Here is a 227812-nt window from a genome sequence, read left to right as displayed (position 1 = left end):
ATCCGCCCTGTCCCTTCTCACCGGTGTCCCCGGTGCCTCACGCTAGGTCGGTGCCCCTTTCGGGAGGATGCCTGTGCGTGCTGAGGAGTTGTCCGAGCCTGCTGACCCGTGCCCGCCGCCCGGCCTCGTGACCATCGGACGCTTCGACCAGCGACCGGGGTACCGCGTCAACCGGCCGCGCGGTGCGGACAGTTGGCTGTTCACCTGGACCACGGGCGGACGGGGACGGCTCGCGCAAGGGGCGGCGCTGACGGTGGCCGGTGCCGGGGATCTGGTGGTCCAGGGGCCCGGCGTGCCGCACCACTACGCGGTCGAACCGGGCGCCGGGCACTGGGCGTTCTGGTGGGTGCACTGCCAGGCCCGAGCCTCCTGGCCGGCGTGGCTACGGCCGTACGCCCTCGACGACGGGCTGTACGCGGTGGCACCCGCGTGGAGCCGGGCGCTCGTCGAGCGGGGCGGGGCGGGCGGCGTGCGGAGCGAGGCACGCGTCGAGCTGAGCGAGGCGGGCGGTGTGCGGAGCGAGGCACGCGGAGCGCGGAGCGAGGCAGGCGGCGGAGTGCGGAGCCAGGCCCGCATGGAGGAGAGCCAGGTCCGCAGGGAACGGACCGCGGTACGCATCGAGGCCGCCTTCCGCCGGATGCTCGCCGACGCCCGCTGGACGGGCGACGGCCCACCGCCCAGCCCCGCGGACCCCTCCGACGGCGAGGTCGCGGTCGCGCACGGCGCCGCCGCCCGTGAGCTGGCCCTCTGTTCCCTGGAGGAGATCGTCCTGCTCGCCACCGCCCGGGCGGAGGCACGCCGCTCCGGCGTCGACCCACGCATCCACGGGGCCGCATCCCTGATCGCCGCCGACCCCGCCGCACCGCACACCGTACGGTCACTCGCCGAGGCCGTGTCCCTCTCCCCGTCCCGTTTCGCCCACCTCTTCACCGAGCAGCTCGGCCGCTCCCCGATGCGGGCCCTGCGCGACGCCCGGCTGCTGCACGCGGCCCGGCTTCTGGAAGCCACCGACCTCCCCGTGGAACGGGTGGCCGCGGCCTCCGGTTTCCCGAGCCCCTTCCACTTCAACCGGGTCTTCCGGCAGCGGTACGGCACACCGCCGGGCGCCTACCGGACCGGAACCGCTCATGACGCGGGGGAGGCAGCGGGCTGGTGATGTGTCAGGCCTCCCCGAGCAGCGCCAACTCCGCCCAGATCGTCTTGCCTTCGGCCGTGTACCGACTGCCCCAGCGCTGGGTGAGCTGGGCGACGAGCAGCAGCCCGCGGCCCCCCTCGTCGAAGACCTTCGCCCGGCGCAGATGCGGGGCGGTGTGGCTCCTGTCGGAGACCTCGCAGATCAGGGTGGTGGCGTCGTGAAGGAGACGCAGCCGAATGGGCGGCTCGCCGTACCGGATGGCATTGGTGACCAGTTCGCTCACCACGAGCTCGGCCGTGAACGTCGCCTCGCTCAGCCCCCAGGCGTCGAGCTGTTCGATCACCTTTTTGCGGATCGGCGCGACGTGGGCAGGGTCGGCGGGAACGTCCCAGGTCGCCACGTGGGATGCCGCCAGCCCGTGCGTGCGGGCGAGCAGCAGGGCCACGTCGTCCGTGGCGCCACCCACCGGCAGCAGCGCCTGCAGGATCGCATGACACGCCCATTCCAGGGAATGTGACGACTGTTCCAGGGCCCGGGACAGCAGGGCGCGGCCGACGTCGAGGTCCCGCCCAGGGGTCCAGAGCAGCCCGTCTGTGTACAGGGCCAGCACCGTGCCTTCGCTCAGTTCGAGTTCTACGGACTCGAACGGCAGTCCCCCCAGGCCCAGCGGCGGCCCCGCCGGGAGGTCGATCTCCCGCGGCAGACCGTTCGGAGGGACGATGAAGGGCGGCGGATGCCCCGCCCGGGCGAGGGTGCAGCGCCGGGAGACCGGGTCGTACACCGCGTACAGGCAGGTGGCGCCGAACTCACCGGTGGTGCCGGAACCGGCCTCCACGGACAGTCGTACGACGAGGTCGTCCAGGTGCGTGAGCAACTCGTCCGGAGCCAGGTCGATGTCGGCGAGCGTGCGGACGGCCGTGCGCAGCCGCCCCATGGCCGCCGAGGCCTGGATGCCGTGGCCGACGACATCGCCGACGACCATGGCGACCCGCATCCCGGACAGCGGAATCACGTCGAACCAGTCGCCGCCCACCCCGGCACGTGCCGCGGGAAGGTAGCGCGAGGCCGCCTCCAGGGCCGCCGTCCGGGGGAGTGAGCGGGGCAGCAGGCTGCGCTGCAGGGCCAGCGCGGTCTTGCGCTCGCGGGCGAAGCGCTGGGCATTGTCGAGACAGACAGCGGCCCTGGCCGTGACCTCCTCCGCGAGCGAGACGTCGTCGGGGGTGAAGGGATCGGGCCGCCGGAAGCGGGCGAGTACGACCACGCCCAGGGTCTGGCCCCGGGCCTGGATGGGCACCCACATGGTGGTGTGGACGCCGTGCTTCGCGAAGCGCTCGCCCCGGCGTTTGTCCCAGGCCACCCACTCCTCCGGCGTGGTGGTCGCGTCCGGTGCCGCGATCGTCCGGCCGGTGACCAGTGCGTTGGCCTGCGGTGAGGAGGCGGGGTAGACGTCGGCCTCGCCGAGTATGACCGACGCCTCCGGAGAGCCAGGGGTCACGGACCGATGGGCGGCGCGGCGGAGCGTGATCGGGGTGCTCGGCGGCGCGGCGTGCGGCTCGCCGCCGTGTTCCGGCGGATCCAGCAGATCCACGCCGGCGAAGTCGGCGAGGGCGGGCACGAAGACGTCGACGAGCTCTTGGGCCGTCCGGGTGACGTCGAGGGTGCTGCCGATGCGCATGCTCGCCTCGTTGAGCAGTTGCAGTCGCTCCCTGTCCCTGTACCGCTCGGTGAAGTCGTGCGCGGCCAGGGACACGCCGCGTACCTGGCCCTCGGCATCGGTCAGCGGGGCGAACCGCAGCAGCCAGGCGTGCGCGCGGTTCTCGCCGCCCGTGCGCGTGTATGTCTCCACGTCGCGGCCCACGCCGGAGAGGAACACGCCGAGCATGTCCTCCTCGAGCTGCTCGCTCACCTGCGTGCCGCCGATCTCGGAGATCCTCAGGCCTCGGATGCGCGCCTCCGGGAGACCGACGACATCGGCCATCGCGTCGTTCTGCGCGTACAGCCGCAGCCGTTCGTCGTAGGCGGCCATGGCGCAGGGCGCCTGTGTGAACACCGCCTTGACCAGCGGGTCGTCCGGTGGGCGCGGCGGCGCGACCTGCACCGGGGTGACCACGAGCCATTCGTCCTTCGCTTCCCTGCGATGGGCGAGCAGCCACACGGAGAGAGTGTGTCCGTCGCGGTGACGCAGCGAGAGAGTGCCGTTCCAGATGTCGCCGGTGGGTTCGGCCGGCGCGGCGCCGCCCGACGGGTCCAGCAGGTCCGCCGCGGGGCGGCCCTCGACCTCCTCCGGCGCGTACCCCAGCAGGCGGCGGGCCCCCTCGCTCCAGTGGATCAGGGTGCCGTTCTCAGCGATGACTGCCCGTGCCGTGGCGGCCTCGTCGAGGGGGTGGACCGGGGTCATCGTCGCCACTCCATTGCGCACACTCACAGTGAACAAGCGCCTCGCTCGGTTTCCAGCCTAGTGCGTAGGCGCACTCCGCACCCTGCGACGCGAACCGCCCACCCGCCCCCGGACCGCCGACGTGGCATGTCCGCAAGGCGGGTCTCCGGCCGATGCGGGGTGTGGGTCGGACGTGCGTGCCGGAGCCTTGACACAAGCGCATGTTACACCGTCAGAATCCGTTGGCTCACGATCAGTTGGGATGGCCGACGACTCCCGACGCGGGAGAGCCGTCAGGACGGTCACCCGTAGCTCGGTGCTGATCGACGGAGCCGCCGACGGCGGGCTGCGAATCTGCCGTCTGGAGGTCCCGGTGGCCTGAGAGCTCCCGGTGCTCGTGCTCGGTCAGGGTGTGGAGTTCGGCCGGGCTGAGAGGCCGGTGCACCTCGACGTACTCGCCGTGCGGCAGGCGCTTGATGATGCCGGTCGCACGGCCGTGCGCCACCAGCTCCCGGTCCCGTAGCTGCAGCCCCAGGCAGATGCGGCGGGTGACGGCGAAGACGACGACGGGTACCAGGAACAGGGCTATGCGCACGGCCCAGGTCACGGTGTTGATCGACAGATGGAAGCGTGTCGCCACGATGTCGTTGCCGCCGCCGGCGAGCAGGATCAGATAGACGCTGATCCACGCCGTCCCGAGGGAGGTGCGGACCGGCCGGTTGCGCGGGCGGTCCAGCAGATGGTGCTCGCGCCGGTCTCCGGTGACCTTGGCCTCGATGAACGGATAGACCCCGATGAGGATGAGGAGCAGCGGGAAGACGAGGATGGGGATGAGCACGCCGAGCACCAGCGTGTGCCCCGCCATGGTGATCTCCCAGCCCGGCATGATGCGGACCAGCCCTTCCGCGAAGCCCAGGTACCAGTCCGGCTGGGCGCCGGTCGACACCTGGTCGGCACGGTAAGGGCCGTACGTCCAGACCGGGTTGATGGTCGCGACCGCCGAGATCAGCGCGATGAAACCGAACACCAGGAAGAAGAAGCCGCCCGCCTTCGCCATGTAGACCGGCAGGAACGGCGGTCCCACGACGTTGCGTTCGGTCTTTCCCGGTCCGCCGAACTGGGTGTGCTTGTGGTAGACGACCAGGATCAGATGGGCCACGACGAGGGCCGCCATGATCCCCGGAATCAGCAGGACATGCAGCGAGTAGAAGCGGGCGACGATGTCGTCTCCGGGGAACTCCCCGCCGAAGAGGAACATCGACAGATACGTGCCGACGATCGGCACCGACAGGGTCGCCCCCTCCACGAACCGCAGCCCGGTCCCGGACAGCAGATCGTCCGGCAGCGAGTAGCCGAACAGTCCCTCGAACAAGCCGAGGAACAGCAGCGTCCAGCCGAACAGCCAGTTCACCTCACGGGGCTTGCGGAACGAGCCCGTGAAGAAGTGCCGCATCATGTGCACCAGCATTCCGCCGAGGAAGATCAGCGCGGCCCAGTGGTGGATCTGCCGGATCAGCAGCCCGCCGCGCACGTCGAAGCTGATGTCCAGCGTCGAGGCGTAGGCCTCGGACATGCGGATGCCGTTCAGCGGGACGTAACTGCCGTGGTAGACCACCTCGTTCATCGACGGATGGAAGAACAGCGTGAGATAGACGCCCGTGAGGATGAGGACGAGGAAGCTGTAGAGGCAGATCTCGCCGAGCAGGAAGGACCAGTGGTCCGGGAAGACCTTGCGGAGGTACCGCTTGCCGAGGGAGTAGACGCCGAGCCGGCCGTCGAACCAGTCGGCGACGCGCTCGCCTGAGGATGCCTTCCCGGCGGAACGCGCGCTGGGACGCGTGGCGGTTTGACCGGTCGACGTCACGGGCGCTCACCGGCCGCTATCTCGTCCCGCCGTACGTGGACGAACTTTTTGAACAGCCGCGTCCCACCCCTGCCGGATGTCGTGCTGCCGGTCCCTGCCCTGGTGCATTCGGACATGCCTCGCCTCCCCTTGATGCGCTCACTACTGCGAGGGGAAAACGGGGTCCGAATGTGACATCCGACGGGTGAAGTGTGACGTACATCTCAGGCCGGTGCTCTTTGCCGACTTGTCCTTCGGTGCGGCGCGCGCTCAGGCGGGCTTCGGCTCCATCCAGCTGTCCGGGCCGGGGTCGCCGCCGGGCGCCCGTACGGCGAGCCGGTCGAGGTAGTGCTCCCAGCCCTCCTGGTGCGGCTCGCGGGCCGGTTCGGGCAGGCCGGAGTGGGTGAGCGTGAGCAGGGTGCCGTCCGGCTCGGGGGCGAAGGTGACCTCGACCCGGCTGCTGCCGGGCGGCACCGGATCGCCCTCGTTCTCCCAGCCCCAGGTGAAGACGATCCGCGTGTACGGCTCGACCTCCTCGAAGCGCCCGGAAGCGGTGGCGTCACCGACGACCCGCATCCGGTACGCGCCCCCGGGCGTCGGGTCGAAGACGCCCTCCATGCCCTGCCAGGACAGCCATCGCTCGGTGTCGGTGAAGAAGGAGAACACGGTCTCCGGGCGGGCCTTGATGTGCCGTTGTACGACGACGGAGCCGTCGGGGGTGATCGTCACTTGTGCTCCTCCTCCCGCTCGGCCTGTTCGGCGAGCGCGGCCAGGGCGTCCAGCGAGTCGCCCCACATCGATTCCAGGTAGGCGGCCAGCGGTCCCATCCCAGCACGGTCCGCGCGGTAGTACCGCTTGGTGCCGTCCTTCCGGACGACGACCAGGCCCGCCTCGCGGAGCACTTTCAGATGCTGGGAGACCGCGCCGAAGGTGACGTCGAAGCGCTCGGCGATGTCTCCCGCCGACAGCTCGTCGTGCCACACGAGCTGCAGAATCGCCCGCCGCCGCGGCTCGCTGATCGCCTTCACCTGATCCACGCTGCTTATTTTAGTCACGGCTAGAACTTGCGCTCCTCCGTCTCTTATTTTAGTGTCGGCTAAAGAATGAAGTCCGGGCGATCCCGGACACAACCGACATGCTCTGAGAGGACATCCGATGGCCGACATCGCGATGCAGCTGACCATCGAGGCCGAGGCGGACACTGTCCGCGAAGCCATCGCCACCGAAACCGGCGTACGCGGCTGGTTCACGGCCGACGCGGAGATAGGGGAGGGCGTCGGTGCGGAGCACGCGCTGAGCTTCCCCGGCGTGCCGGAGCCCTGGCGGCTGCGGATCACCGAGTCCGGCGACCGGCGCCTGGTCCTGGACGGTGAGAACGGGCCGTGGGCCGGCACCACGCAGACGTACGAGATCCTCGACGTCCCCGAGGGCGGGGTCCTGCTGCGCTTCACGCACGCCGGGTTCCCGGCCCAGGACGACGCCTTTCGCCACTTCACCTATGGGTGGGCCACGAAGTTCACGGCGCTCAAGGCGTACGCGGAGACGGGCAAGCCCGCTCCTTTTTTCGGCTGAGCCGAGTCAGTCCCTGCTGAACCCCTTGCAGAACCCCTTGCTGATCAGTCCTCTCGTCGACGCATCAGCCCCATCCGAACAGGAGCAACCGCCATGAACGCCACCCCCGTCGAGCTCGCCGACCAGCTCGCCCGCGCCGCCCGGAACCTCGTCGCGCACGTCCAGCAGCCCGCCCTCACCGGCAAGCGCGAACTCCCCACGCCCTGCGCCGACTTCGATGTCCACCAGCTCAGCGAGCACCTGCTCGCCACGCTCGTGATGAGCGCCCACGCCGCGGGGAAGGAGCAGCTCCCCGCCGACGCGCCGACGGAGCTGACCGAGGCGCCCTGGGTGGTCTTCCCGCCGCTCGCCGACCGGCTCACCGCCGCGTGGGCCGTACCGAGCGCCTGGGAGGGCGAGACGCCCTTCGCGTCGAACACCTACCCCGCGCCGTTCGCCGGGATGATCACCATCATGGAGCTGACCGTGCACGGCTGGGACCTGGCCACCGCCACCGGCCAGCCCTTCACAGCCGACGACGACGTGGTCGCCACCGCGACCGCGGTCGCCACGCAGATCGCCGACGGCGCCCGCGCGAACGGAGCCTTCGGCCCCGAGATCGAGCCCGCCGCCGACGCCACCCCGCTGGAGCGCCTGCTCGCCTTCACCGGACGGAAGGCCGCCTGATGGCCGACGCGGACCAGCTGTTCGCCGGTCTCGCCGAGGACCTCGCACCACGCGGGGCGAAGCTCTCCAAGATGTTCGGGATGCCCTGTCTGAAGGACCCGAACGGCAAGGCGTTCGTCGGCCTCCACGAAGGCGAACTCGTCGTCCGCCTGCACCGCGACACCCCCGAACACGCCGAGGCGCTCGCCCTCTCCGGTACGCATCTCTTCGACCCCATGGGTGGCCGCCCCATGAAGGACTGGATCTGCCTGCCGCTCACCGCGTCGGCGCACTGGCTGTCGCTGACGGAGGCGGCGCGCCGGCAGCCGCGCTGATGCCGGCGGGCGATGCGGCCCCGTGCCTCGCGCCGCGGACCGGACCTCGCCGGTACCGCCCGGGGCTGCAATTGAGCTGGGATTATTTACCAGTAAGTACCTTCGCGGTACCGTGAGGGCATGCCAGCTCTCAACGTGGAGTTCAGCGACCGCGAGCTAGAAGACCTGCGGCAGATAGCCAAAGAGCGCGGTACGTCGATGAAGGCCCTGGTGCGGGAGGCGGCCGCGGCCGACATCGTGCGGCACCGGGCGCTGCAGGAGGGTGCGGAGGTTTTCCGCCGCTTCTTCGCCGCGCACGCGGACGAGTTCGCCGCCGCCTTCCCCGAGGACGAACCACCCGCCAAGGGCGAGGGGCGGGTCGCCTGACCGATGGCTCCCGTCATCCATATCGACGTGCCCTGGCTCCTCCAGCGACACGAAGAGGTCCTGCCCGACCAGCCCACGGTCAACGACTTCTCGGCGCTCGTCGCCGCCGTGGCCCGGCACCGGGTCGACCCGCCCCGCCTCGGCGTCGACTCCGACCCGGCCTGGCGCGCCGCCGCGCTCCTGCACACCCTGGCCCTGCTGAAGCCGTTGCCGGCCGCCAACGCCCGCTTCGCCTGCTCGGCGGCGGTCGCGTACATGTTCGTCAGCGGCGTCGGCATCGACCCGCCGTACGGAGCGCTCGTCGGCCTCGCCCGCGATCTGATCTCCGGCAAGGCGGATGTCTACGGCGCGGCGGACCGGCTGCGGTCCTGGCAGATCTGAGCCCGGCCGATGACGCGGTGGCCGGTGGCGGCTGTACGCGAGGGGCGCGGAGGCCCACGGGTCTGTGCGCGAGGCGCGGTGGCCCCACGGGTCTGTGCGCGAGGCGCGGTGGCCCCACTGGTCTGTGCGCCAGGCGCGGTGGCCCCACTGGTCTGTGCGCCAGGCAGGTGGTGGTGGGCCTGTGCGTCTGAGCGTGGGGCGCAGGTCGGTCGTACGCACATGCTCGTCAGGCGCGGGTCGGTCGTATGCAGCTGTTCATGAGGCCCGCCGCCCGGGACTGGACCTGCCCGCCGGTCCCCGACGAGGTACGCGCCTTCCATGCCTCCCTGCCCGGTTGTACGCCCACCCCCCTGATCGAACTGCCCACTGTCGCCGCCGAGTTGGGCGTCGCCCGGCTCTTCGTGAAGGACGAGTCGTCCCGGCTCGGTCTGCCCGCCTTCAAGGCGCTGGGGGCGTCCTGGGCGATCCACCGGATCCTCGCCACGGCCGATGGTCCGCTCACCCTCGTCACCGCCACCGACGGCAATCACGGCCGGGCCGTGTCCCGTATGGCCCGTCTGCTCGGGCAGCGCGCCCACGTCCTCGTGCCGAAGGGCGTGTGGCCGGGCGCCGTGGACGCCATCGCCCGGGAAGGGGCACAGGTGACGCGGGTGGACGGCCCGTACGACGAGGCGGTGCGCCGGGCCGCGGCGGTCGCGGAGGATCCCGGCGCCGTCCTGGTGCAGGACACCGCGTGGCCCGGTTACGAGGAGATCCCGGGCTGGATCGTCGAGGGCTACTCGACCCTGTTCGCCGAGATCGACTCCCAACTGGCCGCCGGGGGAGTCGAGTTGCCCGATCTCGTGGCCGTTCCGGTCGGTGTGGGATCCCTCGCGCAGGCGGCGGTCACGCACTACCGCAGCCGCCGTACCCGGGGTCCGCGTCTGCTGTCCGTGGAACCCGAAGCGGCGTCCTGCGTTCTGGCGAGCCTCGTCCACGGCCGGCCGATGAGCGTGACTACCGGCGACACCATCATGGCGGGGCTCAATTGCGGAACCCCGTCCAGCATCGCCTGGCCCTTCCTCCGCGGCGGTCTGGACGCCGCTGTCGCCGTCTCCGACGCCGACAGCGTGCGCGCTTCCCACGACCTGGCCGCCCTCGGTGTCGCGTCCGGCCCCTGCGGCGCGGCATCGTTCGCGGGGATCCGCGCGGCCGTCGAACAGGGCCTCGTCCTCGAACGCGCCTCGACCGCCGTGCTGCTCAACACCGAAGGCCCCACCGCCACCTGAGGACGATGAGCATGCCTCCGAGAGGAGACGTGTCGCGGTCGCGTGACGGGGGTATCGCGGGGCGCATCACGGATGCACTTGACGGAGCACATCACGGAGCACATCACGGGGCGCGGGAAATATCGAAAGCCGGTGCGAGTCGCACAAGTTGCCCTTGGGCTGACTATCTTTCAATGATGCGGATGTTGCTCAAGTGCCTTGTTGGTCATGAGCGGGTTGTGCGAGGGTGAACGTCCTGCACTTGGTCAATGGCCGGGTCTGAATCACCGTTCAATAATCCGGGTCAACAACGCGCTCAAAGGGCCGTCAAAAAGGTATGCACCAACCAGGGGGCTCCTTTTCGGCGGGCAAGAACTTCTGTGTGCCACCTTGCACCTTGGAAGGAACCCGCTCTGTGCACACCCCCCACCCCCCTCGTCCCCCTTATCCGCCCGCCGGCGTTCCCGGCGAATCCGACGAGAGCCTTGCCGCCCTGCTGAGAGGCCGGCCGGAGAGCGAGGCCGCCCATCCCGCAGCTCTGCTGATGGCCCGTCACTGGCAGCCGACGTACGACTACGCGGTCATCTGCCTCGCTTCTTCGGCGAACGTCGCCTCCCTGGTGACCGCGACCTCCTTCCATCAGGTACTCGACCGCCTCGCACAAGGCGGGTCCGGTATGGCACTGAGGCCCCAACTCCTCGTGGCGGTAAGGGACACAGTCAGGGAATGGTCCGCGGACGATCGCATATCCGGTGTGCTGCCGGACCTGAGGAAACCCGCGGGAGGCCGCGGTATGCGCGCGGCGAAGTCGATGACGGCCGAAAATCGGAAGCTCGCCGAGCGCGCTTTCCAGACCCTCCCGGGACTCGCCCGCTGCCTGCTGTGGCACACCGAGGTCGAGGCCGAGCCCATATCCGTACCGGCCGGTCTGTCGGGCATGGATACCGACACCGCGTCGGCCGCTCTGGAGCAGGCCCGCGAGCAATTCCGTGAGGGCTGTGTACGCGCCCACCGGGAACTCGCGTCGACTCAGGAATGCCGCTTCCACAACCGGTTGCTGGACGTGCCGATTCGCCGCGGCGGCGCCTTGCTGCCCGATGTCCAGCACCATCTGATGGAGTGCGCCTACTGTCGTTATGCCGCCGAGCAACTCGGCCATTTCGAGGGCGGGTTGGGCCCGCTGCTCGGCGAAGCGATGCTCGGCTGGGGTGCACGGCGCTATCTCGACTCGCGCCCGGGGCGCGCGCAGCACGTACGCACGCGGGGCGCAACCCCCTTCGGTGGGAGGCGTCATGGACATGGCCGACGCCCGGCGACCGGTGGACGTCCGGCGACCGGTGGACGTGCGGGAGGCGGTGGACGCCACCGTCTGCTGTCCCAGATCCCCGCTCCGGCCCGCATCGTCCAGCGGGGGCAGCGGCACTCGACGGCTCTGCTCACCGGGGCGGGTCTGGTCTCGACGGCGCTCCTCGTGACCGTGCTGTCCGTCAGTCTGCTCTCGCACGGCGACGGCGCCGACCCCACGGCGTCCACGGGCGCGAGCAGCGGCCGCACCCTGTCGCCCGCCCCCGGATCCCTGGCCCCGCCCGCCCTGTCGTCCCCGCCCACCTCGGCCGACCTGCCCACGGCCACCGAGCGGACCCGGCTGCGCAACCTCACCGCCGACCTGTGCCTCGACATCCGGGGCGGCGAGGCGAAGGACGGCGCCGAGGCCAGGCTGGCGGTGTGCTCGTCCGCCTGGACCCAGCAGTGGTCGTACGAGGAGAACGGTCTGCTGCGCAGCATCGCCGACCCGGAGCTGTGCCTCGAATCGCACGCCGACAACGGTGTCGTGTTCCTGGACCGCTGCGCCGCCCAGAACGCGGCACGCGCCGACGACATGCGCTACGACCTCACCGTACGGGGCGAGTTGCTGCCCCGCTGGGGCGAGGGACTCGCCGTCGCGCCCGCGTCCACCGACCCCGACGCCGACATCGTCGTCAAGGTACGTGACGGCGCCGACGTGCAGCGGTGGCGGACCGACTTCTCGCCGGCCGCCCCCCAGTCGCTGTCGATCGCGGGCACGGAGAGCCCCTCGTCGCGGCCCGTCAGCGACGCGCCGCCCGCAGACGGCCCGTCCGTGTCGGCGGGCGTGCCGACGCGCGAGCCGTCCGCAGGGATGACCGCCGGGCCGGAGGCCATCCCTGCGGAGACCTACCAGGAACGGCGCGCCGTGGCGATCAGTGACAGTGCCCGTGACGGCGCCGGCGCCGGTGACCACGGTGCGAACCCGGCGCCCGCGTCGCCCCTTCCCATGACGCTGCCTCTGTCTCCGCAACTCCCCGGCATCACCACCACGGGAGTCGGGCTCTGACGCTACGAGACGACATCCTGCGGTAGCTTGCCGGCCACGAAGTCGGCGGCGTTCTGGACGGCCGCCAGCGCGATCCGTACGAGCGTCTCGCGGGTGACGCCCGCGACATGCGGTGAGAGCACCACGTTCGGGGCCTTGAGCAACCGCAGGGCCGGAGTGGGCGGTTCGGGGTCGAAGACGTCGAGGCCCGCTCCGGCCAGGGCGCCCGCCTCCAGCGCGTCCGCGAGGGCGTCCTGGTCGATCAGGGCGCCCCGCGCGGTGTTGACCACGAACGTGGTCGGCTTGAGGAGCGCGAGCCGCTCGGCGTTCAGCAGATGCCGGGTCGCCTCGGTGAGCGGCGCGTGCAGCGTGATGTAGTCCGACGTACGCAGCAGTTCGTCGAGTTCGACATGGCGGGCGCCGCCGAGCCGGACCTCCGTCTCCTTGGAGACGGGCTGCGGACCGGCGTACACGATGGTCATGTCGAAGGCGAGCGCGCGGCGGGCGACCTCCTCGCCGATGTGGCCGAGTCCGACGATGCCGAGTGTCTTGCCGGACAGCTCGGTGATGGACTGCTGCAGCCGCGGCAGCGCCCAGTCCGCCTCGGCCAGCGCCGTGTGCGCCGGTACCAGCTGCTTGGCGAGCGCCAGCATCAGCGCGAAGGTCTGCTCGGCGACATTCTGCTTCTCGGCGCCGCTGGAGCCGATGTTGCACACCGGCACGCCCTGGGCGCGCGCCGCGTCGAGGTCGACGTAGTCGAAGCCGTGGCTCGCGCACTGGATCAGCTCCAACTCCGGTGCGGCGGCGATGTGTTCGGCCGTCACCGGGCCGAGCCCCGTGATGATGACGTGCGCGGCGCGCAGCGCGGCGGGGTCCTCGTCCGTCGCCTCCACAACGGTGACACGGGCCTGCCCGGGGAACACGGTCGCGAGCCCCGCGCCCGCCGTACGGCCCCCGACGTGCGGCGAGACGACGGCCAGGACGTTCTTCATGGCGGTGACGGTCATGCGGTTTCCTCGATCAGGTCGTCGGGGCCGATGGTGGCGGGGCGGGCGTGCCCGGACAGGGCCAGCGTGAGGTCGAACTCGGCCAGCAGACAGCGGATGACGTGCTCGACGCCCGCCTGCCCGTCGAGGCCGAGCCCGTAGGCGTAGGGGCGTCCGACGAGCACGGCCCGCGCGCCGAGCGCGAGCGCCTTGAAGATGTCGTCGCCCGTGCGGATCCCGCTGTCGAACAGGACGGTGAGCCGGTCGCCGACCGCCTCCACCACACGCGGCAGCGCGTCCGCGGCGGCGACCGAACCGGCCACCTGCCGGCCGCCGTGGTTGGAGACGACCACGGCGTCCATCCCGGCGTCGGCGGCACGCCGGGCGTCGTCGGGATGGAGGATTCCCTTCAGGACGATCGGCCCGTCCCAGTTCTCCCGCAGGAAGGCCAGGTCCGGCCAGGTCTTGCCGGGGTCCGCGAACATGCCCACGAAGTGCATCACGGCCGCGTTCGGGTCCTCGTGCACCGGCTTGGCCAGGCCCGCCTGGAACGCCGGGTCGGAGAAGTAGTTGGCGGTGCCCACGCCGTGCAGGAACGGCAGATACGCCTGGTCGAGGTCGCGCGGCCGCCACGCCAGCAGCGGAGTGTCGAGGGTGACGAGCAGCGCCGTGTACCCGGCCGCCTTCGCCCGGTTCAGGAAGCTCCGGGTGACCTCGCGGTCCTTCGCCCAGTACAGCTGGAACCAGCGCTCCGCCTCACCCATCGCCTCCGCGACCTGCTCCATGGGGGTGCTGGAGGCCGACGACAGGATGTACGGGACGCCCTGCGCCGCAGCGGCCCGCGCGGCGGCGGACTCCGCGTCCGGGTGCATGATCGACAGCACGCCGACCGGGGCGAGCGCGAGCGGCGCGGGCAGCGGGCGCCCCAACACCTCGACGGACAGGTCGCGTTCGTGCACATCGCGCAGCATGCGCGGCACGATCCGGCGCCGGTCGAGCGCGGCCCGGTTGGCGCGGGCGGTGCTGCCGTTGCCCGCGCTGCCCGCCACATAGCCGACCGGACCGGGCCCGAGCCGCTGCTCGGTGAGCTCCTCCAGCCGGGTCAGATCGGTGGGCAGCCGCGGTATGGCGCCCGTCATACCGTTCAGATAGATCTCGTACTGGAAGTCGGCCCAATGCTTTGCCATCCGTACGTCCCGCCTCTCGTCCCTGAGACCGCGCTGTACGACGTCGATCCTGACGACTGTGACAAGGTCCGTCCAGGGTGGTGCGCACATCGCGCGGCTGGGACTATCACTTGGTGACAAACAAGCCGTCCGAGGTCCGAGAACGCATCCGACAGGAGATGGTCGCCGACCCGCGCGTCGTGGAGGCGATCGTCGCCGCCGTCCACGAACAGGTCCCGGTGTACGCCGCGCTCGACGACAGCCGACTGCCGGAGGTACGGGCCATCGCGGCCTGGGGGCTGGAGCGGCTGCTCCACCTCTGGGCGACCGACGGCACGTTGGAGCCGGCCGACCTACGGCGGTTCCGGGGCATCGCGGCGGCCCGGGCAGCGGACGGGCGGCCCGTGCAGGCGGTGCTGCGCGCCTATCGCGTGGCCGGGACCGTCCTCACGGACGAGATCGCCGCTCGCGCGCCCCGGCTCACCGCCGCGGACGCCTTCGCGCTCGCCTGCATGCTGCTGACCACGCTTGACACCCTCTCCGAGGAGATGGCCACGGCGTACGCCGCGACCAGCGAGGACCTCACCGCTGACCGCGACCGGGCCCTGCGGCTGCTGCTCGACGACCTGATCGCCGGGCGGCACGCCTCCGTGGGCGCGCTGACGGACCGTTCGGCCCGGCTGGGCATCCAACTCCCGGATCCCTACTGTCTGCTGGTGGCAGAGCCGGTCGGGGTGGACCGTCCCGAGATGGCGCACGACGCGGCGACGGCGCTGCTCGACGCGCTGGTCGTTCCGGGCGACGAGGTCACCTCATCGGCGACGGTGCGCAGTTCCCGTGCCGTTCTGTTGCTGCCGGCCGGAGCTGCCGCCAGGGCGGGGGAGGTTCTGGGCGGGCGGTCCTGGCGCGGGTGCGCGATCACGGGCGAGAGCCTGGATCGGGTGGCCGTCGCCCACCGTCTCGCCGCCGACGCCCTCGACACGGCGCCCGCCCACGCCCACCGGCCCGGACGCGTCCTCACGGACGCGGACGCGCATGTCCTCGCCCTGCTCGCAGGGCACCCGGCCGCCGCGCCGGACCACATCGCCCGCCTGGTCCTCGGGCCGCTCACGGAGCCGGGCCAGCGGCACCTGCTTGAGGCGCTCACCGCGTACATCGACACCGGCTCGGCGAACGCCGCAGCCCGCGAACTGCGCCTCCACCCGCAGTCCCTCCGCTACCGCCTGCGCCGCATCAGCGAACTAACGTCCCGTGACCCCCGCGATCCCTGGCAGCGCCTCACGCTGGACATCGCCCGCACGATCAGGACGTAGCCGCTGCCACCTGGTTCACTTCCGGCGGGGGCCACGCACCCGGTCGTTGCCATGACCGGCTTTCTCAGGCGCGCGCCGACGACTGGGCCTCGGCCGCCGCCCGGTACAAGCGGCGCAGCCGGACGACAGTGCTCCTCGTCCCCGAAGCAGGCGAGGATCGCGCCTGCGACCTCGCGCACCGGCAGCGAGGTGACCAGCTTCTTGCCCTCCAGGCTGCAGCCGGGCAGACCGGGGACGGAGGGAGACCGTGCCGTCGGTCTCGACCTCGACGCCGTGGTACCAGCAGGCGACCCGGTCACCGAGGTGCTTGCCGAGCGAGAGCGGCGCGCCTCGGTGCGGACAGCGGTCGGCGAGCATCGACAGGGTGCCGTCGGAGCGACGGAACAGCAGCCACTGCTCGCCGAGCGCGGTCACATAGGCGTCGGCCTCCTCCAGTGCGAAGTGGTTGCGCGGTTGGGAGACCGTGACCGGCTGCCCCGGGCGCAGCCCGCGCTCGCCGTCGAGGGCAGCTGATGGAGTCCTGGCAGCCGGTGCGCGCCGCCGACCAGGGCGTCGCCGGAGCTCCACACCGAGATGGAGAAGAAGGCGATGGCCGTGAGCAGGGAGAGGGAGGAGCCCACCACGCGGCCGTGCACCCCGAGGTGCGCGGAACGGAGTGTGCCGCGGCTCAGCCGGTCGGTGCGGCGCGCCAGCCGTGCCAGCGGTGGACGGTGATCGCGATCACCGGGCCGTCGGGCGGCTGCTGTTGGTACTGCGCGTATTTGTCCCGCAGCGCGGCGATCGCCGCGGCGTACGCGGCCTCGACGGGGGGCTCCGGCGCGCCGGGCGGCACGATGCGCGCGTCGCCGTCCGCCCGTACCCACCACAGCCGGTCCCAGTCCTCGTCGTAGGCGTCCACGAGCAGACAGACGGCCGGGTGGGCGGCGATGTTGCGCAGCCGCTTCACCCGCTGCGTTCTTTTGGGTTTGTGGTCGATGGCGGTGACGATCTCGCCGCCGTGCGCCGCGAACACGACCGGCACCAAGTGGGGGCGCAGCTCGGCGTCGACCGTCGCCAGGCGCGCGGACCGTGCCGTCAGGAACCGTCGGCGCGCCTCGTCCTCGTCCAAGTCCGGCACGGTGAGCTCCGATTCCCTGGCGGCGTGGGCGCTGTCAGCGGTGGGCGGACACGGCCTCGGCCAGGTCGTCCAGCAGCTGCAGTGTCTGGTCCTTGGGCCGGGTCGGCAGATAGAGCAGCGCGCGTTCGACGCCGAGTTCCGTGTAGAGGTCGAGGGACTCCGCGTCGTGCTGGGCCCCGTACACCACGACGGATGGCCGGTCACCGGCCGTCGCCCGCATACGGTCGATCAGTGCGCCCAGCTCCTTGGGCGGCACGCCGGTGGGCATCCACGCCGTCCCGTACGCGGCGACGCGGGCGAAGGCGCGCTCGCTGTTGCCCCCGACCCAGATGGGCGGATGCGGCTGCTGGACGGGCTTGGGCCAGCTGTTGACCGGGTCGAAGTCGACGAAGTCGCCGTGGAATTCGGCCTCGTCCTTGGTCCACAGCTCGATGATCGCGCGGATTCGCTCGTCCATCAGCCGGCCCCGCGTGGCCGGATCCGTTCCGTGGTTGCGCATCTCCTCCCGGTTCCAGCCGGCGCCGACACCGAACACGGCGCGGCCCCCGGAGATCAGGTCGAGGGAGGCGACCTCCTTCGCGGTGTGGATCGGGTCACGCTGGACGACCAGGGCGATCCCGGTGCCCAGGAGCAGCTCGCGGGTCACGGAGGCCGCCGCGGCGAGTGCCACGAACGGATCGAGTGTGCGGTAGTAGATGCGCGGGAGATCGCCACCGGCCGGGTACGGCGTCTCCCGGCTGACCGGAATGTGCGAGTGCTCGGCGAGCAGTAGCGCGTCGAACCCGCGCTCCTCCAGGGCCGGCCCCAGCGCGGCCGGACCGATGCCCTCGTCGGTGAGGAACGTCGACACGCCGAACTTCATCCGCGACCACCTCAATTCGTCGAAACCTGTTGTCGCGTCGACAACTGTTTCAGTGTGGCGCGGTATCCCTGAGGGCGCAGTGGGACGTACCGCCAGGCGTGGACTTGGTCGTACGGCGTCACTCCTCGTCGGACGGGGCGTCCTGCGGTTCGGCGTCGGGGCCCTTGGCCCGGACCCGCTGCACATGCTCCAGCGAGTCGCGCAGCTCCGTGAGCCAGTCGTCGGTGTGGCGCTGCACGAGGCGTACGCACCAGGCGAGGGCGTCACTGCGGCTGCGGGCGACCCCGGCGGCGATGAGGGTGTCGAGGACCTGGCGTTCGGGCTGGCGCAACCGGGTCATGACGGGCGCGGCGATGTGCGTGAACAGGGCACGCTCGTCCCCGCACTCGACGCCCCAGGAGACCTTTCTGCGGAACCGGTGCTCCGCCTCGCGGGCCACCGCGACCCGGTCCTCGCGGGTGCGCTCCCGGAATTCCTGGATACGTGACTGGACGGCCGCCTCCTTCTCGGCGTCCGAGGCGCCTTCGGTGAGCCGGGGCTCGGGGATGCGGCCGATGACGGTGATCTCCTCGCGGTCGACCGTCACCTCCGCCAGGCTCTCGAAGAGATCGTCGGGCAAGCGGCCGGCGAACCAGCCGCGCAGCTTCTCGCGCTGCTCCGCTGTAATCATGTAATGACGGTTACTCCGTTGTGCGGGATACGCAAGGGGGTGCGCCCGAAGACGTCCTGATGTCCGCCGTGAGCTGAAGGCGCAGCAGGGGACGGGCGGAGACGTCGGTGACCGGCGGAGAAGTCGGTGACGGGCGGAAGGAGCCGGGAAGGAGTCGGCTACGGGCCGAAGCGGAATGTTTCAGGCCTATTGCCGAGCCCCCGGAATCCGGCCAGGAAAGCGCTCGCGACGATCAGCAGCGGCTCAGTTTCGGGGCTTGCGCGTTCGAATTCCGTAACTTCACGCCACTGCTTCAATACTCAAAGTTACCGAAACGCGTGGGGTCGATGTGTGTTTCCGGTGCGGACTCGGCAGACTCGCGCTCGCCGGTCCGGCACTCGACCGGACCGTCACCCAAGCGAACCGGCACCCAACCGAGCCGGTATCGCTTTCGACCGAGCGGAAGGATGCACACCATGCCGACCACCGCGCGCTGGGCAGCGACCCTCACCCTGACGGCCACCGCCGTCTGCGGACCCCTGACCGGGACCGCCCTCGCGGCCCCGGGCAATGCGCCGTCCGGGCTCTACGCCCCCTCGGCCCTGGTGCTCACCGTGGGCCACGGCCACAGCGCGGCCGGCGTCACTCCGGAACGCGCGGTCACTCTGAACTGCGCCCCGACCGCCTCCGGCACCCACCCCGCCGCCACCCAGGCCTGCGCCGAACTCCAAGGAGCCGACGGCGACTTCGACGCCCTGACGGTCAGAGACGGGGTCGTGTGCACGAAGCAGTTCGACCCCGTGGTCGTCACGGTCGACGGCGTCTGGCAGGGCAAGCGCGTCTCCTACGAGCGCACCTTCGCCAACGAGTGCGTGAAGAGCTCCTACGGGACGACCGTCTTCACGTTCTGAGGGACCGGGATCGCGCGGCCCTCGTGAGCACCGACCGGGGTCCGTAACTGGGGAGTGCGGGCTCCGGCACGGGGCCACGCGATTTCGCACCGGGGGCCGGCCGGACGGAGTGGGGCCGTCGGCCGGCCCTCGGCATTCGTGTGTGGGCCCGGCAGGATTCGCGGACGCGGCCCCGGCTGGATGCGTGCGCGGCCCCGGCTGGATGCCTGCGTGGGCCTGGCAGGATGCGTGCGTGGGCCCGGCTGGATGCCTGCGTGGGCCTGGCAGGATGCGTGCGTGGGCCCGGCAGGCATCCGCCGCGCCTCCGGGGCCCGTTCAGTGCGCCCGGGCCGCGATGCGCAGATGGGCCCCGCCGGTCAGCGGCGCGTCGTCGTCGCTGTGCCGGATGACGCCCGCCCACCAGGAAGCCCCCTCCTCGATGTGCCGCAGCAGGACGCCCTCCCGGATCGCCCAGGGGCAGATCGAGACCCTCTTCAGGCCCGTCAGCTTCATCGCCGTATGCCCGACCACCGCACCGGCCAGGCTCTGGGCGGCCCGTGGTGCCGAGATGCCCGGCAGCAGCGCACGCTCCGCGGCGGTGAGCCGGGCGAGGCGGTCGAGCGAGTCGCGCAGGTCCGCCCGGCGCAACTCCCGTTCCACGAACAGGCCGTGGCGTCCGGGCGGCGCACCGCACAGCCGGGCCAGCTGCTGGAAGGTCCGGGACGTCGCGACGGCGGTACGCGGCCCCTCCCAGCGGATCCGCGCGGCCACGTCCCGCAGCTCATGACGTACGGCGCGGCGCAGCGCCCTGACGCTGTCGGGCGACGGAGGGTCCTGGCCCTCGAAGAACTCGCGGGTCAGCCGGCATGCGCCGAGCGGCAGCGAGGCGACGAAGTCCGGCAGCCGACCCCTCCCGAAGGCCACCTCCAGCGAGCCGCCACCGATGTCGAGGAGCGCGAGCGGCCCCGAGCGCCAGCCCATCCAGCGGCGCGCCCCGAGGAATGTGAGCTCGGCCTCGACCTCGCCCGGCAGGGTGCACAGCAGCACACCGGTCTGTGCGCGTACGGTCCGCAGCACCTCCAGGCGGTTCGGGGCATTGCGCACCACGGCGGTCGCGAAGGCCAACGGGGCCGCCGTGCCCCACCGCTGGGCCGTGTGGCCCGCCGCGCGCACCGCCTCGACCAGCCGGCCCACGTCCTCGTCGGAGATCGGGCTGCCGTGCGCCACCTGCTCGGACAACCGCAGCCGCCACTTGGCGGTGTGCACCGGCAGCGGTACCCCGCCCTCGGCGTCCGCCACCACGAGCCGCACCGTTTGCGCCCCCACATCCACCACACTGACCCGCATGCACCGGGATGTACCCCGGTGCTCGGGCGGCACGCCCGCGGGAACGTCTGTGAACCGTCAGGGGCCGGGAGGGTTTTCGCCCCCTCCGCCCCTGCCCGTCCCGTATCTGGGGGGCTCTGCCCCCCCCAGAGCCCCCGTATCGCGCTGACGCGCTCGTCCTCAAACGCCGGACGGGCTAAGAACTTTCCAGCCCGAACCGCCGCCCGGAGCAGACAAATCACCGCTCCGAGTCCTCCCGGATGCCGAACCGGGCCCAGTACCGTAGCGGTGGAGCATGGGAGTAATCGGGGAGATGGACCAGCGGCTGTTCACGCGGGTGGCCGGGGCGCGGGTGCCCGCGGCCGATCCGGTGCTGCGGCGGCTCAGCCACTCCGCCGACCACGGACGCCTGTGGCTGGCCACCGCGGCCGGACTCGCGCTGAGCGGCGGACGCACGGCCCGGCGGGCCGCCTTGCGCGGGGTGGGATCGCTCGCGCTGGCCTCACTGACCGTCAACACCGTGGTGAAGTGGAGCGCCCGGCGCCCCCGCCCGCTGCTGGACCTCGTACCGCCGATCCGGCACCTCAGGCACCAGCCGCGGACCACGTCCTTCCCGTCCGGACACGCCGCCTCGGCGGCGGCCTTCGCGACCGGAGTCGCCCTGGAGTCCACTCGCTATGGCGCCCTGGTCGCGCCCTTCGCCGCGTCGGTCGCCTTCTCGCGCGTCTACGTGGGTGTGCACTACCCCTTGGACGTGCTGGCCGGGGTGGCGATCGGCGCCGGGGCCGCCGCGCTCACCTGCCGCTGGTGGCTGCCGCGCGCGGCCGTCCCGGAGCGCGAACGGCCCGCGGCGCCCGCGCCGGCGCTGCCCCGCGGGAAGGGCCTGGTCGTCTTCGTCAACAGCCAAGCCGGCAACGGCGCGGCGGCCGCGGGCCTGCCGCCCGCTGAGCGGCTGCGCGACCTGCTGCCCCGGGCCGAGCTGTTCGAGCGCGGCCCCGGCGACGACTTCGCGGCCCTGCTCGCCGAAGCGGTCGAACGGGCCGCGCGGACGGGCGGCGCGCTGGGCGTGTGCGGCGGCGACGGCAGCGTCAACGCCGCGGCCCGCGCGGCGGCCGAACGGGGGCTCGCGCTGGCGGTGTTCCCCGGCGGCACCCTCAACCACTTCGCCCAGGACGTGGGCGTACCGGACTTCGAGGACACCGCCGTCGCGGTCACCCGGGGCGAGGCGGTGCGCGTCGACATCGGCGTGGCGCACCCGGGGGACGGCCAGGGCGTGCGGTTCCTGAACACCTTCAGCATCGGCATGTACCCCGAACTCGTCCGGCTCCGCCAGCACTTGGAGGAGCGGTGGGGCAAGTGGCCCGCCGCGGCGGTCGCCCTCATCCGGGTGCTGCGCACCGCGACCCCCATGGAGCTGAGCGTCAACGGCCACCCCCGCCGCCTGTGGCTGCTCTTCGCGGGCAACGGCCGCTACGTCCCCGAGGGTTTCGCCCCGGGCTTCAGGCCGCGCCTGGACGACGGACTGCTCGACCTGCGCATGATCGACGGCAACCACCGCTTCGCCCGCACCCGCGTCATCGCCTCCGCGCTCGCCGGAGCGCTCCACCGCTCCCGGGTTTACAGCGCCGAACATGTGTCGTGGGTGGAGCTGGAGGGACTCACGGATACGGACCACCTCGCGTACGACGGTGAAATCGCGCCCTCGCCCGAGCAGCTGAGGCTGGAGAAGGCGCACCAGGCCCTCGTCGTGTACCGGCCCGTACAGCCGCAGGACGAGCTGGCTCAGCAGGCCCGCCTCGCCGCCGCGGCAGCCCGCTACTGGCAGCGAACGAGCCGGCCGGCCGCCGGAGACGCATGAGCCCTCTACGGATGGGGACGCATGAGCCCTCCACAAAACTCAGTATTCCTTGACAGGCATATAACCCTAGAGGCATATTGCGTCCATGTCCGATGCCTCTCTCTGGACCGCACTCGCCGACCCCCACCGGCGGGCCATCGTCGCGCTGCTCCTGGAGCGGCCGCAGGCCGTCGGTGAGATCGTCGAAGCGTGCGGGCTGAGTCAGCCGAGCACCTCGAAGCATCTGCGCGTGCTGCGGGACGCGGGGATCGTGCGGGTACGGCAGGACGCGCAACGCCGCGTCTACGCGCTCGACCCGGCCCCGATCGCCGCCCTCGACGTCTGGCTGGCTCCGTACCGGAAGCTGTGGAACGAGAGTCTCGACACGCTCGGCCGCCGCCTGGACGAGGCGGCGGGGGAGCCGTCGTCGGACGACCGCGCAGAACCCGAGGCACGACCCAACGCACGAAGAACTCTCCCGAAGGATTGAGCCACCATGTCCGCCGAACCCACCGCCCTCACCGGCACCTACCTCACCCTCGACGACGGCCGGCCCGCCGTCCGCTTCAGCCGCACCTACGACCACCCCGTCGACCGCGTCTGGCAGTTCGTGACCGACCCCGACGAACTCGCCGGGTGGTTCCCGTCCCGCGCCGAGATCGAGCTGCGGCCGGGCGGCACCGTCACGTTCAGCGGCGACCCGAACATGGAGGACTCGACCGGGCGCGTCATCGCGGTCGAAGCGCCGCGCCACCTGTCCTTCGTCTGGGGCGGCGACGAGCTGCACTTCGACCTCGAAGCCCTCGACGACAAGCGCACGCACTTCACGCTCACCAACGTCCTCGAGGCCGAGAACACCGCCGCGCGCAACGGCGCGGGCTGGGAGGTGTGCCTCGCTGCCCTGGACGCGAAGGCCCGGGGCGAGCGCTTCGCGGGTCCGCACGCAGGGGCTGGGGCGCCATGGAAGGAGTTCTACCGCGGCTACATCGAGGCCGGGCTCCCGTCCGGCGCCCCCGTCCCGGGTCTGGACTGAGCCCGCCCAGGTCTGACTTGACCGGCCCATTCCGGGCTGACCCGCCCAGCCCGGGCCGACCCCGTCAGGCCAGCTGCCGCCGCACCAGCTCGTGCAGCCGCCCGCCCGTGTCCGCCAAGAGCGCCGCGGGCGGGCCCTGCTGGGCCACCCGGCCCTCCTCCATCACGATGACGCGGTCCGCGTCCAGCACCGTGGACAGCCGGTGCGCGATCACGATCCGGGTGGCGTTGAGCGCCCGGGTGCTCTCGATGACCGTCCGCTGGGTTTCGTTGTCCAGGGCGCTGGTCGCCTCGTCGAAGAAGAGGATGCGCGGGCGGCGGATCAGCGCCTGGGCGATCATCAGGCGCTGGCGCTGGCCGCCGGAGATCGCGCCGCCGCCGGAGACGATCGTGTGCAGCCCCATCGGCATCCGCTTGATGTCTTCCGCGAGGCCCGCCATCTCGGCCGCCGCCATCGCCTCCTCGGGCGTGTACGGCTCGGTGCCGCAGATGCAGTCCAGGATCGAGCCGGTGAACGGCTGCGCGTGCTGGAGCACCACACCGCACTGACGGCGTACGGCGGACTGGTCGAGGGCCGCCAGATCCTGGCCGTCGTACAGCACACTGCCCGAGACGGGCTTGTCGAAGCCGATCAGCAGCCGCAGCAGTGTGGACTTGCCGCAGCCGCTCGGCCCGACGATCGCCACGAACTCGCCCGGCCTGATGTCGAAGGACACGTCGTCGAGGACGAGCGGCCCGTCGTCGGCGTACCGGAACGACAGGCGTCGCGCCTCGACGCCGCCCGACAGGACGCCCGGGCGGGTGCTCGCCACCCGCACCTCCGGCGTCGCCTCCAGCACCGGCTTGATCTCCTCGAACATCGGCAGCGCGGCCGCCGCCGACACGAACGCGCCGGTCAGCTGGGTGACCGAAGTCAGCAGCATCGTCATCGCCGTATTGAAGGTGAGGAAGTCGGCGGCCGACAGGGAACCGCGCGCCGGACCGGCCAGCAGCATGAACATCAGCAGCGAGCACAGCGGCAGATACACCGCGCCCATCACCGTGGTCAGGTTCTTGATGCGGCCGACCCGCTGCTGGAGTTCACGGCTGCGCGCGAACTCGCCCGCCCACGCGGCGTACGCGTAGTTCTCGGCCGCCGCGACCCGCAGCTTGGGCAGACCGCGCAGGGTCTGGAACGCCTGGTTGTTCAGCTTGTTGCCGAGGACGACCAGACGCCGCTGCCAGCGCAGCTGCCACAGGCCGAGCCCCAGGAACACGGCCGCGATCACGACGAGCATGCCGATCGCGGCCAGCGCCATCGGCACGCTGTACCAGAGCAGCAGCCCCAGGTTCATCGCGCCGACCGTACCGGCCTGCGCGACCGTCGGGCCGACACCCGCCAGGAGCCGGCGGATCGCGCTGATGCCCATGGCGGCACTGGCGAGTTCACCGGTCGAGCGGGAGGTGAAGAATTTCGTCGGCAGCCGGAGCAGCCGGTCCCACACGGCCGGCTGGAGCGTCGCCTCGATACGGCCCTCCATGCGCAGCATCGTGAGGTTCTGCAGCAGCATGAACGCCGCCGACACGATGCTGGTGATCATGATGGCCAGGCAGACCTGCACGATGAGGCCGTGCTGCGCCTTCGGCACGTACTCGCCGAGCACCTTTCCGGTGGCGATCGGCACCAGCGCGCCGATCGCGACGGTCACCAGGCCGCTGATCGCCAGATTGCGCAGATCGCCACCCGTGCCCCCCAGACAGAACCGCAGCAGCCGCAGCGGGCTCAACGTCCGCTCGGGCAGCGGACGGTAGAACATCACGGCGCGCGGCTCGAACTCCGCCGCGTTGGCCTTCTCGACGGGCGTCTCACGCCCGGAGGACGGCTGCACGGCCACATATCCGCCGCGTCGCCACAGCAGCGCGACCGGTGCGCCGGACACCGCCCGGTGGCCGATCAGCGGACCGATGTTGTCGCGCCACCAGCGCCCGTCGAGACGTACGGCACGGGTGCGGACGCGCGAGGCGAGCGCGATCCGCTCGACCGGGTCGAGCCGTTCGCTCTCCGTACCGCTCTGCACGGACTCCGCGAGGGAGATCCCGGCCTCCCGGGCGACCAGCTTGCAGGCCGCGTAGGTGGCGTCGGCGTCGGCCGCCGTCGGACGCTTCGCCGACGACTTGCCGATGGACGCGAGCAGCGTCCGGTCGGCCTGGGCGCGGACGGCCTCGCCCGCCTTGATGCCCGCCGCCGTACGGTCCTCGTGGCTGGCCTCCAGCTGCTCGATCCAGCGGTCGAGCGTGGCCAGCAGCCGGTACTGCTGGTCGACCATGCCCTGCCAGACACCGGAATCCATCAGCAGGTCGGCCGCCGCTTCCGCGCCGTACAGCGAGCCGTACTGCACGCTCCCGGGCGGCACCTGCATCCAGAAGACGTCGTCGTCGGTGAGCGCGGCGGCGTTCTCCGTGGCCATCGGGGCCTGGAAGAGGATGGACAGGCCCCGGCCGACGCCGAGGGCGAGGGCGTACTCCAGCGGGCTCGTCGTCGGAGGTACGTACTGGGGGTTGCCGTACTCGTCGTACGACCAGGTCTGCGTGTCGACGGCCTGGTACAGCTCGCGCAGCACGATGCGGCGCACCACGCAGTCGCGCAGGGGACGTCCGACGAGCGTGTGCTGGGGTCCCGCGACCGGGCCGAGCAGCAGCGAACCCGCTTCGAGCCGGCCGAGGTGGTGCCAGTGGCCCTGCTGCACGGCGTCGACCGCGAACAGGTCCATGGCGCCCGCCGCGACGAGCCAGAGGACCTGCGGGCCTTCCAGATCAAGGCGGTTGAGGCCGGAGCAGTCGATCGGCGTACCCATGCCGCCGAGTGCGCCGAGGACGAGGTCTCCCTCGTGAACGCCCTCGTGAACCGTGGTCATCTCATCGCTCCTTGACCAGCTCGGCGTACGGACCGCCGACCGCCACCAGGGCGTCGTGCCGCCCGCGTTCCACGATCGTGCCGTGCTGAAGTACGACGATCTCGTCGCTGTCGCGCACGGTGCTGAGCCGGTGCGCGATCACCACACAGGCGCAGCCGCGCTTGCGCAGGTTGTCGATGACGGTCTGCTCGGTCTCCGCGTCCAGCGCGCTGGTCACCTCGTCGAGCACCAGGATGCTGGGCCTGCGCACCAGCGCCCGGGCGATCTCCAGGCGTTGCCGCTGACCGCCGGAGAAGTTGCGCCCGTCCTGCTCGACCCGGCTGTGGATGCCGCCGGGTCGGCGCATCACCACGTCGTACAGCGCCGCGTCCTCAAGTGCCGCGACCACGGCGTCGTCCGGTATGGACGGGTCCCACAGCGCGATGTTGTCGCGGACCGTTCCCTCGAAGAGGAAGACGTCCTGGTCGACGAAGGACACGGAGGCCGCGAGCGCCCCGCGCGGGATGTCCTCCAGACGCTGCCCGTCGATACGGATCGTGCCCTCCCAGGGCGCGTACAGGCCCGAAATCAGCCGGGAGACCGTGGACTTGCCGCTTCCCGAGCCGCCCACCAGAGCGACCTGCTGGCCCGGGCCGACCGTCAGCGAGAAGCCGGTGAGCAGGGGCTTGTCGAGCGGGCTGTAGCCGAACGTGATGTTCTCCAGCTCGACATGGCCGTGCAGCCGGCGGGTGGACTCGCCGGTCCCGGAGCGGGCGTAGAGCGGGTCGGCCTGGAAGTTCTCGACGTCCTTGAGGCGGGCCACGTCGGCCGCGAAGTCCTGGATGCGGCCCGCGACGCCGTTGAGGCGGGTGATGGGCGCGGTGAAGCGGGTGACGAGGGCCTGGAAGGCGACCAGCAGACCCACCGAGATGTGCCCCTCGATCGCTCGCATACCGCCGATCCACAGGATCAGCGCGGAGTTGAGCGTCGCGAGCGTCGGCGCGACCACACCCAGCCAGGCGCTCGGCACACCGAGGCGCTGCTGCTCCTCCAGTGTGGTGGCGTGCTGTCCGGCCCACTTGCGGAAGTAGCCGTCCTCGCCGCCGGTCGCCTTCATCGTCTCGATCAACTGCAGGCCGGTGTAGGCCGTGTTGGTGAGCCGTGCGGTGTCCGCGCGCAGCTTCGCGGTGCGCGTCGCGCGCAGCCGGATCACCACCCGCATCGCCACCACGTTGAGCAGCGCGACGCCGATGCCGACGGCGGTGAGCTGCGGGTCGTACGTGTAGAGCAGCACCGCGTAGAGCACGACCACGATCGCGTCCACGCCCGCCGCCGCGAGATCGCGGGCCAGGGTCTCGGACACCGCGTCGTTCGACTGGAGCCGCTGCACCAGGTCTGCCGGGCTGCGCTGGGAGAAGAACGTGACCGGCAGCCGCAGCAGATGGCGCAGGAAGCGAGCGCTGCTGAGTGTGGAGGAAATGATGCGGCCGCGCAGCAGATTCGCCTGCTGCAGCCAGGTCAGCACCACCGTGAGCAGCACCGAGGCGCCCATCGACGCGAACAGCACGCCGAGCAGCGAGGTCTGACCACCGATCAGATACGTGTCGATGTACGTCCGGCTCAGCGCGGGCACCGCCGCCCCGACCGCCACCAGCAGCAGACTCGCCAGCACGGCGGCCGGCATCGTCCCCGAAGTGCCGCGCATCCGCGCCGGCATGGCGCCCAGGACGCCCGGTTTGCGGCCGCCCTTGCGGAAGTCGGGTCCCGGCTCCATGACCAGGACCACGCCGGTGAAGCTGGTGTCGAAGTCCTCCATGGGGACGAAACGCCGGCCCTTGCCGGGGTCGTTGATGTGCACGCCGCGCCGTCCGAAGCGGCGCCCCATGCCGTCGTACACGACGTAGTGGTTGAACTCCCAGAACAGGATCGCGGGCGCCTTCACCTCGGCGAGCGCCGCCGTGTCCATCTGCATGCCCTTGGCCGTCAGGCCGTAACTGCGCGCCGCCTTCAGCAGGTTGCTGGCGCGCGAGCCGTCCCGCGAGACGCCGCAGGCGATGCGCAGCTCTTCGAGCGGGATGTGGCGCCCGTAGTGGCCGAGCACCATCGCGAGCGAGGCGGCGCCGCACTCGACGGCCTCCATCTGGAGGACGGTGGGCGTACGCACGGTCTTGCCCCGGCCCTTGGGCATCGTGCGCTTCGGCGGGGCGGAGCGACGTCTGCTCCGGGTGTCCTGTGCGGGGGTCACGGAAGGAGCCAATCGATGGGGCGCTGATCGGCCAGGCGGATCGAACCCGTGGCCAGGGTCATGGAGGTGAGGGTGAACGGCGGCCCGTCCGCCGAGGACCACTTGAGGCCGCTCTTCGTGCGGGACGAACGGTCGAGCCGGACCAGGACGGCCACCGGCCTGCCCTTCTTGGTGAACTGCTCGCCGAGCTGGTTGTCGCCGAGGAACGTGGCGATCTGCTGCTGGGTCTGCGCCGTGCGGTCGACCGTCTTCACATGGCCGCGCAACACCCCGTACTGCTGGGTCGGCACCGACTGGACGGTGAGGTCGACGGCGGCGTTCGCGGGAATCGTGGAGGCGTTCTCGGCGGGGACGTACACGGTCGCGTACAGCGGATCGTCGGCGTCGGCGACCTTCTCCACGGCGGCGACGTTCGCGCCGGTCGAGATGATCGCGCCGATCGTGGCGGCGAGCGTGGTGATCCGGCCCGCGGCGACCGTTCGGACGACGGCCGTTTCGCCTTGTGCCGTACGGACCTCCAGGACGGGGGCGTTCGCGGCGAGCCGCTGGCCCTCCTTGGCGAGGATCTCGGTGACCTGCCCGGCGACGGGGCTCTGCAGGACGTAACTGCCCTCGCCATGCGTGAGGATGGCGGGCGCGCTGACCGTGGACGCGACGGTGCCGCTGACGGCCCACACGGACGCGGCCGCCATGGCGACGACCGTCACCGAGAGGACGAGCCAGCCCTGGGGACGGGCGAAACGCACCGGAAGGTCGAGCTCTTCGGGCGACTGCAGCTTGGCGAGGGCCTGTTGGCGGAACTGCACGGAACTTCCCTCACCTGTTCAGGAGATTTACGGCACCCGAGAGCCCCGGAACCGGGAAGCGGTTCCGGGACTCAACGGCATGAAATGCGATCAGAGACCCGCGACCAGGCCGGTGACCGGGGCGGTGTTCAGACCGGTGACACCCTCGACGGTGCCGACAGCCGTGCCCACCAGGCCGGAGACCGGGGCAACGCCGTCAACCAGCTCGGTGACGGTGCCGAGGGCGTTCAGCTGCAGGCCGCCGGAGACGTTGTCGAGGTCGGCGTCCGAGATCTCGGCGGTCTCAACACGGGGGGTGGAGTTCATGATGGAACTTCCCTTCGTATGGGTATGTCAAAAGGGGGAGAGCGGCCCCCCTCTGGGGACAGACGACGGCCGCCACCGCGAGCGCGTGGCCCCGTTTTCGGGAGCCGGTGCGACCCGCGGCGCAACGGATCAAAGCACGCCCGTGTGCCGCGCTTCCAATCAACCGTGGCTCTCACCTGGGACCTTGAGGACGACGGCCAGCCAATCGTGCACGCGCGCACACGACTCTGTGGCGAGTTCTTCACACCGTTCCCGGAGTCGGTTCGTCCGGCCTCTTGCCGCCCCCGGAAAGAATGGGACAGTCCTGTCGCAATGGCGCGGAGGGGGGCGCGCGACTGTGCAGATCCGCCGCGCACGGTGACCTCGTTGCGTATTCGGTGTGCAGATTCGCTGAAGCCGGGATTCCGTTCCGGGTCGGAGACGGACCGTTGCCAACCGGTAACGGACTGTTTCGGTGCGCTCCGGTGGCGCAGCAGTGCCCTTCGCTCAGTCGCGTTCCGGGAGTGGGTAGTTCGCTTCGCTCGGCCGCGTTCCGGGAGTGGGCGTTTCTCTTCGCCCGGCCGCGCTCCGGGAGTGCGGCGGCTCGCTTCGCTCAGCCCAGCAGCGCGTACACCGTGCTCGCCCGCGCCGCGATCTCCTGGGACCCCTCGGCGGTCATCGTGATGTCCGCGAAGGCCATCCGGCGGCCCAGCCTGGTGAGGACCGCCTCGACCAGTACGTCCGCGTCCGTCACCGCCCGCTGGAAGCTCGTGGACTGCTGAACGGTGGTCATCGGCACGAAGGCGCCGCGCGCCGCGGACACCGCGATCACGGTCGCCGTGTCGGCGGCGGCCATCAGGGCCTGGCCCGACAGGGAACCGCCCTCCCGGGCCAGCCGCGCGGACCACGGCAGCCGCAGGACCGCACGGCGGCCGTCCAACTCCGCCACGGACAGCCCGAGATCGAGCACCCAGGGGGCGAAGTGGTCGGAGAGGATCTTGTCGGCCTCGGCGATGTGCAGCGTCATACGAGGCATTGTTCCCCGGTTGCCGGCCGTTCTCCGGTTGCTCGGCGAAAAGGCGGGATCGCCTCGTCTTCCGTGCCTTTCGCCGACATAACTCCTGCCTTTAACCACGGCAGTTGAACACCCCACGTGGCTCACGCGTATCAACAACCATCCAGGCGCCCCCAGTCAGCTGCCGGACGGCGGCATCGACCCCGTCCCCAGGAGGTCAAGAGTTGAGTCACAAGCGGATACCCAAGCGCAAGGCCGTTCTCGCGGCAGGAAGCGTGGCGGCGCTCGGAGCGGCGGCGCTTCTGCTGCCCAATGCCAACGCGTCCCAGACGGATGGGGACGACACCACCCCGAAGACCTTCAAGGCGAACGATGCCGCCGGCGTCGCCTCGCAGCTCGCCTCCCAACTGGGCGACGCGTTCGCCGGGTCGTACTACGACGCCGCCAAGCAGCAGATCATCATCAACGTCGTCGGCGACAACAGCAATGTCGTCAACGAGATCAAGAAGGCAGGCGCGGTTCCCAACGAGGTGGAGAACAGCACCTCCGAACTCCAGTCCGCCGCCCAGACGTTGAAGGCCGACGCGACGATCCCGGGCACGGCGTGGGCCGTCGACCCGAAGACCAACGAGATCCGTGTCACCGCCGACTCGACCGTCACCGGCGCCAAGTGGGACACGCTGGAGTCGACGGTGGAGGGCCTCGGCTCAGGCGTGGCGACCATCAAGAAATCCGCGGGCACCTTCAAGACCTTCGTCGACGGCGGAGACGCCATCTTCGGCGGCGGCGCCCGCTGCTCGCTCGGCTTCAACGTCACCGCGGGCGACGGCAGCCCCGCCTTCCTCACCGCGGGCCACTGCGGTGTCGCGACCGCCCAGTGGTCCGACACGCAGGACGGCGCGCCGATCGCCACCGTCGACCAGGCCACCTTCCCCGGTGAGGGCGACTTCGCCCTCGTCAAGTACGACGACCCGAACACCCAGGCCAACAGCGTCGTCAACATCGGCAACGGCGAGACCGTCGAGATCACCCAGGCCGCCGAGGCCGCCGTGGGCCAGCAGGTCATCCGTATGGGCAGCACGACCGGTCTGAACGACGGCACCGTCACCGGGCTCGACGCCACCGTCAACTACCCGGAGGGCACGGTCACCGGCCTCATCCAGACCGACGTCTGCGCCGAACCCGGCGACAGCGGTGGCTCTTTGTTCACCCAGGACGGCAGCGCGATCGGCCTGACCTCGGGCGGCAGCGGCGACTGCACCAGCGGCGGCGAGACCTTCTTCCAGCCGGTCACGACCGCGCTGGAGGCGGTCGGCGCGACGCTGGGCGCGGGTGACGCCGGGGCCGGGGACGCGGGCGCCGGGGATGCCGGAGCCGGGGACGCGGGCGCCGGAGACGCCGGAGCCGGAGACGCGGCGGACCCGGGCGCCGGTGCGAGTGACCCGGCGGATGCCGGTGACCAGGCCGGCGGTGCGGCCGACGACCAGGCGGGCCATGCGAACGACCAGTCCGGCACCGGTGTTGACGACGGCTCGGGTCTGGTGACCACGACTCCGTGACGCCGGTGACCACCAGCCACTGACCCGGCCGCGGAAAGGCGGTACCGGTCGGCAGTGGAAGGGTCCGGCCCTCCGGCGGGAGGGCCGGACCCTTTGCGCGTACGGGCCTCGCGTGCGCCTCTCGCACGTACGTGCCCCGCGTGGGCCGGAGCGCTCGCACCTGCGGGCCCCTCCGTCGAGACGTGACTTCCCGCCCGTCCGGCAGTAGGCCCGCCCACGCCGACCGGGATGCCGAGCAGCTCGGCGGTCGCCGCGTCGGCGTAACTGAACCGCCGTACAGAACCAGCGCGCACAGTCCGTACGGCAGCCGCGCCACCATCGGCGTGGCGAGGCGGACACCCCGGACATCCCGCCCAGCGCCACGGACGGTGCCGCGCCGCAGGCCGACGGATTCGGAACGACCAAGATTCGGAATGGTCACAGGGGCTGCGCCAACGGCCCGGAAGCGCTGTAATTGCGGACGTGGTCAGTGAGGGAGCGGCGGGACGCAGAACGAGAACGCCGCGTGTCGAACTTGCCCTCAAGACGCTCACCACGGACCTCGACCCGCGCGAACGACTCCACCGCGTCCTCGAACAGGCCCTCGTCTTCGCCCACGCGACCTTGGCCGCCGTGTACGCGCCGAGCGACAGCGGCGACGCGCTGCACCTGACGGAGTCCGCCGGGGTGCCGGGGACGCTGTACGGGATGGGCGACAGCTACCCCCTCTCCAACGGATCCCCCGCGGTGGACGCCCACCGCTCGGGCCGGCCCCGCTGGCTCGGCCCGGAGGACCTCGGCCGCTGCGCCGACGCCCGTGGGCTGCCGTCCCAGGACTCCCAGGACTTCTCGCTGGGCGTGCTGCCGCTGCGGGACGGTGGCTGCCTGGTCGCCGTCAGCGAACACCCGGACGGCTTCAGCCCCGAGGACCGGGAGAGCCTGGGCCTGCTCGCCGAAGCCGTCGTCTGCCCGCCCGCCACAGCCGCGGACACCGGCGAACCGCAGGCCAACTCCTTCAGCCTCTCCATGGACACGGGGCACGTCGAAGTCGACGACGCGATGCTGGAGCTGTTCGGCCTGAGCCCGGCCGAATTCGACGGCAAGGTGGAGACACTGCTGTCGATGACCGTGCCGGAAGACCTGCCCTCGCTGATGTCCGCGGTGGAGCAGGACCACATGTCCATCGGCGACCGCGAGCTGGAGTTCCGCATTCTGCAGCCCTCCGGCGGACAGCGCTGGCTGCGGCTGCGCGCCCGCCTGCTGCCCGGCGGCGAAGGCCGTCCGGCGCGGCTCGTGGGCACGGTCTCCGACGCCTCGAAGGTGCGCTCCGGCGTCAACGACGTGGCCCGCGTCCAGCGACTCGCCACGGCTCTCGCCACCGCGGGCACCGTCCGCGATGTCGGCCGCGCCGTGGTCGCCGTACTGCGCGGGCCCCTCCAAGCCGACCGGATCGCGCTCGCCGAACTCGAGGGCGACCGCCTCGTGGTCACCCTCCTCGACCCGCCCGAGCCGGAGGCCTGGCCCGAACTGTGGCGCACCGAATGGCGCTCGGAGTGGCCCGACGCGCCCGTCCGCGCCATGCCGACCCTCGCCGCGGCCCTCAACGAGGGACGCCCCGCCGTCTGGCCCGCCGGGACGCCCCTGGAACCGGCGATTGCCGATGTCGGCCCCGGCGGCCTCGCCGTCCTGCCGCTGCCCTCCGGCAGAAGCATGGCCGGCCTCTGCCTGATCGGCTGGGACGCCCCGCACGACTTCGGCCCCGACGAACGTGCCCTGCTCACCGCGGCCGCCGGGCTCGCGGGCCAGGCCCTGATGCGCGCCCGTGCCTTCGACGCCGAACACGAGCTCATCGGCATGCTCCAGCGCACCCTGCTCCCGCGCCGCCTGCCCCGGCTGCCCGGCGCGGTGGCCGTGGCTCGCTATCTCCCGACCACGGCGGGCCTGGAGGTCGGCGGCGACTGGTACGACGTGATCCCGCTGCCCGACAACCACGTTGCCCTCGTCATCGGCGACGTCCAGGGACACAACACCTCGGCCGCGACCCTCATGGGCCAGATGCGCACCGCCCTGCGCGCGTACGCCATCGAAGGGCATCCCCCGGACGTGGTGGTCTCGCACGCCAACCGGCTCCTCGTCGACCTGGAGACCGACCTCTTCGCCACCTGCTGCTACGTCGACGTCGACATGGAGGAGGGCTCCGCCTGGTACGTGCGCGCCGGACATCTGCCCCCGGTGCTGCGCCACCCGGACGGCCGCACGGAGGTCCCCGAGTCCGAGGGCGGACCGCCGCTCGGTGTCCTCACCCAGGCCGAATTCCCCATGAGCCCGCTGCGGCTGCAGCCCGGCACCGTCGTGGCGCTGACCACGGACGGTCTCGTCGAGTCCGTCGAGGTCGACATCGAGGACGGCCTGAACCGGCTCGCCTCCGAGCTGGGCGCCTCCGACCCGGGCCACCTCGGACTCGTCGCCGACGGACTGCTCGCGGGCGCCAACCGCAGCGACGACGTCGCCCTCCTCCTGATGCGCTACGACGGCTTGGCGGTGCGCCCGCGCCGCGAGAGCTGGACCATCTGGCGGGTCCCCGAGGCGGTCGGACACGCCCGCCGCTTCACCAAGCGCACCCTGCGCGCCTGGGACACGGGCGACTACACGGACGCCGTGCTCCTCATCGTCTCCGAACTCGTCACCAATGCCCTCGTGCACACCGACGGGCAGGTCAGGCTCGACCTCACCCTGGTCAACCACCGTCTGCGGGTCGCGGTCGCCGACAACTCGGCGCGATCGCCGATCAAGCCCACCAGCATCGGCTGGGAGGCCACCGGAGGACGCGGCATCCTCCTCGTCGAGGCCATGTCGGCGGCGTGGGGGACCGTGCCGGTGAGCGGAGGGAAGCAGGTCTGGGCCGAGGTCGTCCTGGAGTGACAGCCTGAGGGAGTGCGTCTCCTCCTCATGTCCGACACCCACCTGCCCCAGCGGGCCAGCGAACTGCCGGAGCAACTGCTCGCCGGCATCCCGCTCGCCGACGTCGTGATCCACGCGGGCGACTGGGTGGACATCGCCACTCTCGACCTGCTGGAGGACCGCGCCGACCGGGTCATCGGCGTGTACGGCAACAACGACGGCCCGGCCCTGCGCGCCCGCCTCCCCGAGATCGCCCGCGCCGAACTGGGCGGCCTGCGCTTCGGAGTCGTCCACGAGACCGGCGCCGCCCAGGGCCGCGAACGCCGCTGCGCCGAACGCTTCCCCGACCTAAGCGGCCTCGGGGAAGTTCAGGCACGCCCCCACGCCGCCCGGCACGCCCTCTCGCCGCACCGGCCAAAGGCCCAAGTAGCTCCGCTACGAGGGCCTTCGTCCGGCACGCAGGTGATCGCCGGTCACCGGGACGAGGCCGGCCGCAGCACTCAGCGGCGCGTACGGCGTCGTAGCCGCGAGATCACCAGGACTGCCGCGGCGACCGCGGCGAACCCCGCCACCAGCCGCTTGGCGACCGGCACCCCTGCCGTCCGGAGCAGGTCGATCGGCTCCGGCTCGGAACTTGCCGAAACCGTGGACTCGTTGATCAGCTCGGTTTGTTCGAGCCTGCCGGACTCGTCACGTCGGCCGGATTCGTCCAGCCGGGCGGCGTCGTCGCGTCGGCCGGACTCGCCGACGCGCTGGGATTCTTCGAGGCGCTGGGACAGACAGTCCGCGAACTGCCCGACCAGCTTGTCGCCCACCTCCGCCATGACGCCGCGCCCAAACTGCGCCGGACGGCCCGTCACCGTCAGATCGGTGTCCACGGACACGGCGGTGCCGCCGTCGCGTTCGCTGAGTGTGCCGGTGACCCGCGCCCGCGCCGTGCCCTGGCCGCGTGTCTCCTTGCCGCTCGCGATCAGGACCATCCGGTGCGTCTCCTCGTCCTGCTCCTCGAAGACGCCGGTGCCCCGGTACGTGACCGTGATCGGGCCCACCTTCACCTTCACCGAACCGGTCACGGTCTTGCCGTCGTAGTCCTCGACCGTCGCGCCCGGCATGCACGGGGCGACCCGCTCGATGTCGAGGAGGACCCGCCAGGCGTCCTGGACCGGGACCGGGACCGTGAACTCGTGGTGCAGTTCCATTTCTCTCTCCTCAGACGGGGGTGGCGCCGGGCACCTCGGACGGGGTGGCGCCGGCCGAGTGGATCGCGCCCAAGGTCGCCGTCAGGGGCGCCCCGCTGCCGCCCCACCGCATCGCGATGATCTCCGCGGCGACGGACACGGCCACCTCCTCGGGCGTACGCGCCCCCAGGTCGAGCCCGACGGGCGACCGCAGCCGGGACAGTTCGCGCTCCGACAGGCCGGCCTCCTTCAGCCGCTTCGTCCGCTCGTCGTGGGTACGACGGCTGCCCATCGCCCCGATGTACGCGGCCGGGCGGCGCAGCGCCTCCTCCAGCAGGGGCACGTCGAACTTCGGGTCGTGGGTGAGGACGCAGATCACCGTGCGCGCGTCGGTCGTCGTGCCGCTCAGATAGCGGTGCGGCCACTCGACGACGACCTCCACGCCCTCCGGGAACCGTTTCGGCGTGGCGAAGACCGGACGGGCGTCGCACACCGTGACCCGGTAGCCGAGGAAGGAGCCGATACGGGCCACCGCGGCCGCGTAGTCGATCGCGCCGAAGACCAGCATGCGGGGCGGTGGCGCGAAGGAGTTGAGGAACACGGTGACGGCGTCCTCGCGGCGCTCGCCGTGCGGGCCGTAGTGCCGCCGCCCGGTGATGCCCTGGGCCAGTTCGCCGCGCGCGTCGGCGGTGACGGCGACGTCCAGACCGGTCGCCCCGAGCGAGCCCGAGACCTCGCCCGGAGGCCCGGCGTCCTGGCCGGAAGGCCCCGTGTCCGCGTCCGGCCACACGGCGAGCGTGGCCCCGCGCGGCGCCGGTCCGTCGATCACCGTGGCCACTGTCACCGGGCGGCCCGCGGCCACCGACTCGGCCACCGCGCCGAAGGACGGATCGTCGGCGGGGGACACCCGCCGGACGAGCAGGGTGATCTCGCCGCCGCAGGTGAGCCCGACGGCGAACGCGTCCTCGTCGCTGTACCCGAAGGTCTCCAGGCGCGCTTCGCCGGACTCCACCACCTCCTGGGCCAGCTCGAAGACCGCGCCCTCGACGCAGCCGCCGGACACACTGCCCACGACCTCGTCCCCGGGGCCGACGGCCATGGCCGCGCCCGGGTCGCGGGGCGCGCTGCGGCTGACCGCGACGACCGTCGCGAGCCCGAACGGGGTTCCCGCCGCATACCACTCGTTCAGCGCCGGGAGGATGTCACGCATCGCTCGATCCCTTCACCGGGGGGTGCTTCTGTCTCCAGGACTCGGTTCTCCTCAAGGATCCGCTCCTCTCACCACCGCCGCCAGACGCTCCAGCGCGGCCAGGCTGTGCCCCTCGACGAAGGCGTCAACGCTCGGCAGCGCCGCCGCCATCCCGGCGGCCAGGGGTGCGTAACCGGGGCGGGCCTTGCGCGGATTGGCCCAGATCACCCGGTGCGCGAGCCGGTGCAAGCGTCGCATCTGGGCCGCGAGCAGGGCGGGATCGCCACGCTCCCAGCCGTCCGAGAGCAGCACCACGACCGCGCCGCGCGCCATGCCCCGCCTGCCCCACTGGTCGAGGAAGGCCCGCAGCATCTCGCCCAGCCGGGTGCCGCCGCGCCAGTCCGGGACCGCCGCCGCGAGCGCCGCCATGGCCGTGTCGGGGTCGCGGTGCGCGAGCTCGCGGGTCACTCGGGTCAGCCGGGTGCCGATCGTGAACACCTCCGTGCGGGTGCCGCGCGAGGCCGCGTGCGCGCATCGCAGCAGCGCGTCCGCGTACGGGGACATCGAACCGCTCACATCCACGAGCAGCACCACCCGGCGCGGGCGCTCGGCCCGCGCGTGCCGCCGCAGCCGGGCCGGCTCACCGCCGCGGCGCAGCAACTCCCGTACGGTACGCCGCGGATCCACGCTGCCACGCCGTGCCGGGTGCCGCCGCGCGGAGCGCCGCACCTCGCCGGGCAGACGGAACGCGTCCAGCAGCCGCCGCAGTTGCTCCCGCTCGGCCGCCGTGAGCCCGGCGACGTCGCGGTGGCGCAGGACCTCGGTGGAACTGGCCAGCGCCGGCGCCGGTACGCCGTCCTCCGACGCCCGTGCCGCCCCGGGCGGTGCGGGCCCTGCGGCCCGTACGACCGTGCGCAGCCGGGGCGGCACGGCAGCCCGGGCGGGTCGCGCGTCGCCCTTCTCGCCGAAGTAGGCCGCGAAGACCCGCTCGAACCGCTCCAGATCGTCCCGGCTCCCGCACAGCGTGAGCCGCCCGGCCCAGTACACGTCGAAGCGCACCCCGGGATCGAGGAGATCGAGTGCGCCGATGAAGGCCTGGACACGGTCGGGCCCGGCCTCGACACCGGCCGCGCGCAGCGCACGGGCGAATCCGACCAGGACGGCCGGCGCATCGACCGTGCTCCCGCCTCCGCGTTCCCAGGCCGTACTTCCCATGCCCTCACGCCCCATGCCCTTACGTCCCCCGCGCCGCGAGGATCCCCGACAGATCGAGCCCCCGGGCCCGCTCCGCGTCCTCCCGGTACTTCAGGACCGACCCCAGCGTGGCCACCGCCAGCTCGGCGTCCACCTCGGTCGCGCCCAGCGCGTGCAGGGCCTCCGCCCAGTCGATCGTCTCCGCGACCCCCGGCGGTTTGAGCAGGTCCTCGGCGCGCAGGGCCTGGACGAGCGCGGTCACCTGATCGGCGAGCCGGGCGGTCACCTCCGGCAACCTCCTTCTGACGATGGCGAGTTCGCGGGCGAACCCCGGGTGGTCGAACCAGTGGTAGAGGCAGCGTCGCTTCAGCGCGTCGTGCACCTCGCGGGTGCGGTTGGAGGTGAGGACCACGACCGGCGGCACCTCGGCGCGCAGCGTGCCCAGTTCGGGAATGCTCACCGCGTACTCCGACAACAGCTCCAGCAAGAACGCCTCGAACTCGTCGTCCGCGCGGTCGACTTCGTCGACCAGCAGAACGCACGGCTGCGTCTCCAGCGCCTGGAGCAGGGGCCGGGCGATGAGGAACCGCCGGTCGTACAGCTCGGCCTCGAGCCGGTCGGCGTCCGTGATGCCCGCCGCCTCGGCGGCCCGCAGATGCAGGAGCTGACGCGGGAAGTCCCAGTCGTACAGGGCCTGGGACGCGTCGATGCCCTCGTAGCACTGCAGCCGGATCAGCGGGGCGCCGGTCGCCTCGGCGAGGGCGGACGCGAGCGCGGTCTTGCCCACGCCCGCGTCGCCCTCGCAGAAGATCGGCCGGTGCAGCCGCAGCGCCAGGAAGCAGGCGACGGCCAGCCCTTCGTCAACGAGATACCCCGTCTTCTCCAGGCGGGCCCGCACCTCGTCCGGACCGCTGAAACCGTCCACTACCCTTCCGGCGATGGGCACTTCACCCCATCCCGGCCGCGGACAGCACCGCGCGCCGCGTGAGCACCCGGGCGAGGTGCGCACGGTAGGCGGGCGAGGCCGAGGGATCCGACGACGGGTGCGTACCGTCCGCCGCCACCTGAGCGGCCCGCCGCACCGAGCCCGCCGCGTCGGCGCCCACGAGCGCCTCCTCGGTGGCCGCGGCCCGCAGCGGCGTCGAGCCCATGTTGGTCAGCCCGATCCGCGACGCGGTGATGTGCCCGTTGTCGCGCCGCACGAGCGCCGCCACGCCGACGACCGCCCAGGCCTGCGCGACCCGGTTGAACTTCTCGTAATGGAACCCCCAGCCGTCGGTCGTCGGGATCTCCACCTCCACGAGGAGTTCGTCCGGCCTGAGCGCCGTCTGCAGATAGTCCACGAAGAACTCGCGGGCCGGGATGGCCCGGCGCCCCTCGGGTCCGACCGCGATCAGCGTCGCGTCGAGCGCGAGGATCACGGCGGGCAGGTCACCGGCCGGATCGGCGTGCGCGAGCGAACCTCCGAGGGTGCCGCGATGGCGTACGGCGGGATCGGCGACCGTGGCCGTGGCCGCCGCGAGCAGCCCGGCGTGCCGGCATACCCGGGGGTCGCGGATGACGTCGTGGTGGGAGGTCATCGCGCCGATGATCAGCGTGCCCTCGCCCTCGCGGATCCCGCGCAGTTCCGGAATCCGGCCGACGTCGACGACGAGTTCGGGAAAGGCGAGCCGCAGGCGGAGCAGCGGCAGCAGGCTCTGCCCGCCGGCCAGCACCTTCGCGTCCTCGCCCGCGTCCGCGAGCGTCCGCACGGCCTCGTCGACGCTCGTGGGCCTCGCGTACTCGAATGCCGGGGGAATCATGCCGAGCCCTCCTCTCCGAGAGCGCCGGAATCTTCGGAGGCTCCAGAACCTCCGGAGGCGTCCTCGATGGCCTCCCAGACCCGCTGCGGCGTACAGGGCATCCGCACGTCCGTGACGCCCAGCGGCCGTAGCGCGTCCACGATCGCGTTGACGACGGCGGGCGTCGACGCGATGGTCCCCGCCTCGCCAACTCCCTTGACCCCCAAGGGATTCGAGACGGCGGGCGTCTCCGTCCGGTCCGTCACGAACTCGGGCAGATCGGCGGACGAGGGCACGAGATAGTCGGCCATGGTGCCCGACACCAGGTTGCCCTCGTCGTCGTACACCGCCTCCTCGTACAGCGCCTGCGCGATGCCCTGCGCCAGCCCGCCGTGCACCTGGCCCTCGACGATCATCGGGTTGATGACCCGGCCGACATCGTCGACGCTGACGTACGACCGGATCTGTGTGCGCCCGGTCTCGGTGTCGACCTCGACCGCGCACAGGTGCGTGCCGTGCGGGTAGGAGAAGTTCTCCGGGTCGACGACGTACTCGGCGTTGATCGTGGGTTCCATGCCCTCGGGCAGGTCGTGCGAGGAGAAGGTCGCGAAGGCAACCTCCTGGATGGTCTTGCGCGCCTCCGGGGAGCCCGTCACGGAGAACACGCCGTTCGTGAACTCCAGGTCGTTCTCACTCGCTTCGAGCAGATGCGCGGCCACCCGACGCGCCTTGTCGATCACCTTCACCGCCGCGTGGTGGACGGCCGTCCCGCCGACGACCAGCGACCGCGATCCGTAGGTGTCCATGCCCTGCGGGGCGGCCTTCGTGTCGCCGTGCACGACCTGGACGTCCTCGAAGGGCACGCCCAGCACGTCGGCGGCGATCTGGCTCCAGCAGGTCACATGCCCCTGCCCGTGCGGGCTGGTGCCGGTGACCACCTCGACCTTGCCGGTGGGCAGCATGCGGATGCTCGCCGCCTCCCAGCCGCCGGCCGCGTACCGCAGATCCCTGAGCACCCGGCTCGGCGCGAGCCCGCACATCTCGGTGTACGTCGACACACCGATGCCGAGCCGCACGGTGTCCCCCCGCTCATGGCGGTCCGCCTGCTCGGCGCGCAGCTTGTCGTACCCGAACAGCGCGAGCGCCCGCTCGGTCGCGGCCTCGTAGTTGCCGCTGTCGTAGGTCAGACCGGCGATCGAGGTGTACGGGAACTCCTCGTGCCGGATCCAGTTCCGGCGCCGCAACTCGATGGGATCCAGGCCGAGTTCGGCGGCCAGCTCGTCCATGATCCGCTCGATGGCGTACGTCGCCTCCGGGCGCCCGGCGCCGCGGTAGGCGTCGGTGGGCGTCCTGGTCGTGAAGACGCCGGTGCAGTTGAACTCGTAAGAGTCCATCTTGTAGATCGCCGGATACATGAACGCGCCGAGGATCGGGATGCCCGGCGTGACCAGCATCAGATACGCGCCCATGTCGGCCAGCAGGTCGACCTTGAGGCCGAGCAGCTTGCCGTCACGGTCCGCGGCGATCTCGATGTCCTGGATCATGCCGCGGCCGTGATGGGTCGCCAGATAGCCCTCGGAGCGGGACTCCGTCCACTTCACCGGGCGGCCGAGCCGACGGGCGACCGCGAGGGCGATGGCCTCCTCGCCGTACACCTGGAGCTTGGAGCCGAAGCCGCCGCCCACGTCGGGGGCGATCACGCGGAGCTTCTGCTCGGGGATGCCGGTGACCACCGCCAGCATGATCCGCAGGATGTGCGGGATCTGGGTCGCCGAGTAGAGCGTGTACTCGCCGGAGGCGGGCAGCGGGGTGACGACGACCGCGCGCGGCTCCATGGCGTTGGGGATCAGCCGCTGCTGGTGGTAGCGGCGCTTGACCGTGACGTCCGCGCGCTCCCGTACGGAGGCGAAGTCCTCGCCGGTCGCGAGCAGCCAGTCGTAGCAGCGGTTCGTGCCCTTGTCCGAGTGGACCAGCGGGGCGTCCTCGGCGAGCGCGGCCTCCAGGTCGAGGACCGGGGGCAGCGGTTCGTAGTCGACCTCGATCGCCTCGAGCGCGTCGGCGGCCGCGTACCGGTCGCGGGCGACCACGACGGCCACCGGGTCTCCGGCGTAGCGCACCTCGTCGACGGCGATCGGCGGGTGGTCGGGGAGCACGATGTCCTCGGTCACAGGCCAGGCGCACGGCAGCGACCCCAGGCCCTCCGCGAGATCGCGTCCGCTGAACGCCGCGATGACCCCGGGCCGGGCGAGCGCGGGGGAGACGTCGATCCGGCCGATGCGGGCGTGCGCCATGGGGCTGCGCAGGATCGCCAGCTGGAGCAGGCCGCTGACCTGGATGTTGTCGGTCCAGTTGGTCTGTCCGGTGACGAGCCGGGCGTCCTCCTTGCGGGCGCGGGAGCGGCCGACCTCGGGTTCGGCGATCTGGTCGGTCATGCCGAGACCTCCTGCCCCGAGCGTCCGGCGGCGGCCAGCACCGCGCGCACGATGTTCTGGTAGCCGGTGCACCGGCAGAGGTTGCCCTCCAGGGCCTGCCGCACGTCGTCCGAGGTCGGGTTCGGGTTCTCCTTCAGCAGATCCCGGGCCGCCATGATCATGCCCGGGGTGCAGTAGCCGCACTGCAGGCCGTGCTTCTCGTGGAACGCCCGCTGCAGCCCGGTCCACTCGCCGTCCTGGGCGAGCCCTTCGACCGTCGTCACTTGGCTCCCGTCCGCCTGGACGGCCAGTACCGAGCAGCTCTTGACGCTATCGCCGTCCAGCTCGACCGTGCACGCCCCGCAGTTGGAGGTGTCACAGCCGATCGGGGTGCCGGTCAGGCCCAGGCGGTCGCGCAGGTAGTGGATCAGCAGAAGGCGGGGTTCCACCTCGTCCTCGTACGTCGTGCCGTCCACCTTTACCGAGATATGGGTCATGTGGCCCTCCAGAGACCGTGCGTACGGATGCGAGGGAAACAGGTGCCTGACGTGATCTACGTCACTTGACGTACGTCACTCTATGACTACGTCCTGATGGCGGCGAGTGCTGCGGCAGGCTTCGTTGAGTGTTAATCCATTGCCTCGGCGTGTCCGGTTCTGCTGTATTGCACGGGACCCGTCGTCACTCATGAGGAGCACCGATGCGTACTGCGTGCATGTCCACCCACGAAGGAATCCCTCCGATGCCCAAGGACATGACACTCAGTGCACTTGCTCAATCTTGGAATCCTCGCGCACGTCGACGCCGGTAAGACCAGCCTCACCGAGCGGCTGCTGCACACCGCCGGGGTGATCGACGAGATCGGCAGCGTCGACGCCGGCAGTACGCAGACCGACTCGCTCGCGCTGGAACGGCAGCGCGGCATCACCATCAAGTCCGCCGTCGTCTCCTTCCCGGTCGACGACGTGACGGTCAACCTCATCGACACACCCGGCCACCCGGACTTCATCGCCGAGGTGGAGCGGGTGCTCAGCGTGCTGGACGGCGCCGTACTCGTCGTCTCGGCCGTGGAGGGCGTCCAGGCGCAGACCCGTGTCCTGATGCGCACCCTGCAGCGGCTGCGTATCCCCACGCTCGTCTTCGTCAACAAGATCGACCGACGCGGAGCGCGCTACGAGGGCGTCCTGCGAGCCGTCTGCGAGCGGCTCACCCCGGCGGTCGTCCCCATGGGGTCGGTCGCCGGCATCGGCACGCGTGACGCCCACGTGACCCCGGGCCTCGGCCCGGCCGCGCTCGACGTCCTCGCCGACCACGACGACGATCTGCTGACCGCCTACGTCGAGGACGCCGTGTCCTACGACCGCCTCCGCGCGGCCCTCACCGACCAGACCCGGCAGGCCCTCGTACACCCGGTGTACTTCGGCTCCGCCATGACGGGCGCGGGCGTGGCCGAACTGATCACCGGAATCAAGGAGTTGCTGCCGGCCGCGGACGGAGACCCCGACGGTCCGCTGTCCGGCACCGTCTTCAAGGTGGAGCGGGGCCCGGCGGGGGAGAAAGTCGCCTACGCGCGCATCTTCTCCGGAACGCTCCGCACCCGCGACCGCATCCCCTTCGGCGACGGCCGCGCAGGCAACGGCCGCGCAGACGTTGGCCGCGCGGAGGGCAAGGTGACCGCGGTCAGCGTCTTCGACCACGGCACGGACGTCCGTGCCGAGCAGGTCCCCGCGGGCCGGATCGGCAAGCTGTGGGGCCTCGGCGAGATCAGGATCGGCGACGCGATCTGGGGGTCCCCCCGCGCGAGCGCAGCCGAGCGTGGGGGAGTACCGAGGAAGGCGTACGAGCACTTCTTCGCGCCCCCGACCCTCGAAACCGTCGTCGTCCCCGGGCCGGGCACGGACAAGCGGGCCCTCCACCTCGCGCTCACCCGGCTCGCCGAACAGGACCCGCTGATCGGCCTCAGGCACGACGAGATCCGCCAGGAGATCTCCGTGTCCCTCTATGGCGAGGTGCAGAAGGAGGTCGTTCAGGCCACCCTCGCGGACGACTTCGGCCTGGACGTCACGTTCCGGGAGACGACACCGCTCTGCATCGAGCGGCCCGTCGGGAGGGGAGCGGCGGTCGAGTTCAACAAGAAGGATCCGAACCCCTTCCTCGCCACGGTCGGCCTGCGCGTCGACCCCGCGCCGGCCGGATCGGGCGTGGCGTTCCGGCTGGAGGTCGAGCTGGGTGCCATGCCGTACGCCTTCTTCAAGGCCGTCGAGGACACCGTGCGCCAGACCCTCGGCCAGGGACTGCACGGCTGGCAGGTCACCGACTGCACGGTCACCATGACCCACTCCGGCTACTCGCCGAGGCAGAGCCATGCCCACCAGGGCTTCGACAAGAGCATGTCCAGCACCGGGGCCGACTTCCGCGGGGTGACCCCGCTGGTCCTGATCGAGGCGCTGCGGCGGGCGGACACGCAGGTGTACGAGCCCATGCACCGCTTCCGGATCGAGGCCCCGGTGGACACCCTGGGCGCCCTGCTTCCCGTGCTGGCGGGGGTACGCGCCGTGCCGCAGACCACCGAGACGCGAGGTGCCGTCTGCGTCCTCGACGGCACGCTGCCGGCAGCCCATGTGCACGGGCTGGGACAGCAGTTGCCCGGACTGACCCGGGGCGAGGGCGAGGTGGAGAGCGCCTTCGACCACTACGCGCCCGTCGCGCGCGGCGGCACGGTCCCGGAGCGGCCGCGCACCGACCACAACCCGCTGAACCGGAAGGAGTACCTGCTGAACGTGACACGCCGGGTCGGCGGGTGAGGCGCCCCTTGTTCTGGCCCGCTTATACCCGGTAGCCGCAGCCGGGCCGGTCATCTGCCAGCCCGACAACGGCAGTTGGCCGGGGTTCAGGAGGCCGGGCCCGTCCAGTCCGCCGCCACATGGCCCAGTCGTACCCGCTGCGGATGGTCGCCCACCGGCACGGACACCGTCTTGCGGCCCGTGGCGAAGTCGATGGCCGTGACCTGGTCGGCGCCGCTCTCTGACACGACGCAGGAGGCACCGTCGCCGCTGACCGTGGCCCAGTAGGGCTTGGAGGCGGTGACGAGCGGGCCCTCCTGGAGCGTGGCGCGGTCGACGACGGTCGCGTAGTCGTCCATGGTGCCCGCGACGCACAGCTTGCTGCCGTCCGGCTTCATCGAAATGCCGTGATGGCGCGAGTCGTTGACGAAGGTGGTGCGGTCGTCGCCGGTCGCCGGGTTCTTCGGCAGGGTCTTCGTACGGGTGATCTTGTCCGTCGCGACGTCGTACTCGAAGAAGCCGTTGAAGAACGAGACCTGGAAGTAGAGCTTGGACTCGTCGGGCGAGAACGCGGCCGGGCGGACGGCGTCCGAGTGGTCCTTGAGGCCGATCGCGTCCAGCCGCTGCCGCATGTCGATGACCTTGACCTGCCGGTAGGTCGTCGCATCCGCGACCGTGATGCGCCGGTCGCCCTTCGTCCAGTCCCAGAACGGGTCGTCGAGCGCCGTGTTCACCTCGCCGATGGACATGTTCCAGATGTACTTGCCGTCCTTGGAGAAGACGTTCTCGTGCGGCTTGTCGCCGGTCGCGAACGAACCGAGCTGCTGACCGGTGCCGATGTTCAGCACGTGCACGGTGTTCGCGGTCGAGGCCGAGACCGCGACCCGGGTGCCGTCGGGGGAGACCGCCATGTGGTCCGCACGGTAACCGGACACCGGGAAACGCCAGTTGATCTGCCCGCTGGCGAGGTCGATCGAGACGACATCGGCGAAGCTCGGACGGGAGACGACCACCGACTTCCCGTCCGGCGTGGAGTACATGTCGTCGGCGAACTGGTCGTGTCCCTCGCCGACGCTGTTGCGGATGGCCAGGAAATAGGCCCACTTGATCGGATTGGCGCTGATCTCCGCCATCCGCGTGTCCTTGTCCGGGATGACGTCGATCCGGCCGATCTTCGCGAAGTCGCCGGTCGACTTGATGACATCCGCGGTGCCGTCCCAGTTGTTGGCCACGAACAGCACCTCGCGGAGGGCGGCGGCGGAGGTGTCGGCACGGGTGGCGGCGGTCGCGGGAGCGGTGACGGTCAGGGCGAGGGCGGCGGCTACGGAGCAAAGGTGCCTGGTTCTGAAGGCAGGCATGACTGCTCTCTCCTCTGGGGTGGGGGCGTGCCGTGACAGGGCGAGGAATCTGAACACGAGCGCATTCAGAGTGAACTTACTGAAAAGTAAGGAGGGGGCGGCCTTCTCCACAAGACCGCGTACACGACAAAATTGACCGAACGGCCGACCAGGGCGAGGAGGGGCAGTTGGCGGGCAGGCTCAAGACGCCGACCGGTCGCTACGGCGGCAGGTCCGCCGAAGAGCGGCAGGCCGAGCGGCGACGCCGCTTCCTGGACGCCGCGCTCCAGCTGTTCGGCGACAGCCCCGGCTATCGGTCCACGACCGTCGCGGCGCTCAGCGAGGCGGCGGGTCTGTCGACGCGACAGTTCTACGAGGAGTTCCGCACCCTCGAAGACGTCCTGGCCGCGCTGCACCTCCAGGTCAACGACTGGGCCGAGGAGGCCGCCCTTGCCGCGCTCGTCGACGCGCGGGACCTGCCGCTCGCCGAGCGGGTGACGGCGGTCTTCCGCGCGTATGCCGCGAATGTGACGAGCGATCCGCGGCGCATCCGCATCACCTTCGTCGAAATCATCGGTGTGAGCCCCCGGTTGGAGGAACAACGGCTCGCCCGCCGTGCCCGCTGGGTGGACTTCATCTGCGCGGAGGCGGCGGCCGCGGCCGCCCACGGGGAGGCGGCACCGCGCGACTACCGGATCGCGGCGACCGCGTTCATCGGCAGCGTCAACGGCCTCCTCCATGACTGGCGCGCGGGCTGGGTGGCCGCGACGCTCGACGAGGTGGTGGACGAACTGGTCCGGCAACTGCTGGGGATCCTGCGGCCGGCGGGGTGGTGTCCTCTTCCAGCCCGTACGGCGTGTGAGGACGAGCGCGAAGCGCGATGACGGCCCCGCCTAACGGTCAACGCAGCGGCTCGATTCCACCAGCACAGCCAACACGTTCCGCGATGGCTTTCCGCGCCCGGACAACGCCCAACCCGCGTTCTACGTACCCATGCTGCGGCATCTCGTCGACGGATCCTCCCGGATCCTCCCGGATGCTCCTGATGGGTCGGCGGGCGGCGGCCGAAGATCACCGAGGACCGGGCCGCGCTCACCAAGGAGCCGCACCCGATCGGTGCCCGGAACCGCGGCGGGGGCCCGAGGTGCGATCTGGCCTGCTCGCGCGGACGATGGTTCCAGGGACAGATGCTCCATCCGCGCGACCACCCCTGATGCCTATGTTGCTCGCAGACAAGAACGCCGTGATCTACGGAGCCGGTGGGGCGATTGGCGGCGCGGTCGCTCGTGCCTTTGCCCGGGAGGGAGCCAGGGTCTTCCTCGCCGGTCGTACACGGGCCACACTCGAGGCCGTGGCCGCGGAGATCTCCGCCGCGGGAGGAACGGCCGCGACGGCTCAGGTCGATGCGCTCGACGAGCAGTCCGTGAACGAGTGCGTCGCCGGGATCGTCAAGGAAGCCGGGAGAGTTGACGTTTCGTTCAACGCCATCGGACTGGACGAAGTTCAGGGGACACCGCTCATCGAGATGTCCTACGACGACTTCGCGCGCCCGGTCACCCTCGCGACCAGAACGCAGTTCCTGACCGCGAAGGCGGTCGCACCGTACATGATCGAGGCGGGTTCGGGTGTGATCATGATGATCACGGCGACCCCCGCCCGGGTACCTTTCCCCCTCGTCGGCGGCTTCGGCGTCAGCTGCGCCGCGCTGGAGGGCTTTTCTCGCACGCTGGCGGCGGAGCTCGGACCCCAGGGGGTGCGCGTCATCTGTCTGCGCTCGGCCGGATCGGTGGAGTCGATCCAGGAGGTGCTGGACAAGCACGCGGCCGCTGCCGGGATGACGCGTGACGAGTTCATCGCCAGTCTCACGGACATGACGTTGCTGAAACGCCTGCCCTCGCTCGCTGACGTCGGTAACGTCGCGGCGCTCATGGCATCGGACTACGCCGGCGCCATGACCGGCGCGGTCCCCAATGTCAGCTGCGGCCAGGTGGTGGACTGACGGGCGCCGCCGGGGCGCAGCGCGCGCCAGGCCGGCAGCGCCCGAAGCGCGGTTCTCAGACGCCGAGTTGGCGCTCCGCCCCGGTCACGGTCTGTTCCAGCAGGACCGCGATCGTCATCGGACCGACGCCACCCGGCACGGGCGTGATCAGGCCTGCCCGCTCGCGGGCGGTGTCGAAGTCGACGTCGCCGATGTTCCCGGGGTTGTAGCCCGCATCGATGACGACGGCTCCCGGCTTGATGTCCTCGCCGCACGACGTGGTTCGCCCCTCCACGGGCCCAGTTCACCGGCGCCCACGGGCCCAGTTCACCGGCGCCGGATGCGATGCCGCCGGGCGGCGCGCGGTGCCGGCGGACGAGAGTGGGAACGCGCCGCGCGCAGCACTGAGCCCAGCAGTGAGGCGGACGCTCGCAGAGCTGCCGCGGACATGGGGCGTGGCAGCCGCCTCCGGCCGGTACGCGACCGGCCCATCGCCGCACTCGCCGAAAAGGTCCAGGTCAGATGGGACCTGATCTGGACCCTCGGCCAGTCCCTTCCTACTCGTCCCATGCCTGCACGAGTGTCTGATCGGCGATCTTGCCGTCGCGCAGCGACATCATCGACGTAGCCAGTACCTTCACACCGTCCGGGTACTCGCAGGACTCGGTGTAGGCGACATGGTCGCCCTGGATGACGCACTGCTCCAGCTTGTGCGTCATGTCACGGCTGTAGACGTCGTTGAGCATCTCGGCGATCTCGGCGCGACCGTGTTTGATCATCGGGTGGCTGGGTTGGGTGTTGCGGTCGACGACGCGCAGTTCCGCGTCGTCGGCGTAGAGCGACAGCAGATCTGCCGCATTGTGTCCTTCAATGCCCCGGCGCAGCGTTTCGGTGTCGAAGGCGGGGCCTGCCGCGGTGCCCATAGTGACCTCCTTGGAAGGCCGCGGACCAGCGAGGAGTGGACCGCGAAGGGCCTCACCTCCGAGACTCCTCCGCCGCACGGTCCACGGCAAGCGCAACCGCCCGATGAGCCTCTCGGGTGAGCGACGCGGCACGGCCGTGTCCGCCCGTCCCCGGGGGCGTTGCTGAAAGCATGATCTCAACACGACGTATGGTCGCCGCCGTTGGTCTCGCCGTCGGTGTCACGGGCCTCGCCGCGCCGCTGGCGATCGCGGCCGGCTCCGAGGCCCGGGACCCGGGGAAGCTGAACCCGATCGCCGAGCTCGACTCGCTCGCGGTGAGTGACATTCCCGCCGAGCACCGGGGTCAAATCCCGCGGCCCTCCGAGCAGCTGGCCGGTCTCAACCGTCTGAACGACCTCAACGAGTTGCACCAGGTGACCGATCTGGCCGCCCCCGTCACCGGGCTCCTGTCGGGCATCGAGTAGGTCGGCGCGACACCGCTCGGGCGCGACGTCCTTCGGGTACGACGACACCGTTCGGTCATGGCGAGCCGCGGCAGAACATGGACGTTCTGCCGGGGCTCGCCGTCGTTCACGCCCCGCCGTCGTTCACGCCTCCGCGGCGACGAGGCCCGACGTGGCGGCTCGCTGCCGCCGGCTCGTGCGCCGGGCCAGCGGTATGAGCGCGATCGCCACCGCGCCGAGCAGCCCGGTCAGGGCGAATGTGGTGAAGCCCCAGTTCTGGTGGCCGTTCGCGGCGAGCGAGCCGATCAGCCAGGGCCCGACGACGGCGCCGGTGCGGCCGACCCCGGTGACGAGGCCGAGCCCGGCAGCGCGCTCACTTTCGCGGTAGACCGTGTTGGCGGTGGCGTACACCATCACCTGCGCGCTGAACAGCCAGACTCCCGTGATCGCGACGACGGCGTACGTCACGCCCAGCGGGAGATGTGCCTTGAGCAGCAGTGCCCCGGCCGCGGTGAGCACGAACCAGAGGGCCGAGCGGCTCGCTCGTTCGCTGAGTGAAGTTTTATCCACTGTTTTGCGTCAGAGCGGCACGCGCGGGTGTCAATGGTCCCTACAACGTGTTCGCGGAGGCGGGCGCCGGCGGTCTCCTGCACGAGGGCGAGAAGACCGCCGCCGTGGCCGTGCGACCGGCGGCACCTTTGGAGGGCTAGCCGGCGGTCGCGAGGAACTGGGTGGCGGCCAGTTCGGCGTAGAGGGGATCCGAGGCGACGAGTTCGCGGTGCGTGCCGACGGCGCGGATGCGGCCCGCGTCCATGACGACGATGCGGTCGGCCATCGTGACGGTGGACAGCCGGTGCGCGACCACCAGGACCGTGGTCGTCCGGGCGACATCGGCGACCGTGTCGCGCAACGCCGCCTCATTGACGGCGTCGAGCTGCGACGTCGCCTCGTCCAGGAGCAGCAGGCGGGGCCGGCGCAGCAGGGCGCGGCCGATGGCGACGCGTTGGCGCTCGCCGCCGGACAGCTTGGTGCCGCGGTGGCCGACGAGGGTGTCCAGGCCGCGCGGCAGCCGCGCGACCAGCCCGTCCAGGCGGGTCGTCTTCAGTACGCGCGTGAGGTCGGCGTCGTCGGCCTCCGGATTGCCGAGCAGCAGATTGTCGCGCAGAGAGCCCGACAGGACCGGCGCGTCCTGCTCCACATAGCCGATGGCGGAACGGAGCTGGGGCAGATCCCACTGCTCCAGCGCAAGGCCGTCGAGCGTGATCACGCCCTCCTCGGGGTCGTAGAACCGCTCGATGAGCGAGAAGACGGTGGTCTTGCCCGCGCCGGAAGGACCGACGAACGCGGTCATACCGCGGGCCGGAACGGCGAAGGTCACACCATGGTGGACGTACGGAAGGTCGTCGGCGTACCGGAAGCGGACGTCGTCGAAGGCGAGCGCGGCCGGTTCGGCGCCCCCGGACGGCAACGGCGCGGGCAGGGCCACCGGTTCGGCCGGCAGCCGCAGCGCCTCCTGGATCCGCGCGAGTGCGGCGGCACCGGTCTGGTACTGCGTGATCGCGCCGACCACCTGCTGGATCGGCGACATCAGATAGAAGACGTAGAGGAGGAAGGCGACCAGCGTGCCCACGCCGATGGCGCCGGTCGCGACCCGCGCACCGCCCACCGCGAGCACCGTGATGAACGCGATCTGCATCGCCAGACCGGCCGTATTGCCCGCGGCCGCCGACCACTTTGCGGCCCGTACGCTCTGCCGCCACGACTCCTCGGCCGCCGCGTGGATGGTCTGCTCCTCACGGTGCTCGGCGCCGGACGCCTTGACGGTGCGCAGCGCGCCGAGGATCCGTTCTAGGGAGGCGCCCATCACGCCGACGGCGTCCTGCGCCTGCTTGCTCGCCCGGTTGATGCGGGGCACGATCACGCCGAGCACCGTGCCCGCGCAGAGGATCACCCCCAGCGTGACACCGAGCAGCGTCACGTCGACCAGGCCCATCATCACCACCGTCGCGACGAGGGTCAGTCCGCCGGTGCCGATGCCGACGAGGGAGTCGGTCGTGACCTCGCGCAACAGGGTCGTGTCGGAGGTGATCCGGGCCATCAGGTCGCCCGGTTCGCTGCGGTCCACGGCGGGTATGCGCAGCCGCAGCAGATATGACGACAGGGCGCGCCGCGCGCCGAGCACCACCGACTCGGCGGTGCGTCGCAGGACATACGAACCCAGCGCCCCCACGGCCGCGTTGGCGACCACGAGTGCCGCCATGGCGAGCAGTGCCCGTCCGATGGGCCGGTCGTGCGCCAGGTCCTCGATGAGCCCGCGCGCCACCAGCGGCAGCACGAGACCGGTGGCCCCGGTCGCGAGCGCCAGCAACGCGCCCGCGAGCAGCGCCCATCGGTGCGGTCGTACATACCCGAGCAGCAGGCGCCACGCGGGCGGGTCGGGCTCGGTCCGGGGGATGCTCACGGCGCTCCTTGCGGGGGTCGGTACGGGGCGTTCAGGCTACGTCGGGGAGGACGCCGACCGGGAATCGGTCACCTGGCCGTAGCCTGGGCCGAGTTCGAGGTACGTCAGGTGCCGGCGGCCGGTGAGCGTGGCCAAGGCCGCCCCGAGGCCGGCGGGCCGGGGCCAAGGCCGCGCTCAAGCGGGCCGGGGCCAGGGGCGCGTCGAGGCCGGCGGCCCGTGGCCGGCTGTGCGGCAGCTCGGCCGGCGGCGCCGCCGTGCCGCGGGTGGTGGTGACGGGAGCGCGGCGGCCAGCGCCACCTCGCCTGCTACCGGTCGGTCACGCCGTAGGGTCGGCTGACGGAACGTCGACCTACGGAAAGGGCTCATCACATGGCGCAGGATGTACGCGGCGTGATCGCACCGGGCAAGAACGAGCCGGTGCGCATCGAGACCGTCGTCGTGCCGGATCCGGGGCCGGGAGAGGCCGTGGTGCAGGTCCAGGCGTGCGGAGTTTGCCACACCGACCTGCACTACAAAGAGGGCGGCATCAGCGACGACTTCCCGTTCCTGCTCGGTCACGAGGCGGCGGGGATCGTGGAGTCGGTCGGCGAGGGCGTCCAGGACATCGTGCCCGGCGACTTCGTCGTCCTCAACTGGCGTGCGGTGTGCGGACAGTGCCGGGCCTGTCTGCGCGGTCGCCCCTGGTACTGCTTCAACACGCACAACGCGCGGCAGAAGATGACGCTCACGGACGGCACGGAGCTGTCCCCGGCCCTCGGCATCGGCGCCTTCGCCGAGAAGACGCTCGTCGCCGCCGGACAGTGCACCAAGGTCGACCCGGCCGTCTCCCCGGCGGTGGCAGGACTCCTCGGCTGCGGCGTGATGGCCGGACTCGGGGCCGCCATCAACACCGGCAACGTCGGCCGGGGCGACTCGGTCGCGGTCATCGGCTGCGGAGGCGTCGGCGACGCGGCGATCGCCGGATCCCGTCTCGCGGGCGCGGCGAAGATCATCGCCGTGGACATCGACGACCGGAAGCTCACGACGGCCGAGAAGCTGGGCGCCACCCACACCGTCAACTCCCGGGAGACCGACCCCGTCGAGGCCATCCGCGAACTCACCGGCGGCTTCGGAGCCGACGTCGTCATCGAGGCCGTCGGCCGCCCGGACACGTACGAGCAGGCCTTCTACGCCCGTGACCTCGCCGGCACCGTCGTCCTCGTCGGCGTACCCACCCCGGAGATGAAGCTCGACCTGCCGCTGCTCGACGTCTTCGGACGCGGCGGCGCCCTCAAGTCGTCCTGGTACGGCGACTGCCTGCCCTCCCGCGACTTCCCGATGCTGATCGACCTGCACCTCCAGGGACGCCTCGACCTGGGCGCGTTCGTTTCCGAGACGATCGGCCTGGACGAGGTGGAGGCGGCCTTCGAGCGGATGCGGCACGGCGACGTCCTGCGCTCGGTGGTGGTGCTGTGATGACCACCCGCATCGAACGCCTCGTCACCGCGGGAACGTTCTCGCTCGACGGCGGCACCTGGGACGTCGAGAACAACGTCTGGATCGTCGGCGACGACCACGAGGCCATCGTCATCGACGCCGCCCACGACGCGGACGCCATCGCGGAGGCGGTCGGCGACCGGCGGCTCCTCGCCATCGTCTGCACCCACGCCCACAACGACCACATCGACGCCGCCCCCGCCCTCGCCGAGCGCACCGGCGCCACGATCTGGCTGCACCCCGACGACCTGCCGCTGTGGAAACAGACCCACCCCGACCGCCTCCCCGACGCCTGGCTGGAGGACGGCCTGGTCATCGAGGCGGCCGGCGCCGACCTGACCGTCCTGCACACCCCGGGCCACGCCTTCGGCGCGGTCTGCCTGTACGACCCCGGCCTGGGCACCGTCTTCACCGGCGACACGCTCTTCAAGGGCGGCCCGGGAGCCACCGGGCGCTCCTACTCCCACTTCCCGACGATCATCGATTCGATCCGCGAACGCCTGCTGGTCCTTCCGCCCGACACGGTCGTCCGTACGGGCCACGGGGAGTCGACCACGATCGGCGCCGAGGCACCGCATCTGGAGGAATGGATCGCGCGGGGGCACTGACACGACGGAACTGCGTGCAGAAACCTGACAGAAGATGTCCGGCTTCCGGGGCACGCTCGTGGGGACACATGGGCGAAGGCAGCCCGTGAGCACTACGCGTACGGAGGTCGGACATGTCAGGGCCGCGGGAAGGCGTGCGGGCTGGCGCCCAGGAAGGCATGCGGGGCGGTACGTCGCCGGGCTCGCTGCGGGGCAAGGTCGCGCTGGTCGCCGGGGCGACGCGCGGAGCGGGGCGCGGCATCGCCGTCGAGCTCGGCGCGGCCGGTGCCACCGTCTACGTGACCGGGCGCAGCACCCGCGAGCGGCGCTCGGAGTACGACCGCCCGGAGACCGTCGAGGACACCGCGGACCTGGTCACGGCGGCGGGCGGCCGGGGCATCGCCGTCCCCACCGACCACCTCGTCCCGTCCGAGGTGGAGGTCTTGGTCGCCCGCATCGCGGACGAACAGGGCCGTCTCGACGTCCTGGTCAACGACATCTGGGGCGGCGAAAAGCTCTTCGAGTGGGACAGCCCGGTCTGGGAGCACAACCTGGACAACGGCCTGCGGCTGCTGCGCCTCGCTGTGGAGACTCACGCGATCACCAACCACCACGCGCTTCCCCTGCTGCTGCGCCATCCCGGCGGCCTGGTCGTCGAGATGACCGATGGCACCGCCGAGTACAACCGGAACACCTACCGCAACTCCTACTTCTACGACCTCGCCAAGTGGTCGGTGCTGCGCGCGGCGTTCGCCCTGGGTCAGGAACTGGGCCCGCGCGGAGCCACCGCCGTGGCACTCACCCCCGGGTGGCTGCGCTCCGAGATGATGCTCGACAACTTCGGCGTGACCGAGGAGAACTGGCGCGACGCCCTGGAGCGCGTCCCGCACTTCGGCATCTCCGAGACGCCGTACTACGTGGGCCGCGCCGTCGCCGCCCTGGCCGCCGACTCCGACGTCGCACGCTGGAACGGCGAGTCGCTCTCCAGCGGCCAGCTCGCCCAGGAGTACGGCTTCACGGACCGCGACGGCAGCCGCCCGGATGCCTGGCGCTACCTGGTCGAGGTCCAGGACACGGGGAAGCCGGCGGACGTGACGGGCTACCGCTGAGGGCACGCGGGTGGGGCGGCCGGCGGGCCGCATCGACGAACGCGGTCATGGCCGCACGGCATCTGTCCCCGGGACGATCACGGCAGTACCTTCCCGTCCCATGACTGCGATGAGGCGTTTCGAGGGGTACGGGGTTCTGATCACGGGCGCGGCGCGCGGTATCGGCGCGGCGACCGCTCGCCGGCTGGCCGACGAGGGCGCCCAGGTGCTCGTCACCGACGTGGACGTGGCCGAGGCGGAGAAGACGGCGGCGTCTGTACGGGAACGCGGCGGGCGGGCCGAGGGGTTCCGGTGTGACGTGGCGGACCGGGACGCGGTCGAGGCGGCGGTCGCGTACGCCGTGGACACCTTCGGCTCGCTCGACGTCCTGGTCAACAACGCGTACCGCTGCACCCCTGACGCCCCGCTCTTCGAGGACGAGCCGGACGAGGTGTGGGCCCGCGACCTCGACATCACCCTGACCGGCGCCTACCGCTGCTCCCGTGCGGCGCTTCCACACCTCGCGGCCTCGGGCCGCGGCGCCATCGTCGGCATCGGCTCCGTCAACGGCATCCAGGACTTCGGCAACCACGCCTACAGCGCGGCCAAGGCGGGTCTCATGTCGCTGACCCGCACCCTGGCCGGGCACGCCGCCGAGCGGGGCGTGCGCGTCAACCTGGTGGCACCGGGCACGGTACGCACCACCGCGTGGGACGGACGGGACGACGCCCTCGCCGCCGTCGCCGAGCTCTATCCGCTGCGGCGGGTCGGCGAGCCGGAGGACATCGCGGCCGCCGTCGCCTTCCTCGCCTCCCCGGACGCGGCCTGGATCACCGGCACGACCCTGAGCGTGGACGGGGGCCTGCTGGCGGTCAACACCGGCTTCCGGCAGGCGGTCACGCGGCGCCCCGGCGTCTGAGGACGCCGGCGCCATGACGTTCGAGGACGTCAAGCGCTGCAGCCGATCGCCACGGAGCTGCTGCGCGATGGCGACGGCGATGGCAAGGGCGAAGGCGAGGGCAAGGGCAAGGGCGAAGGCGCGGGCAAGGGCAAGGGCGAAGGCGAGGGCAAGGGCAAGGGCGAAGGCGCGGGCGAGGGTGGGAGCGCGAGCGGCGGCCTGGTCGAGGTCCTCGCCGACCGCCGGGCCCGCCTCCGCGTCCAGCATGACCACCTCGCCGGACTCCTGACCGGGACGGGATGGACGTACACCCTTCCGGACGGCGGACTCTGCCTCTGGCTGCACCTCGCCGGGACCACGACGGCCACGGGCCTGGCGGAACGCGCCGCACGACGCGGGCTCGCCGTGTCGCCGGGGCCGCTGTTCGCGGCGGACCGGGCGACCTTGACCCACCACCTGCGGCTGGCGTTCACGGCGACGTCCGAGGTGCTCACGCGGGCGGTGGGATTGCTGCGGTAGGCGCCTGAGATTCTCCTCACAGTCGGCTCAGGAGCCCCGAGGAAGCCGGGGCGGCGCGCCCCTACGCGCGCCCGGCCTCCGGTCGGCGGAAGCCGGGTGGCACCGGTCCCCGCCGTGATCCACGCAACTGACCGCGCCGCGCTGGTCTTCCTCCCGATCGCCTAGAGTCGCAAGCTGCCCGTGGGGCGGCTTTGCGCACAGAATGTCACCGTTTCGTCGCAGCCCGACCAGCCCTGCAACGCACACTCTCCGATGCGGGTCCAGCAGGCAGAAGCGGAGAAAGTACGAAAGGGAAGGCCCGCCATGGGGGACATACGCAGACGAGGAGCCGTCGTGCTCGGGATCGCCGGGCTGGTCGCACCGCTGACCCTGGCGCTGGGCGCGACGCCCGCGCAGGCCGCGACCTGTATGACTCAGGCCGGTCCGTACCAGAAGCAGGCGGAGAAGTTCCTGGGCCGGCCGGTCGACGGCCGGCAGTCCACCGCCGACTGCGAGGCGATCCAGGCCTTCCGGACCAAGCACGGCATCACCCCGAACATCGGATACGCGGGTTCCGGGACCTGGGGCGTGATGGACCTGATGAACAAGCAGAAGGCCGTCGGGAAGAATCCCGACAAGGCCGGCACGTGCCCCGTCGACAAGGGCCGTATCGCCTGCGTCGACCTGACGCTCCAGCTCAGCTGGATCCAGGACGGCGACCGGATCGTTCATGGCCCGGTGCCGGTCCGTACGGGCCAGGACGGATACGAGACCCGCACCGGCCTGAAGAAGGTCTCCTGGCGGAAGGTCGACCACGTCTCGAGCATCTACGACGTGTCCATGCCCTACAGCCAGTTCTTCGACGGCGGCCAGGCCTTCCACGCGGTCGGCGCCAGCATGTGGAAGCCGCCCGGCTCGCACGGCTGCGTCAACATGACCACGATCGATGCCAAGAAGTACTGGTCGCTGCTGAAGAACGGCGACGAGGTGTTCGTGTACGGCCGGAAGCCGGGCACCTGACGGTCGGCCGGTTCACCGGTCCTGCTTCCACGACGGGGCGTGCGGCGCCCCGGTGTTGGCCATCCAGATACTGGCGTTGAGGGCCGCGGACGCGTGAGTGATGAGCTTCACGTCCGTAATGTCGCCCGGTGCACCTTTACTCACATCGCCTTCACGTCAAGGCCCGTATGCTTCACATCATGTCCACCACTCCTGAAGCCGCCTCGGAGCGCTCCGCCGCCTAGGTCAACGAGGAGATCCGGGCCCTCTGGTTCCGGACGGGCGGCACGCTGACCATGGAGGAGCGGCGGGAATACCAGCGGCTCGTCCTGGAATGGTCGGAGGCGTCCGACAACCGGCCCACACAGGCGGCGTGACCAGCCGGTTCTCCGCCCCCGCCCGGTGAGCGCGGAGCCCCGACTCCCCGGCACGGCAGGGCCTGTCCGGCGGATCATGCCGCAGACGCGGGGCTTGGCACGCCCATCTGCGGCGTTGTCGTCACTCGCCGACTCCCCCACGCTCGAATGCTCCCCCACGCTCGGCTTCGCTCGCGCGGGAGGTACCCCCACCGCGGGGGCACCCCCATCACGTCGCCGCCCTCCTCCGCCTTGCAGGTGCACGCACCAAGCCCCGCTCACCGGCGCCCATGAGGTGCCGTTGCTCCTCTGCGACCTGATCCGCCGGACAGGCCCTAGCCCCAACTCCGCGCATGCTCCCGACGGTAGGCGTTGCGGTCCTGTTCCGTGCGGATGTAGCGCGTTGCCACCAGGGCGATGAGACTTCCCGCGATGACCAGCAGGCCCGGGCCGATGTTCCGCGGGTCGGTGAGCCGGGAGACCAGCGTCTCGGCACTGCCGGTGGTGTCCACCGGCTCGACAGCTCCCGGCGCGGCAGAGCCCGGCGTGACCGCCGCGCCCTGCGAGGGTGGGGCCGAGGCCGCGCCCGGCGACGCCGCAGGCGCGGGGGAGGCCTGGGCCCCCGCACTGGCCGGAGCCTCGGGCTGCCCCGCGAGCCGCACATCCAGCGCCGTCAGCGCCTTGGTGACCGGCTGGAAGAACGTCGTACCGCCGGTGGTGCAGTCCCCGTTGCCTCCCGAGGTCACTCCGAGCGCGATGCCCTCGGAGAACAACGGGCCGCCGCTGTCGCCGGGTTCGGCGCACACGGTGGTCTCGATGAGCCCGGTGACCGTGCCCTCCGGGTAGTTGACCGTCGCGTTGAGCGCCGTCACCTTTCCGTCCCGCAGCCCGCTGGTGCTGCCGCTACGGAAGACCCGCTGGCCCACGGTCGGATCGGCGGCCCCCGTGATCCGTACGCCGTTTCCGCCGCCGATGGCCACGACATTGCTGCCGACGGTGGTCTGCTGCCCCTTGTCGTACCGCACGAGGGAGAAGTCGCTGCCCGGGAACGCCGTGGTGATGGTCCGGCCCACCTGCTGGTTGCCCTGGTTGTCGGCGAACCACAGGGACCCGGCAGGACCGCAGTGACCGGCCGTGAGGATGAACTCGCTCTGCCCGTTGGTCACATTGAAGCCCGCCGAACAGCGCCCCGCGGTCGAGAAGAGCGGCTGCGCGCCGTTCAGCCGTGTGGTGAACGTGCCCTCCGTCCGCTGCATGCGCACGAAACCCCCGATGTCATCCGCCAGTTCGGTCATGCGCGACCAGTCGGAGGCGGAGACCGTGCTGTCGGCCCGCACCACGACCTCGTTCTTGGTGTAGTCCATGGCCCAGGCGGTGCCCGCCACCCGGGGCGCCGAACTCAAGGTCGCCGTCGCGGACTTGAGGTCCCGCATGCTGTGCCCCACCACCTTGGCGCGGGCACCGGCCTCCGTCACCTCGGCGGCCGCGGCCTGGTCGGTCACCGCGACGACCGGGCGCCCGTCCGAGGCGATCCAGCTCCCAGCGGTACGGGAGGTGCCGAGGCGCGACACCAGCGCGGCACCCGTGTCGGCGGCGGCTTGCGCCGAACTGCCCGTGGCACGCGACGTGTCGGACGGTTCGCTCGCCATCGCGTGCGTCACCATCAGCCCTCCGCAGAGCAGCCCGCCGACGGCCGCGCATTGCGCCCCCCGTCGGACGATCCGTCGTCGTGCATGCCTCATCCAAGGGCTCCCGAAGCCGAACGGCACGGCGTCACCACCGCCGAGGGGACCCGGTCGAGAGCCCTCCCCTCATACGTGCGCACACGCCCGCCCGTTCACCGCCGGGTCGCCGTGGACGACCGCCCCGCTGTGAACGCAGGCCGGCCGAGCACGCCCGCGCGGCCCACACGCGGGTCAGTCGGCCAGATCGCTCAGGAACTGGCGGGCCGGGGCGAAGAACGTCACCCCGGTGACGGCCGTGGAGAAGTCGAGAATCCTGTCGTACAGAGGGGGCGGATCGCCGATGAACATCCGCTCGAGCATTTTCTCGGTGACCCACAGATGCCTGGAGTACCCGATGAAATACGTGCCGTACTCGCCGCGGCCGGGAACGGCGAACGGCATGTTGTCGCGCAGGATGTCGTGTTCGCCGTCGGCGTCTTTGATGGTGCAGAGCGTTTTGTGTGACTTCTGGCCCTCGGTCGCGTCCGGCTTTTCGACGTTGTCGAACTTGGTACGCCCGATGATGTCCTCCTGAGTCTCGACGGTCTCCGCGCGCCAGGCAGACAGGTCGTGCAGGTACTTCTGGATGACGACGTAGCTGCCCCCGGCGTAGGCCGGATCCTCGGAGCCGACAAGGGTGGCGGCCGGCAGGTCAAGGCCATCCGGGTTCGCCGTGCCGTCGATGAATTCGAGGAGGTCGCGCCCGTCGAAGTAGCGGAAGCCGGCGACGTCATCCACCACTGTCACGGAATCGCCGAAAGCCTCGAGCACGATCTTTTCGAACTCGACGATCAGGTCGAACGACTCCGCCCGGATGTGGTAGAGCAAGTCGCCCGCTGTGGCGACGGCGGTGTGCCGGGAACCTTTGATCTCCTGAAACGGCCTGAGCTCCTTGGGCAACGGCTTCCCGGTCAGCGGCTCCCAGGCGCGATGCGAGATGCCGACATTGCAGTTGAACTGGCCTCCACTGGCACGGATACAGACGTCCTTGACGAGGTCGTCCGTACTGGCGACCACGGAGCGGGCGGTGGCCATCGCCTGCTCGTCCTCCTTGATGACCAGCACCAGGAAGGCCGCCGACGCGGTGAGCGGCGCGTCGATGTACTGCGGCTCGGTATCGATGGCTTGCTTGCCGGGGACTGTCTGCGTGGCGATCTGGTCCATGTCTCTCCCGGTGAGCGGCATGCGTCTGCGACGGTGTGTTCTCCGGTGCGTTGGCAACCCACCTCAACCAGCATCGGATGCCGGAGGACGGTCCGCCACCGGCCACCCGGTTCGTCGATCGCCATGGCAGTGGTTGCCCGTGCACAGGCGGACCGGGGCAGCGCCCACGCCGGCGAGATCCGAAAGCCACACTTCTGCTGGTCAGGCATGCTCGGTGAGATGCACGAGTTGGCCGACACCCCGGCCCCCTGCGACCATGAGTCGGTAGCGTTCGGGAAGCCGCTCACCCTGTCCATCTGCGATGAGGAGCGACCACCATGCCCCAGCAGATCGAAGACGTCATCGAACGCATCGGGGGCCTCAAGGCGCTCGACGGAATATCCGGCACGGCCGGCGGATGGGTGCAGCGGGCCACCCGTTCCGGCGCGGTCAAGAATGCGCTGTCGGGCACCTGGCTGGGCCATCCGTTGCACCCCGTACTGTCGGACCTGCCCATCGGCGCATGGATCATGGCGTCCACTCTGGACGTGACCGCGGGCAGGACCGGGGCCACCTCGGCGCGTCGCCTTGTCGGCGTCGGACTGATCGCCACGCTGCCGACCGCGGCTGCGGGGGCGTCCGACTGGTCCGACGCCTACGGCGCGACGCAGCGGGTGGGCTTCGTACACGCCGTGTCCAACGCGGCGGCGACCGCGCTCCAGGCGGCATCCTGGGTGGCCCGGCGACGGGGACGGCATCGGACCGGGGTGGCACTGAGCGGCGTGGGGCTCGGCATCACCGTGTGCGCCGCCTACCTGGGCGGGTATCTGACGCTCGTTCGTGGCATGGGTGTCAACCACACCGCGTTCCAGGAGCCTGTCACCGACTGGACCGACGTCGCGGCGCTGTCCGCCCTGGGCGACGGCAAGCCCCTCCGGGTGACGCCGGGCGGAGTGCCGGTGGTACTGGTCCGGCACGAGGGGGCGGTGTACGCGCTCTCGGCCACCTGCACCCACGCCGGAGGCCCGCTCGACGAAGGCAAGGTCGCTCACGACGGCTGTCTCATCTGTCCCTGGCATGGCAGCGTCTTCCGGCTTGAGGACGGCAAAGCGATGCGCGGACCGGCGTCGGTCGACGAGCCGAGCTGGGAGGTGAAGGTCGACGACGGGCGCATCTACGTACGGTCCGCGACTGCCTGACGGACCAAGCGCCTGATCGGGCCGCCGCGCGAGGGCACGCGGAGCGAAAAGAGCGGCCATGGCGAAGCAGTTCGCTGTTGGCGACCATGCGGCTTCGGCGGATGAGCGCGGGCGTCAGTAGCGCGTGCGGGCGGCCACCTCCTCCGGCGTGAGATAGACATCGGTGTGCTCGAAGTCCCGCAGGGTTCCCTTGCGGTCGGCGAGGAAGCCGGTGCGGACGAAGTCGTAGCCCGCGACCGCCTTGAGGAGCCAGTTGGCTCCGGTACGGAAGCGGGCCGCGCCCGTGCGCAGGGCGTACAGGTGGTATCCGCGGGCCACGACCTGCGCGGGCACCCCCTTGAGGTCGATGCCGAGCGGTTTGGACACCGCGTCGCGGCCGCCGAGGTCGACGACGAGACCGAGGTCCTTGTGCTTGTACGGCGTCATGGGCTCCCCGCGCAGCAGCGCCGTCAGGTTCTTCGCCGCGTGCCGGCCCTGCCGGGCGGCGTGCTGGGCGGTCGGCACACAGTATGAGCCGTCACCCTTGGCCAGGTCGGGTACGGCCGCCGCGTCGCCCAGAGCGAACACCCCGTCCAGTCCCAGCACCCGGAAGTCGGGCTGGGCGAGCAGTCGGCCGTGTACGGTCTCGGCGCCCAGCGAATCGACCAGCGGGCTCGCCGCGACACCCGCCGTCCACACCAGCGTCCGGGAGGGCAGCACCCGGCCGTCGGTGAGAGTGACGTAGTCCTCGGTCACGGAGGCGACGGAGGTCTTGAGGGAGATCCGCATCCCGCGTTCCATCAGCATGCGCATCGCGCTCGTGCCCAGCTTCTCGCCGAGCTCCGGCAGCAGCTTGGGGGCGATGTCGACCAGATGCCACTTGATGAGGCGGGGGTCGAGACGGGGGTGGTAGCGCTTCGCCGCCGCGGTGGTCAGGCGCTGCAGAGTGGCCGCGGTCTCGGTGCCCGCGTAACCGCCGCCGACCACCACGAACTGCAGCCGCGCCGCCCGCTCCTCCTCGTCCAACGTGGCTGCCGCCAGGTCCAGTTGGGCGATCACATGGTCGCGCAGATACACGGCCTGGGCGAGCGTCTTCATGCCGCGCGCCTCGTTCAGCAGCCCGGGGATGTCGAAGGTGCGGGTCACACTGCCCGGAGTGAGGACCAGGTAGTCGTACGACAGGTCGACGAGTTCCCCGGTGATCTTGCGGACGACACACATCTTGGCCCCCGGATCCACGCCGACCACCCCACCCGGCACCAGCACGGTGCGGCGCAGGAGCCGGCGCAGCGAGGGCGCCACGGACTGGGGGGTGAGGATACCGGCGGCGACATGCGGCAGCAGCGGCAGATAGAGCTGGTAGTCGGTCGGGCTGACCAGGGTGATCCGGGCCTCGCCGGGGAGGAGCGCCCGCTCGAGCCCCCGGGCGGCCTCGACTCCGGCGAAACCCGCGCCGACGATGACGATGTTCGGTGCGTCCATCCGAGCAGCCTCTTTCCTTGAGCTCCCTGAGCTCCTGGAACCCCGTGAAGCGTGAGTTCCTCGAGCTCCTTGAGCCGACGCCGCGGCACGCCGGCCGCGAGCCCAGGCTCACACGGGACGCCCGCGCTTGCCACCCCGCGACGGGGCGAGACCGGGGCGGCGAGATTACTACCGATCGGTAACTACCGCTTCCCCTCGCGTACATCACCGGGCACGATCATGTCCCGCGCGGCGAGGGACGAGGCACCCTCGCCGCTCCGACGTGAGTACGTGAGTACTGAGAAGGGGGCAGGCATGACAGGACGCCGTATGGGGCGCAGGATCGGCGCGGTCTCGGCCGTCGTGGCGCTGGGGATCGGAGGGACGGTCACCACCGCCGGGTCCGCGGCCGCGGCTCCGGCCCAGGTGACGGCGAGCACGACGGCGGCAGCGGCCGACGTCGACTACGCAACCTGGCAGCGCGACGTCCAGGCCGTCATCGACCAGGCGATGCCGTACGTCGAGCAGCGCACCGCACAGGCCGACGGGCAGAAGCTGGCCCTCGTCTTCGACATCGACAACACCACGCTGGAGACGGACTTCCACCCCTGGTATCAACTCCCCACCCCGGCGGTCACGGCCTCCCTGGAGCTCGCCCGCTACGCGCACGCCCGAGGCGTCGCCATCTTCTTCGTGACCGCGCGCCCCGGCATTCTCTACGGCGAGACCAAGTGGAACCTGCAGACGGTCGGTTACCCGGTCTCCGGCCTCTACGTGCGTGACCTGCCGGACCTCTTCGACGAGGTCGGCGCCTACAAGACCAGCAAGCGGGCGCAGATCGAGTCCCTCGGCTACACGATCATCGCCAACGTCGGCAACAACACCACCGACGTCGTCGGCGGCCACGCCGAGCGCACCTTCAAGCTGCCCGACTACAACGGCCAGCTGTCCTAGCCGAACCACCTGGGCGGCCCGGGGCTCGCAACCGGGCCGCCTAGACTTCCGGCATGGACGAGAACACGCTGGGCGCGCTCGGTTCGGGGCAGTACCTGCTCATCACCAGCTACCGCAAGAACGGAACGGGCGTCGCGACTCCGGTGTGGGTGGTGCCCGACGGTGCGGCGCTCGGCGCCTGGACCGCCGCGGACTCCTGGAAGGTGAAGCGGATCCGCAACAGGGCCGATGTCCTGGTGGGCCCCTGCGACATGAGGGGCAGGCCGACCGGCGACCAGGTTCCGGCCACGGCCGAGATCCTCGACGCGGCCGAGACCGCCCGCTACCGGCAACTCATCGCCCGCAAGTACGGGTTGATCGGCCGTCTCACCCTCTTGGGCAGCCGTCTGCGCCGCGGCGTGAGCGGCACGGTGGGCATCCGCATCTCGCTGACTCCCTGACGGAGCCGCGTGGTGCAGCACGGCGGGAGGGGCGTCGGCCGGGAGTGTCAGACCCAGCCCCGGTAGGGGCCGTCGACCAGCTGGAACACCGGCTGTCGGCGCACCGGGTCCTGGGCGGTGGCGAGTTGGACGCGGTCGCCGCTGTGGACGTCGCCGGGCACGCCCATGACCCTGCCCCGGACGGTGAAGCCCTCGGTCATCTCGATGAGGGACACGTTGCGCGCCGCCGGGGTGTTGCGGTGGATGACCGTGGAATGACGCACGATGCCCGTCCCCGCGCTCGCTTCCGTCCGCAGGTCGCTGCCCGCGCAGACCGGGCAGAGGAGGCGCTGGTACATCGCGGTAGCGCACCAGTGGCAACGCTGGAAGAGGAGGGCGTCCGCCTGCTGCTCCGCAGGGACCGCGTCGAGTACGTCCGGCGCGGTTCCGGGCTCCGGATGAAGGGCGGTTCCTGGGTGGTACACGATGTCATCTCCCTGCGCTCGGCCGGAGTTTGAAGGTGCCCGGATCGCCGTGCACGACCCCAGACTATGGCACTCAGTGTCACCAGTAAAGGCACTCGGTACCCTCAATCCGGCCGGAGTGGCTCTCGGCCGGATCGGAGTGCTCCTCAGCCCGGTCGGAGCAGGGGCCATCAAACTGTCGGAGCGGTGGGTGTGATCAGTCCCGTCCCAGCGTGGACTCGATTTCCTGGACGACCCGCCACATCGGCGCTCCGCGCCGGGAGATGACGACGACCACGTCCTCGCGCTCCTCGGCCGCCGTGTCTCCGGGCGGGCTCCCGAAGGTGTCCCGCGCGTACCCGAGCGCGTGGTCGACCGCCGCCGTCGCGTCTCCCTGCCCGTCCGAACGCAGCCAGGAGCGCAGGGCGTTGTTGTGTGCGGCGACCACGGCCGCGGTGATGACGTCGGCCCGCAATGTGCCGTCGGGCAGGCCGGCGAAGCGCCCGCGCAGATACTCGGCGAGGGCGCGTTCGTAGCGCCAGACGACCGACAACTCGTAGGCGCGCAGGCCCGGGACCTTCTTGGTGAGGCGGTAGCGCTGGACGGAGAACGTCGGGTTCTGGGCGTACATGCGCATGACCAGCCGGGCGGCGTCGCAGACCCGCTGCACCGGGTCGTCGTCCGCCTCGGCCGGGTCGCCCAGGAACGCCTTCATGTCGGCCAGGCAGCGCTCGTGGTCCGGGAAGACCACGTCGTCCTTGGACGGGAAGTAGCGGAAGAACGAGCGGCGGCCGACCCCGGCGAGCGCCACGATGTCGTCGACCGTGGTCTGCTCGTAACCGCGCTCCAGGAACAGTTGGAAGGCCGCCGCGACCAGGGCGTCCCGCATGGGCGGCTTCACGCTCGTCGCGTCGGCGGGCTCGCGGAGCCGGGGTCCCTCGTCCATGGACGGAAACTAGCATCTCGAAGCGAAGGGGATGGCACTCAGTGCACACGAAGGAGGGAACTCAGTTCCTTGCTCGCGGCCTGAGCCACATGAAGTCGCTCGGCGGCCACATGAACCCGCTCGGCAGTCACACGAACCCGCTCGGCCTCGGCGCGTTCATGGGCGATCATTGCACCCCGACGCCGGCCCATCGCCCGGAACCGGCCATGACTGGTGGGCCTTGAGGGCAACGCTCACCAGGGTCAGCAACAGGTCGATGTCCGAGTCGACTTCGAGGTGGATGGTCACCCAGCGCGAGCCGGGCACCATGCGGACCGCGGTCGAGTCCCTGAGGTGGTCCTCGAAGCGCCGGATGGCCCGGTCCGTGAGGTGCAGGTCCACGTCGCGGTCCGTATGGAAGTGGATGATCTCGCTCTGGGCAGAGCACAGGGCCCGCCCCGTGCCGCAGCTCGGCCGGGCCTCCGCGAGGTCCGGCCAGTCCGCCAGGCGCGTCATGGCTCTCAACGCCAACGTCATGTTGCCATCATGGCGAGCTCACCCCCTGGCCACCAAGACTTGGGGAAGTCGTAACTGGGCTGTAGCGCACGAATGTCCGGATATACGCGCGAACGGTATGGCTGTTCGGCTTCGGGCCGTCCGGTTCACCCGTCCGTGGCTGACGGTCCTGGGGTGCTCGGCCTTCCGGAGGGCCGGGTCTGGTCGGCCGCCGACTCGACCCACCCGTAAGGCTGTCGATGTTCAGATTCCCGCGGCTGCGTGCCGTCGACAGACAGGCTTGGTAATGGGATCCATTTTCATATAGCGTACGGGCTCCATCAGCTCATCCATCCAGGAGATCCCCCATGGCCGTCCCCAAACGGAAGATGTCCCGCAGCAACACCCGTCACCGCCGCGCACAGTGGAAGGCCACCACGCCGCAGCTCGTGCCGATCACCGTCGACGGCTCGTCGTATCGCGTCCCGCAGCGGCTGGCCAAGGCGTACGAGCGCGGGCTGCTACGCCCGGAGGGCTGATGTGCGCGCTGCCCTCGGGGCGACCGCCGGCTGAGCGCCGTCCCGCTCGCGCGCGCTGACCCGGTAGGTGTGTGGGGGCCGTTCGGCGAAGCGGCCCCCACGCGCGTACGTCAGACCGGTGGCTCCGTGAGGGACTGCTCGGCCCAGATGATCTTCCCGTCCGGGGTGTAGCGGGTGCCCCACCGCTGGGTGAACTGGGAGATCAGGAAGAGACCGCGGCCGCCCTCGTCGGTCGTCTTCGGATGGCGCAGGTGCGGGGAGGTGGTGCCGCCGTCGGACACCTCGCAGATGAGGGCCTGTTCGGTGATGAGCCGCAACCGGATCGGGCCGCTGGCGTGCCGGATGGCGTTGGTGACGAGTTCGCTCACGATCAGTTCGGTGGTGAAGGCCAGCTCGTCCAGGCCCCAGGCCGTCAACTGCGCGGTCGTCGCCTTCCGCGCGTCGGCGACGACGGCCGGGTCGACGCGCAGGTCCCAGGTCGCGACCCGCTCGGCCCCCAGACGCCGGGTGCGGGCCATCAGCAGCGCCACGTCGTCGTACGGACGCGTCGGCACGAGCTCGTCCACGATGGTGCGGCACCGTCCGTCCAGCGGCTGCGGTTGCGCCGCCAGCGCGCGGCGCAGCCGTTCCCGGCCCGCTTCCGGGTTCCGCCCCGTACCAGGTGTGGCGATCAGACCGTCGGTGTGCAGGGCGAGCACGGTGCCCTCCGTCAGGTCCAACTCGACCGATTCGAAAGGCAGTCCGCCCATGCCGAGCGCTGGGCCGCAAGGGAGCTCGGCGAACGTCACGGTGCCGTCCGGGGCGACGATCGCGGGTGCGGGATGGCCCGCGCTCGCCATGGCGCACCCCCCGCTCACCGGGTCGTACACCACGTACAGACAGCTCGCGCCCACTGCCTGCATGCCGCTCGTATGGGTGTCCGCACCCGAGCCCTCCTCGCGGGCGGCGCGGCTGACCAGATCATCGAGGTGGGCGAGCACCTCCTCGGGGGGCAGGTCCAGGTCGGCGAGGGTCTGCACGGAGGCCCGCAGCCGTCCCATCGCGGCGGCGCCGTCGATGCCGTGCCCGGCGACCTCGCCCACCACCAGCGCCACCCGGGCCCCGGACAGGGGAATGACGTCGAACCAGTCGCCGCCCAGACCTGTCAGTTCGTCGGCGGGCCGGTAGCAGGCCGCGACCTCCACCGCGTCCTGCTCCGGGAAGCCGTGCGGGAGCAGGTTGCGCTGCAGGACGAGGGCCGCGTCGCGTTCGCTGCTGTAGCGGCGGGCGTTGTCGACGCACAGGGCGGCCCGGGCGACGAACTCCTCGGCGAGGCTCAGGTCGTCCTCGTCGAACGGGTCCTGGCGGGTGCGCCGGAAGAACGTGGTGATGCCCAGCGTGATGCCCCGGGCGCGGATCGGCACGATCATCACGCTGTGCAGCCCGAGGTCGAGGAAGGAGGCGGCCCGGCTCTCGGGCGTGCCGGTGGCCCACACCGTGGCCAGCGGATCCAGCCGCTCCTCGCGCCAGGACTCGCCGTCGGCCAGACACCGGACCGGGGGAGACCCGGCCAGATAGGCGGCCACGTCGCCGATGTCCACGACGGTCTCGGGGACCCCTGCCCGTACGGACTGCTGTCCGGCGCGCCGCAGTGGCACCGCGTCCGCGTCGCTCTGCGGACCGGGCGGCGGTTCGGCTCCCTTGAGCACGGACTCCAGCAGGTCCACCGTGACGAAGTCGGCCATCCCGGGAACCGCGACGTCGGCCAGCTCCTGGGCGGTCTGCAGGACGTCCAGGCTGCGGCCGATGTGGTCACCGGCCCGGTCCAGGAGGGCGAGCCGCTTGCGCGCCCGGTGGCGCTCGGTGACGTCGACGACGGTGTAGTACACGCCGATCGGGTTGCCGTGGTCGTCCTCCAGCCGGATGAACGACATCGAGTGGGCCGACTCGCGGTGCGGCGCGGACTGTACCCGGCCCACATGCTCGTAGGCGACGACCGACTCGCCGGTCTCCAGTACCCGGCGCATCTGCGCTTCGAGCCGCTCGGCGTCCAGGCCGGGCTGGACCTCGGCCAGCCGCCGTCCCAGGCGCTGCTGGGGCGGGCCGCCGCCGAACTGCTGAAGCGCGGCGTTCGACCACACATACCGCAGGTCCGTGTCCACGATCGCGATGCCCACCGGCGAGCGCGCGGCCAGCCGCTCCAGCACCGACCGGCTCATGTCCCAGCCCGGACCGTCCCCCAGATCGGCGATCAGCACCACCCAGCGCGCCGGGTTCCCGCGGTGCTGCACCGGAACGACCCGAACCATCATCAGGACCGGGTGCCCGTCCCGGTGGCGGGCGGACAGCAGGCCGGTCCAGCTGCTCTCCTCGCGGCACCGCTCGACCAGCTCCGGGATCCTCGCCGCGTCCTCGGGGACAAGCAGCTCGGCCGCGCGCCGTCCCAGCACGTCGGCGGCCGGATACCCGAGCAGCCGCTCGGCGTCCGCGGTCCAGCTGGTCACCGCCATCCGGGCATCGAGCAGCAGTGGCGCGGCGTCCGCCATGTCGAAGCGTCCGCGGGCCAGCACGTCTCGTTCCTCGCTCGCACCCACTGCGACCCTCTCCGCTCCCCGAAGGTGGTCTTACCCCGTGACGCCCATTCTTCACGTTGTACGAGCGGGGTACGGGTCGTGCGCAGAGGCTGCGCGTCGTGCCCGGCCTTGATCAGAAGGGCAGGGGCACCTTCTCCAGATCCAGGAGCTGCCGCTTGCGCTCCAGGCCCGCGGCGTACCCGGTGAGCGCCCCGTTCGCGCCGATCACCCGGTGGCAGGGGCGTACGACCAGCAGCGGGTTCGCGCCGATCGCCGTACCCACGGCGCGTACCGCGGCCCGCGATGCGCCGATCCGCGCCGCGACGTCGCCGTAGCTGAGCGTGGTCCCGTACGGGATGGCCTCCAGGGCCTTCCATACCCGCTGCTGGAAATCGCTGCCGCGCGTGACGTACTCGATGTCGAAGTGCGTCAGCGTGCCGTCGAAGTAGGAGCGCAGCTGGGCGGCGATCTCGGCGAACGCGTCCGCGTCCTCGACCCAGCCGTCCTCGACGGCGACTCCGTGCTTCTGGCCGGGCATGGACAGCGACGCCAGTGCCGTGCCGCCCTTCGCGGTGGCCGACTCCTCGCCCACCAGCAGCAGCTCGCCCAGGGGGCTGTCGATGGTCGTGCAGACAGTCATCGGAGGTGTCCTTTCGAGCGTCTTCCGGCGGTGTCGACATCGCCTCACCAGCTATTTTGCCGCCTGCCCGGCACTGCGTCCGGCGGGTTTCGGACACGGACGTGCCGCGCTCGCCGGACCAGCGGCTCGGCGTTCACCGCACCGATCGGCGATCCCGCGGGCGATGAGCGTGGGGAACCGGAACTGGCGCTCCACCCTCGCTTACCGACGCTCCGACGACCAGGTCGGCGCGGTCCCGTGTCGCGGCGATCAGGTCGGCGTTGCGCTGGTCCGTGCCGAGCACCCATGCCACCGCCGTGTCGCGGTCCTTGCCGAACTCCTCGTGCCGGTCCACAAGTCGCCGTACGCGTTCGGCCTCGTCGAGCTCGCAGAACCAGACCTCGTCCAGCTGCGACCGCGCGCGAGCCCAGGCAGCGTCGCGAAGGAGGAGATAGTTGCCCTCGGTGATGACCAGCCGGGCGGTGCGGGGCACGGGGATGGCGCTGGCCAGGGGCTGTTCGAGGGTCCGCTCGAAGCCGGGCGCGTAGACGAGCTCGTCCTCGTTCTCGCGCAGCCGGCGCAACAGTGCCGCGTAGCCCGCCGCGTCGAACGTGTCGGGGGCGCCCTTGCGGTCGCGGCGGCCGAGTCGGTCCAACTCGACGTCCGCGAGATGGAATCCGTCCATCGGCACGTGCGCGACCCAGTCGGGCCCGGCACCGTTCAGCCGCCGCACCAGGCGCTCGGCGAGCGTCGTCTTGCCCGCTCCGGGGCTGCCGGTGATGCCGAGGAGGGCGCGCCGTCCGGGACGTACGAGCGAAGCCGCGCGCTCCAGGAGGTCGTCGAAGGTCATCTGCGCGCCGCCGGGCTTCCCGGCTTCCCGCTCCACCGCTGCCCCTCCTACTGCTCGGCCCGCGGCATCCGGACGACCGCGGTCCCGCCGTCCAGATCGACCGTCGTCCGGTTCGACGGCGCCCCGTCCTCCTCGTCGTCCCGCGTCAGCAGCGCCGACTGCCGTTCCTTCAGCTCGTTCTGCTTGCCCGGCGACAGACTCGCGTGCAGCTGTTCGAACCCCGTCGCGGAGATCTGGCCCTGGCGCGCACCATTGCGCCAGGGCAGCAGGCCCGCCAGGCCGGCCCGCAGCAGCAGCTGATCCGCGAAGGCCAGCACGGTCAGCAGGATGACCAGGCCGGGCAGGGTCATGAAGACGGCGACACGCATGGCCCCAGTATCCGTATGGAGGCCCGGATGGGAAGGCGCGGGCGGGACGGGGCAAAGATCGCCCATGAACGAAGACGAGCAGCAGATCCGCACCTTGATCGAGCAGTGGGCCGCCGCCGTGAACCGCGCCGACCTCGACGGCGTGCTGGTGGACCACGCGGACGACATGGTGATGTACGACGTGCCGCCGCCCTACGAGGGGGTCCATGGCATCGACGGGTACCGCGAGACCTGGCCGCCGTTCTTCGAATGGCAGTCACAGGGCGCGACGTTCGAGATCGAGTCCCTCGACATCACCGCGGGCGACGACGTGGCGTACGCGCACGCCCTCCTGCGCTGCGGAACCGCGAAGGAGTTCGCCGAGGATCCCGACCTGCGCCTCAGGCTCACCCTCGGACTGCGCAAGGAACACGGACGGTGGACGGTCGCCCACGAGCACCACTCGTTCCCGCGCGACTGACCCGCCGTAGGGCCGGTGGCGTGGCGCCTGCCACCGGCCGGCAGGGGTGAGGCGCGGCCCGCGAGGTCAGTCGCGGGCGATGGCGGGTGCGATGTCCTCGTGCTCCCGGACGGTTTCACCGCGTGGCCGCCTTGGCCGCGGACTTGCCGCAGAACGCGAATTCCAGGGTGCGGTACATGGTGTTCAGCACGGTGGTGTTGTTGGAGGTGTTGGCCAGCGCGGTGAGGCTGCGCTTGCCGTCCTTCGAGGTGAACGCGTACGTGTAGAAGCCCTGCACGGTGCCCGTGTGCCCGTACACCGAGACCCCGCACGACAGGTCACGGCGGCGCAGACCGAGGCCGTACTTCGTCGTGCTGTTGACCGTCGTCCACTTCTGCATCTGCGTCAGCTGGGCCGCGGAGGTGAGCTTTTCGCGGAGCAGCGCGGAGAGGAAGACGTCCAGGTCGTGCGCGGTCGAGATGATGGCACCCGCGCTCTGCGCCCAGGAGGCCGTCTGCCGGGTGGAGTCCACCAGGGCCTTGCCGGCCTCGTCGGGCTTGAGATAGCCGCGGGCGTGGCTGCCCGGGATCGCGGTGCCGGGGTGGACGTAGAAGGTGTTGGTGAGATTCAGCGGTTCGAAGATGCGGTTCTTGTATTCCGTGCCTACGGAGTGGCCGGTCAGCTTCTCGATGAGCATGCCCGCGACGACGAAGTTGGTGTTCGAGTACGCGTAGGCCGCGCCCGGCGCGTTCGTGCGCGGCTTCTTCAGTGACAGCTTCACCAGGTCCCGGTAGCTGAACACCTTGTTGCGCACGGACTCGAAGCCCGGGACCGTACGGGCGAACATGTCGTTGGTGTAGTCGTACAGGCCGCTGCGGTGGCTGAGCACATGGCGCACCGTGATGCGCTGGTCGGGCAGCAGCCCGGGCAGATAGCCGTTGACCGACTTGTCCAGCTGCAGCTTGCCCTCGTCGGCCAGTTGGAGCAGCACCACGGCGGAGAACGTCTTGGTGACGCTGCCGACGCGGAACCGGTCGTTCGTGCTCATGGCCCGTTTGGTAGCCCGGTCGGCGATCCCCTCGGACAGCCGGTGCACTCTGCCGTTGTCGTCGATCCGCGCCATCGCGCCCGGGGCTCCCTGCCACAGCGCCGTACGCAGCACTTTGCGCAGCCCCGCTTCGTCGGGCGCGGCCAACGCCCCGGCCGCCGCGACCTGTTCGGTGTTCGTACGGCCCTCGGCCACGGGGGTGGCTGCCTGTGCGGGGGCTGCCAGGAGGGACAGCAGAACCGCACCCAGGGCCGTACCAGCCGTACCTCTGCCTACCGTTGCTGAGACCATCTGATTCTTCTCCCGAGTTCCCTCTGCCGGTGCGCATTCCCGGCACGAACCGCGCCGCGAATGCGGGCGTCGGCACCATCTCTACGTGCTCGAGGGGCGCGTGGGCTGCATTGCCCGAGGGTGAATCAGAAACGGTGAATCAGAAAGGGCGCATCGGAAGGCGCGGCACGAGGGCGGTGGGTTTCAGCCGCCGAAGAGCTGCGTCCAGTACGTGCCCGCCTTGCCGCCCCCGGCGAGGCCGATGCCTATGTGGGTGAAGTCGGGTTTCAGGATGTTGGCGCGATGGCCGGGGCTGTTCATCCAGCCGCGGACGACCTCGGCGGGGGAGCGCTGCCCGCAGGCGATGTTCTCGCCGATGGTGCGGCGGGTGCAGCCCGCGGCTGCGGCACGGTCCCAGGGCCGGCTGCCGTCGGGGGAGGTGTGGGAGTAGAAGGCGCGGGCCACCATGTCGGCGCTGTGTGCCTGGGCCGCGGTGGTGAGCGGGGAGTCGGGCGACAGCGGTGGCAGGCCGCACGCCGTCCGCTCGGCGTTGGTGAGCGCGATGACCTCACTCGCCGTCCGCCGCAGATCCGCGGGACTGAAGGGCCGCGCCCACAGCGCCGTCCAGTACATATCGCCGGAGCGGCGGTCGGCGACGTAAGCCAGACCCCCCTGGCTGAACACGGGGTCGCACAGCGTGCGCCGGGACTGCTCGGCGCGGTGATGTGCAGGGTGGGCGCGGGCAGCCGGCTCAGGGTCGGCGGGGCTGACGACCACGGTGACGCGGCTCGCTCCGGGCCGCAGTCCCATCGGATCGATCGTCAGGTGCTCGCCCGCCAGCCGGGCGCCGGGCGCGCTCGGCTGGTTGTAGAACACGAAGTCGCCGTCGCCGCGCACCTTTCCGCTGTCGTCGGTGATGAGCGCAAACACATCGAAGGGGCCGGGCACCCCGAGGGTCAGGGTGCCGCCCGGCAGGGGCAGGTTGCCCCCGGGAACCAGCTCGCTCATGGTGCCCCCCGTCGACGCGTTGATTCGTAGCGACCTCTGGGCCCTGTCGTCACGGGCCGTCACGTGGTCAACGGCCCGCCGGTACGCGAGGGTTCCCGTGACCGGCGCGGCATCGATCACCGGGGTACGGCGCGCAGCGAGCGAAGGGCCAGGAGGAGGACGCCGATGTCGTCCAGATAGACGGGGTCGGGCAGCAGATCGACCGGCAGCACGAGATAGGCGACGGCGCCCCAGAAGACCCAGCGCGGCCCCGTCGGAAGCCCGGCCCGCCGCAGATCACGGCGGGCACGGACGAGCCGGACCAGGAGCACCAGCGCCATCCCGAGCGCGACGGCGCCCAGGACCGCGCCGATGACGACCACCGTCCAGAGCGTGGAATCCATGGGTCCGTCCAGGGCTCTCGGAGGACGGCCGACCGGGCGGGGCCGTCTCCCCTTACCTCTTCCCGCCCGCGCGGCTCGTATCGCCCTGGTCCGGGGCGCGTTCAGTTCCGCGTGGCGCTGTGGTCCACGAGAGCCTGGGTCACCGCGCGGATGCTGCGGGCGATGTGCTGGAGCTGCATGACCTCGGCGGCGTACAGCTTGATGGTGTGTTCGATGGCGCCCTCGTGCAGGCCGAGGGCGGGCAGTTCGGCCCGCGCGGTCTGCAGGGCGGTCCGGGCGACCCGGATCTCGTGCTGCACCTGGATCTGCGCGTGGCGGGCGAGGAGCACGGGGTGCTTGCGCAGAACGGGGTAGCTCGCGTAGCGGGCCGGCACCAGCTCACGCAGCCACGTGACCGCCGACCGCTCCCAGTCGAAGCTGCCAGGGGTCTTGACCTGGCGCGGCCAGTCCGAGGTGATCGGTGAGTAAGTCGTGAGGGCCATGTTCATCGCTTCCGGGTCACGTCGGCGGGGACGGGCGTGGGGGGAGTCTGGGACGGCCCCGGTCTAGGGGATGGCCGGGGCCGCCGCCACGGGCGCTCGCGCGAGCGGGGCCCGTCCGAACACCCGGGACCCCGATGCGGGTAGGAGCGGACGGCCCCGGGCGATCGTGGGACGTGACCCGGAGGCATCCTGGTCAACGATCCGCGAGAAGTATTTATATATGCGGCTGGATGCGCAAGAACATGAAAACATTCATGCGTGGTTTGTTGTGAATGATCCCGTGATGCTGTGGGGGCAGGCGGCGGACTTCAGTCCCTGAGGAAGAAGTGGTGCTGGTCGGCGACCTGCTCGTACTCCTCCAGGCGGGCCTGCGTCCGCTCCGGATCGGCGTCGGTCATGGCCTGCAGCAGCGCCGCCGACATGACGACGGGCGCGGAGTAGGAGTCGAAGACGAGGCGGGAACCGGTGCCGATGGTGAAGGTCACGTCGGCCTCGTCCGCCAGCGGCCCGAGCCCCTGGTCGGTGATCAGGGCCACCTGGAGACCCGCGTTGCGGGCGACGCGCAGGGCCGTGAGCGTCTCCTGGGCGTGCCGGGGCATCCCGAAGGCAAGCACCCAGGTGCCGCCCGCCTCGCGCGACTGGAGCAGCGCGTCGTAGGCGACGCTGCCGCCCCGGGTCACCAGCCGTACGTCCGGGTGGATGCGGCGCGCGGCGTACGCGAAGTACTCGGCCAGCGAGACGGAGATCCGCAGGCCCAGGACCGTCAGTGGCGTCGACTGCGACAGGGCCCGGCCGACGCGGATCACCTCGTCCGGTTCCGCGAAGTCCCGCCGCAGGTTCTCCAGGTTCTCGATCTCGGCGTCCACCGCGGCCTGCAGCTCGTTGCTCGTGGCCTCCGCGGGCGTGCCCGGCGTGCTGCCGAGGATGCCGAGCGCGATCGACTGGAGCTTCTCCCGTAGCGCGGGGTAACCGCTGAAGCCGACCGCCGCGGCGAAACGGGTCACCGAGGGCTGGCTCACCCCCACCCGCTCGGCGAGATCGGTGATCGACAGGAACGCCGCCTCGGTGATGTGCTCGATCAGATACTGGGCGATACGCCGCTGCCCCGGAGAGAGCCGGGGCCCGTCGAACAGCCCCCTGAGCTGGGACATCGGTGCCGCGCCCGCCTCAGGGCCGGTCTTCCCCGAGGTGATCGCAGATGCCTGCGCGCGTGCCTGCTGCGACGATGGCACCGATGCGCCTTCTTCTTGTCCCACAAGCATTCAACATAGCTCACGGACCGTGTTGACCTGGGCGTGTATCACTGCATGCGATGGGCGCGGCCCTCGTTTCGCCCGCCGCCTCGGGGTACCCGCGACAGCAGGACGGCCTGCCCGTACACGCGCGGCCGGCCTGCCCGTCCACACGCGGGGTCGGCCCGTCCGCAACCGAGAGGGAGAGGATTTCGATGAGTGAGGGTCCGCTGCCCGCATCGCAGGTTCAGGTAGTGCTCAGCGACTGCTCCGCGGAGGACGCCGGGCGCCTGTTCGCCGTGCTGTGCGGTCAATTCAGCTCCGATCGCTGCGCCGAGGACGAGCCGCACGAGCGCGCGGAACATCGCCCCACGGTCTGGTCCGGAACGTTCGACACGGCCACCGCGCCCAAGAGCACCGCAAAGCCCACCGCACGTCTGTCGGGTCCGGTGTCACTGGAGGCGCAGGGCACTCCGGGCGCCGTCCAGCGCCTCCGGGACGTGCTGGACGAGGCGTTCACCGTGCAGGAGAGAACCGAGGAGGCCGGTGATCAGGAAGTCCAGGTCCGGCTACGGGTGGACAGCACCCCGGCGCCCGCCACCGGGGTCGTATGAACGCCGACGCGCTGCGGCGCGCAAGGAGAGCCCGCACGGACGCATGTGCCACGGCAGGGCGTTGACGTCCTGCCGGAGGGAGGGGAGGTGTCAGACTGAGGCATGGAAGAGCGCGTATTCGACAGATCAGGTCAGCATGCTTCGGTCGTCGGTCTCGGCACCTGGCAGTTGGGTGCCGACTGGGGCGATGTGAGTGATCGGGACGCCCTGGCCGTGCTGGAGACGGCCGCCGAGTCAGGGGTGACCTTCTTCGACACGGCCGACGTGTACGGCGACGGGCGGAGCGAGGAGACGATCGCCACGTTCCTGCGGAGCAGGCCGGACCTGCATGTGCTGGTCGCGACCAAGATGGGCCGCCGCGTCGAGCAGATCCCGCGGAACTACGTCCTCGACAACTTCCGCGCCTGGAACGACCGTTCCCGGCGCAATCTCGGTGTCGACCGCGTCGACCTGGTGCAGCTGCACTGCCCGCCGACGCCCGTCTACTCCTCCGACGAGGTGTTCGACGCCCTCGACACACTGGTCGACGAGGAGCGGATCGCCGCGTACGGCGTGAGCGTGGAGACGTGCGACGAGGCGCTGACCGCGCTCGCCCGCCCGAACGTGGCGAGCGTCCAGATCATCCTCAACCCCTTCCGCTTGAAGCCGCTGCGGCAGGTGCTTCCGGCGGCCCGGGAGGCGGGCGTCGGCATCATCGCCCGCGTACCGCTCGCCTCCGGCCTGCTCTCCGGCAAGTACACCAAGGACACGGTCTTCGCGGAGAACGACCACCGGACGTACAACCGCCACGGAGAGTCCTTCGACCAGGGCGAGACCTTCTCCGGAGTCGACTTCGCGGCCGGCGTGGAGGCGGCGGCCGAGTTCTCCGCCCTCGCCCCGGAGGGTTACACCCCGGCCCAGTTGGCACTGCGCTGGATCATCCAGCAGCCCGGCGTGACCACGGTGATCCCGGGCGCCCGCTCACCCGAACAGGCCCGCGCCAACGCGGCGGCCGCGAAGCTGCCTGAGCTGTCGCAGAAGACGCTGGACGCGATCGAGGACCTCTACGAGCGGCGGATCAAGGAGCAGGTGGAGGGCCGCTGGTAGGACGACCGACACGAGAACGGGTGGGCGCACCTACTGGGGGGCGCCCACCCGTTCGCGCTGCCGCTGCCTGCCGCTGCCTGCCGCTGCCTGCCGCTGTCCTGCTGCTACCGCCGGCCCGACGCCGCGAGTGCGCCGAGCTGCCGGTCGTGCAGGCGGCTCAGCAGCAGCACCGAAAGGGTGGCTCCGATCAGGGCGCAGAACATGTCCCACTGGGTGTCCCACACATCGCCCTGAGTGGCCAGGAAGTCGTCTGCCGCCTGTCCGCCGATCACCGCCGCCGCCCACTCGAACATCTCGAAGACCGCGCTGAAGGCGAGACAGACGCACACGGTCAGTGGAGCCGGCCAGCGGCTGCCGCGCAGCGGTGAGGTCCGGCTGAGCAACTCCCGCACCAGGATGGCGGGTACGAAGCCCTGCATGAGGTGCCCGAACCTGTCGTACGGATTGCGGTCGAGCCCCAGCCCGTCCCGCACCCAGTCGCCCAACGGGACCCGCGCGTACGTGTAGTGGCCCCCGACGGCGAGCACCAGTGCGTGGGCCGCGAGCAGACAGCACAGCAGGGTCGTGAGCGGAAACCGCCGCCGGGTCAGTACGATCAACGGCAGCCCGACCAGCACCCACACGGTCTCCCTGAGGAAATGGATCGGCGGTGACGCCGATACCGCGCCTCAGGCCGACTCACCACATCGTGGCGGGACGCGGATACCGATGGCGAGGGTGGGCCGACGCGTCACGAAAGGGTTTGCGCGCACCGGGAACTCTCCTGGGATCGTGGGGCGTTGGGGCTACGGAGAATGAAGCATTGGCCGAAGGTTCGGGCTGGCGAATCGAGCAGACAGACACGCGGAACCACTAGTACGGACGACTGGACCTGAACCAAGCGGACACACCAGTTGATCGGAATCGAGCAAGCGGGCAACGACGCGATGTGATGACCTGCAACCCGATGTGGCGAAAGTAATGAGTTTCTTACGGTCATGACACGTACGGGTGGGCGTCGAGCATCGTGAGACCGCGGAAGGATCCCTCGTGCGACCGTTCACCCTCAACTATGCCTTGCCCACGGGGCAGTCGGCCGCAGTGCCCCCGTACCACTTCGATGTGTCCCTGCAGTTGAATGTGCTGCCCGACGGACGCCCCGCGGTCAGCGATCGCGCGCTCCTCATGGCCATGGGCACCACGACGTCCACGGCCGGTTCCCAGACGCACTTCGACGACTGACGGCCGACCGAGCACATGACCGTACTCATTCTCACGGCCGAGCAGGACGTCACCGCCGACATGGTGGTGGCCAAACTGCATGAACGGGGCGTGCCCATGGTGCGCCTCGACCCCGCCGATCTGCCGGGAAAGGCGGTGCTGTCGGCCGACTACGCCCACGGTGACTTCGACGGCTATCTGTCGGTCAACGGCCATGTGCTCAGCATGGGTGGCCTGCGCTCCGTGTGGGTGCGCAGGCCGGGTGAGCCCGCCGCGCACGCCGCCGAGCCCTCGCCGTGGCTCACGGCCGAGACCCGTCAGGCCCTGTTCGGCATGCTCTACTCCGCCTCCACCCGCTGGATGAACCACCCGCGCCGTGCCGAGCAGGCCCGGCACAAGCCCTGGCAGTTGCGGGTCGCCCACAGCAGCGGCTTCGCGGTGCCGCCGACCGTCATCACGACCGCTCCGCGGGTGGCCCGGCAATTCGTCGAGGAGTACCGGGACGTGGTGGTGAAGTCCGCCTCGGGGCCACCGCCCGGCGAGCCGCCGGCGGCCCTGCCGACCACGCTCATCGGACCCGGTGCGGACTTCTCCGGGGTCGCGGCCGGTCCCGCGCTGCTCCAGCAGTACATTCCCAAGCGTGCCGACATCCGGCTGACCGGCGTCGGCACCCGCCTGTTCGCCGCCCGGAAGGCCGCCGTGCCCGGGCAGATCGACGGGCGGTTCGGCGACACCGGACACGTCTGGGAGGCCGTCGCGGTGCCGGACCGTATCGCCCGCTCCGTCCACGACTATCTGGCCCTCACCGGACTCGCGTACGCCGCCTTCGACTTCGCCGAGGACGAGGCGGGCGTCTGGTGGTTCCTGGAGGGCAACCAGGGCGGCCAGTTCGGCTTCATCGAGCTGGAGACCGGCCAGCCCATCGCCGACGAGGTCGCCCTCTGGCTGTCGCAGCGACGACCCGAACTCCGCATCCCCGAACGGCACTTCTGACGCCGAGGGGAAGGGGATTCGGGATCGCGGCTACGTTGCCTGAAAGGTCGTCAGGAAGACGTCCAGCGCTCGCTGGTTGCCGGAGGTGTTCCAGTCGTCGGCCGGGGTCGTCCAGCGCAGGGAGAAGCCCCGGTTGTCGCCGATGAGGAAGCCCCGGCCGAAGGTGCGCTCGCGGACCCCGTCGGATACGGACAGCCACTCCATGTCGGCCCCCTGGTAGCCGCGATAGTCCACGGCACGGATGTCACCCACCCGCTTGTAGCCCGCGGAGGCGCTGCGCAGGGACGGCTCCAGTTCACTCCAGACAGCGACCGGATCCGTTCCCAGCCGGGTGCTGTAGGTGACGGCCAGCGTGCGCGGGTCACCGCTCGCGCCGAAGGTGATCCGGTAGGACTGGTCGTCAGCGTTCTTGGTCCGCAGGGGTTTCCAGCCATCGGGGAGGCGGAGGGAGAAGCCCTCGGGCGCGCGGTAGAGGGAGAAGCCGGCCGTGGCCTTCTCCCCGCTGGTGGAGGAGGGGGACGGAGTGGGCGACGCCGGTGGTGTCCGCGGGGGGAGCGTGGCGACACCGGACGAGCCGGGCGACGGGTGGCCGGGAGCGGTCGGTGAGGGAGCCGCGCCGGATGCGGAGGTCTCCCCGTCGGGCAGTCCGCCCGCAGCGGTGAGCACGGCGAAACAGACGACCGTCACGGCCAGCGCCCCACCCACGAGCACGGGCGTGCTGACGGATCGTCCGCGCCACACCCGTGCCGATCGCCGGGCGATGACGCCGACGTCCAGGAAGAAGGGCAGGGGCGCCGTAGACCTCGCACTGGCGAAGTCCTCCTTGAGGATGCGGGTCAGGGCCTCGCGTACGACCGGCTCGGGCACCCGTTCCCCGAGATCCCTGCGCAGCAGACCCTGAATGACCGGACCGAGCGGTCCTGCGTTCAGCGGGGCCCGGATCGGCAGCCGGTCCACCGCGCGGAGTGTGGCGTCGAGCCGCCCACGGTCCTGGATGGGCGGCCGGCCCTCGACCATCGCGTACAGGATCGCGCCCAGCGCCCACAGGTCCGCCGCCGGTCCTGTGCCCTCGCCACGGGCCTGCTCGGGAGCGGCGTACGACGGCGCGGTGACGCGCGGCGAGCCGGTGGCCCCCATGAGGCCGAATCCGCTCACCGTGACCGCGCCCCGTTCGTGCACGCTGACGTGGCCGGGGCTGAGATCGCCGTGCGTCAGCCCCTTGCGATGGGCGGCCGCGAGGACATCGAGGATGCCGAGCCCGATGCGGGCCGCCCGGACGCAGTTCACGGGACCGCGTCCAAGGAGGTCGGTCAGCGGGTCGCCCGGGGACCGCTCCGTGACCGTCCAGACGAACTCGTGCTCCTCGATCACGTCGACGACCGTGGCCACTCGGCCGGGACAGTCCAGCCCCAGGAGTTCGGACTCGCGCAGGATCCGGGCGGCCCTGTGGCGCTCCGCCTCCTCGCGCCACTGCTCCGGGACCCGCGACCGGATCAAGGTGACCGGCCGGTCGAACTCCACGTCCTGGCCGTGCCAGCCGACGCGCCCCTCTTCCTGGAGGACGACTTCGAGCAGCCGGTATCTCCCGGCGACCAACTCGCCCGTAGAGTCTTGCACGTTGACCATGTCATCCCTCGCTGCGCACCGGGCTCTCACCTTTTCCCGGACATACGGAGGGTGTGACGTCGAGCACTCAACGGCCGACGGTTCCAGGGGCCTGTTTTCCCCGAACTTCCCTACGGGCGCCCACGTGTGCGAAAGGAACAGGCCAGCCGCCCGTGACGGTCAGAGACCCGTGCCCTTGCCGATGTACGAGTCCGCGAAGGTGGCCGCCGCGGCGGGTGAGCCGAGGATCCGCCGCAGCCGCGCGCCCGCGGCCCCCGCCCGGTAGCGATCGCCCGACGACGGCCCGTGCAGCAACTCCGCGAACCACTGCGAGAATTCCTGGTACTCCCACACGCGCCGCAGACAGGCCGCCGAGTAGTCGCGCAGCCCGCCGGCGTCACCCGTCCCGAAGCAGGCGATCAGCGCGTCCGCCAGGAGCAGCGCGTCGTACAGCGCCAGGTTCATGCCCTTCGCGGCGATCGGTGCCACGAGGTGCGCGGAGTCGCCGGCCAGGAACAGCCGTCCGTACGTCATCGGCTCCACGACGTAGCTGTGCATGTCGAGGACCCGCTTTTCGGTCAGCCGTCCCTCGGTGAGCGGTGGAGCCCCCGGCACCGACAGCCGGGCGTGGAGCTCCGACCACACCCGTTCGTGCGGCCAGTTCTCCGGGTCGTCGCCGGGTGTCACCTCCAGGTAGTAGCGGGTGACCTGGGGGCTGCGGGCCATGTGCGCGGCGAATCCACGCGGGTGGACACCGAAGACGACACAGTCGCAGGACGGCGGGGCCTCGGCGAGCAGCGCCAGCCAGCCGACCCCGTAGTCGTACCGGGCCATCGACCCGCTCTCCGGCGGCACGTAGGTGCGGGTCACTCCGCGCGCGCCGTCGCAGCCGGCGATCACCTCGCACACGATGCGCCGGCGCTCACCCGTGGCCGGATCCGTGTACAGCACCGAGGGCTGGTCGCTGTCGATCGCGTGCAGGGCCACATCCCGTACGCCGAACCGGATGTCGCCGCCGCGCACATCGGCGTACTCGCGCACCAGGTCGGTCACCAACAGCGGCTGCGGATAGACGAAGTGGCGGTCCCCGGTCAGCTCGGCGTACCCGAACCGGTGACGTTCGCCGTCGATCCGGAACTCGCACTCGCTGTGCGGCTGCGCCCGCTCCACCAGCCGGTCGGCCAGCCCCCGTTGGTGCAGGGCGCGCACCGCCCACTCCTCGATGAACCCCGCCCGGGGCCGCTGTTCGATGAACTCCCGGCTCTCGTTCTCCAGGACCACGCAGTCGACGGACGCGGCGCGCAGGATGTTGCCGAGGGTGAGACCGGCCGGTCCCGCGCCGACGATGACGACGGGGACGCGCTGTACGGCTGTGGGGGAGGGGGTGATCACCCGAGCATTATGACGGTGACCCGTCAACGCCGGACATCCCCCTCGGGCGGAACTCGTCGAGCACACGTTCATCGCACGGGGGCACGCGCCTCGCTTGCGTGGCGGTCCACCGCACCCGCTCCACGCAGCGTTGCCCTCGCTTTGACCGGCCGCGGGAAAACGCCAGGGCGCGCCACCCCTTCCGCCGCATAGAAATATTTACCACCATGCATATGCCCAGGGGCTGATGCGCCGTCGCGGGCCCGCTGGCTGTGTCTTTCTCCGCGTCTGCCGAGCGGAGTGGAATATCCGGGAGTGGGCCATGACGAACGCGATGTGGATGCAAAGCGTGGAGTGGCTGGCCGCGGCCGCCAGGGACCCCCGGGCGTGCAAATGGGAGTGGGATCACGGCAACGGTGGCGTGCTCCTGGAAGCCGGGCGCTTCTGGGACGTGCTGAGCGTTCCCGAACCGCTGGGCCTGCTCGCCCTGGACATCCTGTGGTGCGAACCGCTTCAGGTACCGGGGCCCACGCTGGTGGACTGCGCGGCCCACCGCGTCGGCTTCTTCCTGCCGCCCGATCCCGCCAGCCGCTGGGAGGGGTCGGGCCTGCGCCACCTCGGCAAGGGCTCGTGGGTCGCCGTACCGCCTCCGTACCGGTCCGCGGGATTCCTGGAGTGGATCATCCCTCCGGACGGGACCGGCGCCCTGCACCCCGCCCTCCCCCTGGAGCTGGCGCTGCGTCAGGCCAACGGAACGCTGGCCGTCCTGGCGCCGCTCAGCGAGGAGTAGTCCTCACCCAGCGCGGGAGGCCGCGGGGCACGGGAACCGCGGGCACGGGCCCGGGGCTGGGCTGGGGTTCGGATTCGGATTCGGGGTCGGCCTCGTCCGCCTGCGGAGCCGGCGCGGCGAAGGAAGCCCACAGCACCTCACGCGCCTCGCGACGCTCCGGGACCAGGCGGCCCTTGGCTCGCCACTCCACGACGAGCTGGGCGTAGATCGGCGGATGGCTCCGGTAGTCGTTGGTCAGTTCGGCGCACGGGCTGCCCGTGCGCAGACGGGTCGTAACGCGCCGCAGTGCTGTGTGAGTGCTGTCCATGCCGGGGCAACGTCCGCGTCCACGCCGGTGGTACGCGCGCTTGCCGCCGCCCACCGAGTCGGGTGAGTGCGCCCCCCGATCGGAGCAACGCCATCGCACAGCGAGGCCCCCGCGGGCGGGGTGCCCCAAGTCGTGTGACTCCTATGCGGCCCCGTAGTAGTGCGCCTGCCCCCCACGCCACTTCACCCAGGCCGGGTCGTCCAGGAGATCTTCCGCGTCCGGCAGGCCTGCCCGGCCCAGAAACTCCAGCAGGTCCTCGTCCGAAAAGGCCACGCCGAGATTCTCACCCCGCGCGGTCACCTGGCGGCCGCCGGTGCCCAACGCTGGATGCACGATCAGGGGTGCGCGTCCGGACATGTTTCCAGCATCGTCCTGAGTGCGGCGACGCGCATCCGGACGGGTGCACCCTCGACGGCAACCTTCCAGTGGTTGAATTCAGAATCAAGCGCTCACGCCTCGGCCCGTACGCGGAGGTGCTCCGCGGAGGTGCTGCGCACAGGTACTCGGCGGACCGCACATGCTCAGTTCAGGCCGAAACGCTCCGCCCAGGACATGACGTCTCCGGGGGCCGCGTTGCCCCCGCACAGCACCAGCCCGAGCCGCGCCCCGTCACCCACACGTTCCCGTACCCGCCGGGCCGCGGGCAGCAGACAGCCCGCGGCCGGTTCGGCCCACACCTTGGCGTGGTCGGCGAGGTCGAGAATGCCCTGGACCGCCTCGCGGTCCGGGATCACGAGCACGTCGTCGACCAGGGCGGACACATGGTCGTAGGTCAGGTGCGAGACGGCGGGTGCGCTGAGCGTGGTCACGATCGACGACAGTGCCACCGGTACCGGACCGCCCGCGGCCAACGCCTCCGACATGGCCTGCGCGCCTTCCGTCTCCACACCCCAGATCCGCACCCCGGGCCGCAGCGTGCGCAGTGCCGCGGCGACACCGGAGATCAGCCCGCCGCCCCCGATGCTGACGAGCACGTCGGTCAGTTCGCCGGCGTCGTCGGCGAACTCCAGGCCGACGGTGCCCTGTCCGGCGATCACGAGCGGATCGTCGAAGGGGTGGACGGGCGTCAGCCCCTCGTCCCGCAACCGCTCCATGAGCGCGAACGCTTCGTCCATGCCGTCGGTCAGTCGCAGGAGGGCGCCGGTCGACTCCACGATCTCGGCGGACCGCGCCGGGGCCGACCGCGGCATCACCACGGTCGCCTTCACATCGAGCGCGGCGGCCATCACCGCGAGCGCGATCCCGTGGTTGCCGCCGCTCACCGCCACGACACCCGCCGCGCGCTCGGCCTCGCTCAGCGCGAGCAGCTTTGCCGTCGCGCCACGCGCCTTGAACGACCCTGTGCGCTGCAGCAGTTCCAGTTTCACCGTGACCGGTGCGTTCAGCAGCGACGACAGCCCTGGACTCGGCACCGTGGGTGTTCGCACGACATGGCCGGCGATCCGTTCGGCCATGGTCCGGATCTCCGGGATACCGATCAAGGCAGTCAACGCAGTCAACCTTTCCGCATGGCCATGGCTCAACAGGGCACCCTGCCCAACATCGTCCGGCGCTGAACCCCGCCCCGCAGGACGTCCCCGCAGCAGCGCACCCCCGCAGCGTGCTCCCTCAGCGAAGCGTCTCGGCCCAGTTCGCCGGAACGCGTCCGGCCGGTCCGGGGGTGGGCTGGTCGGCCGGGTGGCTCGCCGGGGGAGCGAGGCCGGGCCCCGACTCGTACAGCTCGGACGTGTCGTAGTTCCAGAACCAGCTCTCGCCCGGCTCGAAGCTGCGGATGACGGGGTGCCCGGTGCTCCGCGCGTGGGCGGTGGCGTGCTTGGCAGGCGAGTCGTCGCAGCAGGCGATGTGACCGCACTGCGCGCAGCGCCGCAGATGGAACCACCACCCGCCGACGGCGTCGCACTCGACGCAGCCGGTGCCGCTCGGCGGGACGGTGGGGTCGATTCCGGTCGAGGTGGTCATGACGGCTCCTCGGAGGTGTCCGTGACGGTCAGCGGAAGACGTACCTGGAAACGGGTGTCGTCGGGCACGGACCGCACTTGGAGGCTCCCGCGGTGTTTGTTGACGACGATCCGCCACGAGATGTCCAGGCCGAGCCCGGTGCCCTCACCGACCGGCTTGGTGGTGAAGAACGGGTCGAAGATGCGGTCGCGGATCTCGGCGGGCACCCCGGGCCCGGTGTCGCGGAACTCGACGAGCGCCTGGTCCCCGTCGAGCGCCGTGCGCACCGTCAGCGTCCCCTCGCCGTCCATCGCCGACACGGCGTTGTCGATGAGGTTGGTCCATACCTGGTTCAACTCGCCCGGATAGGCGGGGATCTTCGGCAGCGTACGGTCGTACTCCTTGACGACCTTGACGCCGGGGCCCATCTTGCCGGAGAGCATCATCAGCGTGCTGTCCAGCAGTTCGTGCAGATCGGCGACCTGGTAGGGCGCCCGGTCGAGCTGCGAGTACTGCCTGGCCGCGTTCACGAGGTGCGAGACACGGGCCGTGGAGTCCTCGATCTCGTTCATCAGGAGCTCGGTCTCCACGGTGTAGTTGAGCCACCGGACCGCGCCGTCGAGGGACTGCTCGTCGACAGCGGCCGCGACCTGGTCCAGCCAGTCCGTGTCGAGACCCGCCTGCACGAACGTCGGTGCCAACTGCCAGCCGCCCGCGATGCCGTGGTCGTCGAGCCAGTCGGCGAGGGCGTCCTCCCGGTCGGACGCCTCCAGAGGGCTCAAGGGCGTGGCCTTGGCGACCTGTTCTGCCGTGCGCTCCTGGATCTCGACGAGGGTCTCCAGAGCGTCGCGCGCGTACGGGCCCGCCGCGATCATGCCCAGCTTGTGCCGCATGCCGGCCACCCGCTCGCGCAGCGCCGAGGTGGCCCGGACCGCGGCGGCCGCCGGGTTGTTGAGCTCATGCGTGAGTCCGGCCGCCAGCGAGCCGAGCGCCAGCAGCCGCTCGCGCTGACCGATCGTCCGCTGGGTCTTCTGGCTGCCGAAGAACATCCCCTCCAGCAGATGCACGGCCATGGGGAACCAGTCGCGCAGGATCGCCGAGAACGTCTGGGCGGGCAGGACGAAGAACCGCGAGGGCTCGATGACCCGCATGGAGCCCTTGTAGACCGCCTGGTCCTGGCCGGCCAGATACGCCTGCATGGCCCCCGCGTACACCCCGCGCTGGGAGCTGCGGCTGATCTCCACGTCGTCCCTGCCGACCAGGCGCGACATCACGACGGTGCCTTCGAGGAGCACGAAGAAGCAGGTGGCGGGCTCGCCCTCGCGGTACACATCGCCGGGCTCGAACATCTCCACCCGGCCTTCCCGGCACAGCCGGTCGAGCTGCTCAGTGTTCAGCTTCTCGAACAGGAACAGCGTGCTGAGCTCGGCCGCATCGCACGGCATCGGGCGCCCGCTCATGACCGCTCCAGGTACCCGCTCATGACTGCTCCAGATAACGGTGGACGAGCATGACGGCCATGGCTCCCTCTCCGACCGCGGACGCGACCCGCTTCGCGGACTCGGCGCGCGCGTCTCCCGCGACGAACACGCCGGGCACATTGGTCTCCAGGTGGTACGGCGGCCGGTCCAGCTCCCAGCCCGGGGGCGGCTGTCCGTCGGGCGTCATGTCCGGGCCGGCCATGATGAACCCGCGTTCGTCCCTGAGGACGGTCCCCTCCAGCCAGTCGGTGAGCGGGGCCGCGCCGATGAACACGAACATCCACTGCGCGTCGACGAGTTCGGTGTGCCCGCTCGCCACATCGCGGAGGGTGAGCTGCTCCAGATGGTCCGTGCCGTGCGCTGCCTCGACGACCGTACCGGTGCGCACCGTGATGTTGGGTGCCTCGTCGATCTGCTGGACCAGATAGTGGGACATCGATGCGGACAGCGAGGAGCCGCGGACGAGGATGGTGACGGACTTCGCGCCCCGCGCCAGGTACAGGGCGGCCTGCCCGGCCGAGTTCGCCCCGCCCACGATGTACACGTCGTGCCCCTGGCAGGCGGCCGCCTCGGTCAGCGCCGAACCGTAGAACACCCCGCAACCCGTCAGGTCCGCGATACCGGGCGCCTCCAACTGCCGGTACGACACACCGGTCGCCAGGATCACGGCGTGCGCGGCGATCGCGGAACCGTCGGAGAAGCGGATGGTGTGCGACGCCCCGGTGGCCTCGAGACCGGTCACCTCGCGCGCGGTGAGGATCTCGGCGCCGAACTTCGCCGCCTGCCGCCGCGCCCGGTCGGTGAGCTGCGCCCCGGACACACCGTCCGGGAAGCCGAGGTAGTTCTCGATCCGCGAGCTCTGTCCCGCCTGCCCGCCGGTCGCCGACCGCTCGACGAGGACGGTCCGCAGCCCTTCCGACGCGCCGTACACGGCGGCCCCGAGACCGGCCGGACCGCCGCCGATCACGACGAGGTCGTAGAACTCCTCCGTCGGTGTCGTGGCCAGCCCCACCCGCGCCGCCAGATCCGGGTCCTCGGGCTCCACCAGCGGCGTACCGTCCGGCGTGATCACCAGCGGCAGCCGCCCCCCGTCCTGCCCGGCGGCGGCCAGCAGCCGCTGCCCCTCCGGTGTGTCGGACGCGTACCAGCGGTAGGGCACCTGGTTGCGGGCCAGGAATTCCCGGACGCCCGAGGTGCGCGCGGAGTACCGGTGCCCGACCACCTTGCACATCGGCACGGGCCGGTAGTCGCTGGCCCGCCACGCGTCCAGGAGATCGTCCACGACCGGATAGAGCTTCTCCTCCGGCGGATCCCACGGCTTGAGCAGGTAGTGATCGAGATCGATCACATTGATCGCGTCGATCGCCGCGTTCGTGTCCGCGTACGCGGTCAGCAGCACGCGCCGGGCGCCCGGATACACGTCGAGCGCCTGCTCCAGGAACTCGATGCCGTTCATCTGCGGCATCCGGTAGTCGGCGAGGATCACCGCCACCTGGTCGCCGCGCAGCTTCAGCTCCCGCAGCGCGTCCAGCGCGGTCTCCCCGGATTCGGCGCGGACGATCCGGTGCGCCTCGCCGTAGCGGCGCCTGAGGTCGCGGGCCACGGCACGCGACACCCCGGGATCGTCATCCACGGTCAGAATGACGGTCCGCGCCGGACCGGCGGCCTGTGTCATACGCCTCCCACCCCGAGCGGGTCGGTGTCGTCCCGGCCGCGCGTACGCGGTTCGGCCGGTTTACGGCTCAATCGTATGTACGATCGGTCACCTTTGCTCGGAATCCGGGCGCTCACGCGAAGGGCGCGAGGGTGTCCGCCCGGGGCGGCAGGGTGTCGCGGACCGTGGGGCCCGCCCGGGGGCCGCGCCTTACGACTGATTCCCGAGGCGGAAGACGGACCGGGCGTTGCCCGACAGGAACAGCTCGGTGGTCTCATCGTCCAGGCGCAGGTCGGCGAGGTGCTCCAGCGCCTGAGCCGGCGTGATCATGGGGTAGTTGGAGCCGAAGAGGACCTTCCGGCGTCCCCGGCCGCGCAGATACTCCACCAGCTCGGGCGGGTAGCGGCGGGCGGTGTACGCGCTGGTGTCGATGTAGACGCGCGGGTGCTTGTCGGCCACCGCGATCATCTCCGTGGTCCACGGGTAACCGATGTGCCCGCAGACGATGGTCAGTTCGGGGAAGTCGATGGCGACCTGGTCGATGTACGGGATCGGCCGGCCGGTCTCCGAGGGGCGCAGCGGTCCGGTGTGCCCGACCTGCGTGCAGAACGGGACGCCGAGCTCGGCGCAGGCGGCGTACAGCGGGTAGTAGAGCCGGTCGGTGGGCGGCAGCTGCCACAGCCACGGCACGATCCTGAGCGCCACGAACCCGAGTTCCTCGACGGCCCGCCGCAGTTCTCGTACGGCGGCGACCGGCTTCGCCAGATCCACGCACGCCACGCCACGCAGCCGCCCCTCGGACTGGGCGACGAACTCGGCGACCTCGTCGTTGCTGATGAGCGGCCCCTGCGGCCCGTACCAGGCCGCGGACAGCCCGATCTCCACGTCGGCGGCCGCCAGCGCCGCCACCGTGGTCTTGACCGGCAGGGGTTCTTCCAGCATTCCCATGCCCGTCCAGCGGCGCAGCGACTCGAACATCTCGTGGTTGGAGTGGCGGAGGGTGGGGTGCTGCATCCAGGCGTCGACGACCGGCATGATTCCGTGCCTTCCCGAGTCTGTGGCTAAGCGGTTGCTTACCCCGACCCTAGGGGTATCCGCGCTCCACGGACAGGCCGTTGCGCGACCGGCCGCCGGAACGCCGACCGAGGAGACCACGGACGCGGGCCGCGCCGTGGTCTTCGCGGTGGCGCCCGACACCGTCTTCGGGTCGGCAGGGGCGAGCGCTTCAGCCAGACCCGCTGGCGCTTCACCCGCTGACCACGGCATCGACGAGAGCCGTCAGCGCCGAGGCGAGCCGTGCGAACCCCGGGCCCGCAGGCCCTCCCGGTTCGGTCATGTACGTGTCCCGCCGGATCTCCACCATCAGGGCGGTGACCCGCGGCTCCCTCTCGTAGAACCTCAGCGGTACGTACGCACCGGAGAACGGGCTGTCGAACCCCACATCGCCGAGGACCGCGAACGCCTTTTCCGCGAGGGTGACCAGCTCGGGCGGCGTGTGAAAGGCGTCGGTCCCGACGCAGATGTGCGGCCGCGGCCCGTCGCCGTGCAGCTCGTACGGCAGCCGAGCCGACGGATACGAGTGGACGTCGACGATCACGGCGCGCCCGGTGGCGGCTAGCCGGTCGGCGACCGCCGCCGTCATCGCCCGTGCGTACGGGTGGAAGTAACGGTCGATCAGCGGCCGCGGATCCACGTCCGCGGGCCGCAGGGGCCTGCGATGCGTGGTGCGTGTGTAGACCGCGCCCATCCCGACGGCCAGCATCTCCTCGCGCTCGTCGGGAAAGCGTTCGGGATCGATGACCAGCCGGGACAGCCGGTTGACGAACCGCCACGGCGTGCGTCCCGCCGCCTCGGCCACGGCCTCGGCCAGCTCCGCGGTGTGCGCGTCCGTGATGTGGTCCAACTCGCGCTCCAGCGCCGCGTCGTCGAGCACGATGCCGTCGCGCACCGGCACCGGGAGGTGCCGCGAGGAGTGCGGCACGTGCAGGATCACGGGCGAGTCGACCGCGCCGGGGAGGAGCTCGAAGGAATCGGGGGTGTCGTCCATACGAGATTCCTATCCCAGGCTCGATTCCTGTCCTGCCCTCAGCCGTCGCCACTTCTTCCGTGCCGCGCGTAGTGCTCGATCAGCGCCGCTCGCGTCGTCTCGAGCCGGTGGGCCAGGATGGCGCCGATCGTCCGGGTCAGGGACAGCTCCAGCGTCGGATCCTGGTCGCACAGGGTGCGTACCCGAGCGGCGTCGAACTCGTAGGCGCGTACGGGACTGAAGGCCTCGGCGCCGAAATCCCATGTGTGGGGCGGAAACAGCCAGGACCAGCCGAGCAGATCACCTGGCCCGAGGGTCGCCACGGAGATGCGTCTGTCCGCGACGACCTGCTGGTAGAGGGAGACCGTTCCGGAGCGGACCACCCAGAAACGGTCCGCGGTTCCGCCTGCCTCGAAGATCCTCCCGTCCTCGGGGAACGCGACCTCGCGGGCCACGCTCATCAGCCGTTCGCGATGTTCGCGGGAGAGGGCGGGCAGGAGCCGGAGAGCAGTGGACATCGCGGACCTCCATCGCACCGCCGCCATGACGCGCGGCTCGGCGGCACCTGTCGTACCGGTTGAATCCCATCACCCTCTATTGGAGCCCGATCCGCGGATTCCGTCGCGTCGTGGGCGGGGTGACTTCCTCCGGGCGCGTATGCGCCGGCCACGTCAGCACCGCCAGCGCCGCGAGCGTCAGCAGCCCCCCGACCAGGAAGGTTCCGCGCACCCCGATGGCGGACAGCAGGGCGCCTCCGGTCAGCGCGCCCGCCGCGACGCCCGCGTTGAAGGCGGCCGAGTTCGCCGCCAGGGCCGGCTCCGTCCGCCCGGGCGCGACGCGCAGCACCTCACTCTGCGTGGCCATGACGAAGGGGCCCACCGACGCCCCCAGCAGCATCAGCATGGCGACCACCACCGCCTGGCTGCGCCCGCCCGCGTACAGGCCCAGCAGGGCCATGGCCTGGGCCACTACCGGCACGGTCAGGCTCGCCCTCCGTGCTGCGCGAGGCGGAGCTGCTGGTGTCGCACCGGCGGGGTCTCTACGTCCTGTACGGGCGCACGGCGCTGGGGGAGGCGCTGGCAGCTGGGGGAGCAGGACGGGACGCGGCCTTGGAGGTCCTATACGGCGGCCTTGGAGGTCACGGTGAAGTGCGCCCCGTCGGGGTCGCTGAGGACCGCCTCCGTCGAGCCGACCCCCTGCTGATGGGCCGTGCCGCCGTGCGCTCGCGCGGCCCGGGCACAGGCCTCCACGTCGGAGACCGCGAAGTGGATCTGCCAGTGCGGCCGGATGGTGGGATCGGGCGCCGCCCCCACCGCGCCCGAGTGGATCCTGGCCACGACCTGCTCCTGACTGCGCAGGACGACCTCGTTCTCCTCGTAGCGGACCTCGCAGCATCCGGGGGTCGAGGATGCCCAGTCCAGAACCTCTCCGTAGAACAGGGCGGCGTCGAAGGCGTCGCGGGTGTGCAGCCGTATGAAGACGGGTGCCGCGCGGCGCCACGTCTCCCAGCCGGACACCAGTTCGCCCTCCCAGATACCGAAGACCGCCCCGTCCCGGTCGGCCAGCAGTGCCGCCCGGCCCGGCGGCAGTGAGATCGGGCCCACCGCGGTCGTACCCCCGCGCTCCTGGCTACGGGCTACCGTCTCGTTCGCACTCGACACGGCGAAGTAGGCGGTCCAGGCGACCGCCGTCCTGGCCACGAAGTCCACCTCTGAGAGCCCCGCGACGGGGACCTTGTCGACGCGGGCGATCCGGTACTGCTCGCCCATCTTGCTGTCGGAGTCCCACTCCCAGCCCAGTACGGCGTGGTAGAAGTCCTCCGCGGCCCGCAGGTCGCGTGTGGTCAGGCTGACCCAGCACGGCGCTCCGAACACCGACTGACTGGTGACGACTCCACCGTGGCGGTTTCCATAGCTCTTCATCGCCGTACCGTCCTGACGTCACTGGCCGGCAGCGGTCGCGGGTCGATGGCGCGGGTGCCTGCCGGAAGAGGCCCTCGGCATACCTCCGGGATCAGCCCAGCCATAGCCAGAGGAGGCCTCCCGTACCGGAAGGCCCCCGACGGCATCACTAGCACCTGCGTATCCGCTGTCCCATCAGCTACAAGCATCCCCCGCCTCGGCTCCCCGCGCACCACGCGCCGAGTCTGGCGTGGCCGCTCCCGGGGCGGGAGCGGCCACGCAGGGCTTTGTTGAAGCTTCAGGGGTTGAGAAGACCTGTGGCGCGGACCGTACCGGCGGATGATGAGGGCCGGGCGGCAGCAGGTCCGTCGGGCAGGCCGCGGGCCCGGTCGAGGCGGAGGGGGCGACGATGGGGACGACTGAGACCACCGGCGACACATGCGGCGCAGGAGACGGCTCCGGCACGGGCGGGGCGGGCGGCTTCGCAGAGCCGCGCGGGGCGGACGAGGGGAGCGGCTTCGTCGGGCTGCGGGCGGACGGCGCGGGTGGCGCGGGCGGTGCGCGTGGCGCCGGTGGCGCGGGCGGTGCGGATGGCGCCGGTGGCGAGGACGGTGCGGGCGGTGCGGATGGCGCGGTCGGCTTCGCCGAGTTGCGGGCGCGCGAGTTCGGCCGCGCGGCACATCGGGCCAGGCTCGTGTCCTCGACGGGCATCGCGGTGCGGCGGCCTAGCGTGGTGCACCGAAAGGCGCGATCTTGTGACGCCGGACCCCTGTTGACGCGGTGGGTGACGCGATGTGCTGGAGTGCGACGGCCGATCTGGCAGCAGGTGCCGGGATCGCCGCTGTCGGAGTGGCTTGTGTGACGCAGGTGCGCAGTTGGGGGGATCTCCCGCTGGCCGCGCTGCCGTTGCTGCTCGGAGCCCACCAGATCATCGAGTCCGTGGTCTGGGACGCGGGCGGAGGGACGGGTCCCGCCACCGTCGCCTGGGCTGTGATCGCCCTTCCGCTGCTGGCGGTGTGGGTGCCGGCGGGCGTGGTGTGCGCGGTGCCGGGGCGTGCCCGGCGCCGGCTGACGCTCCCGCTCGCGTCCGGCCTCGCGACCGCGGCGGCCCTCGCGTACGCCCTCGCCACCGGTCCCGTGACGGCCGAGATCCGCGGCCACACCGTCGGCTACGTCATCGACCTGTCCCACCCGGAACTGCTCGTCGCGGGCTACCTCCTCGCCACCGTCGGCGCGCTGCTGCTCTCCGGCGATCGCGGACTGCTGTCGCTCGGCGCCCTGGTGGCGGTGGGGGCGGTGATCTGCTGGGCGCTGTGGGAGCTGGAGTTCGTCTCGACGTGGTGCGCGTTCGCGGCGGTGAGCTCGGTGGCCCTGCTCGGATGGGTGCGTACGCGGGACACGGTGGCACCGGCGACCTGACTAGTCCCTCCTGTGTGCGGTCGAGGTCGACCGTGCCGGTCAAGGTCGACGCATGATCAATCCCGCCGCGACGGCGCCGGACCGGTTCACCGGAAAACGTTGTCCGAGTCCTCCCAGAGCGACGGCTCACTGGTCGCGTACTCCCGCGGAACCCGCGACGACCCCTGATACATCGCCTCGATCTCGGCGGCGAACCGCCGAGTGATCTCATCGCGGCGCAACTTCATCGAGGGCGTGAGCAATCCGTTGGACAGATCGAAGAGCTCCGGGAGGACGCGGAACACCCGAATGGATTCCGAGCGGGACACGGTGCTGTTGGCGGCGCCGACCGCGCGTCTGACTTCCTCCCGCAGTTCGTTCTCCTCGCGCGCGTCCCGGACCGGTGTATCACCCTTGGCCCGGGACGCACGCCAGTGCGCGACGAATTCGGGATCCAGCGTGATGAGGGCCCCCACGCAGGGCCGGTTGTCGCCCACCACCACGGCATGATGGACGAGCGGGTGGGCCCGCAGGCGCTCCTCGAGAGCGGCGGGAGCCACACTCTTGCCGCCACTCGTGATGATGATGTCCTTCTTGCGCCCGGTGATGGTCAGATAACCCTCGGAGTCCAGACGGCCGATGTCCCCGGTGGCCAGCCAACCGTTGTGGAACGTCTCCTGATTGGCCTGGACGTCATTGATGTATCCCTGGAAGACCGAGGGCCCCCAGACGAAGATCTCCCCGTCGTCGGCCACGTGCACCTCCGTGCCCGGCAAGGGCTGTCCGACCGTTCCGATCTTCCCCCGCCCCACCGGCTGCGCCGTGATGCCTCCGCTCGTCTCCGTCAGCCCGTATCCGTCGTGCACGAAGATCCCGATTCCCGCGTAGAAGAGGGCGAGTTCACGGTTCAGGGGCGAACCACCCGACACGGCGCCGCACACCCTCCCGCCCAGCGTCGCGCGCAGCTTCTTGTACACCGTCTTCTCGTAGAGGGAGTGCTGCAGCCGCAGGTCGAAGCCGGGGCCGGGACCGGCGCCCAGGCGGTGACGCTCTTCGGCGGCGGCGAAGTCCTGCGCGGTGCGGACGGCACGCTCGAACAGCGCCCCACGGCCCGTCTGCTGGGCCGTTCGCAGAAAATTCTTGTAGATCTTCTCGAAGACGAACGGAACCGCGAACAGGAAGGTCGGCCGGAAGGACCGGAAGGCCGCGGAGAGCGCCTCCACCCGCAGATCGGGTTCATGTCCCATCAGGACGCCGCCGCGCAGACAGATCCCCTGGACCAAGAGGCCGTACACATGGGAGAAGGGGAGGAAGGCGAGGATGGCGGGCTGCTCTCCCGGAGGAGCCGTCGTCTGTCTCCAGCCTGCGAGCAGCGTGTCGCAGAGGCTCGCCACGTTGCGATGCGTCAGGGCGCAGCCCCTGGGGTGTGCCGTCGTGCCGGACGTGTAGGCGATGACCGCGGTCGAATCGGGCAGCACGATCCGGCGCAGCGAGTCGACCGTCGTCGCCGGTATCGCCTGGCCCCGGTCGGCCAGGTGCGACAGCGCCCCGGTGTCCAACTGCCAGACGTGGCGCAGGAACGGGAGCTCGGCACACGCCGAGCCGACCGTCATGGCGCCCTGCTCGTCCTCGACCACCACGGCGACGCAGTGCGCGTCCTTGAGGATCCACCCGACCTGGTCGTGCGACGACGTCGGGTAGATCGGAACGACTTCCGCGCCCACCGACCACAGCGCATGGCAGAGCACGGTCCACTCGTAGCGGGTACGCGCCATGATGGCCACGCGGTCGCCCGGGCGTAACCCCGACACGACGAGCCCGCGCGCCAGGTCGGAAACCTCGTCCCACAACTCGACGGCGGTCACCGGCACCCAGACCGGGGAGGAGGCATCGAGGCGGCGCGCGATCTGCGGAAGGTGAGGGGTGCGGTGTGCCGTTTCGAGGAGACTGTCGGCGAGTCCCCCCTGCAGCGGTGTTGTCGCCGGTGGAGGAAGGTCGGACTGGTGCATGCGCCGCTCCGGAATTCTCCTCAACGTGGCCGCACCCCACAGGCGCCGGTGCGAGGGTTCTCGAATGTAGCCCAGAAGGGCGACGGCCGCGCACGATTCACCGATCAGTTCGCCCGCCGCCGAATTCCCGTCCCGGCGCCGTCCCTTCTGATCCCCGGCTCACCCTTCCTAGTGCTGTGACCGCATAGGTTCGCCGGTTGGGTCAGGCCGCGTCGGCGAGGGCGCGTCCGCCCCAGCGGATGCCTTTCTCGCTGCGGATGCGGGCGCGTTCTTTGCGTTGGGCGGCCAGGACGTCGGGGTGGCGGGCGTTGGTGTTGCGCCAGCGCAGGTATGCGTGCAGCTCACGGGTCTGGACTGTGTGGTTCGGATGGTGGGAGTTGGCGAGGGTGAACTGCCGCAGTGGCCCGAAGTGCGCCTCGATCGGGTTGGCCCAGGAGGCGTTGGTCGGGGTGAAGCACAGCTCGACCTTGTTCTTCTGCGCCCACCGGCGGATCTTCGTGCCCTTGTGCGCGGAGAGGTTGTCCAGGATCACGTAGATCGGGGCGCCGTCCGGGCGGGCGGCCCGGACGGACTTGAGTGCGGCCAGGCTGTTGGCCGCTCCCTTGCGACGGCGGTTGACGCCCCACAAGGTGTCGTCGCCGATCGAGTAGCAGCCGTGGAAGTAGGTGACGCCGTGGGTGCGGTGGTAGGTCGCCGGGACTCGGTCGGGGCGGCCCTGCCCGGCCCAGCAGGCTCCCCCGGTGGGGCGGATGCCCAGCGGGCCGAACTCGTCAAAAGCGAATACGCGGTCGGGGAAGTTCTCCAGGACGTACTCGATCCGGTCGAGCTTGGCGTCGCGCTCAGGGTCGGTGGACTCCTTCCAGGTCTTGGTCCGCTGGAAGGTCACGCCGCGGCGGGCGAGCAGGCCGCGTAAGGTCTCGCGGCCGATTCGGATCACCCGGCCGTGGACTTTGCGCAGGTAGGCGACGAGTTTGCGCAGCGACCAGCGGGTGAAGGGCTGGCCGAGCTTGGCGGGGCGGGTGGTGGCCGTCTGGATGACGAAGTTCTCGTCGTCAGGGCTGAGCAGGCGGGGACGGCCTCCCGCCCATTGAGGGTCCAGGCAGGCCAGGCCGATCTCGTTGAACCGGTGGATCACATCGCGCACGGTGTCGTCGTCGGCCTGCACCAGCTGGGCGATCACCGGCACACGGTTCCCGCCGGCCGAGGCCAGCAGCATCATCGCCCGCCGATAGCGCACCGAACTCGTACTGCCACGGCGCACGATCTGCTGCAGACGCCGCCCCTCCTGGTCGGTCAGTCTGCGCACACGGACAGGCTCAGCCACCACGCCTCCAGCGATCAGATCGGATGTCACCGCACATCCAACCGCCACGACCACCAACCCGGCGAACCTATGCGGTCACAGCACTAGGGAAGGTCTCGGCCTGACAGACTCCGGAGCGTGCCCGACTTCGACATGCTCGTCATCGGATCCGGCCCGGGCGGCCAGAAGGCCGCCATCGCGGCGGCCAAGCTCGGCCGTCGGGTCGCCGTCATCGACCGCCCCGACATGGTCGGCGGGGTCTCCATCCACACCGGGACCATCCCTTCCAAGACCCTGCGTGAGGCGGTTCTGTATCTCACCGGCCTCACCCAGCGGGATCTGTACGGCCAGAGCTACCGCCTCAAGGAGGACATCACCGTCGCCGATCTGACCGCGCGCACCGAGCACGTGGTCAGCCGGGAAGTCGACGTCATCCGCAGCCAGTTGTCACGCAACCACGTCTCTCTCTTCGCGGGCACCGGCCGCTTCCTCGACGACCACACGATCGCCCTGCGCGAAGTGAACGGCAACGAACGGCAGTTGACCGCCGAGCGCATCGTCATCGCCACCGGCACCCGTCCGGCCAGGCCCGCGAGCGTCGAGTTCGACGGGCGGACGATCATGGACTCGGACAATGTGCTCAACCTGGAGCAGGTGCCGCGTTCCATGGTCATCGTCGGGGCGGGGGTGATCGGCATGGAGTACGCCTCCATGTTCGCCGCCCTCGGCAGCAAGATCACGGTGGTCGAGAAGCGGCCCGGCATGCTCGACTTCTGCGACGTCGAGGTGATCGAGTCGCTGAAGTACCACCTGCGGGAGCTGGCCGTCACCTTCCGGTTCGGAGAGACCGTCGCCGCGGTCGAACGTCATCCCCGAGGCACCCTCACGGTTCTGGAGAGTGGCAAGAAGATCCCCGCGGACGCCGTGATGTACTCGGCGGGCCGCCAGGGCCTCACCGACGAACTCGACCTGGACAAGGCGGGCCTGTCCGCCGACGCGCGCGGCCGCATCACCGTTGACGAGCACTACCGCACCGAGGTGCCGCACGTCTACGCCGTAGGGGACGTCATCGGCTTCCCCGCGCTGGCGGCGACGTCGATGGAGCAGGGCCGAACGGCGGCGTACCACGCCTGCGGCGAGCCGGTGAACCGGATGCACGACCTGCAGCCGATCGGCATCTACACCATCCCGGAGATCAGCTTCATCGGGCGGACCGAGGACCAACTCACCGAGGACCGCGTGCCGTTCGAGGTCGGCATCTCCCGCTATCGCGAACTGGCCCGGGGCCAGATCATCGGCGACTCGCACGGCATGCTCAAGCTGCTGGTCTCCCCTGAGGACCGCACACTGCTCGGCGTGCATTGCTTCGGCACCGGCGCCACCGAACTCATCCACATCGGCCAGTCCGTCATGGGCTGCGGCGGCACGGTCGACTACCTGGTCGACGCCGTGTTCAACTACCCGACACTCGCGGAGTCCTACAAGGTCGCCGCCCTGGACGCGACCAACAAGATCCGCCACATCGACCGCCTCAGGGACTGACCGCCGCGCCGCCTCCGAAGGTACCCGTCCCGCACCTGGGGCTCCGCCCCGGACCCCGCTCCTCGAACGCCGGAGCGGGCTGAAAGGGTTTGGCCCGTCCGGCGTTCGAGGACGAGCGCGTCAGCGCGACAGCGGGTGTCTGGGGGCGGCAGCCCCCAGGTACGGGACGCGTAGGGGCGGCGGGGGCGAAGAAAGCTCACACCGTCCCCAGGCAGCGCATCCCCTGGGACGTCTTCGTCACTTCCGGTAGCCGAGGATGGTCATCATGCCGGATTCGGAGTGGTACTGGTTGTGGCAGTGGAGCATCCACAGGCCCGGATTGTCGGCGTTGAAGTCGACCACGATTTTGCGGTGCGGCAGGACCAGGGAGGTGTCCTTGCGGGCTCCGACCGCGCCGAAGCCCTTCAGGGCGAACGTGTGGCCGTGCAAGTGCACGGGGTGGAACATATCGGTGGCGTTGATGAGGGTCAGACGGACCCGCTCGCCCTGCCGGATCGGATGGCGTTGTGTCACGGAGTAGGGCTGGTGGTCGAAGCTCCAGTCGTACTTCCTGTGGCCGCCGGTCAGCCTGAAGCGCAGCTCGCGGTCCGGGCGGCGGTTGCAGAGGGCCACGGAATCCTGCGGTACCAGGCGTCTGGCCGGTACGACCTGGCCGTTGAGCTCCCGCAGATGTACGGACCGGGGCGGGGCCCCGCCGCCGGTGCGCAGGATGGCCATGGCTCGTGCGTCCTTGCCCTCGGCGAGCGCGACCAGCGGGAACACTCCGTCCTTGGCGGTGATCAGCACGTCGTAGCGTTCGGCCATGCCGATCAGCAGCGCGTCGGTCCTCGCGTGCTGGACCGGGTAGCCGTCCGTGTGCGTGATCGTCATCTTGTGGCCGCCCAGGGCCACCCGGAACGCCGTCTCGCTCCCGGCGTTGATGATCCGCAGCCGGATGCGCTCGCCGGGGCGGGCCCGGAACACCGAAGGGGCGTGCGGGAGGCGGCCGTTGATCAGGTAGAACGGGTAGTCGACGTTGCCGCCCTCTCCCTGCAGCATGCGGCTGCGGGAACCGTGCAGCACGCGGGAGGGTCCGGCGTGCTTGTCGGCGTGCCAGCGGGCGCCCTCGTCGGCGTGTCGGGAACCGTCGTGCGAGGTGCCCTCACCCATGTCCATGTGCGCCATCTTTTTGCCGTCGAGCAACTGCGCGAGCACCCCGTCCGGGGTCGAACCGGCCACGCCGTCCACCCAGTCGTCCAGGACGATGACCCACTCCTTGTCGTAGGACAGCGGCTCCCGGGGGTCCTCGATGATCAGTGGGGCGTACAGGCCCCGGTCGACCTGCAGTCCCGAGTGCGAATGCAGCCAGTACGTGCCTGGGTGCGTCACGGCGAAGCGGTAGTTGAAGTCCGCACCGGGCCTGATGGAGTACTGGGTCAGGCCCGGTACGCCGTCCATGTCGCAGCGCATCCGGATGCCGTGCGAGTGCAGCGTCGTCGCCTCGGGCAGGTGGTTGGCGAGTGTGAGATCGAGGATGTCGCCCGCGGTTACCCGGATCTCCTTGCCGGGCAGCCTGTCGCCGTACGCCCATGTCCTGACGGTCGGGCCGCCCAGGTCGAGGGACGTCTCGGTGGCGATGAGCCTGAACCTGCGGACGGGTCCGGGCCCGCGTTCCTTCTCGACGGCGATGACCTCGGGATCGGACGGGTTCACGTATCCCTTGGGTCCCTTGGGGACGAAGGTGCCGCCGCTTTCGCGGAAGGCCCTGCCCCGCGCGTGCGGGCCTGCCTCCGCGTGCGGGCCGCTCCCCGCGTGCGGGCTGGCCACCGCGTACGGGTCACCCGCCGCGTACGGGTTGGCCCCCGTGTGCGGGTCGGCCCCGGGCGGGGAGGCGGCCGCCGAGTGCGAACCGGTTCCTGAGGGCGAACCCCCCCTGGAACAGGCGGCCAGGACTCCCGAGCCGATGGCCACGATCGAGGTACCGAGCAAGGTGCGCCGCGTGTGTTTGTCCATGACCGAATAACACACGTTTTGTGCCGCTCTGTGCGAGAACTGTGGCGGCGCGTCTCATAAGCAGTTGTCCATCTTTTTCGTACAGACGTGGGAGCCGTCCACACCGGCAGGTGCCCCGTCGAGGGCGCCGACCGGGTTGACTTCGGTAATCGGGGCGCGGTGGCGCCGACCGGGTGACCGTCGCTTTCGCACGCTCGTACTCCGGCGTCACCCGGCCGCCGGGCCGAGCGCTTCGATCCATCCGCGGATGGCTTCGGCCGTCGTCGTGGCGTGGTTCTCGAGCATGCTCAGATGGGTGCCGGGGACGTCCGCCGTGTCGTGCGGGCCGGGCCAGGAGGACTGCCACTGATCCGGCATGTGCGGCAGTGGCTCCGTGGCGCGCACCAGCAGCGTGGGAACATCCGTCGGCTCCGGATGCCAGCCGCGGAAGATCCGGGTGTACGCGCCCAGTGACAGCAGCGTCAGGTCGTCCACCGCGGTGTCGAACCGTCACCGATGGTGAGCGGGATCCGGGCGGGCAGGGCCAGCAGCCACGGTTCGGCCTCCCGGTCAGGGGTGATGTGGTACGAGTCCACCAGGACGAGCCCGGCCGGGGGCGTGCCGTCGGCCGCCAGACGTGTGGCGATGGCGTGTGCGACCGTTCCGCCCATGGAGTGACCCACGACGACGTACGGGCGGTCGCCGAGGTGGCGCCGCGCCCCCGGTGAGGCACACCCGCAGAGAAGGGGGCACGGGTGCCGGCGTCTCGCGCAGCGAGTCCAGCAGCAGGCGGTAGGTGGCGGGCACTCCGGCCAGCATGGTGAACGGCTGCGCCGCGAGTGCCTGAGCGACGTTCGCGCCCCGGTCGAGGAGGTGGGCGCTCGCACCGACCGAGACCACCCCCAGCAGGCACAGCGAGTGGGCGTAGGCGTGGAACATCGGCAGGGGCCACAGCAGCCGGTCCCGCTCCCGCAGCCCGAACGCCGGTACGTACGCCGCGGCCACCGCCCACAGGGCGGAACGCTGCGTGGAGATGGCGCCCTTGCTTTTGCCCGTGGTGCCTGAGGTGTAGAGGATCCAGGCCGGATCGTCGAGGCCGAGATCGTCCCGGGGCGCCAGGCCCGGATCCGTTCCGGCCAGCTCCTCGAAGGTGAGCGTGTCGGCAGGGGATGTGAGCGTGTCGGCGGGGGAGGCGAGCGTGTCGGCCGGGGAGGTGAGCGCTTCGGCCGGGACGGGCCCGACGTGGCGACCACCACCCGTAACCCGGGCCGCCACGCGGCCAGTCGGGCGACCCGCGGCAGCAGCGGCTCCTCGGTGACGACCAGGACCGCGCCGCTCTCGTCGAGGAGGTACGCCAACTCCTCGTCCGACGCGCCGGGATTGAGCAGTACGCCGATGGCGCCGGCCCGCAGCACGCCGAGGCAACTCTCCACCAGCTCCACCCGGCTGCCCAGATGGATCGCGACCCGGTCCCCGCGCCGGATCCCGAGCCGCGCCAGGTGCCCCGCCAGCCGGCCGGTGCGCTCCTCCCACTCCGCGTAGGAGACGGCGCGACGGGCGTCCCGGTGGGCGGTCTTGCCGCCCCGCCGTGCCGCGTGCTCCCGCAAGGTGCCGGGCAGCGCCCGCACTAACTCGCCCTGGACATCCGCCATTTCGGCCCCCTCGGTGACCGGCCGCTCCCGGTAACCGTACGTCAGCGGAGAGCGCGCGCGAGGCGTCCGACATGCGGCACCGGTCTGCCGCGGGTGAAGCGGACGAGCGCCCTCCGCGGTGAACCGGTGCCGGGATCACCGGACGGCCAGCAGCGCCTCCAGTGCCACCGCCGTGTCCGGATGGCGACCGAGCAGTGCCGCGCCCTGCGGGCCGGGATCCGCCGTCTCCCATGTCCCGTCGCAGCCCAGCAGAGTCGCCACCGCGTCGCACGTCGCGGGGTGGGCGGCGAGCAGGGCGGCACCCGGGCCGACGTCCGCGCGCCGGGCTGGACGCACGGACAGCGGCTCCGGCCGCGCGCGCCACGGCGGCACCCACTCGTCCAGCGCCGCGAGCCGGCCGGGGAAGATCCGTCCCGCCTCGCGGATCAGCAGCGGGGCCAGGTCGGCGCCCCCGGAACGCAGGGTGCTGATCAGGGTCGGCAGCCACGGCAGGAGCACCGGGTCCGGCAGCCGTCCGAACGCGTTCGACACTGCCTCCACGACGAAGTCGGTGAGGCCCGGGACGGGCTCCAGGGCGTGGACGAAGCCGCTGAGGTAGCGCGGATAGGCGGGCACCACCAAGGGGTTGCCGAGCAGTTCGTCGCACCGCGCCCGAAGGTCCGCGCGGGAGAGGTACCCGAGCTGCGTCTGAGCCGCCCACAGCAGCGCCGTCTTCGACGGATCCTCCGGATGCGACTGGGCGACCGCCAGCTCCAGTTGGGTCCGGTCGCACCCCAGCGACAGCGCCAGGCTCTCCATGCTGAACAAGAAGCCCAGCATCGCCGCCACTTGACGGACAGTGGCGTCCTCGTCGGTGAACGCCGTCGGCAGCAGGGTGCAGTAATGCGCGTACCCGGTCTTGACGAAGGACTCGATCCACGGTGGCAGCAACGGCTCGCTGGTGCGGTAGTACGCCAGCAGCCGCCGCACCCGGCGCAGCACCTCCGGCGCGCCGTCGACGCTGCGTTCGGCCGACAGCACCTCCAGAGCGCGCGTGCCCAGCTCGTCGGCGAGACGCCGGCTGCGCAGGTACAGCGTCGCGTCCTCGACGGCTTGCAGGACGGTCGCCGCGGTGGCCTGCGGGCCGTACGCCGTGCGGCGCAGGCGCTGTTCCAGGACCTGCTCGATGCTGACGCCCTCGTAGCCGAGCTCGATGAGCGCACGCTGGTGGGTGCCCAGCGCCAGGTCCCACGACTCCTGGATCGGCCGTTCGTCCAGTGTCCGCTCGCCCATGATCGGGCGAGCGGCGCCCTGCGGCATCAGGTACCGCAGCATCCACAGCACGTCGGAGCACTGCCCCAGTTCCGGCTGGGACGCTATGTCCAGCAGCGCCCGTTGCACACCGCGCTGCTGGAGCTTCAGGTTCAGCGGCGCGAGCCGGTCGTGCACGTCGCGGGCCAGGGGTGGCAGCGCGTCGTAGCCGACCTGGCCGATCCGGTCGCCGCCCATCATGATCTCGACCAGGCGGCGGACGTCGCGTCGGCCGGGCACGGTGTCCTTCTCGATACAGGTGACGGCCGCGTCCTGGAAGTCGTACGGCGTCGGCTTGGCCCGGTCGCGCATCCCGGCCAGCAGGATCGACGTCTCGAACACCGCGATGGCGTCGGCGGTGGACGCGAGATAGCCGTTGCGGCGCGTGGCGCGCACGATCTCCACCGACCAGCCGAGCAGTTCGGCCTCGTCCAGCCGGTCCAGCACGGGCGGTCGCCGCAGGAAGCCGGTCAGCTTGTCGGACGGAGCGACCTCCTGCACGGGAGCGGCCGCCGTCTTCTTCTTGGCCTTCGACTTCTTCGCACCTGCCTGTCCCGCCAGGCGGTACGGCTCCACGCGCGTGCGCCTGACGTTCTTCGCCCAGACGGTCTCAGCGATCGACACCGAGCCCGCGGCGAGGCCGAACTGCGCCTCGATCGCCGCGTGGCTCGACGGAATCAGGCCGTGCTGCCACTTGGTGGCACTGCGCGGGCTGATCTCGAAGGTGCCGGAGCCGTGGACGCCGAACTCCTCGACGGGGCTGGCCGCGTGGAAGGCGCCGCAGACGTACAGGCAGTCCGCGGGATCGGTGCCGGTCGCGGTCAGATGCTCGCGCATCCTGGTCCACATGTAGCGCTCGCGGTCCTCGTCCACGCGCACCCGATGGGGGTCGCCGGGTGCGAGGCGCCGGAAGAGGCTGCCGATCAGGAGCATGACCTGGCGGTAGGTGTCGTGGTCGCTGTCGCCGAGCGGCAGTTCGACGTACTGGTGCCACCACTCCGACCAGTGCCGCACCCTGCCGTGACGCAGCAGGTGCTCCTCCAGTTCGGCGAAGCGCGGCCGCAGGTCGCCGATCTCGACGCCGACCGCGTCGCCGTGCAGCGCGGCCTCCTCCTCGGCGGCCGGTGCGTCCGGGTCGGCCGGCCCCTCGGAGTGCTCCGCGCGTGCGTCCCACTGGAAGACGTGATCGGAGGAACGGTCGACGAGGACCAGTTCGACGCCCGGCGTGTCCAGTGCGTAGGCGATCGCCTGGTATTCGGCCGAGGCCTCGGTGATCGGCGCGACCACCGACAGCGGGGACCACTCGGCCGGGAAGCCGTCGACTTCGGACGCGAACGCCTGGACCGCCACCGGGAGCTTGCAGTTGCGCAGTTCGGTCAGCAGCGGCGCCATGTCCTCGCACAGCTCCAGGTACACGACCTTCGGCTGCTTCTCCCGCAGGCGGCGGGCCATCGCGAGCGCGGAGGCGGGCGAGTGGTGGCAGACGGGGAAGATCTCCAGCGGCTCGCGCACCGCGCGGTCGACGTCGTCGACGATGCCGAGGAGGATGCCCTCCAGGGCGTCCGGTCCGTCGGCGAACGTCTGGGCGGCTTCCTGGAGTTGAGTACGGAGCCCGGTGAACGTCCCCTCGTCTGCGCCGCTCGTGAGCGTGCGGCCGTCGGTGCCGCTCATGACAGGGTGGCGATCGCGTCGCGGCCGCCCTCCAGGAACTCCGGCCAGGATCCGCCCTCTTCCTTGCTGCGTGGCTCGACGACGCCGTGCAGGTACTTGTTGAGGATGGCCAGGTCCTCCGGCTCGCGGCGCGCCAGCGATCCGACGAGCGAGGAGGCCAGCGTGTGGGCGGTCAGGGCACGTTCGCCGAAGAAGTTGCTGTGCAGGATCGCGTCCTCCAGTACGCCGATCTGCTCGGCGGTGGACAGCGCGGACTCCAGCTTCTCGTCGTCGCTGCCGGCCGCGGCCGCCGAGGCACGCAGGTCGGCGAAGCTCTGCAGCAGCACGTCGAGCAGCGTCGGCGGCACATCCAGCTCGATCTGGTGGCGGCGCAGCAGTTCCTCGGTGCGGAAGCGGACGATCTCCGCCTCGCTCTTCTTGTTCGTGACCACCGGAATGCGGACGAAGTTGAAGCGGCGCTTGAGCGCCGAGGACAGGTCGTTGACGCCCCGGTCGCGGCTGTTGGCGGTGGCGATGACCGAGAAGCCGGGCTTGGCGAAGACGATGTTGTCGCTGTCCAGCTCCGGCACGGAGATGTACTTCTCGGACAGGATCGAGATCAACGCGTCCTGGACGTCGCTGGTGGAGCGGGTGAGTTCCTCGAAACGGCCGATCGTGCCGGTCTCCATCGCCGTCATGATCGGCGAGGGGATCATCGACTCCCGCGACTGGCCCTTGGCGATGACCATGGACACGTTCCAGGAGTACTTGATGTGGTCCTCGGTGGTGCCGGCCGTGCCCTGCACCACCTGGGTGGAATTGCGGGAGATCGCGGCCGACAGCAGCTCGGCCAGCCAGCTCTTGCCGGTGCCGGGGTCGCCGATCAGCAGCAGTCCGCGGTCGGAGGCCAGCGTGACGATGGAGCGCTCGACGAAGCTGCGGTCGCCGAACCACTTCTGCGAGATCTCCCGGTCCAGGCCGTCGGAGCGCTCGGAGCCCAGGACGAACAGGCGGACCATCTTCGGGGACAGGCGCCAGGAGAAGGGCTTGGGGTTGTCGTCGACGGACTCCAGCCAGTCCAGCTCCTCGGCGAACTTGATCTCGGCAGGGGCGCGCAACAGGTCAGACATAACAGGGCCTTTCTGAGTCAGGAAAAGTCTTAAGCGAGAAACGTCTTGAGTTCGTGGACGAGCTTGCGGATGTGGCCGGAGAGCACCGGCGTACCGAGGTCCTTGAAGCGCTCCCGGAACCACGGGTTGACACTGCCGCGGCCGGAACTGGTCACCGAGCCGACCGGAATGAACTTGGCCCCCGAGCGGTGAATGGCGGCCATGGACTCGAACAGCGGCTCGGTCCGCCATTCGTAGAAGTCGGAGATCCACACCACGACCGTGTTGCGGGGCTCGGCGATCTTCGGCTGGGCCAGTGCCATGGCGACCGTGCCGTCGGTGCCGCCCCCGAGGTTGGTGCGCAGCAGGGTCTCGAAGGGGTCGTGCACCCATGGCGTGAGGTCGAGCGCCTGTGTGTCGTACGCGATCAGGTGGACGTCCACCTTCGGCAGCCCGGCGAAGATCGACGCCAGGATGGTGCAGTTCACCATCGAGTCGACCATCGAGCCCGACTGGTCCACGACGACGATCAGCCGCTGGGGTGTCGTCTTGCGCGCGGTGTGCCGGTAGTAGAGGCGGTCGACGTACAACCGCTCCTCCTCCGGGCTCCAGTTGGTGAGGTTCTTCCAGATCGTGCGGTCGAGGTCGAGGTTGCGGAACACCCGCTTGGGCGGGACCGAGCGGTCCAGGGCGCCCACCGCGGACTTCTCCACCTGCGTGCGCAGCACTTCGGCGACCTCGTCGACGAAGCGCCGGATCAGGGCCTTGGCATTGGCCAGGGCCACACCCGAGAGATTGTTCTTGTCCCGCAGCAACTGCTCGATCAGCGACATGCTCGGGGTCAGCTGCGCGGCGAGCTTGGGGTCGGCGAGCACCTCGCGCAGGTGCATCCGCTTGACGAGCTCGGCCTCGATGGCGCCGAGTTCCGGGCCGATCGCCGGAATCAGCCGGCTGAGATCGGGCGTCGTGCCCCGGCCGCCGGTGCCGGTCGGGCTGACGCCTGCGCCCGCCCCGCCTCCCGCGGCGCGGCCGCCGCGGAGCTCGCCCGGCCGGCAGCCGAGCGCGCGCTCCAGCCAGCCCGCGTCGGACTGCCAGCGCGCCAGCTGCCCTGCGGTGACCGTGCCGGAGCCGGAGGCGAAGACGTTGAGCAGCACCTTGGAGACGAGCGCGGCGCGCCGGACTTCGGCGGCCCGGTCGCGTCCGGCAGCGTCGCCGTCGCCGTTGGTGTCGCCGTTGGTGTCGGGCTCGGGCTCGGGCGCCATCAGACCGTCGAACTCGGCGGCCAGCTCCGGGTGGCGCTGCACGATCGAGTCGACGGAGGCCTGCGGGTCGAGGAGCGCGGACGGCAGACCGATGTCCTCGACGACGGCGAGGCTCGACGATTCCAGCGTGGCCTGCTCCTCGTGGTCGAAGAGGCGGGCGAGGAGCCGCCAGTACAGGACTTGGCGGCGGTTGTCGTGCGCGTCCGCCTCGGAGGTCTGCGCGATCGTCGGGTCGGTCGCCGGGGCAGTGGTCGGATGGGTCATTTCCGCAGCAGCCTTCCGGCGCGCTCGCGCAACACGGTCACGGCATCGGTGGCGGCCTTCTCGGCCTTGGCTCCGGCCTTGTCGGTGGTGCCGCCGGCCCATGCCCCGGCGTGGACCGCGACGGCCTTCTTGCGCACGGTGGTCTCGACGGCGAGCGGCTGGACGCTGAAAACCCCCGCGTCCCACCGGAGCAGCCCGATGCACGCGCCGGACGCCGCGACGTCCTTGGGGGTGAGCGGGCCGGCGGTCGGCATGCGATCGGTGTCGACGGCGAGCGGGTGTCCGGCGACGCCGAACGTCAGCGTGCCGTCGTCCTGCTGGGCCGTATAGCCCTCCAGGAAGACAGGCACGGCGATGCGGGCCGGGTGTCGGTCCAGCGGTGCGATTGCCGAGTCGGCGGCGGTGGGCAGGGCGACGCGGGCGGTCACGAAGGCGTCGGCGGGCTCGCCCGGGCGTGCGTGCTCGTCGCTCCAGACCAGGTCGCCCTCGGAGGTGACCGGCATGTCTGCGAGCTCCATCGAGCGGCCCTCACTGACCGCCGCCAGCAGCGACATGTGGGGGCGGAGCAGCTGCCAGAGGCCGGCTCCGACGACCGTGTCGGGCTTCGGCGCCGACACACCGGCACGCACCAGGAGGGACGGGCCGCCGTCCGCGGGCTCGAACACCGCGTGGACCTGGGCCTGTACGGCGGTCGTGTGCTCCTGCACATCGATGCCGAGGGGCAGGAGGCGGCCGGTGACCGTACTGGTCGCGGGCGCGTCCGCGGCGCCGGGCAGCGTGAGGAGCATCGCGCGCGACCACAGGTCGGCCCACCGGCGTACCGGGATCCGTTCCAGGGCCGCGCCCGGGCAGGATGCGGCGAGTTCGGCGGCGAAGCCGTCGAGGAGCGTCGCCAGGCGGCGCAGCGCCGGGTCCGGAAGCATCGCGGAGACGACTTGTGCCGATCCGGAGACCAGGTCGTGGTCCATGCCCTGCCACCCGGAGCGTGCCAGGTCGGACAGCCAGGCGCGGGCGGCGGCGAGCACGTTCGCCGCTTGCTGCCCGCCGGGCGCCGGGTCGGTTTCCTCGCCGCGGGTCCGGCCGGTGGCCTCGTCCACGCGGGCGGTGAGCGCGTCGTGAACGGAGCCGAGCAGTGCGGTGCGGGCGGCGGCGAGGACGACGAAGTGGTCCTCGCTCGCGGCTCCGGCCGCCGCCTTCTCGGCCGCCTCGGCGACCCTGGCGGCCAGCGGCGTCCCCGCCACGGCGTGGGCGAGCTCGGTCAGGCCGGCGGCCTGAGCGGGCTGGGGGCGGAGCAGACCGGTGACGAGCACCCGGTCAAGGGCGTCGACGGCCGCCAGGGCTTCGTCGAGCCCGTCGATGGATTCCATCAGCAGGTCGGCCCGCATCACGCCGCCGCCCTGGTCGGCGGAAACCACTGCATCTCCGGCAACGGTGCGGTCGTCGGGGCGAGTTCGAGGTAGGCCAGGTGGCGCAGGAACCTGCTGAAGACGGTCGCGGCGGCCTTGGTGTCTCCCTGCGGCGGACGGGCGCTGGTCATGCCGTACGCGATGGTGTGCGCGCTCGGCTCCCCGTCCACGGTCTCGACCCTCAGGTAGCGGGCGACGCGCTCGGCGCCGTACTGCAGCACCGCCTCGTTGATCAGGGCCCGGATGTGATTGCAGAACGAGCCCCGCGCACCGCCGCACGGCCGGTTGTTGTTGGTGCTGCACGCGTACGCGTAGGTGCCCGCCGCGACCGACGAGACATAGACCCGCTCGATGTCCGAGCCGCTGGACACCACGCCCTGCAGACGTCCGTCGGCCAACTCGACGAACGGGACCTTGGCGAGCTTGCGTGGCCGTGCGGGTGGTATCACCCGTGCCGTGCTCGACTTCTCCCCATCTGACAATGCGTCATCTCCTCTGCACCAAAGGGACTTCCGCGCCACAACGGCGGGACACGACTGAACATAGTGGCGACCACTGACAACGCCGGATCAGGGACGGGCGACCGCGCAGCGCACTCCTGAGACGAAGACCCTGGTATTCGTAATTCGCATGGCCAATGGGATTCAAGTGGTAGATTCGGCGGTATGCGGATGAGTCTGGAAGCACGGGTGCGATCGGCGGTGGCAGCGCTTCTGCATGCCACGGGTGAGTCGCAGACCGACCTGGCGGCCGCCCTGGGCGTCAGCCAGGCCCAGGTGAGCCGCCGTCAGTCCGGTTCCGCCGCCTGGAGCCTGGCCGACTGCGAGGCCGTGGCCACGCACTTCGGTATCAGCGATCTGGACCTCATGGCCGGCCCGACCCAGGCCTCCGAAGCCCTCCCGGAGGACCGCCGCCGCACGGCCGCCCGGCGCGGCGCCGCCGTACGGCCGGTACGGGAGCAGGGAGCCGTACGATGACGGACTTCGACGCGATCGACGCCCTGCTGGCCGGCGCCAGGCAGGAGGTTCCGCTGCCACCCGCGGAGGAACGGCGGGCGCTGCGTGAGGGGTTGAACGTGTCGCGCACGCAGGTGGCCCAGGTCCTCGGAGTGAGCCCGTCCACGGTCGGCGGCTGGGAGTCCGGGCGGGACCCGAGCGGCGAAGTCCGCGAGAAGTACGCGTACTTCCTCGACGGGGCCCGCACCAAGCTGGAGGCCCAGCGCGAGGAACCGGCCAGCGCTCCGCCCGCCGGCACCTGCGCAGCCTCCGATACCGACGACAGCGCCAGTGAGGCCGCGGCGGACGAAGGGGGCGCCGACGAGGTCGAAGCCCTCCCGGCGCCCGAACCCTGCGTTCTGTGCGGCAGCCCGGCCCGCCACCAGGTCGCCGGCTTCCCGCAGCACTTGGACCCCGCCGAGTGCCGTACGGCAGCGGCCGATCAGCCGAAGCGGCCCGCGAGGCCCGGCAACCCGTCCGAGAGCACCGGTCCGCACACGCCGGTGAAGGTCGTCCCCGCCGGGCGCCGTCTGCGGGCCGCGTCCGACACCCCCGACCCGATCGGCGAGGCCGTCGCGGCCGCGCTCGCCCAGCACGAGGGCGACGTCGACGAGGCGACAGCGGCGTTGCTGAAGCGCGCGATCCCGGACGCGATGGCGTTGCTGGACGCCACCCGCAAGGGCGGGCGGTACGACATCGTGGCGCACCCCTGGATCCCGGACATCCTGCGCAAGCAGTCCGCCCGCGGTTCCGACCAGATCTGGGAGGCCCGCCCCAAGTGGGCGCGCGAGGAACTCCCGCCCGGCGCGCACGAGGTGACCGCGCTCGACATCAACGGCGCCTACCTGTCCGCGCTCAAGACGCATTTGCCGATCGGCCAGCTGGAACACTCCACGGGAGGCGATCACGACCGCCGCCGCGCGGGCGTCCACCTGATCACCCCGCCCGCGTGGGAGCACGAGGCGATCCTGCCCAACCCGCTGGGGAACAGGGACGAGCCGGGGCCGCTGTGGGTGACCGAACCCACCCTCCGCCTACTGCTGCGTCTGTCCTCACCGAAGTACGGTCTGTGCGACCCGCCCGAAATCCACGAGTCGTTCACGTCGGGGGCGACGGAGGGCCTGCTGGAGAAGTTCCGCGTCGCGCTGAAGGACGCCCGGGACCGGGCCATCGCGGACGAGGACGAGATGATGCTGGAGTATGTGAAGGCGATGTACTCCAAGTTCGTCTCCACGATGGGGGAGTCGAACTACAACCGGGAGCTGTACCGCCCCGACTGGATGCACCTCATCCGCTCCCAGGCCTTCGCCAACCTCTGGATGAAGGCCTACAAGGCATACGACGAGGGCCTGACGGTCGTCCGCGTGATGGGCACCGACGAGCTGCACGTGACCGGGGAGTGGCGCGGGGTGTTCCCGGAGGGCCGCGGTGTCGCCGAGGTGAAGGTCAAGGACGTGTACACGGTCGGCCACGTCACCAGGACGGACCCAGGCCAAGGAGCCGGTCCCGCACCAGGGTGACGTGGGGATTTCCGGGGGTGGCGGGGCGTTGGACGAGATAGGCCGTGTTGATGGGCGGGTCGTCGGTCTCGTGGAGGGTGACGAGGGCACCGGAGGCGAGTTCGTCCTGGCAGAGATACCGGGGGAGGACCGTGAAGCCGGCCCCGGCGGTGACTGCCGCGAGGACGCCGCGCAAGTCGGGCATGGTGACGGCGGCACGGCAGTTCAGACGCTGCTCGAAGACGTGGCGCCAGTAGCGGCGGACGATGGGAACGTCCTCGGCGTAAGTGATCAGGGGGACGGTGTGCAGGACGCGCGGCCCCTCGGCGGTCACACCGCCGGCGAGACGATCGGCCCACTCCGGGGCGGCGACAAGGACGAACTCCTCGTCCATCAGGGGTACCGCCGTCAGGGTCCGGCCACGCGGGCGGGTGGTGGCGATGACCAGGTCGTGGCGTCCGGCTTTGAGCTCTTCGAGCAGTTGATCGGTCAGACCCGTCGTGACGCGCAGCTGCACGCCGTCCGTGACGAGCGGCGCGAGTGCGGGCAGCACCCGCACACACAGGAGCTCGGCCGGGCCGGCTGGCGGGAGCCGCCGGCCGCCCGGGCCTCAGTCGTGTCGGCCCTCGGATGGGTGTCCGGCCTAGTGTCGTGGACGTCGCCGGGTGGCGACCGCCCACCCGAGTGGCGACGATGCAGCCACACGGGCCGCCAAGCCCGGCTGGACGGCCTGGTCCGCGTCGCTTCCGGCATGCTCGGTGCCTGACCACCACCGAGCCCCCGGGTGCGCCCGGCCTTCAGGGCGCACCCGGGCCTCGGCCTTCACCACCTCGCACGGACAGGGAAGTTGACGTCATGACCGACAAATTCACCGTGAGCGTCCTGGGCACCGGGATCATGGGCGCCGCGATGGCCCGTAACCTCGCCAGGGCCGGACACACCGTCCGCGCCTGGAACCGCAGTCGCGCCAAGGCCGAACCGCTGGCGGACGACGGCGCGTTCGTTGCCGACACCCCCGCCGAGGCCGTGCAGGGCGCCGACGTCGTCCTGACCATGCTCTACGACGGTCCCTCCGCCCTCGAGGTGATGCGCGAGGCCGCCCCGGCTCTGCGCCCCGGCACCGCGTGGGTGCAGTCGACCACCGCGGGCATCGAGGCGATCGCCGACCTCTCCGCTTTCGCCCGCGAGCACGACCTGACCTTCTACGACGCCCCGGTGCTGGGCACGCGGCAGCCCGCCGAGGCCGGTCAGCTGCTGGTCCTGGCCGCGGGACCGGCGGAGGGCCGGGAGAAGGTGAGGCCGGTGTTCGACGCGGTCGGCGCCCGTACGGTGTGGACCGGTGACGACGGTGCGGCCGGCAGCGCGACCCGGCTGAAGCTGGTGGCCAACAGCTGGGTCATCGCGGCCACGGCCGCGACGGGTGAGGTCCTGGCCCTGTCGCAGGCGCTCGGCGTGGACCCGCAGAGCTTCTTCGACGCCATCGAGGGCGGCCCGTTGGACATGGGGTACCTGCGGGCGAAGTCCGGGCTGATCCTCAACGACCAGCTGACCCCGCCGCAGTTCGCCGTCGGCACCGCCGCGAAGGACGCCCGCCTGATCGTCGAGGCGGGTGAGCGGAGCGGCGTGCGCCTGGACGTGGCCGCCGCGAGCGCCGCCCGGATGGAGCGCGCCGCCGCGCAGGGCCACGCGGACGAGGACATGGCGGCCGCGTACTTCGCCAGCTTCGACGAGCCGACCACGTGAGGAGTCCGCGACGTCCAGGCCGCCGCTGCCATCCGAGGCCGTGAAGTTGCCGCGCCAGGAGTCGCCTCGGCGGGGACGTTCTGTGGGCGTGGATCTGCGTGTTGGGCCGCACCCTGCTGGTGGTGAGCCGGAACCGCCGGTGCGATCCGGCGGAGCAGCATGTCCACGATGCGGACGGTGCGGGGTGCGTCAGCCATCGGCCGGTATCCGGGGCGTGTTGTGCGGCAGGGACAGGGCGGCCAGTTCGGCCGGGGTGCGTGGTCCCGGAACGGTGTCGGCCAGGAGGCCCTGCGCACGCAGCACTTCGGCCGCCGCGATGCCCCACGGCAGGCGCAGCCCCGCCTGATGGAGGAGGTCCGTGCGGGCCAGCGTCGGGGCCGCGGGCCCGGTGTGCACGCCGGACGGGGTCAGCAGGGCCACGTCGTCGGCCCAGCGCAGGGCGAGGTCGACGTCGTGCGTGGCCATCACCACGGTGGTGCCGCCCTCGCGCAGCCCGTCGAGGGTGGCGAGCAGCCGCTCCTGGCCGTCCGGGTCGAGCCCCGCGGTCGGCTCGTCGAGGATCAGGACGCGCGGCCGCATGGCGACGGCACCCGCGATCGCCGTCCGCTTGCGCTGCCCGTAGGAGAGCAGGTGGGTGGGCCGGTCGGCGAGAGCGGTGATGTCCAGGGCCGCGAGCGCCTCCGCGACGCGTGCCCGTACCTGGATGTCGGGCAGGCCGAGGTTCAGCGGCCCGAACGAGATGTCCTGGGCGACGGACGCGGCGAACAACTGGTCGTCCGGGTCCTGGACGACCAGCTGGACCGCTGTCCGCAACCGGGTCAGCCCCTTGCGGTCGTACCGGACCGCCCGCCCCTCCACCACCAACTCCCCGGAGCGTGGCCGCAGTCCGCCGCTGAGCAGCCGCATCAGCGTCGTCTTGCCGCTCCCGTTGCGCCCGAGCAGAGCGAGTGCGCGCCCCTCACGCACCGCGAAATCGAGATCGCTGAGCACGGCGGGGCCGTCCTCATAGGCGAAGGACACGCCCCGCAGGGCGACCAGCGCGGGCTCGCTCATGTCAGCGGCCTTTCGAGTACGAAGGTGAGGGCGGCCAGTGCCGCGAGCAGGGCGACACTCGCCCCGGTGAACCGGACGGAGACATGGGCCTCGGGCACCAGAACACGCAGTGTCCCGTCGTAGCCGCGTCCGGCGAGCCCGGCCTGGAGCCGCGCGGCCCGGTCGAAGGACCGGACGAATGCGGTGGCGCCGAGCCCGGCCAGGGAACGCCACTGTGCGGCCCGGGTCGTGTGCCCGAGCCGCGCGGCCTGCGCGTCCCGGATCAGCCGTACGGAGTCGAGCAGCAGGAAGCTCATGCGGTACGTCACCAGGGCCACATCCACGACCGGCGCGGGCACCCCGGCCTTCACCAGGCGCGGCAGCAGGTCGGACATCGGCGTCGTGAACGCGAACAGCAGGACGCCGAGGGAAGCGGCCGAGGAGCGCAACAGCAGCTCACCGGCCCGTACGGCCCCGCCGTCGGCCAGCGCCACGAACCCGCCGGGACCACCGACCTGCACGAGCAGCGTCACCGCACCCGTCACACAGAAGCCCAGCGGCACCCGGTAGGCACGCCACAGCCTGCGCACTGGCACACCCGCCGGTCCGAGCAGCACGGCCACGGCCGTCACGAGTACCAGCGCGGCCCCCGGCCAGGGCGGCAGCGAGATCGCCAGCGCGGTGAGCCCCAGCCCGAGCACGGCCTTGTCCACGGGATGACGGCGGCGCCAGCGACTGCTGTGCGCCGCCGCGTCGATCGGCAGCACGAGGCTCAGGCCTCGGGGACCTGAGAGGCCCCGGGAACCTGTGAGGCCCCGGGAACTTGTGAGGGTTCAGGGACCTGTGAGGCCCCGGACTCCCCGGCGCCGCTCGCGGCACTTTCGGCCTGCTGCCGTTCCCGGGCCCGCGCCTCGCCCTGACGGCGTCCCCGGTGGAGTCCGAAGTAGTAGGCGAGGACGCCCGCGCCGATGGCCGCCTGGAGGGCGAACAGCGCCGACTCGATCTCGCCGGACGGCGGCACGTACAGGGGTGAGAACCAGGGTTCGTAGTCCGGCTCGATCTCGGTGATCGCCGTCTCGGCCTGGCCATCGGACCCGGTGAACGGCTCCTCCTTGTCGTCGCCGAGACCGAGGGCCAGCGGCAGCACGGCCAGCGCGATCACGGCCAGCACCAGAAGGAGGTTGGTCTTCGCGCTCTTGCTCATCTTCTTGTCCGTCAGGCTCTTCTCGTCCATCAGGCCATCGCCTCGCTGCCGGTGCGGGCGTCCTTCTTCGTCAGGAGCACCCCGAGCCGCGTCAGTTCGCCCTTGCTGGACTGCACGAGCAGCCGCATGACGAGGACGGTGAGGAGCCCCTCGCTCACCGCCAGCGGAATCTGCGTGACGGCGAAGATGGACCCGAACTTGCCGAGTGCGCCCAGGAATCCGCTGCTCGGGTCGGGGAAGGCGAGCGCGAGCTGCACACTGGTGACGCAGTAGGTGAACAGGTCGGCGACGAACGCGCCGAAGAACACCGCGACCATGAGCGGCACACCGTACCGCCGCAGCAACCGGTACATCCCGTACCCGGCCCACGGCCCGACGATCGCCATGGAGAACACGTTGGCGCCGAGCGTGGTGAGTCCGCCGTGCGCGAGCAGCAGCGCCTGGAAGAGCAGAGTGATGGTGCCCAGCACCGCCATGATCGGCGGCCGGAAGAGAATGGCACCCAGCCCCGTGCCGGTGGGGTGTGAGCAACTCCCGGTCACCGAGGGCAGCTTCAGCGCGGACAGAACGAAGGTGAAGGCTCCGGAGGCGCCGAGGAGCAGGGTGCTCTCGGGGTGCTCCCTGACCTCACGGGTGAGTGACCGGACTCCGTGGACGACGAATGGCGCTGACGCGACGCCCCAGGCGACCGCGTGCGCCGGAGGAAGAAAACCCTCGGCTATGTGCATGGCTCAGCAGACCCTCTCCAGCACCTCGTGGATGGTTGACGCGCCTTGGCCGGTCTCCTGGCTGACGGGTGACACCGCCCGAACTCCGCCTTCCCGGGTCCGAGGACCCAGTGGCTGCCCGCGAGGGCTGGAGCCGGACTTCCCGATCACAGTGGCGAGGGCCGCACCGGCATCACACCGGATTTCCCGTTCACCAAGGCGTGGCGACATTAGTGCGTCACAGCTGGTGGTGACAAGCGGCGCTCGGGGGCGCGCAGCCGTCCCCTGCGCACAGCGCCCGCCCCGGTTCGCGAGGGATCAGCGGTCCGGTTTCCCTCCCGCGTGGGGCGCCGCTCAGGTATCGCTGCCTGCCCCATGGGTGACCGCCGGGTGCACCAACTCGAGCGCGCCATCGCGACCGGGGGTGATGTGGACGCCGGGGCTGATCCGGTCGAGCGTCGCTCGCAGCCAGGTTTGGTCCTCGACGGTCGCGGGTTCCAGGCGCATACGGCGCGCCTGAAGCGGTGTCATGCGCAGGCCGGTCAGTCGCCCGGTGCCCCGCTCCACCGAGAGCAGGTAGGCGAGCCGAAGGTCGTCGCGGTACTCCTCGTAGCCGTTGATGCCCTCGTAGTCGTCGATGAAGTCCCCGCAGCCGTACAGGATCAGCCGGTTGCCATACACCTCGAGGGGACGGGGGTGGTGCGAAGAGTGCCCGTGCACGACGTCCACGCCGCCGTCGATCAGCGCATGCGCGAAGCGGACGTGGTGCCGGGGGACGCGGTATCCCCAGTTGGAGCCCCAGTGCACCGAGACCACCGTGATGTCACCCGGGCGTTTCGCCCGGCGTACCCGCTGGATCACCCTGTCGGCCGCGGCGGCGGACGGCTCGGACACGTAGGCGACTCCGGGCCGGTCCGAGGCCGCCGCCCAGCTGGAGGGAACGCCGCTGGACGCCGTCCCGAGGGCGAAGACCAGGACGCGGGCGCCGTCACCGACGGGAACCGTCGCGGGCGCGTACGCCTCGTCGGCGGTGCGCCCCGCGCCTGCCGCCCGCAGCCCCGCCCGGGCCAGCGACTCGAGCGTCTCCTCGAGGCCGGGGCGGCCGAAGTCGAGTACGTGGTTGTTGGCCAGGACGCAGACGTCGGGGCGTGCCACCGCCACGGCGGGCACGTTGGCCGGGTGCATCCGGTAGTGGATCCCCTTGCCGGGCGCGAACGCGTCGCAGCGGGTGATGGCCGTCTCCAGGTTCACGATCCGAGCGTCCGGAGCCGCCCCGTCCAGCAACCGGAGCGCCTCGCCCCACGGCCAGGAGGGGGTGACCGGGGCGGGGATCGGGCCGCTCACCCGCTCCGCCAGCTCCACGTACGACCGGGCATCCTCGACGTAGAACTCCCGCAGCTCCGGATCTCCGGGGTGCGGGAGGATCTGGTCGACGCCGCGCCCGAGCATCACATCGCCGCACAGGAACAGCGTCACTACGCCGCCGCCCATACCTCCACACTAGGCGACCACCGGCCTGGCCGGCGTTCTGTGGCTCTGCCGCACGCCGGGGCGCCGGTACTTGGTGGCGGCCGGGATCACCAAGGTGGACTCGGCCAGTGTGGCGAGGGGCGACTCGGGTGCCGTGGTCACCGCATGCACACGGGAGCCTGCCCGCACGGCCTGTTCGGCGACCCGGACGGTGCCCGCGCGGTGTCGCCCTGGGCGACGGCTGGCGTCGTGGTCTCGCCGATGACGTGCACGGGCAGTCCGAGGTGCATCAGCCGCATGGCGAAGGCCTTCGCCATGAGTCCCGAACGCCCTTCCCCTGTGACGAAGATGCGCTCCGCGTTCCGCAGGGTCATGGCCAGGGATTCCAGCGCGTCGTCGACGAGGGCGATGACTCCGTCGATCTCGGCGAGGATCTGCTTCCTCAGTCCTTCGGTGAGGTGGTCGGTTATTGCGTGCAACTGCCTTGTCTCTACTGTCCGTTGAGGCGCATCCGTTGAGGCGGATGGTCAGCTGCGGCCTGCCGCCCGGGCCAGGCGACCGGCCGCTTCCGCGGGATCGGCGGCGGCGGTGACGGCCGATCCGACGATGACCCGGATGTCACCGGCGCCGGCGAACCCGGGCAGGTCGTCGGCGGTGAGCCCGCCCGCGACGGCGAGCCGCCGGCCGGAGCTCCATGGACCGAGCAGGGCGGCCGGGTCGGTGCCGGCGCGCTGAGTGTCTTTGCCGATGTGGGCGGCGAGGACCGCGTGCTGCGGCAGGCGCGCGGCCAGCTCCGCACGACGCTCCGCCGTGGTCTCCATGAGGTCGACGACGGCCTCGTCACCGCGCTCGGCGTCCCCGTCCTCGCCCCCGATGTCACCGCGCGCGGCGGTCAGCGCTTCCTCGTGCAGGCCGAGGATGGTGCGGGCGTAGCCGGCGTAGGTCTGCCCGGAAGGTGTGAGGCACACGCCTCTTCCCACCCGCTCCACCAGCGGGACACCGATCTCCCGGGTGAGAGCGGCGACAGCCGCCGAGACGGCGGACTCCGTCACCACGAGGAGCTGTGCCGCCGCCTTCACGGACCCGGTCTCGGCGAGGGCGACGAAGGCCCGCAGCCGGGCGGTGGTCGTCATGCGAACCTCCAGGAGACGACCGAAGGGGAAGGCATGCCGCCATGGCCGGCAGTCGGCTCGGCACTTACTGCGGGCCGGTGTCCCCGGGGAGGCGTTCCAACGCGGCGGCGACATCGGCGTGCTGGGCGATGTCCGTCAGGGCGCGGGCCATCACCGAACCCGGTTCCCGGGCGGTGACCACCAGCCCGACCGGCACCGTCCGGGCAGGCTCGACCAGCGGCACCGCACGCATTCCGTGCGGGACGCCGAACACGTGAAGCCAGGTGTGCGGCACGATGCTGGCCCACCGGCCGGTCCTGACGTGGGCGAACAGGGCGGCCACCGAATCGGTCTCGACCCGCGGCGACGGCCGGAGCCCGGCCTCGGTGAACACCTCGTCCAGCACCTGACGCCCCTGCATGACACCGGTCAGCAGGCACAGCGGCAGCCGTGACGCCTCCGCCCAGGTCGCCGTCGTCCCCTGCGCCAGACCGTCGGCGGCGTCGGTCAGCAGCACATACCGTTCCTCGTACAGCGGGACCGACTGGAAGTTCTCCGAAAGCCCCTTGTGCAGATAGGTGATTCCGGCGTCGATCTCGAAATTCTGCAGCTGCCGGAGAATGTCCTCCGACTGGAGGTCCGCTATGACCTCCACGGTGACCAGCGGGTGCGCGGCGCAGAACGGGGCGGTCAGAAGGCCCACGGCGCCGGAGGCGGTCGGGACCAAGCCGATCCGCATCCTGCCGCTCAGTCCGGTGCGCAGGGCGCCGACCTCGTCCTTGAGGGCGTCGCGGTCGGCCAGGATCCGCTGCGCCCACACCACGATGCGCTCGCCCTCGGGTGTGAGCCCTTCGTACTTGCGGCCGCGCCGGACCAGCGGCACGTCCAGCTCCTCCTCCAGTTTCCGGATCGCCTCGGACAGAGCGGGCTGGGAGACATGGCAGACCTGGGCGGCACGGGCGAAATGATGCTCCCGGGAGAGGGCCACCAGGTATTCGAGTTGGCGAAACAGCACGCCATGGGTCTACCCGACCGTTCGTCGGAAAGCCAATCGGGGCCGCACGCCGCGGCGAGCACGCGCGATGCGCGGGCGCACCTGATCTGCGACGCGCGGCGGGCGCGGGAGCAGGCACCGGCAGCGGGATCAGCCGCTCTGCGGCGGGCGCAGGCCCCGCCGCAGAGCGGCTGATCCCGCTGAACTCGGTCTGCCACCTCCGTGGTTCGAGAGGCGGGCCGGTCAGACCGCGGGCACCCCTTGCAGGCGTTCGGCGCCGGTGTAGACGTTCATCGAGGAACCGCGCAGGAAACCGACCAGGGTGAGCCCGCTCTCCTCGGCCAGATCGACGGCCAGCGAGGACGGCGCGGATACGGCCGCCAGCATGGGGATCCCGGCCATCACCGCCTTCTGCACCAGCTCGAAGGACGCCCGCCCGCTCACCATCAGCACCGTTTCGCGCAGCGGCAGCAGTCCCTCCCGCAGGGCGTGGCCGACGACCTTGTCCACGGCGTTGTGCCGGCCGACGTCCTCGCGCAGGCACAGCAGTTCCCCGTCAACCGAGAAGAGCCCGGCGGCGTGCAGACCACCGGTGCTGTCGAACACCTTCTGGGCCGCCCGCAGCCGGTCGGGCAGCTCCGTCAGCACCTTCGGCTCGATGGACAGCGGGTCCTCGGCAACGGACCACGCGGCCGTGGTGCGTACGGCGTCCAGGCTGGCCTTGCCGCACAGTCCGCACGACGACGTGGTGTAGAAGTTCCGCTCCAGCGACGCGTCGGGGGCGGTCACGCCCGGGCCAAGGACGACGTCCACGACGTTGTAGGTGTTGCCGCCGTCGGACGTGGCGCCCGCGCAGTAGCGGATCCCGGCCACGTCGTCGGCCTTGTGCACCACACCCTCACTCACCAGGAATCCGGCAGCGAGGTCGAAGTCGTCGCCAGGGGTTCGCATGGTCACGGTGAGCGGGCGCCCACCGACCCGGATCTCCATCGGCTCCTCGGCGGCCAGGGTGTCCGCGCGATGCGAACCGGCCCCGTCCCGGACGCGTAGCACCCGTCGCCGTACGGTCACTCGACCCATGCTGTACTCCTCTCCTCGGAGCTCTGCTCCGACGGTCCTGTGCGGTTGAGCTGATGCGACGGTCGGGCAGGCCGGGCCTCGCCCCAGGGCGACCGGTCCCGGCCCGACGGCCGACCATATGACCTGCGGCGTACCCCGCCGTGTTCCCACGCCATCACGGAAGATTCCGGCGGCTGTACCGTGCCGTGATCACCAGGCACAGCCCGCCCACGGCGGCGAGGCCGGTCAGGAGGGTGGGGTACGGTGCGGCCCCGGCGGTGACGGCGAGCAGGAGTGGTGTGAGAAAGCCGCTGTAGGTGGCCCCTTGGTAGACGAAGGCCCTGGACGGGCGGGCCTTTGGTGGCGCCAGCCGTTCGATTTCCATCAGTCCCGAGGCCAGGGTGAGGCCGTACCCCGCGCCCAGGAGGACCGCCGCGGCCAGCACCACGGCCGCGGAGTTCCAGTACACGGCGAAAGCTCCCACCAGAAGTCCGCCGATCACGGTGACCATGGAGACAAGTGTCGCCCGCGCGCTGTGCGCGTGGTCCAGCCATGCGGCCAGGGGCTGAACGGCCATGCCGACGACGAGCGTCAGCGCCGTCACGAGGCCGCTGAACACCGGCGCGTAGCCCGGGACCCGGTCGGCCACCAGCGGCGGCAGCACGACGTAGGCCACGGTGGCGGCGCCGAAGACCGCCGGGCTCGCCGGAAGCACCACCCGCACGAAGCGGGGGTTCATGACGGCCGCCCGGCGCAGGCCCGCGGCGCGCGGCTCCCACAGGGTGATGGGGGATGACGGCTTGGTCTCCGGCACCTGGGCGGTTGCGACCAACACCAGCAGGGCCAGCAGGGCGTGGACGAGGCAGGGCAGCACCATCGGCTGCGGCAGCCATTCGGCGAGGGCGCCCGCCGCCAAGGCTCCGGCGGCGAAGCCGCCACCGGTGGCGTACGTCGCGCGCCGGCGGCCGGCCTCGGGGTGCCCGGTCCTGGCGGACAGTTCCTGCAGCCACTTGGTTCCCGCGGTCAGGATGACGCCGGCCGCGACGCCGGTGGCCAGCCGGCTGATGTACACGGCAGTCTGGGACACAACCGCCGCCGCCAGGAGGGTGCTGGCGGCGGCGGTCAGTACCAGCGCGTGCCGCACCACGCGCCTTCTCCCGAGTCGGTCCGCTGCGGGGCCACCGAGCAGCAGACCGGGGAGGAGCCCCAGAAGGTAGATGGTGAACATGGCGGCGACCGGGAGAGGGGGCCAGCGTTCCTGTGTCCGGTACACCACCGCGAGCGGGGTGAACTGGTTCGCGCCCCACCCGGCGGCCGACACCGCAGCCGCCGCCGGAAGCCAATCGCACGCGGCGCGAGATGCGGTCATGCAGGGCAGTACCTTTCTGAACGCGGAGCTTCTTGTTCTGTATGTGTACGGTCCCGCCGGACGGCCCCGGCCCGACGACGGTGCGCAGGGGCGGCCGCCGCACGACGATGCCGACCGCCGCGAGGTAAGACCGGCTGTCCGGGTGCGGGCACGACCCGGACAGTCAGGGGGGAGCCGTGTGAGGGCTCAGCCGGAATGGCGCGCGGGCTCCAGACGGATCACCACGCCCTTGGAGGTGGGGCAGTTGCTGATGTCGGCGACACTGTCCAGCGGGACCAGGACGTTCGTCTCCGGGTAGTAGGCCGCGGCGGAGCCGGGGCTCGCGGGGTAGGCGACGACCTTGAAGTTCTCGGCGCGGCGCTCCCTGTTGTCGTGCCAGACGTTGACCAGGTCGACCATGTCGCCGTCCTCGATGCCGAGGAGCTTGAGGTCGGCCGGGTTGACCATCACGACGCGGCGGGCGTTGTGGATGCCCCGGTAGCGGTCGTTGGGGGCGTACCAGATGGTGTTCCACTGGTCGTGCGAGCGCAGCGTCTGCAGCAGCAGGTGACCCTCGGGCACGTGCGGCATCGTGAACTCGTTCTGCGTGAAGACGGCCTTGCCGCTCGGGGTGTTGAAGACCCCGTTGTTGGCCGGGTTGGGCAGGTTGAAGCCGCCCGGCTTGGAGACGCGGGCGTTGAAGTCCTCGAAGCCCGGGACGACGCGGGAGATCCGGTCGCGGATGGTGTTGTAGTCGTTCTCGAAGCCCTTCCACGGGATGCCGTACTTGTCACCGATGGTCTCGAGGGCTATCCGGCTGATGATGGCGACCTCGCTCAGCAGGTGCGGGGAGGCCGGCGGCAGCTTGCCCCGGGAGGCGTGCACGTCGCTCATCGAGTCCTCGACGGTGATGAACTGCTCGCCGGTGGCCTGGAAGTCCTTGTCGCTGCGGCCCAGGGTGGGCAGGATCAGCGCGGTCTCACCGCAGACCGTGTGGGAGCGGTTCAGCTTGGTCGAAATGTGCGCCGTCAGGCTGCAGTTGCGCATGGCCTGCTCGGTGACGTCGCTGTCAGGGGTGGCCCGTACGAAGTTGCCGGCGACGCCGAGGAAGAACCTGGCGCGCTTCTCGTACATGGCGCGTATGCCGTGGATGGCGTCCAGGCCGTGGTGGTTGGGCGGGGTGAAGTTGAACTCCTTGCCCAGAGCGTCCAGGAACTCCTGCGACATCTGCTCCCACACGCCCATGGTGCGGTCGCCCTGCACGTTGCTGTGGCCGCGCACGGGGCAGGCACCGGCGCCGGGCTTGCCTATGTTGCCGCGCAGCATCAGGAAGTTGATGACCTCGCGGATGGAGGGGACGCCGTGCTTGTGCTGGGTGAGGCCCATCGCCCAGCACACGATGACCGACTTGGCCTTCAGGACGCGCTGGAAGACCTCGTCGATCTCCTCGCGGGACAGACCGGTCGCGTCGTAGATGTGCTCCCAGGTGACCTGACGCGCGTGCTTCTCGAAGTCGGCGTAGCCGGTGGTGTTCTTCTCGATGAAGGCGCGGTCGATGACCGTGCCCGGCGCGGCGTCCTCGGCCTCCAGCAGCAGCAGGTTCAGCGCCTGGAAGAGGGCGAGGTCGCCGCCGGCCCGGATGTGCAGGAACTGGTCGGCGATCTGCGTGCCCTTGCCGATGACGCCGCGCGGGCGCTGCGGGTGCTTGAAGCGGAGCAGGCCGGCCTCGGGGAGCGTGTTGACTGCGACGACCTGGCCGCCGTGGCGCTTGGTCTCCTCCAGCGCGGACAGCATGCGCGGGTGGTTGGTGCCCGGGTTCTGGCCCACGACGAAGACCAGGTCGGAGTTCTCCAGGTCGTGCAGCGAGACCGTGCCCTTGCCGATGCCGAGCGTCTGCGACATGGCGAAGCCGCTGGACTCGTGGCACATGTTGGAGCAGTCCGGCAGGTTGTTGGTGCCGTACGCGCGGGCGAAGAGCTGCAGGAGGAAGGCGGCCTCGTTGTTGAGGCGGCCGGAGACGTAGAAGAGGGCCTCGTCGGGGGAGGCGAGCTTCTTGAGCTCCTTGCCGAGGACTTCGAAGGCCTTGTCCCAGCTGATCGGCTCGTAGTGGGTGGCGCCGGGCCACTTCACCAGGGGCTCGGTCAGCCGGCCCTGCTGGTTGAGCCAGTAGTCGGACTTCGAGTCCAGCTCGGCGATCGGGTACTGGCGGAAGAAGTCACGGGTGACGCGGCGCGAGGTGGCCTCGTCGTTGATGTGCTTGGCGCCGTTCTCGCAGTACTCGTTCATGTGCCGCTTGCCCGGCGCGGGCTCGGGCCAGGCACAGCCCGGGCAGTCGATGCCCTTGGCCTGGTTGATGTTCAGCAGCGTGAGCATGGTGCGCCGCGGGGACGTCTGGCTCAGGGAGTACTCCAGCGCGTGTGTCACGGCGGGGACACCCGTCGCCCACGTCTTGGGAGGCGTGACTGTCAGGTCGTCGGTCGGGTCCTCGATGCTGCTGCTCATCGTGTGCTCTGCCTCTTTCTGACATACGCCTGTACAGGCGGGTTCCGGTCGGCGGGGAGATATGCGCCGCCGATTCGCGTTATCCGGATCCCGCTGCAGGGGCAGCTTCTGCCATTCCGCAAGGAAAGTCAAAGAAGCCATTTCGATGGCCCGATAGGCGCTGTTTATCTGCCGCTTCTCAGCCGTGGCCGGCGAATCTCACACCCGGTTCCCGTGCGCTCTCCGGCTTTTCCGTGAGGGCGGTGAGCGTATGCTCCACCGTGCCGAACACGCCGCGGACCAGGCGCAACGCGGACCGGTGAACGCCTCGGCGCCGCCGCCGGGTCAGAGATAAGTACCATCGATTACTCAACCTGAATCCACCGGCGGTATTCCGGTGGGCGGTTTCGGGTTATTTCGGCGCGGGGTTCCAGGCGGGTTTCCGCTGGTGGGCAGGGGTGAGTGCCGGGTGGCCGTCCCGGTGGCGGGGTCTCCGAGGTCCTTGGGCGTGGGTGGGTGGGCCTGCTGAGCGGATCAGGTCCGTAGCTTGCAGCCGACCGCCGTCCACAGGCTGGTGAAGGCGTCCTGCCACGGCCAGCGTTCGGGCAGGTGGAAGGTCAGGGTGCGGGCTCGGGCAGCCAACCGTGCTGGTACGGCCAGGAGTTGGCAGCGGATGGTGCCCGTGCGGGCCTTGGCATGGAACGCCGAGGCGAGCGTGCCCAGGGCGCGGGTGAGATTGTGGGCGAGCACGGCCAGGGTGAGCCAGGCAGCGTTCGCGGTGAACTTCCCCGACGGCAGATGGCCGAGAGCTGAGTCCTCCAGATCGGCGAAGACCTGTTCCACTACGGCGTGCGCACGGTGGCACCGCTCCGCTTCGACCAGCGCGTAGGGGCTGTCGGTGAACACCGCATGGAAGCGCCAGACCTTGAACAACTCGCCCTGTCTGTCCGGGATATGGGCGTCGTTCAGTCGTCGCACCCGGCGGACCAGGAGCCGGGCGGTGGCGCGGTACTTCTTGGCCTTGCCGGTGAACGCGGTGTACTCGACCTCGGCGACCTCCGCGTCGGAGATCCAGCGCTCCTCGTCCTTGTCCCAGATCGCCTTGGGGTACTTGATCGGTGTCCAGGCGGTCTCGGGGATGGTGGCGATGAGTTCGCGGACCTTCTTGCGCTGGGCGACGGCCAGGGAGAAGCGGGCCTTGTGACGGCGGCAGACGGCGACGACCTTGTGGGAGAAGAACGCCGAGTCGGCGCGGACAACGACCATGCCGGTGGCGCCCATGGCCCGTACGGCCTTGATGGCCTCGGCGATCAGCGTGGCGGCACCCTTGGCCGAGCCGGCCGAGCCCTTGCGCAGCCGCTCGGCGACGACGACCGGGGCGGCGAGCGGGGTGGAGGCGACCACGATCTGGAAGTGCAGGCCCCTGACCTTGGTGTAGCCGTGTTCGGCACCCTGCTTGGCGGCGCCGTAGACCTGCTTCACCTTGGAGTCGATGTCCAGGTAGACCACCTGGTCCGCGCCGGGCAGCAGCTGGCAGTGCCCGGCCAGTCGGCACGTGAACGCGCGGGCGGCGGACTGCAGTTGGCGCACATGGCCCCAGGTGAACGCGCGCAGGAAGCTGCCGAGGGTGGAGGGGGCACGCATCCCGGCGAACGCCTTGGCCATCGCGCCGTGCCGCAGTACGTCGGTGTCGTCGATGCTGTCCGCGCCCGCGAGCATCGCGGTGACCAGCGACATCACCTTCGCGTCCGGTGCGGCCCCGGCCCCGTTGCCCGCATGGTCCAGGCGGACCCTGGTGCGGACCAGCTCGGGCAAGCCACACCGCTCGGCCAGTCGGACCGCAGGCGCCAGCCCGCCGTGCGCGATCAGGTTCGGATCGTCGAAGGCGGCGAACGTCACCGCGGGGCTGTGGGAGGATTTCACTTACGAGGTGCCTTGCTGGTCGGGCCTGGTGGAAGCGTGAGAACTCCCATCATCCCAGCTCAGCGGGCACCTCTGTGCGTCAGCCCTCCCCACGGCCCATCACCGATCGGTGGATCCAGGCTCAATCGATGACCCCTCTTTGACTTGGCCGGGAAATTGGTTGACGCTGGCCGACGAGCAGTAATCACACATTCATTGCCGCGGAAAAAGAACCGCCGGCAGACCCTGATGTCACACCCGACGAAACCGTCGTTAGGTCTCTTTTGGGTGTTATGGCCGAAATATTCGTATTCACCCTCCGGCGGCGCCGGGCTCGACTTCGCGAGCGCCCCCTGGAGTGAGGAGAGACCTGCCGTGGACCTGGCACTGGCCCCGGACACCATCGCGCGATGGCACTTCAACCGGCGCGGCCGGGAGGGCTGGGCGTTCATCAGCTCCGGCGTCACCGTGGTGGCGTCCGTGGCGATGCTCTTCCTGGCGCTCTTCCCGGAGGTCATGCCCTCCAGCCTCGCCCCGGCCTGGAGCCTGACCGCCACCAACGCGGCCGCCCGCCGGTACACGCTGGGGATCATCACCTGGGTCGCGGCCTTCGCCACCCCGCTGGTGCTGCTCTACCAGGGCTGGACCTACTGGGTGTTCCGCAAGCGGATCGGCGTCCAGCACATCCCCGCTCCGGTCCACCACGCCCCGGCTGCCTCCACCACCGATCTCGTCACGAACGCCGTGAACTGAAGGCCGAGGCACCATGAAGCCCGTTGCTCCCGGCCTGCGCGGTCATCCCAGCGCGACGCCTGCCGTCCGTGCCGCCCCCGGGCCGCTCGGTACGACGGCCGTCAGCCTGATGACCGCAAAGGCCGAGCAGTCGCTGCGCTCAACGGTGGGGCGGGCCCACCCGCACGCCCGCGCCGGGACCTCAGCGCGGCGGGCTCCGCGACGTCCTGCGTCGCGCCGCAGCCGTCGTCTGTGCCGAGCAGCCGCTCCCGGGCACGGCGTGCTGGCGGGAACACCCGGGAAGCCGGACACACGACGGGGGCAGAACCCCCGTCAGCATGCCGCCGAGCGGCGGAACGTCACCGCCGCCTTCGATCTCGCACCGCATGACTGCCTCCGGGCAGAGGAAGAAGGCACCCGTGCCCCGACCGAACCCTGATCACCGCAGCGATCCCGCCGGCACAGCTCCGAGCGGCCAGGGCTTGGCCGAGAGGCTACCCGCCACTCAGGCCCCGGCCCCGCTGGTGGACCGCTTCGGCCGGATCCACACGGACCTGAGGGTCTCCCTCACCGACCGGTGCAACCTGCGGTGCACGTACTGCATGCCGGCCGAGGGCCTGGACTGGCTGCCCAAGGCCGAGGTGCTCACCGACGACGAGGTCGTGCGCCTGGTCCGTGTCGCCACCCAGCGCCTGGGCATCTCCAAGGTCAGACTGACCGGCGGCGAACCGCTGCTGCGCCGCGGTCTGCCGGGTCTGATCGCCCGCCTCTCCGCCTTGGATGCGGCCCCGGAACTGTCGCTCACCACCAACGGCATCGGCCTGTCCCGCAGTGCCGCCGCCCTGAGCGAGGCGGGACTGAACCGGGTCAACGTCAGCCTGGACACGCTGCGTTCCGAGCGCTACGCCGAGATCACCCGGCGCGACCGTCTCACCGACGTGCTGGACGGGCTGTACGCGGCGCGTGCCGCGGGCCTGAATCCGGTCAAGGTCAACGCGGTCCCCGTCCGCGGCGTCAACGACGACGAGATCGCCGATCTGGCCGCCTTCGCCGCCGAGCACGGTTACCGCATGCGGTTCATCGAGTCGATGCCACTGGACGCACAAGGTGCCTGGGACCGCGAGCGGATGGTCACGGCCGAGGAGATCCTGGGCCGCCTGGGCGAGCGCTTCGAACTCGTCCCGGTCGGGCGGCGGGACAACGCGCCCGCCGAGGAGTGGCGGATCGTCGGCACGGATGCCGTGGTCGGGGTCATCGCCAGCGTCACCCGCCCCTTCTGCGGCAGTTGTGACCGGGTGCGGCTCACCGCCGACGGGCAACTGCGCAACTGCCTCTTCGCCACCGAGGAGTCCGACCTGCGGGCCCTGCTGCGCGGCGGAGCCGACGACGCGGCGCTGGAGGCGGCCTGGCGGACCTGCATCGGGGGCAAGGGACCGGGCCACGCCATCAACAGCCCGGAGTTCCGCCGCCCGGAACGGCCCATGTCGGCCATCGGCGGATGACAGTGCGCACCGTTGTGCGGGGCGCCCGTTGTGCGGGGCGAGGACAAGACGCCATCGGGGGCGAAGACAAGAACCGAGGACAGGAACCGAGGACAAGATGAGCTCGATGTATGAGAGGACAAGATGAGCTCGATGTATGAATGGATTGCCGCGGTCAAGGCCGAACTGGGCGTCGACCTCGATGTCGACGTAGCCGGCCTGCTCGACATGACCAAGGTCGTCGCCCATGGTGTGGCGCGCCCGGCCGCTCCTCTGACCGCCTTCCTGGTCGGCCTGGCCGCCGCGCAGGAGGGCGGCGGGCCCGCGGCGGTCGCCGATGCGAACCGCCGGGTGGTCGCGCTGGCCGAGCGCTGGGGCACCGAGGACAAGCAGGGCCCGGAGACCGCATGACCACCCTCGAGGGGACGGCACCGCACCCTGCCCAGGCTGGACCGTGCGCGACGGGCCCTGCCCTGGCGTGGGAGCAGGCCCGCTCGGTCGCCCGCCACAGCGCCGCACAACCGCTGACCCCCGTCGCCCGCGACCTGACCGATGCTCTCGGCCACGCCCTCGCCGAACCGCTCGCCGCGCTCACCGATCTGCCGTCGTTCGACACCTCCGCGATGGACGGCTGGGCCGTGGCCGGGGCCGGGCCGTGGCACCTGCGCGACAGCGCCGTACTGGCCGGCCACCGGCCCGAGCCGCTGAGCGACGGAACCGCCGTACCGATCGCCACCGGTGCCCGGCTGCCGACAGGCGCGACCGCCGTACTGCGCCGGGAACACGGCTCGGTCGATGCGCGGAACGGCATGCTGTACGACCACCGGGACCTGGGTCCTGTGGCTGTGGGCCGCGACATCCGGCCCCGCGGCCAGGAGTGCCACGCCGGTGAACCCCTCCTCCCGTCCGGCACCACCGTGACGCCGGCCGTGCTGGGCCTGGCGGCGGCGGCCGGGTACGACCGGCTGCAGGTCCACCGACGCCCGACCGTCGAACTGCTCGTTCTCGGCGACGAGTTGCTGGAGTCCGGCCTGCCCAGGGACGGGCGGGTCCGTGACGCGCTCGGCCCGCTGCTGCCGTCCTGGCTGCACAGCTGCGGCGCGGAGGTGATCGGCCGGCATCGGGTGGCGGACGACTTGGCACCGCTGCGGGAGGCCCTGCGCCACTCCTCGGCCGATGTCGTGGTCACCACGGGCAGCACCGCCGCCGGACCGGTGGACTTCCTGCACGACACCCTCGGCGAGGTCGGCGCCAGGCTGCTGGTCGACTCCGTCGCCGTACGGCCCGGGCACCCCATGCTGCTCGCCGAGCTGCCGACCGCCGCCGACGGTCTTCCCCGCCGCCTGGTCGGCCTGCCCGGCAATCCGCTGGCCGCCGTAGCCGGCACGGTCACCCTGGCCGCGCCCCTGCTGCGACGCCTCGGCGGACACGCGGACGCCGAGCCGCACCGGATGCGGGCCGCTGCCGCGCTGCCGGGGCACCCGCGGGACACCCGGCTCATGCCGGTGGTCCGCACAGACGACCAGGTGGCGCCGCTCCCGTTCCACGGTCCGGCGATGCTCCGCGGGCTGGCGCTCGCCGACGGCCTCGCTGTGGTCCCCTCCGGCGGCGTGCCGGCCGGGACCACCGTGGAGGTCCTGAACATCCCCGGTCAGTGACCCGCACCGGCTCGACATCCACCACAGAGCTAGCTCAAGGCGGCGGTACACAGTGGTTCGTACGCCTTGGAGGGCCTTGAGGACCGCGTTGTGCGACACCAGCCGCTCGGCGTAGCGGAACACGCTCCGCCCGATCCCGAACGCCCGGACGGAGGTCACGGCGACCAACAGGTAGAGGACCGGAGGCATTTCGGAGGCCCGCGAGATCAGCCACGCGGACGTCGCCATCAGCGCGACGGCGCACCCGACGGGCCGAGCGTGGTGGCGTGGTCGAGCAGACGCTTGCGCAGGGTGGACTTCACGAGGGCCACCGACCGATGGGCCGTCAGCTCGGTCAGCCAGGCCACCAGCGCCCGCCCGAGGGTGACGGCCACCAAATCGAGCAACGACCCGGTCAGGTCGTAGGAGCGCTCCTGGAAGACCCGTACGACGATGTCGACGAGCAGGCCGGCCTGGGCCACCAGCAGAGCCGCGCTCACCCCGCCGAGGATCACGGATCCGGCGAGGAAGACGCGGGTGGCACGGGCGTACGCCAGCAGCCGGGGATCGACCGGACGCATGGTCAGTGCCCCGCCGGGATCTGCGGGGCACACACGACCCTTGCCACGATTTCCTCCTGTGGTGCACGGAGAAGACTGTGGCATTCGATGCCGTGGTTCCGTGTCGAGCCCACTGGCCATCCCTCTCGTGTGGCAGTTCAAAGAGGTGCGCCCGAATGCTTGACAGGCACGGGTGATCAAGGGTGGGACTTCGCCGTCGGCGGGGCATACCGTCCCGATACAGCGCGGCCGACTGGAGAATTTCCGGAGAGCATGCCGGGATAGGAAATTCCGGAGAGCATGCCGGGATAGGAAATTCTGGAGAGCCCTGCCGGGATAGGAAACTCGAATATCTCGAAATGTGTGACGGCCGTAGGAACGATCTCACTTCACATCCGGGTGAATCGCTCCATGTCCCCTTGGAAGTCCTTGATCATCTGGTCGGTGAGGGTCGGCCGGGTGTCGTGGATGGCGGCGAGGTAGGTCTCCGTGGTGGCGGGTTCCCCTTTGCGGTGGACCACCTCGCGTTCGAATGCCGCCTGCGCTCCCTTGCGCGCGGCGAACTCGATGTCGGCGGGGGTGAACAACTCGGATGCCTCCACCAGCCGATTGACGTCGACCGTTTCGGCAGCCGTCCCCAGATACCGCCGCCAGATCGCCGCTCGCGCCGTGGCATTGGGAGGGCCGACGGGAATCACGTAGTCGAATCGGCCCGGGCGCAGGAACGCGGGGTCCAGAGAGCGCACCGAATTGGTCGCGCAGACCATCAAATGCTCGTCGTGCTCTCGGAAACCGGGTATCAGCTTGAGCAGTTCGTTGGTCACCATGTGCCCGGGATCGGCGGCCATTCCCGACCGCACACTGGCGATCTCCTCGACCTCGTCGATGAACAGCACCACCGATTCCAAGGCGGTGATGTCGGAAAAGACCTCCCGAAGCGCCGAGGCCAGCCCCGGCGTGCCGTTGGAAGCGGCCAGTCGGGAGGGAAACAGTTCGACGAACGGCCAGCTCAGACGGGACGCGACCGCCTTGACGAAGCTGGTCTTTCCGGTGCCCGGCGGCCCGAAGAGGATCACCGCCTTCGGCGGGACGACCCCGTACTGCTCGACCAGTTCCGTCTCCTGCAACGGCAGCACGATCCGTCGCTCGACGATCTGCTTCTCGTGTTCCATCCCAGCCAGCGAGCCCCACAGTCCACTGGCCGGCACCCTTCCGCCGAGCGCCTCGAGGAGCCCCGCGTCGGCCGCGGGCAGGTGCTCCACCATCTCGAAATAGACCAGGCCCTCCCGTGACCGGTAGCCCGAGTTCAGCAGCGCAGCCGTGCCGGTGGCGTCCGCCGGGAGCAGCGCGCTGATGCGCCGTACTCCCGCCGCCCGCAGCCGCCGCTCCAACTCCGCGAGGAGGTTGCTGCCGATCCCTCGGTGCCGCCAGCCTGCGGCCAGCGCCACCAGCAGGATCCACGCTCGCTCGCCGTCGGTCCGCGCCACCGCCAGCCCCACGAGTTCGTCGCCCACCACAGCCACCACCGCGGGCTGTCCCGTCCGGGCCGCGGCGATCACCTCCGAGATCGGAAAGGCCGGAGGCGGCTGGTCGTCCATCCCGCTCTGGTCCCACATCCGAATGGCTTGGTCCAGGTCGTCCTCGTGGAAATCCCTCATCCGCCAGACCGGCATCCGTCGCCACCTCCTCGCAGCCGCTAGGTCCTGTCGTCAGACTCCCGTCGTCCGCCCGGAGGGCGGGCCTCGCGCCCGCCGCGGAGCGGCTGATGCCGCTGTAGGTGCGTGCTCCCGGCGTGCCGGGCCCTGGCCCTCGTACTGGCTGTACTTGGGCCTGGGGCCGGTGCGGCGAGTGGGGGCACCTCCCACGCCCTTCAGGCAGTGGGGGTGGGAGTCTGACGACAGGGCCTAGCACAAGCCTGTGGCGGTAGGCGCCGCGCCGCATGTTGGTCATGCGAGGACTGACGGGCTGCCCCGATCAGCAAAGGCCTTGCGGGCCGAGAGGTGGATCACGAGGTGCAATGCTCAGGTTCCGGCGGCCGCGGACTGGATGTCGTGGCGAATGTGGCCCATCAGCTCGCCCATCTCACCGAACTTGGGATCGTGGGTCTCGGCGCCGGGCGCGGCCTCCTGAAGCCAAGTCGCCGTGGCCAGAGCCAGATGAACGGCTTCTTCTCCCCGCCTGTCGCCGAGCAGCTCCTCGATCTTGAAAGCGAGGGTGGCGAGGGTCTCGTCGTCGGTTTCCGGTACCAGGTAGTCCTTGAGGCCTGATGGATAAGGTGTCCGCTCCCGGAATTCGCGCAGGGCGGTGACGACCGCGGGCTCTGCGCTGCACTGGTCGAGCAGCCCCATGAGGACGTACAGCCGTGCCACCAGTCGTGGCAGGCCGGGATGCCGGTCAAGCCACGCCATCAGCTCGCGTTGACCACCGAGGTGGTCGATGACCTGCGTCATCGCCGCGCGGGCCGTGTTGGGCAGAACCCAGTGGAACGGCAGCAGCTCCGCCACCTGGTCAGCGAGTGCCGCCTCGTCCTGCGCGTCCAGCGAACCGGCAGTGAAGCCGCTGACCAGCGCGGGATCCAGTTCGAAGCCGGCAGGCGCCGACCGGTCCTCTGAGGTGTGCGACGCGTCGTGGCGCGGATGCAAGAGCTCGGTAACGATCTTGCTCAGCAGTTTCTCGTGCATGCATCCTCCCGGCAAGCGGCCTGCACTCATACTGTGCCGCCCGACGCCAGGCGGTGCGTATTTGTTAGCCCAGGTGGGCCATGAGGGGCGACGGCCGGGACAAGAAGATCCATGTCGCGAGCTGCCGGTCAGACGGCGACACTGGGGACAGCGGCCGCTTCCTGCCAGAAATCCGGTCACCACGTGGTGTGGTGTCGCGCGCACGATGGGCGAGCAGGCGTCCCTCCGCCCCCTCGCCGGCCCCACTCCCTCCGCCCCACTGCGTCCGCTCCACGCGTACGTCGTTCGCCCGCGTGGACGACACAGCACAGAACATCCTCATCCGCCGGGAGTAGCCCGAGCCGTGGATACACCGCACAGAAGGCCCGCAGACGTGGGGCGTGAACTAGACGAGGCCGCCTTCGAGGCGTTGTTCTCCGGGTCTCCCCAACCCCACTACCTGCTGGACACCGACCTGCGGCTCGTGCGCTTCAACGCCGCCGCGGCCGCCCATGACGCCTTCCTGCTGGAGGACGCCCTCGGCCGTCCCCTCTGGCAGTGGGCGGATGCCTCGTACCGCGAGCCCCTCGAGGCGATGCTGCGGGAGGTACTGGCCGACGGAGTCCCGAGAATCGACATCGAGATCAAGGCCACCACCCCGGATCTCCCGGAAACCGTGGCGTCGGTTTCGGGATTCCGGCTGCGTGGCGCGGCGGGCGGCGTCGTAGGGCTGGCCCTCGCTGTCGCAGATGTCACCGACCAGTACCGAGACCGTGTCCGGCTGGGCCTTCTCCGGCGAGCCACCACGGCGATCGGAACCACACTCGACATCGTCCGCACCGCGCAGGAACTCGCCGACATCACCGTGCCCGACCTCGCCGACATGGTGCGCGTAGACGTGCTGGACTCGGACCTTCGCGGTGACGCTCCCGCCCTCGACTCCCTCGGGGAAGACCTGTTGATGCGATGCGCCGGCCGCAAATGCGCCCACGAACCGGCCTCGCACATGGCAGATGACGTCGGGAACGTCATCAAGTTTCCCACCGGGTCCCCCTACGCCGAGGTGCTGGCGCACCAGCGGCCCCTGCTCATGAGCAGGTCGGGAGCGGATACCCGGGACCCCGCCCGGAAACCGGGCGGCGACGCCATGGCCGAGACCGGGGCGCACTCAGGGATGGCGGTGCCGCTGTGCGCCCGTGGCGTTCTGCTGGGCCTGGCCCGCTTCTACCGCGAGCAATCGCCGGAGCCGTTCAACCACGACGATCTCGAGCTGGCCGTCGAACTGGCGCAGCACACCGCTCTGTGCCTGGACAACGCCCGGCTGTACGCCCGCGAGCACTCCGTCGCCCGGATTCTCCAGCTCACCCTGCGGCCTCTTGACGTGCCCTCAAAAACCGCGGTCAAGACCGCACACGGCTACTTGCCCAGCGGAGCCGGCGGGGACTGGTTCGACGTCATCCCGCTGTCCGGGGCGCGGGTCGCCCTGGTCGTCGGGTCCCCACCCGGTCGCGGTATCCGCGCCGCCGTCGCCATGGGCGGGCTGCGGGCGGCCATCGGCGCCCTGGCATCTCTCGACCTGCCGCCCGGGGAGATCCTCGAACGTGTCCACGACCTGACCACCCGCTTAGACGGGGAGGACTCACACGCGCTCGACGAGAACCCGGACGGCCGACGCTCGGGCACCACGTGCCTGTACGCCGTCTACGACCCCGTGGCCCGCCGGGGCATCCTGGCGAGCGCCGGCCACCCGCCGCCCGCGATCGCCCGCCCCGGCGGCCGGGTGGAGTTCACCCATGTACCGATCGGCTCGCCCCTGGGACGCGGAAGCCCCAGGTACCGGGTGGCCGAGACGGAGATGCCCGAGGGCTGCGTGATGTTCCTTGGCAACTCCCTCCTGCTCCGCGGCAGCGGCCCCGAAGCGCCGAGGGAGTTGGTCTGCCTGACCGACGCCCTGCAACCCCGCGGCGCCTCCCTGCAGGAGGTGTGCGACGCGGCTCTGGCGGCACTGGTGCCCCAGCGCTCCCCGAGCGACGGCGTACTCCTCCTGGCGAAGACCCGCGGTCTCGGGGCCGATCAGGTCGTCTCGTGGACCCTGCCCAACGACCCCGCGACTGCCGCCGACGCCCGTGCCCGTGCGGAGCGCCAACTGTCCGACTGGGGGATGAAAGACCTGACCTTCTCCGCGGTCCTGGTGGTCAGCGAACTGGTCACCAACGCCATCCGGTATTCGAGGGAACCTGTCCGGCTGCGCCTGATCCGCGACCGCGGCCTCATCATCGAGGTCACCGACGACAGCAGTACCGCCCCGCACCTGCGGCTCGCGGAGGACGACGACGAGAACGGACGCGGGCTCTACATCACCGCGCAGCTCACGGAACGATGGGGGACCCGCCGCGAGCACCGGGGAAAGACGATCTGGGCGGAACTCGAGCCACTCGGCGACCGCGGGATGTGAACCCATCCGGCCTTCCATGACGCGTCCCGATGCGCACAGAACGAGGCGCGGGCCGCTTCGGTCAGCGGTCCGATCCAGGGTCGGGCGTGGCGGCGAGGAACCGCCGGCGGTCGACGATCGCCCGGTCGATCTCCCCCGTCGCGACGATCTCTCCGGAGCTGTCGACGGCCCGTACGAGGAAGGTGAGCCGCCGGCCCACCGCGGCGGCGGGGGGCTCGGCGACAACCTCAACCCGGCCACCCACGCGCGTGGCACGGAGATGCTTGATACGGACCGCAGTCCCAACCGTCGTCTGGCCCGCCTCGGTGAACGGCGCGGCGGCCCGTACTGTCGCCGCCTCAATCCATGCGATCAGCCGGGGAGTAGAGAGCACAGGCACGTCACCGCTGCCCATCGCCGCCGCGGTATCGACATCGGTTACCTGATGGTGCATCTCACCACGCTATCCGGCGCACCACCTCACTTCGGGAGCTGGGCCAGGAACTCCTGTGGAGTGATGGCGGGTCCTCCGTCGATCTTCACAACGGGAATCACCTCACCGTCGCGCCAGACGACCGGTGTTCCCACCACGCCGTAGGAACCGAAACTGCCGAACGAGCCTGCCATACCCGGCCGAATGCCACGACCGGGCCGACGGCCAGTGGCCTGGCGGGAGCTTGCCGGCGAACTGGACCTCATGCGACCGAAGTTGCGGGCCGACCCGGCACTCGGAGGTTGGTGTGGCGGGCACTTCGCAGAGGCAAACGACTAGTGCCCATGGCGGTGCAACCGGTCGAGCAGGAGGTAGGCGCGCTCCTCGGCGGCGGCGAGTTCGGTGGGGTCGATCCCCGCCAGCCACAGCTCACCCGCCGCGGTGTCGTCGGCCTCGCGCAGTTCCACGACTGCCGTGGCCAGATGCACCTGGACGGCTGGGGGCGGCGGGCCGGCGGAGGGGGCCAGGGACTGTTCGGTCCGGTCGGCGGCTTCCGTGCACGCGGCCAGCGCGCGGTCCACTCGTGTCGCGGCGCGGTCGTGGACGATCAGCAGCGCACACAGCAGCCCCACGACGATCCCTACGACGCTGCCCAGCGCCCGGTCGAGGACCAGCCAGCCGGGTGGGGCGGGCGCCGACAGGTCGCTCAGCAGCAGCGCGATCGGCGTGAGGAAGACGACGGCCAGGGCGTAGTTGCGGGCCGCGACGTACTCAAGAAAGAACGGCTTCTCGTCAGACCTGGCGTCGCTGATGTTCGAGGACCTCGGCCGGACGGTGCGCGAGCTGCGCGAGCAGCCCTATCCCATGGTGCGCGACAGAGAGGCCGAAACGGCGTTTCATCACTGCGAGGCCCCACGCTCGCCGGCATCGGCCACACAACTGGACCCAAGCGGGCTCTCCGATGCGGGCGAAGCACCGTCCAAGACGCGGTGACAGCGGGCGAGACCCGTTGACATCGGGTCGGGGTACAGGGCGCTCAGCCGTTCATCCTGTCGTTCCCCTACGAGTCGACCGTGATCGTGCCCCTACGAGTCGACGGTGATCGTGCGCCGTGTCGACGTTCCTGTCTTCGGCAGGCGGACGGTCAGAACTCCGTCGCGGAGGTCGGCCCGGACCCCTTCGGTATTGACGTCACCCGGAATGCGAATGCCATAGGAAAACGAGCCCGACCGACGCCGCAGCGCGTTGCCTTGCATCGATTCTTCGACTGTTCCATGGATATGCAACTCGCGGTCGTCGACCTCCACGCTCACGCGTTCACGAGGGATACCGGGAAGCTCCGCGCGGACCAGGTACGAGTCTCCCGAGTCCTCTTCCTCGACCAAAGGCATCCAGTGCCGAGAAGGGGCCGTCGTCTGCGACGACCGCTCAAGCAAACGGCTGACCTCGCCCCACAGGTGCTGCAGTTCGGTCGCTGGATCGCCGCCGGCCCACCAGGCCGTCCTGGCCGTTCCCGACCGGGCGATGTCCGCTCGTTCACCCATCACATTTCTCCTCGCGTGATTACTGATGGCCAGCCGTCGATTACCGATGGCAAGCGTACGCCGTCAAGGAAGCGGGGGATGTTCCGGGACACCCCGTGCCAAAGACCTTGTGGAGATTCCTTGCGGCAGTACCGCGCATTTGTTCCGCGCACGTGGTTCCACCTGCGGAGCAGCGGGTCTTGTTCCACTTGCGGAGCAATGGGTATCGCGCTTGAGTTATAGGGCGCCTCTGAGTCGTAGGGTCTGCCCTCCCACCAGGAGATGCCATGTCGATGTCGTCATTCGGCTTTGGTTCGTCTGATCCGTTCAGTGAAATGTTGAATCGGTTCTTTGGCATGTCACCTGCGTCATCGCCACCCGCCGTACAGCGCGTGCCGATCGGACGGCTGCTGACCGAGTCGTCGCACGAGCTTCTCAACCTGGCCGCGCGACGGGCGCTCGAGGACGGAACGTCAGATCTCGACACGGAGCACCTGCTGTGGGCGACTACGAAGGTCGACCCCGCACGCACGCTCCTCGCTCAGGCAGGCGTGGATCCCGATGAGCTCGGATCCCAGATCGCCGAAGTCCTTCCCCGGGAATCGGGCGAGCCGTCCGCGGAACCCGGCCTCACGCCGGCGGCCAAGCGCACACTCGCCGCCGCGTACGCCCGGTCTCAGGCAGCCAGGGTCTCCTACATCGGCCCCGAGCACATTCTCGGCGCGCTGCTGGGTGAAGCCGACACAGGTGCTGCCCAGATGCTGCGCGCGGAGGGCCAGGATGTGGGAAGGCTGGCCGGCCTCGCGGAGCAGGCGGCCCGCCAGGACGGACTGCCCGCCGAGCGCAAGAAGCCCGCCACGACGCTGGACGAGTACGGGCGGGACCTGACGGAAGAGGCGAAGGCCGGAAAGCTCGACCCTGTGGTCGGACGGGCCGACGAGATCGAGCAGACCGTCGAAATTCTCTCGCGGCGTTCCAAGAACAACCCTGTGCTCATCGGTGAGCCGGGCGTCGGGAAGACCGCGATCGTGGAGGGGCTGGCCCAGCGCATCGTGGCCGGAGGGGTTCCCGAAACCCTGAAGGGCAAGAGGGTGGTCGCCCTCGACCTGTCCGGCATGGTGGCGGGTGCGCAGTACCGGGGGCAGTTCGAGGAGCGGCTGAAGAAGGTCATCGAGGACGTCCAGGAATCAGAAGGAAACATCATTCTGTTCATCGACGAAATGCACACGGTCGTCGGCGCGGGTGCGACGGGCGAGGGCGCGATGGACGCGGGCAACATCCTCAAGCCGGCGCTCGCGCGCGGGGAGCTCCACATGGTGGGCGCGTCGACCATCGACGAGTACCGCAGGTATGTCGAGAAGGACGCCGCGCTAGAACGTCGCTTCCAGCCGGTGATGGTGCCGGAACCGACGGTCGAGGAGACCGTTCTGATCCTGGAGGGGCTGCGCGACCCCTATGAGGCTCACCATCAGGTCCGCATCGATGACGCGGCCATCGCGGCCGCGGCGGAACTGTCCGATCGATACATCAGCGACCGGTTCCTGCCCGACAAGGCGATCGACGTGATGGACCAGGCGAGCGCCCGCGTGCGCCTGCGCAGTGCCGGCCGCTCCACCGAGGTCATCAGCCGCGAAGACCACATCGCCAAGCTGCGGCGTGAGCTGGACCAGGCCGTCGCGGCCGAGGACTTCGACAAGGCAGGGCAGCTGAAGCGCCAGATCGCTGAAGCGGAGGCCGAACTCGCGGGGATCGAGGAGCGTCGCGAGGGCGTCGTCACCGTCACGGCGGGCGACGTCGCGGACGTCGTCTCCCGGCGTACGGGCATCCCGGTCTCTCAACTCACCGCGAGCGAGAAGGAAAAACTCCTCAAGCTCGAAGAGGAGATGCATGAACGGATCGTCGGCCAGGACGAGGCGGTCACCGCGATCGCCCAAGCGGTACGCCGCAGTCGCGCGGGCATGGGCGACCCGAACCGGCCCGTCGGCTCGTTCCTCTTCCTGGGCCCCACCGGTGTGGGCAAGACCGAACTCGCCAAGACCCTCGCCGAGCTCCTGTTCGGCGACGAGAATCGCATGATCCGCTTCGACATGAGCGAGTTCCAGGAGAAGCACACGGTCGCCCGGCTCGTCGGCGCGCCTCCCGGATACGTCGGCTACGAAGAAGCGGGCCAGCTCACCGAGAAGGTACGCCGCCAGCCCTACAGCGTGGTCCTGTTCGACGAGGTGGAAAAGGCCCACCCTGACGTCTTCAACGCGCTGCTCCAGATCCTCGACGACGGACGTCTGACGGACGCCCAGGGGCGCACCGTCAGCTTCAGTCACTGCGTCATCATCATGACGTCCAACATCGGCGCACACCTCATCCTCGCGCACGAAGGCGACGTGTCCGAGATCAAGGACGAGTTGATGGGCGAGCTACGGGCCCAGTTCCGGCCGGAGTTCCTGAACCGCATCGACGACATCATCATCTTCCACGGCCTCACCAAGGAGGATCTGTCGCAGATCGTGGATCATCTGCTGGACCAGACCAAGCACCGGGTGCACGCGCAGGGCATGAAGCTGGACGTCACGGAAGCCGCCAAGAAGCTTCTCATCGCGCATGGTCACCAGCCGGAGTTCGGCGCCCGTCCGCTGCGACGCACGATCCAGACAGAGCTGGACAACCGTATCGCCTCACTCCTGCTCAGCGGCGAGGCCGAGCCCGGAGACACGATCGTCGCCGACGTGAAGAACGACACGCTCCACTGCACAGTGGAGAGGAACGACGCGCAGCCGGCGGCTGACGATGCAGAAGAAGCGAAGAAGTCCTGACGCGGCGCTGCTGCATCTGCCGAAGAGTCAGGGCAGAGGGGCAGGTACACCCGGGCGTGAGCACGCCCGGGTGTTCGTTCTAGGAGGACCCATGGCGCATCATCACAAATCCAACCGAGAAGTCGAAGGAAACCCGGATTTCGGTCATGGGCGAGGTCTGCCGCTGCGACCCGATGTGGAAGAACTCGAAAGGCGCACCGACGAGGATCGACGGGAAGCAGGCCTGCCTGTCAGGACGGAGGACCCTTGGGCGGAGTACGAGGCCGTGCACACCGAGATCAATCGTGAGGTTGGGCTGGGTGAAATCCAGTCTCAAATCTCACGAAAGGGACGGCCCCCCTTCCCGCCGACTCGCTACGAAAGCTGAGCGCCTTCTGAATATGGCCCCGGCCGCATCCTCGAGAAAATCCCTGGGCCCGAATACTGGATTGTGCAGGCGTTTATCAGGGTGTGCGCGCGACGGGCGTGACCGGACGGTTCACTTGCTGCTGTGCGGCTCGCCGATCGACACCACAACCGCGGTCGCCTGGCCGTCGGGTGTGTCGTAGCGGGCGGTGTCACCGGCACGGCGGCCGAGCAGCGCACGGCCGAGCGGGCTGTCAGCGGTGACCAATGTTTGATCCAGAGCCTCGGCAACCTCGCCGATCTGGAGAGTGTCCACTGTGCCGTCGTCGAACCGGACGGTGACAGTGCTGCCCACGCCGACCATGTCGGTGCTGGCAGAACCGGCCAGGTCCGCTTGGCGGAGCCGTACGGTGATCTCGTTGATGCGGCTGTCCAGGCGGTCGAGTTGATCGGCGCGCTGCAACTCGTCGGCTTGATCGGCGCGATCGCCCACCGCATCCGCATCGGGGTCCTGCAACGTCTTGGCAACCAGTCCGCGCTCCGCGCGCAGATCGGCAAGTTCTTACTCGAACGCGCGACGCGCGTCGGCGCTGATCGGCTCGGGGCTACCGGTCATTCCCGCTCCTGTGGTGCAGGCGGAATAGCTGAACAAATTCGACAATTACTGCATTTCCTAGCAAAGCAGTTGGATCACGGGAGTGATCCACACGAGCTGGGAATGACCTGTCTTCGTATCCTGCCGCGTCCCGGTCGTAGTCCGCGACTTGTGGCAACGCGCCGTGTTCTTGCCGCCGTTGCCCTCTCCTCGCCGTGATCGGGACATGGTGAGCACTCCGTGCCACACCGCGGTGTCCGCGTTCTGGCGCCGACGGCGACAGCGCTGCCCGGCTCAACCCGAGCGGCGGACGGCGCGTCCAGGGCGAACACTGGAATGGACTGTTCCGTCTAGGGAAGGACCTCGCCATGGGCTGCCTCCACCGCAAGGATCTCGGACTGCTGGCTGTGCGCCTCGGCACCGGCGGCGTGCTCTTCGCGCACGGTGCGCAGAAGCTCTTCGGCTGGTTCGGCGGAGAAGGCATCGAGGGCACTGGGCAGGCGATGGAGGCCATGGGCTTCCGCCCCGGCAAGCCGAGCGCTGTCGCCGCAGGCCTCGGCGAGGCAGGCGGCGGCCTCCTGCTCGCGCTCGGCATCGCCACCCCAGCGGCGGGCGCGGCCGCGGCCGGTGCCATGTCCGGTGCGGTTGCGGTCCACCGTCCGCACGGCTTCTTCGCCGCTGCCGGCGGCTACGAGTACCCGGCCTACCTCGGCTTCGTCGCCGCGAGCCTGGGCCTGTCCGGCGCGGGCTGCTATTCGTTCGATCATCTCACTCGTTACCGTCTCGACCGCCCGGCCATGATCCTCCTCGCATTCGGAGTGAGCACAGCGGCCGCGCTCGCTGTCGTAGGACGCCGCGAGCAGACACTCGCAGCGAAGTCGCAGGAAACCGAGACGGATTGAAGCCGGACGGAAGCGGACACCGTCACCGGCGGCGCCGGTGACCATGAGCCCGGTCGCCTTCTCGTACGGCGTGAACAGGCGGTCTCGTACGGGCGGACGCACGGGACCGCGTGGGCTGCGAGCCGCGTAGCGAGGACTGATCAACCGGCATAGCCTGGCTGAAAGCGTCATTTTTCGGCGCACGCCTCGACGGCGGAAGGGTGAGAGTTTTGAACGCCTCCAATGTCAACGACGGGCAGGACCTTTCACAGGTGGAGCCCCGAGTGGGGCCCATCCCCCAGGGTGAGCCCAGCTTCCACCCCTACCATCACCCCGCCGCCGGCTGGGGCGCGGCGAAGAGCGTGACCAAGGTTCTGGTACGCGTGACCGGCTCGGCGAGGTCTGCAAGATCGAACCGCCCCGTGACCACGGTCTGGACACGGTCGGCTCCATCCAGGCGATGCACCGCGGCGATGTGAAGGTGTTCGTGGGCATGGGCGGCAACTTCGCCCTCGCCGCGCCCGACAGCCCGTACACCTACGAGGCGTTGCGCAAGTGCGACCTCACGGTCCAGGTCAGCACCAAGCTGAACCGCAGCCATCTGGTCCACGGTCGCCAAGCCCTCATCCTGCCCTGCCTCGGCCGCACCGAGAAGGACCACCAGCGCAACGGCATCCAGAGCACGTCCGTCGAGGACTCGATGAGCATGGTCCATCTGTCCATCGGCATGAAGCGACCGGCGTCACGGCACCTGCTGTCCGAGCCCGCCATCATCGCCGGCATGGCGCGCGCTGCCCTGCCGGCCAGTCCCACTCCGTGGGAGTGGTACATCGAGGACTACGACCGCATCCGCGACACCATGTCCCAAGCCCTTGACGGATTCGAGGACTTCAACCGCCGTGTCCGCCTGCCGCTGGGCTTCCGCATCAAGCAGCCGGCGCGCGAACTGGTCTTCCTCACCCCGTCCGGACGCGCGGAGTTCTCCCGTGCGCCGCTCCCCAGGGTTGTGCCTGCCCCGGGGACCCTGGCGTTGGGCACCATGCGCTCCCACGATCAATGGAACACCACGATCTATTCGGACCACGACCGCTATCGGGGTATCAAGAACCTGCGCGAGCTCGTCTTCATGAATGAGGACGACATGCGCGAGCGCGGTGTCTCCGAGTTCGACCCCGTCGACATCACCGCGACTGCGAAGGACGGCTCCCAGCGCTCCCTCAACGGCTTCCTTGCCATCCCGTACGACATCCCGCGCGGTTGCGCGATGGGCTACATGCCGGAGATGAACGTGCTGATCGGGATCTCCGACTACAGCATCCAGAGCGACCAGCCGCTCATGAAGCACCTCAAGGTCACCATCACCGCTGCTACCTGATGAAGAGGGGCGGCCTGCTGAGCCACCGGGCTCGGGCAGACATGGACGAGGCTCCCCGGCTCCTCTTTCAGCCAGGGAGCCTCGTTGTTTCAGTGACCCGCCGGGATGTGGTGAACGGCGATGCGCTTGCGGAAGACCCAGTACGTCCAGCCCTGGTAGAGCAGGACAAGCGGGACGAACACGGCCGTGACGATGGTCATCACCGTCAGGGTGTAGGGCGCGGACGAGGAGTTGCTGACCGTCAGCGACCAGTCGGGGTTGAGCGTCGACGGCATGACCTCGGGGAACAGGGTGAGGAACAGCATCGCGAAGCTCGCCACAATGGTCAGGCCCGAGAAGACGAACGCCCAGCCCTCACGGCCCAGTTGGTTGAAGAACATCGCCACGAGCAGCGCGACGAACGAGACGATCATCACGCCCAGGCTCTGGCCGTTGCCGGAGTTCACCTGCGTCCAGAGCAGGAAGGCCAGCATCAGCAAGAGCGACACCAGACCCAGCACGGGCGCCAGCTTGCGGGCGCGTTCACGGATCTCACCGTCCGTCTTCAGCGCCGCGAAGATCGCGCCATGGCAGGTGAACAGCGCCAGCGTCACGAAGCCACCGAGGATCGCGTACCCGTTGAACAGATCCCCGATCGCGCCCACGTACGACTTGTCCGCGTTGATCGCGAGGCCGCGGACGATGTTGGCGAAGATCAGGCCCCACATGAACGGGGTGATCACGGACGTCCAGAAGGTGACCTGCTCCCAGTTGCGCTGCCAGCGATCGCCCGACCGCTTGCCCCGGTACTCGAAGGACACGCCCCGGGCGATCAGGCAGATCAGGATGATCAGCAGCGGAATGTAGAAGCCGCTGAACATGGTGGCGTACCAGTCCGGGAAGGCCGCGAAGGTCGCACCCGCGGCTGAGATCACCCAGACCTCGTTGCCGTCCCACACCGGGGCGATCGTGTTGATGAGGACCCGTCGTTCGGTGTGGTTGCGGGCCATCAGCTGGGTAAGGACGCCGATGCCGAAGTCGAAGCCCTCGAGGAAGAAGTAGCCGACCCAGAGGACGGCGATCAGGGTGAACCAGAGATCGTAGAGATGCATGGCGATCCGTCCTCAGTAGGCGAAGGCGAGGGGCTTGTCGGCGTCCTCCGCGGAGGGGCGCAGGGTGGGGTCCTTGGCCGGCGGCTGCTCGTCGACGTCCGGGCCCGGCTTGGCGTACTTGATCAGGAGCCCTACCTCGACCACCGCGAGAATCGCGTAGAGCACGCTGAACGCGACCAGCGAGGTGATCTGCTCGGCCATGCTGACGTTGGGGGAGACGGCGTCCGTGGTCGTCTGCAGGTGGAAGACCACCCAGGGCTGACGGCCCATCTCGGTGAAGATCCAGCCGAAGCTGTTGGCGACCAGGGGGAAGGCCAGGGTGAGGGCGGCGATACGCCAGCTCCACTTGGTGAAGAAGGTGTTCATCGCGATCTTGTTCGTCAGCATCAGAGTCGGTGGCTCGTCGTCCCCTGTGCGGTACGAGGGATCCAGCCAGAACTTCTTCCGGGTGAGCCAGAGGCCGAGGAGGCCGATGCCGAAGCTGGTCATGCCGAAGAAAATCATGAGGCGGAAGCCCCAGTACGTCATGAAGATGTCCGGGATGTACTCCTCCCGTGTGCCACCGAACTGGCGAACCTGCTCCTCTGCCCGGGTGTTGATTCCGGGGACGGGGGAGGAGAAGTCGCTCTTCGCGAGGAAGGACAGTGCCGCTGGGACCTCCAGCGCGATCAGGTTGCGGCCCGTGCCGACGTCACCGACCGAGAAGATCGAGAAGGGAGCGGGCGCCTGGGTCTCCCAGAGGGCCTCGGCCGCTGCCATCTTCATCGGCTGCTGCTCGAACATGACCTTGGACAGACGGTCTCCGGAGAGCGCGGTGAGGATTCCGGCGACCACCGCGATGACCAGGGCGCATCGCAGCGAACTGCGCATGGCGCTGATCCTCTGCCGGTTGGTGTCCTTGCCGCGCTTGGCCCGCCACAAGTGGTAGGCGGCGATGCCCATCACGAAGGCGGCGCCGGTGAGGAAGGCCGCCGTCAGGGTGTGGAAGACCACCACCAGGGTGGTGTCCTGGAACAGCACCGCCCAGATGTCCGTGAGCTGGGCCTTGCGTGTGGAGGGGTCGATCCGGTAGCCGACCGGGTGCTGCATGAAGGAGTTGGCCGCCAGGATGAAGTACGCGGAGAGAATGCTGCCGATGGTGACCATGTAGATGCACGCGAGATGCAGCTTCTTCGGAAGCCGGTGCCAGCCGAAGATCCACAGTCCGATGAACGTGGACTCGAAGAAGAAGGCGATCAGCGCCTCCATCGCCAGCGGGGCGCCGAAGACGTCACCGACGAAGCGCGAGTAGTCGGACCAGTTCATGCCGAACTGGAATTCCTGCATGATGCCCGTGACGACGCCCATCGCGATGTTGATCAGCAGGAGCTTGCCCCAGAACTTGGTGGCGTGGAAGTACTTCACCTTGCCTGTCCGCACCCAGGCGGTCTCCAGGCCGGCAACGATGATCCCCAGGCCGATGCTGAGCGGGACGAAGAGGAAGTGATAGACGGTCGTCATGCCGAACTGCCACCGCGCGATGGTCTCGTGGGCGATTGCTAGTTCCACTACGTCCTACCCTCACTAGATTCCTGCATATTGGTAAAAAGGTAAGCGCGGTGAGCAGGGTCGGCGAATCAGGTGAAATCCCCCGAATGGGCGCGTGTGTGGTGGCTTCAATCGCCGAAGGGGTGGTGTGGCGGCCGGTCTTGAGTTGGCGGCGGCGGTTCGTGGCGCGGCGGGTGGACCGAAGCGAGCGCTGGCGCCCGGTGAGTGTCGGTGCGGCCATTCGGTGGAGTTTTCAGCGCGACTACCGGTGCCGGCGATTGGGCTTGCGGCGGTCTCGGGAATCGTGGCGGTCTTGGCCGGATTCAGTCTGGACGGATTCGACACGGCAAGTATCCCGAAGGCATCGCGGTTGGGCGGTAGCTCGTCGGTCGACGACGGCCGGGGTTGTCGGAGACGCTCGCCGCGGGCTCCCGTGCCGGTCCTCTCCTTGTCGTGAGTGCCGGAACGGGTGCGTCGCCGTCAAGCGTGAATGATCAAAGCAATCCGGCGCGCGCGAAAATATTCCCGGAATTCTCGCTTCCGCCGCCGTTGCGCGGCCATGGTTTGACAATCCCGCTGATCACGAACTGTAACCGGCCGATAGCAGGGCCGCGTCGGCCTGAGCGTTTGCGGGCCAGTCCCGGGAGGGATCTGGACATAGTCTAGTACTCCAGCTGTAGATCGTGATCTTGCTGGTGGGGCGTGACTGGGCACGACATCTGTCACCAGCCCTACACTTCGGCCATGCCGATCCAGCCCCGGTCCGCAAGCTCTGCTGAGGAGCAACTGTCGGTCATCGATGCCTTGATTGCTCTGCCGTTCCCCGAACAGGAAGGCCAGTCGAAGACGCAACACGGATGGGGCGGGCCCGGGTATCACATCGCCGTTCTCCGGGAGAGCCGGGACTTCTGGGACGCTCCTGATCCAGAGACGATCACGGCGGCCGAAGAGGAGTTGGAGGCAGACCTCACCGCACTGGTCACGGTGCTGGCTGGGCGTTGGGGCAGTCCGACCGTGGTCGATCTGTGGCCCTATCTCGGGCTCGACAACCCGGACTACCCAGACATCGAGGAGGCGCCCGAACCTCTGGGCTCCCTGTGCAACCTTGCTGGGAGCATGCAGATGTGGCAGGTGCCGTCTACTGGTCGCTGGCTCGGGCTCACCATCGGCCAAGTCGATCGAGAGCTCCCCTTCGAACTGCTCGCCGCCGTCGGCGAGGTCTCCACGCTTCCGAAGTGAGCCGCGGCACTGCCTGCCCCATCTTGTCCGCGTCATCGCTTGTGACAGACAGCACGCAAACCCGCGGCAGGTGACAGGTCACCCGTCCGTGTCGGTGACAAATGTCGCGCTCGGTCACATGGGGGCCGGTGCAGGCACGGGTGCGGCCACCGTTGATCATCGCGAGTTGTGTGGACTAACGACGAGACGGTGGCCGCAGGTCACAGCATAGATCCCGTCCGGTGGCGGGAGGCGTTCGAGGTGGCCATGGGCCGGATCGCTGGCCGGTTCGCCCGGCGCGAACCCCGCCTGCGGGCTGGGCGGTTGGTGCTGGGCCTGCTGTCCGACCTGCCGCGCAAGAACTGCTGGACGATCGCGGAGTGGGCCGGGGAATCGGCCCCGCACGGCATGCAGCACCTGCTGTGCCGGGCCTCCTGGGACGCGTGCCTGCACCGGTGGTCACTTCGGCCGAGCAGGCCACCGCGAGCACATAGCCCAGGCCGCGTTCCTCCAGGGCGGCCCGGAGCTTTGGATTGCCGCCGTAGACCTCGCCCGGATGTCGCTCTGGCCTGGATCTCTCGAGCAAAGGCCCGGGACCTGCTGGAACGCATAGGACGCGACGAGCGTCCCGTCACCCACGACCTCCTCGATGAGCTCCCGCCGGGCAAGGTGCTGGCTCACCTTCGCAGCGTCCTCGTCGCCACGGGATCCCTGCCGCCGCGCGACGAACGGCTCGTCGCTTTGGAGAAATGGATCACCACAACCGTCCAGGCTCGCACAGACCTCGCCGAACTTGCCGGATCCTGCACGGTTACGCGGTCTGGCACCACCTGCGCCGGCTCCGCCGCCGAGTCGGCCAACAGCACACCACTCAACTGCAGGACATGAACGTGCGCTGCCACATCAACGCCGCCGACAACTTCCTCGCCTGGCTCGCCGGCGAAGGTCTCGCCCTGGGCGCCTGCACACAAGCCGATCTGGAACGCTGGATTACCGATCCCGCCTTCCGCTACCGCGACGAGACCGGCCACTTCGTCCGCTGGTCCGTACAGCATCGTCATGCCCACGGCCTCACCTGCGGCGCCGTCCGCTGGACCGGCCCACAGGGCACCATCGACAGCGAGAAACGCTGGGACGACGCACGACGCCTTCTCAACGACGACACGCTGCCCACCACGGACCGAGTCGCTGGACTGCTGCTGATCCTCTACGCGCAGAAGATCTCCACCATCAGCCAACTCACTGTCGAGGACGTCGACACCACCGGCGAGACGGTCGCGATTACCTTCGGCACCTCGCCCGTCACCCTCACGATGCCGCTTGGTGCCTTGGTCCGCGAGCTCGTAGCGACCCGACGCGGCAAGGCCAAGATCGGCACTCCGGACGACGCCCCTTGGCTCTTCCCCGGAGGACAACCAGGGCGCCCACTCAGCGACAGTCAGGTCGGTCTGCGGCTGCACAAGATCGGCATTCGACCCCAACAGGACCGCTCCACAGCCCTGTTCACCCTCGCCGCCGAACTGCCCGCCGCCATCCTCGCCAGGATGCTCGGCGTCCACATCCAAGTCGCCGTCCAATGGCAGAAGGCATCCGGCGGAGACTGGGCCGCCTACGCAGCTGACGTCAGTCGCCGCAACACAACGCATCAACCGACCCACAAATAAGGAGCAAAGCCATGAAACTCGACAACTACCGTGTCGTCATTACCGCTGCTGGCCGCGACTTCGGGCGAAGTCTGGCGATCCGGCTCGCGGACCTCGGCGCCGAGGTCTTCCTCTCCGCCCGCAGTCTCGCTGCCGCCGAACGTGTCCGTGACGAGATTCACGACCGAGGGCATCAGAGGGTCCACGCCTTTGCCTGCGATCTGACAGACCCCGCCTCAATCAGCGACTTCGCGTCCAGCGTTGCCCGCCACACCGACCGCGTCGACATCCTGATCAACAATGGCTCCCGCTACCTCGATGGCCCAGACCTCCAGTCAGCCTCCGACGCCGACATCATCGACACCATCTCGTCCGGCGCCACCGGCACTGTCCTGACCGTGAAGCGCTTCCTCCCTCTCCTTCTCAACTCGGACAAGCCGGATGTAGTGACGATGGTCTCCGCCTGCGGAACCGCCGGCCATCATCGCTCGGATGCGCACGACGCCTTCTACGCAGCCAAGAGCGCCCAGGCCGGATTTACCGAGATCCTCTCCAAGCGCCTGCGGCCCCAAGGCGTCCGGGTGATATCGCTCTACCCGCCCGACTTCGACAACGCCGACCCGCTCTCCGAGGAGTGGAAGACCACCCCGCGCGAGTCCAAAGATCCCCTCACCGGTCAGTCGCTCGTGGACTGCATCCTCTTCGCCGTCGCCCAGCCCCGCGACTGCTTCATCAAGGCATTCCACTTCGAACAGGTCTGACTGGCCCTCGCGCAAGCGGCTGAACGCCCGGTCCCGGAGTGCCACATGCACTCCGGGCCGCAGGCATTCGGGCAGTTCCCATACCCGACTCCACCATTAGCGATCTACCCCACCGACGCGATCGAAGCACACCGCGCGTTCATCGCCCGCCGCCGCGTGACCAGGCCAACCGATGAATACCGCGCTGTCACCAAGAATGGGACAGTCCGGGTTCCTGTCGCCGGTCGTCCAGGATTCCGCGAACCTCTGGATCATGTTCCGCCGAGTGGTGTAGCCGCATTCGCGGCGAAGTCTCAGGTCCCGCAATGCAGCAGTCGACCGGGCACTCGTGACGACCTGACCTGTCATCAGCTACGCGAAGGGCGCAATGGCCAACTTGCGGTTACCCGGCTCGCCAGCTGACAGTCGCCGCCGTCGACAGCGGCCACAGCACAGTCAAGCTTTACGCCGCGACCAGCAAGGAGACTGCAGAGCTTCGTGAGGTTAGACGCCCTTGCGTAGCATGCGGGTCAGTGACGCCCCGTGGTCGGGCGTGAACTCATCCGGGCACGACAGTCCCAACGCCTGGGCCAGGTCCCGCCCGTACAGGTCCACCGCCGACTCCACCAATTCGGCGAGGGCGGCCGTCGCCGCCCTGCCGCGCTGCCAGGCCGCGCCCACAGTCACGCACGCGATCACGGCAGAGGGCCACCACCACACCGCGAGCACCAGATACAGCAGACCCCAACCGGCCAACCGGGATGCTGACGCGAAGGCGGATTGAGCGGTCGCGATTTCGGCGCGCGCCATATCGGGCATGCACAGCCACAGCCGCGGCCACGCTGCCGTCAGGTCCAGGTCGTATGCTCGGTGCACACGCTCACCGGCCGCCCGCATCCGATCGGCCATCCAGGTCGGCCGGTCCGGCTCGACAAGGCAGATCCGGTTGCGTACGACGAGTAGCCGAGCGGAGTCCGGCAGCGGGCTGCGGTTGCCCCCCTCCCCCCACCCTTGCTGCCGGCGGTAACGCTCCAGCAGCGCGTTCTGGTACGCCTCGTGAGCAGCCTGCCAGCGCTTCCGGCGCCAACCGGTCAGTCGACGCCCCAGAGGCCCGCGCCCTGCCGCGAGCCACAACCGTGCCACGCCGCCGCTCACCGCCTGCGCCACCAAGCCCACGCCTGCAGATCCGAGCAGCATCGCTCCGCTGATCAGCACCACCTGCCCGATTCCCCGACGACGGGCAGCGACCCGGTTCAGGTAGTCGGCGAGCATCACCAGGTCGTACCAGCCGCTATGCCGCAGTACCACCGCCCCCGCCGCCGCGACCGCTAGATAGAGCGCCCCCGGCAGCACCAGCAGCGACAGCCAGCGCTCGGCCACCCTCTTGCCCAGCTCGGCCAGGATGGCATTCAAGATCCGATCCTGACACGGGTAAGTGGCCGATCATAGACGCTGCACACGGGATCAGTGATCCGAGCACCCCATGCGGGCACCTCCGCTCGCATGCACCGATTCGCGCCTGGGCACGCGAGTACTTCCTCGACTGGATGCTCGTCGGGACCGCCCAGAGGTTGATACATGTGGCCTCCCCCGGAGGTAGGAGGCGGCCTGTCGGACCTCGACGAGGCGATCACCGTGCTGAAGACTGCTGTGGAAGCCGCGCCGCTCGGGTCGGAAGTGCGCACTCGCAGCTGCATAGCACTCGCCCTGCACCTGCTGTTGCGGTACGAGCGCACGGCCGCGGAAGAGGATCTGGACCAGGCGGCCGAGTTCAGCCTCAGGGCGGTCGAGTCGGCACCAGAGAGTGCGGATGCCCTCACAACGCGGGCGCACACCTTGTTTCTACGAGCCAAGGATGATGACGCGCTCACGGACGAGGCAATCGACGTGGCCTGGCAGGCACTGGAGCGGACCCCGCTGAGCAGTGTCACCTATCCCGAGCTACTGCGCGCGCTCGCCTTCATGCTCACCACCAAGGCCCTCCGCGTGTTGGCGCCTTCAACCGTCGGTCCCAGGGCTCGTCGACGACGCCTACGTGACTGGCCACGTGTGAAGAAGCGTTATTCAGCCGGGCTGCTGGTCCTGAAGGCACAGGAACTGCTGGAGGATGCGGTACGGAGCGGTCCCGACAACTATCCCGTCTACGCGGCCGAGTTGGGCGACGTGCTGTTGCTGCACGCTACGCTGCGGAAAAGTCGGCGAGTGCAGGACCATGCCGCGAGTTGCTTCCGCACGACCGCCCTCAGCGAGTTCACGCGGCCGGCCCTCCGGCTCAGCGCGGCACAGCGATGGGGGCAGCTACTGGCCGTAACCAAGGACTGGAATGGCGCGACCGACGCCTACGCGCTGGCCATTGATCTCCTACCGCAGCTCGCACCCCGATCGCTGCGCCGCGTCGACCAGGAACACGGCCTGAGTACGGTCAGCGGTCTGGCAGCCGACGCCGCCGCGTGTGCCGTACGAGCCGGGCGGCCGGTGGATGCCGTCCGGCTGCTGGAAGCCGGCCGGGGTGTGCTGTGGGCCCAGGAACTGGAGGAGCGGGACGAATCAACCAGACTGCGCGAGCGAGCACCGCACCTGGCGAACCGTTTCGAGCAACTGCGCGAACTACTCGATCATCCCGGCACCGACATGGTGCCTGGCCCTGCGACAACCCAGTCGTTCGGGTGGCGGGCCGTCTCCGATCCGCCGATACCCGGCGCCGTCGCGGACGCACGGCGGCGGCTGACCGACGGCTGGCACACGGTGCTCGCCGAAATCCGTGCACTCCCAGGTTTCGCCGACTTCCTCAGCAGGCCCGAGCAAGAGGGCATGCCGCTTCATCCCGGTGTGGACGGCCCCGTCGCCCTGCTGAGCGCGAGCGCACACGGCGGCAGCGCCCTCCTGTTGCACCCCGACGGCCACATTGATCCGCTGCCTCTCCCCCTCTTGACGGATCGGTCGACGACAGAGAAGGCATCGGAATTTCTCACCGCCCTGGAGATCCTTCATCAGCCCGCCGTATCTTTACGGGAACAAAAGGCCGCTCAGGACACGGTTCGGGCAACACTGGCCTGGCTCTGGACGGCGGTCGTGGGTCCCGTGCTTGACCGGCTCCGCTTCACCGAAGCGGCACCGACCCACCTGCTGCCGCGCCTGTGGTGTTCGCCGAGTGGGCCACTGGCCTGCTTTCCCCTCCACGCGGCAATGTCGGACAGCGGAGACCGGGCGCTGGATCGTGCGGTCTTCTCATACACCTCGACCACGCGCGCTCTGCGCCGCACGCAGGCCCTCTCTCAGCTGCCGGACGCCGATGCCCGCGTGCTCGTCGTGGCCATGCCCGAGACGCCGGGTGAGCCACCACTGCCGGCCGCCCGCGACGAGGTCCAATCGCTGGTCTGCTTGACTGACGCGACCGAATTGATCGGATCGGCCGCCACCTATGATGCCGTTCGGTCGGCGCTGCCGTCGTACGGCATCGTCCACTTCGCGTGCCACGGCCGCTACGACTCGGCGCACCCTACGGAAAGTCGGCTACTACTGCACGACTACCAGACGCGTCCGCTCACCGTACGGGACGTCTCGCGGCTGCACCTGCCCCGAGCCCGGCTGGCCTACCTGTCGGCCTGTTCCACGGCATCGTTCAGCGGCGCGCTCATGGACGAGGCGATCCACCTCTCGGCGGCGTTCCAGTCCGCGGGGTTCCCACAGGTGATCGGGACGCTTTGGCCGGTGGCGGACGCCATCGCGGCGGAGGTGTGCGAAGCCACGTACACACGTCTGCGCACGAGCCAGGGCGGAGCCCTGGACATCGGGCAAGCGGCACGCGCACTCCACGGAGCGATTCAAGAACTGAGCGACCGATACCCCGCCACTCCGAGTCTGTGGGCGGCGTATCTGCACGTAGGACCGTGAGTGCCCAGCGGCCGGAAACCGAAGTGATCAAGGGCAGGGACAACAGGTACCTGCCGACGTCGCACGCGTTCCCTATGGACCAGCAGTTCGCCAGCAACCTCGAAACTACGCCCGTGGCCGCCTTTGTTCAGGGAGCAGTTACCGCCAGCGGGTGCATTCCCCGGGGCAGACATTCACCCGTTCACGACCCAACCTGTCCGCTTCGAACTGCTGCAACTGGGCCAGCAGGCCCCTGGCGCACATCTAGTTCGGAGAACGACTCGGTCTCGTCGGTGGCGCCGTAGAAGGCGCTCATACCCATGCAGCCGAGGCCTTGGGCTCCGACGGTCAGGCCCTGGCCGCCCAGGGCGCGGTGTTCCATGAGGGTGCATCCATTCCGTAACTAACTGGATAGATACGTGACCGTAGGCCCATGGAGGACGGTGCGGCCTTTGACCTTGTTGGGCTGCTGCTGGTCGAGGGTGAGTCTGCCGCCCTTGGGCTTTCCTGAGTGGCATCCGGAAGCTTGCCGGGGTGCCGTCGTGGTCGGTGTCGGTGGGACCGATGCCATCAAGTCCCTCTCTTTTTGCGCAACTTCACGTTCGAGTCCCGCAACCGCCGGCTCGCGGCGAGTGCGACCACACCACACAACTTGAGCCGCAGTCCGGAGAGGCGCTGGCGCGGTGGTGCCGGGGTCGGATGCGGCGCCGGTCGTGGTGGGGCGGTTTTTGCTGCGTTATCGCGGGGGCTTTTACTTGTTGTTTTTGAGTGTGTCAAGTCCCGAGTTTCCGGAACGTGACCGTGTTGTCCGTTTCGGGCCTACTGGTGGTGCGGGCCTCACCGGAAAGACCGGATCGACGCAAAGACCGGAAAGACCGGAAAGAAAACGAGGCGCCCGAGTATGTGGAAATCACTTTTCGCTATCAGGAGGAGAAAAACATGACTCGTGTGATCCGTAAGCGCGGTAGTGGCGGTTCCGGGCGTCGGCTCAGTGTCGCCGCGGTGGTGGCGTCGTCCGTGGTGGTGGCCGGGGGCGTTGTCCTGCCGGCTGCCGCGGCTACGGCGGCGCCGGCGGCCGAGGCGTCGGTGGCGGCTATTGCTGCCGGGGGCAAGGGCAAGCATCACAAGCATTACTGCTGGGACAAGAAGCACAAGCGTCACTGGGACAGGAAGTACAAGAAGCACTACTGCTGGGGTAAGCACCACCGGTACTACTGGGATGGCCACTACAAGACGTACTACGTGTGGAAGGACCACCACAAGTACTACTTCATGGACACCCACAACCACTACTACTGGGACAAGCATCACGACGACCGCCACTGGGACTACAAGGACAAGGACCACTGGAAGGAGGATCCGCACAAGCCGAAGCCGAAGCCGGAGCCGAAGCCTGAGCCGAAGCCGGAGCCGAAGCCTGAGCCGAAGCCTGAGCCGAAGCCGGAGCCGAAGCCGGAGCCGAAGCCGGAGCCGAAGCCGGAGCCGAAGCCGGAGCCGAAGGAGGAGCCGAAGGAGGAGCCCAAGGAGGAGCCCAAGGAAGAGCCGGGTACGGGTGCTGAGGACGGCACGGGTACGGGTGCTGAGGACGGCACGGGTACGGGTGCTGAGGACGGCACGGGTACGGGTGCTGAGGACGGCACGGGTACGGGTGCTGAGGACGGCACGGGTACGGGTGCTGAGGACGGCACCGGTTCGGGTGCTGAGGACGGCACGGGTACGGGTGCTGAGGACGGCACGGGTACGGGTGCTGAGGACGGCACCGGTTCGGGTGCTGAGGACGGCACCGGTTCGGGTGCTGAGGACGGCACCGGTTCGGGTGCTGAGGACGGCACCGGTTCGGGTGCTGAGGACGGCACCGGTTCGGGTGCTGAGGACGGCACGGGTACGGGTGCTGAGGACGGCACCGGTTCGGGTGCTGAGGACGGCACCGGTTCGGGTGCTGAGGACGGCACGGGTACGGGTGCCGAGGACGGCACGGGTACGGGTGCCGAGGACGGCACGGGTACGGGTGCCGAGGACGGCACGGGTATGGGTACCGAGGACGGCACGGGTATGGGTACCGAGGACGGCACCGGTTCGGGTGCCGAGGACGGCACCAGTACTACCGAGGGCGGCACCGACATGGGTGGCTCTGAGGAGGGCGGCACCGACATGGGGGGCGGCACCGACATGGGTGGCTCTGAGGAGGGCGGCACCGACATGGGTGGCTCCGAGGGGGGCGGCACCGACATGGGTGGCTCTGAGGAGGGCGGCACCGACATGGGTGGCTCTGAGGAGGGCGGCACCGACATGGGTGGCTCCGAGGAGGGCGGCACCGACATGGGCGGCGGGGACGGAGGTGGTGAAGAGTGGTAATGGTGCCGGTTGCATCAGGGTTGGTGACGGCGGTGACGCTGTCTGACCCGCTCTTGCCGGTGGACCGGACGGATTGTTGACGCTCGGACTGCGGCGCCCTACTCGACGGGGTGAAGGTCTTCAACGGCCTTCACCCCGTCGCTGTGTCCGTTGCCGTGGTGCCGGGATTCCGGTTCGGGTTCTGGTTCCAGGGGTGCTGCCTGAGCGGGAATGCGGGACTCGGTGAGTGTCGAGTGCGGGATGCCGCGCGGCTGCTCGGCACTTCCGCGCCGAGCACCCAGTCCCGAAGTCCTCGACTGCACAGCCCGGGCTGTGCAGGTCGTGGAAAGCTGCGGAGGACGGGCCGGTTCCGGCAGCACGAGCGGAGTAACTGCCGCTGATGACCGGCCCCTTGGATCATGTGAGCATCCCGGGTGAAGTAAGGAGGATTCGGTGCAGTTGCGCAATGTCACGCCGGACGACGTCGGCGCCTATGTCCGGATGCGGTGTGATCCGGCCATGATGGCTCACCTCGGCGGACCACTGCCGCCTGAAGGCATGGAAGACAAAGTGCGTCGAGATGCCCTGGAGGCGGCGGCCGATGACGCCTGGATCAAGATGATCGTCCCTGATCCGGATACACCCGACGTGGTGGCCGGGTCGGTGACCATCTGGTCCCATGACACCGGCGACGGGCTCATGTCGGAGATCGGATGGATGGTCCTGCCGCAGTTCCAGGGGCGCGGCCTGGGCAAGCTGGCGGTCCGTACCCTGCTCGAACTGGCTCGGGACGAGGACCGCTGGGGCGACGTGCACGCGTTCCCGGCAACGAGCAACGGGGCCTCGAACGGCATCTGCCGATCTCTTGGTTTCCGGCTCATCGCCGAATGCGACGTGACGTTCGCGGACCGGGTTCTGAGAAGTAACCATTGGGTCATCGCTCCCGCCACGGACTTGGCGCGAAGATGACATGCGAAGGCCTCGCGGTGAGGCGATTCATGCGGCCTGCCTGAACTGCCGACACCTTGCCGACCAGAACGCATCTTGCCCACAACCGCCAGGGACCACACGAGCGGGGCCTGCTCGTCCGCCGTTGTCGACATCCCTTCGGCATTTTCAGCTTCGCCCAACAGGGGACGCGGCGATGGGCGGCGGTGTGGTGAGCGGGGCGGCGCACACCGCCAGCAGGCCGGTCACCGGCAGTGCGGCGAGCAGCGGGCGGCGTACGACCTGGCGTGGCAGGGCCTGCCACCAGCAAGATGCCGCACCCACGCGGGTGCGGCGGCGTCCCCGGAAGGGCCAGGCGTTCACCCGCCCTCCGAGCAGTGCGAGCAGGGCCGGCAGGACGGTCAGCGCCGCCGTGGCCCCGGTCGCGACCACGGCGCAGACCGTCGCGGCCCTGAAGACGATCGTGTGGTCGGCGATGTGCACGGTGCGCATCGCGGCCGGGCTCGGGGCGTGCCCGGCCGCGATCTCCTCGCGGAACCGCGAGACGACCAGCAGCCCATAGTCGATGCCCAAGCCCAGGCCGGGCGCGGTGGACCGACCCGCCCACGTGCCCGTCGGGGCGTTTTGCCCGCCTGCCGCCGGCCGGGCAGCCGTCCCGCCCCCGGCGGCCGCCCGCTGCGGCCGCCGGATCGCGGTGCCCCCCGGCCCCGCGGCCGCTTCTTCCTGCCCCTGCCGCGCCCCGCACCGTGGTCCATTCCCGGTGAGCGCGGGCTGCGGCGGCCCTGACTGGTTAGCCTGGAGTCGAAGGGGGCGGCGCGGGCGTGGGTTCAGGGAGGCCGGTATGGCTGACGTGGCTGATACGACTGGCGTGCCGGATGTGCCTGGCGTGCCTGATGCGAGTGGCATTACTGGTGTGACTGATGCGAGGGCTGTGACGGCTGCTGAGGCTGCTACGAGGAGCGGGGCACGCGGAGGCCCGGGTGGCCCCTTGGGTGCCGGTGCGCCCCGTTATCTGCCGATCTCCGACCACGGTCTGATCGGTGATCTGCGCAGCGCTGCTCTGGTCGGCACGAACGGCACCATCGACTGGTACTGCTGTCCGCGTTTCGACGCGCCCAGCGTCTTCGCCTCGATCCTGGATGCCGACCGGGGCGGATCCTTCGAACTCGCCCCGGACGTCGAGGCCCGCACCAAGCAGTTCTACTTCCCCGACACCAATGTGCTGATCACCCGCTTCTTCGCGGAGGACGGGGTGGGCGAGATCCAGGACTTCATGCCGGTGGTCGACGAGTCCCGTGAGGCGGGCCGGCACCGTTTGATCCGCCGTGTGGTGTGTGTGCGCGGAACGCTGCCCTTCCGCGCCCGCGTCGCCCCCCGCTTCGATTACGGCCGGGCCGAGCACACCGTGCACGCCGAGGCCGGCCAGGTCGTGTTCGTGTCGTCTTCGCTGCGGCTGGCGCTGACCTCCACGGTGCCCTTCGAGGTCGCGGGGCCGGATGTGTGGTCGCTGTTCAAGCTGAGCGAGGGCTCCTCCGCGGTCTTCACCATCGACCGCGTCGGCGGGGACGTAGGTCCGCGTTTTTGCGCGGTGGCGGAGGCGGAGCGGGAGTTCAACGCGACCGTCGCCTACTGGCGGCGATGGCTGTCGAAGTCCCGCTACCGCGGCCGCTGGCGGGAGATGGTGCACCGCTCCGCCCTGACTTTGAAGCTGCTCACCTACGCCCCGACCGGTGCGATCATCGCCGCGCCGACCACCAGCCTGCCCGAGAACATCGGCGGCGAACGCAACTGGGACTACCGCTATGTGTGGATCCGCGACGCCGCGTTTTGCGTGTACGCGTTGCTCCGGCTGGGGTTCACCGACGAGGCCGAGGCATTCATGGGCTTTCTGTCCGAACACGTCCGCCTCGATATGTCCGGGGCGGACGAAGGTCCCGGCGCGGCTGACCCGCTGCAGATCATGTACGGCATCGACGGGCGCCGTGACCTGCCCGAGCAGGTGCTGCCCCATTTGGAGGGCTACCGTGGCTCGGCGCCGGTGCGGGTCGGCAACGCCGCCGTCGACCAGCTGCAGCTGGACATCTACGGGGCGCTGGTCGACTCCCTCTATCTGTACGACAAGTGGGGCAAACCGATCTCCAGTGATCACTGGGAGCGGATCAGTGAGCTCGTCGACTGGGTGTGCGGGAACTGGGACCAGAGCGATGAGGGCATCTGGGAGACCCGGGGCGGCCGCAAGAGGTTCCTGTACTCGCGGCTGATGTGCTGGGTGGCGATCGAACGCGCGATGCGGCTGGCCCGCCACCGCGGCCTGCCCGCCGACATGGTCCGCTGGGGCGCCGCCCGCGATGCGATTTACCGTCGGATCATGCGCCAGGGCTGGTCCGAGGCGCGGGGCGCCTTCGTCCAGTCCGAGGACGGCGACATTCTGGATGCATCGTTGCTGATGATGCCGCTGGCGAAGTTCATTTCCCCGACTGACCCGAAGTGGCTGGCCACGCTGGACGCGCTGGGCGAGGACCTGGTCTGCGACTCCCTCGTCTACCGCTACGACCCCGAGGCCAGCCCGGACGGCCTGCCCGGCGAGGAGGGCACCTTCTCGATCTGCTCGTTCTGGTACGTCGAGGCGCTCACCCGCGCGGGCCGGCTGGACGAGGCGCGCCTGGCGTTCGAAAAGATGCTCACCTACGCCAACCATCTGGGCCTGTACGCGGAGGAGATCGGCCGCACCGGCGAACAGGGCGGCAATTTCCCTCAGGCCTTCACTCATCTCGCTCTGATCAGCGCGGCCTTCAACCTGGACCGCATGCTCGGCTAGCGCCACTGCGGCATCCGGCGCGGCGGTGCGCGCCGCGCCGGGGTGCTCCCTCACGGAGGGGGCGGCCGCCTGAGGGGGCTGCCGCGAAACGCCGGGCGGGCTCACGGCCTGCCCGGGCTGGGTGTTCGTAGCCTCAGGGCATGGCGAACCTGTGGGACCTCCTGTATGACTGCATTCCCGACGACCACGCCCGTCAGGTCACGTCGCGTTACTACCTGGATGAGGTGATGAGTTCGCCGGGCGCGCCTGACCGGGTGGTTGACCTGGGGTGCGGCCGGGGCACCTCTGTCGCGCTGTTCAAGCGACACGATCCGGCGGTGCGGTGGGTGGGGGTCGACGTGCGCGATTCCCCGGAGGCCGCGCAGCACCGGCCAGGCAACGGTGGGCCGGTGGTTCACTTCGACGGCATCCATCTGCCCTTCGGCTCGGACACCGTGCCGCTGGTCTACTCGCACCAGGTCTTCGAGCACGTTGCGCATCCGCGGGAGTTGCTGGCGGAGGTCGGCCGGGTGCTGCGGCCGGGCGGGCTGTTCATCGGCAGCACGTCCCAGTTCGAGCCGTACCACTCCTTCAGCTTGTGGAACTACACGCCCTACGGTTTCCGGGTCCTTCTGGAGGAGGCCGGGCTCGCCCTCAAGGAGATCCGGCCCTCCCTGGACGGGGTGTCGCTGATCATGCGGGCCTACCACGGCGGGCGGAAGAGCACCTACGGGCGGTACTGGAACGAAGAGTCCCCGCTCAATACGGAGATCGACCGCTGGGCTGAGCAGACGGGGCGGCGGACAGCGCTGGTGAACCTGCGCAAGCTCACCTTCTGCGGCCAGTTCGCGTTCCGCGTCACCAAACCGGAGCGCCAAGCCTGAAGGAGCCGGCCGCTTTACCCGCGCGCGGCGGCCCTCCCGGCTCCCAACACCGTGACAGGCAAACGGTGTTGGGAGCCGGGAGGGCCGGGGATGCAGCCCTGGTGTGTCAGGGCCGGTGCGGGTGCTCAGCGGGCGGTGCCGAAGTCCTGTGTCCAGTAGTTGCCGGGCTGGGCGAGGCCGACGCCGATCTCCTTGAAACCGCAGTTCAGGATGTTCTTCTTGTGGCCGGGGCTGGACATCCAGCCGGCCATGACCTGCTCGGGGCTGGAGTATCCGTAGGCGACGTTTTCGCCGTAGGTGCTCCAGCTGTAGCCGGCGCGCGTGATCCGTGTCCCCGGGTCCGAGCCGTCGGATCCGGTGTGCGACATGTTCTGGTGGCTGGCCATGTCCGCGCTGTGGTCCTGGGCGGCCTTGGAGAGCTTCTCGTTCAGCGTCACGGGGGAGCAGCCGGCCTTGCTGCGCTCGCTGTTGACCAGGGTCACGATGCGGTCTGCGGCACCGGATGCGGGGGCCTCGGCGTCGGGGGAGCTCGGGGACGCGGTGGGCGCGGCGGGTGCGTTCGAGGCGGGTGTGGTGGCGTCCTGTGCGGGCGGCGCCGTGGGCATGGGCGGGAGGGGCTGCTCGCCGGCCGTCCCCGGCTGGTTGAGGGACGCGTTCTGCCACGGGCCGGGGGGCGTGGCGGCGTTGGCGGCGGCCGGGTCGTTCATACAGGCCATGGCGGCGGACGGTATGGCCAGCGCGCTCAGCGCGAGGGCAGCGATGGTGATCTGCCGGTGGCGCGTCTTCCTGCGGTGCTTGTTCATGCGGGCCTCGCTCGGTCGTCGCGGGTGCGCCCCGGTGGGGTCGGCTCGGCGGGGATGCCGTGCCTGACCTGCGGTGACGCGTTCTGGGGCCGTCATTGTTAAAAGCTGGGTCAGCGGGCGGCAACGAGCACTTCTACTACCCGGCCTCGTAGTCCCCAGCGCCCTTGAATCGGGCGCGCGGGTGTGCTGACGCGGCGTACCAGAGCGCGCCGGGGTCTGGCGTTGTGTCAGGAGGCCGCCTGTGCACGGCGGGCGGTGTGAGCCAGGGGGGCGGGCGCATGCCGTCGGGCCAAGCGCACCGTATGTCTGTTTCCGGGCGGCAAGTCTGCCTATATCGCCCAGCCGCCATGTACTACCCGACCACGTTGATGGGGGGAGCCGACGTGATGGATGTCACTGTGATCCGCTGCAACCATTCCCGGTCGGCCGACGTAGGCGCCCGCGCAGACTGGCCGGCGCGGCCCTCCTGTAAGGGATGTGCGCCCACGCACCATCCATTCGTGAGGAAACGTCACGAAATAGCCGTATCGGGCGATGGATCGCATCCCTGGCCCGGCCAATACGTCAACATCACCGTGCCCGGCACGGCCAGACCTTGCGCCGGGCCGGCAACTCGACGATCCCACCGGCCCGTCGGTCGTCGAGTCGGTAGCCGTCCTGGGCCTGGGACTCGCCGCGGTGGCCGCCGTACAGTGCCGCCGCGAGTTCGTCGTCCACGTTCAGCTTCCGCCCGGTCGCCGCCGACCGGGCGGCATACACCTGAGCCCAATCCGGCTCCGCGGTGAAGTCATGTCCCTCCGCAACCTCATCCGCCGGGCCTGTGGAGCCTGCTTCAGACCCGCGGCGTGCCCCCGCACGCTGCGTTGCATCCCTTACCGGGGGACTCGGCCGGCAACGGGTGGGCTGTGCATGGAACCGGCAGCAAAGGGATCAGCGACTTGACGGGTGAACAGACCGGTGACGAGAGGGGACGCGTGATGAGTGCGAGTGCGAGTGGGGAGAACCCGTCGGTTCTCGGCCAGATGCGGGGCTTTGAGTGGGACAGTGAGGAGGCCGTCGCGTACGAGGCGGCGATCGAGGCCGTCAACGGCGTGGTCGGCGCCTACAGCGCGCGGATCGCCGCCGAGGAGGCCAGGCCCGAGCCCGACGCGCAGGCGATCGCCGCAGCCATCGCCGGCCGTCGCGAGGTGCAGCGTCTGCGGGAGAGCCTGGACCCCGCCGATCACGCAGCGATCGCCCGCACCCGCCGGGAGATGACCGAGCTGGCCCGGCAGATCCGCGAGGTCCGACGGTGACGGCTCCCGGAGATGCCGCCCGCTACCTGCTGCCCGAGGCGGTCAACCGCCGTATCTTCAGCGAGCAGATCGTCCCGGATCTGCTGTCCGGCCGCACGCCGCAGCAGACGCCGGCGGTCGTGTTCCTGGTGGGCCAGCCCGGGGCGGGCAAGAGCAGGGTGACCGCCATGGTCGCCGAGGTGCTGAACAAGCGCGGCGGTTTCGTCGACGTCGACAGCGATCTGTACAAGCCCTTCCACCCGCGCTACGACGAACTTCTGGCGCAGGACGACAAGTTGATGGCGGCGTACACCCGGGCGGACGGCAGGTCGTGGATGGCCAAGGCGCACGAGTACGTCCGCGAGCACAGGCTGAACGCGGTCATCCAGGAGACCTCGCAGGACGCGGTGGCGGTGGAGCGGACCATGCTGGCGTACCGTCAGGCCGGCTTCCGCGTCGAGGCGATGTTCCTGGCGGTGTCCCAGGCGCAGAGCGACCAGGGCATCGTCAACCGCTACTTCGAGCAGGTCGCAGAACGCGGCCACGGGCGGCTCACCGTCCAGGCCAACGCGGACCAGTCCTACCGGGGCATCCTCGACCTTGCCGATCGCATCGACGTGGCCCGGCCGGCCGACCAGGTCGCGGTCTTCCGCCGCGGCGAGGGCGCGCCGCGCTACACCAACACGGTCACTGCCGGCCGGTGGCAGAGCGAGCCGGGCCTGCGCGCAGCGGTCGAGACGGAGCGCTCGCGTCCCTGGACGGCGAAGGAGAGCGCCGACTTCCGCGCCGTGCAGCACAAGCTGCGCACCCACATGGGCCCGGAGTGGAGCGAGCGCCTTGACCGGATCGACGCGCTGGCCGCGGGGCTGATGACGCCGGCCGGGCAGCCGGAGCGGGGACCGGCCGCCGCGGCCAGGGCCCGCTCGACGACACCGGGCACGCCACCGGGTACGACGCCGGGCACGACGCCCGGCACGACGCCCGGTACGACACCGCGCGCGACGCCCGGCACGCCCTCCGTCCCGGGCCAGGGCGCCGCACCCGGCGCCACCGGGCAGCCCGCGCACCTTCGCCGCTCGGGTCCCGAGCGGCCGCGGGGCCGGGGGCCGGGCGCGTAGAGCGGGGGTTGTCCGGCTCGGCCGAGGGGGGCTGCGCGGGCGCTGCCCGCCGCCCCGGCGGGGGTGCTCGCCGGGGCGGCGCCCCTGCCGTCGGCGGCGGAACTGCTGTGCGCCCGTGGACGAGGCCCTGTTCCTCAGCCTCGAACGGCTGCGCTTGGCCCGCACGGTCTTCGCCCCCAAGATCGTGGACCGGGAGGTCGACACCGTCTATCGCCTCTTGCGAGGCTGGGGCTGCCGCTTGGACACGGCGAGCAACCGATCGGTGCGCACCGCCGTGGGACGCGCGCTCGCCGCCATGCGATGACCACAGGATTCGCCGCCCTCTTCGGCATCTTCGGCCTCGCCGTCCAGCCCGTCGCCGGACAGGTCCAACAGCAACTGCCCTGGTTCTCCGTCGCGTTCGGCCCGTTCATCACCGCCGCCGGAGCACGGCTGCTCGCCGGCCGCCAACTGCCCACCGTCGTCCCGAAACTCCGCCACGCCCCCACGGTCACGCGTTCCCTGCCGCCTGAGCCGCGGCTAGGGCGTGTCTCTTAGCCTCGATCCACCGACGCGCTCTGAAGATGATCTCTTGGTCGTTTTGTGGGCTGGTTTCGGTCGGTGGTCGTGGATGGGCAGGTTGTAGCTGCTGGTCTGCCCAGCTTTTCCACGGGTTCGGTTCCGGTCGGGCCCTGGCGGGCGGGGTGGTCAGGGGGGATCAGGCCGGTGCGGGTGGGTCGTGGACAGTGTCGAAGAGGTGTGTCCAGGCGTGCTGCCAGGGCCAGTTGTGTGGCAGGTGCAGGGTGATGCGTCGTGCGGAGCGGGCGATCCGGGCCGGGACCTGAACCAGGTGGCTGCGGAGGGTGGCGGTGGTGGCCTTGGTATGGAAGGGCGAGGTCAGTGCACCGGTGGCCCGCAGCAGGTTGTAGGTCATCGCCCACAGGGTCAGCCAGGCGGCGTTGGCGTGGAAGTGCCCGGAGGGCAGGTGGGTCAGGGCGCCGGCTTTGGTGTCGGCGATGACCTGCTCGACCACCGCGTGGTGCCGGTGTTCCCGCTCGGCTTGCAGGGTTGCGGCGGGCTGGTCGGTGAAGAAGGGGTGGTAGCGCCAGACGGGAAACAGCTCGCCCTGTTCACCCATGACGGCGGGTTTGGCCAGGTCACGGACGCGGCGCACGATCAGCCGGGCGGTGACCCGCTCGCTCCTTTTGCGGCTCGCGAAGGCGCTGTATTGGGGTATCTCGGCGACTTCGGCGTCCGAGATGAGTTCACCGGTCTCGGGGTCGGGCACCGCGGTCGGGTAACTGATGTGTTGCCAGGCGTCGTCGGGAATGCTGTGGACGGCTCGTTTGATGGAGGGGTTCATGCCGGTGGTGATCGAGAAGTGGGCTCCGGCCCGGTGGCAGGCGGCGATCACCCCGGCGTTGTAGAACTGCGAGTCGGCCCGCAGAATGCGCATGCCGGTGCAGCCGGCCTCGACGGCGGTGGCCAGGGCCTCGCTCACGAATTTCGGGGCGCCCCGGGAGTCGGCTGCTTTGCCGCGTCGCATCCGGACCCCGGCGATCACCGGCCGCGCGTGCGGGGTGCAGATCGTGGCGAGGAGAGGGTGCAGGGTGCGGATGCCTTTGAACCGGCCGTACTCGGCGCCCTGCTTGGTCCGGCCGTAGACGCGTTTGTGGGTGGAGTCGACATCGATGAACGCCATCGCGTCGGAGCCGGGCAGCAGTGGAGTGTGCGCGGCCAGCGCGGCCAGGAATCTGCGGTGGACGGCGTGGAGTTGGAGGGCGTGACCGTGGGTGAACGCGCGAAGGAAGGTGCCCAGCGTGGACGGGGCGCGGATACCCGCGAACACGGCCGGCATCGCACCGTGCCGCAGGATGTGAAGGTCGTCGATGCTGTCCGCGCCCGCAGCCATGCCGCCCACGATGCTGGTGACCTTGGCTTCCGCCGCAGCCCCCGCACCGTTCCTGGCTCCGGTCAGCTTCACCTTCGCAGCCACCAGTCGCGGCAGGCCGCACCGCTCGGCCAGCCGCATCACCGGGACCAGCCCGGCATGTGCGATCAGATTCGGGTCATCGAACACAGCGGAGACCGCTGCTGGAGTGTGGGAAACTTGCATCTACGAGGTGCCTTGCTGATTGTGCGTGCTGGAAGCGTCAGAACTCCCATCATCGCAGGTCAGCAGGCACCTCTTCTTGATTACTCATCCACAGGACGCGAGTCACTCGGTGGATCGAGGCTTAGGCCGGGCGGTCAGTTGATCGGACATGCCTGTCCGATCAGTACTCCAGCCGCATTCGTGACCTGTCCTAGGGTGAGGCGGTGCGGGCGGGCAGGTTGGCGGGGGGCCGTTTACGGCTGGAAGTACTCCGACATCAGGCGGCTGGCCCATTCCGGCTGCTTGATGTTCACCGGGCGGAACTCCGCCATCGTCGGCTTCAGGTCAATGACCGGGGTGCCGGAGACCGCGTCGAGGCCCACCACCGTCACTTCGCGGCCGTGGACGGATTCGATGGCGCAGCACGTCACCCCGATGCGGTTCGGTCTGCGGGGGCCGCGGCCGGCGAAGACACCAACGGGCGGGAGGTCGGAGCGGCCGCGGTAGGGGCGGGGTTCGCGGTAGTCGTCGTGTTCCGGGAACTGGTCGAAGATGAAGAGGACCTCCACGTGGGAGAAGCCCTCCAGACCCTGGAGGCACGCCTCGCCGAAGCGCTCGTCGATGGTGATCGTGCTGCGGACGGCACCCCAGTTGTCCGTGTCCTGGACGTCCGTCCGGTTGTTCCGGACTGTACCTATCGGTGTGACCTCGAAGCTTGGCATGGCAAGGTTCTATCGCTTTGGTCAGCGTCGTGCCCAGATGAGGATGCGAAGGCGATCGGGCGTGCGCCGCCGTCCGCGGCCAGGTGGACCTTGCTGCTCAGCCCGCCGCGGGAGCGTCCGAGTGCGTGATGGTCCGGCTCGTCGCGGCCTGCGGCCCCCTCTTTTTGCGTGCTCCGGCGGCGTGCTGGTGCGCCCGCACGACCGGGCAGTCCACCGACACGGTCCAGTCCGGGCCGTCATCAGCGTCGGCCGCCGCCGGCACAGCCGTAAGGATCTTCGTCCAGGTGCCGTCCACGGCCCACCCGATCAGCCGCTTGTGAGCGGTCTGGAAAGAACCGAGCTCGTCGGGAAGTACCGCCAGGGCGGACAGGTGCGGTACTTCCACGCGATGGCCTCCAGGGTGCGGCGGTGGTCGGCCCACCGCCGCCCGCGGACCGGGTCAGGCGGCTCTACGGCTCGATCCGAGCCCACATCGCATCAGTGATCACTAACCGGACAGACACATCCGGTCAACTGATCAACCCACCAAAGAGACATGCCCTGGCCGGGCGCGGCCCAGCGGAAGAGCACCTCGCCGGCCTGGCACTGGGTGGTGGCGGCAGACCCGCGGATCCTGGCGGCCCATCCGGTGCTGTGGCACCAGCCTCGAACAGGGGGGCCGGCGGCCCCTGGAGTCGGGCACGCTGCGGTGCGGCATGTCGGTGCTGGATCGTCTCGGCTGTCGGATCGACGGTGTGGTGTGGCGCGGGATCCTTCAGGCTTCCGGCCGAGAGGAGCCCGCAGGCGTGCGGGGCACAGGCCGGTCACGTGGTGGCCGACGGCCCCGCGGCGCCGAGCAGCTCATGCAGGAGGTGCGACGCGGTGATCACACCGAGCAGGTGCGTCCCGGCCTTGTCCTTGGACGTGACAGCGACCAGCGGGCTGCGGCACACGGGCCATGAGCGCGGCCACCTCCAGCGCCGTGTCGTCCGGGTCCGCGATCGGCGGCGGCTCGGCCTTGCTCGACAGGCAGTCCCCGACGCGGCGGCCCTTCAGCGCCTGGCACAGCCGGTCGGCGTGCTTCTCGTCGACGACGGCGGCGAGCGTCGGATCCTCCACCACATAGGCGGGCACCAGCACCTTGATCATCTGGGAGCCGGGCAGGATCGCCTTCGGCTCACCCTGCTTGTCCAGCACCAGCAGACCTGGCAGCTTGTGCTCGGCCATCAGCCGGGCCGCGTCCATGGCGTCACTGTCGACGCTCACCGTCTCGTATCCAACCGCCAGGTCACGCGCGCGCACGGCGGGCTCCTCATCTGCTGAAAACGTCCCTGCACTCAGCGTCGTACACCCGTGGCGGGCAGGCGAGGACATTGACGCGAGACATACGCGGCAGACGCCGTCGGGAGCACACTGGATGTGTGCTCCTGGTGCTTCGAGGGGGTGTCGGTCGATGACTGGGTCACGGTGTGCTCGGGTGCGGCTGTGGCGGTGGCGGCGGAATCCGCTCAAGCGGCGCAGCGACGTCATCGAGGCGTGGGTCGTGCTTGCCGGCTGGGTGATCGTCCTGATCGGTGGCCTGATCGCGGGGCTGGTCGCGGTCGCCGCGGTCGAACGGTCCGCCGAGCGGCAGCGCACGGAGCGCCGTGAGGTCCCGGCCGTACTCGTCGAGGACGCGGCCGACCGGCCGCCCGCGGGGGCCACCACCGATCACCGGGTGTGGGCGGCGGTGCGCTGGACCGAGGCGGACGGCTCGACACGTACGGACGAGGCCAGGGTGCCCCCCAGGACCCGGGCCGGGAGCTCGGTCACCGTGTGGACAGACCAGAACGGGCGGATCACCGCCGCGCCCCTGACCGAGGGGGAAGCCCGGCTCCACGCGGTTTCGGGAGGGGTGCTGGCGGCAGCGAGCACGGGTGGCCTGGTGTGGGGTGCCGTCCGGGCGGCGCGTTCGGGGTTGGAGCGACGCCGGCTGGCGGAGTGGGCCGCGGAGTGGGAGCGGATCGACACCCGGTGGAGGTGGAGGACAGGCTGAGTCAGCCGGTGGACTGCGGGCCGTGCGGCCGCCCGTCACGGCCCCACGCCTCGTGAGGTGCCGTGACCTCCTGGTCTGCCGGTAGAACCACTCGCCGAGCTGCGAGCCGCAGATCAGCCCCGCTCCCGAACATCATCAACCCGAACTGCGCGGGGAACGCGAGAAAGGCGCTGTCCTCGGAATGGAAGGTGCTGTCCTCGGAATTCAGCCCGCCCCACCGGGCCGGCGGGCCGACCATTCCGCTCGCCCAGAACACCAGCAGTGCGACTCCCCGTCGCGGATACCCCACGGACTGATGTGCTTCCTGACTCGTCGGGGAGCACAGGCGCGCAGTGCGGAGATGGCGAGAGGCAGGGCGAGTACCGACCAACCGATAACCCGGAGCTCGTCGATCACGGTGCACACTCCTCGTCTGCCTGGGTCGACGGCCCTGCGGGCGATGGCTGTCCTCTCCCCGTGGTGCCGCGTCCCCGGCCACCGCACCGTGACCAAGCCAGCTCCCATGCGGAACCTCAAGACCTCACGGCCTGGTTCCGGCAGCCATCAGACACCCCTCGATGCGTGATCCAGACATCCGTGGGCCGGTCCCCGACCGTGGCCGTCGACGATTGGCGGCCGGAACCTTCTGCGGGTCGGCCACGCGGCCACCTGTCGACAACACCGTCCGGGCCGCAAGGCCCGACAGCAGCACCGCGATCAGCAGCGCCACCCCGAAGACCACGACGAGCACCATGACCAAACCCCCGATCGGCGAGCAGAGTTGCCCTCGAACCGCCGACCAGACTTCCCGGCACACCGCTGGAAACCTACAGGTTCTTTACGCGGCATTGACAGGTTCTTGGCGCGCAGCCAGGCGGGCCGAACATTGCCGGATCCCGGCAGAGAGCACTGCCCTCCGCCGGGTAAATCCGGTGCTGCGGTCTGCCTCCGACAACGCGCGGGAGAGCTCTGCCTGCCGGGACAGCACAACCGTCGGGAAGGATCAGTTGTCTTGCAGGCACCAGGTGTCCCAGGGGCAGAGGCAAACCCCCTGTCGTACGCCCGACATGGCGAGACGCGGCCGACGGGTGGAGGCCGCGGCTGCGCTCATCCGTTGTGCGAGGAGGCAGTTGGGATGGCTGCGCGTCATCACGAATCAGACGGCTTCCCGGCGTGCTCCCGCAGGCACAGAGAGGCTTCCGTCGGAAGCGTCCAGCCCGCCGGGGAACGCATACAGGTCAGATACGACGTGGTCGACCCGCTGCTTCGCCGTGCCGACCTGTTGTCCCAGCTCCTGAGGATCGGGTACGCGCGCGATGCGCCGGAGCAGGAGGCATAGCCGTCGCCGATGCGCAGACCGCCTGGCTCACCGGCCAAGTGCTCACGGTAGACGGCGGACTCGAAGTCACCTGATCAATGGCGAGGTCTTTGTGCACCCCCGGGAGCGACTTCCCAGCCACAGGCGGCGTCAACGGCCCGCACCGGCGCCCATGTCCGTCATCGGAACTCAGGAACGATGACGCCCGACCGTGTGCCTCCCCTGATGACGGCGTCAGCGCGCGTTCGGCTGCGGCTGCTGAAGCCAGTCCCTGTAGTGCGTCGGGGCGAGGTCGGCGCCTTCCGGTGCGGTCAGTACGTCCCCGGTGACCACGGCGAACAGGCCCGCCTCGTTGTCGGTGACCACGTGGCGGCCGTCGGGGCGTGCTGCCAGAGTGATCCGGCCCAGCTCGTCGAGGGGGAAGACCTCAGGGCCCGCCACATTGCGGATGCCCTGCAACGGGTTGCCGGAGGCGGCCGCTGCGACCGCCGCGGCGACGTCGGCGCCGGCCACCGGCTGCAAGGGGGTGGTCGGCAGGCGGACGGTGTCACCCTCGGTGGTCCAGGACAGGATGGCTTCGACGAACTCGAAGAACTGCGTGGCGCGCACGATCGAGTACGGCGTCGCCGCGTTCTCGAGGAGATTCTCCTGAGTGACCTTGGCGCGGTAGTAGTCGAGCCGCGGCACCTGGTCCACGCCGACGATCGACAGAATCACGTGGTGGCGGACACTGGCCGCCTCCGCTGCGGCCCCGACGTTGCTCATCGACCTTTCGAAGAATTCGATCGAGGACTCATCGAATACTGGGGAGTTCGTCAGGTCGATCAGCACGTCGGCGTCCGTGAGAGCCTCGTCCAGGCCCTTGCCGCTGATCACGTCGACTCCGGTGGACCGCGAAGCGGATACGACGTCGTGGCCGGCCGCTGACAGCAGTTGGACCACCTGCCTGCCGATCAGACCACTGCCCCCCAGGACTGTGAACTTCATGGCGCACCCTTCGTCGAGCGTTCAAGTTCCGAGGGCGTCCGGGCAGACCTGCCGTCCCGTTGTGTGCGGAGGCACTGCGTACGAATCACACGGGCCGAACCGGGCCGAGCCCCAGTCCTGCTGTGCCGACGCCGATGCCGGCGGCGGTCTGCATCGCCCGCGCCCACGGTCGAAACGCGTCGCTTTCGACCACCGTACGCCTCACAAGCGCTGCGCCGCGCGCACCGGATCCCACACCTCCGGCCTGGGCCGGCCGGCACCGCGTACGCCCTGGTCGTGGGGCCAGGCCGGATACCGGTTGCGGGACGGTTCCCGGCAGACCAGCCTGAAAACGGCGGGCTGGCGGCACACTCGCTGCGTGCGCTTCTCGTCAGCCCGCTCGGGGCTGACCGCGTGCCGTGGGCGACGAGGCGGCTGCCGTCGAGGGCTGCCAGCGGGACGGGTGTCCGCGCTCCGGGATGCGCTGGCGGCCATCTGTGACGCAGCCGATCGACTTTCCGCCGTCGGCCTTCGGCTATGTGCTGGAGGGCGAGATGCTGTTCGAGCTGGAGGGAGAGCCCGAGCGGGTGATCCGCGCCGGGGAGGCGTTCTGGGAGCAGGGCGGCGACGTCATTCACTGTCAGGACGGCAACAATCGCAAAGGCGTCCCGAGCCGGTTCGTCGTCACGATGATGTGCGAGCCCCGGCCAGCCCATGCTCGTCCTCGTCGACGAGGAAGTGCCGCCCCGATTGGACGCACCTGATCCGTTCGCAGGCGTCCGCGAATCTGTGAATGAAGGCGGGGACGTGTACGCAGCCGACCGGGAAACGGATCCGTCCCATACAGGCGTCAACTCAGGCCAGTTTGCCGGGAAAACGGGCTTCCCGGTTGGGCCGGCACTGCGGCCTGCAGAGCGGGAACTCGGGCTGCCGGAGACATCACAACGGCATGACCGGTATCCGCAGGAAACGACCCTCAACCCGCCGCTCATGAACCCGAGTTACGATATCCTGGGACTCCGGAAATCCGGCGGAGAACGCATCGGCGGGGAATGAAAGCGCGGGAGGAAACACCGAAATGCCGGAAAGGAACATCGAGTTCGGTAAGTTCGGTGCCCGCGGCATCAAGGGCTATGAGGCGGTTGCCCGCCAGCTCGACGTCCTCGCCGGTTATATCACCACCCCGGTCACGGCGCGCCGCGGGTTGCTGGCACGTCTGCACTATCTGACTCGGACCGACCATGCGCGCGCCGCTGCCCGCGAGGCGGGCCTGACCGTCACCGACCGCACCGTGAACGCATGGCTGCAGGGCAAACGCATCCCCTCGAAGAAGAACCTCCACCTCATCGAGACCGCCTACCGGGCGGTGCGCCGCCACAACGTGGCCCGCTACCTCCTTGGCCGCCTCAACGCTGAAGGCCGCGGCACACGCGTGGAAATCCATCCGCTGAACCAGTCCCAGGTGCCCCGCCCGCGCCAGCGGGTGGTGGGATACCGGAGCCTGAACGTGCGTCAGTGGGACCGTGTAGTGGAAGCCTGGGCGAACGACGACGCCCAGGCACTGGATGACGCATGGGTGGAGAAGATCGTGGACCTCGGTTCCCAGTGGGGCCAGTACGAGTACGTCACCAACGTGGGCTTCGCCGCCTAGTACTCCAGCCGCTGTGTCGGCAGCGGAGTGCTGCCGCTGGATTCCGGCAGACTGAGCCTATTCAAGCTCAAGCTCAAGCTCACGCTGACGCGGCAAGGTGAAGCGCGAGGACGTGGCGGTCAGGTCATGGGTGGCCCCAGGCAGGGCCAGCGAGGCCCAGCTGATCCGCCCGAAGGGGTCGGCCAGCACCTCGACGTTCCTGCCGTGGCGCTTGCGTAACTGACAAGCTCACGCCGCAGGTTACGAACCGCTCACCCGTGTCTGGATCGGAAACGCCATGCGCGCCCGGGCCTACCCGGGAGTGGTGAAGCGGGCCCGCCACAGGTCGCGGAGCAACGCGATCTCGGCCATGTGGTGGATGAATTCGAGGTTGGCCCCCGACAGCACGACGATGAACGGGTCGTCGGGGTCGGAGCCGTACGGGTACTGCGAGAAGCCGACCGTGTCGAGCTGCTCGTCGGTGATGGCGGCGACGCTGTCGCGCCAGCGGTCGATCAGCGCCCAGAACCGCTCGAGTGCCAAGGCGGCGGAGGGGGTGAAGTCGACCAGCAGCTTCGGCTCCTGCCGCCGTTCACCGAAGGTCCACTCCCATCCGCCCGCGAAGCAGAAGTGCAGGTGCCCCAGCCGCCACGCGATGGTCGTGACCGGCGATTCGTCAGGCTCCGGCGCACCGGTGTGGGCGAGGATCTCCTCGACTCGCTCGACACTCACGCTCCAGTCGTCGGCGATCTTGGCGACGGTCATGCCGCCGGCTGTCTGCCGGGCAACCTCGGCGTACTCGTTCGACGGGATGTCCGGGGCGCCCAGGTCGAGCACCCACTGGGCCGGCCCGAACGCCCTGGGTGTCGCCGCCTCGCTCCGGCGCCGGATCGACCAGCAACCGGGCACCGGCTCCCACAGGTACTCCTCGTCGCTGAGCCCCGTCAGCCGCACCTGGGCCATCTCCCTGGCGTGGTCGAACTGGTCGAGCAGTACGCCCAAACGGTCGGTTCGCGTGCCCTCGGTCTCCATGCCTGGCTCCCTGCGCGGTCGCGTGTCGTACCTCATTGCGCTCCGGCGGAGGTTAACGGCCCACCTTACGGGGCGCGACCGGTTTCCTCGCCCATGAAGCGGTGCAGCACCATCCGCATCACCGCACTGTTCTGCCACGAACGCCCGTGCTGTGGCGCGGGTTCGCGGGCCTGGCCGAACCGGCCCGCCGCGGTGGCCATCACCTGGTCGGCCGCGGGAGCACTAACAGTGATAGCCGTCCGGGCACTCGCGGATGAGTTCCCAGAGGAGCAGGAGCAGGATGATCACGGCAGCGGACACGGCTGCCATGGCGGCGAAGCGCCGACGGGCTCGCCAGCGCCGCCCGACGAGCGCCAACACGAGCCCGATGGCGGGCGCTGCCACGACGCCGCCCATGCTTGCCGCCAACAGGGCACCGGAGACCCGCGCCCAAATGGGATCGCGCGACTGAACGGAGATGAACACAGAAAGCACAAAGGTAATGGGAGAGGCCATCCACCACAGAGAAATCCCGGTCACCACCCGGTCGACGGCGGCGGTGGCCCGGCCACGCGGCGGCACGCTTTCGACCGGGGCGACGCTGTGCGATGGCATGTCCGAATCATAGAAGGCTTTGCGGCCACGAAAGCTTCCAAGTCGCCACGTACGGTGCCGGCCTGGACCACTGTCACGTCATACACATCACCTCCTGGCACCGTCACATCACCTTGGCCCTGCCAGGCCTGCCAGCCCTGCCGGTCCACGACCGCCTGGGCCCCTTTGGCTGCCAAAGCCACGACCAGCGACGGCTCAGCTCTGAACACGAAATGCGGCTGGAGTACTGGAGGTTCGGTCCAGCGGCGTCGCCGCCATTGCGGCAGGCCGTCACAGACCGCCCGTGCGCTTGGCCCGCAGCACGGCGCTGTGCGTGCTCCGCCTGCCGCACCCGTCCCGCCCTGGCGGCTGGCAACGTGAGCCGACCCCGCTCGGCGGATTGGAGTCGGCCCTGCTTGGCGATCTTTCAGGCGTGATCTGGCAAGGGAGTTGGGCCCAGCCTGAGCCGCGCGGCATGCTGGTCCGACATGCCGCGCTCGACGCGGGCTCGGCAACGGGGTGGGGAGAGGATTGCGTTGGTTGTCTGGGTGAACGGTGCGTTCGGCAGCGGCAAGAGCACGCTGGTGGACGCGTTGCGTCAGCGCTGGCCCGAGGCGCTGGTCTACGACCCGGAGATGGTCGGCTATGTGCTGCGGGAGATCGTGGAGGTGCCGACCGGCGACTTCCAGGATCTGCGGCTGTGGCGGCGGCAGGTCGCCGACCTGGCGGTGGGGCTGGTCGAGGAGTACCGCCGCCCGGTTCTGGTCCCCATGACGCTGGTCAACTCCGGGTATGTCGGCGAGATCTTCGGCGCGTTGAAGGGCGCGGGCATCGACGTTCACCACTTCTTCCTCAAAGTCTCCCGGGAGGTCCTGGAGAAGCGGATCGACGGCCGGAGCTTCACCCCGGACGACCCCGAGCAGGACGAGCGGGTCCGGCGCTGGTGCAAGGACAGGATCGAACCGTGCAGGGCCGCGGCTGACACTCTCCCCGGCGACACGGTGTTCCTGGACGGTGAGCTGACCCCCCAGGAGTTGGCCGTCCAGGTGCTGGCCCGGGTCCGCACCGGTGGGGCATCCGGTGCATGACCGCGGTACCGGCGCAGTGCCGACCGGCAAGGCCCTCTCCGTCCGCGCGGCGGCCGATGTGTTCCTCGATTCGCTCGGCAACCCGAACACGGTCAGGAACTAGGGGATCTCGGGGTGGGCAAGACCGCAGAGCGGCTCGGCGAGGGCCGGCCGCTGGCGTCGGTCGCGGACGACGAGGTCGGCGAGGCCCTCGAACTGCTGTGCGGCGCCTCCGCGGTCAACACCTGGAACTCGCGCCGGGCGTCGGTGCTGGTCTGGCTCGGATGGTGCCGGGAGCGCGGCTACGAGGGGCCGGCGGTCCCGGCCCGGGCGAAGCGGCTGGCGGTGCCGGACTCCGAGACCCCGGCCCGCTCGCGGATTGCCATCGACCGGCTGATCGCCCGCCGCGAGGTGCACCTGCGGGAGAAGACGCTGTGGCGGATGCTCTACGTGACCGCCGGGCGCTCGGAGGAGATCCTGGGCGTGAACATCAAGGACCTCGACTTCGCCGGCTGCCGGTGCCCGGTCGATCTCGTCGCCGGGCAGAACTCCAGTCCGCTCGCGTCCTACGTCGCGCTCGTCGACACCGCCAACGGCATCGCCGTACGCCAGCCGCCCACCGCCTGGATGTTCCCGAACGTCCACCTCACCATCCACCTCCACCGCCAGCCCGAAGGCCGCTGGACCGGACTCGACACCACTGTCACCTTCGGACCCACCGGCCAGGGCGTCACCACCACCGTCCTGCACGACGTCACCGGCCCCACCGGCCACGCCCAGCAGATCCTCACCGTCCGCCCTCAGCCAGCCGGGGACAGGCCATAACCCGATGGACATCAAGCCGCAGCAGGCGGAGGGCAATCGGCACTCGGTCGCGTGGCAGGTGGGCCGCGTAGGCCGACCATCCCTGCCGCGTGCTCAGCACTAACCCCGTACCGATGTTCCCCAAGGCCGGCACGTGCCTCGACGTGGCCCATCACGTCTCCCGACCGTCCAGGCCGACGGCGGCCGTGATCAAGTCGCCCCCCGGAGCCGCTCAGCGGGCAGCGACACGTCTAGGCTGCCCGCGGGCACGTGGGAAGGGAAAGACCGTGGCGGACGAGCAGGAACTGGCCGAGAGCCAGCGGCGGCACTGGCAGGACACCTACGCCGCGCACCCGGGCATGTACGGCGAGGAGCCGTCCGAGCCCGCGGTACACGCCGTCGCCGCATTCAGGACGGCGGGGGCCCAAGACGTGCTGGAGCTGGGGGCCGGGCACGGCCGCGACGCGCTGTTCTTCGCCCGTGAGGGCTTCACCGTCCAGGCAACCGACTTCAGCCCCGTCGGGCTGGAGCAGCTGCGCGACGTCGCCCGCTCCCAGGGAGTCGATGAGCGGGTGACAACCGCAGTGCACGACGTTCGCGAGCCGCTGGCCCTGCCGGACGCCTCGGTGGACGCGGTCTTCGCGCACATGCTGCTGTGCATGGCGCTGTCGACGAAGGAGATCCACGCCCTGGTCGCCGAGGTCCGCCGTGTCCTGCGGCCCGGCGGCGTGTTCGTGTACACCGTGCGGCACACCGGCGACGCCCACTACGGCGCCGGCACCGCGCACGGCGACGACATCTTCGAGCACGGCGGCTTCGCGGTCCACTTCTTCGGCCGCGGGCTGGTCGATGCACTCGCCGACGGTTGGGCCCTAAACGAAGTCCACGCCTTCGAGGAAGGCGAGCTGCCCCGCCGCCTGTGGCGCGTCACCCAGACTCTGCCCCGATGACCGAAACCCCCGCGCCGTCGGCGGACATCACCGTCGACGGCACCGGCCTGCTGTGCGTCACCCTCCTGCTAAGCCTCGATCCACCGACGCGCTCTGAAGATGATCTCTTGGTCGTTTTGTGGGCTGGTTTCGGTCGGTGGTCGTGGATGGGCAGGTTGTAGCTGCTGGTCTGCCCAGCTTTTCCACGGGTTCGGTTCCGGTCGGGCCCTGGCGGGCGGGGTGGTCAGGGGGGATCAGGCCGGTGCGGGTGGGTCGTGGACAGTGTCGAAGAGGTGTGTCCAGGCGTGCTGCCAGGGCCAGTTGTGTGGCAGGTGCAGGGTGATGCGTCGTGCGGAGCGGGCGATCCGGGCCGGGACCTGAACCAGGTGGCTGCGGAGGGTGGCGGTGGTGGCCTTGGTATGGAAGGGCGAGGTCAGTGCACCGGTGGCCCGCAGCAGGTTGTAGGTCATCGCCCACAGGGTCAGCCAGGCGGCGTTGGCGTGGAAGTGCCCGGAGGGCAGGTGGGTCAGGGCGCCGGCTTTGGTGTCGGCGATGACCTGCTCGACCACCGCGTGGTGCCGGTGTTCCCGCTCGGCTTGCAGGGTTGCGGCGGGCTGGTCGGTGAAGAAGGGGTGGTAGCGCCAGACGGGAAACAGCTCGCCCTGTTCACCCATGACGGCGGGTTTGGCCAGGTCACGGACGCGGCGCACGATCAGCCGGGCGGTGACCCGCTCGCTCCTTTTGCGGCTCGCGAAGGCGCTGTATTGGGGTATCTCGGCGACTTCGGCGTCCGAGATGAGTTCACCGGTCTCGGGGTCGGGCACCGCGGTCGGGTAACTGATGTGTTGCCAGGCGTCGTCGGGAATGCTGTGGACGGCTCGTTTGATGGAGGGGTTCATGCCGGTGGTGATCGAGAAGTGGGCTCCGGCCCGGTGGCAGGCGGCGATCACCCCGGCGTTGTAGAACTGCGAGTCGGCCCGCAGAATGCGCATGCCGGTGCAGCCGGCCTCGACGGCGGTGGCCAGGGCCTCGCTCACGAATTTCGGGGCGCCCCGGGAGTCGGCTGCTTTGCCGCGTCGCATCCGGACCCCGGCGATCACCGGCCGCGCGTGCGGGGTGCAGATCGTGGCGAGGAGAGGGTGCAGGGTGCGGATGCCTTTGAACCGGCCGTACTCGGCGCCCTGCTTGGTCCGGCCGTAGACGCGTTTGTGGGTGGAGTCGACATCGATGAACGCCATCGCGTCGGCGCCGGGCAGCAGTGGAGTGTGCGCGGCCAGCGCGGCCAGGAATCTGCGGTGGACGGCGTGGAGTTGGAGGGCGTGACCGTGGGTGAACGCGCGAAGGAAGGTGCCCAGCGTGGACGGGGCGCGGATACCCGCGAACACGGCCGGCATCGCACCGTGCCGCAGGATGTGAAGGTCGTCGATGCTGTCCGCGCCCGCAGCCATGCCGCCCACGATGCTGGTGACCTTGGCTTCCGCCGCAGCCCCCGCACCGTTCCTGGCTCCGGTCAGCTTCACCTTCGCAGCCACCAGTCGCGGCAGGCCGCACCGCTCGGCCAGCCGCATCACCGGGACCAGCCCGGCATGTGCGATCAGATTCGGGTCATCGAACACAGCGGAGACCGCTGCTGGAGTGTGGGAAACTTGCATCTACGAGGTGCCTTGCTGATTGTGCGTGCTGGAAGCGTCAGAACTCCCATCATCGCAGGTCAGCAGGCACCTCTTCTTGATTACTCATCCACAGGACGCGAGTCACTCGGTGGATCGAGGCTAAGGCTGCGTGCCCGCATCGCCGGCGCCGAGGCGGGCTCGATCGTCCACGTCATCGCTACCGGGATTCATTCGCAGTGCATGGGCCTTCAGGCCGGTGGTGAAGCGAATCTGTGACTGTGGCGCGGAGCGTCACGGATCCTGTCCTGCGGAGCAAGGCGCCACCACGGCCGGCGCGGAGCGTCACGGGGTCCGATCCGGAGAGGCCGGGCAACGCCTCCCCCGTTCGGCCCGCTCTGTCCTGCCTGGTTTCAAGGGAGTACCGACCGTTCATACGTTCCCTCTGGTAGCGGGCGGCGCTCGTTCGTACGATCACCGCATGCAGCTTCGGTACGCCTTCAGGCTGTACCCGGAACCTGGCCAACGCCTCGCGCTGGCCAGGGCGTTCGGGTGCGCCCGCGTCGTGTTCAACGATGCCGTGCGTGCTCGCGAGGACGCCCGCGGGGCGGGCGAACCCTTCCCCACGGCGGGTGTGCTGTCCCAGAAGCTGATCACCCAGGCCAAGCAGACACCCGAGCGGTCCTGGCTGGGCGAGGTCTCCGCGGTCGTCCTCCAGCAGTCCCTGCGCGACGCGGAGGTCGCCTACAAGAACTTCTTCGCCTCCCTCAGGGGCGAGCGTAAGGGCGCGAAGACCGGTGCGCCCCGCTTCAAGTCCCGCAAGGACAGCCGGCAGTCGATCCGGTTCACGGCCAATGCCCGCTGGTCGATCACTGGTTCCGGGAGGCTGAACCTCCCGAAGATCGGCGCGGTGAAGGTGAAGTGGTCGAGGACCTTGCCCGCGCGGCCCTCCTCGGTCACCGTGGTCAAGGACGCGGCCGGACGGTACTTCGCCTCGTTCGTCGTTGACACCGACCCGGGCGCGGACGCCGCCCGGATGCCCGGCACCGATCAGACGGTCGGCATCGACCTGGGCCTGACCCACTTCGCCGTCCTCTCCGACGGGACGAAGATCGACTCTCCTCGGTTTCTGCGCCGGGCGGAGAAGAAACTGAAGAAGGCCCAGCGGGAGCTGTCCCGCAAGCAGAAGGGATCGAAGAACCGGGCCAAGGCCCGTCTGAAGGTCGCCCGCGCCCACGCGAAGGTGGCCGATGCCCGCCGCGAGTTTCACCACCAGCTCTCCACTCAGCTGATCCGCGACAACCAAGCGATCGGCGTGGAGGACCTGGCGGTCCAAGGACTCGCGCGCACCAGGCTGGCCAGGAGTGTCCATGACGCCGGATGGTCGGCGTTCGTGAACATGCTGGAGTACAAGGCGGCCCGGTACGGGCGGACCCTGGTCAAGATCGGCCGGTTCGAGCCGACCTCCCAGACCTGCTCGGCCTGCGGTATCAAAGACGGCCCCAAGCCCCTGAACGTCCGGGAATGGACCTGCACCGCCTGCGGCACCGTCCACGACCGGGACCACAATGCCGCGAAGAACGTCAAAACGGCCGCCGGACGGGCGGTGACAGCCTGCGGAGCGCCGGTAAGACCAGGACTCGTCCCGGCACAGCGCGAAGAAACAGGAAGCCACGGATTCCCGCCCGAACCCTGTGCCGCGTAGCGGCACAGCAACGGACGAGAAGGCCAGAATCCTCGGGCTTCAGCCCGAGGAGCAAGTCAACTCGCCGAACTGCGCGACCCCGATCACCGGAAAGCCGGGTTTCTGCCGACCAGGCATGCTCGGTGAGATGCTCGAGTTGGCCGGCACCCCGGCCCCTTGCAACCATGACTCGGTAGCGTTCAGGAAGCCGCTCACCCTGCCCATCTGGGACGAGGAGCGACCACCACGCCCCAGCGGATCGAAGATGCGCGGGCCGACGGCGCTCGACGAGCCGTGCTGGGAGGTGAAGGTCGACGACGGCCGCATTTACGTATGGTCCGCGAAAGTCCCCGACCGGCCTGATCGGGGCATCGCCGCGCCAGGTCACGCGGAGCGAAAGGAGTGGGAATGGCGGAGCAATTCGCTGTTGGAGACCACGTCCGATGGAACTCCGAAGCAGGACACGTCGAAGGCGTCATCATCAAGAAGCACACGCAGGACGTGAAGTACAAAGGGTACGTGCATCACTGCACTGAAAGTGACCCGCAATACGAGATCAGGAGTGACAAAACCGATCACATCGCCATGTACAAGGGAGGCGCGCTGACGAAACTGTAGGGAGTTGGCGGCACGCTTCCAGGCGCGCATCCGGGATATCTCAACGGCCAATTCGACACGCCTGGTCGCACGATTCAGTGACGTGGGCGAGGCGGCAGGATGACGAACCGTATCTGTACGGTGGGGCATTCAACACGCGACTTCGACGAAATGCTGACGATGTTGCGAAACAACGACATAACCTGCTTGGTCGATGTTCGTTCGTTCCCGTGGTCGAGGAAGTTTCCGCATTGGAATCAGTCGGAGATCATCGACGCACTGCCTCCTGATATCGGATACCGGTGGATCCCAAAATTGGGCGGCCGGCGACACACCCCCAAGGACGTGCCGAGCGTGAACGGCGCATGGCGGATCAAAGCCTTCCGCGATTACGCCGACTACATGGACAGCGGTGAATTCGCGGAGGGTCTGAATGAATTGCTCGAGCTGGCTGAACACGAACGGCCGGCGATCATGTGCAGCGAGGCGGTGCCAAGGCGCTGCCATCGCAGGCTGATCACGGATGCGTTGATCGTCGCCGGCGTCGAAGTTGCCCACATCATGTCGGCCACGACAGCGAAGCCGGCGGTCCTGAACAGGCACGCGCATATCCAGGACGGACACCTGACCTACCCGCCCCACCCCTGATGCCGACGTGAGTATCAGCGAGGACGTCCGTGAAGTCGCCATCTCCATCCCAGCCGACTCCGTCGCCGCCCACGGCGACTGTAGGTTCCGATTAGAGATGTCACTGTCCAAGTTGTTTGTCGTCAACTTGTCAGTCGACACGCTCTCTTCGGTCCCTGCCAGGCCCGGAACGTGGTCGCGCTCTACCTCGCGGACCCGGTCGTTCGTTGGGTTTTCCCGGCTTCTCAACCAGGTTACTGGTGGTGAAAGCCAGTGTCTTGATGTCGATGGCATCGGACACGAAGGGGTGGCCATGGCGGCTGATTTGGACGAAATGGGCACGACAGAAGCTCGGACGGTTCGGGCTGTGTACCGGCGGGCTGGTGATCAGCTGGTCGAGGTCGGCTTGGACCAGTTGTCCGTGGAGGAAGTGGCGGCCGGACAGCCGGTCCGTGAGTTCCGCTGGTACCGGGGCCGCAAGCACTATTCGGGCTGGTACCACGCTGCGTCAACTGGCCGACTGGTTGCCTACGAGAGCCGGCTGGAGCTGGCCCGGATTCTGCTCGCCGACTTCGACCCAGGCGTCGTGAAGATCGCGGCCCAGCCGTTCCAGCTGATCGGGCCGGACGGTGACCGCCTCCGGCATCACGTCCCCGACCTGTTCCTTGTCCACGCCGATGGTCTGGTGACCGTCGTGGACGTCAAAGCCCCCTCACGCATGAAGGATTCCAAGGTGATCGCGCAGTTCGACTGGACACGCCAGTTGTGTTCACGCCGCGGCTGGGTCTATGAGACCTGGTCGGGGGCCGAGCCGACGGTGGTGGAGAACGTGCGCTTCCTCGCCGGCTACCGGCGCCGGCGCCTGCTGGAGGTTTCCCTGGTTCCCCAGGTGCTGGAGACAGCTCGCTGCCAGTCGACGATTGGCGGGATCGAGGCGGCTCTGGCCGCGAAGTATCCGACCGAGGCCGTCCTGCCGGTCGTGTTGCATCTGCTGTGGTCCGGCGATCTCCTCGCAGAGCTGCGGGCTCCGCTCTCTCGCGCGACCAGCATCCGGGCGGCGGCGTGAACGGGCAGACGGTGGAGGTCTTTGCGGGAGTGCGTCTGTTCTTCGGTGGTGATGTCATCGAGGTCCTGGGCCTCGAAGGGCTCCAGGTGACAGCACGCAGCGAGCGAACGGGTGAGTTCAGCGCGATCCCGCTCGGTCGGCTGGCGGCGGGGGCACGCCCCACGGAGCCCGCCCGGACGAGTGCCCTGGACGGTGTCGGGCTGCTGATGGCGAGCCTTTCGGCGGCCCAGCGCACGACCCTGCGGGAACGCGCTGGCCATGTCCGGGAGGTGCTGAGCGGCTTCCGGGCCGGTCATGCGGACAGCGCCCTGGCGTCTGAGCCCCGTCCCGGGTTCGATCCCGGCCTGCCGCTGAAGGATCGTGTCTCGGCGAAGGCGGCCGAGCTGGGTGTTTCGCCGCGCACGCTTTGGCGGTGGCTGAACGCCTACCGCGAGAGCGGTGAGGCTGGTCTCATCGACGCACGGGTGGTGAAGGGCAACGGCTCACGGATCGACCCTCGGTGGGAGGAAGCGGTCCGGCGGGTGATGGCGGAGTCAGTGGACGCCTCGACCCCGACCCGTTCGGCTCTGCTGCGGCGGGCGGCGGAACGTCTTGTCGCTGAGTACGGCGAGGGCACGGTCCCTGTTCCGGCCCGGAGCACGGCTTACGACCGGCTCGCCACGCTGGCCAAGGGCACGAACGCGGTGTCCGGCAGCGCGAAGGCCCGCCGGTCGATCGCCCAGCGTCCGCAGGGCACCTACGGGCGGCTGCGGGCCAGCCGCCCGGGCGAGTACGTGGTGCTCGACACGCAGGATCTGGACATCTACGGCATGGAGCCGGTGACCTGCCGCTGGGTTCCGCTCCAGCTCACCGTTGCCCAGGACCTGTTCTCCCGCTGCATTGTGGGGCTTCGGGTCACGGCATGTTCCACGAAGGCGGTCGATGTCGCCGGGGTGTTGTTCGAGGCGGTCTGCCCGCCGCTGGAGCACGCGACCCGGCCTGGGCTGGCTCCGTATCACGGGCTGTGGGAGGAGGTGGTGTTCACCGAGGACGGCGACGGCCTGCTCCCGGGCAGGGGGCTGTGTCCGCCCGAGACCGTGGTGATCGACCACGGACGGGCGTTCATGTCCGCGCATGTCATCGGCGTCTGCACCCGCCTCGGCATGTCGATCCAGCCGGCCCAGCCTAAGAAGCCCACCGATAAACCGACCGTCGAGCGGTTTTTCCGCTCGCTGCGTGAGGGGCTGATCCAGCACCTGCCCGCCTACAAGGGGCCGGACGTCCACAGCCGTGGCGAGGCGGTGGAGGAGGCCGCATTCTTCTACCTGCACGAGGTGGAGGAGATCATCCGCGAGTGGATCTGCGAGGTCTATCACCGGCGTGAGCATGACGGGCTGGTCGTCCCGCAGTGGCCGAAGCTGTCGCTGTCGCCGCTGGAGATGCTGCGCATCGGGCTGGCGCGGGCGGGCCGGCTGCGCATGCCGGCCTCGCCCGACCTGGCCTTCCAGTTCCTCGCGGTCAAGGCCCGCACGATCCAGCATTACGGGGTCGAGGTCGACGGGCTGCGTTACAACGGGCCAGTCCTGGACGGCTACCGGAATGCGCCCAGCCCCTACGGGGCCGGGTTCGGCAAGCAGTGGCCGATCCACGTCAACCCGGATGATGTCCGTTTCGTCTACTTCCAGGACCCTGACGACGAGTCCTGGCATGCCCTGGAGTGGGAACACGCTCCCGCGTTGAGCATGCCGTTCAGCAGCGAGGCCGCCACCTACGCCCGGCGGCTCGCAGCCCGCAAGGGCCGCCATATCGACGCCTCGCAGGCGCTCTCGGCCCTACTGGCCCGCTGGGACCAGGGCATGGTCACCGACCGCCGCGAACGCCGCATGGCAGTACGGCTGTCGGCCGAACGCAGTGCCCTGGCCCTGCCGCTCCTGCCCGAGCAGTCCAGCCTCACCGCCCCACCTGAACTGCGGCTGGTTGCGGAACTGCCCGCCGGGGACAGCGACCAGGAGGACGAGATCTTCGATGTCCCGGACGGTGACGACTTCTACGCCGACGCCTTCGAGGTGATCGAGTGAAGCAGCCGAACCCGTTCAGCCTCTCCCGCAAGGAAGGCTGGCGCCGCTTCGCCGACGCCCCCGCCCGGCAGCGGCCCGAGCAACTCACCCGCGCCCAGCTGAAGGGGCTGAGCGAGGAAGCGTCCGAGGACTACAACGACGCCCGCCACGACTGGCATGCCAACTTCGGCATCGTCAACACTCCTCAACTGTCCTCTATTCACGAGGAGTTGGACCAGATAGTGGCCAGCAACCGGCAGGACGGCGACCGCATCCGATCCGCGGCCGTCATCGACGCCCTGCCCGGGCTGGGCAAGACCACCATCGCCAACCTCTACGGCCGCACCTTCGACCGGCAGCAGATGCGCCGCCTTTCCCAGGTGACCGACGCCGGTCACGAGCGCATCCCGGTCTTCCGGGTCGGCCTGACCTCCAACACCACCCTGCGCACTTTGAACCGGATGATCTGCGAGTTCTACGGCCACCCCGCCACCGACCGGGCCAACGCCGCCGCCCTGGCCAGCCACGCGCTGGACTGCGTGCTGTCCTGCGAGACCCAGCTCGGGATCATCGACGACATCCACTTCATCGACCTGGACCGCCGCGACGGGCTGGCCGTGTCCAACCACCTGAAGTGGCTGGCCAACGAGCTCCCGGTGACCTTCATCTATGTCGGGGTCGGCCTGGCCGAACGACGGTTCTTCGCCGACGGACTGACCGGCAAGAACACCGTGCTGGCCCAGACCGCCCGCCGCTGGACCCGGCTCGGGGTGGATCCATTCCGGCTCGACACCGACCAGGGCCGACAGCACTGGCGGAGTCTGCTGAAGGCCACCGAGTCCCGTCTGGTCCTGGTCGATCACCGGCCGGGCATGCTGGTGCGACTGGCGGACTACCTTTTCGAACGCACCAGCGGGCACGTTGGGTCGTACTTCACCCTGGTCCTGCGCGGCTGCTATCGCGCGATCCGCACCGGCGCCGAGACCCTCAACCGCACGGTTCTCGACGGCGTCCGGCTGGATGAGGCATCCGAGCAGACCCGCCAGCAGATGGCGGCCGCCCTGGCACGCGGCACGATGCCCTCGGCGCTGGGGGACACGGCATGAGCGAGACGCGTGTGCTGCCCCTGCGGGTCGGCATCCTGCCGGGTGAGGGACTGGACAGTTGGCTGGAGGCGCTTGCCCGACGCAATGGGCTGACGTTCCCTGGCTTCCTGTCCGTGCTCGGCCTGCCCCGCGACTACATGACCCGGCGCCTGGTCACCGGCATCGCCTCCGCCCAGTTGCGGATGCTGGAGGCCCGCACCGGACTTCCGGCAGGGCGGCTTGATCAGGCCGTGGTCCGGCCGGGTTTCCCGTTCGGGCCTCAGCGCCAGCGACGCTGCCGGTTTTGCCCGCAGTGTCTGGCCGAACAGGGTGGCCGATGGACGCTGTCGTGGTGGATGCCCTGGACGTTCGCCTGCCGGCGGCACGGCACGCTCCTGCACGATGAGTGTCCCGGCTGCGGCGAGGGCGTCCGCGTCAGGCTGCCCAGTCGCACCCATCTCACACCGCCCGCCACCTGCACCTGGCGGCCCGATGGGCACTCGCCCGTCTGTGGCGCGGACCTCACTGGCGCCGGACCGCTGCCCCTGGCGCCCGGCCATCCGCTGCTCGCCGCACAGCGCTGGGTCGACGGGCAGAGCGGCCACTCGGATGCCGCCCGAGCCCACGCGATGCTCTCGGACCTGCACGCCTGCACCGCCTGGGTGATGCGCACCGTCACCGAGGCAGACCTCGCCGGCATGGGCCCGCTGGTCATCCGGGCATGGGGCCGGCGTCCGCGGGACCTACGCAGTCCCGCCCAGCGAGTCCAGCACCTCGAGGCTGCGGTCCGTGGCGTCATCGTCCACGCTGCCCGCCCGCTGCTGGACGGCGACGAGGCAGCAGGCATTGCGGCCCTCCGCTCGCTGCGCCACCGGCAGGACACCAAGGGCAAGGTCATCCCCAAGGCCATGACCGCGGCCCAGTGGACCGCTCTCAGCGCACCCGCCCGGCGCCGTTTCCTGCGCGCTGGCGACCAGCAGATGGGCGCGATCGACCGGCTGCGCTACCTGTCCCCCACCCCGCAAGCGCAGACCCCGCGCCGAGGCGACGCACGGGTGACCGACCGCGTCCGACATCTCCCGCAGCTGCTCTGGCCAGGCTGGACCGTCCGGCTCTTCCCGCAGCAGGGCATGCAGGAGAACTTGTTCCGCGGGATCGCCTCCGCCTTGCTGCTGATGCCCGGCGAGGCGGTCCGCAGCGCCCGTCAGATCACCGACCGGCTCCACCCTCACCTGCCCAATGCCATCACCGTCACCCTGCAAAGGAGCCTGCAAAGCGGCCACCCCGACGTTCTGACGGCTCTTTGCGCCCTCGCCGTCCACCTGGACGAACACGGCAGTCCCATCGACTACGAGCGGCGACGCACCGCGGTTCCACCGGCCCCGCTGACGGAGGACACCTGGCGGCAGATGTGTTTCGCCACCGGCTGCCAGCCCGGCGAGAGGGTCAACGCCAAGTCACAGACTCCTCGTTACGTCCACGCCCAGCGCTACCTCTATCAGCTGTTGACCGGCGCCGATCTCCACGATCCCCGCTATCCGCTGTCCCTGAAGAACAACACCGACCGCGGCCGCTATCTCGCCTTCACCTTCAGCCTGACCACTCCACAGCGCGAGGCTCTGCACGACCACGGCCGCACCGTGCTCGACGGCCTCGGCATCGACGAACCACTCACCTGGGAGCCACCCCACGCCTTCGCCGACGGCCTCGACCTGCCCGGACGCCACCCCGACGACATCGACCTCGACGCCGTTCACCGCATCGTCATCACCGAACAACGAGCCCCCGGCGAGGCCGCCCGAGAACTGGACACCACCCTCGCCCACATCCGCTTCGCCCTGGAGCACGTCACCACTGAACCGCAAGTCTGGACAGGCAAAGCCTCACCGCTGGCCGCCTGGCGCCTGCGCGAACGGGCCAGCCGTATCTTCACCCCCGAGTTCCTGCATCGCGAATACACCGAAGGCGGAAAGACGCTCACCCAGATCGCTCGCGCGACCGGCTTCCCCCGCTACCTCCTGGTCGAGCACGCGCAGGCTCACGGCATCACCATCTACCGCACCCGCCGCCCCACACCCATCGACGAAGGCTGGCTCCGCGAGCAATACCTCACCCGCAAGCGATCGACCGGCGACATCGCCCGGGAAGTCGGCGTCGAGGACGAGACGATTCGCCGACGGCTCCAACAGCTCGACGTCCCACTGCGTCCGCAGGGCGTTCACAGCCGCACCGTGATGCTCGCCCAGCTCGACACCAACCTGCCCCGCGACGTCCGCACGGCGGTCGAAGGCACCCTGCACGGCTGGCACCGACTGCACCGCTTCCAGATCACCATGGCCTTCCCGTCCCTGGAGACGGCGGCTCACTACCTCAAGGCCGAGCAGAGCGCCCTCGTTACCCAGTTCCAGCGACTCGAACGAGACCTCGACGCCGCGCTCTTCCACCGCTCCGTCTTCAACAAGCCGCAACGCCCCACCGCACGCGGCCAGTCGCTGCTCCGCGGCCTCGCGCACGAACCTGTCCAGGAACTCATGCGCAGTGCGCTGACCAGCAGCCAGCTATTCGCCATGCCCGACGAACACGCCCTCGCCCAGGCGATGCAGAACTTCAGCACCCGCCGCCCGCCCAGCCCTCTCCGGCCCTACGACGACATCCCCGTCGCACGCATCCGGGTCCGAGCCGAGACACTCACGCTCCTGCGTGATCTCCTCGACCACGCAGACACAGAGTTCTTCGGCCACCAGGTCAGCGCCCGGACCGGCATCCGCCAAAGCAGCCTCTCCACACGGCTCCGCCAACTGGAACAGGCCGACTGGCTCACCAGCCGAACCGAGGACGACGCCAGCTGGCTCAGCCGGGCAACCCCAGGACGCGGAGCAGGACGCCGCCGCACCTACTACACCCTCACCCCCGAGGGGCGCCAAGCCGCGGCCCATGAGCTCCACACCCGCAACGCACGAGCGGCGACCATGCCCCTGCCCCCGGCCGAAGCAGCACGGGACATTTCATGATCAGCGGTGTCACGACGGTCAGCGCGAATCTGCGCCGTCCTGTCCGCGCCAGCCTCCGACCTTGGCACACCAAGCCCAATTCAGATCTATTCAAAGGGAGTTGCACGTTGTTCACCATCGCTGATCGGACGCAGGTCCGAGATCACCTCCTTGCTCACGCGGAAACGGACGACGCCATCGTGGGCGCCGCCTTCACCGGCTCGCTGGCCGTTGGCTCCGAAGACCGCTGGTCGGACACGGACCTTGTCCTCGCCGTCCGCGGCGACCTCACCACCACGCTCGACCGCTGGACCCAGTGGCTCTACAAGGAGCTCAACGCCCAACATCACTGGGATCTGCCTGCCGGCGCGAGCAAGATCCGCGTCTTCCTCCTGCCCCAGTGGCTCGAGATCGACCTGACATTCGCTCCCGAAGCCGACTTCGGCCCCCGCGGCCCGCAGTGGCAAACCCTCTTCGGCCAGGAACAGCCAGTCGATCCCTTCTCTCCGCCTGACCGCAACACCCTTGTCGGGCTCCTCTGGCACCACGCACTGCACGCCCGAATCTGCATCCAACGCGCCCGCTGGTGGCAGGCCGAGCACTGGATCAGCGCCATGCGCGACCACGTGATCACATTGGCAAGCCTCCGGCTGGGCCACCCAGCCTCCTACGCCAAGGGCGCCCATCTCCTGCCGGACGAGCTCATGGCGAGCATCGAGGCAACCCTCGTCAAGTCCATCAGCACATCCGAACTCAACCGTGCCCTGGCGGCGACCATCGCCATCACGACGGATGAATTGCAGCGATCCGTGCCTGAACTCGTCACCCACATCGGCCCGATGCTCGCAGAGCTCGCAGATGAGACTGCCGAAACCGGGCAACCCGCAGCTCCGCGCCCCAGCCATGGCCAGTGAACGTCATGGCCCACGAAGAGGTCGCGTCCGCAAGCCAACTCGAGAAAACGACAGGTCGGCTGGACGGCACCGCCGACAAACCATCTGGACACTCGCTCGAAGCCGCAGGTCATCGGAGCACCAGACGACATGTCAAACCGGAACCTACAGCGACATCGGCAAGCAGATCGGCGCAGGCCCACGCCAGGTAGGGCGAGAGAATGAGCCCGCTCGACGACAGCGTTCTCCTCAAAGGTGAGGGGACACCCCAGGTACGGCGAAACCAGCGGGTTCCCCCGCGCCGATGCTGCCATCGGCCAGGGCGGCCTGGAGCAAGTCACGAGCGGGGACAGACAGTTCCTGCTGGACTCCAGGAGTACGTGGTCAGTCTGTGACTTCGGGACTCACTCATGTGCGCGACCTGGTCAGACGACCTTTGTTCTGCGGGGGCCCGGCCCCGTTCCGCCGCGTGGTCCATCGCGGCGCGCGAGCAGTACCGTCTCCCACCCGGCGGGCGCCAGGCCCACGTCCTTTCTCCGTTTCAGGGATGCTGAAGGCACCATGTGGTGGCTGCTCCTCGCCGTCAGCGTGCTCGCGGCCGCGAGCACGCTCACCAACGTGCTGGCCGCCGACTGGTACGTCACGGTCTGCGTCATTGCAACCGCGCTGCTCGTGACGATCGCCCGCCGGTCCGGCCTGAGCTGGGACGAGCTGGGGCTCGGCCGGGCATCGGCACGCCGTGGGCTGCGCTGGGGAGTCGTCCTTGCCGGGGTCGTCCTCGTCGTCTACCTCGTCGCGTGGGCCCTGCCGCTCACCCGGGAGGCCTTCGAGGACGAACGCGCTGCGGGGCAGTCGGCAGGGGAACTGGTGTACCGGGTCCTGGTGCGCGTGCCGTTCGGCACGGTGCTGCTCGAGGAGGTGGGCTTCCGCGGCGTCCTGTGGGCCATGATCACGCGGCTTCGCGGCCCCGTATGGGCCACAGCACTCTCGTCCACCCTGTTCGGCTTCTGGCACGTGCTGCCGTCCCGAGGACTCACCCGGGCCAACGCTGCAGCTGAAGCCGTCTTCGGTACCGGGACAGCCGGCGTCACCTTGTCCGTCGCGGCCGCCGTCGTCGGTACCGGCCTCGCCGGCGTGCTCTTCTGCGAACTTCGCCGCCGTTCCGGCAGCCTGATCCCTCCTATGGCCCTGCACTGCGCCCTCAACAGCTTCGGCTACGTCCTTGCCTGGGCAGCTGCCCGCGGGTAGAGCGGATGCCTGCCAAGGCGCCACGCCGCCCCCCAGGCGCCCCGGGCGCGCCCCCCAGGCCCCGGCGAGGGGCGCCCAGGGCGTGTGATGCTGCGGGCCGCGGGGGCACCAGCAGTCCCGGCCAGGCTCTCCTGGTTATGCGAACTGGCCGGGCTGGTAGTCGCCGGCGGGCTGCTGAACGATGACGTTCCCGCGGTTGAAGGCGTTGATGAGGGCGATGGCGCATACCAGGGCGGCGAGCTGGTCCTCGTCGAAGTGCTTGGCGGCATTCGCCCATGCCTCGTGCGTGACACCGCCGGCCGCGTCGGCGATGCGGGTGCCCTGCTCCGTCAGCTCCAGAGCGGCGCGCTCGGCGTCGGTGAACACCGTGGCCTCCCGCCAGGCCGCGACCAGGTTGAGGCGCGTCGAGGTCTCCCCGGCGTGCGCGGCGTCCTTGGTGTGCATGTCGGTGCAGAAACCGCAGCCATTGATCTGGCTGGCGCGGATCTTGACCAGTTCCCGCGTCGCGGCCGGCAGCGTCGAGTCCGCGAGCACCTTGTCCGCGGCGATGATGTGCTTCCCGAACTTGACTGCGACCGGGTTGGCGGAGAGGTTCAACCGAGCTCCCATGGTGCGCTCCTGTGTCGTTGCTGGTGGTTACACCTCTTGGACGGAACAGCTCCCGCAATTTGTGACACCCACAAATGTGACCTGCGTCGCCCTCCCGCAACGCGGCAGGGGGACCACCGCTCCCGCGATCCGGGCCGCTAACCTCGACACCCGTGAACCGACGCCGGCGGAAGAAGCTCTCTCAACACCTCGTCGTGGCAGCCATGTTGGGTGACGCCTCGCGTGTCACATCGCTGCTGCGAGCTGGAGCCGACCCAGAGGCGGCGAACACCGAGGGCACCACCCCTTTGTATGCGGCATCCGTACACGGAGTCGCCGAGATCGCCCGCCTGCTTTTGGCAGCCGGGGCATCGCCCGACACCGAAAGCGGACACGGCACGGAAGGCACGCCCCTGTGTGCAGCCGCATGCTGGGGGCACACCGAAACGGTGCGCGAACTGCTGGCTCACGGTGCCGACCCGAACGTCCACGAAGACCACGGCGCGGGTCGCTCTCCCCTCGACTGGGCGCTCAGCGGCCCCTATCCAGAAGCAGCCGAACTCCTCCTCGCAGCAGGAGCCACTGCCCACGAGGAAACCACGTAGCGCGCACCCACTGCGAGAGCGCATCTGTGAACTTGTCGGCCCGACGTGGTCCGTGCAGGCTCGGCCGAGGGCGCCCCCTGCCGCGATGAGTTCCGGCTGGTCGCGAGTCTGTTCTGGTGACCGTCGTAGGGCGTCGTACGACGCTGCCCGGCATGAGACACCACGGAGGACACCATGACGACCACACCCGACGACCCGACCACGGCGCTGCCCGGCCGCCCGCCCGTCGTTGACCTGGCCACCTGGCAGACCGCCCGTGACGAGCTTCTGGTCCGCGAGAAGGCCCACACCCGCGAGGGCGACTCCCTCGCCGCGGCCCGCCGCCGGCTGCCGATGGTGGAGCTCGACGGGACGGTCGAGGTCGTCGGACCCGACGGCCCGGTCCCGTTCCTGGACCTGTTCCAGGGCCGCGACGAGCTCGTGGTCTACAAGCACATGTGGTACGACGGCGCGCCGCACCAGGGGCAGTGCGAGGGCTGCACCACCACGGCCTGGCACCTGAAGGACGCGGTCTACCTCAACGCCCGGAGCGTCTCGTTCGCCGTCCTGACCTCGGGCCCGTGGGATGAGGTGGCTCCCTACGTCGAGTTCATGGGCTACACCCAGCCCTGGTACTCGGTGCGTGACGTGGACGCGCCGGTCGGCGGCAGCATGGGTTACATCACCTGTTTCCTGCGCGACGGCGACCGCGTGTTCCTCACCTACTCCACGACGGGCCGTGGCAACGAGCGGGTCAACGGGTCCTTGGGCCTGCTCGACATGACGCCCTACGGCCGCGGCGAGGCGTGGGAGGACAACCCCGAGGGCTGGCCCGAGGGGCGCAGCCCGTGCTGGTCCTGGCGCTCGGACGCCGACGGGAAGGCCACCTGGGGCCCGACCAGCCGGCCCGTGCCGCAGTGGACCCGCCCCGGCGCGACCCCCGTGGAGACCCTCGGCCGGCACGGCCACCACCGCTGACGCGCCTTCGTCGACGGCGTCGGCAAAAGGTGTCAGGTGCCGGGCGGAACCTCCGGACGATGCGAACGGCCCCCGCGCACTCGATCGGTGGGCGGTTCGCCCGGAAGGTGAAGGACCCACCCACAACAACCGCGCCTACCTGCGCAGATCAGGCATCCGCTGCACCGTCCCGGACAAGGTCGATCAGACCCGCAACCGCGAGAATCGTGGCTCCCGCGGTGGGCGGCCGCCGACATCCGACACGATGGACTGCAAGGCGCGGCACGCCGTCGAGTGTGCATCAACCGCCTCAAGAGGCACCGCGCCGTGGCGACGCGCTACGACAAGCCCGGCTTGCGCTACCGGGATTCATTCGCAGTGCATCGGCCTTCAGGCCGGTGGTGAAGCGAATCTGTGACTGTGGCGCGGAGCGTCACGGGGTCCGATCCGGAGAGGCCGGGCAACGCCTCCCTCGTTCGGCCCGCTCTGTCCTGCCTGGTTTCAAGGGAGTACCGACCGTTCATACGTTCCCTCTGGTAGCGGGCGGCGCTCGTTCGTACGATCACCGCATGCAGCTTCGGTACGCCTTCAGGCTGTACCCGGAACCTGGCCAACGCCTCGCGCTGGCCAGGGCGTTCGGGTGCGCCCGCGTCGTGTTCAACGATGCCGTGCGTGCTCGCGAGGACGCCCGCGGGGCGGGCGAACCCTTCCCGACGGCGGGTGTGCTGTCCCAGAAGCTGATCACCCAGGCCAAGCAGACACCCGAGCGGTCCTGGCTGGGCGAGGTCTCCGCGGTCGTCCTCCAGCAGTCCCTGCGTGACGCGGAGGTCGCCTACAAGAACTTCTTCGCCTCCCTCAGGGGCGAGCGTAAGGGCGCGAAGACCGGTGCGCCCCGGTTCAAGTCCCGCAAGGACAGCCGTCAGTCGATCCGGTTCACGGCCAATGCCCGCTGGTCGATCACTGGTTCCGGGAGGCTGAACCTCCCGAAGATCGGCGCGGTGAAGGTGAAGTGGTCGAGGACCTTGCCCGCGCGGCCCTCCTCGGTCACCGTGGTCAAGGACGCGGCCGGACGGTATTTCGCCTCGTTCGTCGTTGACACCGACCCGGGCGCGGACGCCGCCCGGATGCCCGGCACCGATCAGACGGTCGGCATCGACCTGGGCCTGACCCACTTCGCCGTCCTCTCCGACGGGACGAAGATCGGCTCTCCTCGGTTTCTGCGCCGGGCGGAGAAGAAACTGAAGAAGGCCCAGCGGGAGCTGTCCCGCAAGCAGAAGGGATCGAAGAACCGGGCCAAGGCCCGTCTGAAGGTCGCCCGCGCCCACGCGAAGGTGGCCGATGCCCGCCGCGAGTTTCACCACCAGCTCTCCACTCAGCTGATCCGCGACAACCAAGCGATCGGCGTGGAGGACCTGGCGGTCCAAGGACTCGCGCGCACCAGGCTGGCCAGGAGTGTCCATGACGCCGGATGGTCGGCGTTCGTGAACATGCTGGAGTACAAGGCGGCCCGGTACGGGCGGACCCTGGTCAAGATCGGCCGGTTCGAGCCGACCTCCCAGACCTGCTCGGCCTGCGGTATCAAAGACGGCCCCAAGCCCCTGAACGTCCGGGAATGGACCTGCACCGCCTGCGGCACCGTCCACGACCGGGACCACAATGCCGCGAAGAACGTCAAAACGGCCGCCGGACGGGCGGTGACAGCCTGCGGAGCGCCGGTAAGACCAGGACTCGTCCCGGCACAGCGCGAAGAAACAGGAAGCCACGGATTCCCGCCCGAACCCTGTGCCGCGTAGCGGCACAGCAACGGACGAGAAGGCCAGAATCCTCGGGCTTCAGCCCGAGGAGCAAGTCAAGGAACCCCGTACGGCGGAGCAGAGCAGCAGGTACGAGCAGACGGGCGCGAGGGTGTTTCCCAACGCGATCGCGAGCACGGCCGGGATCGATGGCCCGAGCGAGAGGTTGACCAGGAGGGCGCCGAGTGCGATCCCGGGCCAGACCCGCGGGCCGCGCAGGAGCAGGCTCGCCAGGGCGATACCGGTCGGGGGCCACAGCGGGGTGACCTGGCCGCGTACCACTTGCTGGAGCAGCCCCACCTGGGCCGAGCCGTAGTACAGCGCGGCAACGGCGCACATCTCCAGGGCGGCCACCCCGCTGCGCCGGAGCCATTCGTGCCGCGCGACAGTCATCGGGCGACCTCCGCGTTGACATCGCCCCGGAGTCCATCATCCGTCGGATCCCCGGGATCCTCCACAGCGCCGCTGAGCTGGATGTTCGGCTCTCGATCACAGGACGAGGCCGGGTCGCGTGGCCCCTTTCGCCATGGCGCGCGCTCGGATCGGCCGGCGTCGGGGATCAGGCGTGCGGGGTGCGCAGGGCGAGGATGGCCATGTCGTCGTGACCGTCGCTGGGGTGGTGATCGGCCAGTGCTTGAACGAACTCTTGCAGGGGCAGGGCGCCATACACGGTGGCGAGATCGGCGAGCTCGTTCAGACTCTCGTCGATGGAGTGGTCAGGGTGCTCGACCAGCCCGTCAGTGAAGAAGACCACGGTGGCGCCTGGTGGCAGGAAGTGGGAGTGGTCAGGACGGGGCATCTCGGGGTCGACCCCGAGCGGCAGCCCGGGCTCGGCGATCAGGTATTCCGCCCGGAGCTCAGGGGTGAGCAACAGCGGTGGAACGTGGCCCGCGGCACTCCAGCGGAGCCGCCAGCCTGGTCCTTCTGGTTCGATACGCGCCAGGGTGGTGGTGGTGAGGGGATTGTTCGTGATGGTCTGCAGGGCGTGGTCGAGCTGGGTCAGGATCGCACCGGGCGGACTGCTCCGGTCGAACAGCAAGGCGCGCAGCATGTTACGGGTGGAGGCCATGGCGGCCGCGGCCCGCAGATCGTGGCCGACCACGTCACCGATGACGACCGCAACAACGTTGTCGGGCAGCGGGATGGCGTCGTACCAGTCCCCGCCGAGCTGGCTGGGCTCGGCAGCGGGCCGGTAGATGGCGGCGGCGGTGAAAGGCCGCAGGTCGGGCAGCGTTGGCAGCAGAAGCCGCTGGAACTGCTCGGCTGCGACGCGAACCCGTTCAAACAGGCGGACGTTTTCGATCGCGATGCCGGCTGCGCTGGCCAGGGCTACGACGATCTCCTCGTCGTGGGCGTCGAAGGGCTGTCCGTCGTGCCGCTCGGAGAGGTAGAGGTCACCGTAGATCTTGCCGCGGACGCTGATGGCGACGCCGAGCAAGGTGCGCAAGCGCGGGTGGCCGGGCGGAAAACCGGCGGAGGCCGGATGGGCCGAAATGTCGTCGACCCGCAGGGGCTCGGGGTGGCGGATCACGTGCCCGAGGACGCCCGCACCGCGAGGCAAGCCGGTCTCGGCCAGAGCAGCGCGTTCCTGTTCGGACAGCCCTGCGGCAATGAACTGCTCCAAGTACTCCCCGGAATCGTTGAGGACGCCCAGCGCCCCGTAGCGGGCACCGACCAGGTCCATCGCGGTGGTCACGATACGGTTCAGCACCGCAGGCAGCTCCACCTCCCGGCTGATGGCCACCACCGCATCCAGGAGGCCCTGCAGCCGGTCCATGGCGTCCAGCAAGGCGCGCAACTGCTCGTCGATCTGGCCCAGTTCGGCGCGCAGACGCAGGTGCAGATTGGGAAGGCGCGGCTGCCTCGGTTGTTTCTCTTCCTTCTCTCCGGCCATCAGGAGCGCCCAGCGGCCCGAAATCCGGTCTCGGCCACCTTCAGCGGGCAGCAATCGGTGCCGGTCGGCGTGAACGAGGCGTTGTCGGGCGCTGCGGCGGGCTTGCACTCGGCATCGGCCTCGACAGGGTTGCCCGCCGGGGCGGCTGCCGCCGCCGTGTTCCGGCGCACGGGGTACGGCTGGGCTGACTGCCGAACCGTCGGGTCCGACCGCCGGTCAGGATGGATCTGCTCGTACAGCCCCTCACTTGAGCGGTACATTTCTGGCCTCCTGACACCACCTGATCAATCGAGACCACAGCGTGACACGGCCGAACAGGGCGAACGTCTATTACTCCAAAAGCGGCGTGCGGGGCTTGGCGCCCCGCTTCCTGCGGGGAAATGCAGGTGCAAGGCCTGCCCGGCGCTCCATACAGCCGCCTCCCATACCCGGGAGGCGGGGCTTGCTTTCTGTGCCCGTGCCGTGCGGCACTCGACGGCGGTGCGGGCGAACTTGCGGGCGGTCTCGATGAGCTCGGAGACCTGTCCGCCGGGCCCTGCCTGGTACCGCCGCAACCTGGAGCGGGTTCACGGGTTCTCGCCTGGCACCGTCCGCACCCGGCGCAGCGGAGGGCGGCCGGCGGATCGCCCTGCCCGGTTGTCCGACGCCCTGAGGGCCTGCCCGTGCCAGCACGCACCTCCGAACGACCGGTAGATCCCTTCGAGATCGTCGTGGGCCCAGGCGGCGTACTCATCGAAGCCCAGGTTGCCGATACTGAGGTGCGCGTGGATGTCGTGGAGGCGATACCCGCCCTGCGCACCCGCCCGGCGCCAGAGGCCGAGGAACAGCGCGATGGCCGCGAGCACCCAGCCCGGCCCACGGCTCGCGCTGCGCACCGACCAGCAGGACGCTGTCGACGGCGCGGCACACCACCTCAGAGGCCGCGGTCGCCCGCGCCGACCACTGCCGCGACCGATGATGGCGCTCTCCTCAATGCGCACCGAAACACACCCGCTGCTCGCCAGAGCGGACGTCACGAAGATATGGAGGGGTGATGAGTGGTCGGCCGCCAGCCAGGCGTTACGCGATCGTCGGCGGCTCACCACGCCCCAGGCAGGGCTTGGCGGAAGTCGGGTCGGGTTGCCGGTGGACTGCCACGCGCTTGAACTGGTGGAGGGGTGCGCTGCGCCGATCGGTGGAGCGCACCGGGCAAGCGGACCAGGGGATGGGAGCGGAGGTGCGTTCCAATGTCCGACGGTGACGTGCTCATGAACCTCGATGAGGGCGGCCGCGTCACCCAGTGGCGACGTCCCGCTGAGGAGCTGTTCGGATGGTCCGCCGAGGAGGCCGTTGGTCAGTCCGTCGCCACGCTGATGCATGAGGCCGGCGCTGTCGGCGGATGGCGTCGGGGCAGTCGCTCGGATGTGGCCCCGGTGCTGGTCAAGCCGGTGCTGCGCGGCACTTCCGTTGCTTGGCAGGTGTGCGCGACAGCAGGGGCTGTTTCACGAGGGGAGGACGTGGCGGTCCTGAAGGCCATGTTCACCCAGTCTCCGGTGGGACTGCAGGTCCTGGACGATCAACTGCGCGTGGTCCGCATGAACAGCGCCACCCGCGGGCTGCGCGACACGCCGGTGGGACACCTGCTCGGCAGGCGCTTCACGGAGGCGTACGAACTCGAAGACCCCGAGGAAGAAGCCGCCGTGGCGCAAAGGGTCCTGGAGAGCGGAGAGCCCGTGGTGAACAGGCTCGTCCGGGGCGGCCAGGCGCCGGGCCGGCCCAGGCGCCGCATCTACTCCGTCTCCTACTTCCGCCTGGAGGCCTCCCACGGCGATGTGCTCGGTCTGGTGGCATCCGCGGTCGATGTCACCGAGCGCGAGAACGCACAGAACCGCCTGGCCCTCCTGGATACGGTCCGCGCACGAGTGGGGCACGCGCTGAACGTGCCCGCTGTCTGCCGCGAGCTGGTGGAGGCGGTCGTTCCTGCCTTCGCGGGGATCGCTGTCGTTGAGGTGATCGAAGACGTCGTCTGCGGAGAGGAGCCTCCTTCGGTCCCCGTCCACCGGGACGTTCCCCTGCGCCGAACAGCCTGCCAAGGTCCCATCCCGGCCCGCCCGGCCGGAGACGTGCGTCCCCTGTCGGCCGACACCCCCTTCTCGCGCGTCCTGGCCGACCTTCGGCCGCGCCTCATCTCGATCGAGGAGGACAGCTCGTGGCTAGCCGCCGACCCAGCCCGAGCCGATGCCATCAGGCGATCCGGTGCCCACTCCCTGATCGTGGCACCCCTGGCGTTGCGCGGCCAGGCCTTGGGTGTGGTCAGCTTCTACCGCCACCAGCAAGAAGACCCCTTTGATGAGGATGACGTCGAGCTGGCGTCCGCCGCGTGCGAACACGCCGCGCTCTGCATCAACAATGCCCGTCAGTACATGCGCGAGTGGATTATCGCGTCAACCGTCCAGCGCAGGCTTCTCCCCCAACACCCTGCCACGCATGCCACCGTCGAGACCTCCCAGCTGCACCTGCCCGGTCCGGAGGGCGGCGGCGCGTGGTTCGACGCCATCGCCCTGCCCGGTGCACGGACCGCGCTGATCGTCGGCGACGTCGGCGGACGAGGCATATCCGCAGCCATCACGATGGGGCAACTGCGGACAGCCATCCATACGCTCGCCGCCCTGGACCTGCGGCCCGACGAACTGCTCGCCCGCTTGAGCGACACCGCAGTGCGTCTCGCCGCCGAGCGCCTCGCACTGCCTCCCCAGGATCCCCTGCAAAGTGAGCCACTTACCGTCAGCTGCGCCATCGCGATCTACGACCCGGTCGATCTCACCTGCACCATCGCCCGCGCCGGCATCCCAGAGCCAGTCGCCGTCTTTCCGGACGGCGCATCGGCCAACCTGCCCGTGCCCCCAGGTCCTCCGCTCACCGGAACGGGCGACGCCCCATTCCCCGCGACAACTGTCAAACTTGCCGAAGGGAGCACCCTGGCGATGGGCACGGCCGCGCTCGCGGACGAGGTTCTGGCGCCATCCGGTCCGCTGCGTCCGCTCCTGAACGGCGCCAGCACGCGGCACCTGCCAGTAGTGTGCGACAAAATCGCGAACGCGCTCACGGGCGGCCACCGGATCGGCGAGACATTGATGCTGCTTGCCCGTATGAAGGCGCTGCCCGCAGATCGGGTGTTGGCCCTCTCCCTACCGGCGGACCCCGAGGCCGCACCGATTGCCCGTGCGGCAGCCCGTCGCCAACTGAGCGTTTGGGGTGTGGACGAGGAAACGGCGTTCACCAATGAGCTCATCGTCAGCGAACTTGTCGGCAACGCGGTCCGCTACGGCGCTCCGCCCCTGCAGCTACGTCTGATCTTCGACCGGATGCTGACCAGCGAGGTCAGCGACGGCGCGACCAGCGCTCCACAGGTGAAACATGCCCGCACCATCGACGAGACAGGCAGAGGTCTGTTCATCATCGCGAGCCTCGCGGACCAGTGGGGCACCCGCTACTGGGAGCGGGGAAAGACCGTCTGGGCAGTGCAGCAGATGATGCCGTCCGCGTCGACGAAGCAGAGCGCCGGCCAGTAGTGGTTGTCGAAGGCGGTCGGACGACGCACTTCGGGGCGGCCGAGCCGCTCGTCATTGAGCCACTCGGCCGCCCCGCCCAGGCAGAGCCTGTGCAGACGTCCGGCCCGGCTGTCCAGCGAAGCGACCCCAGCTGTTCATCAGCCCACGCACGGGGGAGTGGCACCTCGGCAACGTCTTCACCAAGCTCGGGGTCAGTTCCCGCAGACAGCTCCGCTCAGTGCTGTCTCCTCCGAAACCGGGGACGACGATGGCGTAACTGGCAGCGGACGACCCATCGCGTCTGAGTCCGCAGGAGGTTGTTCGCCGGCCTGCCGGGGTGGCCGCTGTGAGGCGGCCCACCCGACGATCCCTGCGGGGCGTGCTGTCAGTTGAGGAAGCCGGCGACGAGCGCGGCGAATTCCTCTGGGGCTGCCAGACGAATCCCGAGGGTTTCGGCCTTGGCCTGTTTGGAACCGGCGCCTTCTCCGGCGACGACGAGCGTGGTCTTCTTGGAGACGCTGGAGGAGGAGCGGCCGCCGGCGCGTTCGATGAGTTCGTTCATCTGGTTGCGACTGAGTTCCTCCAGCGCACCGGTCATGGCGCCGGTGACGACGACCGTCATACCGGCCAGCGGCCCGCCCGCCGTCTCCTCGTGCTGCGCGTTGCCGTCGGCGTTGCCGGCTGCGGTGGCAAGTGGGATCGCGCCGGGCTCGGTCATGTTGACTCCGGCTGTGGTGAGTTTGTCGATGAGCGGGGCGAGTTCGGCGAGTTCGGCGACGATGGACGGGGCCTTCTCGGTGCCGATGCCGTCGACTTGCTGGATCGCTTCGGCGTCGGCGGCGCGGAGGTTGTCCATGGTGGCGAAGTGGCGGGCGATGCGCCGGGACATGGAGCGGCCGGTGCCGCGCACCCCGAGCGCGCACAGCACCCGCGACAGCGGCTGCTCCTTGGCCTTGGTGATCGCGGCGAGGAGGTTGTCGGTGCTGGTTTCTCCCATACGGTCCAGGCTCAGAAGCTGGTCGCGGGTGAGGGTGAACAGGTCCGCGAGATCGGCGACCAGGCCGGCTTCGACAAGCTGGACGACACGGGTGTGACCCAGGCCCCCGATGTCGAGCTGGTCGCGGCCGGCTGCGTAGGACAGGGCAGCCACCAGGTGGCAGTTGCGGCCGTTGGCGCAGCGCCAGCGCTGCTCGCTGGTGTCGATGCCGCCACCGCACCGCGGGCACACTGCGGGGAAATCAATGGGCCGTTCGTCGCCGGTGCGCAGGTGTGCGACGGGGGCTTCGATGCGGGGGATGACGTCGCCGGCCCGGTGGACCATGACGTGGTCGCCCAGGCGCAGGTCGCGGCGGGTGATGTCGGCCGGGTTGTGGAGGGTGGCATAGGTGATGGTGGAGCCGTCGATCTCGACGGGTTCAAGGACGGCGCGGGGGGCGATGATGCCGGTGCGGCCCACGTTCCACTCCACCTCCAGCAACCGGGTTATCTTCTCCACGGCGGGCAGCTTGTAGGCGATCGCCCAGCGCGGGGCACGCGAACCGGATCCGGCGGCGCGCTGGTCGGCGGCCAGGTCGGCCTTGATGACGATCCCGTCGATCCCGAACGGCAACTGCGCGCGCAGCGCGGCGACCTCCCGTACGCGGGCCAGAACCTGCCCGGCGGTGTCGGCACTGACGCCGGGCACCGCGGTGGAGGCGGTGGTGTTCACCCCGAGCCCAGCAGCCTGCGCCATCAGATCGCTGTGCGCGACCTCGCCCAGCCGCGCGGCGAGCCGGGCCTCGGTGCCGGGCAGTGGCAGGAGGCCGTAGCCGAAGAACGTCATCGGCACGGTGTAGGCGCGGTCCTTGGCGCGCAGGGTGCCCGCCGCGGCGTTGCGCGGGTTCGCGAACGGCTGTCCGCCATGTGCGGTGCGTACCTCGTTGGCGTGCTCGAACTGGGCGGTGGTCATGAGGACTTCGCCGCGCACCTCCACCGTGACCGGCTCGGTCAGCTTGTCGGGCAGGCCTTCGATGGTGCCGATCGCGTGCGAGACGTCCTCCCCGGCCGTCCCGTCGCCGCGAGTGATCAGCTGCGTGAGGCGGCCGCCCTGGTAGCGGGCGGCGATCGCGAGGCCGTCGAGCTTGGGCTCGACACTGAACCGCTCCACCTCGTGGCCGACCCTGCGGGCCAGCGATGCGGTCCAGGCGGTGAATTCCTCCGGCGAGAACACGTTGTCCAGGCTCAGCATCGCCACCGTGTGCGGGACATCCCCCTCCACGGCACCCCCGGCGACCTTCCCGGTCGGCGAATCGGGCAGCACCTGATCGGGATGGCCGGCCTCCCACACGGCGATGCCCCGTACCAGCCGGTCGTAGGCGTCATCGTCGAGCACCGACGTGCCGCCCGCATAGTAGGCGGCCGACGCCTCCACCGCGTCCTTGACCGCCTGCGCGTAGGCGGCGGCATCCACAATCACTGCAACAGGTGTTGTCATGCCGGTCATCCTGCACGCCACCACTGACAACGCCGGCCCGGTTGCCCGCTGTCTGAAGCGGTGACGGGGAGCGCAGAGCCCGTTCAGCGGTCGCCGTGAAGGACGGATACAGACCAGTCGAACAATGATCTCTGCCAGTACCGGGGCCGTGCCCGGGCTCCTCCTACGGCTGCGGAGGGTCGGGACACGAGTCGGCCGACTGCGTCATCGTCCATCCGTCCCCGAGCACATGGACGCTCGTGTGTGCGGGGGAGCGCTGCGCATGGACGGGAGGAGCGGCAGGGGCGCCGTCCCGATGCGCGTCCGCGGGCAGCGCGGCATACGACCCACTCACGTGAGCCACCGTGCACGCCAACTGCAGCATGGCCGGGTGGCTGAGGGGAGCGACATGATTGGGGAGCTTGATGGAGACGCCGTTGCCGCTGCCGGCCGTCACGTCCGGTGTATCCGTCAGGCGGGGCAGCTCCGTGGTGGCCGTCACGGTCTCGCTTGTCGTCGGTCCGCCGAACAGTCGGGCCACGACGGTCCCGAGGTCCGCAGGATCGCCGATCTTGCGGGGATAAGCCGTCAGATCACCGTCGTCCAGGAAATAGAGGGAGACGACGACCGGCACCGAGGGCTTGGGACTGGGGGAGAACATGCCGCTCGCCGGTTCGCCGGCCTGGATGACGTCGGACGGGGGGACTCCGCACGCCGTCAGTGTGAACGCGGCCGCGAGCCCGGCCAGCAGCGCCGTCACGCGCGAGCCCTTCACCGGGCATCCGCCGTGGAGTCGTGGTCGGCGGCTGCGATGTCGCGGTGCAGGGGGAGTTCGACCGTGAACGCCGCTCCGCCCCCGGGAAGGTTGGCGGCGCTGATGCGTCCTCCGTGCAGATGCACGTTCTCCGCCGTGATGGCCAGGCCCAGTCCGCTGCTCTCGCTTCTGGTCCGTGTGGTGCTCGCCTTGTAGAAGCGCTCGAAGATGTGTGGCATGGCTTCCTTGGCGATGCCGGGTCCGTTGTCGGTCACCTCGATGACGGCCCACGCCACGTCCGCTCGCTCCTGTCTCACGCCCATGGTCAGCCGCACCGGCGGCGCCCCGTGCCGCAGCGCGTTGCCGACCAGATTGGCCATCACCACGTCGAGCCGGCGCGGGTCCACGCGCGTCCGGAGCACGCCCGGTCGGGGCAGGTGGGTCTCCACTTGGCCCTGCCACCCCCGAGCGGCGAGGGTGTGCTGTACGAACTCGGCCAGGTCGATCTCGTCCAGGCTGAGTTCGGCCGCGCCCGCGTCGAAGCGGGAGATCTCCATCAGGTCGTTCACCAGCCCGCTCAGCCGACTGGTTCCCTCACTGATGAGCCGCAACGCCTCGCCGGTATCCCGGTTCAAGTGCGGCGTGTTCGCGTCCAGCACGTCGGTGACCGCCGACATCGCCGCCAGCGGCGTCCGCAGTTCGTGGGAGACGTCCGCGACGAAGCGGCGCGCCTGGGCCTCCAGGCGGCGCAACTCCGCGACCGAGAGCTCCAGGGCTGCCGCCGTGTGGTTGAAGGACCGCGAGAGGTCGGCCAGTTCGTCGGAACCGTTGACGACCAGCCGGACGTCGAGGTGCCCCTCGGCCATCCGACGTGTCGCCCGGCGCAACGCCCGTACGGGACGGAGTACGCCGCTGGCGGCCAGCAGCGCCAGGACGACGGCGAGGCCCAGTGCCACCAGGGTGGCGTGCTCGATGGCGGTGACCATCGCTTCGACGTAGGCCTGTTCGGTGTTCTGCGGCACCACCAGGTACATCACCATCCCCGAGAGCCTGGACTCCGTGCCTGCGCCGCTGTTGTACGTGACCGGCATTCCGACGATGAGGTAGGGATGCCCGTCGGCGTTCACCCGTTGGAACACCGCGGCGCGTTTGGTGTCCACGGACCGGCGCAGTTCCGGGCTGAGCTTGTCGAAGTCCGCACTCGGCGCGTAGGCGCGGAGGCTGCCGTACGTGGCCAGTACCCGCCGCCCTTGTGACTGGTTGGCCTGGAGTACCTGGGCCACCGCCTTCTGCAAGTGCGCCTGGCTCGGCGCCGGGGGAATGTCGGCAGCCACGGCGTCGACGTTGGTCCGAAACTGCCGGATGACGGAGTCCTGGCTCTGCTGCAGCACCCCCGTGCGCGCCTCCCGGAAGGCGACGGCTCCGGTGCTCAGGGCACTGGCCATGGCCACCAGGACGAAGGCCACCACCAGGCGGGGGCGCAGGCCCCGCAGCGGAAGCGGGACCTTCGCCAGGACCGCCTGATAAAACCTCGCCGGCCTGGGGCCCTGTCCGGCTGCGACGGCATCGCGCTTGCGTACGTGCTTGCGTGCCCGTACGGATCTCTGGCCGCTCACGGGGAACCGAAGCGGTAACCGAAGCCGCGTACGGTCCGGATGTACCGGGGATCCCCGCCCAGCTCACCGAGCTTGCCGCGCAATCGCTTCACACAGGCGTCCACGAGGCGTATGTCGCCGTAGTAGCTGTGCTCCCAGACCGCTTCCAGCAGCTGCTGGCGGCTGAACACCTGTCCGGGCGAGGCCGACAGGGTCAGCAGCAGCCGAAGCTCGGAGGGGGCGAGCGCGACGGGTTCCCCGCGGTTTGTCACCACGAGCCCGGCCCGGTCGATGACCAGCTCGCCGTGCGACTCCGCCCTGGGCCGGACGGCGTCGGAGACCGACGCGTCCTGCCTGCGCAGTACGGCCCGTATTCGCGCGTCGAGCACCCGGGCCCGCACGGGCTTGACCACGTAGTCGTCCGCGCCGGCCTCCAGCCCCACGACCACGTCGATGTCGTCGCCCTTGGCGGTCACCATGATGATCGGCACCTGGTCGCGATCCCTGATCCGCCGGCATACGTCGAGGCCGGACATGCCGGGCAGCATGAGGTCGAGTACGACGACGTCCGGACGGAAGGGGTGGAGCTGTTCCAATCCCTCTTCACCCGTTGCGGCGGCGAAGACGTCATGCCCCTGGTGTCGCAGCCCCAGCTGGACGGCCTTACGGACATCTGGGTCGTCTTCGACAATAAGGACTCGTGGCACGTCGACAGTCTAAGCAGATCGCGTTCGGTTGCCGGCCTGTGAAAGAGCCCCTCTCGGGAGCCGTTACAGAAGGGTCACATCGGCGTGCCGCCGGGCGGGCAACCCCGTTGAACCGGCCGAGCGACCGCTCGTTATCGGTTCGTGATTGTTCGAACTCATGGCGATCATCTGAAATGACCAGTTTGAGTTGCCATGCATTCGGCACGACAGCGGGAAGACGCATCGACCACTGGCAGCGCAGTAGCCTCCCACCACGGTGGCCGTCACCGGTCCTGGCACCGCCGGGGCCGTCCGCGCCGCCGGGGCCGGAGGTACCTGGTCGGCACACTGGTGGCCGCGGGCCTGCTCGGCTCCGCCGCGTTCTTCCTGGACGGTGGGCGAAGCGACGCGTCGAGCGGTGCGCCGCACCCGCGGAGCGTGGCACCCATCACCCCCACGCCCACTCCGACGCCCACCCGTACGCCCACTCCGACGCCCACCCCGACCCCGACGCCCACCGAGATCGACGTCCCCTCGACGGGCGCCGGCACGTTCGTCACCGCGCAGGCCAGTGGTGCGAAGGTCGGCCACGGTCCGCGTCCACTCCGGTACGTGGTGAAGGTCGAGACCGGCCTCGACATCTCGCCGGCCCAAGCGGCGGACGAGATCGCCGGCATACTCGCCGCCCCCCGGGGCTGGACCGACAACCCGGCCTACTCGTTCCAGTTGGTGAGCGCGGGACAGCCCCACGACCTCACGGTGACGATCGCGACACCGGGGACGGCGGACGCCCTGTGCTGGGCGGGCATCCAGCAGAACACCCAAGGCGAATACAACTGCGAGGTCCCCGGTGGGGTGGTGGTGAACCTCAAGCGCTGGGTCGAGGGCTCGCCCACCTTCGACGGTCCGATCCATGACTACCGGGCGCTGATCATCAACCACGAGATGGGGCACTTCCTGGGCTACACACACAGGACCTGCGCGGGCCCCGGCCAACTGGCCCCCGTGATGATGCAGCAGATCAAGGGCCTGCACGGATGCATCGCCAACGCCTGGCCCTACGACGAGAACGGTCACTTCGTCACCGGGCCGCACGTGCAGTGAACCGGCGACGACTCGCCCTCCCAGCGGTTGCGGAAGGCAGCTTGAACGGGCTGTGACCACCTGGTGGTTCACGCCGGGCCCGAAACCGGCTGTTACAGCTTGGTCATCGTCCGAGCCAGCGGCCATCACCTGCGGACGCGAATCTCGAACTCGGCGACGGCACCCCGTGGTCGTGAAGGCCATCAGACGCTCACGGTGCCGTGTTCCCGGTGCGCCGGTGCGCCGGTGCTGGCGGCGTGGGCAGAGCCCACGACGCCCACGATTCCGCGGCTTCCCCTGGCCTGTACGCAACACCCACCCTCTCGATCGAATGGAAGAGCATGTCTGGATCCCGCACTGTTCGGAAACTGGCCGTTGCGGTGAGTCTGCTGCCGCTGCTGGCGGCCTGCGGCACGGCATCTCACTCGGCGGACGGCGGGGAGTCCTCGGCCGGCGGCGGGAAGTCCTCGGCCGGGTCGTCGGGGCAACTCGACGTTCCCGCGGACGCCGGCGCGGACCTCAAGAAGCAGTACCTCTTGGAGAACGCGATCGCAGCCTGCATGAAGAAGCAGGGGTTCATCTACACCCCCGTAGCCCCGGAGGATCCCGAGGCATCCTGGGCAACCAACGGGGCGGACTACAAGCTGACCAAGAAGTACCGGGAGAAGTACGGTTTCGGTGTCTACGCCGGCATCGTCTACCCCAACGATCCCCGGGCACTGGGCAGCGGGGCGGCCCAGGAGAACTCCGCCGACGCCGCCAACGGGAACTACGTCGCCGCACTCACTTCCGAGCAGCGGGCCGCCTACGACAAGGCGATGGGGGTCCCGGGACGCGAGGCGAAGGCCGGCGGCAAGTGGCCGGACGGTTGCCTGCGGTCAGCCCAGGAGGAGGTCTACGGCTCCGCGTCGGCCCAGGAGCAAGGTGCCCAGGCCAAGGCACAGGACCAGGCGAACGCGCAGGCGCTCAACGGTGACCCGGAGCTCGTCGCTCTGGCGCAGTCGTACGCCTCCTGCCTGAGGGACCACGGCATCTCCGTCACGACCACGCAACCGACCGGCATCGGCGACATGGTGAAGTTCCAGGCGAGCTCGTCCGCTCCCCCCGGCTCCAGTCTGGGCGACGTGAACGCCGATGGCACCCCCGCGAAGACCATGAGCAAGGACGAGGCTCTGCCGCTGCTCACCAAGGACATCGGCCAGGCGATAAAGGACCTGGAGTGCGGCAGGGAATTCCGGGCCGCCTACTTCCCGAAGTTCTTCAAGGCCCCGACCAGCGGTAGCGGTGGTGTCGGGTGAGTCGCCGCAAACGGGTGAGCAGCCGGCCCAAGCAGTTGGGGATCATCGTTGCCGGGGTGGCACTGGTGGGGGTGGGCGGCTGGTTCGCCGGATCGCAGATGCAGTCGCCCTCGGACGCGGCTGCCGCGCACCGGCCGCCGAAGGTCGGACCGGTCACCGTCGCGGTCGAGCGGCGGTCGCTGACCGCGACGGTGGTCGCCCAGGGTTCGGTGGAGTACGCCTCACCGCAGCGGCTGGACCTGGCCGGGCCCGTCGGCGCCCCGGAATCCGGCTCCGGGGACTCCGGGGCCGGCGATGCCGTCGTCCAACGGGTCACCAAGGCACCGGTCGCCGGGGCGGAGGTGACGGAGGGCGACGTGCTGATGCAGGTGAGCGGCCGACCGGTTCTGGTGCTGCGGGGATCCGTTCCGATGTACCGCACGCTGGGTCCCGGCGCGACCGGAGACGATGTCAAGCAACTCGAACGGGCCCTGGCCCGGCTCGGCTTCGCCCCCGGTGGGTCCACCGGGACGTACGGCCAGGGGGACGCCGCGGCGGTGAGCCGCTGGTACGGGAGCAAGGGCTTTCGCGCGCAGGAGCCCTCTCTCGCGGACAGGCAGCAGCTGGGGACGCTGGAAGCGGCTGTGACCACCGCGCAGCAGGCCCTCCTCGCGGCACAGAATCCCGGCAGCGGCTCCGAGGGGTCTGAGGGCTCCGAGGGCTCTGGCAGCGATGCCGGCACCGGTGGTGAAGAGGGAAGACTGCGGCTCAGGGCAGCACAGCAGCAGTTGAACACGGCCAACGCCGCACTCTCCGCTTTCCGGGCCGGCTACGGAACCAAGGTCCCCGCGGGTGAGATCGTCTTCCTGCCGGATCTTCCGGCCCGGTTGGACGAAGTGTCCGTGAAGATCGGTGACACCCCGTCCGGACCGGTCGGCACGGTGACCAGCTCCGAGGTGGTGGTGCAGGCCGTGGTACCGGGCAACGACGCCACATTGCTCCACAAGGGCATGACGGCGCGGGTGGAGACCCCCGACGGCAAGAAGGTGGAGGGGAAGCTGGTCGCACTCGGCGACGATGTGCCGAAGAACGACTCGGGGGACGACACGAACGCACCGGGGACATCGGGCGGCGGGAGCGGTGACGCCTCGGCTCCGGTACCGGTGCAGATCTCCATCCCGGTGGGGAAGTTGACAAAGAACGCCAACGGGTCCGCGAAGGTGACCATCGAGGTGGGTTCGTCGGACGGTGACGTGTTGACCGTGCCCGTCGCCGCGCTCCACACGACGGCGGACGGCCAGGCCATGGTGCGGGTCCGGCGTGGCACCACAGTGGTGGAGGTCGCCGTCAAGGCGGGTCTTTCCGCTGAGGGGCAGGTGGAGGTCACGCCGTCCGGTGACGCACTGAAGGTGGGCGATCAGGTGGTGGTCGGGCAATGACCGGCCTGCCGACGCCCGGCCTGCCGACGCCCGGCCTGCCGGCGTCCGCCGTACCGGCGTCCGGCCTGCCGACGCCCGTCGTACCAGCGTCCGTGGTGCCGGCGTCCGTCGTACCGGCGCCCGTCGTACCGGCGTCCGTCGTACCGGCGTCCGTCGTGCCCGACTCGGACACCGTTATTCAACTGGTCGCCGTCGACCGGACCTTCGACTCCGAACCGCCGGTGCATGCCCTGCGGGACGTGAACCTGGCCGTCCGGCGCGGCGAGCACCTGTCGATCGTCGGACCGTCCGGTTCCGGCAAGTCGACACTGCTCAACACCCTGGGACTGCTGGACCGCCCCACTTCGGGTTCCTACTGGCTCGACGGGGTGGAGACCAACGCGCTCGGCGATCTGGAGCGCACCTCACTGCGCGGCAGCCGGATCGGATTCGTCTTCCAGTCCTTCCACCTGCTGCCCTACCGGACGGTGGACGAGAACGTCATGCTCGCCGAGACCTACCGACGGCCGCGCCCCGGGCGCGGCCGCGCCGGCCGCCGCACAAGGGCCAAGGAGGCGCTGGAACGGGTGGGCCTGGCCCACCGGGCCGGCTTCCGGCCGGACAGGCTCTCCGGTGGTGAAAGGCAGCGTGCGGCGATCGCCCGGGCACTGATGAGCGAGCCTGCTCTGCTGCTCTGCGACGAGCCCACCGGCAACCTCGACAGTGAGAACACCGAGTCGGTGCTGGACCTCTTCGGCCAGCTGAGCGAGCAGGGCATGACCCTGGTCGTGATCACCCATGAGGAGGCGGTCAGCTTGCGGGCCGACAGGCGGGTAAGGATCAGCGACGGACGGCTCACCGAGGAGAGCCGATGAGGGCCCGCGCGCGCGTCCTGGAGTCGGCGGCCCCGGTGGATCCGGCAGATCCAATGGACCCGGCAGACCTGGCAGGCCCAGTGGACCCGGCAGACCCGTTGGACCCGTTGGCCCCGCCGATCGCCGACCGGTACACCGGCGGACGGCACACCGCTCGGCGGGGACGTGTACGGCGCCGCGGCAAGGCCAGGGGCATCGAGCGTCCCTGGATGGACTTCAGGGACCTGTGGACCGAGGCGCTGGCAGGGGTGCTCGCCCGTCCGGTGCGCTCCGCCCTGACCACCCTGGGCACGGTTCTGGGCATCGCCACCCTCGTCATCACCATCGGAGTCTCGGCCACTGCGGGCAACCAGATCGTCGGCCGCTTCGACGCCCTCACCGCCACCTCAGTCACCGTGGTGGTACCCCCGCCGCCCCCGTCGGCCGACCCGGTCCCGCTCGTGGACTGGTCGGGCGTCGACGCGGTCCGGCGGCTGGCCGGGGTCGATTCGGTGGCCGCGATCGCCGACTCCCAGGCAACCGCGAGCGTCCAGGTCCGTGCGAATGACGTGGTCGCTCCCGGGGACGTCACCGGCCAGGCCATGGCGGTCCTCGCCGCGTCCCCCACGCTGCCCGCAGCGGTGCGCGGCAGGATGACCGCCGGGCGCTTCTTCGACGACGGGGACATCGCCAGGCACGACCGGGTGGCGGTGCTCGGCGACCAGGCCGCACGGCTCCTTGGCATCAGTTCGATTCAGGACTCTCCCGCGGTCTTCCTGAAGGGCCAGGCCTATACCGTGATCGGGATTCTCGGCGGAGCCGAACGGGAACAGCAGGTCTCCACCGCGGTGATCCTGCCGCCCACGACAGCCACGGACCAGCTGGGCCTCGGAGTCGTGACCCGGGTACTGATCAACACCGCGCTCGGCGCGGCGAAGCAGGTTGCCCAGCAGGCACCGATCGCGCTGGCTCCCGGAGCCGAGGACGCCCTCACCGTCACGGCACCGCCCGACCTGACCAAGGCACGCAAGGGAGTACAGGGCGACGTCAACGGCCTGTTCCTGGTACTCGGACTGGTCTCGCTGGTGGTCGGGGCCATCGGCATCGCCAACGTGACGCTGGTGACGGTCATGGAGCGGATCGGGGAGATCGGACTGCGCCGCGCCCTCGGCGCCTCGCGACGACAGGTCGCCGGCCAGTTCCTGGTCGAGTCGACGACCATCGGACTCATCGGCGGCGTCATCGGCGCCGTCCTGGGCATGGTCGTCGTGGTGGCCGTCTCCGCCATCAGGGACTGGACTCCGGTTCTGGACGTCCGTCTCGCTTTCGGAGCCCCGGTCGCCGGAGCCCTCGTCGGACTCCTGGCCGGTCTCTACCCGTCACTGCGGGCCTCCCGCATGGAGCCCGTCGACGCTCTGCGCTCCTAGGAAGTCGTCTCATTTGGCAAGTCGGCCTGTAGCAGCTCCCGCGCCGGCGGGACCCCGGCCTCGGCGAGGGTCCGGATCTTGATCAGTTCGACCACGGGGCCGGCGAGCCTCGACGGCAACAGGTCCTGGACTGTGTCGTTCGTGTCGGTGGCTGCCGCCGAACCGGCGTGTACGACAGCAGGCCGACTTCCCTCGTAGGCTGAATCTCGCACGTGACGGACAGGAGGCTGAGGTGGCCGAGACGATGGTGGCCGAGGTGATGGCCGAACTGGCCGAGCTCGAGGACCCGAAGACACGCGAGGTGAACGAGAAACACGGTGACGATCACGGTGTGAATCTCGGCAAGCTGCGCGCGCTCGCGAAGCGGCTGAAGACGCAGCAGGAACTCGCGTGCCAGCTCTGGGAGACGGATGACACCGCGGCGAGACTGCTGGCGATCCTGATCTGCCGCCCGAAGGCGTTCGAGCGTGACGAGTTGGACGTCATGTTGCGCGAGGCGCGCAAGCCCAAGGTGCACGACTGGCTCGTGAACTACGTGGTGAAGAAGAACCCGCACTCCGAAGAGCTGCGCCTGGCCTGGTCCGCCGATCCGGATCCAGTGGTCGCGAGTGCCGGCTGGGCACTGACCACCGAACGCGTGGCGAAGAAGCCCGCCGGCGTCGACCTCGCAGGACTGCTCGACGTCATCGAGGCGGAGATGAAAGACGCCCCGGGTCGCCTGCAGTGGGCGATGAACCACTGCCTGGCTCAGATCGGGATCGAGCACGCCGAGCACCGCACCCGCGCAATCGACATCGGTGAGCGCCTGGAGGTGCTCAAGGACTACCCGACTTCCCCGGGGTGCACATCTCCGTTCGCGCCCATCTGGATCTCCGAGATCGTGCGCCGACAGCACGACAAGACGGTGGCTTGATCGGCGGTAGCTCGTTGTCTCGGGCATGGGGGTAGTCGAGCGGCTGGTGCCGGACGAGCTGGACTTGCCTCGCGGCACCCAGGACTCCGTCCTGGGGCGCGTTGACTCTCCCTCATTCCCGAGCGGCGCTCCAGCAATCCCTCGGTTCTCGTCCAACCTGAGGTGACATCAAAAGCCAGCCATTGACATTGATCCTGCCTGCCCTCCCCAAGTCGCTTCGAATGGCCACCGGCGAAGCGGTCTCGTCGCTGCGGGCGGAGCAGCACAGGGCACTGGCCATGACCTCGCTGCCCGCGGAGTACCGGATGCTGATCCGATACCCAAGTAGGCTGTTGCCGGGTCCTGTTCCGCCGTAGGTGTGTCGGTGCAAGCGGTATAGCGCCTAGAACTAGGTCGTGTCTCAAAGTCAGCTTCCCGACTGCAGGGCCAACGTCCTTGCCCGGCTGCCCGGACAGGGGCAGCCCTGAAATCACTTCGCCCGTGCTGCCTCGCCCGGTACGATCGCGGGATCGTTTTCGCTGCTGGGAGCCATGAGGTTCGCGTGTGGCCTCCCCTGCAGTTCCCAGGCTGAGAGTAGGTTTCGTTAATGGCATGTCGTATCGGTGAGCTCGTGCTCGGTTGCCGCGACCCTGAGGTGCTGGCGCGGTTCTGGTGCGAGGTCCTGGACTTCGTCGTGCTCGATCGCGAGGACGACGGCTCGGTGGAGATCGGGCCGCGCGAAGGGTTCGGCGGTCCGCAGCCGACGATCTTCCTCAGTCGCAGGGATGAGCCGGAGAAGGGGAAATCCCGGCTGCACATCGACGTCAACGCCACCGACCGCGATCAGGACTCCGAGCTCGAACGCCTTCTCAAGCTCGGTGCTCGCCCGGCCGACATCGGCCAGACAGGGGAGGAGCAGTGGCATGTCCTGGCCGACCCCGAAGGCAATGAGTTCTGCCTGCTCAAGACCCGCCTCGACCCACTCTGATGCTCATCGGTCACGCCTCGAAACCAGGGACCCAGAGCTCACCGTTGTGTGCGGCTGCGACATCGTCGATCCCAACGCCTCAGCCCGTGGAGTAGAGCGCGGTCAGTTCGATGTGGTGGAGGTCCACCGGCGTGCCCGGCAGGGCCAGCGGAAGCGTCTGGATCATGCCCGGGCGCCCGCACTGACAGCTGGCTCAAGGGTGCGTGTGAGCAGCCGATTCGTCACACACGAACAGCCTCAGGCCCTCGGCGAAATAAGCCCTTGTGCCGACGTGGCTCTCGCTGGCCACATCGGGTCGAGCAAAGACCACGTCGCCATGTGAGCAGAGCGTTGCGTGTGTGGCTGCAGCCTGCCGGCCCTACTGCGGCAGGAAGATCGGCCAGGGAACGCAACAGCGGTCACATGACGGGTGGGACGGCCAGACTCGCAGCCAAGGGCACTTGGCGTCGTCCGGGCGGGAGAGCACCGCATCCGCCCTGGGCACCCGCAGCACCGTCTCGCCCTCAGAGTACTGGCACTGCCAGCCGCGCTCACCGACGAGATCGAGAAGCGCCAGTTGGTGTGGTGCGGAGACCGGTAAGAACATTCTCAGGGCGGGACGGGGCAGGAACACGCCGGGACGCCTCCGACGTAGCCGCCTGGCTGGCGGTACTTCAGCGGGTGCCAAGTCCGCGTGCTCTGCAGCGGGACGCCCACGGAAACCTCGCCCACCTGGAATCCGTCTTCGACCGAGTTCCGCCGCGGGACTCCACCTAGTCGCGGTCTTGACCAGGTCTTTCAGGCGTGAGGCAACGGGCCGTAGCTGACGTAGCCGTTTAATTTCAAACGATACCGTATCGAATGAATTTGTAGCTTGGTAACGTGCTCACATGAGTGCCGACGTTCCTCAAACCACCGCCTCGCGTGCGACCGACCGTCCCGGGGATACCTCGCCTTTCGCTCTCGGCTTGCTGCTGCGCCGGGCGCACTGGCGCGCGGCCGCGGTGATGGCGGAGGCGCTTCGGCCTCTCGACATCGAGTTGCGGCATTTTGCCGTGTTGATCGTGCTGGTCGACGGCGGGTCCGTGGTGCAGCGGGACCTGGCGGCGGCGACGGGGTCGGACAAGGCGGGAGTCATGCGGGTCGTGGACGACCTGGAGCGTAAGGGGCTGGCCGTACGCAAGGCTGTTCCGGGGGACCGGCGGGTGCGGGCAGTGGAGATCACGCCTCAGGGCATCGAGCTTTTCGATGCAGCTCATGCGGCGGCGGTGCCGCTGGCTGAGCGTCTGGTTGCCGAACTGGGGCCCGGCGAGCCCGAGCAGCTGACGGATCTGCTGACCCGGTTCGCCTATCCCGCAGGCGGAGAGGCGTAAGCGCGCCCGCGCACCGGTTGCCTGCCGCGCGGGCGTGCGTCGTCCCATGCGGCTTTCGCGGCGAACCCGGCCTTGAGAGCTGCGGCCGTCGTCGCTACGCGCCGGCCCTGGCTCCGGGCGCAGGTCAGGCCTCCATCGCCGACGGGGACCGAGCCGGCCGCTCGGCTACCGCGCGGCATACCTGGCCGGCGGAATGCTCTTCACCCTCACACGCATCGCCGTCGTCTCGATGCGCGGCCTGCTTGCGGGCCGAACGCCCCGGCCGCCCCCAGCTCCGGGCTACCGGCCCCCAGGGACTGAGCGTCACCGTTGCCGTCGGAGAGGGCGCAGGCGACGAGGACGCCGTGTGACGTCCTGGGGCGAGGCGTCACACGGCGTCTATGGCCGGGGGTTACACGGCGAGGCGTTCCGCGAGTTCCTTGGCCTTCCTGGCCGCGTCCTCGAAGGCGCGCCTGCGGGAGGCCTCGTAGAGGGGGACCAGTTCGGACATGGCCGGGTTACGGGGGGCCATGGTGAGTTCCGGGACGATGAAGTCGAGGTCCAGGCCGAGGGAGCCCTTGAGGACGGCCTCCAGGTAGTTCTGTACGAACTCGTAGCCCTCGCGGGGGGTGCCCGGCGCGTAGGAGCCGCCGCGGCTGGCGACGACGGTGACCGGGGTGCCCTGGGCGGAGGGAGTCTCGCCGGCGGTGCGGCCGGGCAAGATCACGTTGTCCAGCCATGCCTTGAGGGTCGACGGGATCGAGTAGTTGTACATGGGGGCGCCGATCAGGACGGCGTCCGCCTTCTCCAGCTCCTCGATGAGCTTCACGCGCGCGGCGAACGCGGCGGACTGCTCCGGGGTGCGCTCGGACGGGGAGGCGAACCAGGCGGTGTGGGCGTCGGCCGTGATGTGCGGGACAGGGCTGGCGGCGATGTCGCGGTAGATCACCGTCCCCTCGGGGTGCTGCTCCTCCCAGGCCTTGCGGAAGGCGTCCGCGACCGAACGGGACGAGGACGCCTCGCCGGGGAACACGGACGAGTCGATGTGCAGCAGCGTGGCCATGGACTTCCTCCAAAAAGTGATGCCCGAGGCGGGAAACCAAGGGCTGGGGATGTGCACCCGAGGATTGTTACACTTGAGATGGTATTGAATGATACTGTCGCTAGTATAACGAAGGTAAACGTTGAGCAGATGGGAGGTGGGCGATGTTGGACGTCTATGAGGCGGTCACGAGCCGACGGGCAGTGCGGGGATTCACCGACCGGCATGTCCCGAGGGAGGTGCTGGAGCGCGTGCTGTCCGCCGCGGCCTGGGCGCCGTCCGCATCGAACCTCCAGCCGTGGCACATCTATGTGCTGACCGGCGGGGCGCTGGCCGAGCTCAAGAAGCGCACCGGCGAGCGCCTGGCCGTATGCGACCCCTGGGACGCGCCGGAGTACCAGCAGTACCCGCCCGTACTGAAGTCCCCGTACCGCGAACGCCGGTCCGCCTTCGGCGAGCAGCGCTACGGCGCACTCGGTATTCCGCGCGAGGACCTGGAGGCACGCCAGAGGGCCGCTGCCGCGAACTGGGACTGTTTCGGCGCACCCGCCGCCCTGTTCTGCTACGTCGACCGCGACATGGGCCCGGCCCAATGGTCCGACGCCGGCATCTATCTGCAGACCGTCATGCTGCTGCTCCGCGCTGAAGGGCTGCACAGCTGCCCGCAGATGGCATGGGCGAAGTACCACGCGACCGTCGCGGAGGTCCTGTCACCCCCGGACGAGCTGATGCTCTTCTGCGGCATGTCGATCGGGTTCGAGGATGTCACGGTGGGTTTCGCCCGTACGGGCCGGGCGCCGCTCGACGAGACGGTCACGATTGTCGACACGGTTGACACCGCACGCCGACCTCGCTCCCCGGAGGAGACGGCAGCGACCTGCTCTACCTCAATGCTTCTCGATCCGGGTACCAGAACCACGGATCTCGCGAGGCGCCATGCACCTCGCGGCCGATGGACGCGGCGCGTCGTCGCACGTCTCAGTGACGGCTTCACCCGACACGTCGGGCGGTTGGCGTCACGGATCGGGTTGCCGCCCTGAGGTGGTTGAGAGACCCATTCGATTCGGTGCCGTGGTGAAAAAGGTGGATCACGATGATTGCTTGTGGCCGGATACCGGTCTCATGGGCTCGCTTGGGCTTCAGCGGGGGCGACTCGACGAGTGGTCGTGGCCACAAGAGGCGTCGAACCATGACGGGCGACAAGGGGACGCGTTCCCTGTCATCGAGCCGGCCGCCCGAGGGCTCGACGTCGGCGGGCTTGCGCGCCCTTCCCCGTCCCGTGGCCGTGGTGGTGGGCGCCGGTGGCGTGCTCGGAGCGGCGCATGTTGGTGTCGGGTACGCGCTGGAGGAGCGCGGATTCGTCCCGGACATGATCATCGGAACCTCGGTGGGCGCCCTCAACGGGGCCATCGCGGCCGCCCACCCCGACAGGGCCGCGCCGTGGCTGGACCACGTGTGGACCCGGTTGCGCCGCCGTGAGGTGTATCCGCTCGGCTACCTGTCCTCACGGGCCAGCATCTTCACCGATCGCGGCCTGCGTCGGCTGATTGCCCGGGCTGGGCTGCCGTCGCGGATCGAGCAGTTGGCGGTACCGTTCACCGCGGTGGCCATGGACCTGGGCACCGGGGCTCCGGCGTTGCTCGACCACGGGGACCTCGAGTCCGCGCTGCTGGCCAGCGCGGCCATTCCCGGGATGCTGCCCCCGGTGGACCGTGAGGGCAGGACGCTCGTCGACGGCGGGGTGATCGCTTACGTCCCGGTACTGGCGGCCCTGCAGTCCGGGGCGGCCAGCGTGGTGGTGGTGTCGAGCGGGCCGGAGAGCTCGCCGTTGAGCCCGGTCGTCCCGCCCCGACGGGCCGGCGCGGTCGCCGCCAGGGCCGGACTGCTGCTGATGCACCATCAGATCGAGCGTGATCTGCACGAGGTGTCCCGACACATCCCGACCGTCGTGCTGCCGACCGGCATCGACGCCTGGCCATCTCCGTGGGACTTCGGCCATTCCCAGCGGCTGATCAGCACCGCGTCCCGCACGGCGGGACGTTTTCTCGACGGGCTGCGCATCAGTGGGCCGGGCCTGTATCGGGTCGACGATCCTCCGGCGGCGTCTGCCGACCCGGGCGAGGCATCGACTTCTTCCGTAGCGGGGGTCGCCCTGTGAGTACCATCGCGTTCCTCAACATCGCCATGCACGGGCGCGTCAACCCGACGCTGCCGGTCGTGGCCGAGCTTGTCCGGCGCGGTCACTCCGTTACGTACCACACCTCGCCCGCGTTCAGTGAGCAGATAGCGGCCACTGGCGCGACCGTGTGCCTCTACCCCGGGGGCGACCAGCCGTTCCCCGATCGGCCGACGGCGGTCACGTTCATGGAGGGGCTTGCGCGCACCGCCGTCCACTTGGTGCCCCCTGTGCTCACCGACCTGCGCCGCATCCAGCCCGACCTGGTCGTCCACGACAACGCCTGTTTGTGGGGCGCAGTCGCTGCCCGCGAACTCAAGGTGCCGGCGGCGTCGTCGTTCACCACGTTCGCGTTCAACCGGCATATGCCCAGCCCCACCAGCGGTTCGTGGGGCCTGCTGGCCACGGCGACGACTCAGCCCCGCAGCGTCCTGGACTACCTGCGGTCGCGCTGGTGGCTGCGCCGCCGCTTCGACACGCGTGGGTTGCCACCGCTCGACCTGGAAAACATCCGCCAGCCGCTCAATGTGGTCTACACCTCCCGGGTGTTCCAGCCTGACGCCGAGGACTTCGACCAGTCCTACCGGTTCGTCGGCCCAAGCATCGGCGCCCGCCCGGTCGACCCGTCGTTCCCGGCCGACCGACTGCAGGACCCGGTGCTGTACGCCTCCCTGGGCACGGTGTTCACCGCCGACCCGCAGCTGCTGCGCAGCTTCGCCACCGCGCTCGCCCCGCTGGGCGGCACCGTGATCGTCTCCACCGGGCAGACCGATCCCGCCGCGCTGGGTCCGTTGCCGGCCAATGTGCTCGCCCGCCGCTTCGTGCCGCAACCGGAGGTGCTGGAGCGGGCGGCGCTGTTCGTCACCCATGGCGGGATGAACAGCGTCAACGAGGCCATGTATGCCGGGGTTCCGATGCTGGTGGTCCCGCAGGGCGCTGACCAGCCGTTGGTGGCCCGCCGCGTCGTCGAGCTCGGCGCCGGCCTGTCGATCCGTACCCAGGACGTCACCGAGGGCTCCGTGCGGGCCCTCGCCGGGCGCCTGCTCGACGACGCCCGGTTCCGGGCAGCCGCGGCAACCCTGCAGGTTGCCCAGCACGAGGCGGGTGGATACCGGCGCGCCGCCGACGAACTCGAGCGGTATCTGCAGGCGAACGGCTCGGTCGGTCAGTCGGCTCACGTCGATCCGTCACAGCGAGGCTGAGTCATGCCACTCATCGTCGTCGCCCTGCTGCTGCTCGCCGGGGTGTCGGAGGCCGTCGGGCGCATCCTGCCTCTGGCGGTGCGCCGGCCTGGCATGTCGCGGACTCTCGTGGCCAGCTTTATGTTGGCCGGCGGCCTCGTCGAGGGTGCGGTGTTCGCGCTGTGGCCGCTGACCGCATGGACCCTGGCCGAGCTGGTGTTGTCCTCTCCGCCCCCGGGCGAAGAGTTGGTGTGGACACCAGGCCTGGTCGCCCCGCTGATGCTCGCTGCCGTCCTGGCGTTCCCGTTGCTCGGGCCCTTCCTCCACCTGCTGCTCTTTGTAGGTGCCGGGGCCGGGCTGGTCAGCCCGCTCGCCGCGGCGACCGGGCTGGGCTGGTGGGGCGCCGCCGGTTGTGTGGCCGTCGCCGGGGCCGGGCTTGGTGTCGCGGTAGAGGCCGTTCGGCGTCTGGTCGTGAGGATCAGCGCGGCCGAGGCGCGGGTGTCGGTCGCATGAACGGTTTCCTGCTCTGGGTCTGCGCGATCGGACCGGCTCTGCTCGCCGAAGCCCTGCTGGCCCGCTACGAGGTTCTGGCCTACGGCGCCGGCTGGCGGGCCCCCACCACCGCACTTCCCGAGGGCGTGCCCTATGCCCGGGGTGCGGCCCCCGATAGACCCCCGGGTGCCTACCTGGTCTACCTGGACGGCATCGGCAAGCGCCGCTTCCGTGACAGCCGGGACGGCGGCCTGCTGGTCAAGGCCTTGATCGCCGGAGCGCCGGAGCTGCGGGTGCTGGGTCAGGTGCTGCCCTACTCGCCGCTGGCCGACCCGCTTGCCGAGCGGCCGGTGTGGGCGTGGCTGCGCCGCCGCATCGGGCTGCTGCTGTTCCTGCACAATGTCATGCAGACCTTCGTCGCCGCCGACCACCGGTACCGCCCCCTGTACAACCGGGCCGTCGGCTCCCAGATCGCCACGCAGCTCCGGCTCGCCGGCTACCAGCCCGACAGCGGTATCCCTGTGGTGCTGCTCAGCTACAGCGGCGGTGCCCAGGTCGCCGGCGGCGCGGTCGATGAACTGCACACCCAGCTGCGCTCCCCGCTCCTGCTGATCACGCTCGGTGGGTTCCACAACGGCGCCAACGACCTCAGCCGTGCCGAGCAGCTGCATCAGCTGACCAGTGCGAGCGACCGGATCGAGCGGGTCGGTACCTGGATCTTCCCTCAGCGCTGGCGGCTGTTCCGCGGCAGCGCATGGAACCGGGCCATCCGCGCCGGGAAGATCACCGTGCACCGACTCGACCCGGCCACGCACGTCGGGCCGCGCAGCTACATCAGCCCGACGGCTCGGTTGCCCGATGGCCGCAGCCACCTCGACCGCACTGCCGACACCGTGATCGCGCTCATCCGCGCCCACCACAACGCGACCGTGCCGACAGACGATCTGTTGCCATGAGGGCCTCGGCCAGAGCGCGCAGCGTACGGTCCGGCACGCTTGGTCGCGACGTCGACCTTGCCGGGAACCTCCGCCGCGAGGTCGCCGTACGCGCCCCGGCAGCGGGCTGGTGCGCCCGCGCGATGGTGGAGTCCACGCTGATGTCCCACGTGACGAGGCCCTTTGCATCCGCCGCGGCCTGCAGCCTCTCGAAGATCCGCTTCCAGGTGCCATCGCGCTGCCAGCGGCGGAACAGGTCGTACACCTGCTCCTACGGCCCGTACCGCTCCGGAACGTCCCACCACGGTGCACGACCAAGATCCACTTTCGCAATTGGCCCTAGCTGCGGTAACTGCTGGAGCAGCACCCGGAGGGCGGCGTGGGCCACCCCGTCACGCCTGGCGGCGACGAGGCGTGTCGATTGGTGTCGCCTTTTCGATGGGGTCCGCCGCCCGCGACTGGACCAGGAGCAGGTCGTCGGGGGACAGTTCCCTGCCGTCCTCGGCGGTGAGGGACAGAGGGCGGGGCGGTTGTCCTGTCCGGGCGTCGATGACACGGTTCATCGGCTCGTCGTCCTCGAAGAGGTGCTTCTGCCCCCACTGGCGCAGGGCTGAGAGGACGGTGTGGAAATCCCGGCCCTTCTCGGTGAGGACGTACTCGTGGGAGTTGCCGAGCGTCGACTCGTGGATCTCGAAGATGCCAACGGCCACGAGCTTCTGCAGCCGTGCGGAAAGGATGTTGGACGCGACGCCGATCTGCTTGTTGAAGTCCGTGAACCGTGTGACGCCGTGCATGGCGTCACGGAGGATCTGGAGTGTCCAGGTGTCGCCGACCTCGGACAGAGAGCGGTCGATCGGACATGTCGAATGGCCCAGTTCTCGACGCTTCACCGGTACCTCCCAAACCCAGTTACTTGCAATTCTAAAGCATGGGTGACCGGACGAGCCCTGATCCGGACCGGAGGCCGCGGCCTGGGGGAGGGGCGCCCCGCCGTGCCTCCTGATGGGCCACCCCGTCGTCTCACCCTGCCTGCAGGTGCGTGCGGAAGAACCGCACCGCGGCATCGGTGCCCGCCTCGAAGCCCGAGATAGGGATCGAAGTGATCGCCCGGCATGAGGACGAGTTCCTTGGGCTCGAGTACGTGCTCAAAGGCGCCAGGGGCCAGGTCGGTGGGGGCGACGGTGTCGTGGGTGCCGACCACCATCATGAGGGGTGTCGGGGAGATCTGGTCGATCCAGTTGCCGGGATCGTAGGACCTCGAGCGCCGGTTGGACTGAACGGTGACGCGGTCTCCCAGAGGCCCTCGCGCAGATCATGCTGCAGGTAAAAGGCGATCGTGTCGGCGGCGCGGTAGGAGGCCGGCGCCTCAGGATCGGCATTGACGAACACCTGCATGGCCGGCGCCTTGACCCGGGCCTGGGCGAGCTCGTCCGCGGCGAAGGTTTCTTCCAGCTCGCGGGTCAGGTGCGGGGGAACACGCGGCGGCCGAGCGTGCGGCATCGCTGGCGGTCAACGGCCTTGCCCGTCAAGCGGACGTAGCCGTGCGACCGCGCCCGGTTCCCGAGTCGCCGCTGCCGGCCGTGGGGCGCCGCCCTCCCCGCAGCGCCGCCGCGGAATCTCGGAGGCGGCTTCCGACAGGCGGGCATCGTCGCCGCCGGCGCCCTGCATGTCCGAGCACCACCGCGCGCGCCTTCACGAAACGCATGCACACGCGCGGCGGTTCGCCCAAGCAGTGGCATCCCTCGACGGGGTCGATCTGGACCCGTCGACGGTGCACACCAACATCGTGCGCTTCCGCCTGACGGACACCAAAGCCGCCGTCTTCGTCGAGGAAATGCACCGCCGAGGCGTCCACGTGCTGCCTTCGGGCGAGGACGGTGCCAGAGCCGTGTTCTACCTGGACATCGGGGAGAAAGAAGCGAGCAAGGCGATCGCAGCGGTCGAGGCGACGCTGACCGAGCTGAAGCGAACGGAGCCATAAGCCGATGAACTTGATGATGCGGACACCGGCGAGGCACTCGCGCCTGGATATCGGAGAGTTCTGGCGACCCCGAGAGCCTTTACGGCGCAAGCATGGACATGCGCCGTGCCGTGACGGGCGCCGAGGACTGTGAGGTCCAAGGCCCGACTGTATGCGGCGAACCGCCGGGATGGCGGGGACAACGGCATGCCAGCGGTCTTCAGCGCTGCCGTCTGCACCTGATGAGGCGTTGCACGCCGTCCGAATCGTCGCGGATGACGCCGTCCTCGCAAAACGGCTTCGGCTGATCGGAAAACTCGGGAGGGCGATCGGCCAACCAAAGCATCTTGTCGGTCATTTCGCTCAGGACGGCGAGGGGAATCCAGCCAGACCTGTAACCCAGCCGAATCCGGCTGAAGGCACAGCAAATACCCGGTGCCCGTAGGAAGACGGACGGTATCCAATCCACGGGTGGACCTGAAAAGCTTTCTCGGTTTCGGCTTTTCCCTCACATTTAACTGGGCCTCGCAGAAATTCCAGGTAATTAGCCTGCCCATCAAGTCGTGGACCGAGCCAGTTCCTGCCTGCTGGAGCTCTCGCGCAGGCTGCTTGTTTCCTGCGTGCGGAGCGCCCGGGCTGGTCCGGCGTCGGTTCACCAACGTCACGCCCGGGCGCCGGGAGCGACCCTTAGGCGCGTGGTGCGGGGCGCACGCCTGTCACTTGCAAATCACAAGCAAGGCTGCCAGTGTTGGCGTGTCGCTTGCAAATCGCAAGTGGACGCGTTTGAAGGAGCTGAGGACGATGGCCTGGAGCTACGAGACGATCCGGACCGAGCTGCGCAACGGGGTCCTGTGGGCGACGATCGACAACCCTCCGATCAATCTGATCGACGAGCGGTTCGTCGCGGATCTGGTCGCGCTGCTCGACGAGACCGACGCCGACAGCGATGTGCGCGTTGTTGTCTTCCGGAGTGCGGATGCGGACTTCTTCCTCCCGCATGTGGACCTGAAGCGGATTGCTGAGTACACGGCTGCCGCGGCGGCGTCCGGGGGGCCGGACGACGTCGGTCTGGGTGCGCTGTACCGGCGGCTCAGTGAGGCGCGTCCCGTTACGATCGCGGTCCTCGAGGGCCGGGCGCGCGGTGCAGGTGCGGAGTTCCTGTACGCGTGCGACATGCGGTTCGCATCCCTGGAACGTGCGGTGATCGGGCAGCCCGAGGTGGGGGTGGGCACCTTCCCCGGTGCGGGAGCGGTGCAGCAGCTGGTGCGGCTCGCCGGCCGCGGCCAGGCGATGCAGGTGATCCTGGGCTCCGAGGACCTCGACGGACGGGAGGCCGAGCGTATCGGCGTGGTCAACAAGGCCCTGCCGGATGGTGAGTTGATTGCCTACATCGAGGGCCTCGCCGAGCGCATCGCCAAGTTCCCGGAGGCGGCTGTGCGGCTGGCCAAGCGCCGGATCAACGCGGCCGGCCTACCGCCGAAGGAGGATGTTCATGTCGATGCGGGCTTTTTCCAGGTCCTGGCGCGTGATCCGTCGAGCGCTGCCCGGATCGGCGCGCTGATGCAGCGCGGGATGCAGGAACGCTCCCGCACTGAGCTGGAGTTCGGTGCAGCGGTCGGGGAGCTGTGAGCACCATGCCGCCAGCAGTCCTCACACGACGAGTGCCGCGCCCGGTCGGCTTCTGGCTGCTGGGTGTTGCTCTGCTCGCCTTCCTGGCCGCGGCCGGTGCCCCGTCCCCGCTCTATGTGGTCTATCAGCACCGCTGGGGCTTCTCGCCGATCGTGCTCACCGACATCTTCGCGGTGTACGTCGTGGCTCTGTTGGTCGCGCTACTGATCGTCGGAGGGCTCTCTGATCACATCGGTAGACGTCCCGTACTCGCCGCCTCACTGATCGTCGAGGCCGTGGCGATGGTCGTGTTCCTCACCGCTGACGGCGTCGGGCCACTTCTGCTGGCTCGCATCCTGCAGGGCCTGGCGACCGGCGCAGCAGCGGGGGCGATCAGCGCCGGGCTGATGGACTTGCAGCCGTCACCCACCTCGCGCCTCGGCGCCGTCGTAAACGCCGTTGCCCCCGCCGCCGGACTGGCTGTAGGGGCGCTGGGCAGCGGCCTGTTGGTGCAGTACGCGCCAGCACCCACGGTGCTGGTCTTCGTCCTGCTCACCGTTGTCTTCGTGCTGCTGGCCGTGGTGGTGTTCTTCCTGCCCGATCCGGTCTCGCCCCAGCCCGGTGCCTGGGCTTCGCTGCAGCCACGGGTGGCCGTGCCGACTCCGGCCCGCAGGGCCTTCCTGGCAGCCACGCCCTGCCTCGTCGCCGTGTGGGCCATGGGCGGGCTCTACCTCGCGCTGGGTCCCTCGCTGGCCGCTGCCGTCCTGCACATCGAAAGTCATCTGGTCGGCGGCTTGGTGGTGGCCACACTCTACGGCGCTGCAGCCGCCGCCTCCCTACTGGTGCATCACCTGGCGCCACGGCGCATGATGGTCGCCGGTTCGGTTGTGCTCGCTGCGGGGACCGGTCTTAGCCTGCTCGCCCTGACCGGGGCCTCTGCGCCGTTGTTCTTTGTCGGAACGGCCATCGCCGGCGTCGGCTTCGGCGGCTCCTTCCTGGGCGCCTTCCGCTCGCTCGCGGCACTGGCCGGGCCCGCGCAGCGCGCGGAACTGTTCGCCTCCGTCTACCTCGTCAGCTATC

Annotated in this window: 208 protein-coding genes, 16 pseudogenes and 1 riboswitch (2 of these 225 cut by a window edge); of the genes and pseudogenes, 103 read left to right on the top strand and 121 right to left on the bottom strand. The window is 69.9% G+C overall.

The annotated features are described in order from the left end of the window. Positions 1-2, bottom strand: a 2-nt sliver of a protein-coding gene (locus C4B68_RS03260; RefSeq protein ID WP_099501347.1) for a phytanoyl-CoA dioxygenase family protein. Its footprint begins 802 nt before the window's first position; only 2 of the gene's 804 nt are visible here; only part of the start codon is in view: it crosses the left edge, with 2 bases visible at positions 1-2; its stop codon lies off the left edge, out of view. 65 nt (positions 3-67) lie between these two features. Between C4B68_RS03260 and C4B68_RS03255 the strand changes: the two genes are divergently transcribed. Then, a complete protein-coding gene (locus C4B68_RS03255; RefSeq protein ID WP_099501345.1) occupies positions 68-1156 on the top strand; it encodes a helix-turn-helix domain-containing protein in 1089 nt (362 codons plus the stop codon). Between the two features lie 4 nt (positions 1157-1160). Here the strand turns inward: C4B68_RS03255 and C4B68_RS03250 are convergent, their stop codons facing one another. The 4 genes from C4B68_RS03250 to C4B68_RS03235 all read right to left on the bottom strand — a co-directional run bounded on the left by C4B68_RS03250 (position 1161) and on the right by C4B68_RS03235 (position 6392). Beyond that, positions 1161-3533 carry an ATP-binding SpoIIE family protein phosphatase gene (locus tag C4B68_RS03250; RefSeq protein WP_099501343.1) on the bottom strand — a complete coding sequence of 791 codons (2373 nt, stop codon included), beginning with the start codon at positions 3531-3533 and terminating at the stop codon, positions 1161-1163. A 232-nt stretch (positions 3534-3765) separates the two neighbouring features. Continuing rightward, positions 3766-5376, bottom strand: a complete 1611-nt coding sequence (gene qcrB / locus C4B68_RS03245; RefSeq protein WP_099501341.1) for a cytochrome bc1 complex cytochrome b subunit — start codon at positions 5374-5376, stop codon at positions 3766-3768. Positions 5377-5625: 249 nt separating this feature from the next. After that, positions 5626-6084: an SRPBCC family protein gene (locus C4B68_RS03240; protein WP_099501340.1), complete on the bottom strand. Its 459-nt coding sequence runs from the start codon at positions 6082-6084 to the stop codon at positions 5626-5628. After that, a complete protein-coding gene (locus C4B68_RS03235; RefSeq protein ID WP_099501338.1) occupies positions 6081-6392 on the bottom strand; it encodes an ArsR/SmtB family transcription factor in 312 nt (103 codons plus the stop codon). The genes C4B68_RS03240 and C4B68_RS03235 overlap by 4 nt, the downstream gene beginning before the upstream one ends. 118 nt (positions 6393-6510) lie before the next feature. Here C4B68_RS03235 and C4B68_RS03230 point away from each other — a divergent pair, with 118 nt between their 5' ends. The 7 genes from C4B68_RS03230 to C4B68_RS03200 all read left to right on the top strand — a co-directional run bounded on the left by C4B68_RS03230 (position 6511) and on the right by C4B68_RS03200 (position 12254). After that, a complete protein-coding gene (locus C4B68_RS03230) occupies positions 6511-6927 on the top strand; it encodes an SRPBCC family protein (protein WP_099501336.1) in 417 nt (138 codons plus the stop codon). Positions 6928-7020: 93 nt separating this feature from the next. After that, positions 7021-7593, top strand: coding sequence for a TIGR03086 family metal-binding protein (locus C4B68_RS03225; RefSeq protein WP_099501334.1), 573 nt, complete (start codon positions 7021-7023; stop codon positions 7591-7593). Beyond that, on the top strand, positions 7593-7907 hold the full coding sequence (locus tag C4B68_RS03220; protein ID WP_099501333.1) for a hypothetical protein: 315 nt from the start codon (positions 7593-7595) through the stop codon (positions 7905-7907). Before C4B68_RS03225 ends, C4B68_RS03220 begins: the two co-directional genes overlap by 1 nt. Positions 7908-8027: 120 nt before the next feature. Further along, positions 8028-8273, top strand: coding sequence for a hypothetical protein (locus tag C4B68_RS03215; RefSeq protein WP_099501331.1), 246 nt, complete (start codon positions 8028-8030; stop codon positions 8271-8273). A gap of 3 nt (positions 8274-8276) precedes the next feature. Then, positions 8277-8654 (top strand): toxin Doc, encoded by a 378-nt coding sequence (locus C4B68_RS03210; protein ID WP_099501329.1) that lies wholly within the window; start codon positions 8277-8279, stop codon positions 8652-8654. A 257-nt stretch (positions 8655-8911) separates the two neighbouring features. Next, a complete protein-coding gene (locus tag C4B68_RS03205) occupies positions 8912-9922 on the top strand; it encodes a pyridoxal-phosphate dependent enzyme (RefSeq protein ID WP_306511248.1) in 1011 nt (336 codons plus the stop codon). Positions 9923-10316: 394 nt separating this feature from the next. Next, complete coding sequence (locus C4B68_RS03200; RefSeq protein ID WP_099501326.1) at positions 10317-12254, top strand: RICIN domain-containing protein; 1938 nt, start codon at positions 10317-10319, stop codon at positions 12252-12254. A gap of 2 nt (positions 12255-12256) precedes the next feature. Here C4B68_RS03200 and C4B68_RS03195 read toward each other — a convergent pair whose 3' ends face one another. Both C4B68_RS03195 and C4B68_RS03190 read right to left on the bottom strand, forming a co-directional pair. Then, positions 12257-13240: a 2-hydroxyacid dehydrogenase gene (locus C4B68_RS03195; protein ID WP_099501324.1), complete on the bottom strand. Its 984-nt coding sequence runs from the start codon at positions 13238-13240 to the stop codon at positions 12257-12259. Then, entirely contained in the window at positions 13237-14406 is a 1170-nt protein-coding gene (locus C4B68_RS03190; protein WP_099501322.1) for a lactate 2-monooxygenase, read from the bottom strand. Before C4B68_RS03190 ends, C4B68_RS03195 begins: the two co-directional genes overlap by 4 nt. A gap of 113 nt (positions 14407-14519) precedes the next feature. Between C4B68_RS03190 and C4B68_RS03185 the strand changes: the two genes are divergently transcribed. Continuing rightward, entirely contained in the window at positions 14520-15698 is a 1179-nt protein-coding gene (locus tag C4B68_RS03185; protein ID WP_143674326.1) for a PucR family transcriptional regulator, read from the top strand. 101 nt (positions 15699-15799) lie between these two features. On the opposite strand, the pseudogene C4B68_RS03180 reads toward C4B68_RS03185, so the two are convergent. The 4 genes and pseudogenes from C4B68_RS03180 to C4B68_RS03165 all read right to left on the bottom strand — a co-directional run. After that, positions 15800-16265 (bottom strand): annotated as a pseudogene (locus tag C4B68_RS03180) (Rieske 2Fe-2S domain-containing protein); the annotation flags it as partial. A gap of 100 nt (positions 16266-16365) precedes the next feature. Next, entirely contained in the window at positions 16366-16815 is a 450-nt protein-coding gene (locus tag C4B68_RS03175; RefSeq protein ID WP_099501320.1) for a TIGR03668 family PPOX class F420-dependent oxidoreductase, read from the bottom strand. A 34-nt stretch (positions 16816-16849) separates the two neighbouring features. Beyond that, positions 16850-17677, bottom strand: coding sequence for an LLM class F420-dependent oxidoreductase (locus C4B68_RS03170; protein ID WP_099501318.1), 828 nt, complete (start codon positions 17675-17677; stop codon positions 16850-16852). A gap of 118 nt (positions 17678-17795) precedes the next feature. Then, positions 17796-18347, bottom strand: coding sequence for a hypothetical protein (locus tag C4B68_RS03165; protein WP_099501317.1), 552 nt, complete (start codon positions 18345-18347; stop codon positions 17796-17798). A gap of 455 nt (positions 18348-18802) precedes the next feature. On the opposite strand from C4B68_RS03165, the gene C4B68_RS03160 reads away from it, so the two are divergent. After that, positions 18803-19237: a protease inhibitor gene (locus C4B68_RS03160; RefSeq protein ID WP_099501315.1), complete on the top strand. Its 435-nt coding sequence runs from the start codon at positions 18803-18805 to the stop codon at positions 19235-19237. A 315-nt stretch (positions 19238-19552) separates the two neighbouring features. On the opposite strand, the gene C4B68_RS03155 is transcribed toward C4B68_RS03160, so the two are convergent. After that, the gene (locus C4B68_RS03155) at positions 19553-20563 is read right to left on the bottom strand and encodes a Ppx/GppA family phosphatase (RefSeq protein WP_099501313.1); all 1011 of its coding nucleotides are present in this window, start codon (positions 20561-20563) and stop codon (positions 19553-19555) included. A gap of 274 nt (positions 20564-20837) precedes the next feature. Between C4B68_RS03155 and C4B68_RS03150 the strand changes: the two genes are divergently transcribed. The 3 genes from C4B68_RS03150 to C4B68_RS03140 all read left to right on the top strand — a co-directional run bounded on the left by C4B68_RS03150 (position 20838) and on the right by C4B68_RS03140 (position 23412). Next, a complete protein-coding gene (locus C4B68_RS03150) occupies positions 20838-22400 on the top strand; it encodes a bifunctional phosphatase PAP2/diacylglycerol kinase family protein (RefSeq protein ID WP_099501311.1) in 1563 nt (520 codons plus the stop codon). A gap of 85 nt (positions 22401-22485) precedes the next feature. Further along, positions 22486-22869 carry an ArsR/SmtB family transcription factor gene (locus C4B68_RS03145; RefSeq protein WP_099501309.1) on the top strand — a complete coding sequence of 128 codons (384 nt, stop codon included), beginning with the start codon at positions 22486-22488 and terminating at the stop codon, positions 22867-22869. 6 nt (positions 22870-22875) lie between these two features. Further along, a complete protein-coding gene (locus tag C4B68_RS03140) occupies positions 22876-23412 on the top strand; it encodes an SRPBCC family protein (RefSeq protein ID WP_099501307.1) in 537 nt (178 codons plus the stop codon). Positions 23413-23476: 64 nt separating this feature from the next. On the opposite strand, the gene C4B68_RS03135 is transcribed toward C4B68_RS03140, so the two are convergent. The 5 genes from C4B68_RS03135 to C4B68_RS03115 form a co-directional block, all read right to left on the bottom strand. After that, positions 23477-26305, bottom strand: a complete 2829-nt coding sequence (locus C4B68_RS03135) for an NHLP bacteriocin export ABC transporter permease/ATPase subunit (protein WP_099501305.1) — start codon at positions 26303-26305, stop codon at positions 23477-23479. A gap of 1 nt (position 26306) precedes the next feature. Further along, a complete protein-coding gene (locus C4B68_RS03130; RefSeq protein ID WP_099501304.1) occupies positions 26307-28529 on the bottom strand; it encodes an NHLP family bacteriocin export ABC transporter peptidase/permease/ATPase subunit in 2223 nt (740 codons plus the stop codon). After that, positions 28526-29335, bottom strand: a complete 810-nt coding sequence (locus C4B68_RS03125) for an HlyD family efflux transporter periplasmic adaptor subunit (protein WP_099501302.1) — start codon at positions 29333-29335, stop codon at positions 28526-28528. Before C4B68_RS03125 ends, C4B68_RS03130 begins: the two co-directional genes overlap by 4 nt. Before the next feature lie 90 nt (positions 29336-29425). Further along, positions 29426-29641, bottom strand: coding sequence for a type A2 lantipeptide (locus tag C4B68_RS03120; RefSeq protein ID WP_099501300.1), 216 nt, complete (start codon positions 29639-29641; stop codon positions 29426-29428). 592 nt (positions 29642-30233) lie between these two features. Further along, positions 30234-30647 (bottom strand): PaaI family thioesterase, encoded by a 414-nt coding sequence (locus C4B68_RS03115; protein ID WP_099501299.1) that lies wholly within the window; start codon positions 30645-30647, stop codon positions 30234-30236. A 212-nt stretch (positions 30648-30859) separates the two neighbouring features. Between C4B68_RS03115 and C4B68_RS03110 the strand changes: the two genes are divergently transcribed. The 3 genes and pseudogenes from C4B68_RS03110 to C4B68_RS03100 form a co-directional block, all read left to right on the top strand. Further along, positions 30860-32194 (top strand): S1 family peptidase, encoded by a 1335-nt coding sequence (locus C4B68_RS03110; protein WP_099501298.1) that lies wholly within the window; start codon positions 30860-30862, stop codon positions 32192-32194. 462 nt (positions 32195-32656) lie between these two features. Further along, entirely contained in the window at positions 32657-35095 is a 2439-nt protein-coding gene (locus C4B68_RS03105) for a SpoIIE family protein phosphatase (protein ID WP_099501296.1), read from the top strand. Between the two features lie 12 nt (positions 35096-35107). Continuing rightward, positions 35108-35434, top strand: a pseudogene (locus tag C4B68_RS03100) (YfcE family phosphodiesterase); the annotation flags it as partial. A 140-nt stretch (positions 35435-35574) separates the two neighbouring features. Here C4B68_RS03100 and C4B68_RS03095 read toward each other — a convergent pair. From C4B68_RS03095 to C4B68_RS03065, 7 genes are read right to left on the bottom strand one after another with little or no spacing between them, the layout of a single operon-like run. Further along, positions 35575-36273 (bottom strand): SRPBCC family protein, encoded by a 699-nt coding sequence (locus C4B68_RS03095; RefSeq protein WP_099501294.1) that lies wholly within the window; start codon positions 36271-36273, stop codon positions 35575-35577. A 10-nt stretch (positions 36274-36283) separates the two neighbouring features. After that, a complete protein-coding gene (locus tag C4B68_RS03090; protein ID WP_099501293.1) occupies positions 36284-37462 on the bottom strand; it encodes an XdhC family protein in 1179 nt (392 codons plus the stop codon). A 51-nt stretch (positions 37463-37513) separates the two neighbouring features. Beyond that, a complete protein-coding gene (locus C4B68_RS03085) occupies positions 37514-38656 on the bottom strand; it encodes a vWA domain-containing protein (protein WP_099501291.1) in 1143 nt (380 codons plus the stop codon). Positions 38657-38675: 19 nt separating this feature from the next. Then, positions 38676-39668: an AAA family ATPase gene (locus C4B68_RS03080; RefSeq protein WP_441349329.1), complete on the bottom strand. Its 993-nt coding sequence runs from the start codon at positions 39666-39668 to the stop codon at positions 38676-38678. Further along, the gene (locus C4B68_RS03075; RefSeq protein WP_099501289.1) at positions 39583-40437 is read right to left on the bottom strand and encodes an FAD binding domain-containing protein; all 855 of its coding nucleotides are present in this window, start codon (positions 40435-40437) and stop codon (positions 39583-39585) included. Before C4B68_RS03075 ends, C4B68_RS03080 begins: the two co-directional genes overlap by 86 nt. Next, on the bottom strand, positions 40434-42848 hold the full coding sequence (locus C4B68_RS03070) for a xanthine dehydrogenase family protein molybdopterin-binding subunit (protein WP_099501287.1): 2415 nt from the start codon (positions 42846-42848) through the stop codon (positions 40434-40436). Before C4B68_RS03070 ends, C4B68_RS03075 begins: the two co-directional genes overlap by 4 nt. Then, complete coding sequence (locus C4B68_RS03065) at positions 42845-43324, bottom strand: (2Fe-2S)-binding protein (RefSeq protein WP_099501285.1); 480 nt, start codon at positions 43322-43324, stop codon at positions 42845-42847. The genes C4B68_RS03070 and C4B68_RS03065 overlap by 4 nt, the downstream gene beginning before the upstream one ends. A gap of 267 nt (positions 43325-43591) precedes the next feature. Here C4B68_RS03065 and C4B68_RS03060 point away from each other — a divergent pair, with 267 nt between their 5' ends. Further along, positions 43592-45631: an elongation factor G gene (locus C4B68_RS03060; RefSeq protein WP_099501283.1), complete on the top strand. Its 2040-nt coding sequence runs from the start codon at positions 43592-43594 to the stop codon at positions 45629-45631. An 86-nt stretch (positions 45632-45717) separates the two neighbouring features. Here the strand turns inward: C4B68_RS03060 and C4B68_RS03055 are convergent, their stop codons facing one another. Continuing rightward, positions 45718-46968 (bottom strand): YncE family protein, encoded by a 1251-nt coding sequence (locus C4B68_RS03055; RefSeq protein ID WP_099501281.1) that lies wholly within the window; start codon positions 46966-46968, stop codon positions 45718-45720. Between the two features lie 167 nt (positions 46969-47135). Here C4B68_RS03055 and C4B68_RS03050 point away from each other — a divergent pair, with 167 nt between their 5' ends. Both C4B68_RS03050 and C4B68_RS03045 read left to right on the top strand, forming a co-directional pair. After that, on the top strand, positions 47136-47831 hold the full coding sequence (locus C4B68_RS03050) for a TetR/AcrR family transcriptional regulator (RefSeq protein ID WP_099501279.1): 696 nt from the start codon (positions 47136-47138) through the stop codon (positions 47829-47831). 287 nt (positions 47832-48118) lie between these two features. Continuing rightward, on the top strand, positions 48119-48946 hold the full coding sequence (locus C4B68_RS03045; protein ID WP_306511265.1) for an SDR family NAD(P)-dependent oxidoreductase: 828 nt from the start codon (positions 48119-48121) through the stop codon (positions 48944-48946). 55 nt (positions 48947-49001) lie between these two features. On the opposite strand, the pseudogene C4B68_RS03040 reads toward C4B68_RS03045, so the two are convergent. Both C4B68_RS03040 and C4B68_RS03035 read right to left on the bottom strand, forming a co-directional pair. Continuing rightward, positions 49002-49196 (bottom strand): annotated as a pseudogene (locus tag C4B68_RS03040) (bifunctional 5,10-methylene-tetrahydrofolate dehydrogenase/5,10-methylene-tetrahydrofolate cyclohydrolase); the annotation flags it as partial. A gap of 286 nt (positions 49197-49482) precedes the next feature. Beyond that, positions 49483-49848: a nuclear transport factor 2 family protein gene (locus C4B68_RS03035; protein WP_099501276.1), complete on the bottom strand. Its 366-nt coding sequence runs from the start codon at positions 49846-49848 to the stop codon at positions 49483-49485. Between the two features lie 170 nt (positions 49849-50018). Between C4B68_RS03035 and C4B68_RS03030 the strand changes: the two genes are divergently transcribed. Then, positions 50019-50312 carry a hypothetical protein gene (locus tag C4B68_RS03030; protein WP_099501275.1) on the top strand — a complete coding sequence of 98 codons (294 nt, stop codon included), beginning with the start codon at positions 50019-50021 and terminating at the stop codon, positions 50310-50312. Positions 50313-50435: 123 nt separating this feature from the next. Here C4B68_RS03030 and C4B68_RS03025 read toward each other — a convergent pair whose 3' ends face one another. Together C4B68_RS03025 and C4B68_RS03020 are read right to left on the bottom strand one after the other, a co-directional pair. After that, positions 50436-50810, bottom strand: coding sequence for an MFS transporter (locus C4B68_RS03025; protein ID WP_180289231.1), 375 nt, complete (start codon positions 50808-50810; stop codon positions 50436-50438). 187 nt (positions 50811-50997) lie between these two features. Next, complete coding sequence (locus C4B68_RS03020; RefSeq protein ID WP_099501273.1) at positions 50998-52752, bottom strand: ABC transporter ATP-binding protein; 1755 nt, start codon at positions 52750-52752, stop codon at positions 50998-51000. Positions 52753-53121: 369 nt separating this feature from the next. Here C4B68_RS03020 and C4B68_RS03015 point away from each other — a divergent pair, with 369 nt between their 5' ends. From C4B68_RS03015 to C4B68_RS42900, 7 genes and pseudogenes are all read left to right on the top strand, one after another. Further along, a complete protein-coding gene (locus tag C4B68_RS03015; protein WP_099501271.1) occupies positions 53122-54207 on the top strand; it encodes an S-(hydroxymethyl)mycothiol dehydrogenase in 1086 nt (361 codons plus the stop codon). Beyond that, positions 54207-54836 (top strand): MBL fold metallo-hydrolase, encoded by a 630-nt coding sequence (locus C4B68_RS03010; RefSeq protein ID WP_099501270.1) that lies wholly within the window; start codon positions 54207-54209, stop codon positions 54834-54836. The genes C4B68_RS03015 and C4B68_RS03010 overlap by 1 nt, the downstream gene beginning before the upstream one ends. 158 nt (positions 54837-54994) lie before the next feature. Beyond that, a complete protein-coding gene (locus tag C4B68_RS03005) occupies positions 54995-55924 on the top strand; it encodes an SDR family oxidoreductase (protein WP_099501268.1) in 930 nt (309 codons plus the stop codon). Positions 55925-56024: 100 nt separating this feature from the next. Next, entirely contained in the window at positions 56025-56822 is a 798-nt protein-coding gene (locus C4B68_RS03000; RefSeq protein WP_099501267.1) for an SDR family NAD(P)-dependent oxidoreductase, read from the top strand. Positions 56823-56858: 36 nt separating this feature from the next. Beyond that, entirely contained in the window at positions 56859-57320 is a 462-nt protein-coding gene (locus C4B68_RS44310; protein WP_338059746.1) for an aminotransferase class I/II-fold pyridoxal phosphate-dependent enzyme, read from the top strand. A gap of 303 nt (positions 57321-57623) precedes the next feature. After that, positions 57624-58319: a L,D-transpeptidase gene (locus tag C4B68_RS02990; RefSeq protein ID WP_099501262.1), complete on the top strand. Its 696-nt coding sequence runs from the start codon at positions 57624-57626 to the stop codon at positions 58317-58319. 167 nt (positions 58320-58486) lie between these two features. After that, positions 58487-58675 (top strand): annotated as a pseudogene (locus C4B68_RS42900) (hypothetical protein). Positions 58676-58989: 314 nt separating this feature from the next. On the opposite strand, the gene C4B68_RS02985 reads toward C4B68_RS42900, so the two are convergent. Together C4B68_RS02985 and C4B68_RS02980 are read right to left on the bottom strand one after the other, a co-directional pair. Beyond that, complete coding sequence (locus C4B68_RS02985) at positions 58990-60396, bottom strand: S1 family peptidase (protein ID WP_099501261.1); 1407 nt, start codon at positions 60394-60396, stop codon at positions 58990-58992. Between the two features lie 174 nt (positions 60397-60570). Then, positions 60571-61542, bottom strand: a complete 972-nt coding sequence (locus C4B68_RS02980) for a Dyp-type peroxidase (RefSeq protein WP_099501259.1) — start codon at positions 61540-61542, stop codon at positions 60571-60573. Positions 61543-61859: 317 nt separating this feature from the next. Between C4B68_RS02980 and C4B68_RS02975 the strand changes: the two genes are divergently transcribed. Continuing rightward, entirely contained in the window at positions 61860-62720 is an 861-nt protein-coding gene (locus C4B68_RS02975; RefSeq protein ID WP_099501257.1) for a Rieske (2Fe-2S) protein, read from the top strand. Between the two features lie 114 nt (positions 62721-62834). Here C4B68_RS02975 and C4B68_RS02970 read toward each other — a convergent pair whose 3' ends face one another. After that, positions 62835-64181 carry an NAD(P)/FAD-dependent oxidoreductase gene (locus C4B68_RS02970; protein WP_099501256.1) on the bottom strand — a complete coding sequence of 449 codons (1347 nt, stop codon included), beginning with the start codon at positions 64179-64181 and terminating at the stop codon, positions 62835-62837. 294 nt (positions 64182-64475) lie between these two features. Here C4B68_RS02970 and C4B68_RS02965 point away from each other — a divergent pair, with 294 nt between their 5' ends. Next, the gene (locus tag C4B68_RS02965) at positions 64476-65114 is read left to right on the top strand and encodes an HAD family acid phosphatase (RefSeq protein ID WP_099501254.1); all 639 of its coding nucleotides are present in this window, start codon (positions 64476-64478) and stop codon (positions 65112-65114) included. A gap of 53 nt (positions 65115-65167) precedes the next feature. Continuing rightward, positions 65168-65554, top strand: coding sequence for a PPOX class F420-dependent oxidoreductase (locus C4B68_RS02960; protein WP_099501253.1), 387 nt, complete (start codon positions 65168-65170; stop codon positions 65552-65554). A 47-nt stretch (positions 65555-65601) separates the two neighbouring features. On the opposite strand, the gene C4B68_RS02955 is transcribed toward C4B68_RS02960, so the two are convergent. The 3 genes from C4B68_RS02955 to C4B68_RS02945 all read right to left on the bottom strand — a co-directional run bounded on the left by C4B68_RS02955 (position 65602) and on the right by C4B68_RS02945 (position 67459). Beyond that, the gene (locus tag C4B68_RS02955; protein ID WP_099501251.1) at positions 65602-66018 is read right to left on the bottom strand and encodes a Zn-ribbon domain-containing OB-fold protein; all 417 of its coding nucleotides are present in this window, start codon (positions 66016-66018) and stop codon (positions 65602-65604) included. Positions 66019-66214: 196 nt separating this feature from the next. Beyond that, positions 66215-66886 carry a TetR family transcriptional regulator gene (locus C4B68_RS02950; RefSeq protein WP_167459275.1) on the bottom strand — a complete coding sequence of 224 codons (672 nt, stop codon included), beginning with the start codon at positions 66884-66886 and terminating at the stop codon, positions 66215-66217. A 213-nt stretch (positions 66887-67099) separates the two neighbouring features. Further along, positions 67100-67459, bottom strand: coding sequence for a luciferase domain-containing protein (locus C4B68_RS02945; RefSeq protein ID WP_099501248.1), 360 nt, complete (start codon positions 67457-67459; stop codon positions 67100-67102). A gap of 326 nt (positions 67460-67785) precedes the next feature. Between C4B68_RS02945 and rpmF the strand changes: the two genes are divergently transcribed. Next, on the top strand, positions 67786-67956 hold the full coding sequence (gene rpmF / locus C4B68_RS02940; protein WP_099501246.1) for a 50S ribosomal protein L32: 171 nt from the start codon (positions 67786-67788) through the stop codon (positions 67954-67956). A gap of 110 nt (positions 67957-68066) precedes the next feature. Here the strand turns inward: rpmF and C4B68_RS02935 are convergent, their stop codons facing one another. The 4 genes from C4B68_RS02935 to C4B68_RS02920 form a co-directional block, all read right to left on the bottom strand. Then, positions 68067-70529: a SpoIIE family protein phosphatase gene (locus tag C4B68_RS02935; RefSeq protein ID WP_099501244.1), complete on the bottom strand. Its 2463-nt coding sequence runs from the start codon at positions 70527-70529 to the stop codon at positions 68067-68069. A 112-nt stretch (positions 70530-70641) separates the two neighbouring features. Then, complete coding sequence (locus tag C4B68_RS02930; protein WP_099501243.1) at positions 70642-71148, bottom strand: methylated-DNA--[protein]-cysteine S-methyltransferase; 507 nt, start codon at positions 71146-71148, stop codon at positions 70642-70644. A 133-nt stretch (positions 71149-71281) separates the two neighbouring features. Then, positions 71282-71977 (bottom strand): nucleoside/nucleotide kinase family protein, encoded by a 696-nt coding sequence (locus tag C4B68_RS02925; protein ID WP_099501619.1) that lies wholly within the window; start codon positions 71975-71977, stop codon positions 71282-71284. 47 nt (positions 71978-72024) lie between these two features. Further along, positions 72025-72345, bottom strand: a complete 321-nt coding sequence (locus C4B68_RS02920; protein WP_099501241.1) for a DUF6191 domain-containing protein — start codon at positions 72343-72345, stop codon at positions 72025-72027. A gap of 64 nt (positions 72346-72409) precedes the next feature. Here C4B68_RS02920 and C4B68_RS02915 point away from each other — a divergent pair, with 64 nt between their 5' ends. After that, positions 72410-72805, top strand: coding sequence for a YybH family protein (locus tag C4B68_RS02915; protein WP_099501239.1), 396 nt, complete (start codon positions 72410-72412; stop codon positions 72803-72805). 115 nt (positions 72806-72920) lie between these two features. On the opposite strand, the gene C4B68_RS02910 is transcribed toward C4B68_RS02915, so the two are convergent. The 5 genes from C4B68_RS02910 to C4B68_RS02890 form a co-directional block, all read right to left on the bottom strand. Further along, complete coding sequence (locus C4B68_RS02910; protein ID WP_099501237.1) at positions 72921-74123, bottom strand: serine hydrolase domain-containing protein; 1203 nt, start codon at positions 74121-74123, stop codon at positions 72921-72923. Positions 74124-74306: 183 nt separating this feature from the next. After that, positions 74307-75110: a CAP domain-containing protein gene (locus C4B68_RS02905; RefSeq protein WP_099501617.1), complete on the bottom strand. Its 804-nt coding sequence runs from the start codon at positions 75108-75110 to the stop codon at positions 74307-74309. Between the two features lie 116 nt (positions 75111-75226). Beyond that, positions 75227-75493, bottom strand: coding sequence for a DUF1232 domain-containing protein (locus C4B68_RS02900; RefSeq protein WP_099501235.1), 267 nt, complete (start codon positions 75491-75493; stop codon positions 75227-75229). Between the two features lie 101 nt (positions 75494-75594). After that, positions 75595-75975, bottom strand: coding sequence for a hypothetical protein (locus C4B68_RS02895; protein WP_099501615.1), 381 nt, complete (start codon positions 75973-75975; stop codon positions 75595-75597). Positions 75976-76283: 308 nt separating this feature from the next. Continuing rightward, positions 76284-77207 carry a MurR/RpiR family transcriptional regulator gene (locus C4B68_RS02890; RefSeq protein WP_099501233.1) on the bottom strand — a complete coding sequence of 308 codons (924 nt, stop codon included), beginning with the start codon at positions 77205-77207 and terminating at the stop codon, positions 76284-76286. A gap of 215 nt (positions 77208-77422) precedes the next feature. Here C4B68_RS02890 and C4B68_RS02885 point away from each other — a divergent pair, with 215 nt between their 5' ends. Together C4B68_RS02885 and C4B68_RS02880 are read left to right on the top strand one after the other, a co-directional pair. Continuing rightward, positions 77423-77821: a hypothetical protein gene (locus C4B68_RS02885; RefSeq protein ID WP_099501232.1), complete on the top strand. Its 399-nt coding sequence runs from the start codon at positions 77423-77425 to the stop codon at positions 77819-77821. A 102-nt stretch (positions 77822-77923) separates the two neighbouring features. Then, the gene (locus C4B68_RS02880) at positions 77924-78907 is read left to right on the top strand and encodes an aldo/keto reductase (RefSeq protein WP_099501230.1); all 984 of its coding nucleotides are present in this window, start codon (positions 77924-77926) and stop codon (positions 78905-78907) included. 104 nt (positions 78908-79011) lie between these two features. Here the strand turns inward: C4B68_RS02880 and C4B68_RS02875 are convergent, their stop codons facing one another. Further along, on the bottom strand, positions 79012-79551 hold the full coding sequence (locus C4B68_RS02875; RefSeq protein WP_099501228.1) for a DUF2238 domain-containing protein: 540 nt from the start codon (positions 79549-79551) through the stop codon (positions 79012-79014). 385 nt (positions 79552-79936) lie between these two features. Here C4B68_RS02875 and tgmA point away from each other — a divergent pair, with 385 nt between their 5' ends. After that, complete coding sequence (gene tgmA, locus C4B68_RS02870) at positions 79937-80128, top strand: putative ATP-grasp-modified RiPP (protein WP_099501614.1); 192 nt, start codon at positions 79937-79939, stop codon at positions 80126-80128. Between the two features lie 15 nt (positions 80129-80143). After that, positions 80144-81100 carry an ATP-grasp ribosomal peptide maturase gene (tgmB, locus tag C4B68_RS02865; protein ID WP_099501226.1) on the top strand — a complete coding sequence of 319 codons (957 nt, stop codon included), beginning with the start codon at positions 80144-80146 and terminating at the stop codon, positions 81098-81100. A 30-nt stretch (positions 81101-81130) separates the two neighbouring features. Here tgmB and C4B68_RS02860 read toward each other — a convergent pair whose 3' ends face one another. Continuing rightward, on the bottom strand, positions 81131-82726 hold the full coding sequence (locus C4B68_RS02860) for a serine/threonine protein kinase (RefSeq protein ID WP_099501224.1): 1596 nt from the start codon (positions 82724-82726) through the stop codon (positions 81131-81133). A 159-nt stretch (positions 82727-82885) separates the two neighbouring features. Beyond that, entirely contained in the window at positions 82886-84097 is a 1212-nt protein-coding gene (locus tag C4B68_RS02855; RefSeq protein ID WP_240634158.1) for a 4-hydroxybenzoate 3-monooxygenase, read from the bottom strand. A gap of 301 nt (positions 84098-84398) precedes the next feature. Here C4B68_RS02855 and C4B68_RS02850 point away from each other — a divergent pair, with 301 nt between their 5' ends. Further along, entirely contained in the window at positions 84399-84866 is a 468-nt protein-coding gene (locus C4B68_RS02850; protein ID WP_099501221.1) for a hypothetical protein, read from the top strand. Here the strand turns inward: C4B68_RS02850 and C4B68_RS02845 are convergent. The 12 genes from C4B68_RS02845 to C4B68_RS41670 all read right to left on the bottom strand — a co-directional run bounded on the left by C4B68_RS02845 (position 84853) and on the right by C4B68_RS41670 (position 94855). Continuing rightward, complete coding sequence (locus tag C4B68_RS02845) at positions 84853-85173, bottom strand: hypothetical protein (RefSeq protein WP_099501219.1); 321 nt, start codon at positions 85171-85173, stop codon at positions 84853-84855. The two genes, C4B68_RS02850 and C4B68_RS02845, sit on opposite strands and share 14 nt — an antisense overlap. A 141-nt stretch (positions 85174-85314) precedes the next feature. Next, a complete protein-coding gene (locus tag C4B68_RS02840) occupies positions 85315-85530 on the bottom strand; it encodes a hypothetical protein (RefSeq protein WP_180289230.1) in 216 nt (71 codons plus the stop codon). Positions 85531-85694: 164 nt separating this feature from the next. Next, complete coding sequence (locus C4B68_RS02835; protein ID WP_099501217.1) at positions 85695-86654, bottom strand: threonine/serine dehydratase family protein; 960 nt, start codon at positions 86652-86654, stop codon at positions 85695-85697. 127 nt (positions 86655-86781) lie between these two features. After that, entirely contained in the window at positions 86782-87132 is a 351-nt protein-coding gene (locus tag C4B68_RS02830) for a UBP-type zinc finger domain-containing protein (protein WP_099501216.1), read from the bottom strand. Next, the gene (locus C4B68_RS02825; RefSeq protein ID WP_099501214.1) at positions 87129-88571 is read right to left on the bottom strand and encodes an ATP-binding protein; all 1443 of its coding nucleotides are present in this window, start codon (positions 88569-88571) and stop codon (positions 87129-87131) included. Before C4B68_RS02825 ends, C4B68_RS02830 begins: the two co-directional genes overlap by 4 nt. A 19-nt stretch (positions 88572-88590) precedes the next feature. Next, a complete protein-coding gene (locus C4B68_RS02820) occupies positions 88591-90267 on the bottom strand; it encodes an NAD(P)/FAD-dependent oxidoreductase (protein ID WP_099501212.1) in 1677 nt (558 codons plus the stop codon). Between the two features lie 189 nt (positions 90268-90456). Further along, a complete protein-coding gene (locus tag C4B68_RS02815) occupies positions 90457-91281 on the bottom strand; it encodes an amidohydrolase family protein (RefSeq protein ID WP_099501211.1) in 825 nt (274 codons plus the stop codon). A gap of 211 nt (positions 91282-91492) precedes the next feature. Beyond that, positions 91493-92293: an N-formylglutamate amidohydrolase gene (locus C4B68_RS02810; RefSeq protein ID WP_099501209.1), complete on the bottom strand. Its 801-nt coding sequence runs from the start codon at positions 92291-92293 to the stop codon at positions 91493-91495. A gap of 38 nt (positions 92294-92331) precedes the next feature. Further along, a complete protein-coding gene (locus C4B68_RS02805; protein ID WP_099501207.1) occupies positions 92332-92790 on the bottom strand; it encodes a cyclic nucleotide-binding domain-containing protein in 459 nt (152 codons plus the stop codon). A 76-nt stretch (positions 92791-92866) separates the two neighbouring features. Beyond that, positions 92867-93256, bottom strand: a complete 390-nt coding sequence (locus C4B68_RS02800) for an MFS transporter (protein WP_373682214.1) — start codon at positions 93254-93256, stop codon at positions 92867-92869. Positions 93257-93390: 134 nt separating this feature from the next. Next, a complete protein-coding gene (locus tag C4B68_RS02795) occupies positions 93391-94194 on the bottom strand; it encodes a VOC family protein (RefSeq protein WP_099501206.1) in 804 nt (267 codons plus the stop codon). A gap of 277 nt (positions 94195-94471) precedes the next feature. Then, entirely contained in the window at positions 94472-94855 is a 384-nt protein-coding gene (locus C4B68_RS41670; protein WP_167458998.1) for a hypothetical protein, read from the bottom strand. A gap of 110 nt (positions 94856-94965) precedes the next feature. On the opposite strand from C4B68_RS41670, the gene C4B68_RS02785 reads away from it, so the two are divergent. Next, positions 94966-95592 carry a DUF6629 family protein gene (locus C4B68_RS02785; RefSeq protein ID WP_099501204.1) on the top strand — a complete coding sequence of 209 codons (627 nt, stop codon included), beginning with the start codon at positions 94966-94968 and terminating at the stop codon, positions 95590-95592. Between the two features lie 86 nt (positions 95593-95678). Here C4B68_RS02785 and C4B68_RS02780 read toward each other — a convergent pair whose 3' ends face one another. Together C4B68_RS02780 and C4B68_RS02775 are read right to left on the bottom strand one after the other, a co-directional pair. Continuing rightward, positions 95679-97580, bottom strand: a complete 1902-nt coding sequence (locus tag C4B68_RS02780; RefSeq protein ID WP_099501202.1) for an AMP-dependent synthetase/ligase — start codon at positions 97578-97580, stop codon at positions 95679-95681. A gap of 202 nt (positions 97581-97782) precedes the next feature. Further along, the gene (locus C4B68_RS02775; RefSeq protein WP_338059730.1) at positions 97783-98904 is read right to left on the bottom strand and encodes an IS630 family transposase; all 1122 of its coding nucleotides are present in this window, start codon (positions 98902-98904) and stop codon (positions 97783-97785) included. Between the two features lie 117 nt (positions 98905-99021). On the opposite strand from C4B68_RS02775, the gene sthA reads away from it, so the two are divergent. Beyond that, entirely contained in the window at positions 99022-100425 is a 1404-nt protein-coding gene (sthA, locus tag C4B68_RS02770) for a Si-specific NAD(P)(+) transhydrogenase (RefSeq protein ID WP_099506616.1), read from the top strand. A 237-nt stretch (positions 100426-100662) separates the two neighbouring features. Here the strand turns inward: sthA and C4B68_RS02765 are convergent, their stop codons facing one another. The 10 genes and pseudogenes from C4B68_RS02765 to C4B68_RS02730 form a co-directional block, all read right to left on the bottom strand. Beyond that, a complete protein-coding gene (locus C4B68_RS02765) occupies positions 100663-102417 on the bottom strand; it encodes a multicopper oxidase family protein (RefSeq protein ID WP_099506617.1) in 1755 nt (584 codons plus the stop codon). A gap of 207 nt (positions 102418-102624) precedes the next feature. Then, positions 102625-102891, bottom strand: coding sequence for an alpha/beta hydrolase family protein (locus C4B68_RS02760; RefSeq protein WP_099506618.1), 267 nt, complete (start codon positions 102889-102891; stop codon positions 102625-102627). Further along, positions 102879-103067 (bottom strand): hypothetical protein, encoded by a 189-nt coding sequence (locus C4B68_RS44595; protein ID WP_373682289.1) that lies wholly within the window; start codon positions 103065-103067, stop codon positions 102879-102881. The genes C4B68_RS02760 and C4B68_RS44595 overlap by 13 nt, the downstream gene beginning before the upstream one ends. A gap of 91 nt (positions 103068-103158) precedes the next feature. Next, positions 103159-103671 (bottom strand): annotated as a pseudogene (locus C4B68_RS02755) (AMP-binding protein); the annotation flags it as partial. A 41-nt stretch (positions 103672-103712) separates the two neighbouring features. Then, positions 103713-104048, bottom strand: a pseudogene (locus C4B68_RS44030) (AMP-binding protein); the annotation flags it as partial. A gap of 135 nt (positions 104049-104183) precedes the next feature. Then, the gene (locus C4B68_RS02750) at positions 104184-107009 is read right to left on the bottom strand and encodes a DUF5682 family protein (RefSeq protein WP_099506620.1); all 2826 of its coding nucleotides are present in this window, start codon (positions 107007-107009) and stop codon (positions 104184-104186) included. Beyond that, positions 107006-108118: an ATP-binding protein gene (locus tag C4B68_RS02745; protein ID WP_099506621.1), complete on the bottom strand. Its 1113-nt coding sequence runs from the start codon at positions 108116-108118 to the stop codon at positions 107006-107008. The genes C4B68_RS02750 and C4B68_RS02745 overlap by 4 nt, the downstream gene beginning before the upstream one ends. Before the next feature lie 29 nt (positions 108119-108147). Then, positions 108148-109623, bottom strand: coding sequence for a vWA domain-containing protein (locus C4B68_RS02740; RefSeq protein ID WP_240634156.1), 1476 nt, complete (start codon positions 109621-109623; stop codon positions 108148-108150). After that, complete coding sequence (locus C4B68_RS02735) at positions 109620-111038, bottom strand: hypothetical protein (protein ID WP_099506622.1); 1419 nt, start codon at positions 111036-111038, stop codon at positions 109620-109622. The genes C4B68_RS02740 and C4B68_RS02735 overlap by 4 nt, the downstream gene beginning before the upstream one ends. Further along, positions 111008-111511 carry a hypothetical protein gene (locus tag C4B68_RS02730; RefSeq protein WP_180289406.1) on the bottom strand — a complete coding sequence of 168 codons (504 nt, stop codon included), beginning with the start codon at positions 111509-111511 and terminating at the stop codon, positions 111008-111010. The genes C4B68_RS02735 and C4B68_RS02730 overlap by 31 nt, the downstream gene beginning before the upstream one ends. Before the next feature lie 183 nt (positions 111512-111694). On the opposite strand from C4B68_RS02730, the gene C4B68_RS02725 reads away from it, so the two are divergent. Then, on the top strand, positions 111695-112006 hold the full coding sequence (locus tag C4B68_RS02725; protein WP_180289407.1) for a helix-turn-helix domain-containing protein: 312 nt from the start codon (positions 111695-111697) through the stop codon (positions 112004-112006). Further along, positions 112003-113544 (top strand): helix-turn-helix domain-containing protein, encoded by a 1542-nt coding sequence (locus C4B68_RS02720; protein ID WP_099506624.1) that lies wholly within the window; start codon positions 112003-112005, stop codon positions 113542-113544. Before C4B68_RS02725 ends, C4B68_RS02720 begins: the two co-directional genes overlap by 4 nt. On the opposite strand, the pseudogene C4B68_RS02715 reads toward C4B68_RS02720, so the two are convergent. Next, positions 113498-114106 (bottom strand): annotated as a pseudogene (locus C4B68_RS02715) (substrate-binding domain-containing protein); the annotation flags it as partial. The gene C4B68_RS02720 and the pseudogene C4B68_RS02715 overlap by 47 nt on opposite strands. A gap of 272 nt (positions 114107-114378) precedes the next feature. On the opposite strand from C4B68_RS02715, the gene C4B68_RS02710 reads away from it, so the two are divergent. Next, complete coding sequence (locus C4B68_RS02710; protein ID WP_099506626.1) at positions 114379-115266, top strand: NAD(P)-dependent oxidoreductase; 888 nt, start codon at positions 114379-114381, stop codon at positions 115264-115266. 189 nt (positions 115267-115455) lie between these two features. On the opposite strand, the gene C4B68_RS02705 is transcribed toward C4B68_RS02710, so the two are convergent. From C4B68_RS02705 to C4B68_RS02650, 13 genes are all read right to left on the bottom strand, one after another. Beyond that, the gene (locus C4B68_RS02705) at positions 115456-116319 is read right to left on the bottom strand and encodes an energy-coupling factor ABC transporter ATP-binding protein (protein ID WP_099506627.1); all 864 of its coding nucleotides are present in this window, start codon (positions 116317-116319) and stop codon (positions 115456-115458) included. After that, the gene (gene cbiQ, locus C4B68_RS02700; RefSeq protein ID WP_099506628.1) at positions 116316-117065 is read right to left on the bottom strand and encodes a cobalt ECF transporter T component CbiQ; all 750 of its coding nucleotides are present in this window, start codon (positions 117063-117065) and stop codon (positions 116316-116318) included. Before cbiQ ends, C4B68_RS02705 begins: the two co-directional genes overlap by 4 nt. 5 nt (positions 117066-117070) lie before the next feature. Beyond that, positions 117071-117502: an energy-coupling factor ABC transporter substrate-binding protein gene (locus C4B68_RS02695; protein WP_099506639.1), complete on the bottom strand. Its 432-nt coding sequence runs from the start codon at positions 117500-117502 to the stop codon at positions 117071-117073. A 29-nt stretch (positions 117503-117531) separates the two neighbouring features. Further along, positions 117532-118230 (bottom strand): energy-coupling factor ABC transporter permease, encoded by a 699-nt coding sequence (locus C4B68_RS02690; RefSeq protein WP_099506629.1) that lies wholly within the window; start codon positions 118228-118230, stop codon positions 117532-117534. A 30-nt stretch (positions 118231-118260) separates the two neighbouring features. After that, a riboswitch (cobalamin riboswitch) is annotated at positions 118261-118443 on the bottom strand. Positions 118444-118563: 120 nt separating this feature from the next. Further along, positions 118564-119700, bottom strand: coding sequence for a CapA family protein (locus tag C4B68_RS02685; RefSeq protein ID WP_099506630.1), 1137 nt, complete (start codon positions 119698-119700; stop codon positions 118564-118566). Between the two features lie 9 nt (positions 119701-119709). Continuing rightward, positions 119710-119841 (bottom strand): hypothetical protein, encoded by a 132-nt coding sequence (locus C4B68_RS44025; RefSeq protein WP_257217551.1) that lies wholly within the window; start codon positions 119839-119841, stop codon positions 119710-119712. Next, a complete protein-coding gene (locus C4B68_RS02680) occupies positions 119838-120158 on the bottom strand; it encodes a phosphoheptose isomerase family protein (RefSeq protein ID WP_099506631.1) in 321 nt (106 codons plus the stop codon). The genes C4B68_RS44025 and C4B68_RS02680 overlap by 4 nt, the downstream gene beginning before the upstream one ends. 48 nt (positions 120159-120206) lie before the next feature. After that, positions 120207-120812: a LysR family transcriptional regulator gene (locus C4B68_RS02675; RefSeq protein ID WP_099506632.1), complete on the bottom strand. Its 606-nt coding sequence runs from the start codon at positions 120810-120812 to the stop codon at positions 120207-120209. 64 nt (positions 120813-120876) lie between these two features. After that, entirely contained in the window at positions 120877-121806 is a 930-nt protein-coding gene (locus tag C4B68_RS02670) for a LysR family transcriptional regulator (protein WP_099506633.1), read from the bottom strand. A gap of 222 nt (positions 121807-122028) precedes the next feature. Further along, complete coding sequence (fdhD, locus tag C4B68_RS02665; RefSeq protein ID WP_099506634.1) at positions 122029-122865, bottom strand: formate dehydrogenase accessory sulfurtransferase FdhD; 837 nt, start codon at positions 122863-122865, stop codon at positions 122029-122031. A 154-nt stretch (positions 122866-123019) separates the two neighbouring features. Continuing rightward, positions 123020-124213, bottom strand: a complete 1194-nt coding sequence (locus C4B68_RS02660; RefSeq protein WP_099506635.1) for an MFS transporter — start codon at positions 124211-124213, stop codon at positions 123020-123022. Between the two features lie 186 nt (positions 124214-124399). After that, positions 124400-126694: an FdhF/YdeP family oxidoreductase gene (locus C4B68_RS02655; RefSeq protein WP_099506636.1), complete on the bottom strand. Its 2295-nt coding sequence runs from the start codon at positions 126692-126694 to the stop codon at positions 124400-124402. A 513-nt stretch (positions 126695-127207) separates the two neighbouring features. Next, positions 127208-128596 (bottom strand): IS1380 family transposase, encoded by a 1389-nt coding sequence (locus tag C4B68_RS02650; RefSeq protein WP_099506714.1) that lies wholly within the window; start codon positions 128594-128596, stop codon positions 127208-127210. Positions 128597-128989: 393 nt separating this feature from the next. Between C4B68_RS02650 and C4B68_RS02645 the strand changes: the two are divergent. From C4B68_RS02645 to C4B68_RS02630, 4 genes and pseudogenes are all read left to right on the top strand, one after another. After that, positions 128990-129328, top strand: a pseudogene (locus C4B68_RS02645) (cytochrome d ubiquinol oxidase subunit II); the annotation flags it as partial. Between the two features lie 461 nt (positions 129329-129789). Continuing rightward, on the top strand, positions 129790-130809 hold the full coding sequence (moaA, locus tag C4B68_RS02640) for a GTP 3',8-cyclase MoaA (RefSeq protein ID WP_240634661.1): 1020 nt from the start codon (positions 129790-129792) through the stop codon (positions 130807-130809). Positions 130810-130941: 132 nt separating this feature from the next. Further along, positions 130942-131199 (top strand): DUF6457 domain-containing protein, encoded by a 258-nt coding sequence (locus tag C4B68_RS02635; protein WP_240634154.1) that lies wholly within the window; start codon positions 130942-130944, stop codon positions 131197-131199. Continuing rightward, entirely contained in the window at positions 131196-132446 is a 1251-nt protein-coding gene (locus C4B68_RS02630; RefSeq protein WP_099506421.1) for a molybdopterin molybdotransferase MoeA, read from the top strand. The genes C4B68_RS02635 and C4B68_RS02630 overlap by 4 nt, the downstream gene beginning before the upstream one ends. 33 nt (positions 132447-132479) lie before the next feature. Here the strand turns inward: C4B68_RS02630 and C4B68_RS42895 are convergent. The 4 genes and pseudogenes from C4B68_RS42895 to C4B68_RS02610 form a co-directional block, all read right to left on the bottom strand. Continuing rightward, positions 132480-132695: pseudogene (locus C4B68_RS42895) on the bottom strand (hypothetical protein); the annotation flags it as partial. After that, positions 132674-133006, bottom strand: coding sequence for a 6TM ABC transporter family protein (locus C4B68_RS02620; RefSeq protein ID WP_143674542.1), 333 nt, complete (start codon positions 133004-133006; stop codon positions 132674-132676). The gene C4B68_RS02620 and the pseudogene C4B68_RS42895, both read right to left, overlap by 22 nt. Before the next feature lie 368 nt (positions 133007-133374). Beyond that, a complete protein-coding gene (locus C4B68_RS02615) occupies positions 133375-134658 on the bottom strand; it encodes an ATP-binding protein (RefSeq protein ID WP_099506423.1) in 1284 nt (427 codons plus the stop codon). Positions 134659-135006: 348 nt separating this feature from the next. Beyond that, on the bottom strand, positions 135007-135666 hold the full coding sequence (locus tag C4B68_RS02610; protein WP_099506424.1) for a hypothetical protein: 660 nt from the start codon (positions 135664-135666) through the stop codon (positions 135007-135009). 373 nt (positions 135667-136039) lie between these two features. Here C4B68_RS02610 and C4B68_RS02605 point away from each other — a divergent pair, with 373 nt between their 5' ends. After that, positions 136040-138100, top strand: coding sequence for a SpoIIE family protein phosphatase (locus tag C4B68_RS02605; protein WP_167458996.1), 2061 nt, complete (start codon positions 136040-136042; stop codon positions 138098-138100). 61 nt (positions 138101-138161) lie between these two features. Here C4B68_RS02605 and C4B68_RS02600 read toward each other — a convergent pair whose 3' ends face one another. The 3 genes and pseudogenes from C4B68_RS02600 to C4B68_RS02595 all read right to left on the bottom strand — a co-directional run. Then, positions 138162-138533, bottom strand: coding sequence for a thioesterase family protein (locus tag C4B68_RS02600; RefSeq protein WP_099506426.1), 372 nt, complete (start codon positions 138531-138533; stop codon positions 138162-138164). Positions 138534-138559: 26 nt separating this feature from the next. Beyond that, on the bottom strand, positions 138560-138706 hold the full coding sequence (locus C4B68_RS41665) for a hypothetical protein (RefSeq protein ID WP_167458995.1): 147 nt from the start codon (positions 138704-138706) through the stop codon (positions 138560-138562). A gap of 141 nt (positions 138707-138847) precedes the next feature. After that, positions 138848-139294, bottom strand: a pseudogene (locus C4B68_RS02595) (FUSC family protein); the annotation flags it as partial. Between the two features lie 28 nt (positions 139295-139322). On the opposite strand from C4B68_RS02595, the gene C4B68_RS02590 reads away from it, so the two are divergent. Then, positions 139323-139505: a hypothetical protein gene (locus tag C4B68_RS02590; RefSeq protein ID WP_143674543.1), complete on the top strand. Its 183-nt coding sequence runs from the start codon at positions 139323-139325 to the stop codon at positions 139503-139505. A 92-nt stretch (positions 139506-139597) separates the two neighbouring features. On the opposite strand, the gene C4B68_RS02585 is transcribed toward C4B68_RS02590, so the two are convergent. Next, entirely contained in the window at positions 139598-140056 is a 459-nt protein-coding gene (locus tag C4B68_RS02585) for an Hsp20/alpha crystallin family protein (RefSeq protein ID WP_099506428.1), read from the bottom strand. A gap of 266 nt (positions 140057-140322) precedes the next feature. Here C4B68_RS02585 and C4B68_RS02580 point away from each other — a divergent pair, with 266 nt between their 5' ends. Continuing rightward, positions 140323-142845, top strand: coding sequence for an ATP-dependent Clp protease ATP-binding subunit (locus C4B68_RS02580; RefSeq protein ID WP_099506429.1), 2523 nt, complete (start codon positions 140323-140325; stop codon positions 142843-142845). 91 nt (positions 142846-142936) lie between these two features. Beyond that, positions 142937-143212 (top strand): hypothetical protein, encoded by a 276-nt coding sequence (locus tag C4B68_RS02575; protein ID WP_099506430.1) that lies wholly within the window; start codon positions 142937-142939, stop codon positions 143210-143212. Between the two features lie 111 nt (positions 143213-143323). Here the strand turns inward: C4B68_RS02575 and C4B68_RS02570 are convergent, their stop codons facing one another. Next, positions 143324-143740: a GreA/GreB family elongation factor gene (locus C4B68_RS02570; protein ID WP_306511584.1), complete on the bottom strand. Its 417-nt coding sequence runs from the start codon at positions 143738-143740 to the stop codon at positions 143324-143326. Positions 143741-144153: 413 nt separating this feature from the next. On the opposite strand from C4B68_RS02570, the gene C4B68_RS02565 reads away from it, so the two are divergent. Together C4B68_RS02565 and C4B68_RS02560 are read left to right on the top strand one after the other, a co-directional pair. Next, positions 144154-144687 carry a DoxX family protein gene (locus C4B68_RS02565; RefSeq protein WP_099506431.1) on the top strand — a complete coding sequence of 178 codons (534 nt, stop codon included), beginning with the start codon at positions 144154-144156 and terminating at the stop codon, positions 144685-144687. Positions 144688-145051: 364 nt separating this feature from the next. After that, positions 145052-146041, top strand: a pseudogene (locus C4B68_RS02560) (molybdopterin dinucleotide binding domain-containing protein); the annotation flags it as partial. An 89-nt stretch (positions 146042-146130) separates the two neighbouring features. Here the strand turns inward: C4B68_RS02560 and cydB are convergent. Together cydB and C4B68_RS02550 are read right to left on the bottom strand one after the other, a co-directional pair. Then, positions 146131-147132 carry a cytochrome d ubiquinol oxidase subunit II gene (gene cydB, locus C4B68_RS02555; RefSeq protein ID WP_099506432.1) on the bottom strand — a complete coding sequence of 334 codons (1002 nt, stop codon included), beginning with the start codon at positions 147130-147132 and terminating at the stop codon, positions 146131-146133. A 12-nt stretch (positions 147133-147144) separates the two neighbouring features. Next, on the bottom strand, positions 147145-148680 hold the full coding sequence (locus tag C4B68_RS02550) for a cytochrome ubiquinol oxidase subunit I (protein ID WP_099506433.1): 1536 nt from the start codon (positions 148678-148680) through the stop codon (positions 147145-147147). A gap of 723 nt (positions 148681-149403) precedes the next feature. On the opposite strand from C4B68_RS02550, the gene C4B68_RS02545 reads away from it, so the two are divergent. The 4 genes and pseudogenes from C4B68_RS02545 (at position 149404) to C4B68_RS02530 (ending at position 152281) form a co-directional block, all read left to right on the top strand. Next, entirely contained in the window at positions 149404-149898 is a 495-nt protein-coding gene (locus C4B68_RS02545) for a hypothetical protein (protein ID WP_167458994.1), read from the top strand. 246 nt (positions 149899-150144) lie between these two features. Beyond that, a pseudogene (locus C4B68_RS02540) lies at positions 150145-150321 on the top strand (IS701 family transposase); the annotation flags it as partial. A 440-nt stretch (positions 150322-150761) separates the two neighbouring features. Beyond that, the gene (locus C4B68_RS02535; protein ID WP_240634152.1) at positions 150762-151541 is read left to right on the top strand and encodes a site-specific integrase; all 780 of its coding nucleotides are present in this window, start codon (positions 150762-150764) and stop codon (positions 151539-151541) included. A gap of 11 nt (positions 151542-151552) precedes the next feature. After that, entirely contained in the window at positions 151553-152281 is a 729-nt protein-coding gene (locus C4B68_RS02530; RefSeq protein WP_099506435.1) for an SDR family oxidoreductase, read from the top strand. A gap of 483 nt (positions 152282-152764) precedes the next feature. On the opposite strand, the gene C4B68_RS02525 is transcribed toward C4B68_RS02530, so the two are convergent. Further along, on the bottom strand, positions 152765-153673 hold the full coding sequence (locus tag C4B68_RS02525; protein WP_099506436.1) for a hypothetical protein: 909 nt from the start codon (positions 153671-153673) through the stop codon (positions 152765-152767). Between the two features lie 222 nt (positions 153674-153895). Between C4B68_RS02525 and C4B68_RS02520 the strand changes: the two genes are divergently transcribed. The 3 genes from C4B68_RS02520 (at position 153896) to C4B68_RS02505 (ending at position 159436) form a co-directional block, all read left to right on the top strand. Further along, positions 153896-156154, top strand: coding sequence for a CHAT domain-containing protein (locus C4B68_RS02520; protein ID WP_167458993.1), 2259 nt, complete (start codon positions 153896-153898; stop codon positions 156152-156154). Between the two features lie 918 nt (positions 156155-157072). Next, on the top strand, positions 157073-158488 hold the full coding sequence (locus C4B68_RS42885) for a serine-rich family protein (RefSeq protein WP_240634151.1): 1416 nt from the start codon (positions 157073-157075) through the stop codon (positions 158486-158488). Between the two features lie 432 nt (positions 158489-158920). After that, a complete protein-coding gene (locus C4B68_RS02505; RefSeq protein WP_099506438.1) occupies positions 158921-159436 on the top strand; it encodes a GNAT family N-acetyltransferase in 516 nt (171 codons plus the stop codon). Positions 159437-159583: 147 nt separating this feature from the next. On the opposite strand, the gene C4B68_RS41660 is transcribed toward C4B68_RS02505, so the two are convergent. Next, entirely contained in the window at positions 159584-159988 is a 405-nt protein-coding gene (locus C4B68_RS41660) for an MMPL family transporter (RefSeq protein WP_167458992.1), read from the bottom strand. A 415-nt stretch (positions 159989-160403) separates the two neighbouring features. Between C4B68_RS41660 and C4B68_RS02495 the strand changes: the two genes are divergently transcribed. After that, positions 160404-162233, top strand: a complete 1830-nt coding sequence (locus tag C4B68_RS02495) for a glycoside hydrolase family 15 protein (protein ID WP_240634150.1) — start codon at positions 160404-160406, stop codon at positions 162231-162233. Positions 162234-162373: 140 nt separating this feature from the next. Next, positions 162374-163096 (top strand): methyltransferase domain-containing protein, encoded by a 723-nt coding sequence (locus C4B68_RS02490; RefSeq protein ID WP_099506441.1) that lies wholly within the window; start codon positions 162374-162376, stop codon positions 163094-163096. Positions 163097-163221: 125 nt separating this feature from the next. Here C4B68_RS02490 and C4B68_RS02485 read toward each other — a convergent pair whose 3' ends face one another. After that, complete coding sequence (locus C4B68_RS02485; protein ID WP_099506442.1) at positions 163222-163899, bottom strand: CAP domain-containing protein; 678 nt, start codon at positions 163897-163899, stop codon at positions 163222-163224. A gap of 570 nt (positions 163900-164469) precedes the next feature. After that, a complete protein-coding gene (locus C4B68_RS41655) occupies positions 164470-164616 on the bottom strand; it encodes a hypothetical protein (RefSeq protein WP_167458991.1) in 147 nt (48 codons plus the stop codon). 260 nt (positions 164617-164876) lie between these two features. Between C4B68_RS41655 and C4B68_RS02475 the strand changes: the two genes are divergently transcribed. The 4 genes from C4B68_RS02475 to C4B68_RS02465 all read left to right on the top strand — a co-directional run bounded on the left by C4B68_RS02475 (position 164877) and on the right by C4B68_RS02465 (position 166828). After that, complete coding sequence (locus tag C4B68_RS02475) at positions 164877-165194, top strand: hypothetical protein (RefSeq protein WP_206337064.1); 318 nt, start codon at positions 164877-164879, stop codon at positions 165192-165194. Next, positions 165191-166291, top strand: a complete 1101-nt coding sequence (locus C4B68_RS02470; protein ID WP_099506445.1) for a zeta toxin family protein — start codon at positions 165191-165193, stop codon at positions 166289-166291. Before C4B68_RS02475 ends, C4B68_RS02470 begins: the two co-directional genes overlap by 4 nt. Positions 166292-166406: 115 nt before the next feature. Beyond that, the gene (locus C4B68_RS42880) at positions 166407-166595 is read left to right on the top strand and encodes a hypothetical protein (RefSeq protein ID WP_240634148.1); all 189 of its coding nucleotides are present in this window, start codon (positions 166407-166409) and stop codon (positions 166593-166595) included. Beyond that, on the top strand, positions 166592-166828 hold the full coding sequence (locus tag C4B68_RS02465; RefSeq protein ID WP_240634146.1) for a hypothetical protein: 237 nt from the start codon (positions 166592-166594) through the stop codon (positions 166826-166828). Before C4B68_RS42880 ends, C4B68_RS02465 begins: the two co-directional genes overlap by 4 nt. Before the next feature lie 160 nt (positions 166829-166988). Here C4B68_RS02465 and C4B68_RS02460 read toward each other — a convergent pair whose 3' ends face one another. The 4 genes and pseudogenes from C4B68_RS02460 to C4B68_RS02445 all read right to left on the bottom strand — a co-directional run bounded on the left by C4B68_RS02460 (position 166989) and on the right by C4B68_RS02445 (position 170368). Continuing rightward, the gene (locus C4B68_RS02460) at positions 166989-168386 is read right to left on the bottom strand and encodes an IS1380 family transposase (RefSeq protein ID WP_104879951.1); all 1398 of its coding nucleotides are present in this window, start codon (positions 168384-168386) and stop codon (positions 166989-166991) included. A 233-nt stretch (positions 168387-168619) separates the two neighbouring features. Beyond that, entirely contained in the window at positions 168620-169087 is a 468-nt protein-coding gene (locus C4B68_RS02455) for an SAM-dependent methyltransferase (RefSeq protein WP_099506726.1), read from the bottom strand. A gap of 20 nt (positions 169088-169107) precedes the next feature. After that, a pseudogene (locus C4B68_RS02450) lies at positions 169108-169590 on the bottom strand (IS5 family transposase); the annotation flags it as partial. Positions 169591-169890: 300 nt separating this feature from the next. Continuing rightward, a pseudogene (locus C4B68_RS02445) lies at positions 169891-170368 on the bottom strand (CBS domain-containing protein). 151 nt (positions 170369-170519) lie between these two features. Here C4B68_RS02445 and C4B68_RS02440 point away from each other — a divergent pair. Then, entirely contained in the window at positions 170520-171101 is a 582-nt protein-coding gene (locus C4B68_RS02440; RefSeq protein ID WP_099506729.1) for an Rv1733c family protein, read from the top strand. 520 nt (positions 171102-171621) lie between these two features. On the opposite strand, the gene C4B68_RS02430 is transcribed toward C4B68_RS02440, so the two are convergent. Continuing rightward, positions 171622-171834 (bottom strand): hypothetical protein, encoded by a 213-nt coding sequence (locus C4B68_RS02430; RefSeq protein ID WP_099506731.1) that lies wholly within the window; start codon positions 171832-171834, stop codon positions 171622-171624. Positions 171835-172632: 798 nt separating this feature from the next. Then, positions 172633-173385, bottom strand: a complete 753-nt coding sequence (locus C4B68_RS02420; protein ID WP_099506733.1) for an SDR family oxidoreductase — start codon at positions 173383-173385, stop codon at positions 172633-172635. A 476-nt stretch (positions 173386-173861) separates the two neighbouring features. On the opposite strand from C4B68_RS02420, the gene C4B68_RS02415 reads away from it, so the two are divergent. From C4B68_RS02415 to C4B68_RS02410, 3 genes are read left to right on the top strand one after another with little or no spacing between them, the layout of a single operon-like run. After that, on the top strand, positions 173862-174128 hold the full coding sequence (locus C4B68_RS02415) for a cupin domain-containing protein (protein WP_373682292.1): 267 nt from the start codon (positions 173862-173864) through the stop codon (positions 174126-174128). A 43-nt stretch (positions 174129-174171) separates the two neighbouring features. After that, the gene (locus tag C4B68_RS42390; RefSeq protein WP_206337143.1) at positions 174172-174420 is read left to right on the top strand and encodes a hypothetical protein; all 249 of its coding nucleotides are present in this window, start codon (positions 174172-174174) and stop codon (positions 174418-174420) included. A gap of 22 nt (positions 174421-174442) precedes the next feature. After that, the gene (locus C4B68_RS02410) at positions 174443-175015 is read left to right on the top strand and encodes a transcriptional regulator (RefSeq protein ID WP_099506734.1); all 573 of its coding nucleotides are present in this window, start codon (positions 174443-174445) and stop codon (positions 175013-175015) included. A gap of 291 nt (positions 175016-175306) precedes the next feature. On the opposite strand, the gene C4B68_RS02400 is transcribed toward C4B68_RS02410, so the two are convergent. Continuing rightward, positions 175307-176026 (bottom strand): DinB family protein, encoded by a 720-nt coding sequence (locus tag C4B68_RS02400; RefSeq protein ID WP_099506735.1) that lies wholly within the window; start codon positions 176024-176026, stop codon positions 175307-175309. A 222-nt stretch (positions 176027-176248) separates the two neighbouring features. Beyond that, the gene (locus C4B68_RS02395) at positions 176249-176620 is read right to left on the bottom strand and encodes a hypothetical protein (RefSeq protein ID WP_099506736.1); all 372 of its coding nucleotides are present in this window, start codon (positions 176618-176620) and stop codon (positions 176249-176251) included. 515 nt (positions 176621-177135) lie between these two features. Between C4B68_RS02395 and C4B68_RS02390 the strand changes: the two genes are divergently transcribed. From C4B68_RS02390 to C4B68_RS42380, 4 genes are all read left to right on the top strand, one after another. After that, on the top strand, positions 177136-177687 hold the full coding sequence (locus C4B68_RS02390) for an AAA family ATPase (protein ID WP_099506737.1): 552 nt from the start codon (positions 177136-177138) through the stop codon (positions 177685-177687). A 114-nt stretch (positions 177688-177801) separates the two neighbouring features. Further along, entirely contained in the window at positions 177802-178491 is a 690-nt protein-coding gene (locus C4B68_RS42870; protein ID WP_240634145.1) for an acyl-CoA thioesterase domain-containing protein, read from the top strand. Positions 178492-178757: 266 nt separating this feature from the next. Then, a complete protein-coding gene (locus tag C4B68_RS02380; RefSeq protein ID WP_240634143.1) occupies positions 178758-179420 on the top strand; it encodes a class I SAM-dependent methyltransferase in 663 nt (220 codons plus the stop codon). Beyond that, the gene (locus C4B68_RS42380) at positions 179417-179581 is read left to right on the top strand and encodes a hypothetical protein (RefSeq protein WP_206337063.1); all 165 of its coding nucleotides are present in this window, start codon (positions 179417-179419) and stop codon (positions 179579-179581) included. Before C4B68_RS02380 ends, C4B68_RS42380 begins: the two co-directional genes overlap by 4 nt. Positions 179582-179653: 72 nt before the next feature. Here C4B68_RS42380 and C4B68_RS02370 read toward each other — a convergent pair whose 3' ends face one another. After that, positions 179654-181051, bottom strand: a complete 1398-nt coding sequence (locus tag C4B68_RS02370; protein WP_099506841.1) for an IS1380 family transposase — start codon at positions 181049-181051, stop codon at positions 179654-179656. Between the two features lie 439 nt (positions 181052-181490). Here C4B68_RS02370 and C4B68_RS02365 point away from each other — a divergent pair, with 439 nt between their 5' ends. After that, complete coding sequence (locus tag C4B68_RS02365) at positions 181491-182714, top strand: RNA-guided endonuclease InsQ/TnpB family protein (protein WP_104879949.1); 1224 nt, start codon at positions 181491-181493, stop codon at positions 182712-182714. A gap of 39 nt (positions 182715-182753) precedes the next feature. Here the strand turns inward: C4B68_RS02365 and C4B68_RS02360 are convergent, their stop codons facing one another. Further along, entirely contained in the window at positions 182754-183020 is a 267-nt protein-coding gene (locus C4B68_RS02360) for a hypothetical protein (RefSeq protein ID WP_104879948.1), read from the bottom strand. A gap of 81 nt (positions 183021-183101) precedes the next feature. Between C4B68_RS02360 and C4B68_RS02355 the strand changes: the two genes are divergently transcribed. The 8 genes from C4B68_RS02355 to C4B68_RS02320 all read left to right on the top strand — a co-directional run bounded on the left by C4B68_RS02355 (position 183102) and on the right by C4B68_RS02320 (position 193235). Beyond that, a complete protein-coding gene (locus C4B68_RS02355) occupies positions 183102-183311 on the top strand; it encodes a hypervirulence associated TUDOR domain-containing protein (RefSeq protein ID WP_099506725.1) in 210 nt (69 codons plus the stop codon). A 99-nt stretch (positions 183312-183410) separates the two neighbouring features. Further along, positions 183411-183938 (top strand): DUF488 domain-containing protein, encoded by a 528-nt coding sequence (locus C4B68_RS02350; RefSeq protein ID WP_099506724.1) that lies wholly within the window; start codon positions 183411-183413, stop codon positions 183936-183938. Positions 183939-183945: 7 nt separating this feature from the next. Continuing rightward, a complete protein-coding gene (locus tag C4B68_RS02345; RefSeq protein ID WP_206337062.1) occupies positions 183946-184983 on the top strand; it encodes a TnsA-like heteromeric transposase endonuclease subunit in 1038 nt (345 codons plus the stop codon). Next, positions 184980-187040, top strand: a complete 2061-nt coding sequence (locus tag C4B68_RS02340; RefSeq protein WP_143674592.1) for a helix-turn-helix domain-containing protein — start codon at positions 184980-184982, stop codon at positions 187038-187040. Before C4B68_RS02345 ends, C4B68_RS02340 begins: the two co-directional genes overlap by 4 nt. Then, a complete protein-coding gene (locus tag C4B68_RS02335; RefSeq protein ID WP_099506721.1) occupies positions 187037-188125 on the top strand; it encodes an AAA family ATPase in 1089 nt (362 codons plus the stop codon). Before C4B68_RS02340 ends, C4B68_RS02335 begins: the two co-directional genes overlap by 4 nt. Next, on the top strand, positions 188122-191115 hold the full coding sequence (locus tag C4B68_RS02330; RefSeq protein ID WP_099506720.1) for a TniQ family protein: 2994 nt from the start codon (positions 188122-188124) through the stop codon (positions 191113-191115). The genes C4B68_RS02335 and C4B68_RS02330 overlap by 4 nt, the downstream gene beginning before the upstream one ends. Positions 191116-191222: 107 nt before the next feature. Continuing rightward, positions 191223-192008: a hypothetical protein gene (locus C4B68_RS02325; RefSeq protein ID WP_099506719.1), complete on the top strand. Its 786-nt coding sequence runs from the start codon at positions 191223-191225 to the stop codon at positions 192006-192008. 540 nt (positions 192009-192548) lie between these two features. After that, positions 192549-193235, top strand: a complete 687-nt coding sequence (locus C4B68_RS02320; protein WP_099506718.1) for a CPBP family intramembrane glutamic endopeptidase — start codon at positions 192549-192551, stop codon at positions 193233-193235. A gap of 135 nt (positions 193236-193370) precedes the next feature. Here C4B68_RS02320 and C4B68_RS02315 read toward each other — a convergent pair whose 3' ends face one another. Then, complete coding sequence (locus tag C4B68_RS02315) at positions 193371-193844, bottom strand: carboxymuconolactone decarboxylase family protein (RefSeq protein ID WP_099506717.1); 474 nt, start codon at positions 193842-193844, stop codon at positions 193371-193373. Between the two features lie 152 nt (positions 193845-193996). On the opposite strand from C4B68_RS02315, the gene C4B68_RS02310 reads away from it, so the two are divergent. From C4B68_RS02310 to C4B68_RS02295, 3 genes are all read left to right on the top strand, one after another. Then, positions 193997-194428 (top strand): ankyrin repeat domain-containing protein, encoded by a 432-nt coding sequence (locus tag C4B68_RS02310; RefSeq protein ID WP_099506716.1) that lies wholly within the window; start codon positions 193997-193999, stop codon positions 194426-194428. Between the two features lie 174 nt (positions 194429-194602). Beyond that, the gene (locus C4B68_RS02305; protein WP_099506715.1) at positions 194603-195385 is read left to right on the top strand and encodes a DUF899 domain-containing protein; all 783 of its coding nucleotides are present in this window, start codon (positions 194603-194605) and stop codon (positions 195383-195385) included. Positions 195386-195933: 548 nt separating this feature from the next. Further along, positions 195934-197157, top strand: a complete 1224-nt coding sequence (locus C4B68_RS02295) for an RNA-guided endonuclease InsQ/TnpB family protein (RefSeq protein ID WP_104879947.1) — start codon at positions 195934-195936, stop codon at positions 197155-197157. Positions 197158-197238: 81 nt separating this feature from the next. Here C4B68_RS02295 and C4B68_RS02290 read toward each other — a convergent pair. The 3 genes and pseudogenes from C4B68_RS02290 to C4B68_RS02275 form a co-directional block, all read right to left on the bottom strand. Continuing rightward, positions 197239-197550: pseudogene (locus C4B68_RS02290) on the bottom strand (MASE1 domain-containing protein); the annotation flags it as partial. Positions 197551-197716: 166 nt separating this feature from the next. After that, positions 197717-198934 (bottom strand): PP2C family protein-serine/threonine phosphatase, encoded by a 1218-nt coding sequence (locus tag C4B68_RS02285; RefSeq protein WP_420824035.1) that lies wholly within the window; start codon positions 198932-198934, stop codon positions 197717-197719. A gap of 683 nt (positions 198935-199617) precedes the next feature. Continuing rightward, positions 199618-199926, bottom strand: a complete 309-nt coding sequence (locus C4B68_RS02275; RefSeq protein WP_143674500.1) for a DUF6924 domain-containing protein — start codon at positions 199924-199926, stop codon at positions 199618-199620. A 351-nt stretch (positions 199927-200277) separates the two neighbouring features. Here C4B68_RS02275 and C4B68_RS02270 point away from each other — a divergent pair, with 351 nt between their 5' ends. Further along, a complete protein-coding gene (locus C4B68_RS02270; RefSeq protein WP_167458990.1) occupies positions 200278-202602 on the top strand; it encodes a SpoIIE family protein phosphatase in 2325 nt (774 codons plus the stop codon). Between the two features lie 130 nt (positions 202603-202732). Next, entirely contained in the window at positions 202733-202858 is a 126-nt protein-coding gene (locus C4B68_RS02265; protein ID WP_099505977.1) for a LuxR C-terminal-related transcriptional regulator, read from the top strand. Between the two features lie 108 nt (positions 202859-202966). Here C4B68_RS02265 and ligA read toward each other — a convergent pair whose 3' ends face one another. The 4 genes from ligA to C4B68_RS02245 all read right to left on the bottom strand — a co-directional run bounded on the left by ligA (position 202967) and on the right by C4B68_RS02245 (position 208089). Continuing rightward, a complete protein-coding gene (ligA, locus tag C4B68_RS02260; protein WP_240634141.1) occupies positions 202967-205054 on the bottom strand; it encodes an NAD-dependent DNA ligase LigA in 2088 nt (695 codons plus the stop codon). A 163-nt stretch (positions 205055-205217) separates the two neighbouring features. Next, positions 205218-205808, bottom strand: a complete 591-nt coding sequence (locus C4B68_RS02255; protein ID WP_099505967.1) for a hypothetical protein — start codon at positions 205806-205808, stop codon at positions 205218-205220. Next, a complete protein-coding gene (locus C4B68_RS02250) occupies positions 205805-207232 on the bottom strand; it encodes a sensor histidine kinase (protein ID WP_373682272.1) in 1428 nt (475 codons plus the stop codon). Before C4B68_RS02250 ends, C4B68_RS02255 begins: the two co-directional genes overlap by 4 nt. A gap of 167 nt (positions 207233-207399) precedes the next feature. After that, positions 207400-208089, bottom strand: a complete 690-nt coding sequence (locus tag C4B68_RS02245) for a response regulator transcription factor (RefSeq protein WP_099505965.1) — start codon at positions 208087-208089, stop codon at positions 207400-207402. Between the two features lie 330 nt (positions 208090-208419). Between C4B68_RS02245 and C4B68_RS02240 the strand changes: the two genes are divergently transcribed. From C4B68_RS02240 to C4B68_RS02195, 8 genes are all read left to right on the top strand, one after another. Continuing rightward, entirely contained in the window at positions 208420-209172 is a 753-nt protein-coding gene (locus C4B68_RS02240; protein ID WP_240634140.1) for a DUF3152 domain-containing protein, read from the top strand. 359 nt (positions 209173-209531) lie between these two features. Beyond that, entirely contained in the window at positions 209532-210449 is a 918-nt protein-coding gene (locus C4B68_RS02235; protein WP_099505963.1) for a hypothetical protein, read from the top strand. Beyond that, positions 210446-211867, top strand: coding sequence for a Tat pathway signal protein (locus C4B68_RS02230; RefSeq protein ID WP_240634139.1), 1422 nt, complete (start codon positions 210446-210448; stop codon positions 211865-211867). The genes C4B68_RS02235 and C4B68_RS02230 overlap by 4 nt, the downstream gene beginning before the upstream one ends. After that, a complete protein-coding gene (locus tag C4B68_RS02225; RefSeq protein ID WP_099505962.1) occupies positions 211864-212721 on the top strand; it encodes an ABC transporter ATP-binding protein in 858 nt (285 codons plus the stop codon). Before C4B68_RS02230 ends, C4B68_RS02225 begins: the two co-directional genes overlap by 4 nt. Positions 212722-212930: 209 nt before the next feature. Further along, complete coding sequence (locus tag C4B68_RS02220) at positions 212931-214127, top strand: ABC transporter permease (protein ID WP_099505975.1); 1197 nt, start codon at positions 212931-212933, stop codon at positions 214125-214127. Between the two features lie 244 nt (positions 214128-214371). Then, positions 214372-215040, top strand: a complete 669-nt coding sequence (locus C4B68_RS02210; protein ID WP_099505974.1) for a DNA alkylation repair protein — start codon at positions 214372-214374, stop codon at positions 215038-215040. 586 nt (positions 215041-215626) lie between these two features. Then, complete coding sequence (locus C4B68_RS02205) at positions 215627-216007, top strand: VOC family protein (protein ID WP_099505961.1); 381 nt, start codon at positions 215627-215629, stop codon at positions 216005-216007. 869 nt (positions 216008-216876) lie between these two features. Then, positions 216877-217359, top strand: a complete 483-nt coding sequence (locus tag C4B68_RS02195) for a MarR family winged helix-turn-helix transcriptional regulator (protein WP_099505960.1) — start codon at positions 216877-216879, stop codon at positions 217357-217359. Positions 217360-217750: 391 nt separating this feature from the next. Here the strand turns inward: C4B68_RS02195 and C4B68_RS02190 are convergent, their stop codons facing one another. After that, positions 217751-218401, bottom strand: coding sequence for an FMN-dependent NADH-azoreductase (locus C4B68_RS02190; RefSeq protein ID WP_099505959.1), 651 nt, complete (start codon positions 218399-218401; stop codon positions 217751-217753). Positions 218402-218547: 146 nt separating this feature from the next. On the opposite strand from C4B68_RS02190, the pseudogene C4B68_RS02185 reads away from it, so the two are divergent. From C4B68_RS02185 to C4B68_RS02165, 5 genes and pseudogenes are all read left to right on the top strand, one after another. Continuing rightward, positions 218548-219207, top strand: a pseudogene (locus C4B68_RS02185) (nitroreductase); the annotation flags it as partial. Positions 219208-219569: 362 nt separating this feature from the next. Continuing rightward, positions 219570-220538 carry a patatin-like phospholipase family protein gene (locus C4B68_RS02180; RefSeq protein WP_099505958.1) on the top strand — a complete coding sequence of 323 codons (969 nt, stop codon included), beginning with the start codon at positions 219570-219572 and terminating at the stop codon, positions 220536-220538. Then, positions 220535-221758, top strand: a complete 1224-nt coding sequence (locus tag C4B68_RS02175; RefSeq protein WP_099505957.1) for a macrolide family glycosyltransferase — start codon at positions 220535-220537, stop codon at positions 221756-221758. The genes C4B68_RS02180 and C4B68_RS02175 overlap by 4 nt, the downstream gene beginning before the upstream one ends. A 3-nt stretch (positions 221759-221761) precedes the next feature. Next, positions 221762-222250, top strand: a complete 489-nt coding sequence (locus C4B68_RS02170; RefSeq protein ID WP_099505956.1) for a hypothetical protein — start codon at positions 221762-221764, stop codon at positions 222248-222250. Beyond that, positions 222247-223185, top strand: coding sequence for a hypothetical protein (locus tag C4B68_RS02165; RefSeq protein ID WP_099505955.1), 939 nt, complete (start codon positions 222247-222249; stop codon positions 223183-223185). The genes C4B68_RS02170 and C4B68_RS02165 overlap by 4 nt, the downstream gene beginning before the upstream one ends. Positions 223186-223556: 371 nt before the next feature. Here the strand turns inward: C4B68_RS02165 and C4B68_RS02155 are convergent, their stop codons facing one another. Next, on the bottom strand, positions 223557-224054 hold the full coding sequence (locus C4B68_RS02155; protein ID WP_099505954.1) for a winged helix-turn-helix transcriptional regulator: 498 nt from the start codon (positions 224052-224054) through the stop codon (positions 223557-223559). Positions 224055-224830: 776 nt separating this feature from the next. Here C4B68_RS02155 and C4B68_RS02150 point away from each other — a divergent pair. Next, complete coding sequence (locus tag C4B68_RS02150) at positions 224831-225145, top strand: hypothetical protein (RefSeq protein WP_143674496.1); 315 nt, start codon at positions 224831-224833, stop codon at positions 225143-225145. A 199-nt stretch (positions 225146-225344) separates the two neighbouring features. Here the strand turns inward: C4B68_RS02150 and C4B68_RS41645 are convergent, their stop codons facing one another. Next, a complete protein-coding gene (locus tag C4B68_RS41645; RefSeq protein WP_167458989.1) occupies positions 225345-225482 on the bottom strand; it encodes a hypothetical protein in 138 nt (45 codons plus the stop codon). Between the two features lie 443 nt (positions 225483-225925). Between C4B68_RS41645 and C4B68_RS02145 the strand changes: the two genes are divergently transcribed. Together C4B68_RS02145 and C4B68_RS02140 are read left to right on the top strand one after the other, a co-directional pair. Then, positions 225926-226753, top strand: a complete 828-nt coding sequence (locus C4B68_RS02145) for an enoyl-CoA hydratase/isomerase family protein (protein WP_099505952.1) — start codon at positions 225926-225928, stop codon at positions 226751-226753. Positions 226754-226758: 5 nt separating this feature from the next. Then, positions 226759-227812, top strand: partial view of an MFS transporter gene (locus tag C4B68_RS02140; protein ID WP_099505973.1) — the 5' portion only. Its footprint extends 209 nt past the window's final position; only the first 1054 of its 1263 coding nucleotides appear in the window; it begins with the start codon at positions 226759-226761; its stop codon lies beyond the right edge, outside the window.

The sequence above is a fragment of the Streptomyces dengpaensis genome, from assembly GCF_002946835.1.
Lineage (GTDB): Bacteria > Actinomycetota > Actinomycetes > Streptomycetales > Streptomycetaceae > Streptomyces > Streptomyces dengpaensis.
The sequence above is the reverse complement of the archived record's forward strand: the minus strand, read 5'-3'. Positions and strand labels throughout refer to the sequence as shown.

Bases quoted from the DNA above. Each gene is read 5' to 3' on its own strand.
- C4B68_RS03255 (WP_099501345.1), top strand. From the start codon at position 68: ATGCCTGTGCGTGCTGAGGAGTTGTCCGAGCCTGCTGACCCGTGCCCG.
- C4B68_RS03250 (WP_099501343.1), bottom strand. From the start codon at position 3,533: ATGACCCCGGTCCACCCCCTCGACGAGGCCGCCACGGCACGGGCAGTC.
- C4B68_RS03230 (WP_099501336.1), top strand. From the start codon at position 6,511: ATGGCCGACATCGCGATGCAGCTGACCATCGAGGCCGAGGCGGACACT.
- C4B68_RS03225 (WP_099501334.1), top strand. From the start codon at position 7,021: ATGAACGCCACCCCCGTCGAGCTCGCCGACCAGCTCGCCCGCGCCGCC.
- C4B68_RS03220 (WP_099501333.1), top strand. From the start codon at position 7,593: ATGGCCGACGCGGACCAGCTGTTCGCCGGTCTCGCCGAGGACCTCGCA.
- C4B68_RS03215 (WP_099501331.1), top strand. From the start codon at position 8,028: ATGCCAGCTCTCAACGTGGAGTTCAGCGACCGCGAGCTAGAAGACCTG.
- C4B68_RS03210 (WP_099501329.1), top strand. From the start codon at position 8,277: ATGGCTCCCGTCATCCATATCGACGTGCCCTGGCTCCTCCAGCGACAC.
- C4B68_RS03205 (WP_306511248.1), top strand. From the start codon at position 8,912: ATGAGGCCCGCCGCCCGGGACTGGACCTGCCCGCCGGTCCCCGACGAG.
- C4B68_RS03195 (WP_099501324.1), bottom strand. From the start codon at position 13,240: ATGACCGTCACCGCCATGAAGAACGTCCTGGCCGTCGTCTCGCCGCAC.
- C4B68_RS03190 (WP_099501322.1), bottom strand. From the start codon at position 14,406: ATGGCAAAGCATTGGGCCGACTTCCAGTACGAGATCTATCTGAACGGT.
- C4B68_RS03170 (WP_099501318.1), bottom strand. From the start codon at position 17,677: ATGAAGTTCGGCGTGTCGACGTTCCTCACCGACGAGGGCATCGGTCCG.
- C4B68_RS03165 (WP_099501317.1), bottom strand. From the start codon at position 18,347: ATGATTACAGCGGAGCAGCGCGAGAAGCTGCGCGGCTGGTTCGCCGGC.
- C4B68_RS03160 (WP_099501315.1), top strand. From the start codon at position 18,803: ATGCCGACCACCGCGCGCTGGGCAGCGACCCTCACCCTGACGGCCACC.
- C4B68_RS03155 (WP_099501313.1), bottom strand. From the start codon at position 20,563: ATGCGGGTCAGTGTGGTGGATGTGGGGGCGCAAACGGTGCGGCTCGTG.
- C4B68_RS03150 (WP_099501311.1), top strand. From the start codon at position 20,838: ATGGGAGTAATCGGGGAGATGGACCAGCGGCTGTTCACGCGGGTGGCC.
- C4B68_RS03145 (WP_099501309.1), top strand. From the start codon at position 22,486: ATGTCCGATGCCTCTCTCTGGACCGCACTCGCCGACCCCCACCGGCGG.
- C4B68_RS03140 (WP_099501307.1), top strand. From the start codon at position 22,876: ATGTCCGCCGAACCCACCGCCCTCACCGGCACCTACCTCACCCTCGAC.
- C4B68_RS03135 (WP_099501305.1), bottom strand. From the start codon at position 26,305: ATGACCACGGTTCACGAGGGCGTTCACGAGGGAGACCTCGTCCTCGGC.
- C4B68_RS03120 (WP_099501300.1), bottom strand. From the start codon at position 29,641: ATGAACTCCACCCCCCGTGTTGAGACCGCCGAGATCTCGGACGCCGAC.
- C4B68_RS03115 (WP_099501299.1), bottom strand. From the start codon at position 30,647: ATGACGCTGCACATCGCCGAGGCCGACAAGATCCTCTCCGACCACTTC.
- C4B68_RS03095 (WP_099501294.1), bottom strand. From the start codon at position 36,273: ATGGAACTGCACCACGAGTTCACGGTCCCGGTCCCGGTCCAGGACGCC.
- C4B68_RS03090 (WP_099501293.1), bottom strand. From the start codon at position 37,462: ATGCGTGACATCCTCCCGGCGCTGAACGAGTGGTATGCGGCGGGAACC.
- C4B68_RS03085 (WP_099501291.1), bottom strand. From the start codon at position 38,656: ATGGGAAGTACGGCCTGGGAACGCGGAGGCGGGAGCACGGTCGATGCG.
- C4B68_RS03075 (WP_099501289.1), bottom strand. From the start codon at position 40,437: ATGATTCCCCCGGCATTCGAGTACGCGAGGCCCACGAGCGTCGACGAG.
- C4B68_RS03070 (WP_099501287.1), bottom strand. From the start codon at position 42,848: ATGACCGACCAGATCGCCGAACCCGAGGTCGGCCGCTCCCGCGCCCGC.
- C4B68_RS03065 (WP_099501285.1), bottom strand. From the start codon at position 43,324: ATGACCCATATCTCGGTAAAGGTGGACGGCACGACGTACGAGGACGAG.
- C4B68_RS03055 (WP_099501281.1), bottom strand. From the start codon at position 46,968: ATGCCTGCCTTCAGAACCAGGCACCTTTGCTCCGTAGCCGCCGCCCTC.
- C4B68_RS03045 (WP_306511265.1), top strand. From the start codon at position 48,119: ATGGTTCCAGGGACAGATGCTCCATCCGCGCGACCACCCCTGATGCCT.
- C4B68_RS03035 (WP_099501276.1), bottom strand. From the start codon at position 49,848: ATGGGCACCGCGGCAGGCCCCGCCTTCGACACCGAAACGCTGCGCCGG.
- C4B68_RS03030 (WP_099501275.1), top strand. From the start codon at position 50,019: ATGATCTCAACACGACGTATGGTCGCCGCCGTTGGTCTCGCCGTCGGT.
- C4B68_RS03015 (WP_099501271.1), top strand. From the start codon at position 53,122: ATGGCGCAGGATGTACGCGGCGTGATCGCACCGGGCAAGAACGAGCCG.
- C4B68_RS03010 (WP_099501270.1), top strand. From the start codon at position 54,207: ATGACCACCCGCATCGAACGCCTCGTCACCGCGGGAACGTTCTCGCTC.
- C4B68_RS03005 (WP_099501268.1), top strand. From the start codon at position 54,995: ATGCGGGGCGGTACGTCGCCGGGCTCGCTGCGGGGCAAGGTCGCGCTG.
- C4B68_RS03000 (WP_099501267.1), top strand. From the start codon at position 56,025: ATGACTGCGATGAGGCGTTTCGAGGGGTACGGGGTTCTGATCACGGGC.
- C4B68_RS02990 (WP_099501262.1), top strand. From the start codon at position 57,624: ATGGGGGACATACGCAGACGAGGAGCCGTCGTGCTCGGGATCGCCGGG.
- C4B68_RS02985 (WP_099501261.1), bottom strand. From the start codon at position 60,396: ATGAGGCATGCACGACGACGGATCGTCCGACGGGGGGCGCAATGCGCG.
- C4B68_RS02980 (WP_099501259.1), bottom strand. From the start codon at position 61,542: ATGGACCAGATCGCCACGCAGACAGTCCCCGGCAAGCAAGCCATCGAT.
- C4B68_RS02975 (WP_099501257.1), top strand. From the start codon at position 61,860: ATGCCCCAGCAGATCGAAGACGTCATCGAACGCATCGGGGGCCTCAAG.
- C4B68_RS02970 (WP_099501256.1), bottom strand. From the start codon at position 64,181: ATGGACGCACCGAACATCGTCATCGTCGGCGCGGGTTTCGCCGGAGTC.
- C4B68_RS02965 (WP_099501254.1), top strand. From the start codon at position 64,476: ATGACAGGACGCCGTATGGGGCGCAGGATCGGCGCGGTCTCGGCCGTC.
- C4B68_RS02960 (WP_099501253.1), top strand. From the start codon at position 65,168: ATGGACGAGAACACGCTGGGCGCGCTCGGTTCGGGGCAGTACCTGCTC.
- C4B68_RS02950 (WP_167459275.1), bottom strand. From the start codon at position 66,886: ATGCGGGACGCCCTGGTCGCGGCGGCCTTCCAACTGTTCCTGGAGCGC.
- C4B68_RS02945 (WP_099501248.1), bottom strand. From the start codon at position 67,459: ATGACGTTGGCGTTGAGAGCCATGACGCGCCTGGCGGACTGGCCGGAC.
- rpmF (WP_099501246.1), top strand. From the start codon at position 67,786: ATGGCCGTCCCCAAACGGAAGATGTCCCGCAGCAACACCCGTCACCGC.
- C4B68_RS02930 (WP_099501243.1), bottom strand. From the start codon at position 71,148: ATGACTGTCTGCACGACCATCGACAGCCCCCTGGGCGAGCTGCTGCTG.
- C4B68_RS02925 (WP_099501619.1), bottom strand. From the start codon at position 71,977: ATGACCTTCGACGACCTCCTGGAGCGCGCGGCTTCGCTCGTACGTCCC.
- C4B68_RS02920 (WP_099501241.1), bottom strand. From the start codon at position 72,345: ATGCGTGTCGCCGTCTTCATGACCCTGCCCGGCCTGGTCATCCTGCTG.
- C4B68_RS02915 (WP_099501239.1), top strand. From the start codon at position 72,410: ATGAACGAAGACGAGCAGCAGATCCGCACCTTGATCGAGCAGTGGGCC.
- C4B68_RS02910 (WP_099501237.1), bottom strand. From the start codon at position 74,123: ATGGTCTCAGCAACGGTAGGCAGAGGTACGGCTGGTACGGCCCTGGGT.
- C4B68_RS02905 (WP_099501617.1), bottom strand. From the start codon at position 75,110: ATGAGCGAGCTGGTTCCCGGGGGCAACCTGCCCCTGCCGGGCGGCACC.
- C4B68_RS02900 (WP_099501235.1), bottom strand. From the start codon at position 75,493: ATGGATTCCACGCTCTGGACGGTGGTCGTCATCGGCGCGGTCCTGGGC.
- C4B68_RS02895 (WP_099501615.1), bottom strand. From the start codon at position 75,975: ATGGCCCTCACGACTTACTCACCGATCACCTCGGACTGGCCGCGCCAG.
- C4B68_RS02885 (WP_099501232.1), top strand. From the start codon at position 77,423: ATGAGTGAGGGTCCGCTGCCCGCATCGCAGGTTCAGGTAGTGCTCAGC.
- C4B68_RS02880 (WP_099501230.1), top strand. From the start codon at position 77,924: ATGGAAGAGCGCGTATTCGACAGATCAGGTCAGCATGCTTCGGTCGTC.
- tgmB (WP_099501226.1), top strand. From the start codon at position 80,144: ATGACCGTACTCATTCTCACGGCCGAGCAGGACGTCACCGCCGACATG.
- C4B68_RS02860 (WP_099501224.1), bottom strand. From the start codon at position 82,726: ATGGTCAACGTGCAAGACTCTACGGGCGAGTTGGTCGCCGGGAGATAC.
- C4B68_RS02850 (WP_099501221.1), top strand. From the start codon at position 84,399: ATGACGAACGCGATGTGGATGCAAAGCGTGGAGTGGCTGGCCGCGGCC.
- C4B68_RS02845 (WP_099501219.1), bottom strand. From the start codon at position 85,173: ATGGACAGCACTCACACAGCACTGCGGCGCGTTACGACCCGTCTGCGC.
- C4B68_RS02840 (WP_180289230.1), bottom strand. From the start codon at position 85,530: ATGTCCGGACGCGCACCCCTGATCGTGCATCCAGCGTTGGGCACCGGC.
- C4B68_RS02830 (WP_099501216.1), bottom strand. From the start codon at position 87,132: ATGACCACCTCGACCGGAATCGACCCCACCGTCCCGCCGAGCGGCACC.
- C4B68_RS02825 (WP_099501214.1), bottom strand. From the start codon at position 88,571: ATGAGCGGGCGCCCGATGCCGTGCGATGCGGCCGAGCTCAGCACGCTG.
- C4B68_RS02820 (WP_099501212.1), bottom strand. From the start codon at position 90,267: ATGACACAGGCCGCCGGTCCGGCGCGGACCGTCATTCTGACCGTGGAT.
- C4B68_RS02815 (WP_099501211.1), bottom strand. From the start codon at position 91,281: ATGCCGGTCGTCGACGCCTGGATGCAGCACCCCACCCTCCGCCACTCC.
- C4B68_RS02810 (WP_099501209.1), bottom strand. From the start codon at position 92,293: ATGGACGACACCCCCGATTCCTTCGAGCTCCTCCCCGGCGCGGTCGAC.
- C4B68_RS02805 (WP_099501207.1), bottom strand. From the start codon at position 92,790: ATGTCCACTGCTCTCCGGCTCCTGCCCGCCCTCTCCCGCGAACATCGC.
- C4B68_RS02795 (WP_099501206.1), bottom strand. From the start codon at position 94,194: ATGAAGAGCTATGGAAACCGCCACGGTGGAGTCGTCACCAGTCAGTCG.
- C4B68_RS41670 (WP_167458998.1), bottom strand. From the start codon at position 94,855: ATGTGCCGCGCGGCCGAACTCGCGCGCCCGCAACTCGGCGAAGCCGAC.
- C4B68_RS02785 (WP_099501204.1), top strand. From the start codon at position 94,966: ATGTGCTGGAGTGCGACGGCCGATCTGGCAGCAGGTGCCGGGATCGCC.
- C4B68_RS02780 (WP_099501202.1), bottom strand. From the start codon at position 97,580: ATGCACCAGTCCGACCTTCCTCCACCGGCGACAACACCGCTGCAGGGG.
- C4B68_RS02765 (WP_099506617.1), bottom strand. From the start codon at position 102,417: ATGGACAAACACACGCGGCGCACCTTGCTCGGTACCTCGATCGTGGCC.
- C4B68_RS44595 (WP_373682289.1), bottom strand. From the start codon at position 103,067: ATGGGCGGAACGGTCGCACACGCCATCGCCACACGTCTGGCGGCCGAC.
- C4B68_RS02750 (WP_099506620.1), bottom strand. From the start codon at position 107,009: ATGAGCGGCACCGACGGCCGCACGCTCACGAGCGGCGCAGACGAGGGG.
- C4B68_RS02745 (WP_099506621.1), bottom strand. From the start codon at position 108,118: ATGTCTGACCTGTTGCGCGCCCCTGCCGAGATCAAGTTCGCCGAGGAG.
- C4B68_RS02740 (WP_240634156.1), bottom strand. From the start codon at position 109,623: ATGACCCATCCGACCACTGCCCCGGCGACCGACCCGACGATCGCGCAG.
- C4B68_RS02725 (WP_180289407.1), top strand. From the start codon at position 111,695: ATGCGGATGAGTCTGGAAGCACGGGTGCGATCGGCGGTGGCAGCGCTT.
- C4B68_RS02720 (WP_099506624.1), top strand. From the start codon at position 112,003: ATGACGGACTTCGACGCGATCGACGCCCTGCTGGCCGGCGCCAGGCAG.
- C4B68_RS02710 (WP_099506626.1), top strand. From the start codon at position 114,379: ATGACCGACAAATTCACCGTGAGCGTCCTGGGCACCGGGATCATGGGC.
- C4B68_RS02705 (WP_099506627.1), bottom strand. From the start codon at position 116,319: ATGAGCGAGCCCGCGCTGGTCGCCCTGCGGGGCGTGTCCTTCGCCTAT.
- C4B68_RS02695 (WP_099506639.1), bottom strand. From the start codon at position 117,502: ATGAGCAAGAGCGCGAAGACCAACCTCCTTCTGGTGCTGGCCGTGATC.
- C4B68_RS02690 (WP_099506629.1), bottom strand. From the start codon at position 118,230: ATGCACATAGCCGAGGGTTTTCTTCCTCCGGCGCACGCGGTCGCCTGG.
- C4B68_RS02685 (WP_099506630.1), bottom strand. From the start codon at position 119,700: ATGGGCGGCGGCGTAGTGACGCTGTTCCTGTGCGGCGATGTGATGCTC.
- C4B68_RS02675 (WP_099506632.1), bottom strand. From the start codon at position 120,812: ATGACGACCACCGCCCGGCTGCGGGCCTTCGTCGCCCTCGCCGAGACC.
- fdhD (WP_099506634.1), bottom strand. From the start codon at position 122,865: ATGGGTCGAGTGACCGTACGGCGACGGGTGCTACGCGTCCGGGACGGG.
- C4B68_RS02660 (WP_099506635.1), bottom strand. From the start codon at position 124,213: ATGACCGCATCTCGCGCCGCGTGCGATTGGCTTCCGGCGGCGGCTGCG.
- C4B68_RS02655 (WP_099506636.1), bottom strand. From the start codon at position 126,694: ATGAGCAGCAGCATCGAGGACCCGACCGACGACCTGACAGTCACGCCT.
- C4B68_RS02635 (WP_240634154.1), top strand. From the start codon at position 130,942: ATGTATGAATGGATTGCCGCGGTCAAGGCCGAACTGGGCGTCGACCTC.
- C4B68_RS02630 (WP_099506421.1), top strand. From the start codon at position 131,196: ATGACCACCCTCGAGGGGACGGCACCGCACCCTGCCCAGGCTGGACCG.
- C4B68_RS02620 (WP_143674542.1), bottom strand. From the start codon at position 133,006: ATGCGTCCGGTCGATCCCCGGCTGCTGGCGTACGCCCGTGCCACCCGC.
- C4B68_RS02615 (WP_099506423.1), bottom strand. From the start codon at position 134,658: ATGCCGGTCTGGCGGATGAGGGATTTCCACGAGGACGACCTGGACCAA.
- C4B68_RS02610 (WP_099506424.1), bottom strand. From the start codon at position 135,666: ATGCACGAGAAACTGCTGAGCAAGATCGTTACCGAGCTCTTGCATCCG.
- C4B68_RS02600 (WP_099506426.1), bottom strand. From the start codon at position 138,533: ATGCACCATCAGGTAACCGATGTCGATACCGCGGCGGCGATGGGCAGC.
- C4B68_RS41665 (WP_167458995.1), bottom strand. From the start codon at position 138,706: ATGGCAGGCTCGTTCGGCAGTTTCGGTTCCTACGGCGTGGTGGGAACA.
- C4B68_RS02590 (WP_143674543.1), top strand. From the start codon at position 139,323: ATGTTCGAGGACCTCGGCCGGACGGTGCGCGAGCTGCGCGAGCAGCCC.
- C4B68_RS02585 (WP_099506428.1), bottom strand. From the start codon at position 140,056: ATGGGTGAACGAGCGGACATCGCCCGGTCGGGAACGGCCAGGACGGCC.
- C4B68_RS02580 (WP_099506429.1), top strand. From the start codon at position 140,323: ATGTCGATGTCGTCATTCGGCTTTGGTTCGTCTGATCCGTTCAGTGAA.
- C4B68_RS02575 (WP_099506430.1), top strand. From the start codon at position 142,937: ATGGCGCATCATCACAAATCCAACCGAGAAGTCGAAGGAAACCCGGAT.
- C4B68_RS02565 (WP_099506431.1), top strand. From the start codon at position 144,154: ATGGGCTGCCTCCACCGCAAGGATCTCGGACTGCTGGCTGTGCGCCTC.
- cydB (WP_099506432.1), bottom strand. From the start codon at position 147,132: ATGCATCTCTACGATCTCTGGTTCACCCTGATCGCCGTCCTCTGGGTC.
- C4B68_RS02545 (WP_167458994.1), top strand. From the start codon at position 149,404: ATGCCGATCCAGCCCCGGTCCGCAAGCTCTGCTGAGGAGCAACTGTCG.
- C4B68_RS02535 (WP_240634152.1), top strand. From the start codon at position 150,762: ATGAACGTGCGCTGCCACATCAACGCCGCCGACAACTTCCTCGCCTGG.
- C4B68_RS02530 (WP_099506435.1), top strand. From the start codon at position 151,553: ATGAAACTCGACAACTACCGTGTCGTCATTACCGCTGCTGGCCGCGAC.
- C4B68_RS42885 (WP_240634151.1), top strand. From the start codon at position 157,073: ATGACTCGTGTGATCCGTAAGCGCGGTAGTGGCGGTTCCGGGCGTCGG.
- C4B68_RS02490 (WP_099506441.1), top strand. From the start codon at position 162,374: ATGGCGAACCTGTGGGACCTCCTGTATGACTGCATTCCCGACGACCAC.
- C4B68_RS02485 (WP_099506442.1), bottom strand. From the start codon at position 163,899: ATGAACAAGCACCGCAGGAAGACGCGCCACCGGCAGATCACCATCGCT.
- C4B68_RS02475 (WP_206337064.1), top strand. From the start codon at position 164,877: ATGAGTGCGAGTGCGAGTGGGGAGAACCCGTCGGTTCTCGGCCAGATG.
- C4B68_RS02465 (WP_240634146.1), top strand. From the start codon at position 166,592: ATGACCACAGGATTCGCCGCCCTCTTCGGCATCTTCGGCCTCGCCGTC.
- C4B68_RS02460 (WP_104879951.1), bottom strand. From the start codon at position 168,386: ATGCAAGTTTCCCACACTCCAGCAGCGGTCTCCGCTGTGTTCGATGAC.
- C4B68_RS02455 (WP_099506726.1), bottom strand. From the start codon at position 169,087: ATGCCAAGCTTCGAGGTCACACCGATAGGTACAGTCCGGAACAACCGG.
- C4B68_RS02440 (WP_099506729.1), top strand. From the start codon at position 170,520: ATGACTGGGTCACGGTGTGCTCGGGTGCGGCTGTGGCGGTGGCGGCGG.
- C4B68_RS02430 (WP_099506731.1), bottom strand. From the start codon at position 171,834: ATGGTGCTCGTCGTGGTCTTCGGGGTGGCGCTGCTGATCGCGGTGCTG.
- C4B68_RS02420 (WP_099506733.1), bottom strand. From the start codon at position 173,385: ATGAAGTTCACAGTCCTGGGGGGCAGTGGTCTGATCGGCAGGCAGGTG.
- C4B68_RS02410 (WP_099506734.1), top strand. From the start codon at position 174,443: ATGCCGGAAAGGAACATCGAGTTCGGTAAGTTCGGTGCCCGCGGCATC.
- C4B68_RS02400 (WP_099506735.1), bottom strand. From the start codon at position 176,026: ATGGAGACCGAGGGCACGCGAACCGACCGTTTGGGCGTACTGCTCGAC.
- C4B68_RS02395 (WP_099506736.1), bottom strand. From the start codon at position 176,620: ATGCCATCGCACAGCGTCGCCCCGGTCGAAAGCGTGCCGCCGCGTGGC.
- C4B68_RS42380 (WP_206337063.1), top strand. From the start codon at position 179,417: ATGACCGAAACCCCCGCGCCGTCGGCGGACATCACCGTCGACGGCACC.
- C4B68_RS02370 (WP_099506841.1), bottom strand. From the start codon at position 181,051: ATGCAAGTTTCCCACACTCCAGCAGCGGTCTCCGCTGTGTTCGATGAC.
- C4B68_RS02365 (WP_104879949.1), top strand. From the start codon at position 181,491: ATGCAGCTTCGGTACGCCTTCAGGCTGTACCCGGAACCTGGCCAACGC.
- C4B68_RS02360 (WP_104879948.1), bottom strand. From the start codon at position 183,020: ATGCGGCCGTCGTCGACCTTCACCTCCCAGCACGGCTCGTCGAGCGCC.
- C4B68_RS02355 (WP_099506725.1), top strand. From the start codon at position 183,102: ATGGCGGAGCAATTCGCTGTTGGAGACCACGTCCGATGGAACTCCGAA.
- C4B68_RS02350 (WP_099506724.1), top strand. From the start codon at position 183,411: ATGACGAACCGTATCTGTACGGTGGGGCATTCAACACGCGACTTCGAC.
- C4B68_RS02330 (WP_099506720.1), top strand. From the start codon at position 188,122: ATGAGCGAGACGCGTGTGCTGCCCCTGCGGGTCGGCATCCTGCCGGGT.
- C4B68_RS02320 (WP_099506718.1), top strand. From the start codon at position 192,549: ATGTGGTGGCTGCTCCTCGCCGTCAGCGTGCTCGCGGCCGCGAGCACG.
- C4B68_RS02315 (WP_099506717.1), bottom strand. From the start codon at position 193,844: ATGGGAGCTCGGTTGAACCTCTCCGCCAACCCGGTCGCAGTCAAGTTC.
- C4B68_RS02305 (WP_099506715.1), top strand. From the start codon at position 194,603: ATGACGACCACACCCGACGACCCGACCACGGCGCTGCCCGGCCGCCCG.
- C4B68_RS02295 (WP_104879947.1), top strand. From the start codon at position 195,934: ATGCAGCTTCGGTACGCCTTCAGGCTGTACCCGGAACCTGGCCAACGC.
- C4B68_RS02285 (WP_420824035.1), bottom strand. From the start codon at position 198,934: ATGGACCGGCTGCAGGGCCTCCTGGATGCGGTGGTGGCCATCAGCCGG.
- C4B68_RS02270 (WP_167458990.1), top strand. From the start codon at position 200,278: ATGTCCGACGGTGACGTGCTCATGAACCTCGATGAGGGCGGCCGCGTC.
- ligA (WP_240634141.1), bottom strand. From the start codon at position 205,054: ATGACAACACCTGTTGCAGTGATTGTGGATGCCGCCGCCTACGCGCAG.
- C4B68_RS02250 (WP_373682272.1), bottom strand. From the start codon at position 207,232: ATGGCCAGTGCCCTGAGCACCGGAGCCGTCGCCTTCCGGGAGGCGCGC.
- C4B68_RS02225 (WP_099505962.1), top strand. From the start codon at position 211,864: ATGACCGGCCTGCCGACGCCCGGCCTGCCGACGCCCGGCCTGCCGGCG.
- C4B68_RS02220 (WP_099505975.1), top strand. From the start codon at position 212,931: ATGGACTTCAGGGACCTGTGGACCGAGGCGCTGGCAGGGGTGCTCGCC.
- C4B68_RS02210 (WP_099505974.1), top strand. From the start codon at position 214,372: ATGGTGGCCGAGGTGATGGCCGAACTGGCCGAGCTCGAGGACCCGAAG.
- C4B68_RS02205 (WP_099505961.1), top strand. From the start codon at position 215,627: ATGGCATGTCGTATCGGTGAGCTCGTGCTCGGTTGCCGCGACCCTGAG.
- C4B68_RS02195 (WP_099505960.1), top strand. From the start codon at position 216,877: ATGAGTGCCGACGTTCCTCAAACCACCGCCTCGCGTGCGACCGACCGT.
- C4B68_RS02190 (WP_099505959.1), bottom strand. From the start codon at position 218,401: ATGGCCACGCTGCTGCACATCGACTCGTCCGTGTTCCCCGGCGAGGCG.
- C4B68_RS02180 (WP_099505958.1), top strand. From the start codon at position 219,570: ATGACGGGCGACAAGGGGACGCGTTCCCTGTCATCGAGCCGGCCGCCC.
- C4B68_RS02170 (WP_099505956.1), top strand. From the start codon at position 221,762: ATGCCACTCATCGTCGTCGCCCTGCTGCTGCTCGCCGGGGTGTCGGAG.
- C4B68_RS02165 (WP_099505955.1), top strand. From the start codon at position 222,247: ATGAACGGTTTCCTGCTCTGGGTCTGCGCGATCGGACCGGCTCTGCTC.
- C4B68_RS02150 (WP_143674496.1), top strand. From the start codon at position 224,831: ATGTCCGAGCACCACCGCGCGCGCCTTCACGAAACGCATGCACACGCG.
- C4B68_RS41645 (WP_167458989.1), bottom strand. From the start codon at position 225,482: ATGACCGACAAGATGCTTTGGTTGGCCGATCGCCCTCCCGAGTTTTCC.
- C4B68_RS02145 (WP_099505952.1), top strand. From the start codon at position 225,926: ATGGCCTGGAGCTACGAGACGATCCGGACCGAGCTGCGCAACGGGGTC.